At 32.5% G+C, this 230,686-nt stretch carries 227 protein-coding genes, 4 tRNA genes and 1 pseudogene (2 of these 232 only partly in view); 107 read left to right on the top strand and 125 right to left on the bottom strand.

Annotated features, from left to right (window positions below; genetic code table 11):
* On the bottom strand, window positions 1-172 hold the 5' portion of the coding sequence (locus RN605_RS03545; RefSeq protein WP_313322276.1) for a hypothetical protein. 8 nt of this gene lie to the left of the window's left edge; only the first 172 of its 180 coding nucleotides appear in the window; the start codon lies at window positions 170-172; its stop codon lies off the left edge, out of view.
* Window positions 173-227: 55 nt separating this feature from the next.
* Complete coding sequence (gene aroB / locus RN605_RS03540) at window positions 228-1,295, bottom strand: 3-dehydroquinate synthase (RefSeq protein WP_313322275.1); 1,068 nt, start codon at window positions 1,293-1,295, stop codon at window positions 228-230.
* Window positions 1,296-1,380: 85 nt separating this feature from the next.
* Between aroB and RN605_RS03535 the strand changes: the two genes are divergently transcribed.
* Both RN605_RS03535 and RN605_RS03530 read left to right on the top strand, forming a co-directional pair.
* Window positions 1,381-2,553, top strand: coding sequence for a proline dehydrogenase family protein (locus RN605_RS03535; RefSeq protein ID WP_313322274.1), 1,173 nt, complete (start codon window positions 1,381-1,383; stop codon window positions 2,551-2,553).
* A 128-nt stretch (window positions 2,554-2,681) separates the two neighbouring features.
* A complete protein-coding gene (locus RN605_RS03530) occupies window positions 2,682-9,212 on the top strand; it encodes a T9SS type B sorting domain-containing protein (RefSeq protein WP_313322272.1) in 6,531 nt (2,176 codons plus the stop codon).
* Window positions 9,213-9,284: 72 nt separating this feature from the next.
* Here the strand turns inward: RN605_RS03530 and RN605_RS03525 are convergent, their stop codons facing one another.
* Window positions 9,285-10,481, bottom strand: a complete 1,197-nt coding sequence (locus tag RN605_RS03525) for a pyridoxal phosphate-dependent aminotransferase (RefSeq protein WP_313322271.1) — start codon at window positions 10,479-10,481, stop codon at window positions 9,285-9,287.
* Between the two features lie 129 nt (window positions 10,482-10,610).
* Here RN605_RS03525 and RN605_RS03520 point away from each other — a divergent pair, with 129 nt between their 5' ends.
* Window positions 10,611-11,951 carry a PDZ domain-containing protein gene (locus RN605_RS03520; RefSeq protein WP_313322269.1) on the top strand — a complete coding sequence of 447 codons (1,341 nt, stop codon included), beginning with the start codon at window positions 10,611-10,613 and terminating at the stop codon, window positions 11,949-11,951.
* Window positions 11,952-11,979: 28 nt separating this feature from the next.
* Here the strand turns inward: RN605_RS03520 and RN605_RS03515 are convergent, their stop codons facing one another.
* Window positions 11,980-12,414: a DUF1573 domain-containing protein gene (locus RN605_RS03515; RefSeq protein ID WP_313322268.1), complete on the bottom strand. Its 435-nt coding sequence runs from the start codon at window positions 12,412-12,414 to the stop codon at window positions 11,980-11,982.
* Between the two features lie 190 nt (window positions 12,415-12,604).
* On the opposite strand from RN605_RS03515, the gene RN605_RS03510 reads away from it, so the two are divergent.
* Window positions 12,605-15,235 (top strand): valine--tRNA ligase, encoded by a 2,631-nt coding sequence (locus RN605_RS03510; RefSeq protein WP_313322267.1) that lies wholly within the window; start codon window positions 12,605-12,607, stop codon window positions 15,233-15,235.
* Between the two features lie 50 nt (window positions 15,236-15,285).
* Here RN605_RS03510 and RN605_RS03505 read toward each other — a convergent pair whose 3' ends face one another.
* The 3 genes from RN605_RS03505 to RN605_RS03495 all read right to left on the bottom strand — a co-directional run bounded on the left by RN605_RS03505 (window position 15,286) and on the right by RN605_RS03495 (window position 18,334).
* Window positions 15,286-15,705 carry a nucleoside-diphosphate kinase gene (locus tag RN605_RS03505; RefSeq protein ID WP_313322265.1) on the bottom strand — a complete coding sequence of 140 codons (420 nt, stop codon included), beginning with the start codon at window positions 15,703-15,705 and terminating at the stop codon, window positions 15,286-15,288.
* 66 nt (window positions 15,706-15,771) lie between these two features.
* Entirely contained in the window at window positions 15,772-17,361 is a 1,590-nt protein-coding gene (gene bshC / locus RN605_RS03500; RefSeq protein WP_313325783.1) for a bacillithiol biosynthesis cysteine-adding enzyme BshC, read from the bottom strand.
* Between the two features lie 13 nt (window positions 17,362-17,374).
* Window positions 17,375-18,334, bottom strand: coding sequence for a hypothetical protein (locus tag RN605_RS03495; RefSeq protein WP_313322263.1), 960 nt, complete (start codon window positions 18,332-18,334; stop codon window positions 17,375-17,377).
* Between the two features lie 93 nt (window positions 18,335-18,427).
* On the opposite strand from RN605_RS03495, the gene RN605_RS03490 reads away from it, so the two are divergent.
* Both RN605_RS03490 and RN605_RS03485 read left to right on the top strand, forming a co-directional pair.
* Window positions 18,428-19,549, top strand: coding sequence for a cysteine desulfurase family protein (locus tag RN605_RS03490; protein ID WP_313322261.1), 1,122 nt, complete (start codon window positions 18,428-18,430; stop codon window positions 19,547-19,549).
* Window positions 19,550-19,568: 19 nt separating this feature from the next.
* Window positions 19,569-20,198, top strand: coding sequence for a porin family protein (locus RN605_RS03485; RefSeq protein WP_313322259.1), 630 nt, complete (start codon window positions 19,569-19,571; stop codon window positions 20,196-20,198).
* A gap of 44 nt (window positions 20,199-20,242) precedes the next feature.
* Here the strand turns inward: RN605_RS03485 and RN605_RS03480 are convergent, their stop codons facing one another.
* From RN605_RS03480 to RN605_RS03470, 3 genes are read right to left on the bottom strand one after another with little or no spacing between them, the layout of a single operon-like run.
* Window positions 20,243-21,628: an alpha-amylase family glycosyl hydrolase gene (locus RN605_RS03480; RefSeq protein WP_313322257.1), complete on the bottom strand. Its 1,386-nt coding sequence runs from the start codon at window positions 21,626-21,628 to the stop codon at window positions 20,243-20,245.
* Between the two features lie 59 nt (window positions 21,629-21,687).
* Window positions 21,688-22,449, bottom strand: coding sequence for a C40 family peptidase (locus RN605_RS03475; RefSeq protein ID WP_313322255.1), 762 nt, complete (start codon window positions 22,447-22,449; stop codon window positions 21,688-21,690).
* Window positions 22,450-22,468: 19 nt separating this feature from the next.
* Window positions 22,469-23,647, bottom strand: a complete 1,179-nt coding sequence (locus RN605_RS03470; protein WP_313322254.1) for an acetyl-CoA C-acyltransferase — start codon at window positions 23,645-23,647, stop codon at window positions 22,469-22,471.
* Between the two features lie 249 nt (window positions 23,648-23,896).
* On the opposite strand from RN605_RS03470, the gene RN605_RS03465 reads away from it, so the two are divergent.
* The 3 genes from RN605_RS03465 (at window position 23,897) to RN605_RS03455 (ending at window position 24,149) form a co-directional block, all read left to right on the top strand.
* Window positions 23,897-23,983: transfer RNA gene (locus RN605_RS03465), tRNA-Ser, on the top strand.
* 2 nt (window positions 23,984-23,985) lie between these two features.
* Window positions 23,986-24,060: transfer RNA gene (locus RN605_RS03460), tRNA-Pro, on the top strand.
* Window positions 24,061-24,075: 15 nt separating this feature from the next.
* Window positions 24,076-24,149 (top strand) — tRNA-Arg (locus RN605_RS03455).
* 35 nt (window positions 24,150-24,184) lie between these two features.
* Here RN605_RS03455 and RN605_RS03450 read toward each other — a convergent pair.
* The gene (locus tag RN605_RS03450; RefSeq protein WP_313322252.1) at window positions 24,185-25,237 is read right to left on the bottom strand and encodes a DUF3810 domain-containing protein; all 1,053 of its coding nucleotides are present in this window, start codon (window positions 25,235-25,237) and stop codon (window positions 24,185-24,187) included.
* Window positions 25,238-25,329: 92 nt separating this feature from the next.
* On the opposite strand from RN605_RS03450, the gene RN605_RS03445 reads away from it, so the two are divergent.
* On the top strand, window positions 25,330-26,796 hold the full coding sequence (locus RN605_RS03445) for an aminoacyl-histidine dipeptidase (protein ID WP_313322250.1): 1,467 nt from the start codon (window positions 25,330-25,332) through the stop codon (window positions 26,794-26,796).
* A 30-nt stretch (window positions 26,797-26,826) separates the two neighbouring features.
* Here the strand turns inward: RN605_RS03445 and RN605_RS03440 are convergent, their stop codons facing one another.
* The gene (locus RN605_RS03440) at window positions 26,827-27,711 is read right to left on the bottom strand and encodes a helix-turn-helix transcriptional regulator (RefSeq protein WP_313322248.1); all 885 of its coding nucleotides are present in this window, start codon (window positions 27,709-27,711) and stop codon (window positions 26,827-26,829) included.
* Window positions 27,712-27,795: 84 nt separating this feature from the next.
* Between RN605_RS03440 and RN605_RS03435 the strand changes: the two genes are divergently transcribed.
* Window positions 27,796-28,158: a DUF983 domain-containing protein gene (locus tag RN605_RS03435; RefSeq protein ID WP_313322247.1), complete on the top strand. Its 363-nt coding sequence runs from the start codon at window positions 27,796-27,798 to the stop codon at window positions 28,156-28,158.
* Between the two features lie 41 nt (window positions 28,159-28,199).
* Here the strand turns inward: RN605_RS03435 and RN605_RS03430 are convergent, their stop codons facing one another.
* From RN605_RS03430 to RN605_RS03420, 3 genes are all read right to left on the bottom strand, one after another.
* Complete coding sequence (locus RN605_RS03430) at window positions 28,200-28,745, bottom strand: PepSY-associated TM helix domain-containing protein (RefSeq protein WP_313322246.1); 546 nt, start codon at window positions 28,743-28,745, stop codon at window positions 28,200-28,202.
* 2 nt (window positions 28,746-28,747) lie between these two features.
* Complete coding sequence (locus RN605_RS03425; RefSeq protein ID WP_313322245.1) at window positions 28,748-30,970, bottom strand: TonB-dependent siderophore receptor; 2,223 nt, start codon at window positions 30,968-30,970, stop codon at window positions 28,748-28,750.
* 175 nt (window positions 30,971-31,145) lie between these two features.
* Entirely contained in the window at window positions 31,146-31,622 is a 477-nt protein-coding gene (locus RN605_RS03420) for a DUF6265 family protein (RefSeq protein WP_313322243.1), read from the bottom strand.
* A gap of 105 nt (window positions 31,623-31,727) precedes the next feature.
* Here RN605_RS03420 and prfA point away from each other — a divergent pair, with 105 nt between their 5' ends.
* Window positions 31,728-32,801: a peptide chain release factor 1 gene (gene prfA / locus RN605_RS03415; protein WP_313322241.1), complete on the top strand. Its 1,074-nt coding sequence runs from the start codon at window positions 31,728-31,730 to the stop codon at window positions 32,799-32,801.
* A 71-nt stretch (window positions 32,802-32,872) separates the two neighbouring features.
* Here prfA and RN605_RS03410 read toward each other — a convergent pair whose 3' ends face one another.
* The 10 genes from RN605_RS03410 to RN605_RS03365 all read right to left on the bottom strand — a co-directional run bounded on the left by RN605_RS03410 (window position 32,873) and on the right by RN605_RS03365 (window position 39,302).
* Entirely contained in the window at window positions 32,873-33,535 is a 663-nt protein-coding gene (locus tag RN605_RS03410) for a hypothetical protein (protein WP_313322239.1), read from the bottom strand.
* A gap of 3 nt (window positions 33,536-33,538) precedes the next feature.
* Window positions 33,539-33,871 carry a hypothetical protein gene (locus RN605_RS03405; RefSeq protein WP_313322237.1) on the bottom strand — a complete coding sequence of 111 codons (333 nt, stop codon included), beginning with the start codon at window positions 33,869-33,871 and terminating at the stop codon, window positions 33,539-33,541.
* A 5-nt stretch (window positions 33,872-33,876) separates the two neighbouring features.
* Complete coding sequence (locus RN605_RS03400; RefSeq protein WP_313322235.1) at window positions 33,877-34,254, bottom strand: hypothetical protein; 378 nt, start codon at window positions 34,252-34,254, stop codon at window positions 33,877-33,879.
* Between the two features lie 22 nt (window positions 34,255-34,276).
* Entirely contained in the window at window positions 34,277-34,546 is a 270-nt protein-coding gene (locus RN605_RS03395; protein ID WP_313322233.1) for a YtxH domain-containing protein, read from the bottom strand.
* Between the two features lie 20 nt (window positions 34,547-34,566).
* Window positions 34,567-34,722: a lmo0937 family membrane protein gene (locus tag RN605_RS03390; RefSeq protein ID WP_313322231.1), complete on the bottom strand. Its 156-nt coding sequence runs from the start codon at window positions 34,720-34,722 to the stop codon at window positions 34,567-34,569.
* A 32-nt stretch (window positions 34,723-34,754) separates the two neighbouring features.
* Window positions 34,755-35,189 carry a hypothetical protein gene (locus RN605_RS03385; RefSeq protein WP_313322229.1) on the bottom strand — a complete coding sequence of 145 codons (435 nt, stop codon included), beginning with the start codon at window positions 35,187-35,189 and terminating at the stop codon, window positions 34,755-34,757.
* A gap of 153 nt (window positions 35,190-35,342) precedes the next feature.
* Window positions 35,343-37,544, bottom strand: a complete 2,202-nt coding sequence (locus RN605_RS03380; protein ID WP_313322228.1) for a PAS domain-containing protein — start codon at window positions 37,542-37,544, stop codon at window positions 35,343-35,345.
* Complete coding sequence (locus RN605_RS03375; protein WP_313322226.1) at window positions 37,541-37,987, bottom strand: response regulator; 447 nt, start codon at window positions 37,985-37,987, stop codon at window positions 37,541-37,543. Before RN605_RS03375 ends, RN605_RS03380 begins: the two co-directional genes overlap by 4 nt.
* Window positions 37,988-37,999: 12 nt before the next feature.
* Complete coding sequence (locus RN605_RS03370) at window positions 38,000-38,560, bottom strand: helix-turn-helix domain-containing protein (RefSeq protein WP_313322225.1); 561 nt, start codon at window positions 38,558-38,560, stop codon at window positions 38,000-38,002.
* Window positions 38,561-38,657: 97 nt separating this feature from the next.
* Window positions 38,658-39,302: a porin family protein gene (locus tag RN605_RS03365; RefSeq protein WP_313322223.1), complete on the bottom strand. Its 645-nt coding sequence runs from the start codon at window positions 39,300-39,302 to the stop codon at window positions 38,658-38,660.
* A gap of 171 nt (window positions 39,303-39,473) precedes the next feature.
* Here RN605_RS03365 and pyrF point away from each other — a divergent pair, with 171 nt between their 5' ends.
* The 3 genes from pyrF to RN605_RS03350 are packed head-to-tail and all read left to right on the top strand — an operon-like array spanning window position 39,474 to window position 41,598.
* The gene (gene pyrF / locus RN605_RS03360; RefSeq protein ID WP_313322221.1) at window positions 39,474-40,292 is read left to right on the top strand and encodes an orotidine-5'-phosphate decarboxylase; all 819 of its coding nucleotides are present in this window, start codon (window positions 39,474-39,476) and stop codon (window positions 40,290-40,292) included.
* Window positions 40,289-40,786 (top strand): hypothetical protein, encoded by a 498-nt coding sequence (locus RN605_RS03355; protein WP_313322219.1) that lies wholly within the window; start codon window positions 40,289-40,291, stop codon window positions 40,784-40,786. The genes pyrF and RN605_RS03355 overlap by 4 nt, the downstream gene beginning before the upstream one ends.
* Before the next feature lie 11 nt (window positions 40,787-40,797).
* Window positions 40,798-41,598: an ABC transporter substrate-binding protein gene (locus tag RN605_RS03350; protein ID WP_313322218.1), complete on the top strand. Its 801-nt coding sequence runs from the start codon at window positions 40,798-40,800 to the stop codon at window positions 41,596-41,598.
* A gap of 171 nt (window positions 41,599-41,769) precedes the next feature.
* Here the strand turns inward: RN605_RS03350 and RN605_RS03345 are convergent, their stop codons facing one another.
* Window positions 41,770-42,477, bottom strand: coding sequence for a DUF4197 domain-containing protein (locus tag RN605_RS03345; protein WP_313322216.1), 708 nt, complete (start codon window positions 42,475-42,477; stop codon window positions 41,770-41,772).
* Between the two features lie 148 nt (window positions 42,478-42,625).
* On the opposite strand from RN605_RS03345, the gene RN605_RS03340 reads away from it, so the two are divergent.
* Window positions 42,626-46,051 carry a methylmalonyl-CoA mutase family protein gene (locus tag RN605_RS03340; protein ID WP_313322214.1) on the top strand — a complete coding sequence of 1,142 codons (3,426 nt, stop codon included), beginning with the start codon at window positions 42,626-42,628 and terminating at the stop codon, window positions 46,049-46,051.
* A 61-nt stretch (window positions 46,052-46,112) separates the two neighbouring features.
* On the opposite strand, the gene RN605_RS03335 is transcribed toward RN605_RS03340, so the two are convergent.
* The 3 genes from RN605_RS03335 to RN605_RS03325 form a co-directional block, all read right to left on the bottom strand.
* Window positions 46,113-47,975: a mucoidy inhibitor MuiA family protein gene (locus RN605_RS03335; protein ID WP_313322212.1), complete on the bottom strand. Its 1,863-nt coding sequence runs from the start codon at window positions 47,973-47,975 to the stop codon at window positions 46,113-46,115.
* Between the two features lie 777 nt (window positions 47,976-48,752).
* A complete protein-coding gene (locus RN605_RS03330) occupies window positions 48,753-48,974 on the bottom strand; it encodes a hypothetical protein (protein ID WP_313322210.1) in 222 nt (73 codons plus the stop codon).
* A gap of 123 nt (window positions 48,975-49,097) precedes the next feature.
* Entirely contained in the window at window positions 49,098-49,250 is a 153-nt protein-coding gene (locus RN605_RS03325) for a hypothetical protein (RefSeq protein ID WP_313322208.1), read from the bottom strand.
* Between the two features lie 93 nt (window positions 49,251-49,343).
* Between RN605_RS03325 and RN605_RS03320 the strand changes: the two genes are divergently transcribed.
* On the top strand, window positions 49,344-49,859 hold the full coding sequence (locus RN605_RS03320; protein ID WP_313322206.1) for an alkaline phosphatase family protein: 516 nt from the start codon (window positions 49,344-49,346) through the stop codon (window positions 49,857-49,859).
* Window positions 49,860-49,931: 72 nt separating this feature from the next.
* Here RN605_RS03320 and RN605_RS03315 read toward each other — a convergent pair whose 3' ends face one another.
* Together RN605_RS03315 and RN605_RS03310 are read right to left on the bottom strand one after the other, a co-directional pair.
* A complete protein-coding gene (locus RN605_RS03315; RefSeq protein ID WP_313322204.1) occupies window positions 49,932-51,191 on the bottom strand; it encodes an aminotransferase class I/II-fold pyridoxal phosphate-dependent enzyme in 1,260 nt (419 codons plus the stop codon).
* A gap of 127 nt (window positions 51,192-51,318) precedes the next feature.
* Complete coding sequence (locus RN605_RS03310) at window positions 51,319-53,697, bottom strand: hybrid sensor histidine kinase/response regulator (protein WP_313322203.1); 2,379 nt, start codon at window positions 53,695-53,697, stop codon at window positions 51,319-51,321.
* Window positions 53,698-53,769: 72 nt separating this feature from the next.
* On the opposite strand from RN605_RS03310, the gene RN605_RS03305 reads away from it, so the two are divergent.
* The 3 genes from RN605_RS03305 to RN605_RS03295 all read left to right on the top strand — a co-directional run bounded on the left by RN605_RS03305 (window position 53,770) and on the right by RN605_RS03295 (window position 57,280).
* Entirely contained in the window at window positions 53,770-54,345 is a 576-nt protein-coding gene (locus tag RN605_RS03305; RefSeq protein ID WP_313322202.1) for a non-canonical purine NTP diphosphatase, read from the top strand.
* A 141-nt stretch (window positions 54,346-54,486) separates the two neighbouring features.
* Entirely contained in the window at window positions 54,487-56,319 is a 1,833-nt protein-coding gene (locus RN605_RS03300) for a DEAD/DEAH box helicase (RefSeq protein ID WP_313322201.1), read from the top strand.
* 172 nt (window positions 56,320-56,491) lie between these two features.
* The gene (locus tag RN605_RS03295) at window positions 56,492-57,280 is read left to right on the top strand and encodes a carboxypeptidase-like regulatory domain-containing protein (RefSeq protein WP_313322200.1); all 789 of its coding nucleotides are present in this window, start codon (window positions 56,492-56,494) and stop codon (window positions 57,278-57,280) included.
* On the opposite strand, the gene RN605_RS03290 is transcribed toward RN605_RS03295, so the two are convergent.
* A complete protein-coding gene (locus tag RN605_RS03290) occupies window positions 57,277-57,945 on the bottom strand; it encodes a TrmH family RNA methyltransferase (protein ID WP_313322198.1) in 669 nt (222 codons plus the stop codon). The genes RN605_RS03295 and RN605_RS03290 overlap by 4 nt on opposite strands.
* A 221-nt stretch (window positions 57,946-58,166) precedes the next feature.
* Between RN605_RS03290 and RN605_RS03285 the strand changes: the two genes are divergently transcribed.
* Complete coding sequence (locus tag RN605_RS03285) at window positions 58,167-58,580, top strand: hypothetical protein (RefSeq protein ID WP_313322196.1); 414 nt, start codon at window positions 58,167-58,169, stop codon at window positions 58,578-58,580.
* A 175-nt stretch (window positions 58,581-58,755) separates the two neighbouring features.
* Here the strand turns inward: RN605_RS03285 and RN605_RS03280 are convergent, their stop codons facing one another.
* Together RN605_RS03280 and RN605_RS03275 are read right to left on the bottom strand one after the other, a co-directional pair.
* Window positions 58,756-59,175, bottom strand: a complete 420-nt coding sequence (locus RN605_RS03280; RefSeq protein WP_313322194.1) for a hypothetical protein — start codon at window positions 59,173-59,175, stop codon at window positions 58,756-58,758.
* Between the two features lie 19 nt (window positions 59,176-59,194).
* Window positions 59,195-59,698, bottom strand: coding sequence for a hypothetical protein (locus RN605_RS03275; RefSeq protein ID WP_313322192.1), 504 nt, complete (start codon window positions 59,696-59,698; stop codon window positions 59,195-59,197).
* Between the two features lie 886 nt (window positions 59,699-60,584).
* Between RN605_RS03275 and RN605_RS03270 the strand changes: the two genes are divergently transcribed.
* Window positions 60,585-61,025: a fibronectin type III domain-containing protein gene (locus RN605_RS03270; protein ID WP_313322190.1), complete on the top strand. Its 441-nt coding sequence runs from the start codon at window positions 60,585-60,587 to the stop codon at window positions 61,023-61,025.
* 127 nt (window positions 61,026-61,152) lie between these two features.
* On the opposite strand, the gene RN605_RS03265 is transcribed toward RN605_RS03270, so the two are convergent.
* Window positions 61,153-61,851 carry a WD40/YVTN/BNR-like repeat-containing protein gene (locus RN605_RS03265; protein ID WP_313322188.1) on the bottom strand — a complete coding sequence of 233 codons (699 nt, stop codon included), beginning with the start codon at window positions 61,849-61,851 and terminating at the stop codon, window positions 61,153-61,155.
* Window positions 61,852-62,093: 242 nt separating this feature from the next.
* Between RN605_RS03265 and RN605_RS03260 the strand changes: the two genes are divergently transcribed.
* The 4 genes from RN605_RS03260 (at window position 62,094) to RN605_RS03245 (ending at window position 67,197) form a co-directional block, all read left to right on the top strand.
* The gene (locus RN605_RS03260) at window positions 62,094-62,588 is read left to right on the top strand and encodes a hypothetical protein (RefSeq protein WP_313322186.1); all 495 of its coding nucleotides are present in this window, start codon (window positions 62,094-62,096) and stop codon (window positions 62,586-62,588) included.
* 151 nt (window positions 62,589-62,739) lie between these two features.
* Window positions 62,740-63,432, top strand: a complete 693-nt coding sequence (locus RN605_RS03255; RefSeq protein ID WP_313322184.1) for an SIR2 family NAD-dependent protein deacylase — start codon at window positions 62,740-62,742, stop codon at window positions 63,430-63,432.
* A 71-nt stretch (window positions 63,433-63,503) separates the two neighbouring features.
* Window positions 63,504-64,850, top strand: coding sequence for an adenylosuccinate lyase (gene purB / locus RN605_RS03250; RefSeq protein WP_313322182.1), 1,347 nt, complete (start codon window positions 63,504-63,506; stop codon window positions 64,848-64,850).
* Between the two features lie 112 nt (window positions 64,851-64,962).
* Window positions 64,963-67,197, top strand: a complete 2,235-nt coding sequence (locus tag RN605_RS03245) for a cation:proton antiporter domain-containing protein (protein WP_313322180.1) — start codon at window positions 64,963-64,965, stop codon at window positions 67,195-67,197.
* Window positions 67,198-67,246: 49 nt separating this feature from the next.
* Here the strand turns inward: RN605_RS03245 and guaB are convergent, their stop codons facing one another.
* From guaB to RN605_RS03230, 3 genes are all read right to left on the bottom strand, one after another.
* The gene (guaB, locus tag RN605_RS03240; protein WP_313322178.1) at window positions 67,247-68,719 is read right to left on the bottom strand and encodes an IMP dehydrogenase; all 1,473 of its coding nucleotides are present in this window, start codon (window positions 68,717-68,719) and stop codon (window positions 67,247-67,249) included.
* Window positions 68,720-68,783: 64 nt separating this feature from the next.
* Complete coding sequence (locus RN605_RS03235; RefSeq protein ID WP_313322176.1) at window positions 68,784-69,650, bottom strand: hydroxymethylglutaryl-CoA lyase; 867 nt, start codon at window positions 69,648-69,650, stop codon at window positions 68,784-68,786.
* Window positions 69,651-69,673: 23 nt separating this feature from the next.
* Window positions 69,674-70,696 carry a quinone-dependent dihydroorotate dehydrogenase gene (locus tag RN605_RS03230; protein WP_313322174.1) on the bottom strand — a complete coding sequence of 341 codons (1,023 nt, stop codon included), beginning with the start codon at window positions 70,694-70,696 and terminating at the stop codon, window positions 69,674-69,676.
* 99 nt (window positions 70,697-70,795) lie between these two features.
* On the opposite strand from RN605_RS03230, the gene nadC reads away from it, so the two are divergent.
* Genes nadC through priA form a run of 4 tightly spaced genes read left to right on the top strand, consistent with a single transcriptional unit; the run spans window position 70,796 to window position 75,476 of the window.
* Complete coding sequence (gene nadC / locus RN605_RS03225) at window positions 70,796-71,653, top strand: carboxylating nicotinate-nucleotide diphosphorylase (RefSeq protein WP_313322172.1); 858 nt, start codon at window positions 70,796-70,798, stop codon at window positions 71,651-71,653.
* A gap of 1 nt (window position 71,654) precedes the next feature.
* Entirely contained in the window at window positions 71,655-72,596 is a 942-nt protein-coding gene (locus RN605_RS03220; RefSeq protein ID WP_313322170.1) for a YihY/virulence factor BrkB family protein, read from the top strand.
* A complete protein-coding gene (locus RN605_RS03215; RefSeq protein ID WP_313322168.1) occupies window positions 72,593-73,012 on the top strand; it encodes a DUF2147 domain-containing protein in 420 nt (139 codons plus the stop codon). The genes RN605_RS03220 and RN605_RS03215 overlap by 4 nt, the downstream gene beginning before the upstream one ends.
* A gap of 16 nt (window positions 73,013-73,028) precedes the next feature.
* Entirely contained in the window at window positions 73,029-75,476 is a 2,448-nt protein-coding gene (gene priA / locus RN605_RS03210) for a replication restart helicase PriA (RefSeq protein ID WP_313322166.1), read from the top strand.
* Here priA and RN605_RS03205 read toward each other — a convergent pair.
* On the bottom strand, window positions 75,473-76,168 hold the full coding sequence (locus RN605_RS03205) for a LytR/AlgR family response regulator transcription factor (protein ID WP_313322164.1): 696 nt from the start codon (window positions 76,166-76,168) through the stop codon (window positions 75,473-75,475). The genes priA and RN605_RS03205 overlap by 4 nt on opposite strands.
* 187 nt (window positions 76,169-76,355) lie before the next feature.
* On the opposite strand from RN605_RS03205, the gene rpsF reads away from it, so the two are divergent.
* The 7 genes from rpsF to RN605_RS03170 all read left to right on the top strand — a co-directional run bounded on the left by rpsF (window position 76,356) and on the right by RN605_RS03170 (window position 81,625).
* On the top strand, window positions 76,356-76,694 hold the full coding sequence (rpsF, locus tag RN605_RS03200; RefSeq protein WP_313322162.1) for a 30S ribosomal protein S6: 339 nt from the start codon (window positions 76,356-76,358) through the stop codon (window positions 76,692-76,694).
* 5 nt (window positions 76,695-76,699) lie between these two features.
* A complete protein-coding gene (gene rpsR, locus RN605_RS03195; RefSeq protein WP_313322160.1) occupies window positions 76,700-76,996 on the top strand; it encodes a 30S ribosomal protein S18 in 297 nt (98 codons plus the stop codon).
* A gap of 65 nt (window positions 76,997-77,061) precedes the next feature.
* Window positions 77,062-77,505: a 50S ribosomal protein L9 gene (rplI, locus tag RN605_RS03190; RefSeq protein ID WP_313322158.1), complete on the top strand. Its 444-nt coding sequence runs from the start codon at window positions 77,062-77,064 to the stop codon at window positions 77,503-77,505.
* A gap of 86 nt (window positions 77,506-77,591) precedes the next feature.
* Window positions 77,592-78,065 carry a DUF6495 family protein gene (locus RN605_RS03185; RefSeq protein ID WP_313322156.1) on the top strand — a complete coding sequence of 158 codons (474 nt, stop codon included), beginning with the start codon at window positions 77,592-77,594 and terminating at the stop codon, window positions 78,063-78,065.
* Between the two features lie 73 nt (window positions 78,066-78,138).
* Window positions 78,139-80,139, top strand: coding sequence for an NAD-dependent DNA ligase LigA (gene ligA, locus RN605_RS03180; RefSeq protein WP_313322154.1), 2,001 nt, complete (start codon window positions 78,139-78,141; stop codon window positions 80,137-80,139).
* A gap of 81 nt (window positions 80,140-80,220) precedes the next feature.
* The gene (locus RN605_RS03175; protein WP_313322152.1) at window positions 80,221-80,919 is read left to right on the top strand and encodes a lysoplasmalogenase family protein; all 699 of its coding nucleotides are present in this window, start codon (window positions 80,221-80,223) and stop codon (window positions 80,917-80,919) included.
* 22 nt (window positions 80,920-80,941) lie between these two features.
* A complete protein-coding gene (locus tag RN605_RS03170; RefSeq protein WP_313322150.1) occupies window positions 80,942-81,625 on the top strand; it encodes a lysoplasmalogenase family protein in 684 nt (227 codons plus the stop codon).
* Here the strand turns inward: RN605_RS03170 and RN605_RS03165 are convergent.
* Window positions 81,611-82,525, bottom strand: coding sequence for a bifunctional metallophosphatase/5'-nucleotidase (locus RN605_RS03165; protein ID WP_313322148.1), 915 nt, complete (start codon window positions 82,523-82,525; stop codon window positions 81,611-81,613). The genes RN605_RS03170 and RN605_RS03165 overlap by 15 nt on opposite strands.
* 18 nt (window positions 82,526-82,543) lie before the next feature.
* Window positions 82,544-83,326: a 5'-nucleotidase gene (locus tag RN605_RS03160; protein WP_313322146.1), complete on the bottom strand. Its 783-nt coding sequence runs from the start codon at window positions 83,324-83,326 to the stop codon at window positions 82,544-82,546.
* 48 nt (window positions 83,327-83,374) lie between these two features.
* Here RN605_RS03160 and RN605_RS03155 point away from each other — a divergent pair, with 48 nt between their 5' ends.
* The 8 genes from RN605_RS03155 to fabV all read left to right on the top strand — a co-directional run bounded on the left by RN605_RS03155 (window position 83,375) and on the right by fabV (window position 91,076).
* Window positions 83,375-83,893: a DUF6913 domain-containing protein gene (locus tag RN605_RS03155; protein WP_313322144.1), complete on the top strand. Its 519-nt coding sequence runs from the start codon at window positions 83,375-83,377 to the stop codon at window positions 83,891-83,893.
* A gap of 1 nt (window position 83,894) precedes the next feature.
* On the top strand, window positions 83,895-84,779 hold the full coding sequence (gene dapA, locus RN605_RS03150; RefSeq protein ID WP_313322142.1) for a 4-hydroxy-tetrahydrodipicolinate synthase: 885 nt from the start codon (window positions 83,895-83,897) through the stop codon (window positions 84,777-84,779).
* 109 nt (window positions 84,780-84,888) lie between these two features.
* The gene (locus tag RN605_RS03145; protein WP_313322140.1) at window positions 84,889-85,689 is read left to right on the top strand and encodes an outer membrane protein assembly factor BamD; all 801 of its coding nucleotides are present in this window, start codon (window positions 84,889-84,891) and stop codon (window positions 85,687-85,689) included.
* Window positions 85,690-85,691: 2 nt separating this feature from the next.
* Window positions 85,692-86,012 (top strand): DNA-directed RNA polymerase subunit omega, encoded by a 321-nt coding sequence (locus tag RN605_RS03140; protein WP_313322133.1) that lies wholly within the window; start codon window positions 85,692-85,694, stop codon window positions 86,010-86,012.
* Between the two features lie 4 nt (window positions 86,013-86,016).
* Window positions 86,017-87,225, top strand: coding sequence for a bifunctional phosphopantothenoylcysteine decarboxylase/phosphopantothenate--cysteine ligase CoaBC (gene coaBC, locus RN605_RS03135; protein ID WP_313322131.1), 1,209 nt, complete (start codon window positions 86,017-86,019; stop codon window positions 87,223-87,225).
* Between the two features lie 53 nt (window positions 87,226-87,278).
* On the top strand, window positions 87,279-88,166 hold the full coding sequence (gene porD, locus RN605_RS03130; protein WP_313322129.1) for a type IX secretion system protein PorD: 888 nt from the start codon (window positions 87,279-87,281) through the stop codon (window positions 88,164-88,166).
* A 22-nt stretch (window positions 88,167-88,188) separates the two neighbouring features.
* The gene (gene recN / locus RN605_RS03125; RefSeq protein WP_313322127.1) at window positions 88,189-89,841 is read left to right on the top strand and encodes a DNA repair protein RecN; all 1,653 of its coding nucleotides are present in this window, start codon (window positions 88,189-88,191) and stop codon (window positions 89,839-89,841) included.
* 47 nt (window positions 89,842-89,888) lie between these two features.
* Window positions 89,889-91,076: an enoyl-ACP reductase FabV gene (gene fabV, locus RN605_RS03120; protein ID WP_313322124.1), complete on the top strand. Its 1,188-nt coding sequence runs from the start codon at window positions 89,889-89,891 to the stop codon at window positions 91,074-91,076.
* Between the two features lie 83 nt (window positions 91,077-91,159).
* Here the strand turns inward: fabV and RN605_RS03115 are convergent, their stop codons facing one another.
* Window positions 91,160-91,315: a hypothetical protein gene (locus RN605_RS03115; RefSeq protein WP_313322122.1), complete on the bottom strand. Its 156-nt coding sequence runs from the start codon at window positions 91,313-91,315 to the stop codon at window positions 91,160-91,162.
* A gap of 178 nt (window positions 91,316-91,493) precedes the next feature.
* Here RN605_RS03115 and RN605_RS03110 point away from each other — a divergent pair, with 178 nt between their 5' ends.
* From RN605_RS03110 to RN605_RS03080, 7 genes are all read left to right on the top strand, one after another.
* Window positions 91,494-92,195 carry a hypothetical protein gene (locus RN605_RS03110; RefSeq protein WP_313322120.1) on the top strand — a complete coding sequence of 234 codons (702 nt, stop codon included), beginning with the start codon at window positions 91,494-91,496 and terminating at the stop codon, window positions 92,193-92,195.
* A 108-nt stretch (window positions 92,196-92,303) separates the two neighbouring features.
* Complete coding sequence (locus RN605_RS03105; protein WP_313322118.1) at window positions 92,304-95,291, top strand: T9SS type A sorting domain-containing protein; 2,988 nt, start codon at window positions 92,304-92,306, stop codon at window positions 95,289-95,291.
* Between the two features lie 96 nt (window positions 95,292-95,387).
* Window positions 95,388-98,987: a T9SS type A sorting domain-containing protein gene (locus tag RN605_RS03100; protein WP_313322116.1), complete on the top strand. Its 3,600-nt coding sequence runs from the start codon at window positions 95,388-95,390 to the stop codon at window positions 98,985-98,987.
* Between the two features lie 78 nt (window positions 98,988-99,065).
* Window positions 99,066-100,070, top strand: a complete 1,005-nt coding sequence (locus RN605_RS03095; RefSeq protein ID WP_313322114.1) for a glycosyltransferase — start codon at window positions 99,066-99,068, stop codon at window positions 100,068-100,070.
* The gene (coaE, locus tag RN605_RS03090; protein WP_313322112.1) at window positions 100,067-100,651 is read left to right on the top strand and encodes a dephospho-CoA kinase; all 585 of its coding nucleotides are present in this window, start codon (window positions 100,067-100,069) and stop codon (window positions 100,649-100,651) included. Before RN605_RS03095 ends, coaE begins: the two co-directional genes overlap by 4 nt.
* A gap of 70 nt (window positions 100,652-100,721) precedes the next feature.
* Window positions 100,722-102,299 (top strand): sensor histidine kinase, encoded by a 1,578-nt coding sequence (locus RN605_RS03085; RefSeq protein WP_313322110.1) that lies wholly within the window; start codon window positions 100,722-100,724, stop codon window positions 102,297-102,299.
* A gap of 10 nt (window positions 102,300-102,309) precedes the next feature.
* Complete coding sequence (locus RN605_RS03080) at window positions 102,310-103,011, top strand: response regulator transcription factor (protein ID WP_313322108.1); 702 nt, start codon at window positions 102,310-102,312, stop codon at window positions 103,009-103,011.
* 35 nt (window positions 103,012-103,046) lie between these two features.
* On the opposite strand, the gene RN605_RS03075 is transcribed toward RN605_RS03080, so the two are convergent.
* From RN605_RS03075 to RN605_RS03045, 7 genes are read right to left on the bottom strand one after another with little or no spacing between them, the layout of a single operon-like run.
* Window positions 103,047-103,784, bottom strand: a complete 738-nt coding sequence (locus RN605_RS03075) for an acyl-[acyl-carrier-protein] thioesterase (RefSeq protein WP_313322106.1) — start codon at window positions 103,782-103,784, stop codon at window positions 103,047-103,049.
* The gene (gene miaA / locus RN605_RS03070) at window positions 103,785-104,702 is read right to left on the bottom strand and encodes a tRNA (adenosine(37)-N6)-dimethylallyltransferase MiaA (RefSeq protein WP_313322104.1); all 918 of its coding nucleotides are present in this window, start codon (window positions 104,700-104,702) and stop codon (window positions 103,785-103,787) included. It lies immediately after the preceding gene.
* On the bottom strand, window positions 104,699-106,060 hold the full coding sequence (locus RN605_RS03065; protein ID WP_313325781.1) for an exonuclease domain-containing protein: 1,362 nt from the start codon (window positions 106,058-106,060) through the stop codon (window positions 104,699-104,701). Before RN605_RS03065 ends, miaA begins: the two co-directional genes overlap by 4 nt.
* Window positions 106,061-106,071: 11 nt before the next feature.
* Complete coding sequence (locus tag RN605_RS03060; protein ID WP_313322102.1) at window positions 106,072-106,731, bottom strand: YggS family pyridoxal phosphate-dependent enzyme; 660 nt, start codon at window positions 106,729-106,731, stop codon at window positions 106,072-106,074.
* Between the two features lie 12 nt (window positions 106,732-106,743).
* The gene (locus tag RN605_RS03055) at window positions 106,744-107,970 is read right to left on the bottom strand and encodes a DUF1015 domain-containing protein (protein ID WP_313322100.1); all 1,227 of its coding nucleotides are present in this window, start codon (window positions 107,968-107,970) and stop codon (window positions 106,744-106,746) included.
* A gap of 6 nt (window positions 107,971-107,976) precedes the next feature.
* Window positions 107,977-108,864: a 3-hydroxyacyl-CoA dehydrogenase family protein gene (locus tag RN605_RS03050; RefSeq protein WP_313322099.1), complete on the bottom strand. Its 888-nt coding sequence runs from the start codon at window positions 108,862-108,864 to the stop codon at window positions 107,977-107,979.
* Between the two features lie 42 nt (window positions 108,865-108,906).
* Entirely contained in the window at window positions 108,907-109,875 is a 969-nt protein-coding gene (locus tag RN605_RS03045; RefSeq protein ID WP_313322097.1) for a Gfo/Idh/MocA family protein, read from the bottom strand.
* A 133-nt stretch (window positions 109,876-110,008) separates the two neighbouring features.
* On the opposite strand from RN605_RS03045, the gene RN605_RS03040 reads away from it, so the two are divergent.
* Window positions 110,009-110,650 carry a protein-L-isoaspartate(D-aspartate) O-methyltransferase gene (locus RN605_RS03040; RefSeq protein WP_313322095.1) on the top strand — a complete coding sequence of 214 codons (642 nt, stop codon included), beginning with the start codon at window positions 110,009-110,011 and terminating at the stop codon, window positions 110,648-110,650.
* Here the strand turns inward: RN605_RS03040 and smpB are convergent.
* From smpB to RN605_RS03025, 3 genes are read right to left on the bottom strand one after another with little or no spacing between them, the layout of a single operon-like run.
* Entirely contained in the window at window positions 110,647-111,099 is a 453-nt protein-coding gene (smpB, locus tag RN605_RS03035; protein WP_313322093.1) for an SsrA-binding protein SmpB, read from the bottom strand. The two genes, RN605_RS03040 and smpB, sit on opposite strands and share 4 nt — an antisense overlap.
* A 45-nt stretch (window positions 111,100-111,144) precedes the next feature.
* The gene (locus tag RN605_RS03030; RefSeq protein WP_313322091.1) at window positions 111,145-111,705 is read right to left on the bottom strand and encodes a GNAT family N-acetyltransferase; all 561 of its coding nucleotides are present in this window, start codon (window positions 111,703-111,705) and stop codon (window positions 111,145-111,147) included.
* Between the two features lie 6 nt (window positions 111,706-111,711).
* A complete protein-coding gene (locus tag RN605_RS03025; protein WP_313322090.1) occupies window positions 111,712-112,566 on the bottom strand; it encodes an aldose 1-epimerase family protein in 855 nt (284 codons plus the stop codon).
* A gap of 281 nt (window positions 112,567-112,847) precedes the next feature.
* On the opposite strand from RN605_RS03025, the gene RN605_RS03020 reads away from it, so the two are divergent.
* Window positions 112,848-113,342, top strand: a complete 495-nt coding sequence (locus RN605_RS03020; RefSeq protein ID WP_313321836.1) for a CAP domain-containing protein — start codon at window positions 112,848-112,850, stop codon at window positions 113,340-113,342.
* A gap of 68 nt (window positions 113,343-113,410) precedes the next feature.
* Here the strand turns inward: RN605_RS03020 and fumC are convergent, their stop codons facing one another.
* Window positions 113,411-114,796 (bottom strand): class II fumarate hydratase, encoded by a 1,386-nt coding sequence (gene fumC, locus RN605_RS03015; RefSeq protein WP_313322088.1) that lies wholly within the window; start codon window positions 114,794-114,796, stop codon window positions 113,411-113,413.
* A gap of 131 nt (window positions 114,797-114,927) precedes the next feature.
* On the opposite strand from fumC, the gene RN605_RS03010 reads away from it, so the two are divergent.
* Window positions 114,928-115,095 (top strand): hypothetical protein, encoded by a 168-nt coding sequence (locus RN605_RS03010; protein WP_313322086.1) that lies wholly within the window; start codon window positions 114,928-114,930, stop codon window positions 115,093-115,095.
* Window positions 115,096-115,151: 56 nt separating this feature from the next.
* Here RN605_RS03010 and RN605_RS03005 read toward each other — a convergent pair whose 3' ends face one another.
* Complete coding sequence (locus tag RN605_RS03005; protein ID WP_313322084.1) at window positions 115,152-117,596, bottom strand: TonB-dependent receptor domain-containing protein; 2,445 nt, start codon at window positions 117,594-117,596, stop codon at window positions 115,152-115,154.
* 66 nt (window positions 117,597-117,662) lie between these two features.
* Window positions 117,663-118,001 carry an arsenate reductase (glutaredoxin) gene (arsC, locus tag RN605_RS03000; protein WP_313322082.1) on the bottom strand — a complete coding sequence of 113 codons (339 nt, stop codon included), beginning with the start codon at window positions 117,999-118,001 and terminating at the stop codon, window positions 117,663-117,665.
* 70 nt (window positions 118,002-118,071) lie between these two features.
* Here arsC and RN605_RS02995 point away from each other — a divergent pair, with 70 nt between their 5' ends.
* Window positions 118,072-119,019, top strand: a complete 948-nt coding sequence (locus RN605_RS02995; protein WP_313322080.1) for a CPBP family intramembrane glutamic endopeptidase — start codon at window positions 118,072-118,074, stop codon at window positions 119,017-119,019.
* Window positions 119,016-120,065, top strand: a complete 1,050-nt coding sequence (locus RN605_RS02990) for an AMP-binding protein (RefSeq protein WP_313322078.1) — start codon at window positions 119,016-119,018, stop codon at window positions 120,063-120,065. The genes RN605_RS02995 and RN605_RS02990 overlap by 4 nt, the downstream gene beginning before the upstream one ends.
* A gap of 12 nt (window positions 120,066-120,077) precedes the next feature.
* Here the strand turns inward: RN605_RS02990 and RN605_RS02985 are convergent, their stop codons facing one another.
* The 5 genes from RN605_RS02985 to RN605_RS02965 form a co-directional block, all read right to left on the bottom strand.
* Window positions 120,078-120,503 (bottom strand): DoxX family protein, encoded by a 426-nt coding sequence (locus RN605_RS02985; RefSeq protein WP_313322076.1) that lies wholly within the window; start codon window positions 120,501-120,503, stop codon window positions 120,078-120,080.
* A 69-nt stretch (window positions 120,504-120,572) separates the two neighbouring features.
* The gene (locus RN605_RS02980; RefSeq protein ID WP_313322074.1) at window positions 120,573-122,186 is read right to left on the bottom strand and encodes a M1 family metallopeptidase; all 1,614 of its coding nucleotides are present in this window, start codon (window positions 122,184-122,186) and stop codon (window positions 120,573-120,575) included.
* A gap of 333 nt (window positions 122,187-122,519) precedes the next feature.
* Complete coding sequence (locus RN605_RS02975) at window positions 122,520-124,166, bottom strand: RluA family pseudouridine synthase (protein WP_313322072.1); 1,647 nt, start codon at window positions 124,164-124,166, stop codon at window positions 122,520-122,522.
* A 48-nt stretch (window positions 124,167-124,214) separates the two neighbouring features.
* Window positions 124,215-125,024 carry a mechanosensitive ion channel family protein gene (locus RN605_RS02970; protein WP_313322070.1) on the bottom strand — a complete coding sequence of 270 codons (810 nt, stop codon included), beginning with the start codon at window positions 125,022-125,024 and terminating at the stop codon, window positions 124,215-124,217.
* A 39-nt stretch (window positions 125,025-125,063) separates the two neighbouring features.
* On the bottom strand, window positions 125,064-126,692 hold the full coding sequence (locus RN605_RS02965) for an acyl-CoA carboxylase subunit beta (RefSeq protein ID WP_313322068.1): 1,629 nt from the start codon (window positions 126,690-126,692) through the stop codon (window positions 125,064-125,066).
* 192 nt (window positions 126,693-126,884) lie between these two features.
* Between RN605_RS02965 and RN605_RS02960 the strand changes: the two genes are divergently transcribed.
* From RN605_RS02960 to RN605_RS02945, 4 genes are all read left to right on the top strand, one after another.
* On the top strand, window positions 126,885-127,529 hold the full coding sequence (locus RN605_RS02960; RefSeq protein ID WP_313322066.1) for a DUF47 domain-containing protein: 645 nt from the start codon (window positions 126,885-126,887) through the stop codon (window positions 127,527-127,529).
* Between the two features lie 26 nt (window positions 127,530-127,555).
* A complete protein-coding gene (locus RN605_RS02955; RefSeq protein ID WP_313322064.1) occupies window positions 127,556-128,881 on the top strand; it encodes an inorganic phosphate transporter in 1,326 nt (441 codons plus the stop codon).
* A gap of 137 nt (window positions 128,882-129,018) precedes the next feature.
* Complete coding sequence (locus tag RN605_RS02950) at window positions 129,019-130,236, top strand: porin (RefSeq protein WP_313322062.1); 1,218 nt, start codon at window positions 129,019-129,021, stop codon at window positions 130,234-130,236.
* Window positions 130,237-130,287: 51 nt separating this feature from the next.
* Window positions 130,288-131,049: a dienelactone hydrolase family protein gene (locus RN605_RS02945; RefSeq protein WP_313322060.1), complete on the top strand. Its 762-nt coding sequence runs from the start codon at window positions 130,288-130,290 to the stop codon at window positions 131,047-131,049.
* Between the two features lie 135 nt (window positions 131,050-131,184).
* Here RN605_RS02945 and prfB read toward each other — a convergent pair.
* Window positions 131,185-132,283, bottom strand: a protein-coding gene (gene prfB, locus RN605_RS02940; RefSeq protein ID WP_313322059.1) for a peptide chain release factor 2 whose coding sequence is annotated in 2 segments (ribosomal slippage) — window positions 131,185-132,219 and window positions 132,221-132,283 — 1,098 coding nt in all. Because the reading frame shifts where the segments join, the coding sequence is not laid out codon by codon here.
* Window positions 132,284-132,325: 42 nt separating this feature from the next.
* On the opposite strand from prfB, the gene RN605_RS02935 reads away from it, so the two are divergent.
* Window positions 132,326-133,351: a threonine aldolase family protein gene (locus RN605_RS02935; protein ID WP_313322057.1), complete on the top strand. Its 1,026-nt coding sequence runs from the start codon at window positions 132,326-132,328 to the stop codon at window positions 133,349-133,351.
* Here the strand turns inward: RN605_RS02935 and RN605_RS02930 are convergent, their stop codons facing one another.
* Both RN605_RS02930 and RN605_RS02925 read right to left on the bottom strand, forming a co-directional pair.
* Window positions 133,352-134,080, bottom strand: coding sequence for a sulfite exporter TauE/SafE family protein (locus RN605_RS02930; RefSeq protein WP_313322056.1), 729 nt, complete (start codon window positions 134,078-134,080; stop codon window positions 133,352-133,354). It lies immediately after the preceding gene.
* Window positions 134,080-134,403, bottom strand: a complete 324-nt coding sequence (locus RN605_RS02925) for a YbaB/EbfC family nucleoid-associated protein (protein WP_313322055.1) — start codon at window positions 134,401-134,403, stop codon at window positions 134,080-134,082. Before RN605_RS02925 ends, RN605_RS02930 begins: the two co-directional genes overlap by 1 nt.
* Window positions 134,404-134,540: 137 nt before the next feature.
* Here RN605_RS02925 and RN605_RS02920 point away from each other — a divergent pair, with 137 nt between their 5' ends.
* Window positions 134,541-136,598, top strand: coding sequence for a S9 family peptidase (locus RN605_RS02920; RefSeq protein WP_313322053.1), 2,058 nt, complete (start codon window positions 134,541-134,543; stop codon window positions 136,596-136,598).
* Between the two features lie 79 nt (window positions 136,599-136,677).
* Complete coding sequence (locus RN605_RS02915) at window positions 136,678-137,718, top strand: PLP-dependent cysteine synthase family protein (RefSeq protein WP_313322052.1); 1,041 nt, start codon at window positions 136,678-136,680, stop codon at window positions 137,716-137,718.
* 71 nt (window positions 137,719-137,789) lie between these two features.
* On the opposite strand, the gene RN605_RS02910 is transcribed toward RN605_RS02915, so the two are convergent.
* The 5 genes from RN605_RS02910 to fahA all read right to left on the bottom strand — a co-directional run bounded on the left by RN605_RS02910 (window position 137,790) and on the right by fahA (window position 144,029).
* The gene (locus RN605_RS02910) at window positions 137,790-138,500 is read right to left on the bottom strand and encodes a YebC/PmpR family DNA-binding transcriptional regulator (protein WP_313322051.1); all 711 of its coding nucleotides are present in this window, start codon (window positions 138,498-138,500) and stop codon (window positions 137,790-137,792) included.
* A 68-nt stretch (window positions 138,501-138,568) separates the two neighbouring features.
* Entirely contained in the window at window positions 138,569-139,603 is a 1,035-nt protein-coding gene (locus tag RN605_RS02905; RefSeq protein WP_313322049.1) for a hypothetical protein, read from the bottom strand.
* Window positions 139,604-139,605: 2 nt separating this feature from the next.
* On the bottom strand, window positions 139,606-141,618 hold the full coding sequence (locus tag RN605_RS02900) for a S41 family peptidase (RefSeq protein ID WP_313322047.1): 2,013 nt from the start codon (window positions 141,616-141,618) through the stop codon (window positions 139,606-139,608).
* 6 nt (window positions 141,619-141,624) lie between these two features.
* On the bottom strand, window positions 141,625-142,707 hold the full coding sequence (gene gcvT, locus RN605_RS02895) for a glycine cleavage system aminomethyltransferase GcvT (RefSeq protein WP_313322045.1): 1,083 nt from the start codon (window positions 142,705-142,707) through the stop codon (window positions 141,625-141,627).
* Between the two features lie 35 nt (window positions 142,708-142,742).
* Window positions 142,743-144,029, bottom strand: coding sequence for a fumarylacetoacetase (gene fahA / locus RN605_RS02890; protein WP_313322043.1), 1,287 nt, complete (start codon window positions 144,027-144,029; stop codon window positions 142,743-142,745).
* A gap of 109 nt (window positions 144,030-144,138) precedes the next feature.
* Between fahA and glyA the strand changes: the two genes are divergently transcribed.
* From glyA to guaC, 5 genes are all read left to right on the top strand, one after another.
* On the top strand, window positions 144,139-145,413 hold the full coding sequence (glyA, locus tag RN605_RS02885; RefSeq protein WP_313322041.1) for a serine hydroxymethyltransferase: 1,275 nt from the start codon (window positions 144,139-144,141) through the stop codon (window positions 145,411-145,413).
* Window positions 145,414-145,570: 157 nt separating this feature from the next.
* Entirely contained in the window at window positions 145,571-146,662 is a 1,092-nt protein-coding gene (locus RN605_RS02880) for an efflux RND transporter periplasmic adaptor subunit (protein WP_313322039.1), read from the top strand.
* Between the two features lies 1 nt (window position 146,663).
* On the top strand, window positions 146,664-147,920 hold the full coding sequence (locus RN605_RS02875; protein ID WP_313322037.1) for an ABC transporter permease: 1,257 nt from the start codon (window positions 146,664-146,666) through the stop codon (window positions 147,918-147,920).
* Between the two features lie 2 nt (window positions 147,921-147,922).
* On the top strand, window positions 147,923-148,600 hold the full coding sequence (locus tag RN605_RS02870) for an ABC transporter ATP-binding protein (RefSeq protein ID WP_313322035.1): 678 nt from the start codon (window positions 147,923-147,925) through the stop codon (window positions 148,598-148,600).
* Window positions 148,601-148,719: 119 nt separating this feature from the next.
* Window positions 148,720-149,760, top strand: coding sequence for a GMP reductase (gene guaC / locus RN605_RS02865; RefSeq protein WP_313322033.1), 1,041 nt, complete (start codon window positions 148,720-148,722; stop codon window positions 149,758-149,760).
* On the opposite strand, the gene RN605_RS02860 is transcribed toward guaC, so the two are convergent.
* Entirely contained in the window at window positions 149,761-150,333 is a 573-nt protein-coding gene (locus RN605_RS02860) for a pentapeptide repeat-containing protein (protein ID WP_313322031.1), read from the bottom strand.
* A 42-nt stretch (window positions 150,334-150,375) separates the two neighbouring features.
* Between RN605_RS02860 and RN605_RS02855 the strand changes: the two genes are divergently transcribed.
* Window positions 150,376-150,903, top strand: coding sequence for an NUDIX hydrolase (locus tag RN605_RS02855; RefSeq protein WP_313322029.1), 528 nt, complete (start codon window positions 150,376-150,378; stop codon window positions 150,901-150,903).
* A gap of 449 nt (window positions 150,904-151,352) precedes the next feature.
* Entirely contained in the window at window positions 151,353-153,539 is a 2,187-nt protein-coding gene (gene katG / locus RN605_RS02850) for a catalase/peroxidase HPI (RefSeq protein WP_313322027.1), read from the top strand.
* A 148-nt stretch (window positions 153,540-153,687) separates the two neighbouring features.
* On the opposite strand, the gene RN605_RS02845 is transcribed toward katG, so the two are convergent.
* From RN605_RS02845 to RN605_RS02820, 6 genes are all read right to left on the bottom strand, one after another.
* Window positions 153,688-153,761: transfer RNA gene (locus tag RN605_RS02845), tRNA-Arg, on the bottom strand.
* 71 nt (window positions 153,762-153,832) lie between these two features.
* On the bottom strand, window positions 153,833-153,976 hold the full coding sequence (locus RN605_RS02840) for an SsrA-binding protein (RefSeq protein ID WP_313322025.1): 144 nt from the start codon (window positions 153,974-153,976) through the stop codon (window positions 153,833-153,835).
* 45 nt (window positions 153,977-154,021) lie between these two features.
* Entirely contained in the window at window positions 154,022-154,822 is an 801-nt protein-coding gene (locus RN605_RS02835) for a hypothetical protein (protein WP_313322023.1), read from the bottom strand.
* A 39-nt stretch (window positions 154,823-154,861) separates the two neighbouring features.
* Window positions 154,862-156,694 (bottom strand): M56 family metallopeptidase, encoded by a 1,833-nt coding sequence (locus RN605_RS02830; protein WP_313322021.1) that lies wholly within the window; start codon window positions 156,692-156,694, stop codon window positions 154,862-154,864.
* Between the two features lies 1 nt (window position 156,695).
* On the bottom strand, window positions 156,696-157,055 hold the full coding sequence (locus RN605_RS02825) for a BlaI/MecI/CopY family transcriptional regulator (protein ID WP_313322019.1): 360 nt from the start codon (window positions 157,053-157,055) through the stop codon (window positions 156,696-156,698).
* Between the two features lie 161 nt (window positions 157,056-157,216).
* On the bottom strand, window positions 157,217-158,443 hold the full coding sequence (locus tag RN605_RS02820; protein WP_313325780.1) for an MDR family MFS transporter: 1,227 nt from the start codon (window positions 158,441-158,443) through the stop codon (window positions 157,217-157,219).
* A gap of 84 nt (window positions 158,444-158,527) precedes the next feature.
* Here RN605_RS02820 and RN605_RS02815 point away from each other — a divergent pair, with 84 nt between their 5' ends.
* Window positions 158,528-159,127: a DUF1684 domain-containing protein gene (locus RN605_RS02815; protein WP_313322017.1), complete on the top strand. Its 600-nt coding sequence runs from the start codon at window positions 158,528-158,530 to the stop codon at window positions 159,125-159,127.
* On the top strand, window positions 159,127-159,768 hold the full coding sequence (locus RN605_RS02810) for a TatD family hydrolase (protein ID WP_313322016.1): 642 nt from the start codon (window positions 159,127-159,129) through the stop codon (window positions 159,766-159,768). Before RN605_RS02815 ends, RN605_RS02810 begins: the two co-directional genes overlap by 1 nt.
* On the opposite strand, the gene RN605_RS02805 is transcribed toward RN605_RS02810, so the two are convergent.
* The 6 genes from RN605_RS02805 to RN605_RS02780 form a co-directional block, all read right to left on the bottom strand.
* Complete coding sequence (locus tag RN605_RS02805) at window positions 159,765-160,526, bottom strand: META domain-containing protein (RefSeq protein WP_313322015.1); 762 nt, start codon at window positions 160,524-160,526, stop codon at window positions 159,765-159,767. The two genes, RN605_RS02810 and RN605_RS02805, sit on opposite strands and share 4 nt — an antisense overlap.
* Window positions 160,527-160,559: 33 nt before the next feature.
* A complete protein-coding gene (locus RN605_RS02800; protein ID WP_313322013.1) occupies window positions 160,560-161,060 on the bottom strand; it encodes an OsmC family protein in 501 nt (166 codons plus the stop codon).
* A gap of 79 nt (window positions 161,061-161,139) precedes the next feature.
* On the bottom strand, window positions 161,140-161,607 hold the full coding sequence (locus RN605_RS02795) for a DUF1572 domain-containing protein (protein WP_313322011.1): 468 nt from the start codon (window positions 161,605-161,607) through the stop codon (window positions 161,140-161,142).
* A 62-nt stretch (window positions 161,608-161,669) separates the two neighbouring features.
* Window positions 161,670-162,062 carry a hypothetical protein gene (locus RN605_RS02790; protein ID WP_313322009.1) on the bottom strand — a complete coding sequence of 131 codons (393 nt, stop codon included), beginning with the start codon at window positions 162,060-162,062 and terminating at the stop codon, window positions 161,670-161,672.
* Window positions 162,063-162,142: 80 nt separating this feature from the next.
* Entirely contained in the window at window positions 162,143-162,556 is a 414-nt protein-coding gene (locus tag RN605_RS02785) for a contact-dependent growth inhibition system immunity protein (protein WP_313322007.1), read from the bottom strand.
* A gap of 16 nt (window positions 162,557-162,572) precedes the next feature.
* Window positions 162,573-163,313 carry a hypothetical protein gene (locus RN605_RS02780; RefSeq protein WP_313322005.1) on the bottom strand — a complete coding sequence of 247 codons (741 nt, stop codon included), beginning with the start codon at window positions 163,311-163,313 and terminating at the stop codon, window positions 162,573-162,575.
* A gap of 166 nt (window positions 163,314-163,479) precedes the next feature.
* Here RN605_RS02780 and RN605_RS02775 point away from each other — a divergent pair, with 166 nt between their 5' ends.
* Both RN605_RS02775 and RN605_RS02770 read left to right on the top strand, forming a co-directional pair.
* A complete protein-coding gene (locus tag RN605_RS02775; RefSeq protein ID WP_313322003.1) occupies window positions 163,480-163,845 on the top strand; it encodes a hypothetical protein in 366 nt (121 codons plus the stop codon).
* 124 nt (window positions 163,846-163,969) lie between these two features.
* On the top strand, window positions 163,970-164,644 hold the full coding sequence (locus RN605_RS02770; RefSeq protein ID WP_313322002.1) for a hypothetical protein: 675 nt from the start codon (window positions 163,970-163,972) through the stop codon (window positions 164,642-164,644).
* Window positions 164,645-164,709: 65 nt separating this feature from the next.
* Here RN605_RS02770 and RN605_RS02765 read toward each other — a convergent pair whose 3' ends face one another.
* Window positions 164,710-165,288 carry an HD domain-containing protein gene (locus RN605_RS02765; protein ID WP_313322001.1) on the bottom strand — a complete coding sequence of 193 codons (579 nt, stop codon included), beginning with the start codon at window positions 165,286-165,288 and terminating at the stop codon, window positions 164,710-164,712.
* A gap of 194 nt (window positions 165,289-165,482) precedes the next feature.
* Here RN605_RS02765 and RN605_RS02760 point away from each other — a divergent pair, with 194 nt between their 5' ends.
* Genes RN605_RS02760 through RN605_RS02745 form a run of 4 tightly spaced genes read left to right on the top strand, consistent with a single transcriptional unit; the run spans window position 165,483 to window position 168,027 of the window.
* Window positions 165,483-166,205, top strand: a complete 723-nt coding sequence (locus RN605_RS02760; protein ID WP_313322000.1) for a tRNA threonylcarbamoyladenosine dehydratase — start codon at window positions 165,483-165,485, stop codon at window positions 166,203-166,205.
* 4 nt (window positions 166,206-166,209) lie between these two features.
* Window positions 166,210-166,713 (top strand): DUF1648 domain-containing protein, encoded by a 504-nt coding sequence (locus RN605_RS02755; RefSeq protein ID WP_313321998.1) that lies wholly within the window; start codon window positions 166,210-166,212, stop codon window positions 166,711-166,713.
* 1 nt (window position 166,714) lies between these two features.
* On the top strand, window positions 166,715-167,377 hold the full coding sequence (locus RN605_RS02750; protein ID WP_313321996.1) for an HAD family hydrolase: 663 nt from the start codon (window positions 166,715-166,717) through the stop codon (window positions 167,375-167,377).
* Complete coding sequence (locus tag RN605_RS02745) at window positions 167,374-168,027, top strand: GDSL-type esterase/lipase family protein (RefSeq protein WP_313321994.1); 654 nt, start codon at window positions 167,374-167,376, stop codon at window positions 168,025-168,027. The genes RN605_RS02750 and RN605_RS02745 overlap by 4 nt, the downstream gene beginning before the upstream one ends.
* On the opposite strand, the gene RN605_RS02740 is transcribed toward RN605_RS02745, so the two are convergent.
* Genes RN605_RS02740 through RN605_RS02730 form a run of 3 tightly spaced genes read right to left on the bottom strand, consistent with a single transcriptional unit; the run spans window position 168,024 to window position 170,491 of the window.
* On the bottom strand, window positions 168,024-169,310 hold the full coding sequence (locus RN605_RS02740; protein ID WP_313321992.1) for a cryptochrome/photolyase family protein: 1,287 nt from the start codon (window positions 169,308-169,310) through the stop codon (window positions 168,024-168,026). The two genes, RN605_RS02745 and RN605_RS02740, sit on opposite strands and share 4 nt — an antisense overlap.
* A 10-nt stretch (window positions 169,311-169,320) precedes the next feature.
* Window positions 169,321-170,019 (bottom strand): SDR family NAD(P)-dependent oxidoreductase, encoded by a 699-nt coding sequence (locus RN605_RS02735; protein ID WP_313321991.1) that lies wholly within the window; start codon window positions 170,017-170,019, stop codon window positions 169,321-169,323.
* Window position 170,020: 1 nt separating this feature from the next.
* Window positions 170,021-170,491 carry an SRPBCC family protein gene (locus RN605_RS02730; RefSeq protein ID WP_313321989.1) on the bottom strand — a complete coding sequence of 157 codons (471 nt, stop codon included), beginning with the start codon at window positions 170,489-170,491 and terminating at the stop codon, window positions 170,021-170,023.
* A gap of 134 nt (window positions 170,492-170,625) precedes the next feature.
* Here RN605_RS02730 and RN605_RS02725 point away from each other — a divergent pair, with 134 nt between their 5' ends.
* Window positions 170,626-171,480: a DUF2911 domain-containing protein gene (locus RN605_RS02725; protein WP_313321987.1), complete on the top strand. Its 855-nt coding sequence runs from the start codon at window positions 170,626-170,628 to the stop codon at window positions 171,478-171,480.
* A 46-nt stretch (window positions 171,481-171,526) separates the two neighbouring features.
* On the opposite strand, the gene RN605_RS02720 is transcribed toward RN605_RS02725, so the two are convergent.
* From RN605_RS02720 to RN605_RS02670, 11 genes are all read right to left on the bottom strand, one after another.
* The gene (locus RN605_RS02720; protein ID WP_313321986.1) at window positions 171,527-173,242 is read right to left on the bottom strand and encodes a sodium:solute symporter; all 1,716 of its coding nucleotides are present in this window, start codon (window positions 173,240-173,242) and stop codon (window positions 171,527-171,529) included.
* Window positions 173,243-173,352: 110 nt separating this feature from the next.
* Window positions 173,353-175,851 carry a PIG-L family deacetylase gene (locus tag RN605_RS02715; protein WP_313321984.1) on the bottom strand — a complete coding sequence of 833 codons (2,499 nt, stop codon included), beginning with the start codon at window positions 175,849-175,851 and terminating at the stop codon, window positions 173,353-173,355.
* Window positions 175,852-175,932: 81 nt separating this feature from the next.
* Window positions 175,933-176,313: a hypothetical protein gene (locus tag RN605_RS02710; protein ID WP_313321982.1), complete on the bottom strand. Its 381-nt coding sequence runs from the start codon at window positions 176,311-176,313 to the stop codon at window positions 175,933-175,935.
* 214 nt (window positions 176,314-176,527) lie between these two features.
* Entirely contained in the window at window positions 176,528-176,956 is a 429-nt protein-coding gene (locus tag RN605_RS02705) for a hypothetical protein (protein ID WP_313321980.1), read from the bottom strand.
* A gap of 118 nt (window positions 176,957-177,074) precedes the next feature.
* The gene (locus RN605_RS02700) at window positions 177,075-177,605 is read right to left on the bottom strand and encodes a mechanosensitive ion channel domain-containing protein (protein WP_313321978.1); all 531 of its coding nucleotides are present in this window, start codon (window positions 177,603-177,605) and stop codon (window positions 177,075-177,077) included.
* Window positions 177,606-177,623: 18 nt separating this feature from the next.
* On the bottom strand, window positions 177,624-178,007 hold the full coding sequence (locus tag RN605_RS02695) for a hypothetical protein (protein ID WP_313321977.1): 384 nt from the start codon (window positions 178,005-178,007) through the stop codon (window positions 177,624-177,626).
* A gap of 2 nt (window positions 178,008-178,009) precedes the next feature.
* Window positions 178,010-178,597: a Maf-like protein gene (locus RN605_RS02690; protein WP_313321975.1), complete on the bottom strand. Its 588-nt coding sequence runs from the start codon at window positions 178,595-178,597 to the stop codon at window positions 178,010-178,012.
* Window positions 178,584-179,525, bottom strand: a complete 942-nt coding sequence (locus tag RN605_RS02685; RefSeq protein ID WP_313356382.1) for a geranylgeranylglycerol-phosphate geranylgeranyltransferase — start codon at window positions 179,523-179,525, stop codon at window positions 178,584-178,586. Before RN605_RS02685 ends, RN605_RS02690 begins: the two co-directional genes overlap by 14 nt.
* Before the next feature lie 25 nt (window positions 179,526-179,550).
* Window positions 179,551-180,078 (bottom strand): KdsC family phosphatase, encoded by a 528-nt coding sequence (locus tag RN605_RS02680; RefSeq protein ID WP_313321971.1) that lies wholly within the window; start codon window positions 180,076-180,078, stop codon window positions 179,551-179,553.
* Window positions 180,062-180,823 (bottom strand): Rossmann-like and DUF2520 domain-containing protein, encoded by a 762-nt coding sequence (locus RN605_RS02675; protein WP_313321969.1) that lies wholly within the window; start codon window positions 180,821-180,823, stop codon window positions 180,062-180,064. Before RN605_RS02675 ends, RN605_RS02680 begins: the two co-directional genes overlap by 17 nt.
* Before the next feature lie 93 nt (window positions 180,824-180,916).
* A complete protein-coding gene (locus tag RN605_RS02670) occupies window positions 180,917-181,207 on the bottom strand; it encodes a hypothetical protein (RefSeq protein WP_313321967.1) in 291 nt (96 codons plus the stop codon).
* A gap of 289 nt (window positions 181,208-181,496) precedes the next feature.
* Between RN605_RS02670 and ccsA the strand changes: the two genes are divergently transcribed.
* On the top strand, window positions 181,497-184,619 hold the full coding sequence (gene ccsA / locus RN605_RS02665; RefSeq protein ID WP_313321965.1) for a cytochrome c biogenesis protein CcsA: 3,123 nt from the start codon (window positions 181,497-181,499) through the stop codon (window positions 184,617-184,619).
* A gap of 57 nt (window positions 184,620-184,676) precedes the next feature.
* On the opposite strand, the gene RN605_RS02660 is transcribed toward ccsA, so the two are convergent.
* On the bottom strand, window positions 184,677-185,465 hold the full coding sequence (locus tag RN605_RS02660) for an anti-sigma factor (RefSeq protein WP_313321963.1): 789 nt from the start codon (window positions 185,463-185,465) through the stop codon (window positions 184,677-184,679).
* Window positions 185,466-186,014: an RNA polymerase sigma factor gene (locus RN605_RS02655; RefSeq protein ID WP_313321961.1), complete on the bottom strand. Its 549-nt coding sequence runs from the start codon at window positions 186,012-186,014 to the stop codon at window positions 185,466-185,468. It lies immediately after the preceding gene.
* 141 nt (window positions 186,015-186,155) lie between these two features.
* Between RN605_RS02655 and RN605_RS02650 the strand changes: the two genes are divergently transcribed.
* From RN605_RS02650 to RN605_RS02610, 8 genes and pseudogenes are all read left to right on the top strand, one after another.
* Entirely contained in the window at window positions 186,156-186,803 is a 648-nt protein-coding gene (locus RN605_RS02650) for a DUF4331 family protein (RefSeq protein ID WP_313321959.1), read from the top strand.
* Window positions 186,804-186,822: 19 nt separating this feature from the next.
* The gene (locus RN605_RS02645; RefSeq protein WP_313321957.1) at window positions 186,823-187,392 is read left to right on the top strand and encodes a DUF4331 family protein; all 570 of its coding nucleotides are present in this window, start codon (window positions 186,823-186,825) and stop codon (window positions 187,390-187,392) included.
* A 135-nt stretch (window positions 187,393-187,527) separates the two neighbouring features.
* Window positions 187,528-188,745, top strand: a pseudogene (locus RN605_RS13875) (DUF4331 family protein).
* Window positions 188,746-188,818: 73 nt separating this feature from the next.
* Complete coding sequence (locus tag RN605_RS02630) at window positions 188,819-190,114, top strand: tetratricopeptide repeat protein (protein WP_313321952.1); 1,296 nt, start codon at window positions 188,819-188,821, stop codon at window positions 190,112-190,114.
* Window positions 190,114-191,895: a TonB-dependent receptor gene (locus RN605_RS02625; RefSeq protein WP_313321950.1), complete on the top strand. Its 1,782-nt coding sequence runs from the start codon at window positions 190,114-190,116 to the stop codon at window positions 191,893-191,895. The genes RN605_RS02630 and RN605_RS02625 overlap by 1 nt, the downstream gene beginning before the upstream one ends.
* Window positions 191,862-192,314, top strand: a complete 453-nt coding sequence (locus RN605_RS02620; protein WP_313321948.1) for a TonB-dependent receptor domain-containing protein — start codon at window positions 191,862-191,864, stop codon at window positions 192,312-192,314. Before RN605_RS02625 ends, RN605_RS02620 begins: the two co-directional genes overlap by 34 nt.
* 166 nt (window positions 192,315-192,480) lie before the next feature.
* Complete coding sequence (locus tag RN605_RS02615; protein ID WP_313321946.1) at window positions 192,481-193,074, top strand: glutathione peroxidase; 594 nt, start codon at window positions 192,481-192,483, stop codon at window positions 193,072-193,074.
* A 202-nt stretch (window positions 193,075-193,276) separates the two neighbouring features.
* Complete coding sequence (locus RN605_RS02610) at window positions 193,277-193,651, top strand: hypothetical protein (protein WP_313321944.1); 375 nt, start codon at window positions 193,277-193,279, stop codon at window positions 193,649-193,651.
* Between the two features lie 11 nt (window positions 193,652-193,662).
* Here RN605_RS02610 and RN605_RS02605 read toward each other — a convergent pair whose 3' ends face one another.
* Window positions 193,663-194,160, bottom strand: a complete 498-nt coding sequence (locus RN605_RS02605; protein ID WP_313321942.1) for a GNAT family N-acetyltransferase — start codon at window positions 194,158-194,160, stop codon at window positions 193,663-193,665.
* 91 nt (window positions 194,161-194,251) lie between these two features.
* On the opposite strand from RN605_RS02605, the gene menD reads away from it, so the two are divergent.
* The 9 genes from menD to sucD all read left to right on the top strand — a co-directional run bounded on the left by menD (window position 194,252) and on the right by sucD (window position 203,560).
* Window positions 194,252-195,913 (top strand): 2-succinyl-5-enolpyruvyl-6-hydroxy-3-cyclohexene-1-carboxylic-acid synthase, encoded by a 1,662-nt coding sequence (gene menD / locus RN605_RS02600; protein ID WP_313321940.1) that lies wholly within the window; start codon window positions 194,252-194,254, stop codon window positions 195,911-195,913.
* 26 nt (window positions 195,914-195,939) lie between these two features.
* A complete protein-coding gene (locus RN605_RS02595; protein WP_313321937.1) occupies window positions 195,940-197,172 on the top strand; it encodes an HD domain-containing protein in 1,233 nt (410 codons plus the stop codon).
* A gap of 126 nt (window positions 197,173-197,298) precedes the next feature.
* Entirely contained in the window at window positions 197,299-198,318 is a 1,020-nt protein-coding gene (gene lpxD / locus RN605_RS02590) for a UDP-3-O-(3-hydroxymyristoyl)glucosamine N-acyltransferase (RefSeq protein ID WP_313321935.1), read from the top strand.
* 16 nt (window positions 198,319-198,334) lie between these two features.
* Complete coding sequence (locus tag RN605_RS02585; protein ID WP_313321933.1) at window positions 198,335-199,723, top strand: bifunctional UDP-3-O-[3-hydroxymyristoyl] N-acetylglucosamine deacetylase/3-hydroxyacyl-ACP dehydratase; 1,389 nt, start codon at window positions 198,335-198,337, stop codon at window positions 199,721-199,723.
* 94 nt (window positions 199,724-199,817) lie between these two features.
* Window positions 199,818-200,603, top strand: coding sequence for an acyl-ACP--UDP-N-acetylglucosamine O-acyltransferase (gene lpxA, locus RN605_RS02580; RefSeq protein WP_313321931.1), 786 nt, complete (start codon window positions 199,818-199,820; stop codon window positions 200,601-200,603).
* Between the two features lie 39 nt (window positions 200,604-200,642).
* Complete coding sequence (efp, locus tag RN605_RS02575) at window positions 200,643-201,209, top strand: elongation factor P (RefSeq protein ID WP_313321929.1); 567 nt, start codon at window positions 200,643-200,645, stop codon at window positions 201,207-201,209.
* A gap of 93 nt (window positions 201,210-201,302) precedes the next feature.
* Complete coding sequence (locus RN605_RS02570) at window positions 201,303-202,232, top strand: UDP-3-O-(3-hydroxymyristoyl)glucosamine N-acyltransferase (protein ID WP_313321927.1); 930 nt, start codon at window positions 201,303-201,305, stop codon at window positions 202,230-202,232.
* A gap of 3 nt (window positions 202,233-202,235) precedes the next feature.
* The gene (locus RN605_RS02565; protein WP_313321925.1) at window positions 202,236-202,595 is read left to right on the top strand and encodes a nuclear transport factor 2 family protein; all 360 of its coding nucleotides are present in this window, start codon (window positions 202,236-202,238) and stop codon (window positions 202,593-202,595) included.
* 92 nt (window positions 202,596-202,687) lie between these two features.
* Window positions 202,688-203,560, top strand: a complete 873-nt coding sequence (sucD, locus tag RN605_RS02560; protein ID WP_313321924.1) for a succinate--CoA ligase subunit alpha — start codon at window positions 202,688-202,690, stop codon at window positions 203,558-203,560.
* 51 nt (window positions 203,561-203,611) lie between these two features.
* Here the strand turns inward: sucD and RN605_RS02555 are convergent, their stop codons facing one another.
* From RN605_RS02555 to RN605_RS02515, 9 genes are all read right to left on the bottom strand, one after another.
* Complete coding sequence (locus tag RN605_RS02555) at window positions 203,612-204,967, bottom strand: YHYH protein (protein ID WP_313321922.1); 1,356 nt, start codon at window positions 204,965-204,967, stop codon at window positions 203,612-203,614.
* A gap of 108 nt (window positions 204,968-205,075) precedes the next feature.
* Entirely contained in the window at window positions 205,076-205,528 is a 453-nt protein-coding gene (locus tag RN605_RS02550; protein ID WP_313321920.1) for a hypothetical protein, read from the bottom strand.
* Window positions 205,529-205,588: 60 nt separating this feature from the next.
* Window positions 205,589-206,155, bottom strand: a complete 567-nt coding sequence (locus tag RN605_RS02545) for an REP-associated tyrosine transposase (protein ID WP_313321918.1) — start codon at window positions 206,153-206,155, stop codon at window positions 205,589-205,591.
* Between the two features lie 323 nt (window positions 206,156-206,478).
* Entirely contained in the window at window positions 206,479-206,772 is a 294-nt protein-coding gene (locus RN605_RS02540) for a putative quinol monooxygenase (protein WP_313321916.1), read from the bottom strand.
* Between the two features lie 100 nt (window positions 206,773-206,872).
* Window positions 206,873-207,721 carry a helix-turn-helix domain-containing protein gene (locus RN605_RS02535; protein ID WP_313321914.1) on the bottom strand — a complete coding sequence of 283 codons (849 nt, stop codon included), beginning with the start codon at window positions 207,719-207,721 and terminating at the stop codon, window positions 206,873-206,875.
* 274 nt (window positions 207,722-207,995) lie between these two features.
* Window positions 207,996-208,202 carry a GDCCVxC domain-containing (seleno)protein gene (locus RN605_RS02530; protein ID WP_069796431.1) on the bottom strand — a complete coding sequence of 69 codons (207 nt, stop codon included), beginning with the start codon at window positions 208,200-208,202 and terminating at the stop codon, window positions 207,996-207,998.
* Window position 208,203: 1 nt separating this feature from the next.
* A complete protein-coding gene (merTP, locus tag RN605_RS02525; protein WP_035630394.1) occupies window positions 208,204-208,803 on the bottom strand; it encodes a mercuric transport protein MerTP in 600 nt (199 codons plus the stop codon).
* Window positions 208,800-209,174, bottom strand: coding sequence for an ArsR/SmtB family transcription factor (locus RN605_RS02520; protein WP_313321911.1), 375 nt, complete (start codon window positions 209,172-209,174; stop codon window positions 208,800-208,802). The genes merTP and RN605_RS02520 overlap by 4 nt, the downstream gene beginning before the upstream one ends.
* A gap of 238 nt (window positions 209,175-209,412) precedes the next feature.
* A complete protein-coding gene (locus RN605_RS02515; RefSeq protein WP_313321910.1) occupies window positions 209,413-209,817 on the bottom strand; it encodes a hypothetical protein in 405 nt (134 codons plus the stop codon).
* A 768-nt stretch (window positions 209,818-210,585) separates the two neighbouring features.
* Between RN605_RS02515 and RN605_RS02510 the strand changes: the two genes are divergently transcribed.
* Window positions 210,586-211,269, top strand: coding sequence for a hypothetical protein (locus RN605_RS02510; protein WP_313321909.1), 684 nt, complete (start codon window positions 210,586-210,588; stop codon window positions 211,267-211,269).
* An 85-nt stretch (window positions 211,270-211,354) separates the two neighbouring features.
* On the opposite strand, the gene RN605_RS02505 is transcribed toward RN605_RS02510, so the two are convergent.
* From RN605_RS02505 to RN605_RS02465, 9 genes are all read right to left on the bottom strand, one after another.
* On the bottom strand, window positions 211,355-211,765 hold the full coding sequence (locus RN605_RS02505; RefSeq protein WP_313321907.1) for a DMP19 family protein: 411 nt from the start codon (window positions 211,763-211,765) through the stop codon (window positions 211,355-211,357).
* 32 nt (window positions 211,766-211,797) lie between these two features.
* A complete protein-coding gene (locus tag RN605_RS02500) occupies window positions 211,798-212,229 on the bottom strand; it encodes a hypothetical protein (protein WP_313321906.1) in 432 nt (143 codons plus the stop codon).
* A 12-nt stretch (window positions 212,230-212,241) separates the two neighbouring features.
* Window positions 212,242-212,712 (bottom strand): hypothetical protein, encoded by a 471-nt coding sequence (locus RN605_RS02495; protein WP_313321904.1) that lies wholly within the window; start codon window positions 212,710-212,712, stop codon window positions 212,242-212,244.
* A gap of 170 nt (window positions 212,713-212,882) precedes the next feature.
* The gene (locus RN605_RS02490; RefSeq protein WP_313321902.1) at window positions 212,883-213,662 is read right to left on the bottom strand and encodes a T9SS type A sorting domain-containing protein; all 780 of its coding nucleotides are present in this window, start codon (window positions 213,660-213,662) and stop codon (window positions 212,883-212,885) included.
* Window positions 213,663-213,787: 125 nt separating this feature from the next.
* Window positions 213,788-214,813, bottom strand: a complete 1,026-nt coding sequence (locus RN605_RS02485) for a cytochrome-c peroxidase (RefSeq protein WP_313321901.1) — start codon at window positions 214,811-214,813, stop codon at window positions 213,788-213,790.
* On the bottom strand, window positions 214,810-215,499 hold the full coding sequence (locus RN605_RS02480) for an MbnP family protein (RefSeq protein WP_313321899.1): 690 nt from the start codon (window positions 215,497-215,499) through the stop codon (window positions 214,810-214,812). The genes RN605_RS02485 and RN605_RS02480 overlap by 4 nt, the downstream gene beginning before the upstream one ends.
* Complete coding sequence (locus tag RN605_RS02475) at window positions 215,492-215,971, bottom strand: hypothetical protein (RefSeq protein ID WP_313321897.1); 480 nt, start codon at window positions 215,969-215,971, stop codon at window positions 215,492-215,494. The genes RN605_RS02480 and RN605_RS02475 overlap by 8 nt, the downstream gene beginning before the upstream one ends.
* 6 nt (window positions 215,972-215,977) lie before the next feature.
* Window positions 215,978-216,256, bottom strand: a complete 279-nt coding sequence (locus tag RN605_RS02470; RefSeq protein ID WP_313321896.1) for a hypothetical protein — start codon at window positions 216,254-216,256, stop codon at window positions 215,978-215,980.
* Window positions 216,257-216,270: 14 nt separating this feature from the next.
* Complete coding sequence (locus RN605_RS02465) at window positions 216,271-216,819, bottom strand: RNA polymerase sigma factor (protein ID WP_313321894.1); 549 nt, start codon at window positions 216,817-216,819, stop codon at window positions 216,271-216,273.
* 129 nt (window positions 216,820-216,948) lie between these two features.
* On the opposite strand from RN605_RS02465, the gene fabG reads away from it, so the two are divergent.
* From fabG to RN605_RS02450, 3 genes are read left to right on the top strand one after another with little or no spacing between them, the layout of a single operon-like run.
* Window positions 216,949-217,695, top strand: a complete 747-nt coding sequence (gene fabG / locus RN605_RS02460) for a 3-oxoacyl-[acyl-carrier-protein] reductase (RefSeq protein WP_313321892.1) — start codon at window positions 216,949-216,951, stop codon at window positions 217,693-217,695.
* Window positions 217,696-217,749: 54 nt separating this feature from the next.
* Entirely contained in the window at window positions 217,750-218,118 is a 369-nt protein-coding gene (locus RN605_RS02455) for a four helix bundle protein (protein ID WP_313321890.1), read from the top strand.
* Between the two features lie 49 nt (window positions 218,119-218,167).
* Complete coding sequence (locus RN605_RS02450; RefSeq protein WP_313321888.1) at window positions 218,168-220,195, top strand: hypothetical protein; 2,028 nt, start codon at window positions 218,168-218,170, stop codon at window positions 220,193-220,195.
* Window positions 220,196-220,216: 21 nt separating this feature from the next.
* Here the strand turns inward: RN605_RS02450 and eptA are convergent, their stop codons facing one another.
* The 3 genes from eptA to RN605_RS02435 form a co-directional block, all read right to left on the bottom strand.
* Window positions 220,217-221,743, bottom strand: coding sequence for a phosphoethanolamine--lipid A transferase EptA (gene eptA / locus RN605_RS02445; protein WP_313321886.1), 1,527 nt, complete (start codon window positions 221,741-221,743; stop codon window positions 220,217-220,219).
* Window positions 221,724-222,587 carry a phosphatase PAP2 family protein gene (locus RN605_RS02440; RefSeq protein WP_313321884.1) on the bottom strand — a complete coding sequence of 288 codons (864 nt, stop codon included), beginning with the start codon at window positions 222,585-222,587 and terminating at the stop codon, window positions 221,724-221,726. Before RN605_RS02440 ends, eptA begins: the two co-directional genes overlap by 20 nt.
* Before the next feature lie 101 nt (window positions 222,588-222,688).
* A complete protein-coding gene (locus RN605_RS02435; RefSeq protein WP_313321882.1) occupies window positions 222,689-222,991 on the bottom strand; it encodes a hypothetical protein in 303 nt (100 codons plus the stop codon).
* Between the two features lie 114 nt (window positions 222,992-223,105).
* On the opposite strand from RN605_RS02435, the gene RN605_RS02430 reads away from it, so the two are divergent.
* A complete protein-coding gene (locus tag RN605_RS02430) occupies window positions 223,106-223,870 on the top strand; it encodes an oxygenase MpaB family protein (protein WP_313321881.1) in 765 nt (254 codons plus the stop codon).
* A 97-nt stretch (window positions 223,871-223,967) separates the two neighbouring features.
* Here the strand turns inward: RN605_RS02430 and RN605_RS02425 are convergent, their stop codons facing one another.
* From RN605_RS02425 to RN605_RS02405, 5 genes are read right to left on the bottom strand one after another with little or no spacing between them, the layout of a single operon-like run.
* Entirely contained in the window at window positions 223,968-224,837 is an 870-nt protein-coding gene (locus RN605_RS02425) for an archaemetzincin (RefSeq protein ID WP_313321879.1), read from the bottom strand.
* A 54-nt stretch (window positions 224,838-224,891) separates the two neighbouring features.
* Entirely contained in the window at window positions 224,892-225,419 is a 528-nt protein-coding gene (locus RN605_RS02420) for a hypothetical protein (protein ID WP_313321877.1), read from the bottom strand.
* Window positions 225,420-225,421: 2 nt separating this feature from the next.
* Window positions 225,422-225,919 (bottom strand): hypothetical protein, encoded by a 498-nt coding sequence (locus RN605_RS02415; protein WP_313321876.1) that lies wholly within the window; start codon window positions 225,917-225,919, stop codon window positions 225,422-225,424.
* 24 nt (window positions 225,920-225,943) lie between these two features.
* A complete protein-coding gene (locus RN605_RS02410; RefSeq protein ID WP_313356399.1) occupies window positions 225,944-226,228 on the bottom strand; it encodes a YcxB family protein in 285 nt (94 codons plus the stop codon).
* Window positions 226,215-226,490, bottom strand: coding sequence for a hypothetical protein (locus tag RN605_RS02405; protein ID WP_313321873.1), 276 nt, complete (start codon window positions 226,488-226,490; stop codon window positions 226,215-226,217). Before RN605_RS02405 ends, RN605_RS02410 begins: the two co-directional genes overlap by 14 nt.
* A 691-nt stretch (window positions 226,491-227,181) precedes the next feature.
* Here RN605_RS02405 and RN605_RS02400 point away from each other — a divergent pair.
* The 4 genes from RN605_RS02400 to RN605_RS02385 all read left to right on the top strand — a co-directional run.
* Window positions 227,182-227,856: a response regulator transcription factor gene (locus tag RN605_RS02400; protein ID WP_313321872.1), complete on the top strand. Its 675-nt coding sequence runs from the start codon at window positions 227,182-227,184 to the stop codon at window positions 227,854-227,856.
* The gene (locus tag RN605_RS02395; RefSeq protein WP_313321870.1) at window positions 227,853-229,235 is read left to right on the top strand and encodes a sensor histidine kinase; all 1,383 of its coding nucleotides are present in this window, start codon (window positions 227,853-227,855) and stop codon (window positions 229,233-229,235) included. Before RN605_RS02400 ends, RN605_RS02395 begins: the two co-directional genes overlap by 4 nt.
* A 72-nt stretch (window positions 229,236-229,307) precedes the next feature.
* On the top strand, window positions 229,308-229,817 hold the full coding sequence (locus RN605_RS02390; RefSeq protein ID WP_313321868.1) for a hypothetical protein: 510 nt from the start codon (window positions 229,308-229,310) through the stop codon (window positions 229,815-229,817).
* A gap of 167 nt (window positions 229,818-229,984) precedes the next feature.
* Window positions 229,985-230,686: the 5' portion of an alpha/beta hydrolase gene (locus RN605_RS02385; protein ID WP_313321866.1), read on the top strand. It continues 441 nt past the right edge of the window; only the first 702 of its 1,143 coding nucleotides appear in the window; the start codon lies at window positions 229,985-229,987; the stop codon falls past the right edge of the window.

Genomic DNA, 230,686 nt, shown 5'->3' with positions numbered 1-230,686 from the left:
TAATGTTAGCATATATAATAGGTAACTTTTCTTGAAAAAGTAATTCAAATTCAGTAATAAGTGTTTTGAAGTCTTTTTTTACAGAAGAACACATAGTTATAACACTACCGAAAAGAAAAGAATTTCCTTGATTGGATATGTTGTAAACAAAAGCGTTATTGTGTTTTTTCATTAGGCAAATTTAAAAAATAATATTTCCTATTTCCAATAAAATGATTAAAAAAAAGTTAAGTATTATAATATTGGAAAGCTTTATTAATTAATTCATTATCAGCTTCTTGATTGTAGATTGTTTTTCCGATTGAATTTAATAAACAAAATTGCACTTTTCCATATTCGTTTTTCTTGTCATGAATAAGTAAATCCAATATTGGCTGTATGTCTTTTTCTTCAAAATTTACTTTTTCAAAATAGTTCAAAAGAGTTTTTTTGATATGTTCCAAATCAGTTTCTGAAATTAAATTTTTTCTGTATGAAATATAACTTTCTAAAATCATTCCAACAGCAATTGCTTCGCCATGTAACAAGGTTTTCTTTTCAGGATTTTCTAAAAAATAGCTTTCGATGGCATGACCTAAAGTGTGACCAAAATTCAATGATTTTCGGATGCCATTTTCAGTTAAATCTTGTGAAACTATTTCGTTTTTTATTTCTACCGAACGATGAATTAATTGGTCTAAATCAGCTAAATCAATTTTAGACAAGTCAATAAATTTTTCCCAATAATTTTTATCATAAATTAAACCATGTTTTAGCATTTCCGCTAATCCAGAACGCATTTCGTTTTGAGGTAAATTTGCTAAATATTCAGTGTCAATAAGAACCATTTTTGGAACATTAATAACACCAATTTGATTTTTAAGACTTCCTAAATCAACGCCGTTTTTTCCACCTACAGAAGCATCAACCATAGCTAACAAACTAGTTGGGATATTTATAAAATCAATTCCTCTTTTAAAAGTTGATGCCACAAAACCACCAATATCGGTAATAACTCCACCGCCAAGATTGATGATTAAACTTTTTCTGTCGCCACCAAGTTCAGTAAGTATTTTCCAAATTTCAACACAAGTTTCAATGTTTTTTTGTTCTTCACCAGCTTCAATTTCAATGATTTCAATAGGCTTAGTTGTTTCTAAATAAGGCAAAAAATAAGGCAAGCAATATTCATTAGTATTACTGTCAACCAATATAAAAATAGTAGAGTAATTCACTTTTTCTATTTGCTCATTTAAATATTGATAAGAGTTTTGTAAAAAATGAATTGAATAATCGTTTGCTTTGATTGATTGCATTATTGATAATTTAGAGAGGCAAAATAAGGTAAAATTTGATAAATAATTATAAACTCTGATTATATTTGCTCAATTATTTTATAGAATGGAAAAAATATTTAACAATACCGAAGTTGCATTTGGATTAAAAACAGACACCGAATTAGATAGAGCTTATTTTTTATTTAAAATGATTGCCAATGAACCATTGGTTAGAATTGGAACAGCGGTGACCAATTTTGCAATCAAAGCTCATCTTCCTGTCGAAGGATTAATAAGAGCAACTGTTTTTGATCATTTTTGTGGAGGAACAACTGAAGAAGATTGTCTTTCTGTGGTTGATAAAATGTATACAAAAGGGGTTTCATCAGTTTTAGATTATTCTGTTGAAGGAAAAGAAGAAGAAAATCAATTTGATGCAGCATTAGCGATGACTTTGAAAACTGTTGATTTTGCTAAAGAACGACAAGCAATACCTTTTGCAGTTTTCAAGCCAACTGGAATTGGAAGATTTGACTTGTATGTTAAGATTGGAGAGAAAAAAGAATTAAATCAAGCAGAACAAGAAGAATGGAATAGAGTAGTTGCCCGTTTTGATTTAATTTGTAAAACGGCACATGAAAAAGATGTAGCATTGTTAATTGATGGAGAAGAAAGCTGGATGCAAGATGCAGCAGATGATATTGTAACTGAAATGATGCGTCGTTATAACAAAGAAAAAGCGATAGTTTTTAATACTTTGCAAATGTACCGTTGGGACAGATTAGACTATTTAAAAAAACTTCATCAAGTTGCTAAAGAAGAAGGATTTTTTATTGGAATGAAGTTAGTTCGTGGTGCTTACATGGAAAAAGAAAATAAACGTGCAGAAGAAAAAGGTTATAAGTCTCCAATTTGTGTTTCAAAGCAAGCTACAGACGAAAATTATGATGCATCAGTTGTTTACATGATGGAGCATTTGGATAAAATGGCCATTTTTGCTGGAACTCATAATGAGGAAAGTTCATATAAATTAATTGAATTAATGAGTCAAAAAGGAATTTCTCCAAATGATTCAAGAATTTGGTTTGGACAACTGTATGGAATGAGTGATAATATTAGTTATAATTTAGCCGAAAAAGGCTATAATGTTGCCAAATACTTACCATTTGGTCCAGTAAGAGATGTTATGCCTTATTTGATAAGAAGAGCTGAAGAGAATACTTCTGTAGCAGGTCAAACAAATAGAGAGTTAAATCTTTTAAAAGCGGAACGAAAGAGAAGAAAGTTAGAAAAGTAATTAAATTTTAAAACCTCATTATTGAGTTTTTTTTTTTAATTAACGAAACAAAAATATTTAGATAGGTGTTTAAAATATTTATCTTTGATTAATAATTGCAAAAAGAAAGCATATAAATATTCGAAAAAATGAAAAGAATTTTATTTTTTTTACTCTCTATAATTTCACTACAAAGTTATTCACAATGTTTTGAAATCCAAACAATTTTAGTTGATGCTTGTTCAGCAGTTTCTCCATCTAATGACGAAGGTTTTAATGAAATGGTTCGTTTTAAAGTTGGTCCAGCAGCATTAAATACTTCTACATTAACAGTTACATGGCCTTCAAATGCTTGGACAGGTTTAATTCAAAATGCGGTAACTGCTACAAAAGTAGCTGCAATAAATCAATCTATTATTTTAAATGGAAATTGTGGTCTTGTGCTTGAACCAACAGGTGGTGTGTTACCAGCAAATGCTGAAGTATTATTAGTTACTAGTCAAAATTTTACAGTTAATTTTAATTCATTCAACTCTTTGACGAGTACTTTGTATATTATTTTCCAGAATAATACAACGACTACAGCTGGACATTTTGGAAATTATAATGCAACACCAGGTACACGAACACTGACAATGTCATTTGGTGGTGCATGTACAGATACAGTTACTTATGAAAGAAGTAATCTTATTAATATTTTTGGAACTTATGGAGGTGCATCTTCAGATCAAGATGGTGCAGCAGTTAATTTTACTCCTGCAGGAGTTCCAACATATGTTAACTATGGTTGTGTTGCTCCAGTAACTCCATTTACAGTAACGGCAAGTGCAAATCCTAATACTTGTGTTTCGCCAGGAACAACAATTAATTTATTTGGTACTGCTGAAGGTTATCAATCATTAAATTGGACTAGTAGTAATGGAACGGTTACAAATCCGAGTAATCTTAATGCAACTTACGTAGTGCCAAATAACGCAACTGGCACAATAACATTTACATTAACAGCTACGAATAGTTGTGGCGATTCAATAAACGCAACAACTTCGATAACAGTTGGAATAAATCCACCAACTGTAGTTTCCCCCGTTACTTACTGTCAAAATAATGCTGCAACTCCATTAACAGCTACTCCAAGTGCTGGAGGAACATTAAATTGGTATGGAACAAATGCAACTGGTGGAACTGCTTCTTCAACGGCTCCAACTCCTTCAACAACAATATTAGGAACAACTACTTACTATGTTAGTCAAACTATTGGTGGTTGTGAAAGTACTAGAGCATCTATAGTTGTAACTATTACAAATCAGTCGCCAACTGCAACACCTCAGTTGTTTTGTGATACGGCAAATTCAACTCCAACTTCAGTTGCATTTGATTTTAATAATGCAGGGCAAAGTAGTTTTACTTATACTTATACAATAGATGGCGGAACTCCAGTTACAGGAAGCTTGGTAGCTCCTTCTAATTATACAGTAAATGGAGTACTTCCAGGACAAGTAGTAACTTTTACATTAACTTGGAATGGTATATGTGCTCCGAGTTTAACAGCTTCTACAACAGTACCTTCATTCACACAGTTAGGACCATTTTGTGCTGGTCAAATTTTTTCATTACCAACTACTTCTATAAATGGTAAAACTGGAACATGGTCACCTACTATTAATAATGCGGCTACTACAACATATACTTTTACTCCAAATGGAGGACAATGTGCATCAAGAACTTCAATGACAGTTGTTATTAATCCTAATATAACACCAACTTTTAATGCTATCGCTCCAATTTGTGGTGGACAAACATTATCTCCATTACCTACAACATCAACTAATGGAGTTACTGGAACTTGGTCACCGGCACTCAATAATAATGCTACTACAACCTATACTTTTACTCCTTTGGTTGGACAGTGTTCCTCTAATGCAACTTTAACAATTACCGTTAACCCAAATATAACTCCAACATTTACCCTGGTTAGTGCAATTTGTAGCGGACAAGCATTAACCCCACTACCAACTACATCTAACAATGGAATAACTGGTACATGGTCACCAGCATTGAATAATACCGCAACAACCACTTATACCTTTACGCCAAATGTAGGACAATGTGCTACGCCAGCTACGTTAACGATAACTGTTAATCCAAATGTAACTCCAACATTTAATGCCGTTGCTCCAGTTTGTTCAGGTCAAATAATGACTGCTTTACCAACAACTTCAACAAATGGAATAACGGGAACATGGTCACCAGCTTTGAATAATACATCTACAACCACTTATACATTTACACCAAATGCAGGACAATGTTCTACGACAACTACGTTAACTATTACTGTTAATCCAAATGTAACGCCAACCTTTAATTCTGTTGCGCCAATTTGTGATGGACAAGCTTTAGCTCCTTTGCCAACAACGTCAACCAATGGTTTTAATGGTTCTTGGACTCCAGCTATAAATAATGCTGCCACTACAATCTACACTTTCACACCAACTTCAGGACAGTGTGCAACTACAACTACTTTAACTATAACAGTTAATCCAAATATTCTACCAACATTTAATTCTATTGCTCCTATCTGTAGCGGACAGTCTTTAAGTCCTTTGCCAACAACATCAACGAATGGATTTACGGGAACTTGGTCGCCAGCATTAAATAACACTGCCACTACAACGTATACATTTACACCAACTGCCGGACAATGCGCAACAACTGCTGCATTGACTATTGTTGTTAATTCAAATGTAACTCCAACTTTTACTGTGGTTGCGCCAGTTTGTGCAGGACAAACAATGACTGCATTACCAACAACTTCCGCAAATGGAATAACAGGAATTTGGTCACCAGCATTAAATAATACTACAACAACCACATATACATTTACACCAAACGTAGGACAATGTGCTATGACAACAACATTACAAATAATAGTAATTCAGCAAGTGAATCCAGTGGTTGATATAGTTGAAACATGTAATGCTAATACAGTAACAGTGACAAATCCAGTTGGAATTGAATATGAATATTCAGTGGATGGATTGCCTTATCAATCTAGTCCAGTTTTTAATAATTTAGCTTCAGGGAATCATACTATTGTTGCTCATCATATTCCAGCAAATTGTTTTTCTAATACTACAACTTTTACAATTGTAATGGTTGGGAATGATGTAGTAGTTAATAATAATCCACCTGCATTAGTTTTGTGTGATACTAATAACGATGGGTTTAATGTTTTTGATTTAACATCTGCAATAAATTCTATTACAGGTGGCGCGAGTTATAATGTAAGTTTTCATGAAACGATTACAGATGCCTTGGTTAATGGTACGACAATTCCAACTCCAGCTAATTATTTTAGTATTAATCCTTGGATGCAAACTATCTATGTTAGAGTTGAATCAACTACTACTACTTGTTATGAAATTGTTGAACTTCAACTAGTAGTCAACCCAACGCCAGAAGCTACGGAGCCAGATGATTTACATTTATGTGATTATACGGGAGCAGTAGGTTATGAGCCTTTTAACCTGACACTAGTAATCCCACAAGTATTAGGAAGCATTGACCCATCAACACATACGGTAACGTTTTACACGAGTTTAGCAGATGCACAAACGCCAAGTAATGCGATAACCAATGTGGCGAGTTACATTAATAGTGTAATAGACCAACAAACGATTTATGTGCGAGTAGAAACTACGGCAACAGGATGTTTTGATATAGTAGACTTTGATATCATTGTTGATCCACTACCAAATTCGACACAGCCAAACTATCCGCAGTATTCGTTGTGTGACAACGACCAAAGTTTGATTGGTTATGAAGTGTTCGATTTACAAAGCCAAGTGGCTAATATACTGTTAGGCCAAACCGGTATGAGTGTACACTTCTATCCAAGTTTGACCGATGCACAAAATGATACCAATGAGATAACAAATCTGAGCTATCAAAATGCGATTATCTATGTTCAAACGTTAGGAATCCGTATTACCAATGATGCTACAGGATGTTACGTTATCTCAACGATGGACATCAGAGTAGAACCATTACCGACACCAATACCACCAACACAGCCCTATACCGTTTGTGATGATGATCAGGATGGCTTTGCACAGTTTGATTTGAATACTTTGACAACAGATATTCTTCAAGGAGCAAATTACACGTTGACTTTCCATGAAACATTGACCAATGCACAAACAGGAGACAACCCATTACCGATGTTGTACACTAACATCAATCCGTTTGTACAAATCATCTATGTAAGAGCCGAAGACCCAACTACAGGATGCATAGGCATCACTACAGTAGAGTTGAATGTCAATCCAAGTCCAGAAGCCATTACAGGTTTACCAAACATAGAGATATGTGATACCGATAGCAATACGCAAAACGGACAAACGATAGTGAACTTAGCGCAACAAACTCCGTTAGTATTAGCACAACAACCACTACCAGCATCAGCGTATACAGTGACCTATTATACTTCACAAACATTGGCAGAACAAGGAAGCCTTCCGATCATGAATGTGACTAATTATACCAACACTACCAACCCACAAACTATTTGGGTTAGAGTAGAGAATATAGCAAGTAAGTGTTATAACATTGGTTCGTTCCAGATAATTGTTGGCACACCGTTAGTAGTAGCAACACCACAACCAATCAATGAGTGTGATGACGATGCCAATCCAAATGACCAACACACCAACTTTGATTTGACGGTACGACAAATCACTGCACTACCAGGTTATACGATAAACTACTATCCAAGTTTAGCTGAAGCACAAACAGGCACAAATCAAATCACTACACCAACCAACTATATCAATGTACCTGCAGCAGTACAAACCTTAGGAGTAGAGATTATCAGTCCACAAGGTTGTAAAAGCTATACGACGTTAAACATCAGAGTGTTGCCAATACCAACACCAAGAACCAATCCAGCGACTTTAGCCGCAGTATGTGAAAACGCCACAGGTTCAGGACAGGCAACAGTAGATTTAACGGCAACAGCAGCCTATATTGCTAATGGTGACCCGAATGTAGCTTTACATTACTTCTATACCCAATCGGATTTGGAGAACAATGTAAACGAGATACTAACACCAACGGCAGCCTTAGTAGGCGACCCAAGTATAGCAGGTACTACAATAAATCAAGTGCAGTACATTTATATAGCCGTATCAAGTACACAAAACTTTGATTACACCAGCAGACCATGTTATAAAATGGTAGAACAAGGCTTTATAATAAACCCACTACCAGTAGTTGACATCGTAGGCACAAACAACGAATACCAAGTATGTGAAGACGATGCAAGTGGTGTGAACGATGGCTTTGAAGTATTTGATTTAACCAGTCAGGTAGCCGACTTATTGGAAGGGAATACCACAACCCCAACGTCAAACTATAGTGTAGCCTTCTATTTAGATGCTGCAGCTACAACGCCAGTACCAAACCCAAGTGCTTACACCAACATTAGTAACCCACAACCTATCTATGTAGTAATCACTAACACTACCACAGGATGTACCAGTGATATCGGTACCTTCAACATTTTGGTAAACCCAAAACCTATAGTGGCAACACTATTAGATGACTTTGAGAGCTGTGATACCGATGGCGTAAACGATGGCATGATGTTCTATGACAACAACCCATTAGGATTAGGCGACTACATCGATGACATCTTAGGAGCTACCCAAGCACCAGCCGATTACATGGTAGAGTTCTACCTGAGTCAGGCGGATGCAGAGGCAGGCATTAGTGCCAATGCGATACAAAACCTGTCAACCTATCAAGTACAAACAGGAACCTATTGGATACGCGTAACCAATAACGCAACAGGATGTTACATCTTGGATGACTTTAATGTAGTGATAGAACAATTGGCCGAGCCATTAATCACTACCAATACCGGAAGCGCAATAGCGTGTGTGGATTGGAACACTACAGCTGTAAACAACAACCTGATACTAGACAGTAATGTAGCCAATGCGGCGAACTATACCTTTGAGTGGTATGCCGATGGAGTATTATTATCAGAAACAGGACCAACGTTAGCGGTAACCGATATTAGTGTAGACCAAGTAGTGTATAGTGTTATAGCAACAAGTATAACCCCAGCCAACTTAGGATGTGCATCAGAAGAAGTATTCTTCACGGTGGTACGTTCAGGACCGGCGGCTAACCTGACGTATACGGTAACCAATGCCTTTAGTGATACACAAATCATTACAGTGACAAACGATGGATATGGAATTTACCACTACAGTTTAGACGACGGACCAATCTTAGATAATGGAGGAATCTTCACCGATGTAACCTTAGGAGAACATACGGTATATGTATGGGATGTTAGAGATGTGAATGGCTACTCGTGTGGAGTACAAAGCATCAGTGGCGTACAAATCATTGATTATCCACATTACTTCACTCCAAATGGCGATGGCTTTAATGATACATGGAATATTGTAGGTTTAGAAGGCCAACCGGGAGCTAAGATTTACATCTTTGACCGCTACGGTAAACTATTGAAACAAATCAGTTCAACGAGTGCAGGATGGGATGGTACTATGAACGGTCACCTGTTGCCATCAACCGATTACTGGTTTACGGTAGATTATCTGGAAGGTGGAGCAATGAAACAATTCAGAGCACACTTCTCGTTGAAACGATAATACAGATTCAAATTTAGTTAGAATGAATGAACCCGCTTAGTGATAGGCGGGTTTGAGTTCTTATAATATTGTTTATAAAGAGTTATAAACTTTTAACGCATCTTTTAGTATTTCTACTGAACGAATTAAATCTTCTTTCTTTAATACATAGGCAATGCGTACTTCTTTTAACCCTAAACCTTGGGTAGAGTAGAAACCTTCGGCTGGAGCAATCATTACTGTTTCGCCATTCTTGTCGTAAGATTCTAATAGCCAACGTGCAAAATCATCAGCATTGTCAACAGGTAACTTTGCTATGCAGTAGAATGCACCACTAGGAACTCCAACTTCTACGCCTTCAATTTTGTTTAACTCTTCGACTAAAGTGTCTCTACGGCTTTTGTATTCTATAGTTACTTCATCAAAGTAGCTTTGTGGTGTGTCTAGAGCTGCTTCGCTGGCAATTTGTGCAAATGTAGGCGGTGATAAACGTGCTTGTGCAAACTTCATAGCTGCTTCCATTACGTCTTTGTTTTTGGATACTATGCAACCGATACGAGCACCACACATACTGAAACGTTTGGAAACTGAGTCAATCATGATAGCGTTTTGTTCAATTCCTTCGATGTTTAAAACTGAATAGTGTTTTTCGTTTACGTCATAAATGAACTCTCTGTAGACTTCATCAGCAATTAGGAATAAATCGTGTTTTTTTACAATCTCTGCCAAAAGCACAATTTCGTTATAGGTATATAGTCTTCCTGTAGGGTTACCAGGATTACAGATTAGGATAGCCTTTGTCTTTGGTGTTATTAATTTTTCAAATTCTGAAATAGGAGGTAACTCAAAATTGTTTTCTAAAGATGTTGTTACTGGAACGACCGTTACTCCAGATGCTGTAGAAAAGCCATTGTAGTTGGCATAGAATGGCTCGGGAATAATGATTTCTTCGCCTTGGTCTAAAGCAGTACCAATAGCAAAAAGTAGTGCTTCAGAACCACCTGTTGTAATGATGATATCTTCGGTTTCTACTGGTAATCCATGAGTTTTATAGTAGGCAGAAAGTTTCTTGCGATAGCTTTCAAAACCCGCAGAATGGCTGTATTCTAATACGGTAATATCAGTATTTTTTACTGCGTTTATAGCTACTTCAGGAGTTTTAATATCAGGTTGCCCAATATTTAAATGATATACTTTGTGACCTTTCTTTTTAGCCATTTCAGCAAATGGAACTAGCTTTCTAATAGGTGATTCAGGCATCCATTGCCCTTTTTTGGATATTCTTGGCATGATTTCAAATTTTGTAACCGCAAATTTGCGATATTTTTAGCGTTTAAAAAAATCATTTTATTGCTTTAATAATTGTTAATAGTGTAAAATATTATAGATTTATTGCTAATTTTATAAAAAAACACCCGAATGCGAATTTTTATACTCTCATTTTTTCTATTCCTTGCTGTTTTTCCTTCTTTTTCTCAAGATGGATTTCAGATAAAAGGGGATAAGTGTAAAGTAACTATTCCTTTTAAACTTATTAATAATTTAATTTTTGTTCCAATAAAACTAAATGGAGAAGAATTAACTTTTCTTTTAGATACTGGTGTAGAAGAAACTGTATTGTTTAGTTTAAATGTTGATAGTGAAGTAGAATTGAATAATATTGAAGTGATAAAATTGAAGGGTCTAGGTGATAGTGAATCTATTGATGGATATAAATCATCACATAATGAATTATCTGTTAAGCAATTTTTTGATAAAGATCATATAGTTTACATTGTTCTTGATCAAGAATTTAATTTTTCTTCGCATGTTGGTATACCTGTTAATGGAATTATAGGATATCATTTTTTTAAAAACCATTTTATACAAATTGACTATCAAAAAAAACATCTCATAATTTTTAACAATAAATATATGAAGAAAGAAAAGCTCATAAAAAGATACAGAAAAGACTCTATTTCGTTAGAGTTAAGGAAACCATATCTTTATGAAAATATATCAAGCAAAGGAGTAAAAAAGCACTCTAAACTTTTAATTGATACAGGAAACAGTGATGCTGTATGGATATTTAACCATGAAAAAGCGGAAGTTCCTTTGCCCGATATTTTTTTAGAAGACTTTTTAGGAAGGGGATTTAACGGAAATGTTTACGGAAAAAGGGCAAGAATAGATTATGTTGAATTTGGTGGACATAATTTTGAAAATGCTTTAACTAACTTTGCAGATTCAACATCAACTAAAAGCGTAACTTTTGTAAATAACAGGGTTGGCTCTATTGGAGGTGAAATTTTATCGAGATTTAATTTGTTTTTTGATTATAGAAATAATGCTATTTATACTCAGCCAAATAAAAAAATTGACGATCTTTTTAATTTTAATATGAGTGGAATTGAAGTGGAACATGCTGGATTAGAATGGATAAAGGAAGTTGAGAATAAATCTAGCGATGGTATTTCAATTTTTATAGATTCTGATGGTAAAAACGCTTATAATAATCAAGGGAGAAAGGAAAATAATGCTCAATTTAGATTGATTCCAATATTTAAAATTTTTAGCGTTCGTCAAAATTCCGAAGCAGAAAAAGCAGGTTTAAAAAAAGGAGATAGAATCTTAAAAATTGATGGTAGAAGTGTAGAACGTTTTACTATTCAAAAAATTCATGAGTTGCTAAGATCTGAAGAAGGAAGAGTAGTTGAAATGGTTATTGAGCGAAATGGAATGGAACGATTGATAAGGTTTAAACTTAAAAAAATACTATAAAAAAAGTCCCAATTTGGGACTTTTTTGTTTATTGCATCATCGGACTTTTGCTTTTCTTTTCGAGTAGGTTTTCTACAGGTTTTGTCACTACTTCACCTTTTATTTTTAATGGCACTCGACCTTCGTCATAATTCACTGCATTAGTTTCAATAGTAATGGTTTTGCGGATTGGTCCAAGGTTCATGTTGTATTTTACCTCAATCTTTCCGGTTCCACCTGGTGGAATAGGTTCTTTTGAAAAACTTGGTACTGTACATCCACAAGTACTTTTGGCATCAAGAATGATTAACGGAGCATTACCGGTGTTTGTGAACACAAAACTTCTCAGACCATTATCATCTTCTTTGTTTACGGTTCCATAGTCTAGTGTATTGTCTTTATCTTTAAATTCAATTTTTGGGCCATCTTGGGCAAAAATAAATCCCGATAAAAGTATCATAAAAATAAGTATAGATTTTTTCATATTTTCTAGATTTAGTTATGTAAAATTAGTTTGTTTAAATTAATACGCAAAAAATAACATCTTAATTTTTTCTAAAGTCTTTATTAATTACTTTTGCAAATCAAATTACAAAAAGCATACCATACTAATCTTTAAGTGTGTGTTGTTGTTTATTTGTAAATAAATAATTGAATAAACAAATTATCAAGACATGTTAATTCCTGCACAATTTAACGCAAAAGAAGCTGAGCAAAAATGGTATGACTACTGGATGAAGAATGATTATTTTACTTCTAAACCAGATAATAGAACTCCATATACTATAGTAATTCCACCACCTAATGTGACTGGAGTTTTGCACATGGGACATATGTTGAATAATACAATTCAGGATGTGTTGATTCGTCGTGCTCGATTGAAAGGATTCAATGCTTGTTGGGTTCCAGGTACTGACCATGCTTCTATTGCTACTGAGGCTAAAGTTGTTGCTAAATTAAAAAAAGAAGGTATCAACAAAAGTGATTTAACTAGAGAAGAATTCTTGAAACATGCCTATGATTGGACTGAAAAATATGGAGGTACAATTTTAGAGCAACTAAAACAATTGGGCTGTTCTTGTGATTGGAGTAGAACTAAGTTTACAATGGATGAAGATATGAGTGCTTCGGTAATTCGTTCGTTTGTTGATTTGTATAATAAAGGAATGATTTACCGTGGTTACAGAATGGTAAATTGGGATCCGGAAGCTAAAACTACATTGTCTGACGAAGAAGTAATTTATGAAGAACGTCAGGGAAAATTATATCATTTAAAGTATCAAATTGAAGGATCAAACGAGTTTGTAACCATTGCAACTACACGTCCTGAAACGATTCTTGGAGATACAGCTATTTGTATTCATCCTGATGATGAACGATATGTACATTTAAAAGGCAAAAGCGCTATTGTTCCTATTTGTAATAGAGTAATTCCAATTATTTTTGATGAATATGTTGATATGGAATTTGGAACAGGATGTTTAAAAGTTACGCCTGCTCATGATGTTAATGATAAAGAATTGGGCGAAAAACATAACTTAGAAATTATTGATATTTTTAATGAAGATGCTACTTTAAATTCATATGGTTTGCATTATCAAGGAAAAGACCGATTTGTTGTTCGCGAGGACATTGCTATAGAATTAGAAGCTATTGGTGCTTTAACTAAAGTTGAAAATCACGTTAATAAAGTTGGAACTTCTGAGAGAACAAAAGCGGTTATCGAACCAAGATTGTCTGATCAATGGTTTTTAAAAATGGATACTTTGGTAAAACCTGCTTTAAAAGCAGTTTTAGAAACCGAAGAAATCAAATTATATCCTAATCGTTTCAACAATACCTATCGTCATTGGTTAGAAAATATCAGAGATTGGAATATTTCGCGCCAACTTTGGTGGGGACAACAAATTCCTGCATATTATTATGGCGATGGAAAAGAAGATTTTGTGGTTGCCGAAAATAGTGACGATGCTTTAGAATTAGCAAAAAAAGCAACCAATAATCAGGATTTAACTAAATTTGATTTAAAACAAGATGCTGATGCTTTAGATACTTGGTTTTCATCATGGTTGTGGCCAATAGCAGTTTTTGGAGGAATTCTTGAACCAGAAAATGAAGATTTTAAATATTACTATCCAACTAACGATTTAGTAACTGGACCAGATATTTTATTCTTTTGGGTTGCCCGAATGATTTTTGCAGGTTATGAATATACAGGTAAAAAACCGTTCAATAATGTTTATCTAACAGGTTTAGTTCGTGATAAGCAAAGAAGAAAAATGTCTAAATCACTTGGAAATTCTCCAGAACCATTAGAGTTAATTGAAAAATTTGGTGCTGATGGTGTTCGTGTTGGACTTTTGCTGAGTGCTTCTGCAGGAAACGATATTATGTTTGATGAAGAGTTGTGTAACAATGGAAAATCGTTTGCTAATAAAATTTGGAATGCTTTCCGATTGATTAAAGGTTTTGAAGTTGCAGATATATCACAACCTGAAAGCTCCAAAGTAGCTATAGAATGGTATGAAGCTAAATTGCAAAAGACATTAACCGAAATTGAAGATCATTTTGAAAAATATAGACTTTCAGATGCTTTAATGGCGATCTATAAATTGGTTTGGGATGATTTCTGCTCATGGTTTTTAGAAATGATAAAACCGGGTTACCAACAACCAATTGATAAAACGACCTTTGATAAAGCAATTGAAATGCTTGAGAATAATTTGAAATTATTACATCCGTTCATGCCGTTTTTGACCGAAGAAATTTGGCAACATATTGAAGACAGAACTCCAGCCGAAGCTTTAATTATTTCAAAATGGCCAGAGTCAAAAGCATTTAATGAACAATTAATTGCTGATTTTGATTTTGCTGCCGAAGTAATTTCAGGTATCAGAACCATCAGAAAAGAGAAAAACATTTCGTTTAAGGATTCCATTGATTTAAAAGTAATCAATAACGAAAATAGTTCAGCTTATTTTGACTCTGTAATTTTAAAACTTGGAAATGTAGTTAGCTTAGAATACATCAAAGAAGCTGTTGACGGAGCTTTAACATTTAGAGCTAAATCAAATGAATATTTTATTCCGGTTTCTGGAAGTATAGATGTTGCTGCAGAAATTGCCAAACTAACTGAAGAATTGAAATACACTCAAGGTTTCTTGCGAAGTGTCCAAGGAAAACTATCCAATGAAAAATTTGTATCTGGTGCGCCAGCTCAAGTAATTGAAAATGAGCGTAAAAAAGAAGCCGATGCGTTAGCCAAGATTGCTACTATTGAGCAAAGTTTGAAAAGTTTACAATAAAAAAATCCTCTCAATTTGAGAGGATTTTTTGTTTTCAATATTCCTGTGTATTAAAATTGCTCTCTTCCAGCAAAATGGAATGCACCTTCGATAGCAGCATTTTCGTCGCTATCTGAACCGTGAACTGCATTTTCTCCCATAGAAGTTGCATATTTTTTACGGATAGTTCCTTCAGCAGCGTTAGCTGGATTTGTAGCTCCAATTAATGTTCTGAAATCTTCAACCGCATTTTCTTTTTCTAATATAGCCGCTACAATTGGACCACGCGTCATAAATTCAACTAATTCACCATAAAAAGGTCTTTCAGCGTGAACTGCATAAAATTCTTTAGCGTCAGCTACTGTAAGTTGAGTTAATTTCATTGCTACAATTCTGAAACCACCTTCAGTAATCATATTTAATATTCCACCGATGTGTCCGTTTTCTACAGCATCAGGCTTAATCATGGTAAAAGTTCTATTTGTTGCCATTTTTTTGTTTTGTATTTTTTAATTCGGGTGCAAAAGTAGTGTTTTTTAAACGATAAGCAAGTACAACTATAAAGTAATTATAGTAAAATTTGCTTCTAAAGGTTTCAAGTTTTGAAGCAATTTTTGAATTATATCGTTTCCTGATTCCTTATAGAATTCAGAGAAATTCAGCTTGCGTTCTTGTAACGATTGATTTGGGAATAATTCATTTTGAAGATGTTTTATTCGCTCTAATTGTTCCTGATGAATTCTTTTCTCGGCTTTTAATAATCTTTTTTCAAGATTTTCTAAACCTTTTATTTGTTTTACCTCTTGTGCCTTTACTGCTCCAATAAAAGATTTGTCGGTTGCTTCGGCAATTTTATATAAATCTGCGAATTGTTGTTTTAGAAATTCTTTTTGAGTAGAAAAATCAATTTCAACGGTTGATAATTCTTTTGTTTTTTGATTAATCAAATCATTTTGTTTGCTAAATAAATCTTTCATTGAAAGTTTTAATTTTTCAGCTTTCTTCAATTGTTTTTCGTTTATAATGAGAACAGAATTTCTAACCAATAATATTGGAAAAGGAATTCCAAAAGCTTTAAAATTTGATTTTAATTCTAACCAATATGCAATTTCTCCACCACCACCAATGTAACATAGATTTGGTAAAATCACTTCTTGATACAATGGTCTTAAAATTACGTTTGGACTAAATTTTTCTGGATGATTTTCAAGTTCAGTACTAAGTTCTTTCTCAGAAAATGAAATTGAAGTATTTAAAACTTTAAAAATTCCTTTATCATTTACAATACGTTCTCTAAGATTATCTTCAATGTAAAAAAGATTGAGTTCTCTTGGATTTACCTGAATATTATAATCTTTTAAAAATTCAGAGGTTTCTATCACTTTAGAAAAAGAAGTCTGTTCTAAAAGTTCCTTTTTAGCGAAAGGAACAAACAGTTTTTTTAAGGCAGTCGAATCACCATCAATAATAACTAAACCTTCTTTTTTAAACAGTTCGTTTGCAATAAATCGTGTTGAAGCAGCAAGATTTTTATGTTCTAAGTAACCATTTCTGAAAACATTTTTTAAATATTCGGCATTTTTTCCAATGCCAATTTCCTGTTCAAAAATTTGATAAACTGCTTCTAAACTATCTGTTGAAAGTCTTCCAACAGGACCAAAACTTTCTTTATTCCAACGGATTTTTTTATCATGCAATTGAAAATGATTGATTTCTTCAAAATCATGATCTTCAGTTGCCATCCAATATATTGGCACAAAATTATGGTTTGGATAAACGGTTTTTAACTCTTTACAAAGATTGATAACCGAAATAATTTTATACAAGAAATACAACGGACCAGTAAATAAATTGAGTTGATGTCCAGTAGTTATTGTAAAAGTATTTGAATCTTTTAGTAAACTAATATTGTTTGAAGTTACTTTAGAAACTTCAAATCCTTTGTATTGATGATTCAATTCATTAAAAAGAATATTTCTGGTTTCTTCAGAAAAACTATTTTGTTTCTCTTCAATCTGGAGTTTAAAATTTTCAAGTTTTGGAAAACGATGATATAATTGTTTCAGCTCTGGTTTTTCATCTAAATAATCACAAATTAATTTAGTGAAATAACCTGAATTTTGATAACTAATACAATCGGGTTCAATCATTTTGAAATTCTTATGGGGTTGTGATTATTTTTCCAAAAATAAAATCGTTGCCAAGATTAAAAGTGCTGTTTCCTTTTTTCAACGATACATTTTTTAAATGAATGGTGTGTTGAAAGGAAGTACCAAAAGTAGTTGTGGTTACTTCAACAATTCCGCTTGTTCCAGCTACACCATCAACCGCATTCCATTGTTGATTTAATGTTGGAGTCGTTGGTGTTGGAGTTGTACAGAAATATTCATTATTGATAGTTCCACTAAATAATCTATAACTTATAGTGTTGGAAGCATCAATTAAAACAGTTCTTGGAGTTGTGGTTACTTCATTTGCAAATAAAGTTGAAAAATTTGATGGATTGAACGTTAATACTTCACTTGTGCCAAAATTATAAACTGATTCAGAGCAAGTGCTTTTTTGACCGCTTTCTTCATCAAAATTTAAAGGTAAATTAGTTACAGTTGTATTATAATTTCCGAAAATATAGGTTTCATAGGTCTGAATTCCTGTTGGTTTTTGAAAGGTAATATCTTTAAAAACTATATAATGTTTATAACCAGTAATTTTTGTTGCGCCAGTTGTTGTATTTGTAGTTTTTATAGCGGTCGATGTAATTTGAATTGTGCCTGAAGTTGCAGTCCATTCTTCTAAAACGTTCGGAGTTGCGCTTGGAACTGTTGGACAGATGTTGTCTTGAGTAACGTTTCCATTATATTGTCTGTAAGTAACTTTAACTGTACTTGAAATTTGTACTGTTCTTGGAGTATCAACAGGTGTTTCATCATTTAAAAAATTGGTTTCTAAAGGAATTTCAATAAATAAAATTTCAGAATCTTTAATTTTATATATTACATCTTTACTATTACATTTTTGGGCAGTTACATCTGCAAAATCAATGTTTTCTACTTGTAAATCACCATCATCACAAGCGTTTATTAAAAAAATTAAAGTTACAATACTTAGTATTCGTTTCATTATTAGTACAATTTTATAGCAAAAATATAGTTTTTTATGGCAATTAAGAATCTTTTATCATTTATTTAGGAAGCTTACTTTTATATTTGCACTATGCAAAAAATATATTTAGATAACGCAGCTACTACACCAATTCGTCAAGAAGTTATTGATGAAATGGTGCGAGTAATGCAAACAGAATATGGAAATCCTTCGTCAACACATAGTATTGGTAGAAGTTCTAAAGCTATTGTAGAAAGTTCTAGAAAAATTATTGCCAAGCATTTAAATTGTTCAGCACAAGAAATTATCTTTACTTCAAGTGCAACTGAAGCATCCAACTGGATTTTGAAAAGTTGTGTGAAAGATTTAGGAATAAAAAGAATTGTTTCTTCAAAAATAGAGCATCACGCAACGCTTTACACTATACAAGCATTAGAGAATGAATTTGATGTTAAAGTTGAGTATATTAATATTCTTCCAAACGGTAATTTAGATTACACTCATTTGGAGAATTTATTTGCTTCCAACGATAAAACATTGGTTTCATTAATGCATGTTAATAATGAAATTGGTGTTGTAAATGATATTAAACGAATTGGTGATTTGTGTCAACAAAATAATGCTTTGTTTCATTGCGATACTGTCCAGTCTATTGGAAAAATGGTTATTGATTTACAAGAATTGAATATAGATTTCTTGGTCTCTAGTGCGCATAAATTTCATGGTCCAAAAGGAATTGGGTTTGCTTACATCAATAAAAAAAATGTTTTACAACCATTACTTTTTGGAGGTGAACAAGAAAAAGGTTGGCGCGCAGGAACTGAAGCGGTACATCAAATTGCAGGTTTGTCTAAAGCTTTAGATTTATCGTTTCAAAATATTGAAAATGAAGCTAAATACGTTTTAGAATTAAAGCAGTATTGTTGGGGTAAATTAAAAAATAATTTTCCAGAAATTAAAGAAAACGGAGAAAATACATTTTATAATATTTTAAATGTTTTGCTGCCTTTCACAGAGGAGAAAACCGCTATGATTCTTTTTAATTTGGACATTAAAGGAATTGCAGTTTCTCGTGGAAGCGCATGTCAAAGTGGAAGTGTAAAGCCTTCGCATGTTTTGGCACAAATGTTGAGAGATGATGATTTAAAAAAACCAAGTTTACGCATTTCGTTTAGTCATTATAACACGAAAGAAGAAATAGATGTTTTTATTAAAGAGTTGAAAGAGATTTAAATAACATAAAATAATAGATATGAAGAAAATTGCTTGTTTTGTTTTAGTAGCATTTGGGCTTTCTCTAAACATGGTAGCCCAAAAGAAAGGTGATATAGAAGCTGGATTTAACATTGGATATAACAGTTCAAGCGTTTCAGATTCTCGAAATACATCCGATTCTGGTAATGGTTTTAACATTGGTGGTTCATTAGATTTTTATTTGTCTAATACTTGGAGTATAAAAACAAAATTAATTTATGATCAAAAAGGATGGAATAATGATGTATACTATGATGCTAATAGCGGAAATCAATATGCTACAGATTATAATCTAAACTATCTTACAGTGCCAGTTATGGCAAATTGGCATTTTGGAAACACAAGAAACTGGTATTTGAATTTTGGTCCATATGTTGGTTTTCTTTTAAATGCAAAAGATGCTAGGTTTAATAATGATGTTACAGATTTTTTTAATAATACAGATTTTGGATTGGCGTTTGGAGTTGGTGTAAAAATACCGGTTTCTGATAAAGTTAAACTATTCTTTGAGTTTGAAGGTCAAGGTGGATTTACAGATATTTTAAAATACCAAAACAATTACGACTACTCGGCAGTAACCAATAGTAGAGGAAGTTTTAATTTTGGAGTTAATTTTTTGCTTAAGTAGCTTACTGCAAATAATAAAAAAAGTCCCGAATCCGGGACTTTTTTTTATTTTACTAAAACATAATATTGCCAAGGCTTCAGTTCAAAAACATCGTCGCCATTCAAAGTAATTTTCTCTTCCGAAAATAGTTCAGTGTAGGTTCCTTTTTGATTTTTAGAATTTAGCTTTACAGTAGTTGGTTTATCACTATAATTGATGATGGTAACCACTTTGTCATTATCTTTTGTACGCGAAAAAGAAATTACTTGGTCTAATTTATCATTAAATATTCTAACCATAACGCCACCTTCTTTTCCATTCCAAAGCGCTTGATTTTGATGTTTTAAGTCAAATATTTTTTTATATAAATTTTCATAAGGCATTTTACTCCAATCAATCAAATCTTTATCAAAAAACTTCAACGAACGGTTTAATCCAGCTTCTTGTCCGCCATAAACCAAAGGCATTCCGTTAACCGTACCACACAAAACCATAGAAGCTTCCAATCCGTCACCAAAATTAGTAACCATATTTCCTTCCCATGAATTTTTATCATGATTGTCGGTAAAAGTCATTCGGTAACCATCGCGAGGAAATGTGCTTACATCGTGAGCCATATATTCTACCAGACTGGCAATACTTTTTTTGTCACGAGTTACCGCAGTCATCTTATCCCAAAGTGTCCAAGAATACGTCATGTCAAACGCATTTTTTAGCAAATCTTTCGATTCCCATTCAGCAAGCATAAAAACAGGTTTTACAGCATCCATTTCTGCACGAGCATTATCCCAAAAATCAGTTGGCAAAAAACCTGCGGTATCACATCGATAGCCATCGATGTTAAAATCTTTTACCCAATACACTAAAGCTTCGGTCATGTATTTTCGAATACCTGGTTGTTCATAATCAAAGTCAATCACATCATCCCAATCATACCAAGGTGTTGGTTGAAAATTTCCGTCTTCGGTTTTGGTATACCATTCTGGATGTTCTTTTGCCAACGGATTATCCCAAGATGAATGATTGGCAACCCAATCTACAATGACATACATTCCCATACTGTGAATTTTGTCAATCAAATGTTTAAAATCTTCTTTGGTTCCAAACTCAGGATTGATACCATAATAATCTTTCACCGAGTAGTAACTTCCCAATGTTCCTTTTCTTTTCTCAACACCAATTGGGTGAATTGGCATCAACCAAATGATGTCAATTCCCATGTTTTTAATTCTTGGTAAATGACTTTCAAAAGCTTTAAATGTTCCTTCGGGTGTAAATTGGCGCACATTCACTTCATAAATTGTAGCGTTTTTACTCCAATCAGGGTGTTTTAGTTCTACAAATTCTTTGGGTTGGTATCTTGAATCGTTGTTTGCTTCTTTTTTGTCTTTGATGCAGCTTGAAAATACTATAGATAAAAAGAAAATAGAGTAGAAGGTAATTGGTTTCATAATAGTTTGGCTTTTAGTGAACTAAATGTAATAAAAAAAACCGAAACAAAAGTTTCGGTTTATATTATCTTCTTTATTACTCTCAATCGGTGTGTATGTCTGTTTTGTTCTGCGTTGTAAATCCCTAAATGGTCTAAGCGGTCAATTCTAACTTTACCGCTAGCGTGAATGATATAATTGTTTTCCATCATGATACCAACGTGTATGATGTTGCCTTCTTCGTTATCAAAAAAAGCCAAATCACCAGGTTCGCTTTCTTCAATAAAACTTAAAGCTTCGCCTTGTGTGGCTTGTTGCGAAGCATCACGCAGTAAGTTGTAACCATTCAGTTTATAAACCATTTGTGTAAAACCAGAGCAATCAATACCAAAAGGTGTTTTTCCACCCCAAAGATAAGGAGCATTCAAGTACATGAAAGATGTTTTAACAATTTCTGACTTAGGTTTTATACCGCTTACTCGCAATCCTTCAAATTCAAAATTTTCAATATTAATATCGTCATGATTCAAAAAAGACAACGAAGCACCCAATGGAATGGGTATTAAAGTATTCTTAGTATTGGTGACATATTCTACCAAATCAGAATTTAAAATAATACCATCTTTTGATAAATCATTAAAGTTTTTTTCTGAAATAACTTGGTATTGTTTTGAATCTACCCAACCTTCGTAGTCATCAAAATGCAATTTGATTTTAGCCCATTGTTTTTGCTGTTCCAAAATTTCAAAATGTTCCCCAAATAAGACTTGAGAAACAATTTCGCTTCTGTCACTAGGTTCAGCTCTTAAAGGAATAATAGCAAGATTACAAATGGCAAACATTCAGTATCAATTATGAATTTTATGGTCTTTCGATAACAATTGCAGAAGCACCACCGCCACCATTGCAAATTGCAGCTGCACCAATCTTGGCGTTATTCTGTTCTAAAACATTAATTAAAGTAACAATGATTCTTGCTCCCGAACATCCTAGTGGATGACCCAATGAAACCGCACCGCCATTTACATTGATTTTAGTATTATCTAACCCTAAAATTTTAGCATTGGCTAAACCAACAACTGAAAAAGCTTCATTAAACTCAAAATAATCTACATCAGAAAGTGAAATTCCTGCTTTGTCCAATGCTTTTGGCAATGCTTTTGCTGGAGCAGTAGTAAACCATTTTGGTTCTTGAGCAGCATCTGCATAAGATTTAATATATGCCAAAGGTTTTAGTCCTAAAGCGTTTGCTTTCTCTTCACTCATTAAAACTAAAGCAGCTGCACCATCATTTATAGTCGAGGCATTGGCAGCAGTAACAGTTCCATCTTTTGTAAAAACAGCATTTAAAGTTGGTATTTTATCTAATTTTACATTAGTATATTCTTCATCTTTTGAGAAGATGATTGGTTCTCCACGACGTTGAGGAATTTCAACTGGTACAACTTCATTATCAAATTTTCCTTCAGCCCAAGCTTTAGCAGAACGCTCATACGATTGAATTGCATAAGTATCTTGTTCTTCTCTGGAAATATTATATTCTGATGCACACAAGTCTGCGCAAACACCCATAGCGTTGTTATCATAAGCATCTGTCAACCCATCTTTTTGCATGCCATCAACCAAGGTTGTTGGTCCAAATTTTACACCATTACGCATATGAACATAATGAGGAATCAAACTCATATTTTCCATTCCTCCTGCAACAATAATTTCAGCATCACCACTCATTATAGCTTGTGCACCTTGCATGACTGCTTTCATTCCCGAAGCACAAACTTTATTAACAGTTGTTGCAGGAACTGTATCAGGAATTCCAGCAAAAATAGAGGCTTGTGTAGCAGGAGCTTGACCAACTCCAGCCTGAACTACATTTCCCATTAATACTTCGTCAACAAGTTTTGGATCTAAGTTTATTTTATCTAATGCACCTTTTATAGCTGTAGCACCTAATTTTGTAGCAGAAACAGAGGATAATGATCCCATAAAGCTTCCTATTGGAGTTCTTACAGCAGAAACGATTACAACTTTTTTATTCATGGTTTTGTTTAGTTTTATTGTATTGCAAAACTAATCTTTTATTGTAATATATGGAATTGTTCGTTAAATTATTATGTTTTTGGGTGGCTTGAAAATACAAGTATAAATTCTAGTTTATTGAATTTGAAGTTATTTGAAATTAAATTAAAGTAAAGTGCAAAAAAAGAAATGAAATAGTTGTAAATTATAGAATGATAAAGTACATTTGCAACCGCTTTAAGAAAAAGTTCTTATTCAAGATTGAAAATAGGAGAGGTGCCGGAGTGGTAACGGAGCAGATTGCTAATCTGTCGACGGGTAACCGTCGCCAGGGTTCGAGTCCCTGTCTCTCCGCCATTCGGGGTGTAGCGTAGCCCGGTTATCGCGCCTGCTTTGGGAGCAGGAGGTCGCAGGTTCGAATCCTGCCACCCCGACAAATTTCAATCTATGGTCTCATAGCTCAGCTGGATAGAGCAACTGCCTTCTAAGCAGTAGGTCGAAGGTTCGAATCCTTCTGAGATCACATTATAAAACCACTCAATTGAGTGGTTTTTTTGTTTAAAGATTTTTGTCTTTATAATAGTTAATCAATAAATCAACAAATTTACTATAGCTTTCAATTCCATCTTTTTGTTGATTGGCTTTCAAATATTGGTCGTAAAAAAGATGAAATCCTTTGTCAATGAAAGTATCATATTGTTTCCAGAATTCTTCACTTTCTTTGTAATTTTCTAAAACTCCTTTGTTAATTTTTTTCTTCATTTTTTCAAATTGAAGATTGTTTTTCATGGCAATATTTACCAAACAATAACGTAACGCATTACTGAATGCTGCATATTGAAAATACAAATCATTATTTTTAATACAGGCCAAAAAACCAATAAAATTGCATTCACTTTCGCTGCCATAACCCATTTGATGTGCCATTTCGTGAGTTACTACCGCAGGAAATCCATACATTGGTAATTTGTAGTTGACTTGGGCTTCATTGGTAAACGGATTCAAATAACCACCAAATCCCATATAAGTTAATGGTAAACTAAATAACGATTTCTTTTTGCTAGGAGTTTGATAGTTGAAAAATGAATACTGTTTATTTAAATTATCATATCCGTTTTGGGTAGAAATGAAAATTTCTTCTTGAGAATATGGATTTATAACTTTATTGTTTTTATTCTTAGTTATTTCAAATTGAATTTCATTGGTTTTCTGAATTAGTCGTTCGGTAAATGCTATTAAATCATTATCTGAATATTCTCTTTTGATGTTCATTTTTTCAAATAATGGAACTCTATAATAGTTCATTGCCCATAGCAAATGGAAGAAAAAATAAATGACCGATAGAAAACTTAAAATTTTCAAACCTTTTTGTTTCCAATTTATTTTCCAGTTTTTATACATCCAATAAACACAATACAAAATCAAGATTCCATAAAAAATATCACCAACCGAAAATGGAATGCTTCCAAAAAGAGTTCTTAATGTGCTAGAAATAAATACGTATAGTCCATTGGAATAATATTGTTCTACAGTTTCTGGAAAAAAAGCAATTATTTTCAGAAACACTATCTGAATTAAAAGAAATAGAGGAAGAATGTATTTGCGTTTCAATTTCGGAATTTAAAATGTAAATATAATCACAAAACTTTTTTGATGCCTTATAAACTTTGTAACTTTGGATTTTTAATAATCAAATATACTACATGAGTCAAGAAATTAGAAACTTAGAGCCAAAAGCATTATGGAATAAATTTGCCGATTTAAACGAAGTTCCTCGTCCTTCAAAAAAAGAAGAACGCGTTATTGAATTTATGAAAAACTTTGGAAAAAGTTTAGGATTAGAAACTTTTGAAGACGAAATAAGAAATGTAATTATCCGAAAACCAGCTACTCCTGGAATGGAAAATCGTAAAACGATTGTCATGCAAGGTCATTTGGATATGGTGCATCAAAAAAATAACGATACTGATTTTGATTTCCTGACACAAGGAATTCAAATGTATGTTGATGGTGATTGGGTTCGTGCTAAAGGAACAACACTTGGCGCCGATAATGGACTTGGAGTTGCGGCAATTATGGCTATTTTAGAAAGTAAAGATATTCCACATCCAGCTATTGATGCTTTGTTTACAATTGACGAGGAAACGGGAATGACCGGTGCTTTAAATTTGAAAGGAGGCATTTTGCAAGGTGAAATACTTCTAAATTTAGATACTGAAGAAGACGATGAAATAGATATTGGTTGTGCTGGAGGAATTGATGTAACGGCAAATCGTAATTATAATGAAGAAGAAACACCTGAAGGTTCAGTTGGCTATACCATTACTGTAAAAGGTTTAAATGGCGGTCATTCCGGTATGGATATTCACAAAGGTTTGGGTAACGCTAATAAAATTATGAACCGTTTGTTATTTGACGGATTTGAGAATTTTGGACTTCAAATTGCGGAAATAAATGGTGGAAGTTTGCGTAATGCTATTCCTAGAGAAAGTGTTGCAAAAGTGATTGTTGCTGGTATGTATGATGAAGCTTTTGTTTTTGATATGCAAGAAATCATCAATGATATCAAAACGGAATACAAAACCATGGAACCTAAATTAACTATTGAAATCGTGAAAAGAGATTTGCCAAATAAAGTGATGGATTTAGGTGTTCAAGAAGGTTTGTTGCGTTCAATTTATGCTGCTCACAACGGCGTTTACAGAATGTCACCAGATATGGAAGATTTAGTTGAAACTTCAAACAACATTGCTAGAGTAGTGGTGAAAGATGGCGAAATTTCGATTCAAAATTTGACTCGTTCTTCGGTAGAAAGTTCTAAAATGGATTTGGCTAATAGTTTGCGTTCTGCTTATGAATTGTTTGGTTGTGAAGTTACTTTTGCTGGAAGTTATCCAGGTTGGACACCAAATGTAAACTCTGAAATATTGGATGTTTTAGTGAATATTTATGAAAAACAAAATCATGGAGAAAAACCAAAAGTTGTGGCATGTCATGCTGGATTGGAATGTGGAATTTTAGGAACTAATTATCCCGGTATGGACATGATTTCGTTTGGACCAACCATTCACGGTGCGCATTCTCCAGATGAAAGAGCTTCAATTAAATCTTCTCAAAAATTTTGGAAATTTTTAGTTGAGATTTTGGCTAATATTCCGTTGAAGAAATAATTTAAAGCACTATCGATATAAAAACCTCGTTTATTTCTGAGCGAGGTTTTTGTTATTTATAAAATTCCTAAACTCATTTGGAGTCATTTCTGTTTGTTTTTTGAATAATCGTGAAAAATAGGAGTAATTTTCAAACCCTAATTGATCCGCCACTTGATTTATAGAGTAGGAAGGATTTATCAAAAGTCTTTTGGCTTCTAAAATCACACGATTAGTAATCATTTCTGTGCTTGTTAAATTTAAAGTTTCTTTGCAAATTCTATTGAGATGTTTTAAAGAAATATTCATTTTTGAAGCATAAAAAGAAGGAAGTTTTTCGGTCTTATAAAAGTGTTCTACAAATTGTTCAAAATCATATATTTTGTGATTATATAAGTGTGAAACATGATTTGAACTATGACTATATTTCCTAGAAATTTCTATGTGAATACAATCTAAAAGGTTTAAAAGTAAATCCTCTTTGTTTGATGCATTTTTTACACTTTCTTTTATCATTAACTCAAAAAAAGGTTTAATTGTCATCATTTCTTCCTCATCAAAAACAATTTCAGGTTGGTTCATCACCGTTGAATAAAAAGGGTAATCTTCAATTTTTTTACTTCTAAAATACAAATTGTAAATTTCCTGAGAATAAAAGAAAATGTAGCCTTCTATATCATTTGATAATTGCCAATTGTGAATTTGTCCAGGTTGTAACACAAATAAACTTCCTGGTTTTATGATGTATTTGGTGAAATCAATTTCATGTAGACCTGTTCCGTGCGTAAATAAAACCAAAAGATAAAAGTTGTGACGATGCGGTTTTTCTATAAAACTGTGTTTTATTAAATGATTTTTAAAAGTATTGATGTATAAATCATTTTTTTTAAATGAAGTCGAGAAGTTCTGAATATTGTAAATAGGGTCTTTTTTCAAAATGTCTTTATTGTGCTATAGTTAGCGAATATACTAAACATTTGATTACCATAAACATTATAAATTTGCATAAAAATAAATAACATGTTTAAAAGTTTATATCATATTTTTAGAAATGAATGCCCAAATTGTCATAAAGGAAAAGTTTTTGCTGACAAAAGTTTTTTCTTCAGTTTAGGTTTTCCAAAAATGCACCAACATTGCGAAAGTTGTAATTTTAAGTTCGAAAAAGAACCAGGTTATTTTTTTGGCGCTATGTTCATCAATTATGCATTAACAGTTTTACAAGGATTGATTGTATATTTTATTGCGAGTCAATTTTTTAAGGAAACGTTTGATATTAGAATTTTTCCAATCATTGCAGTTGTAATAATATCATTGATGTTTTTTAACATTCGATTATCGCGTATGATTTGGATTTATTTATTTAAAAATTATTCTATATAAAAAAAGCTCCGCAATTGCGGAGCTTTTTAGTTAACCAATTTTTAAACAAACAAAAGTATTAAAAGCGGTACAAGTAAACCAGCTGCTGCCAGTTTCCAACCTCTTTTAGAAAAAGTTTTATTACCAACTTTAATCATCAATGCTCCAGTGACGGCAATGATAATTAACGAAATTCCAAAAATATCCGAATAATATATCCACCAGTTTGAAGTGTTTTTGTGTAACTTCATTGCTTGGCTGATAATAGGTGTTTTATTGAATGAAACAATTTCACCTTTACCTGTTTTCATGTCAATTTCTACATCATGTTTTTCGAAAGAAATTTTAAAGCTTCCTTTCTTTACCATTTGACGACGAAACTTATCTTTGATGCCTAATTCTTTAGCAAAGTTTTCGGCATATTCATCATTAATTTGATTTTCTTCAGGCAATTTTACATCAATTGACTGCGTTTCAATAGTATATTTTTCGGGATGCCACATTTCTCTGTGGTTCATTAATATTCCAGAAAAAGCGAAAGAAATAATTAATCCAATATAGAAATACCCCAAATCACGGTGTAGGTTTCTGATGGTTGCTTGTTTCATAATTAAAATTTATATCGTAACGAAGTTAAAATTTGTCTTGGGGCAATAGGGTTGACACTATAATTTTCGTGCATAGTATAATTTAGCTCATTAGTAATATTTGATAGTTTACATAGTAATGAAAATTTATTCCAATTGTATCCTAATGATAAGTCTATAGTAGTGTAGCCGTCAACAGGAATTTCTCTGTCCCAAACTCCGTTAGGATAACTTGGATTTATTTGATTGTTCCATCCTGCAATTCTGTTACCAATATAATTTCCAATAGCTCCAATCGATAAGTTTTTAAGAACACCATTCGGAATTGTATAGAAGAAACTCAAATTTGCTGTATTTTGTGGTGTTCTGGCCAAACGATCACCTTCAATAAAACTTCCAGTTGCACCAGTAGTTTTTGTAAAGCGCATATCATTATAACTATAACCAGCAATGATATTAAGACTTTCCATAGGCTTGTAAGTTACGTCAAGCTCTATTCCTTTGCTCGTTGTTTCACCACTTAATGCTTTAACATTGTTGTTGGTATTGATGTTTCCATTTGCATCAAATTCAGCCATTTGCGCTAAATTACTATTTACAATTTGATATAATGTAACGTTAGTTGATAATTGACCTTTTAAGAATTCGTTTTTAATTCCAACTTCATATTGGTCTATAATAGATGGTTTTACAGCTTCATTGTATATTGTTACACCAGTATTTGGAGTGAATGAGTTAGAATAACTTGAAAACAATGTAATGTATTTTGTTGGCTGATAAACTAATCCAACTTTTGGAGAAAAAGCTCTGTCATTTCTAATCGTTTCTCTAGTTTCAGTATCATTAACAATATCATGAGTTAAAGGTTTTGCTTCTTGATAAGAATATCGAACACCTAATAAAGCTTTGAATTTTTCGCCAAAAGAAATTAAATCTTGAGCATAAATTCCTAAACGGTTTGTTTCAGTTTCTACAATTTTGGTAACTTCAGAAGGTAAAATTGGTCCGTCTAATGACGAATTGTATAAGTTAGGATCAAAGATATTTACAGCATCATAAACAGTAACTGTGTTACCAGTTGTTGGGTCAAAAAATCTGAAAGTGTAAGCGTCAGTATTTGAAATTTCAGTGTCGACACCTGTAAATAACTGATGTTTGATTTTACCAGTTTTAAAATTTCCTTGTAAACTTAATTGATTAGCTAAAATTTGTTCTTCTGCTCTTTGTCTTCCATAAGGACGGTTCCAGTCACCATTGTCAGCTGGTTGAATTCTTTCGGTTCCTATAGATATTCTGCTATAATCTTGGAAAGATGAATTAAAATTTAATTTCCAACTGTTATTGAAATCATGATTTACTAATACTGAAGCAGTTGTTTGTTTTGTATTTCCATCAGACCATTTTGCTCCTAAATAAGTACTTCTTGGTACATCAGCAATTTCTTTCCCTATCGAACCTGTACCAAAATCAGGTGTCCAATCATCATTTAAATAATCTGCCTGTGCAATAATTTCTGTTTTATTACTTAATTTAAAAAGAAAAGAAGGATTTAAATAATAACGTTCTTTGGTTACATAATCACGGAAACTTTCCGAATTTTCATAAGAACCATTAAAGCGATAAGCAATACTTTTATTAATTACACCATATACATCAGCAGAAGGTTTGTAAAAACTATAACTTCCAGCTTGCATACTGATTTCACCACCTTTCTTGAAATTTGGTGTTTTTGTAACCATATTCAAAATTCCTCCTGGAGCAACATTTCCATATAAAAGTGCTGCACTTCCTTTTAAAATTTCTACTTTATCTAATGATGAAACTTCAGGAATTGAACCACCATTAAAACGAAATCCATTTTTAAACATGTTATTCGATGTCATATCATAACCTCTTGACCAAAATGATTCTTGTGCACCACCACGAGCTGAGCCTACATAAACACCATTTGCATTTTTAACAACATCGCTTAAACGAACAGATTGTTGTTGCGTAATAATTTCTGAAGCAATTACCTGAACGGCTTGTGGTAAATCAATTGTTTTTATACCAGCTCTGTTTACAGAAGAATTAGTTGAATTGCTTTTTCCACCTACTACAACTTCAGTCAATTTTTTTACAGTATCATTTTCTGTAAAAAAAGCTGCTTCATCATAATTATCAGAATGTGCTTTTGCGGTTTCTTGGGCTTTAAATTGTTGGTTAAGAAATAGAGTAAATCCGAAGGCTAAAATATATTTTTTCATGTTTATTTAGAATAATTTAAAATAACGATGCAAATATATTATAGGAATTTGAATCAACAAAACTTATTTAGACTTAATTTAAATAAAAATTTTATTTGTTTGATAATCATGAAAATATGAAGAAAAAAAATGCTTACTAGAAGTAGTAAGCATTCAAATATTGAGTTTGTATGAACTATTTTTTATTTAAAATATAAGTATCAGAATTAACTTTTCCTTCCATTTTTCCAGAAACAGTTGCACTCATTTGGTTGTCTGATAGCTTTTTATATTCTATTGTTTGAGGATAATCATGAGTTGGATTTTCAAAAGAAAAACCATTTTCGGTATTTGGGTTTAATTTAAATTCTACGGGTTCGTCATTATTTTGACCTTTTACGGTAGCGATATAAAAAACATCTTCTTCGCGTTGTGTTAATTTTATATCTTCAAAGTGAAGCGTGTCTTTTCCTTTGATATAATAACTTTTTGCAGTAAAGGTGCTATCATTTTCTTTTGTCCAATTTTCAACAAGGTTTCCATCACGAAGTTTGTTTCCCCAGTTTCCTTCAAGCCATGACAATTCATTTAATTTTTCAAAATTTTTATCTGAATTTTTATTGCAAGCCACTATTAATAAGGCAAATAAAATATAAAAGTATTTTTTCATCATCAATTTATATTAAGTTGCAATAGTATAAAAAAAACTTGAAAGTCTATACTTTAAACTTGAAACAAAATGTTGTATTTTTGCACTCCAAAATAGTAATACTATATTATGTTAGAAAGATTGCAATATGTAAAACAGCGTTTCGACGAGATTTCAGATTTGATTATTCAACCTGATGTTATTGCCGATCAGAAACGATATGTTCAGTTAAATCAAGAGTATAAAGGGCTTAAAGATTTGATGGAAAAGCGCGAAGAATTAATCAACGTTACAGGAAATATTGAAGAAGCCAAAGAAATAATTGCTGATGGAAGTGATGCTGAAATGGTTGAAATGGCAAAAATGCAATTAGACGAAGCGCAAGAACGTTTACCACAATTGGAAGAAGAAATCAAGTTCATGTTGATACCAAAAGATCCAGAAGATGCCAAAAATGTTATGGTTGAAATTCGAGCAGGAACTGGTGGTGATGAAGCTTCTATTTTTGCGGGTGATTTGTTTAGAATGTATACTAAATATTGTGAAACTCGCGGATGGAGAACTTCAGTTGTTGATATGAATGAAGGAACATCGGGTGGTTTTAAAGAAATTATTTTTGAAGTTACAGGCGAAGATGTTTATGGAACTTTAAAGTTTGAAGCTGGAGTTCACCGTGTGCAACGTGTGCCACAAACAGAAACTCAAGGTAGAGTTCACACTTCTGCTGCAACAGTTATGGTTTTACCTGAAGCTGAAGAATTTGATGTACAAATTGATATGAACGATGTTCGTGTTGATTTTTTCTGTTCGTCTGGTCCTGGAGGACAATCGGTGAATACAACAAAATCAGCGGTTCGTTTAACGCACATTCCAACTGGTTTGGTAGCACAATGTCAAGATCAAAAATCGCAACATAAAAATAAAGACAAAGCGTTAGAAGTTTTGCGTTCACGTTTATACGAACAAGAATTGGCTAAAAAACAAGCAGAAGATGCAACCAAACGTTCTTCTCAAGTTAGTTCTGGTGACCGTTCTGCAAAAATTAGAACTTATAATTATTCTCAAGGTCGTGTAACAGATCACAGAATAGGTTTAGACGTTTTTGATATGGACGGTGTGATGAACGGAAAAATTCAAAAATTTGTTGATGAACTTCAGTTGGTCAACAACATGGAAAAATTAAAAGAAAGCGAAGTTTTCTAAAAATCAAAAAGCAGCATTATTATAAAAAATGAATGCTGCTTTTCTTCCAACCCTAAACAAAACCAACCAATTTATTTTTTTGCTTCAGCGTTTTCTTCTGATTTTGCTCCCATTCTGTAAATCGAAAACATTGGGGCAAATTTTAATTTTAGCTTTGCTATTTTAAAATTATCAGAACTGCTTAAGCCTTCTTTTTCTACTGTGTTTTTTCTTGTATCAAGAGCTTCATACAGCATTTTAATTTCATCCCATTCTTCTCTTGAATAGCCATTTTTGTTATCAGATACTGTGGTTACAAAATTGTCATAAACTGTAACTATATTAGTTTTATCAACCCAATCAAAATTCAAATCATCATTTATTTCCTTTCCGTTGAATAATTTTTTTCTGAAAGCTATTTTTTCTTCCATAGCCTCCAGTTTGTCAACTTGCAATCTATAATTTGTTCTAAATTTATTGTATTTTGAGGATGCATCATTTAGCTTTTGTTTCAATTTTGGATTGTCTCTTATTGTTTCTACTGAACTTTGCGCTTGTAATTTTTTTTCTAAATAAGTAGACTCTATTTTATACCAATTATCTCGTAAATTTTTTATTGAAACAACACTAATTGAATCTACAAATTCGGCATAGTCATCTACATAGTTTTTAGCATCTTTTACATTGGCATCTTCGCATGAAAAAAATGTTACACTTATTAATAAGATAATTATCGATAATTGTAATTTTTTCATAGTTTATTTTTTTTCGTAAAATTTGTTAATTAAAGTTGATATTGAATATTGCAAAACATTGCCTAAAACTTCTTTAAACGAATTATCTGATTTTCCAACAAACAACTTTTTTGAAATATAGCCTCCAATAAATCCTGTGAAGGCGTTAATTATAGTTTCTTTATCAATAGACGAATTGTAAACCTCTGATATACTTTGTTTGATAATATTCGATGGTTTAGCGCTAAGAACAAATTGCTGATATTGATTTTTTAAGTCAATTAATTCAGAATCTCTTTTCTCTCTAAGTTCTAAAATCATTTGGTCTAACAATTCACTTTGATTAATCTTTTTCATAGCAATTAATTTTTAGTTTCCGAATTGTTATCATCCATTTTTGACTTTAGAAGTTTGCTCACAATTAAATTATCTAACGGAATTTTTATCAGTTCATTTCTTTTAATAAATACAATAATGCCAACTATAATATAAAAGCCAGATACTATAAAAAACCCAAGCGCATTACTGTTCAAAGCTTGTCCAATCCAAAGAGCAATTCCAATGTTTATAAATAAAGTAAAAATAGCAGCTATAATAAGTATTGTTATAACTATGGCAAGCGAAGAGATAATATCTGATGTTTTATCTATAGTGTTAAGTCTAACCAACTCATAGGTTGTTTTAGAATAACGCTCTGCTTTTTCATATAGTTTTTCAATATTCTCTGCTATATTTTCCATTAATTATTTTTGATTTTATTGATTAGCGTTTTAACTCGCTGTTTATTTTTTCTAGGTTTTCTGCAGATTTATCTATTGTTTCAGATACTTTTGATGATAAGTCTTTGTATTTGTTTTCAACGTTAGACATCAAATCATTCAAACCGTCTTTCAAATTATCTTTTAAATCGCTTCCTTTTTTTGCAATTTTTTTTCTTGTGTTACTTCCTTTATCAGGTGCAAACAAAATTCCTAAAACTGCTCCAGCGGCCAATCCGCCAACTATTCCTAATACTACATTACTTGTTTTCATATTTTCTTTTTTTAATTAATTTATATTGGTTTATTTCCTTTAATGACTCTCAATAATATTGCAATTATTGCGATTACTAATAATAGGTGTACGATGTTTCCAAAACTGTAAACAAAGAAGCCTAATGCCCAAAGTATAACCAAAATAACTGCTACGGTGTATAATAAGTTGTTCATGATTTCTAATTTTTAAAAGTTAATTTTTCTTGTTATATATTTGATAGTGCTGTTTTGTTGTCTACATATAATGATCTAGCCATTCTAGATTTTTTTATGTAAGGGTATTGTTTTTTGTGCTCTTTCAAGTTTTCTTGTGGAGTTTCTCCATAATAATTTTTTAATGGAACTCTTGCATTTTTGAAAAGCGAATAACCTCCATAATATTGTGGTAATTCAGAATTAGTTTCCCATTTGTTGTTTATTTTGTAGATGTAGTTTTTAGTTTCTAAATCATAATAAGCATACATGTTAGGGAAATAATAGTATCTATATTCTAAATCGGTATCGGCAGTTTCTACGTTAGATTCAATAGCAACTATTTCATTATTTTCAACGGTTGCTTTTACAAAGTCGGTAGAATTTTCTTGAGCAGATATAGTTGCGGTCATTAAGACTAAAACTATTGTGAGAGATAAATTTTTCATAGCGATATTGTTTTTGAATTTCTTTACTACAAAGTTCACTCATCTATCACCTTTTTGTGTTATAACATTTTTTTCAATTGTTATATAATTATTCTCAAATAAAAAATCCCATCGAAAAATGGGACTTCTATAATAAAAATTTAGGCTAAAAGTTTATAAATCAACTGGAATATGAATTATAATACTTGTTCCTTTATCAACTTCACCAATAGCCTGAATATAACCATTATGGTTACTTATAATTTTTTTACAAATTGCTAATCCAACTCCAGTTCCAGGATAATCTGTTTTACCATGTAAACGATTGAAAAGCAAAAATATTTTTTCAGCATGTTCCTGATCAAAACCAATTCCATTATCAGTAACAACTATTTTATGATATTGAGTGTTAGTTTCGTCTCCAATATTTTCATTTTTGGCTTTAACTTTACTGTATTCTATGTTGATAATTGGGTTTTTCGTTGGTTTTTTATACTTAATAGAATTACTAATAAGATTTATAAATAACTGTTGAATTTGAAACGGAATTGCTTTTATTTTCGGCAAATTAGGAATGGTTATAACTGTTTTACTTTCTGAAATTGATTCTGATAAATCCTGTGTTACGTTACTAAGTATTTCATTCAAATCAACAGATTCAAATAAAGCATCCGATTTATTAGTTCTGGAATACTGTAATAAATCATCAATTAGAATTCTCATTCTTGTGGCAGCATTCACAATTCTTTCCATGAATTCTTTTCCTTTTTCACTAAGATTTTCAATTTCTGAATCGTTAATCCTTGATATAAAGGTTTGAATTTTTCTGAGCGGTTCTTGTAAATCATGACTGGCAGCATAATTGAATTCAATCAATTCTTTATTAGAACGCTCTAATTCTAAATTCTTTTGCTTCAAATCAATGGTTTTAACAACATCATCAGTAATGTCTTGTGTAGTTCCAATAACATTTTTATTGCCATGAGAATCGATAAATAATTTTGCATTTTTCCTGAAATATCGAACTTTCCCGTCTTTTCGGATTACTCGGTAGTTAATGGTTTCTAGGTTTTCTTTTTTAAGGATGTTGTTGTAGCCTTCTAAAAATATTGGTTTGTCATCAGGATGAACAAATTCAACAAAATTTTCAATAGTTGGTTCAAACGATTGTGGTTTGCATCCTAAAAGTCTGAACTTATTGTCAGAATAGGTAAATTGTTCTTTTTCATAATTAAAAGTCCAGCTTGCATAATTACCTAAAATCTCAGCTTGTTTACTGGATTCTTCATAGATTTTTAACTGTTTATTGTTTTCAAAGAGTTCTTCGTTTGTTTTTTTAATTTTTTCGGTATACTCTTGCTGCTCAGTTATATCTTGCGTTGTTCCAACGAGTATGTTTTGACCAAAATTATTTTGAATCATAATACCCGAAGCATGAAAAAATCGAATGTCTCCATTCTTTTTTATCACTCTATAAGTATAGGATGGTAATTCTTTTTGCTCAAGTATTTTAGCCGATTTTTCTTTTACATATTCTAAATCGTCGGGATGAATATTTTTTAAGAAGTCTTCCAGAGTTGGTTCAAACTCTTGTGGTTCATATCCTAATATTCGATAAAGATTATCAGAGAAAGTATATTTTTTTGTTTCAAGATTTATTTCCCAAATACCAAATTTCCCTATTATTTCGGCAAGTTTCTGAGATTCATTAATAACAAGTAATCGATTATTTGATTTTCTTAATCGCAGTAAATCTCTGTTGATTCTAATGTAGGCAATTACAATTAAAAATAAGGTTATCAATATAATTAACAACGCATAAAAAGGAGTGTAGAACGAAGTGTCTTTAAAGTATTGTTCTCTTTTCAGTAATAAATAGTCTTCAAGTTTTCCCATTTCGTCCGTTTTTTTTCGAACGTCGTCCATGGCTTTCTTGCTATTGTATACATAATATTTTTGATATTTATACTTCGTTTCATCTTCACGATCTTCATCAAAATAGGAATACCTGATGGCAATTAATCGGTATAACTCATGTAAATTTTTTTGTTGGGTTTGATTGTCTTTAGTCAATCGTTTAATTCTTAAAAATGCTTTATCAACATTTTCTCTTGAACTGTTGTAAGGTTCTAAAAAGGCTTTGTCTTTGTATAATAAATAACCTCTAAATCCAGTTTCAGCATCTTTTAACTCAGACATCAATCGCTCAAGGTTGATTTTTACCTCATACGATTTCATCACTAGTTCCGAAGATTTGTTTAATTCTTCAATGTGTTTATAAGTAATAGAAGCCGTAAAAAATATACTTGCTAGCGAAATAACAAATGCTATGTTTAAAAATGTTCTTGATTTGAAAGTATTTAATATTCCAATCATAGTCTTAGTAAAAAGTTTTCTTTGTTTAGTCCCGAAGTATGGTATTGCCAATTTAGGGTTACAACTTCAGAGAGTACTTTTTTTAAAGTATTGAAATCGCTGGGCTTTTTGATGTAAATATTAGCACCATGAACAAAAGTATTCTCAATATCTTCCTCACTTGAAGAGGTAGAATAAATAGCAATAGCTATATCATTGAATTTCTTTTCTTTTCGAATATCTAATAAACATTCAAAACCATTTTTTCTAGGCATGTTTAAATCCAAAAATAAAATGTTTGGCAAAATAGTATCAGGATTTAAAAGATATTCCATTAGTTCAACACCATCGTTGCATGTAGTAACATTGGTGTTTATTTTTAGTTCTTCAAAAGCATCGGTAAAGAAAAGCCTATCATCTTCATCATCATCAGCAAGCGCAATGGTTATAAATTCTTTTTGCATAATATGTTAGGTTTAAAGGTTTTTAATAGACATTTCTCTTCTTTTCATTAATATTCGCTGAAAAGCAGAAGGTGTGATTCCGGTGATATTTTTAAATTGAGTACTCAAATGCGCAACACTCGAATAATTTAATTTAAAAGCAATTTCGGTCAATGTCAATTGGTTGTTTATGATTAAGTTTTTAGCTAATTCAATTTTTTGAATAATAATATAGTTCTCAATAGAAGTATAGGTTACTTCAGAAAAAAGATTGGAAAGATAACCATAGCTATGATTCAATTTATCTGCTAAATAAACAGAACTTTTTACAGACAAAGGTTCTTCACTATTCACCATTTCGGTAATAGTATCTTTTATTTTTTGAACTAAAATACTTTTTTGATTTTCTATAATCTCAATGCCATATTCGTTTAAAATTGATGTTATTTCATCAATCTTTGGCTGAGACACATTTTCTAAAAATTCAATTTCACCAAAACCAATTACTCTAAATTTGATATTAAAAGGTTTTAATAAATCTTCTAATAATTTTTTGGTTACTATGTTAATGTCAAATTTTATAAAAGCTTTCATAAAGGTTTCTTTCTTGTAAATTTAGAGATAAATAATTCTAAAAAAAAATGAAGCCATTTACTTTTTACTTCATTTTTTTTAATTCAGTCTATTTCAATTAAAATCGATAACCAAGAGTTAATTGAATCACTTGATTTTTATATCTCGGCGAATCTGAGTTACCATCTGAGTCTGATTTGCTGATATCCCAACCCAATCTTCCGCCAATTACAAATTGGTCAAGGTTAACATCGGCACCAACAACAAACCCGAAAATATTCTTTTTATAATTATCACCATTAATTTCTTCTTCAACTGTATTGGAAGTGTTGTTAAATTCATTCTTAGTTTCCAATAAATAAGAGAATTGCGGACCAGCAAGTAAGGTAAAATTACTCGATGGTTTTATTTGTAATAATAAGGGAATGTCCAAATAGGTTGTGGTTCTTTTATAGTCATAATCAAATCCAAGAACACTTCCTGTGGCTTTAAATCCTTTTTGCGAATAAATCAGCTCAGGTTGAAATCCTATAACTTTTCCAAAAGGAACCGATAAGAATACACCAGCTGCCAATCCTGTTTTTCCATCTGCAACAAAATTATTTCCTTCCTCATCATAAACATTAGAAAAATTAACTCCTGCTTTAAATCCAAATCGCATTTGGTCTCTGTCGTCATTATCAATTTTAGTTTCTTGCGAATAGCAAATTGTTGTTAAAAACAATACTATTACTAATCCTATTCTTGATGTTACTGTTTTCATAGTCTTTAATTTTATAATTATTTATACTACAAATATCCAACAACTAATGCCCAAGTGTGTTATATCAATTTTTCAAATAGTTATACAATTTTTAGAAACGAAGATTATTTTTCAAAGGAATTAGTAGAAAACTTTGAAAGATTGTAACTTTGAAGCCACACAAGCAACACTATGACAACACAACAACTTATTGAACAAATCCACAAGAAAAAATCCTTTCTATGCATTGGTTTAGATGTCGATTTGAATAAAATACCAAAACAACTTCTTGAAACAGAAGATCCAATTTTTGAATTCAACAAAGCCATTATTGACGCCACGCATGATTTGTGTGTTTCTTATAAACCAAATACTGCTTTCTATGAAGCCTATGGATTGAAAGGTTGGCAATCACTCGAAAAAACGATTAATTACATCAACGAAAAATATCCTGAAATCTTCACCATTGCCGATGCAAAGCGCGGCGATATTGGCAATACATCAACAATGTACGCCAAAGCTTTCCTGGAAGATTTAAATTTCGATAGTGTAACAGTTGCGCCTTATATGGGTAAAGATTCAGTAGAACCGTTTTTGGCTTTCGAAAACAAACATGCTATCATGTTAGCATTAACTTCCAATGAAGGTGCGTTTGATTTTCAAACACTGGAAACAGACGGTAAAGAACTCTACAAGCAAGTGCTTGAAACTTCAAAGCATTGGAAAAATGCTCATAACTTAATGTATGTAGTTGGCGCTACAAAAGCCGAATATTTTACCGAGATTAGAAAAATTGTACCCAATAGTTTTCTGTTAGTTCCAGGCGTTGGCGCTCAAGGAGGAAACCTTTATGATGTTTGCTCTTACGGAATGAACGATGATATTGGTTTACTGATTAATTCTTCACGCGGAATCATTTACGCTTCAAACGGAGTTGACTTTGCCGAAAAGGCTAGAGTAGAAGCTTTGAAACTGCAACAAGAAATGGAAGAAATAATTAAAGCTAGATGACAAAAAGAGACTTATTTAGAATTGTATTAAAAGTATTTGGATTATACTTTTTGATTGTAACCCTGTTTCAAGTAATTCCTTGGAATATTACAAATTTGGTTATTAATATAAGTTTTGATTTAATATTAGTTTTATTGTTTTCATTGTTTGTTTGCTTTGGACTAACTTATCTTTTAATTTTTAAATCAGATTTTATAATCGGTTTTTTAGGTTTAGACAAAGGTTTTGATGATGATAAAATAATTCTAGGAAATACAGATTTCGAAACATTTTTGAGATACTCAATAGCAATAATTGGTTTGTGGCTTATAATAGATTTTTTATCTGAATTCATTCTCGATATATTGAATGAGTTTAAATCAAAATTATCAAATGTAGAAGTGTTTGATAGAAAGACAGATTACTTCTGGATTTTTGCTAAAGTGATAAACATAATTTTTGGTTGGTTACTACTAACTAACAATAAAGCAATCGCAAAATTTATTAATAAATAAAATTTTATTTCTTGTCTAAAACCTTCACAGACCAACTCGGAACTTCACATTCTTTTACATTAACACCTAAAAGAATTGTTTCTTTGGTACCTTCACAAACCGAATTATTATACGATTTGGGTTTGGAAGATGATATAGTGGGAATAACGAAGTTCTGTGTGCATCCATTTCATTTCAAATCCACAAAAAAGATTGTTGGCGGAACCAAGAAAGTACACGTTGAAAAAATCAGATTGTTACAACCTGATATCATCATTTGCAACAAAGAAGAAAACACACCCGAAATTGTTGAAGCGTTATCAAAAATCTGTCCGGTTTGGGTTACGGATATAATAACACTCGAAGACAATCTTCAAATGATAACCGATTTTGGGTTGCTGTTCAACAAAAGAGTAGAAGCACAAAAGTGGATAGACAAGACAAACCATGCGCTGATTGATTTTCAAAACTTCATCAAAGACAAACAGGTTCAAAAAGTTGCCTATTTCATTTGGGCAAATCCTTATATGGTTGCAGGAAAAAATACGTTCATCAATGAGTTGCTGAAATTAAATCATTTCGAAAACATTTACACCAATCGAGAGGAACGTTATCCCGAAGTGATTATTCAAAAAATGCGCATTCAAGGCGATCCTGATATTGTTTTATTGTCTTCCGAGCCTTTTCCGTTTACGGACGACCACGCTTTTGAATTGGGACGATTCACACACCATGCTAAAGTAATTTTCGTAGATGGCGAAATGTTCTCTTGGTACGGTAGCCGATTGGTTAAAGCATTCTCTTATTTCAAACAGCTACATTCCAAAATATAAAAAACCCGACTCTAAGGGACAAGAATCGGGTTTTTAACTAACCTTAACCAAAATGATATAAATTCAAATTCAAATTTATTCTACAAAGATAGGTATCCTGTTTTCATTTTGATGTTAAGATTATGTTATACTTATGTTATTGATTACTAAAAAATTATCTTAACTTTTTATTTACTTTTTGTCCTGCATTGCAAACACTTTTTGAAGTAAAGTAGAAGTTCTAGCACTGATATTCGTTCTGATGTTTCCTTCTTCAACAGCAATCATTTTAAATACTCCTTCCATAGCTTTATTAGTAGTGTAGTCGGTTAAATCAGGATTCACATCTTTTACTAAAGGTAGCGAATTGTATTTGGTAATAATTGAACTCCATACTCTATCAGCACCAACTTTAGCAAACGAATTTTTAATCACCGGATTAAATTTAGCATACAACGCCGTTGAAGTTGTATTTTGTAAATAAGTAGTTGCAGCGTTATTGCTTCCCATCAAAATATTTTTTGCATCCGTAAACGACATGTTTTTAACCGCATCCACAAAAATAGGAGTTGCTTCTTTAACAGCATCTTCCGCAGCGCGGTTCAACACTTTCAATCCTTCGTCAGCCAAACTGCTCATTCCAACATTTCTCAAAGCTTTATCTACTTTTTGTAATTCCTCAGGTAATAGAATTTTTACCATTTCATTTTTAAAGAAACCATCGGTTGCGGTTAATTTTGATACTTGTTTACTGATTCCGTTGTTCAAAGCTTCTTTCAAACCAGCACTGATATCTAAAGTGCCATTTTGGTTTAACTCCGGAAATTGATTGGCAACTTGTTGTAATTCAGCGCAACTTGCAAAAGTAAAGGCCGACAGGAAAAGAAAAATGTATTTCATAGTAGTATATTTAGTTTTCAAAGTTAAAAATACGAATAAACTTTGATGTTAATAATACTTTAAAACTTCCAAAAATTATGCCATGCTTTGTTTAGATAATTTTTAATAAATCCGTAAATTGCGCACTTAAAATTATCATATTCTTAAAATGGAACCACAAACTCCTTATATTCCTAAAAATAAAGTAAGAATCGTTACTGCAGCATCTCTTTTTGATGGTCATGATGCCGCCATCAATATCATGCGCCGCATCATTCAGGCAACTGGTGTCGAAGTAATTCACCTTGGTCACGACCGCAGTGTGGAAGAAGTAGTCAACACCGCCATTCAGGAAGATGCCAATGCTATTGCCATGACTTCTTATCAAGGCGGACACAACGAGTATTTTAAATACATGCACGACTTACTGAAAGAAAAAGGAGCAGGACACATCAAAATTTTTGGTGGTGGTGGTGGAGTAATTCTGCCAAGTGAAATTGCAGAGCTTCAAGAGTACGGAATTACACGCATCTATTCTCCCGATGATGGTCGTGCTATGGGATTACAAGGCATGATTAATGATTTAGTGCAACAATCTGATTTTCCTGTTGGTAATAAACTTAATGGTGAAATCAATCATCTGGAAGATAAAAATCCAACGGCAATTGCTCGTGTTATTTCTTCAGCAGAGAATTTCCCGGAAGTAGCCAAAGAAACATTAGAGGCTATTCATAAGAAAAATGAAAAAACCAACATTCCAGTTTTGGGAATTACCGGAACAGGTGGTGCTGGTAAATCGTCTTTGGTAGACGAATTAGTACGTCGTTTTCTAATTGATTTCCCAGAAAAAACCATCGGTTTAATTTCGGTTGACCCATCAAAGCGTAAAACAGGTGGTGCATTATTAGGCGATAGAATCCGTATGAACGCTATTAATAATCCTAGAGTGTATATGCGTTCGCTGGCTACGCGTCAATCTAATTTGGCATTGTCTAAATACGTTGCCGAAGCCATTCAGGTATTGAAAGCCGCTAGATACGACATCATTATATTAGAAACTTCGGGAATTGGGCAAAGCGATACCGAAATTTTAGAACATTCAGACGTTTCGTTATACGTAATGACACCAGAGTTTGGTGCTGCTACCCAATTAGAAAAAATAGATATGTTAGACTTTGCCGATTTGGTAGCGATTAACAAATTCGACAAACGCGGTGCTTTGGATGCCATTCGCGATGTAAAAAAACAATACCAACGCAATCACAATCTGTGGGATGTAAACCCAGATGAAATGCCGGTAATCGGAACCATTGCTTCTCAATTCAACGACCCAGGGATGAATACGTTATACAAACGCATCATGGATAAAGTGGTAGAGAAAACCAATGCCGATTTAAAATCTACGTTTGAAATCACCCGTGAGATGAGCGAGAAGATTTTCGTCATTCCACCACACAGAACCCGATATTTATCAGAGATTGCCGAAAACAACCGCCATTATGATGAAGTGGTGTTAACGCAGGTAGAAGTAGCGCAAAAGTTATACGGAATCTACAAAACCATTGAATCGGTTAACAGAAAAGCACCACAGCTAGACAAAGCGGGTATAGTTGAAGATAGTTTAAACCGCAACGAAGACAACAAAGTATTCTTGGAATTGTTAGTACAACAATTCGACAAAATAAAAATGGACTTGGATGCCTACAACTGGGAAGTAATTTTGAATTGGAGCGATAAAGTAGCCAAATACAAAAACCCAGTCTATAGCTTCAAAGTGCGTGACAAAGAAATCAAAATTCAAACCCATACCGAAAGTTTATCGCATACACAAATCCCAAAAGTAGCGTTACCAAAATACCAGGCTTGGGGCGATATCTTGAAATGGAACTTACAGGAAAACGTTCCAGGTGAGTTTCCTTTTGCGGCTGGTTTGTATCCGTTCAAGCGTGAAGGCGAAGACCCAACACGTATGTTTGCCGGCGAAGGCGGACCAGAAAGAACCAACCGTCGTTTCCACTATGTGTCGTTAGGTATGCCTGCAAAAAGGCTTTCTACCGCTTTTGATAGTGTAACGTTATACGGTAACGATCCTGATTTACGTCCGGATATTTATGGAAAAATCGGTAATGCCGGTGTTTCAATTTGTTGTTTGGATGATGCTAAGAAACTGTATTCTGGTTTCGATTTGTCGCATCCAATGACGTCGGTTTCCATGACCATTAATGGTCCTGCGCCGATGTTGTTAGGATTCTTCCTGAATGCGGCTATCGACCAAAACTGCGAAAAATACATCACCGAGAACAACCTTCAGGTAGAAGTAGAGGAGAAAATCAACGAAATCTACAAGAAAAAAGGCGTGCCTCGTCCAAAATACAATGGCGACTTGCCACAAGGTAACAATGGGCTAGGGTTGATGCTTTTGGGTGTTACGGGCGACCAAGTATTGCCACAAGATATTTATAACGATATTAAAGTAAAAACCCTTTCGCAAGTGCGCGGAACCGTGCAAGCCGATATCTTAAAAGAAGACCAGGCACAAAACACTTGTATATTCTCTACCGAATTTGCTTTGCGATTAATGGGTGACGTTCAGGAATATTTCATCCAAAAGAACGTTCGTAATTTCTACTCGGTTTCTATTTCGGGCTATCATATTGCCGAAGCAGGAGCCAACCCAATTACCCAATTGGCGTTCACCTTGGCTAACGGATTTACTTATGTAGAATACTACTTGAGCCGTGGCATGAACATCAACGAGTTCGGACCTAATTTGTCGTTCTTCTTCTCAAACGGAATCGACCCAGAGTATGCCGTGATTGGTCGTGTGGCACGTAAAATTTGGGCAAAAGCCATGAAAAACAAATACGGAGCCAACGAAAGAGCACAAATGTTGAAATACCACATCCAAACCTCTGGTCGTTCGCTACACGCACAGGAAATTGACTTCAACGATATTCGTACCACGCTACAGGCGTTGTATGCCATTTATGATAACTGTAATTCGCTGCATACGAATGCCTACGATGAAGCGATTACTACGCCAACCGAAGAGTCAGTGCGTCGTGCTATGGCAATCCAGTTGATTATCAACAAAGAGTTAGGATTGGCTAAAAACGAAAACCCAATACAAGGTTCGTTCATCATTGAAGAACTAACCGACTTGGTAGAAGAAGCCGTATTGAGAGAGTTTGATAGAATTACCGAACGTGGCGGCGTGCTGGGTGCTATGGAAACCATGTACCAACGCAACCAGATACAGGAAGAAAGTATGTACTACGAAATGCTAAAACACACCGGCGAGTTTCCTATTATTGGGGTAAATACTTTCTTGAGTTCTAAAGGTTCGCCAACAGTCTTACCAGCTGAGGTAATCCGTGCTACCGAAGAAGAAAAACAATTCCAGATACAAACGCTACACAACCTTCACAAAGCCAACGCCAGCAAAGAAGACGAGCACATTGCCATCATACAGGAAGCTGCCATCAAAAACCAAAACATCTTTGAAAAATTAATGGAAGCTACCAAATACTGTTCACTCGGACAAATCACTTCGGGCTTGTTTGAAGTAGGCGGACAGTATAGAAGAAATATGTAATAAGTTATACTAGATAATAAAAAAACCTCACAGCGATGTGAGGTTTTTTATTCCAATATATTTAAAGATTCACTCTCTTACTCTTAGGATATTTCACTTGATAGCCCAATTGTTTTTTAACCAACTGTTTGCTTGGCAGTGTAAGTTGCCAAAACAGGATTCCGGTTTTTTCGTCAAAGTCCGCATTGTCTACAGTCGTTTTCTCTACTTTAATTTCTTTATTTTGGCTCACAGGAATACGGTCATATACTTTCACAGTAACCTCAATCGGCTTATTGTTGCGCAGCGTGATTTCATAATTACGGTCAACAATTCGGGTTCCACCTAATAATGATTTTGCTTTCAAGTTGTTCACTTGTTTTCTTTCAACAATCAAATTACTGTCCATTCCCATAGAAATTACAAGCTCTTCTTCAGTTTGATATGGATTTAAAAACGTAGTTCCAGCATAACTACCTTCCGTATAGATACTCGCATCACCCGGCAGTAAATCATATTTGTTCCAGTCTTTTACTTTAGCAGTCAGATACACGCTTTCGCTCAACAGCGGCGCAGTATAATATTCAAACTCAGCCGGCATCGAAAAATTATCAATCTCTATAATAGATGGCGTATCCAACGACGGAATAGAGTAGGACTTCTTAATTTTAAAAGTAACCGTGTTCATAATAATCTCCTTTTCATCTCCAGTACCCGTTAAAACTTCTTCATCAGCTTCAATCGAACTATCATCAACCCTTTTTGATTTTGTAGCATAACCAACAACTACAACTTCTTGTAAAGATGTTGAGCTCTCTTTAAGCGATACATTCATTGTATTACTATAGATAGGTAACGACAAGTTCTCCATTCCAACAAAAGAATATACCAATTCTTGACCTTTTTCTATTTTAATAGTATAGCGGCCATCAAAATCAGTTTGTGTGCCAACGTTGGTTCCTTTAATCATAACATTAACTCCTGGTAGTGGTCCCATTTTATCCGTAACAACACCTGTTACAGTTTTCACCATAGGGTTATAAACAAAGTTAGTTTTCTTGTCATAAGCGCTTGAACCGTTGTAGCTATATGGATTAATAAAGTTCAAATAATGAGGTTCAACAGTTGGTTTGTCATTATTATACGTTGGATTACCGGTAGATAGCGTAAGTTTAACATCGTTCCAGTCTTCACCCGTGGTTTGATATACTTGCGCCTTATATGAAAAGTCCAAACCATCTTTACTGTTTTTAGCTTTAATTTCATACGAAGGAACCCAGCCAGCACCAGTAACCAAATATTTTAATCCTAAATTTAATGAAACCGCTTCATTGGGATTGTCAAATTTCAAAATGATTTCTCCTTTGTTTTCATTGGCATCGCCAAGAGTTTTTTGATACTCCAGTTGTTTCAATCGCAACTCTTCATTCAATCCTGCAATTTTTTTGTTTGTATCATAAACTTCCATTTCCAAAACAGGAAGACGCTCTCGGTAGTGTTTCGAGTGCAAAAGAATTTTTTCTAAAGTAGCCGCTTGTTGCGTGCTTCCTAAATTTTTATTCAAACTAAGGATAGACTTTTCTTCTTCCAGTCCTCTGATAGTATTTTGAAGCAAAGCAATTTCTCTTTGTCTTGAAGCAATTTCAGTTTCCAAACTTTTTATCTTCTCCGAAAGTACCTTTTTAGGATAGGCTGCTACTTCAAACCCAATAGATAAAATAGAAACCTCTTTCAAACCATTAATCTGAATAGTATTTTCTATAATAAACGGCGAAACATCAGTTATTCGAACCACTGAAGCACCTTTAGGAATAGTAGTCCCAACTTCCGAACTAATCTGTGCTCCCGAAGTATAAACCGTAACTTCTTTTACTTTGGCTTTTGTTTTAATATCGGTTGCAAAAAAACTAACCGAACTCAGTAACAGTAAAATAAATACTCTCATAAATTTATTTTGTTTGAATTTTATCAAATGTAAATAAATTATAGTCATTTCTTACTTTGATAAAGCAATAAATTAATTTCAAATTATTTTACGGCTTTCCTCATTTAAATAAAAAAACCTCACAGCGATGTGAGGTTTTTGTTTTTTACTATCAATATTATTTGCAAAGTTTGCATTCACACTTTTTACCAATAGATGGTCTCTTTTTTTCAACTATAACATCATCATGCTCAATGATGCATTTCCCACAGAGATAAATTTTTTTATTCCCTATTTTAACAGCAAAAGCAGGTTTATTGTCACACATAATTTTACAATTAGGTTAATTATTCAAAAGTAACTTATTTCTTTTCACCATAAAAGGGGGATTTCCCCCTAATTTCAATAATAACAGAAAAATAACAGCAGCTTACAAGCCTGAAATGAAATGTACATGAGCGAAAACTGTACTGACGAACTCGCGAAACGTACTGACGGAAGCGAAATTTGAACGCGCACGTCCGAAACAGGAACTCGCATGAACGAAACTTGAGCGCGCATGAGCGAAATGGGAGCACACATGAACGAAATGGGAAGAAACATGAGCGAAATTGAAGCACGCATGAACGAAATTGAAAGATTTCTTTTTAGTACAAGATAAGGTTAGTTTAAACAACAAGAATACACAGCCTATAGATTTATAAGCAACAAAACACTAAGTAAGTCAATCAAAATGTAATAAAAGAGAACAAAGAATTATCCTCAATCTCAGATGCATTTATGAGTAATATGCATCCTTCACGATTTACTCTTCAAAGAATACAAACCACCAGCTAGTAATAGTACAGCACTACCAAGATACATATATCCTTTTTGCTTTTCAGATAAATCAGATGCTTTTAATTCAAGTCCTAATACGTTTACTTCAGTAGTACTGCTTGATATGGTAGTGATTCCAAGAACGCCCAAAACTAAGGCAACAAGGGTTAAAATACTTCCCACTATTGCAGGTGCTTTCATAATCTTTAATTTTTAAAAAATTTCGATAAAATTATAAAAGAGTGTAAGTGCTGGTTTTACATTTTTATAGAAAATGTTTATCAGATTGCCACTAATAATGAGCAGAAAAAGAAAAATAATTAATCAAGATGAAGTGTTATTTTTATCCTCATTAAATTTTTTTGCAATTTCTTTTAGCTTTTCGGCACGAGCAGCTTTTTTAGCTTTTTCTTTGTCTTGTGCCTTGTGTAGCTTGTCGTTATGCGCTTTAATATTTTTTGGATTATTTCTTCCCATGGGTTAAAAATAAGTTAAATTAGCTTCCTAAAAAAGTTTGGCACAACAATTGGATATCTTTGAACATCATTAATCATTTAAAAAATACACACCATGAAAAAATTTACGTTAGTTTTAGCTTTTATCGGGATGATAACACTAAATAGTTGTACAGTTAATGAAGACACCGGACCTGATAACGATACTATCAGCGAAGTTTGGGAATATACAGGAGTAAACTTCCAACCTAATTCATATAGCGTAGTGTTGAACTTTCCTCATACAATTTATGCTTCTGATATGGTTTTAGTTTATAGATTATCAGGAGTATTTCAAGGAGATGATGTTTGGAAGTTATTACCAGAGAGTCGCTATTTTGACGATGGAACTTTAGACTACAGATTTGTAAACGATTTTACGCGTTTTGATGCAGAAGTTAATCTTGAAGGTTTTGATTTAGCAGGTTTGCCATCGAACATAAGATTAAATCAAATATTAAGAGTAGTAGTAGTTCCTGGTTTCTTTGGAAATAAATCTGCACAACAATTTGATTTCTCTGATTACAAGAAAACAATAAAAGAATTCAAAATTGACGATAGCAATATTCAAAGAATAGAATTAGGCAAATAAATTAGGTTTTATGTTAGATAAAAAAAAGAGGTTGAATTATTCAACCTCTTTTTTATTTATTTTATCTAATGATTAAGAAACGTTTTCAACATTTGCATCGGCAAGTTTTTTGTACGTACCGTTTACCAGTTTTTCTCTAATAGCGTCAAAAGCAGTAAGCGTTTCTTCGATATCTTGAAGCGTATGAGAAGCGGTTGGTATCATTCTTAATAAGATGATTCCTTTCGGGATAACTGGATATACTACTATAGAAAGAAAGATTCCATAGTTTTCGCGTAAGTCATTCACCATTACCATTGCTTCAGGAATAGAACCTTCAAGATAAACTGGAGTTACACATGTGTTGGTATCACCAATGTTAAATCCGTGGGCTTTTAATCCGTTTTGTAAAGCGTTTACATTTTCCCAAAGTTTGTCTTTCAAGCTTGGGTTATCTCTCAATAATTGTAATCTTTTCAATGCTCCAACAGTTTGAATCATTGGTAACGATTTAGCAAACATTTGAGAACGTAAATTGTATTTCAAATAATCGATAACGTCTTTATCGGCAGCAAGAAAAGCACCAATACTTGCCATAGATTTAGCAAACGTAGAGAAGTAAACATCAATGCCATCTTGACAACCTTGTTCTTCACCAGCACCAGCACCAGTTTTTCCTAATGTTCCAAAACCATGTGCATCATCAACCAAAAGACGGAAATTGTATTTCTTTTTCATTTCTACAATTTCTTTCAACTTTCCTTGTTGACCACGCATTCCAAAAACACCTTCAGTAATGAAAAGAATTCCACCACCAGTTTCTTGTGCCATTTTAGTAGCACGTTGAAGGTTTTTCTCCATGCTTTCTAAATCGTTGTGCTTGTAGGTAAAACGTTTACCCATGTGAAGACGTACACCATCAATGATACAAGCATGTGCATCAACATCGTATACGATAATATCGTTTTTAGTAACCAAAGCGTCAATAGCTGACATAATTCCTTGGTAACCAAAATTCAATAAATAAGCCGATTCTTTTTGAACAAAAGCCGCTAATTCTCTTTCTAATTGTTCGTGAATGTCAGTATGACCACTCATCATTCTTGCACCCATTGGGTAAGCAGCACCATATTGAGCCGCAGCTTCAGTGTCTACTTGTCTAACTTCTGGATGATTGGCTAAGCCTAAATAATCGTTGATTGACCAGTTAAGGATTTCTTTTCCGTGAAATTTCATTCTTGGTCCAAGTTCGCCTTCCAGTTTTGGGAATACATAATAACCTTCGGCTTGAGATGCCCATTTTCCTAATGGACCTTTATTGTTTTGTATTCTTTCGAATAAATCTTTTACCATTTTGTAAAGTATATTTAAAAACGAGGCAAAAGTAAACATAAAAAAAGTTTACTCCTAATGATTTGAACCTTAAATTTCTAATCAAATAGGAGTAAAATTATAGTTTTCTATAATTGTTTGACAGCGATTATACTAATGCTTTAATATTTTGGTATAAAGTATCTTTATTTACTGGTTTTGATAGGTATTTGTTCATGCCAATTTCAAAAACCCGTTCTTTGGTAGTTTCCATTACATCTGCAGTAACGGCAATAATAGGTATATCTTTATTGTTTTCTCCAGCTTCACCTTTTCTTATAGCGATTGTAGCTTCATAGCCATCCATTACAGGCATTTGCAAATCCATCAATACAATATCAAACGGATTATTCTTTAATTGGTCAACACCTTCTTCGCCATTGTTGGCAAATTCAACAACGGTGTTCAGCCATTTTTTGGTAATCATTTTTATTACCATTTGGTTCATTGCATTATCCTCAACAACTAAAATTCTTTTTCCTTTCAAATCATAATCTTCATTCGGAATTATAGTAACCGATTTGTTCTCTGAAGCAATTAAATCGTATTGAAGTTCAACCGTACAAATAGTTCCCAATCCTTGTTGACTTTTAATATCTACTGAACCATTATGCAAATCTGCCAAATTCTTAACGATAAATAAACCAAGTCCAAGTCCTCCAAATTTTCGTTTATTATTGATACTTTCCTGAGAAAAAGAATCAAATATGCTATTCATCTTTTCTTTCGGAATTCCAACACCAGTATCAGTTACTTTTAAAACTAGTTTAATTTGATTACCAGAAGTTTTTTTCCAATCCAAATGAATTTTCACATCGCCTTCAGGAGTAAATTTAATGGCGTTGTTGATAATATTATTGGCAATTTGTGCAAAACGAGTGCCATCGCCATTAACATTTAACGGATTTTCATTTTCAATAGTGTATTTAATATTGATTCCTTTGTTTTTGGCAGTTTCTATTGCATTGTTTTTAATCTGTTCTAATATTTTAACAGGTTCAAATGGTGCTAATTCTAATTTTAATTCTTCTTTCTCTATTTTAGAGAAATCTAAAATATCATTCACAGAACTCAATAAGCTTTGCGAAGAATATTTAATAATATCACAATTCGATTTTACTTTTGAAGCATCTGTTTCGTTGGCTATAACATCGGTCAAACTCATAATGGCATTTAAAGGCGTTCTTAATTCATGACTGATGTTAGAAAGGAAATAGGATTTTAATTCATTCATTTCCTCAGCACGCTGTAGTGCAAGTTCTTGCAAGGCTTCACGTTCGTTTTTCAAATTTCTAATCAAGTTTGCCATCGACAACGATAAGAAAATCACTTCCATTCCTGTGCCAAGTTTAGAACCATTTTCAGTCCAAAAAGTATGCGGAAGTACACTAAAGTTTTTCAAAATGAAAACAACAAAACCACTTATTAAAAACAAAATACCAACAGCGAAAAACTTGTCAATCGTTTTGGTTTTATTGTAAATGATTACAATTGATGAAATGATTAGCGTTAATAAATACAAGCCTAAAAGATTAGCAATAGGATAGGAGTATTCTAATGTTTTTGGATATACAAAAAGTCCAATCATCAACAAAGCATCTAAAGCATAAAGCACATAAAAAGCATTATTAATAGACTTGCTGTAATTTTTTATCTTAAGAAACACTTGTGCATAACGACCTAAAAAGAAACTAGCAATGGTGGCAAAAATTATTACTGAATGTAATGAAAACCATCCTGATTGAGGTGTAATAAATTTGTAGAAATAACCATCAACCGAAAATTGCAGCAGACCAATAAAAACAACATACATACTATAATAAAAGAATGTTTTGTCTTTCATTCCAAAGAAAAAGAACAAATAGAGTATCGCGGCAATAATTAATATTCCGTAAAAGAAACCAAACACAAATTGTTCAAACGAACTTTGCTCTAGCAAACTTTCTGCATTATGAAGCACCAAAGGCATCGATAGTTGTTCGCCATCACTTTTTATATGTAAAAAATAACTTTTGCTTTCTTTTGGTTCTAAATGAATTTTGAAAATTGTTTTTCGTAAATCAACACTTCTTTCATCAAAAGGAATAGCATCACCACTGATGTGTTTTGAAACAGCATTATTTTTATCAATTACATAAAGTTCTGCAACATCAGTAATTGGTCTTGCCGTTTCAAAAAAGTAGTTAATATCATCAGTCGAATCGTTTTTTAATTCAAATTTTATCCAAAAATTACTAGCAGTAAAACCAAAATCAGTATTTTGTTTTGGCATTGGTAAAAATTTATAAGTTCCTTTTTGAACTTCTTCTAATGTCAATTCTTTTTTACCAACATCAATGTATTTAGCAGCAGAATGAATTGATATTTCTTTACTTGCATTGTTTTGTTTTAATAAAAATTGAGAAAATGAGTTGTAATTTACTAGAAACAGTAAAGTAATAATCCATAAGTATTTGCTTCGCATAAAGGAAGTTGTTTTGTTTTTCATTTGGGGTTTGTTTATGTTTGGTGCCTTGATATACGAATCAAATTTACTTTTGGTTTTAAAATTTAAAAAAAAATGAAACTAGTCTTTGCTTCAAACAATAAGAACAAATTAAATGAAATTCGATTATTATTACCAAATAATATTGAATTATTAAGTTTAGAGGATATCGGTTGTAATGTTGATATCCCAGAAACAGCCGACACTATTGAAGGAAATGCTATTTTAAAAGCCAATTATGTAACTTCAAATTTTGGGTACAATTGTTTTGCTGATGATACGGGTTTAGAAGTTGAAGCACTTAATGGTGAACCTGGAGTTTATTCGGCGCGTTATGCAGGCGAACAAAAAAATGCAGATGACAATATGAATAAGTTGTTGCATAATCTAGAAAATCAAGCAAACCGAAAGGCACATTTTAAAACCATAATAGCTTTAAACATAAACCACAATCAATATTTATTCGAAGGCATCATTAAAGGTGAAATCATTAAAGAAAAAATTGGAAATCAAGGTTTTGGTTATGATCCGATATTTGTTGCTGAAGGTTATACAAAAACTTTTGCCGAATTATCCATCGAAGAGAAGTCAGTCATCAGTCATCGCGGAATCGCTATCAGTAAAATGATTGATTTTTTAAAAAATATGTAGTTTATTGTTAATTTTGATGAAAATAGTTCATAAAAAATCGTTTTCGTAATCATAATATTGTCAATAAACTAAAAATACTTCTAGTTTCCAGTAGCTTGCATACTTCTTTTACGTACATTTGCACCCAATTTAAAATAATATATGAATAAATTTGAACAATTAGGTCTGAATGAGTCGTTACTGCTGGCGATCAAAGATCTAGGATTTGAGAATCCGTCAGAAGTGCAAGAAAAAGCCATTCCGGTTTTATTGGAACAAAATAGTGATTTAGTAGCTTTAGCACAAACAGGTACAGGGAAAACGGCAGCTTTCGGTTTTCCACTTATACAAAAGATAAACGCAGAGGATAAAACTACTCAGGCGTTAATACTTTCTCCAACTAGAGAATTGTGTTTGCAAATTACCAACGAAATAAAATTGTATTCTAAGTATGTAAAAGGTTTGCATACGGTGGCAGTTTATGGTGGTGCAAGTATTACAGAGCAAGCACGTGAGGTAAAACGCGGTGCACAAATCATTGTGGCAACTCCGGGTAGAATGCAAGACATGATCAATCGTGGATTGGTAAACATCAAAAACATTAACTTCTGTATTCTTGATGAAGCAGATGAAATGTTGAACATGGGATTCTATGAAGATATCGTTTCGATACTTTCTGATACTCCAGAAGACAAAAACACGTGGTTGTTTTCAGCAACCATGCCAGCCGAAGTAGCTCGTATTGCTAAAAAGTTTATGCACGAACCAGCAGAGGTTACGGTAGGAACTAAAAACTCAGGTTCAGCAACAGTTTCTCACGAATTCTATTGTGTAAACGCTCGCGACCGTTACGAAGCATTAAAAAGATTAGCCGATGCTAATCCAGACATATTTTCTGTAGTGTTTTGTAGAACAAAACGCGACACGCAAGCTGTGGCTGAGAAGTTAATTGAAGATGGTTATAACGCTGCTGCATTGCATGGTGATTTATCACAAGCGCAACGCGACGGAGTTATGAAGTCTTTCAGAGGACGTCAAATTCAAATGTTAGTGGCAACGGATGTTGCGGCTCGTGGAATTGACGTAGACAATATCACTCACGTGGTAAACTATCAATTACCAGATGAAATTGAAACCTACAACCACCGTTCTGGTAGAACCGGACGTGCGGGTAAACTAGGAACATCGATTGTGATTATTACTAAAAGTGAATTGCGTAAAATCTCTGCTATTGAGCGTATTATCAAACAGAAGTTTGAAGAAAAAACAATTCCTTCTGGAATGGAAATATGCGAAATCCAGTTATTGCATTTAGCGAATAAAATTCATGATGCAGAAATTGACCATGAAATTGACAACTATTTGCCAGCTATTTATGAAGTATTCCAAGATTTATCTAAAGAAGAACTTATAAAGAGAATGGTTTCTGTAGAATTTAACCGATTCTTGAATTACTATAAAAAGAAACGCGATTTATCAGGTGAAAAGTCAGAAAGAAGTTCATCGGAACCAAGAGAAGTTAGAGCTGGCGATCCAGTTCGTTATTTCATTAACATTGGTGCTAGAGATGATTTCGATTGGATGCAGTTAAAAGACTTCTTGAAAGAAACTTTAGAGCTTGGTCGTGATGATGTATTTAAAGTAGATGTTAAAGAAGGCTTCTCTTTCTTTAATACCGATGGAGAACATACTGAAAAAGTGATGGAAATCTTAAACGGATTCGAATTAAACGGTCGTCGTATCAATGTAGAAATCTCTAAAAACGACGGAGGTTCAAGAAATTCTGGTCGTCGTGACCATAACGGAAGAAGTGCTGGAGGAAGACGCGATGGCGATAGAAAACCAGGAAGTTTTGCACCAAGAAAAGAAGGTGGTTTCAGAAGCGATAGAGGCGAAAGACCAAGAAGAGAAAGAAGTTCTGAAGGCAGTCGTAGCGAACGTCCAGCAAGTCGTTCTTTTGAAGCTGCAAAAAACAGAAGACCTAGAAGAAGCTAGTAAACACAAGCTTTTTTAATATAAAAATTCCAAATTCAATTAGTAAATCTACTTGAGTTTGGAATTTGTTTTTTAGAGAATAAACCAAAATTGTTAATTTTCTTCTAATTCTATTTAGAATTTGTCTAATATCTTAAAAGAGTTTCATACTTTTAAACCATCAAAAATCACTATGAGGTATATTACTTTCTTTTTACTACTTTTTTTTGCTGGTGCAACCTTTGCTCAAGTAGAAACCTCGGCTCAAAAAGTTACCGGAACGATTGTTAATGATTTAAACTTATTTCCAATTCCGAATGCCAATATTATCAACGTCAATAAAGTAAAAGGTACTACTACCAACAATCGTGGATATTTTGAAATCGATGCCGAAGTAAACGATACCATACACATTACCTTGCTGGGCTTTCAATCGTTGAGAGTTCGTGTTACGAACGACTGGATTAAAAATGGTACTGCCAAAATCAGACTTACCGAAAAAGCCATTGCACTAGAGGAAGTTGTGGTGCGCAAATATGATTTAACGGGTTATCTTGAAGTCGATTCTAAATTAATTCCTGAAAAAGAAAATTACCGATACAGTATTTCTGGTTTACCTACGGCCTATGAAGCGGGCGACCGTTCGCCAAATGCGTTTACTAGGGTTTTGGGTTCTATCTTTAATCCTGCCGACATGCTCTATAATTTCTTTGGGAGCAAACCCCGAGAACTCAAGCGTTTAAAATCGATGAAGAAAGACGACACCGTGCGTAACCTTTTAGAATCAAAGTTTGACCGCGAAATGATTGCTGTACTTCTAGGTGTTGATAAGAAAGAGATTGCCGAAATATTGCAACGTTGCAATTACTCAGAGTCGTTCATTCAAACTGCTAACGATTTGCAGATTCTTGATGCTATTAGTGAGTGCTACGAGAATTATAAAGTGCTTTCCAAAAAGCACGAGAAGTACCTCAACGACTAAACCCTGTTTTCCTTTTCGGAATAATAGCGTTCCTCAATGCGTTTAATATCTTTTATGGAGTTTTTGGCCCAAACCAAACGTTTTTCCATGATTTCTTCATCTGTCAGTTGCCATTTAATATCCGAATTGCGTAGGCGAGTAGTGATATCCTGAATAATAATAGCCGCCGATACCGATATGTTTAAACTTTCGGTAAAACCTACCATCGGAATCTTGATAAACCCATCGGCTTGTTCTAAAACCTCTTGCGATAATCCTTCTTTCTCGGTGCCAAAAAAGATAGCACTGCGTTTGCTGATATCAAACTCATGCAGCAGGCAACTGTCGTTATGTGGCGTAGTGGCAATAATTTGGTAACCTTCGGCTTTCTTAGCGTCAATGCAGTTCTGATTGTTGGCAAAACGCTTTACATCAACCCATTTTTGCGCGCCCATGGCAATTTCGCTGTCAATCCTTTTGCCAAACTTTTGTTCCACCACGTTCAGCTCTTGTATCCCAAAAACTTCGCAACTGCGCATCACAGCGCTGGTGTTGTGCAACTGATATACGTCTTCCATCGCAATGGTAAAATGCTTGGTTCTTAGCGCCAACACTTCTTCAAAACGTTGTTTTCGGTTTTCGGTTAAGAAACCTTCTAGGTACGCTAAATAATCGAGGTCAATCATGGTGGTTTGCTTTTGGCAAAAATAGGGATTTTGTTTTTTATGCTAATTTCCCGCCAAAAGCCTTGTTTTTACTGGGTTTTCCCAATAGTTTTTAAAATTTTACCGATGTTAAAGTTTTGATAAAATTCCCTTTTTTAAACCCAATCAATAGGTTTATGGGTCACAATGGCACGATTGTTGGCTTTACCTTTAGTATATAATAATTTAAAAACGTAGAAATCATGAAAACTTTGAAAATTTTTATAGCAACCATGTTGTTAGTAATGACAACCCAAACAAAAGCACAAGTATCGGTTAGTATTAATATAGGAACACCACCAGTATGGGCACCGGCAGCTCCGGTGAACGTGAATTACTATTATTTGCCAGAAATTGAAACCTATTACGACGTTTCGGCTCGTCATTATATCTTTTTAAATAATGGTGTTTGGGTGCGTTCCAGAGCATTACCTGCTTACTATAGCGGTTATGACCTTAATCATTGTAGCCCGGTGTATTTAACAGGTTATAGAGGTAACGAACCTTATATGTACTACAAACAACACAAAGTGAAATACAAAGGACACGGAAAGTGGAAAAACAACCACGGTTCGCATAGAGGAAAAGGTAAAAAAGTAGGCCACTACAAATCATAGAAGAAGTTGAACTTGCATTTATATTTTAAATTAGATTAAACAAAAAGAGCAAAGTAGAAACACTTTGCTCTTTTTAACTTACCCAATTTTGAAGAATTTCATTCAACTGCCGCAAAAGTAAGGTGGCTTTCTCAGAAGTACTTTATCTAAACATTATCGAATGATTAGGGTTTCATCAAGTTCGTTGAACTCTGTAAACATTCCTGATAACATCATAGAATATAAAACCGCTGATTAAGAATGAACCTAAGTGTATTAATGAAAAATAGAGTTCATTGTGAATCATGTTAAAATAAGTACATATTATCCAAATCAGGAACATATACATATTGGCTATTCCTGCTAAGATGTAAAAGAAGTTAGTGATGGTGCTGGTAGATTTCTTTTTAAAATGAAGAATCAATCTTATTATTAATAGTAATACACCAAGACCTAGAGAAATAAAAATTGTATATAAAAAGTAAACTAATATACCCCAACCATAAAACAATCCATCTTCTTCAGCATCAAAATAAAATTTAAAAAAGCCATACAATGTCCACAAAGTGGTGATTAAAAGACTTAAGGCACAGTTTTTATACAATCGTTCTTTCATTGGGTTCTTAATTTTTTGGTTAATTTACTCTTCGCATTATTTTATGGTCAATAGGCAAACAATCGGTATCTAAATCTTCTTTCGAATGATACTTAATGATTACTTTGCTTAAATCATCAGCAATTCTTATGCCTAATTGATATTCCTTTTTTTCCATAAAATATTCATCAACAAAATAACCGCCTTTTTCATCTGAATCTATTTCTGGGTCTTGGTCCCAATTGTTGTTTATTGCAATACCTTGATAATAGGTATCACATGGTAGCGTTTCTGTAATTAAATGAAACTTTATTGTTTTTTTATCAAGTATACTAACTCCTAACCATTGGTTTGAATCTTCCTCAGAATATTCAAAAATCAAATCATAATCATCTTTAGCAAATGGTTTAACGCTATCGTTGATAATTGGTTCGTTGATTACAACTTTAGGTTTAGTTGTTTCTTCAACCTTTGCGGGAAGCTCTTTTTTGCAACTGTAAAAAGACAACAACACACATGAAAACAAAACTATATAGTGTTTCATTCAATATTATGTATTTAAATTAAGGATAACTTTATGTTGTAAAATATTATTCAATCAAATATATCAAATTCCAAATAGGAAATCTTCGGCAACCCATAAGTTTTCTTTAAACTCCTATTGGAAAAAGCAAAACACCTATAGGAGCAACCCGATTTCCTGTTAGAAATTTATGTTTTCCTATTAGAAGTTTGCCTTTTCCTGTTAGGAAATTGTGTTTTCCTATTAGAAAATTACCTTTTCCTATTAGAAGTTTGCCTTTTCCTGTTAGAAGTTTGCCTTTTCCTGTTAGGAAATTGTGTTTTCCTATTAGAAGTTTACCTTTTCCTGTTAGGAAATTGTGTTTTCCTATTAGAAGTTTGCCTTTTCCTGTTAGGAAATTGCGTTTTCCTGTTAGAAGTTTGCCATTTCCTATTAGGAAAATAGGTTTTCCTGTTAGGAATTTTGATTTTCCTATAGGTAATCGAAAAAATCTTTTAGGTTATTATCCTTACAAAGCCTGTAAAATCAAGAGTTTTATGCGCGCATAAAAAAAATGTAAAAAAAATTTTCTGTTTTATACAATAAAGTAATGCCTTTCAACGTTATATATAAATGAATTCATCGAGTGTTCTTGCAAGAATTAAAATTAGTTTTAATTTTAAATTGTTATCAAATGAAAAAAATCATTTGTAAGCGCGATTACCATAAAGATGGTAATAGCGAACTTGACACATTTGCCGGAGAAGTTAGGAATGGTATTTATACCAACCCAACTGTCTTTCCAATCCCTCCATTTACTGAACCCGAATTTGATACGGTTCAGGAAAAATTTAGTAACGCTGCCGCTGACTATGCCCAATATGGGCTAACTAAGAAGGTAGCTCTTGATGAAGCAAAGGGTACATTAATGAAAACTCTTGATAATACAGCTACTTATGTAGATGGAGTAGCAGATGGCAATATTTCTACTATTGCATTATCGGGATTTGTGCCAACTAGTGATAGCATGCAACCAGCTGCACCACTAGGCATTATTGAATCTTTTACTATTAGTTTAACTAAAACAAGCGGACAGATTTTAGTTGATATACCAGCTTATCCTGGTATAACAAACGTGAATTATTTCTGTGTTTGTGTGGCTGATAATCCGTTGACTAATCCTTCCATAGTGAACGGACAGTTGATGTTATCGGCTGAGGATAAATCTGTGAGAATGGATTATAATCGCTCACGAAACAAGACCTTCAACGGCTTGACTCCGGGCGTAAAATACTATTTCTACGTATATGCCTCAAACAGTGCTGGCGTTTCTCCATTGAGCAACCCACAAGCATTGTATGCCTCATAATCTGAACAAATTGTTTTTAAGGAACTCTGCCGAAAGGCGGAGTTTTTTTGTGGGTTGTTGAGAATTATTGACTTTTAGTTTTTGAATTGCTTTCTTATTCTGTGAAATTATCTAATATAAAATTTATTTAATTTAACTTCAACTTTTGCAATCCATATTGAGAATCGTAAGCCAATAAATAATCTTCATTTAGAAGAAATTTCATTTTATTTGAACCAAACTCATTTTGAAGAAATTTCCAGTTATTTCCATTATCTCTTGATATAAAAAAATAATCAGTCATAGATTTTTCACCATTACATACAATTACTGTAGTATTCTTATGCTGATACTTTTCTTTTATACGGTAATTTTTATTTTCAAATTTGAAATTATAGTTTGATATTTTATAAGGGTTTGAATCACTAAAATATTTTTCACTTATCTCTTTATAATTTGATTTTTCAACTACATTCCAATTATTACCTAAATCAGTAGATTTCAATAATAGAGAATCAATTTGACAAATTATTGTATCATTTTCAATTTTTATATTGTCTATTCCTGAATCTTCATAGTCAATTTTTAATAACTTCCAATTTTTACCTCCATTCTTTGTTAGATATAGTAAAGGAGCCTTATCCATTTTATCAATATTTTGAGATTCTTTATTGTGACGAAAAGTATAGCCACCAATTAAACCTGTTAACGAATCTTGAAAGTAGATAGCCTTATTGAGTGTGCCTTTTTCAACAATTCCGCTACCTTTTATTTCTTCCCATTTAGAATTGTAGCTGTTGCAAGAATATAAAAACAATAAAAGTAATAAGAGAAATGTTTTTTTCATTTGAATAATATCTGTTAGCCTAGTAAAAATAAATAAAAACCATCATTTACGATAACCTGAAAGAATTGTTTTTAAGGAACTCTGCCGAAAGGCGGAGTTTTTTTGTGGTTTTTGATTCGGAAATAATTGTTTAGTTAAAATAAACTTATGGTAATTTACAACGCCTTTTTTATATATTTGATAGACAAAGTAAGTCTGACGATTTTCGAACATTAATAAGTTGGAAATAATTTTAAACACGAATGAAAATAAAAAATCGAGATTTTAAATATCTAATTATATTCAATCTTATTTTTATAGCTTCTCTATATTTTGATGTCTTAATGCCTTCTAACTATTATAGAAATGAAAAAGTAAAATCATTTTTTAATGTTATTAATGAAACTCAAGGATGGAAAACAAATGGTTCAAAAGAAATTAAATATATTTTAGAATGTGAAAGTGGAAATCTTTATTATCTCGCAAAGTTTCCACTAAAATTTGAGAATATTAAAATTGGAAAAGAGGTTGAAATTGAACAAACCATTTTGTTTAAGAAAACCAAAAATATAAAAGTTGAGCAAAAGACTTATTTAGTTTCGTTTCTTTCACTAAATCTTGTTGTCTACATTTTCATATTTTGTATTACTATTAATCTTTTAAATGTTTTTTTCTCTAATAAAGTTTTAGATATAGCTTTAGCTTTTGGAACTGTTCCAATCTATTTCATCGGATTAGTTTATCTTTTTGCTTATTAAATAAAACTTCTGAATGTCAACCTAAATAACGTTGGAGCCAGTTCATAGAAGTAGAAAACCAATGTTGGATAAAAGTTATGCATTAGAATAAATATAAACTATTTGACTTATTTTTTAACTTGCAATGATGTATAATGCAAATTAGTTATTCATGAAAAAAAAACTCGTAGTACTAACCGGTGCTGGCATTAGTGCCGAAAGCGGCATTAAAACCTTCAGAGATTCCGATGGACTTTGGGAAGGTCACGATGTGATGGAAGTGGCAACACCAGAAGGTTTTCAAAGAAACCCATCGTTAGTCCTCGATTTCTATAACCAACGCCGTCGACAACTACACGAAGTGCAACCCAATCTTGGGCATCGAGTGCTTGCCGAACTGGAAGAGTGGTTTGACGTGCACATCATTACCCAAAACGTAGATAACCTACACGAACAAGCCGGAAGTTCTAAAGTATTACACCTGCATGGCGAGCTATTGAAAGCAAGAAGTATCAAAAATACACATCGAATTATCGACTGGCATCATGATATACTGCTGGGCGATGTAGATGAATACGGCGACCAAATGCGTCCGCACATAGTTTGGTTTGGTGAAGAAGTTCCTGCTTTAGAAGAAGCCATAAACATCACCGAACAAGCCGATTATCTGGCAGTAATTGGCACTTCGCTTCAAGTATATCCTGCGGCAGGAATCATCCATTATTCTCAAGCCATGTGTCCGTTGTTTTATATCGACCCAAAACCCGCTACAATTTACAACCTCCAAAACCCACTAGAAGTGATTTCAAAAAGTGCCACCGAAGGTGTGCCGTTATTAAGAGAAAAATTAAAAAAAATGCTATAAAAACTCATTAGTCATGCCTTTTAATTTATAAGGAATACCTATTTTTGCACTTCAACAACACACAACAAAACATGCGCGAAATAACATCCTTAAACGCCATTTCTCCGATAGACGGAAGATACCGAAAAAAGACACAAGCTTTAGCACCATTCTTCTCTGAAGAAGCGTTAATCAAATACAGAGTACAGGTAGAAGTAGAATACTTTATTGCGCTGTGCGAAGCCAACTTACCTCAACTGGCATCCATCAGTAATTCGGTATTTGACGACCTGAGAAAAATATATACCGAGTTTTCAACCGAAGACGCACTTTGGATAAAAGAAACCGAAAAAGTAACCAACCACGATGTTAAAGCGGTAGAATACTTTATCAAAGAGAAATTTGAAACTTTAGGTTTGTCGCAATACAAAGAGTTCATCCATTTTGGATTAACCTCTCAGGATATCAACAATACTTCAATTCCATTATCAACTAAAGAAGCGTTTGAGCAAGTTTATTTGCCAGGTTTGATTGCCGTTATTGCAAAATTGAAAGAACTAAGCATGGAATGGGCAGCCATCCCAATGCTTGCCCGAACACACGGTCAGCCAGCTTCGCCAACACGTTTGGGGAAAGAGATTTTAGTATTTGTAGAGCGTTTGGAAGAGCAGATGCGCTTGTTGTTCAACATTCCGTTTGCAGCAAAGTTTGGTGGTGCTACCGGAAACTATAATGCACATCATGTAGCTTACCCAAACATCGACTGGAAACAATTTGGGACACAATTTGTGGAAGAAACATTAGGATTACACCATTCGTTCCCAACGACACAAATAGAACATTACGACCATTTTGCTGCGTTTTTTGATGCTTTAAAACGTATCAACACCATTATCATTGATTTAGACCGCGATGTTTGGACGTATGTTTCGATGGACTATTTTAAACAAAAGATAAAAGCAGGAGAAATAGGTTCATCGGCTATGCCACACAAAGTAAACCCTATAGATTTTGAAAACTCTGAAGGGAATTTAGGGATTGCCAATGCTATTTTTGAACATCTTGCAGGTAAATTGCCTGTTTCACGTTTGCAACGCGATTTAACCGATAGTACTGTTCTAAGAAACATAGGTGTGCCAATTGGTCACACTATTATTGCCTTTGATGCCACATTAAAAGGACTGAATAAACTGTTGATTAATGAAAGTAAATTTGCAGAAGATTTAGAAAAGAACTGGGCTGTGGTTGCCGAAGCGATACAAACTATCTTGCGTCGTGAGGGTTATCCAAATCCTTATGAAGCGTTGAAAGGTTTAACGAGAACCAATTCGGTTATCAATCAAGAATCAATTCATGCTTTTATTGGAACGCTTGATGTATCTGAGGAAATCAAAACCGAATTATTAAAAATCACGCCGAGTAATTATTTAGGGATATAATTCTAACAGTTAGCTATTCTATTAACAATAGATTAGTATCTTTAACAAGACTTTATCTTTTTAAGATTTTGTTAAACTAGTAAGGTTTGCTATTTTAGTAAAAATTCTATTTATGCCAATACAATTATCCACATCGGTTGTTCACCTACCTGACTTAATCAGTGATTTGGGGCTAATATTAGCCACAGCAGCTATTGCGGTTTTGATATTCAAGCTATTAAAGCAACCTTTAGTCTTAGGGTATTTGGTAGCAGGCTTTTTGGCTGGCAGCGAATTCGACTTTTTTCCAACCGTCAAAGACATGAACAGCGTAAGCGTTTGGGCGGAAATAGGCGTAATCTTCTTGTTGTTTAGTTTGGGATTGGAGTTCAGTTTCAAAAAGCTAATGAAAGTAGGAGGAACGGCTTCGATAACCGCATTGACACAAATTATCGGAATGGTAGGTTTGGGTTATTTAGTTGGCTATTGGATGGGTTGGGGAAAGATGAATAGTTTGTTTCTTGGTGTAATATTGTCTATTTCATCCACCACAATAATTTTAAAAACTTTTGACGAACTAGGCGTTAAAGCTCAAAAATTTGCCGGAAATGTTATTGGTGCGCTGATAGTACAAGATATTCTAGCCATTTTGATGATGGTTTTGTTGTCAACTGTTGCAGTAAGTCAGCAATTTTCGGGAAGTGAATTGCTTCAATCTGTTCTTAAACTCATTTTCTTTTTGATAATTTGGTTTACTGCTGGTATTTTTTTCATCCCAACAATATTAAAAAAAGCCAAACACCTGTTAACAGATGAAATGCTGTTGATTGTTTCGCTAGCACTTTGTTTATTGATGGTTTTATTTGCAGCAAATGTTGGTTTTTCGCCAGCGTTGGGTGCTTTTATCATGGGTTCTATCATTGCAGAAACCACTCAAGCCGAACATATTGAACATTTGGTGAAACCTGTTAAAGATTTATTTGGTGCCGTCTTCTTCGTATCGGTAGGAATGTTGATAGATCCTGAAATGCTTGTAAAATATGCTATTCCTGTTGGTATCTTAACGGTTGTTGTCATTTTTGGACAATCTTTTCTTTCTACCATAGGAACATTGCTTTCAGGACAACCCTTAAAACAATCGGTTCAAACCGGAATGAGTTTATCGCAAATTGGAGAATTCTCTTTTATCATTGCTACTTTAGGTATGACTTTGAAAGTAACTAGTGATTTTTTGTACCCAACTGTAGTGGCGGTTTCGGCAATCACCACGTTTACCACGCCTTTCATGGTGAAGTTTTCGACACCTTTCTCCGCTTACATCGAAAAACAATTGCCTAAAAAATGGGCCAAAAGGATTGAACGTTATAGCGCTAATACGCAAGCAATTCGCTCAGAGAGTAACTGGCGTATTGTATTGAGAGCATACTTGATACATGTGGTAATTCATTCTGCCATTATAGTTTCTATCATTGTACTATCGTCTACTTATGTTTTACCATTGTTGAATGGTTCAAAATTTGCGCATATTATTGCGGCCTTTATAACTTTGATTATTATTAGTCCGTTTCTTTATGCACTTTCTTTAAGAAGAGTTGCCATAGAACAAGTAAATGAGCTTTTGAAAGTACGAAAGTATCGTGGACCAATAATCATGATGGTCTTTTTAAGAGCAATTTTGACATTGGTCTTATTTGGTTTTTTACTTAACGTATTCTTTTCTCCCGGAATCGCATTGGTAGCATTGGTTTTCTGTTTGGTTTTGTTCTGGTTATTCCCGAAAAAGCTCACAGCACGATATTATAAAATAGAAGAACGATTTATAAAGAACTTGAACGCAAGGGAATTGGCGAAAGCCAAAAGGAGTAGAAGCGATTTAACACCATGGGATGGACACATGGCATCGTTTGACGTTGCCAGAGAATCAAATATTGCTGGTAAAACATTAGAAGAATTAAGACTACGAGAGAAACTGGGAATCAACCTTGCCTATATTAAGCGAGGCGATGTGGTAATCAATATTCCAAGTAGAAACGAACGAATTTTTCCTGGTGATGAAATAAGTGTTATTGGTACTGACGGACAATTAAAAGAGTTAAAAGTGTTTTTAGACCAGAATGAAACGGATGCCAAACCAGAAATCAAAGAACCAGATATTGTTTTACGACAAATTGATTTGAAAAATCAGGAATTCATTGGTAAAAGCATCCGAGAATCTAATCTGAGAGAAAAAACAAATGGATTGGTAGTTGGAATCGAAAGAAATGGAAAACGTTACTTAAATCCAGAGTCAAACATGATATTATCGGACGGCGATATTCTTTGGATTGTTGGTGATAAAAAGCTGTTAAATGAATTGACTCATAACTAAAATAGCAAAACAGTTACGTTTTGCTATTTTATATAGTTACTTTTATTATTTACCTAGAATAATTTGGAGCTTCTTTAGTAATCGTCACATTGTGTGGATGACTTTCTTTGATACCGCTATTGGTAATTCTAACAAACTGACCAGTTTCTTGTAAAGTTGGAATGTCTTTTGCACCACAATAACCCATTCCGGCACGAAGTCCACCAATAAATTGTTGCATGCTTTCGTTTAATTCACCTTTGTAAGGAACACGACCAACAATTCCTTCTGGAACCAGCTTTTTAATATCATCTTCAACGTCTTGGAAATAACGATCTTTTGAACCTTCTTGCATTGCTTCAACAGAACCCATTCCTCGGTATGATTTGAATTTACGTCCTTCGAAAATTATGGTTTCTCCTGGCGATTCTTTTGTTCCTGCAAGCAAAGAACCTAACATAACCGAACTTGCACCAGCAGCAATGGCTTTAGGAATATCACCTGTATAACGAACACCACCATCAGCAATAACAGGAATTCCAGTTCCTTTTAAGGCAGCTGCTACTTCAAGCACAGCAGAGAACTGAGGAAAACCAACTCCTGCAACCACACGAGTAGTACATATAGAACCTGGACCAATACCAACTTTAACCGCATCAGCACCATTTTCTACAAGATATTGTGCTGCAGTAGCAGTAGCGATATTACCAACAACTACATCTAAATTAGGGAATTTTGATTTCACTTCTTTAAGAACAGAAACTACACCTTTGGTATGACCGTGAGCAGTGTCGATAATAATGGCATCTACGCCAGCATTGTATAAAGCCGTTGCTCTGTCTAATGCGTCACCAGTAACTCCAATTGCAGCAGCTACACGTAAACGTCCAAATTTATCTTTGTTAGCAATAGGTTTTTGAGTTAGTTTAGTAATATCTCTAAAAGTAATTAAACCAACTAATTTATAATTGTTATTTACAACAGGAAGTTTCTCTATTTTATGACCTTGTAAAACAACTTCTGCTTGTTGTAATGAAGTTCCTTCGGCAACAGTTACCAATTTCTTTTTGGTCATTACTTCAGCAATTGGTCGTTCAAGGTTTTTTTCAAATCGAAGATCTCGATTAGTAACAATGCCTTTTAAAATTTGATTTTTATCTACAATAGGTATTCCTCCGATGCCATATTCTTTCATAGCATTCTTAGCATCAATAACTTTTGCCGACAATGGTAAAGTAACAGGATCGATAATCATACCGCTTTCTGCACGTTTTACTTTTCTAACCTTTGCAGCTTGTTGTTCAATTGTCATGTTTTTGTGTAAAACACCAATTCCGCCTTCTTGCGCCATTGCAATAGCCATAGCACTTTCGGTAACGGTATCCATAGCAGCAGAAACTACAGGAACGTTTAAAGTAATATTTCGGGAAAATTTAGATTGAATGTTTACTTCGCGTGGTAAAACTTCAGAATAACTTGGGATTAAAAGCACGTCGTCGTAAGTAAGTCCTTCGCCAACGATTTTAGTTGTGTGTGCGTTCATTGCAATTTGTAGTTGTTGTTAAATTGCATGCAAATATACGCTTTTTAATTTGAAAAATAATTTTCTAATGATATTTAGTAAAAATCTTCAACGCTTCGTTATAGGAACTTTCAAAACTCATCGGACTACAATTGGTATCTGCTTTTTGAGTAGTGAAATAACTTAGTAATTTTTCGGTAGGCATGTTTCCTGTTAAATCATCTTTCGCCATAGGACAACCTCCGAAGCCTTGAATAGCACCATCAAATCGTTTACAACCTGCTTTGTAGGCAGCATCTACTTTCTCATGCCATTTATCTGGAGTTGTATGAAGATGAGCACCAAACTCAATATCAGGATATTTAGGAATTAAGTTTGAGAATAAATAATCAATTATTTCAGGTGTAGAACTTCCAATAGTATCAGAAAGCGAAAGGATTTTTATTCCCATTTTGGCTAAGGTTTCTGTCCATTGTGCTACAATGTCTACATTCCAAATATCTCCATATGGATTTCCAAAACCCATAGAAAGATACGCCACAACTTCTTTATTGGTTCTATCGGCAATATCTAAAATCTCTTGAAGTGTAACTAAACTTTCGGCTATTGTTTTATGAGTATTTCGCATTTGGAAATTCTCTGAAATAGAAAAAGGAAAGCCTAAATATTGAATTTCTTTGTGTTGAGAAGCCAATTCAGCACCTTTTGTATTGGCAATGATAGCTAATAATTTGCTTTCGGTTTGTGATAAATCAAGTTGTGCTAAAACTTCGGCAGTATCAGCCATTTGAGGAATGGCTTTTGGAGAAACAAAACTTCCAAAATCAATAGTATCAAAGCCAACACGAAGCAATGATTGAATATATTCCACTTTTTTTTCGGTTGGAATAAATTCTTTGATGCCTTGCATGGCATCTCGCGGACATTCTATGATTTTGACTTTTGTATTCAATTTAGATTTGTAAAGTGGCTAAGTTACAAAGTTTTTTCAAGCAGTGCTTTATTGATTTCCTTAACCAATTTTGGTCCTTCATAAATAAAACCAGTGTATAATTGAACTAAACTTGCTCCAGCTTCAATTTTTTCTAAAGCATCCTGAGCTGAATGAATTCCACCAACACCAATAATAGGGAAACTTTTGTTGCTTTTTTTAGCAAGAAAACGAATTACTTCGGTCGAACGATTGGTTAACGGTTTTCCTGATAAACCACCAGTTTCAACTTTATTTTCAGATTTCAAACCTTCTCTTGAAATAGTTGTATTAGTAGCAATTACACCTGCAATTTTAGTTTCTTTTACAATATCAATTATATCAAGAAGCTGTTCATTCGTTAAATCAGGAGCAATCTTTAGTAAAATTGGTTTTGGCTTTGATTTTTCATTATTTAAGTTTTGTAAAACTTGTAATAACTTGGTTAAAGGTTCTTTTTCCTGAAGTTCACGAAGATTTGGCGTATTTGGTGAGCTTACATTAACCACAAAATAATCTACATAGTCAAATAATTTTTCAAAACAAATGATGTAATCGTCAACGGCATTTTCATTTGGAGTGATTTTATTTTTACCAATATTTCCACCAATAAGAACATTTTTGTTTTGCTTTAGTTTTAATACAACTTCATCAACTCCGGCATTATTAAATCCCATTCTATTGATGATGGCAGCATCTTCTTTTAATCGAAACAATCGTTTTTTAGGATTTCCATCTTGAGGTTTTGGCGTTACGGTTCCAATTTCGATGAATCCAAACCCAAAGTTTGCCAATTCTTTATACAGAACTGCGTTTTTATCAAAGCCAGCAGCTAATCCAACAGGATTTGGAAATGTTAATCCAAAAACTTTTGTTTCTAATCTTTTGTCTTTTATTTCATAAATTGATTTAAAAAGATTAGAAAAACCAGGAATTTTGTTTAGGAAACGAATTAGCGAAAATGTGAAGTAATGAACTTTTTCAGGATCTATTAGAAAAAGGAAAGGACGAATTAGTAATTTGTACATTTTGTTGTGTTGTTGTTGTGCAAAAATAGAAATTCAAATTCAATTTTCATTTTTACTTTGATAAATTAAGTACTACTTTAGCCAAACAATTTATTAAAAATGATTTCAGAAGCACAATTTCAAAAAGAATTAGAGTTAATAATTTCAAATGGAATCCGAGAAGATATTGGTCCTGGCGATTATAGTTCATTGGCTTGTATTCCATTTGAGGCAAAAGGGAAAGCTAAACTTTTAGTGAAAGATGAAGGAATTATTGCAGGAGTTGAATTTGCTAAAATGATTTTTAAATCAGTTGATGAAAATCTTGTGGTTGAGACTTTTATCAATGATGGAAGTAAAGTGAAATATGGCGATGTAGTTTTTCATGTTTCAGGCAGTTCTCAATCTATTTTGAAAGCAGAACGTTTGGTTTTGAATTCAATGCAAAGAATGTCTGCAATTGCTACAAAAACAAATAATTTTGCTCAATTACTTGAAGGAACAAAAACAAAAATTTTAGACACTAGAAAAACAACTCCTGGATTCAGAGCTTGTGAAAAATGGGCAGTAAAAATTGGTGGTGGCGAAAACCATCGTTTTGCGTTGTATGACATGATTATGTTGAAAGATAATCATAATGATTTTGCAGGCGGAATTTCGAAAGCAATAGAAAAAACAAAAGCTTTTCTAACGGAAAACAATCTAGATTTAAAAATTATTGTTGAAGCAAGAAGTTTAGATGAGATAAAAGAAATACTTCAAAATGAAGGCATTTTTAGAATATTAATTGATAATTTTAATTTTGAAGATACAAAAACTGCCGTTGCTTTGATTGGCGATAAATGTCAAACAGAATCTTCAGGAAATATTAATGAAAAAACCATTCGACAATATGCTGAATGTGGTGTTGATTATATTTCATCTGGTGCATTGACGCATTCGGTTTACAATATGGATTTAAGTTTAAAAGCATTGTAAAATGAGCATGACATTAAATCAAAGAATTAAAAGATTGCCATTAATTCGCCAAGTTTTATTTATCTCAAAAAAAATAAAACTTCCTTGGCTTCAAGGTTTGTCTTTCTATGATTTAATGAAAATTTACATTACAGGAATAATTGAAGGTGCTATTTCTTATAGAGCTGCAGCTATTGCATGGAGCTTTTTTATGGCTTTATTTCCTTTTGCATTATTTATTCTGAACTTAATTCCTTATATTCCAATAGAAGGATTTCAAGATGACTTTTTAGGATTTGTACAACAAAGTGTTCCACCAACAACCTATGATGCTATTTTTACGATAATCAATGACATTTTGACCAATAGTAATACTGGTTTAATTTCTACTGGTTTTTTTATGGCTATTTTTTTAATGTCTAATGGTGTAAATGCAGTTCTTGGTGGTTTTGAAAGTTCAAATCATATTCAAATAAGTTCAAAAAGGAAGTTTTTTAGACAATATTTTGTGGCTTTGGCATTGTCAATCTTGTTGTCTTTAGTTTTGATTATAACTGTTGCTGCAATCGTAATTTTTGAGGTAATTATTCAAAAAACTAAGTTGCAAGACGTGCTTTCTGATGATATACCATTGATAGAAATGGGAAGATATATTTTTGTTATTTTAATGATTTTAATAACAACTTCATTGCTTTTTAAATTTGGAATTAAGAGAGAAAAAAATAGAGCATTTATTTCTATTGGTTCAGTGTTTACAACGGTTTTGATTATAATTTCTTCCTATTTTTTTGGAATTTGGGTTGTGAAATTTTCAAAATATAATGAACTTTATGGTTCAATCGGAACGTTGCTTGTGGTTATGTTTTATGTTTGGATAAACTGCATGATTCTTTTGCTAGGATTTGATTTAAATGCAGCCATCAATAAAATAAAAAGAGAAAAACAACTCGAACTCGAATTATGATGAAACTTATTTTGTTTTTTATATTTTTCACTACTACAATTTTCGCTCAATCTATTGAAGGAAAATGGAAAACGATTGATACTAAAACGCAAACAGAACTATCTATTATTGAAATTTACAAGAAAAACAATCAATATTATGGTAAATTAATAAAAATATTGAATGTTTTAAGTTCACATGCTGATTGCGAAAAATGTTCTATGAAAATTAAAAATAATTCACTCATAGGAAAAGATGTTATTGTGAAAATGGTAAAAGATGACAAACAATATAAAGGAAAATTAATCGATCCTTTTAGTGATAAAAGCTATAATTGTACCATCAATATTATTACAAATTCTTCACTAGAAATTAACGCTTATAGTATTCTTCCAATCTTTGGAAGAACTCAAAACTGGATAAAACATTCTGAATAAGAATAAAATTAAGTAAATGTATTTTATTGAAGTAATTATTCCTCTTTCATTATCTAAAACTTTTACTTATAAGGTTTCGGAAAAAGAATATTTTTTCTTGAAAAAAGGAATGCGAGTAGCAGTTCCATTTGGAAAAAATAAAGTTTACACTGCTTTAGTAATTGATTTGCATCAAAATTCACCAATACTTTATGAGCCAAAAGAAATTCATGAAATTATTGATGAAAAACCTATTGTAAACGAAATTCAAATAAAACATTGGTTTTGGATTGCTTCGTATTATATGTGTTCTATTGGTGATGTTTATCGTGGCGCAATGCCATCAGCTTTGTTATTAGAAAGTGAAACTATAATTACCCAAAAAAAGGATATAGAAGTTGATGAAAAAGAATTAACCGATGATGAGTTTTTAATTTTTGAAGCGTTACAACATCAATCTTCACTTAAAATTCAAGATGTTATTGGCATTCTTAACAAAAAAACGGTTTTACCAATTATTCAACAATTAATAAGTAAAGAGGTTGTTTCATTGCATGAAGAAATTCAAGAAGTTTATAAACCAAAACTTGTAAAATATATAAGATTGCATCCTTTTTTTGAAAAAGAAGAAGAATTAATTTCATTATTAGATTCACAAAAATCTGAAAAAAGAAAAAAAATAATTCTTGCTTTTTTTCAATTAAAAGCTCAAGAAAGCAAACCTATTTCAGTTAAGCAATTATTAGAATATTCAAATATTTCACAGTCTGTATTGAAGGTATTAATTGAAAACAATGTTTTTGAAGAATATGCAATTCAAATGGATAGAGTGAATTTTGAAGAAAATCAGCTTGATAAAAAACTAGTTTTAAGTAAGTTTCAAGAAACCGCTTTTAATCAAATTGAAAATCAATTTAAAGAAAAGGAAGTTTGTCTTTTGCATGGAGTTACTGCAAGCGGTAAAACCGAAATTTATATCAAGTTAATTGAAAAATTTATCGATGATGGAAAACAAATCCTTTATTTACTGCCAGAAATTGCATTAACAACTCAGTTAGTCACAAGATTGACTGAGTATTTTGGTAATAAAGTTGCTGTTTTTCATTCCAAATACTCTAATAATGAAAGAGTAGAAGTGTGGCAAAATGTTTTAAAAAGCTCTGAAACTGCTCAAATAGTTATTGGCGCAAGGTCTGCTTTGTTTTTGCCTTTTTCCAATTTGGGTTTTATTATTGTTGATGAAGAACATGAACAAACATTTAAGCAACAAGATCCAGCACCAAGATATCATGCTAGAGATTCGGCTATTGTTTTAGCAAATTCTTTCGATGCAAAAATTCTTTTGGGTTCAGCAACTCCTAGTATAGAAACTTATCATAATTGTTTGTCAGGGAAATATGGTTTGGTGAATTTAAAAGAACGATACAGTAATGTTCCGCTTCCTGAAATTGAATTAATTGACTTGAAAGACAATTATTTTAGAAAAAAAATGAATGGTCATTTTAGTTTCAGTTTAATAGAAAAGATTACTGAGGCACTTTCAAATGGCGAACAAGTAATTTTATTTCAAAATCGAAGAGGATTTTCACCTGTTTTAGAATGCTTGACATGCGGTCATATTCCGCAATGTCCACAATGTGATGTTAGTTTGACATACCATAAAATTAAAAATCAATTACGATGTCATTATTGCGGTTATTCAATTGCAAAACCATCAAACTGTCATCAATGTTCAAGTTTAGATTTAGAAACAAAAGGTTTTGGAACCGAACAAATTGAACTTGAATTAAAATCTTTATTTCCTGAAAAAAACATCAAAAGGATGGACCAAGACACAACTCGAGGAAAGTTTAGTTTTGAAAAAATTATTGATGGATTTAAAAACAGAGAAATAGATATTTTGGTTGGAACACAAATGCTTGCAAAAGGATTAGATTTTGACAATGTTTCACTTGTTGGGATTTTAAACGCTGATAACATGCTTTATTTTCCTGATTTTAGAGCTTTTGAAAGAAGTTTTCAAATGATAACGCAAGTAGCAGGACGATCGGGTAGAGCAGAAAAAAGAGGAAAAGTTATTATTCAAACATATAATCCATTGCATAATATTATACAGCAAGTTACCAATAATGATTATGATGGAATGTTTAAGGAACAACTTTATGAACGAAAGATTTATAATTATCCGCCATATTGTAGGATGATTAAATTAACTTTAAAGCATAGAGATTTTGAAAAAGTAAAAGATGGTTCATTTTGGCTGTATCAAGTATTGAAACAAAATTTAAATATTCCTGTTCTTGGTCCAGAAGAACCAGCAGTTTCAAGAATTAGAAATGAATATATCAGAACAATAATTATCAAAATTCCTAATGATAATTCATTGCAAGGCACAAAAAAAACTATCCAGAAAATACTGAATAGTTTTGATATGGTTTCTCAATACAGAGCAATAAAAGTAGTTGTTAATGTCGATAATTACTAGGCTATTGCTAATGCTTTGATTAAATCTTCTTTTTTATTTCTACTTAAAGGTATTTTTGTTACACCAATTTCTGCAAATTTACTATTGAAACGTTCTACTTTTTCAATATTAATAATGTATGATTTGTGAACTCTAATAAATTTATCGCTTGGTAAATCTTTTTCAAAAGCTTTCATTGTAGAAAGAACAAGATTACTGTCTTCTTCAGTAACAACTTTTACATAATCACCGTAAGCTTCAATCCATTTAATTTTATTAGTATAAACTTTTAATTTTTTAAGGTTACTCTTAATGAAAATATGTTCTCCTTCTTCTTCATGATTTTCTTTTTTAAGCATATGGAATTCCATTGCTCTTCTAACAGAAGCATTAAAACGATCAAGCGCTATTGGTTTTTGTAGGTAATCCGTAGCGTCATAATCAAATGCTTTCATAGCATATTCAGCTTTAGATGTTATAAAAATAATTTGGGGTTTTACTTTTAATCCATCTAAAAAATCAAATCCACTTATGACTGGCATTTCAATGTCTAGGAAGATTAAGTCAACGGTGTGAACAGACATGCAATTTTTTGCTTCAATTGCATTAGAAAAATCACCTACTAAATGTAGATTTGGGTGATTATTTACTAACTTTGCAATGATCATCCTTTGGATAGAACTATCATCGACGACAACACAATTTAGTTTCATATTTTTAACTATTTTAGATTTGGTGATGTAAAAATATATAGTTTTTTTTAAACCACCTAACATTTCATCGATTTTTTTTGCTTTTAAACGATATTTTTTACTTTTTGACGATTTATGACTAATTGTGATACGTTAATAAAAAAATATTTGTAATTTCGCGCCCAATTAAAATTTTAAACAATTTATTATGAATCATTACGAAACTGTTTTCATCTTAAATCCCGTTTTATCTGAAGTTCAGGTAAAGGAAACAGTAAGCAAATTTGAAGATTTACTTACGTCAAAAGGAGCAAAGATGATATCAAAAGAGGATTGGGGCTTAAAAAAATTAGCTTACGAAATCCAACACAAGAAAAGTGGTTTTTACCATTTATTCGAATTCCAAATTGCTGGTGAGCATTTAGCTTCTTTCGAAACTGAATTTAGACGTGACGAAAGAGTTATGCGTTTCTTGACTGTAAGTTTAGATAAACACGCTGTAGCTTGGGCTGAAAGAAGAAGAGAAAAATTAAAAACTAAAGCGTAATTACTATGTCAACTATTGAGCAAAATGCAAAAGGAAAAAAAGACGGAGATATTAGATATTTAACGCCTTTAAACATTGAAACTTCAAAAACTAAAAAATATTGTCGTTTCAAAAAATCTGGAATCAAATACATAGACTATAAAGATGCTGACTTTTTATTAAAGTTTGTTAATGAGCAAGGTAAAATTTTACCACGTCGTTTAACAGGTACTTCATTAAAATACCAAAGAAAAGTATCAGTTGCTGTAAAAAGAGCACGTCACTTAGCTTTAATGCCATACGTAGCAGATTTATTAAAATAATATTAAAAAAATAAAGTTGTTGCCTCGCAATGGCGGGCTAACTTCTTATAAAAAAGGACAACAACATGGAAATTATATTAAAACAAGACGTTCAGAATTTAGGATTTAAAGATGACGTAGTAACTGTAAAAAATGGTTACGGTCGTAATTATTTAATTCCACAAGGATTTGCAACTTTAGCAACTCCTTCTGCAAAAAAAGTATTAGCTGAAAACTTAAAGCAAAGAGCTTACAAAGAAGCTAAAATTGTTGCAGATGCAAAAGAATTAGCAGAAGCTTTAAAAGCTTTAGAAATTAAACTTACTGCTAAAGCTGGTGGAGAAAAATTATTTGGTTCTATTTCTAACATCGATATTGCTAATGCATTAGAAGCTGCTGGTCATTCAGTAGATAGAAAATTCATTACAAGTGGAATTGTTAAAAGAATTGGTAAATATACTGCTTCAGTTAGATTACACAGAGAAGTAGTAATTGAATTACCTTATGAAATTGTTGCTGAGCAAGCATAATCAATTTTTATAAACACATTAAATCCCAATTTTATGAATAATAATTTTGGGATTTTTTATTTTGATAAAATTTTAAAAATATTAAGTTGAAATATAAAAGACTTACCAAAGAACAATTTGAAGAACTTCATGTTGAGTTTTCAAATTTTCTTGCTACACAAAGTATTGACAGAAGCGAATGGGATGACATTAAAAAAAACGAACCCCAAGTTGCAGAACAAGAACTTGATGTTTTCTCAGATTTGATTTGGGAAGGCGTTCTTAAAAACACACATTATCTAGAGCATTTTTCAAAAAGTCATATTTTCCTTTTTCATTGTCAAGAAAAATACATTCAATCTATAGTCTTAAAATCCTTGAATGATGATGTTGATTTGATGAAAAAAGAAGGTTTGCATTGGCTTAGTGAAAATATGTTTACTGACCATGTAGAGATTCATTTAGGAAAAAAAGAATATGAATCCGAAAGAAACACATCTATTTTTGATTTAATTTCACAAGGAGCAATTTTATCTGATGGTCAACTCTATCTTCAAATAAATGGAATAATTCAATCTTAAATATTTCCGTTTTTATAAATATATTGGTTATTTTAGTACGCACAATTTGTTACTAAAATAGCCGATTTTTTTTATGGATATTCAGCAGACTATTACTAGTTTAAGAGAAGAGCTTAATCAACATAATTATAATTATTATGTATTAGATAATCCAACTATTTCTGATTTTGAGTTTGACCAGAAACTAAAACAACTTCAAGAATTAGAACTTCAAAATCCTCAATTTTTTGACGAAAATTCACCAACACAAAGAGTTGGCGGCACGATTACTAAAAACTTCGAAACAGTTGTTCATGATTACAGAATGTATTCTTTGGATAACTCTTATTCAAAAGAAGATTTAATTGATTGGGAAAACAGAATTCAAAAAGTATTGGGTAATGTTTCACTTCAATATACATGTGAGTTAAAATATGATGGTGCATCCATTTCTATTACTTATGAAAATGGAAAATTAAAACGTGCCGTTACTCGTGGCGATGGTTTTCAAGGTGACGATGTTACTAATAATATAAAAACTATAAAATCTATTCCACTTCAATTAAAAGGTAGTTTTCCCAATAAGTTTGATATACGAGGCGAAATAGTTTTGCCTTTTGAAGGTTTTGAAAAAATGAATCAGGAATTGATAGAAATTGGCGAAACACCATATTCGAATCCTAGAAATACCGCTTCTGGAAGTTTAAAGCTTCAGGATAGTAGTGAAGTAGCAAAACGTCCGCTGGAATGTTTGCTTTATTTTATAGTTGGAAATAATCTGGGAATTAATACACAATTTGAAGGTCTAAACGCTGCACGAAATTGGGGATTTAAAGTTCCGAAAGAAGCAAAATTAGCCAATAACCTGAATGAAGTTTTAGAATATATTGATTATTGGGACAAACATCGACATAATTTACCTTATGAAACTGATGGAGTTGTAATTAAAGTGAATAGTTTTCAACAACAAGATGAATTAGGTTATACAGCAAAAGCTCCACGTTGGTCGATTGCATATAAATTTAAAGCGGAGCAAGTTTCAACTAAATTAAATTCAATATCCTATCAAGTTGGTAGAACAGGTGCAATTACTCCAGTTGCTAATTTAGAATCGGTTCAATTGGCCGGTACAATAGTAAAAAGAGCTTCATTGCATAATGCAGACCAAATTGCAAAATTAGATATTCGTGTTGATGATACTGTTTTTGTAGAAAAAGGCGGTGAGATTATTCCTAAAATAATTGGTGTTGATTTTGAAAAAAGACCTTTAAATTCAGTGCCAACAATTTATATTTCAAACTGTCCAGAATGCAATACACCATTGCATAGAGTAGAAGGTGAAGCAAATCATTATTGTCCAAATTTCTATGGTTGTCCGCCACAAATAATTGGTAGAATTGAACACTATATTTCTAGAAAAGCAATGGATATTGATGGACTTGGTGGAGAAACAGTTGCTTTGTTATTTCAAAATGGTTTAATAAAAGATTATTCAGATTTATACGAATTGAAAATTGAGCAAGTTATTCCGTTGGAAAGAATGGCGCAAAAATCAGCCGAAAACTTGATAAATGGAATTGAAAAATCAAAACAAATTCCTTTTGAACGTGTTCTTTATGCTATTGGAATTAGATATGTTGGTGAAACGGTTGCAAAAAAACTAGCTAAACATTATAAAAATATTGATGCTTTGCAACAAGCAACTTTAATGGATTTAGTATTGGTTGATGAAATTGGAGAAAAAATTGCGCAAAGTGTAGTTGAGTTTTTTGAAAATCAAGAAAATGTTAGAATTATCAATAGGCTGAAAGAATTTGGAGTTCAAATGGAAATTGTTGAAAAAATAAATCCTAATGCAACTTCGATTTTAGAAGGAAAGACTTTTGTGGTTTCGGGAGTTTTTAGTTTATTTTCAAGAGATGAACTAAAACAATCAATTGAAGATAATGGTGGAAAAGTTGGAAGTTCAATTTCGGCAAAAACACATTATGTAATTGCGGGAGAAAATATGGGACCAGCTAAATTGGATAAAGCTAACCAATTGAAAATTCCTATTATTTCTGAAAATGAATATGTTAATTTGATAAAAAAATAATATTATAAATGTTAATTGAATGATAATTTATTAATTTGGTTGATAATTTGAGTACTCAATGAACTCATTATTATACCAAAAATGAAAAACAGCGAATACAGTAAGTTATCAAATTTATTTCTTTTCTTTTTTGTAGTGATTTCATTTATCGAAATTATTGCTGAATTATTTAATGATACTACTATAGTTTGGGTTTCTAAGCCATTAATAATTCCTTTTCTTTTAATATTCTATTTGTTCAAGTCTAAGATTAGGAGTAATTATTTTATAGCAGCTTTGGTTTTCAGTTCTGTTTCAAATATTTTATTTATTGAAAACACATTTTTTTATAATCTTTTCGGAACCTTTTTCGCACTATTTTTTATGATTATCATTATTTATTTAGTTTTGAATCAACTAAATAAGCCACCATTAAATTCGATGATTTTTGGAGCAATTCCTTTCTTTATTACTTATGCAGCTATACTGATTATAAGTTATGAATCGATTCATTCAAATTTATTGTTTTTCATTTTTAATGCTTTTTTCGTGATTTTTTTAGGTGGTTTTGGTTTAGGAAACTATACGATTTATAAAAGTAAAACCAATTATTATCTGTTCATTAGTGCGTTACTTTTTGCATTAATGCATTTTGTATATCTGTTTAAATTGTTTTCGGTTGCGGAACCAACTATGCATGCTTTATCGATGCTGTTCTATGTTTTAGGACAACTGATGTTGACTCGGTTTGTTTTATTTACTGAGAAAAAAATGAGAAATTTCAAAATAGTAAATATTTAATCAAAATAATGATTTAGAAATCATGCTAAACAATAATACTTTAACTAAGATTGTTACAATAATTTTTTTTGTAATAGCTTCTGTTGAAATTATTGCTGAGTATCTTTCGAGTAAATTATTGATTTTAATATTTAAGCCATTAATCCCAATATTCATAATTGTATTGTATTTGTTAGAAAGTAAAAAAAGGAACTTATTGTTTTTGTTGGCGATGTTGTTTTCAATAATTACAAATGTTCTTTTTATACCAGATACAGCTTTATGTCTTTTTTATGGAATAATAGCTTTTTCGATACATAGAATTTTAATTATTGCTGTTTTATTTAGAGTAAATAATAAGCTGGATTTTATTCCGTTGCTTCTCGGTACCGTTCCATTTTTAATAGTTTTCTTTTATATTTTTTATGAAACCGAATCAATACCAAATGATAGTTACTTTATTTTGATTATTCAAAATATTTTAATTTCATTAATTGCTGGATTGGCACTTTCAAACTATATAATGAATGATGACAAGAAAAATTCTATTCTATTGATAAGTGCTTTTCTGTTTGTTCTTTTGCAATTTGTAGTTTTTATTGAAAAATATTTTCTCTACGATGAATTAAAGCAATTATTCAGACCTTTGGCTATGTTATTAAATTCTTTTGCCTTTTTTACTTTTTATAAATACATAGTTGTAACAGAAAAATCAAATAATAATTGATTTTCCTTTGCTTGAAACAGATTTACTATCATCAAAATAAAAATCAACTCTTCCAAGATTTAAGCCATAACATCCAACTTGATTAACTAAAACATCATTATTTTCTATGTTTTTAATAAGAGTTGGTTTGTCTAAAAAAGTATGTGTATGACCACCAATTATTAAGTCTATATCTTTAGTCAAAGAAGCGAGTTTTAAATCACAAATTTTATTTGCATCATTTTTATATTCGTAACCTATGTGAGATAAACATATCACTAAATCACATTTATAATCTTTCTTCAATAATTTTGACATGTCCTGGGCAATTTCAACAGGATTGTTATAAACAGTTTCTTTGTAATTTTTTTTATCAACTAAACCTTCAAGTTCAACACCAAGACCAAAAACCCCAACCTTTATTCCATTTTTATTAAAAAGTTTATAAGGTTTAACATGTCCATCTAGAATGGTATTTTTAAAGTCATAATTAGCAGAAACAAATTCAAATTCAGCATTTGGAAGTTGAGCATACAAACCATTAATTCCATTGTCAAAATCATGATTTCCTATTGTTGCTAAATCATACTTCATCATACTCATGAGTTTGAACTCTAATTCACCGCCATAATAATTAAAATATGGTGTTCCTTGAAAAATATCTCCAGCATCAAGCAATAAAACATTTGAATTTTCTTTACGAATATTTTCTATAATTGCTGCTCTTCTTGCAACTCCACCAGCATTTGGGTTTTTCGGATGATTTGCAGGAAATGGATCAATATAGCTGTGAACATCATTAGTGTGTAAAATAGTTAAATGCTTAGTGTTTAATGTTGTAAAACTACTAAGTGTAACTCCTGTAACTCCAACTAATGCTGAACTTGCTGCTGTTTTTTGAATAAATTCTCTTCTTTTCATTTTATTATGAATTTATTGCTAATTATCTTTTTTTCTTATCCTAATTGATGAATTAGAAACTATTTCGTTATTTTCTTTAAAATAATCAATGATTATATTTCTAAGTTTATAATCTAAGTCATATTTTTCAATTGCTTTTTTAAAAAATAGCATGTTATCGCCACCATTAATTAAATAATCAGAAGTGACTACATAATATGTTTTGTCTTTTTCGAAAGGTTTTCCGTTAATAAAAATATCTTTAGGTAAATTATTTTTATCAATTGTAAATGTCATTCCACTTAAAGGATGCGGTTTTTTTTCTGAAATAATATAATATATCATTTCTAAAATTTGTTCACCTTTTAAGCTTACAACATAGGCAGAGTTTTCAAAAGGCATTATTTCGTATGCTGTTCTTGCTGTAACATTTCCAGCCGAAATAGTAGAACGAATTCCACCATGATTAAGTAAACAGACATCAATTTGTTTGTTTTCTCGTGATTTAAAAACAGGAATCGTTTTTTGTAATGTAATATCAGAAAGAAAATTTCCCATTGGAGTTTGCCATTCACCATTTTTATCAATCGTTTTTGGGGCAATTGCCAATACTTGACTCAAATCTTTATCAATATTTTCTCGGTAAGGTTTTATAAAGTTTTCAATTTCAGAGTCTTCTGAAGCAGTATTTGTGATGCTTATTTTTTCGGCTACAATTTTACTAACAACCTGTTTTTTTTCTGCACAAGAAATTAAAAAAAGAAATGTTAATATTAAAACAAATTGTTTTAAAAGAACGTTAGAGTTTTTTAGTTTTACCATCTTTAATGCTAGTAATTTTAGTAAATTTGTAACTTAAGTAAAAGTACTATGTTTTTGAATCATATCAAGGAATTTATAACAAAAAAAATTGTTAAAAACAGTTTGTCTAATGTAAATAATTCATCCTCTGATATATTAATTAAAAAGGTAGGAATTATTTTTGATGAAACCTATTTTTATGAGAAATCAGATTTAATCAAAGAGTTAACAAAAAATGGAATAAAAGAAGAAGATTGTTCTGTATTGGTTTTTAAAAATCGTTTAAAAAAGAATACAGTTTATGATTATCCTCATTTTACTTATAAAAATTTAGATTGGAATGGCCATATAAGTAAAAAAGAAGTTAAAGATTTTATCAATCAACCTTTTGATTTATTGATTAATTATTATGATACTGAAAAAGCCGCTTTGATGGCAGTATCAAGTCAATCTAAATCTAATTTTAAAGTGGGTTTTTCAACAGTTGATAAAAGACTAAATCATTTTATGATTACTACCAATGCTGAAAATTATAAAGTTTTTATCGAAGAACTTTTCAAATATTTAAAGATTTTAAACAAAATTTAATATGCAATCATTAATTGGAACTGGAGTTGCGCTAGTAACACCATTCAACAAAGATTTATCAGTAGATGTTGATGGTTTGAAAAGAATTGTCAATTTCCAAATTGATAACGGAATAGATTATTTAGTAGTACTTGGAACCACTGCAGAAAATGCTACACTAACAAATGATGAAAAGGAATTGGTAATCAAAACGGTTATTGATGCTAATAAAAAAAGATTGCCATTAGTACTTGGTGTTGGAGGAAACAATACCCAAAAAATAATTGATGAGCTAAAGACCAGAGATTTTTCAGAATTTGAAGCAATTCTTTCTGTTTCACCATATTATAACAAACCAACTCAAGAAGGAATTTATCAACATTATAAAGCCATTTCAGAAGCTTCACCGTTGCCAATAATTCTTTATAATGTACCTGGAAGAACAGCAAGTAATATGTTACCTTCAACAGTTATCAGATTGGCAAACGATTTTAAAAACATAGTTGCAATAAAAGAAGCTGCTGGCGATATTGTTCAGGCAATGACTTTAATCAAAAATAAACCAAAAGATTTTCTTGTAATTTCAGGTGATGATATGGTTACTTTGCCAATGATTTTGGCTGGTGGAAGTGGAGTTATTTCGGTTATTGCTGAAGGTTTTCCTAAAGAGTTTTCAGAAATGGTTCACCTTGGATTGAATAGAAAAGTAGACGAAGCATATAAAATCCATTATCTAATTTCTGATGCAATTGATATGATATTTGAACAAGGAAATCCTGCAGGAATAAAAGAAGTCTTTAAGCATCTTGGATTAGCTGAAAACACTGTTAGATTACCTTTGGTAAATGTTGACGAAAACCTATCTAACAGATTAAAAAATTACATTGATAAGCTTCATAAAAAGTAACGTTTTATCAATTGAAAAAAATATTTTGTATTCCATAATTAATAACTAAATTTGCAGTTGGTTTTTAAATGAGCTAATGCCAATAAAACCAACTGAATAACAACAATAAATGAAAAAAATAATATTCTTATTTGCTTTTGTAGCATTGTTTTCGTCATGTAGCGAGTATCAAAAAGCATTAAAATCTGATGATGTTGCGGTTAAATTTGCTGAAGCTACTAAACAATATGAAGCACAAAAGTATAGTAAAGCAATAAGATTATTTGAACAAATTGCTCCAGCATACAAGGGAAAACCTTCTGCAGAGAAAATGTTTTATATGTATTCTCAAGCACTTTATAAAACAAAACAATATTATTTGGCTGCTTACCAATTTGAAAGTTTTGCATCTCTTTATCCTAGAAGTGAAAAAATAGAAGAAGCTTCATTTCTTGGTGCTAAATGTTTTTCAAAATTATCACCAGTATACAGTTTAGATCAGGTTGATACTTATAAAGCAATTGATAAATTGCAAGACTTTATAGATAAATTTCCAGAATCTACCTATATGGTTGAAGCAAATACAATTGCTAAGGATTTAAGAGAAAAGATTGAAAAAAAGGCTTTTGAAAACGCAAAACAATATAATACTATTTCAGATTTTAAGTCAGCAATGGTAGCTTTAGATAATTTTATAATTAATTATCCAGGTACACCATACAAGGAACAAGCTTTGTTTTACAAATTTGATTCGGCTTATAACTTGGCAATAAATAGTATTACGACAAAGCAAGAAGAACGTTTGTTAGACGCAAAAACTGCTTACGATAAATTAATAAAATTCAATAGTAATAGTGAATTTAAAGGTAAAGCTGATGTAATGTTGGCTAGAATTGAAGACGAATTAAAACAATTTTCTAAAATAAATTAGTGATGGATTTAAAAAAGACAAATGCTCCAGTAAACACGATTACTTATAATAAAAATGTGGTTGAAGAACCAACAGGAAATATTTATGAGGCAATCACAATCATGGCGAAAAGAGCCAACCAAATTAATTCAGAGATTAAAAAAGAATTAATTGAAAAATTGGAAGAATTTGCAACATATAACGATAGTTTAGAAGAAATTTTCGAAAATAAAGAACAAATTGAAGTTTCTAAGTTTTACGAAAAATTACCTAAGCCACATGCATTAGCTGTTCAAGAATGGCTAGATGACAAAATCTACTATAGAGATACAAATCAAGACTAAATAAATGTCAGTTTTAAGCGGAAAAAAAATAGTACTCGGAATTTCCGGTGGAATTGCCGCATATAAAACAGCAATATTAGTTAGACTATTCATAAAAGCAGGCGCAGAAGTAAAAGTTATCATGACGCCTGCTTCTAAAGATTTTGTTACTCCTTTAACATTATCTACGCTTTCAAAAAATCCTGTTTTTTCTACTTTTTATAACGAAGAAGACGAGAATGAACAATGGAATAACCATGTAGAGCTTGGTCTTTGGGCTGACTTTATGGTTATTGCTCCAGCAACTGCCAATACGCTTTCAAAAATGGCAAATGGTAATTGTGATAATTTATTGATTGCAACTTATCTTTCAGCAAAATGTCCTGTTTACTTTGCACCAGCAATGGATTTAGACATGTATAAGCATGAGTCAACTATAAATTCTTTTCAAAAATTAAAGGATTTTGGAAACATAATGATTCCTGCTGAATCGGGTGAATTAGCTAGCGGACTTTCAGGTGAAGGTAGAATGGCTGAACCTGAAAATATTATTTCTTTTATTGAAAATGATATCCAAAGTAAATTACCATTACGTGGCAAAAAGATATTAATTACGGCAGGACCAACATATGAAGCGATTGATCCAGTTCGTTTTATAGGAAATCATTCAACGGGTAAAATGGGGTTTGATATTGCAAATGAAGCATCAAAGTTAGGTGCCGAAGTCATATTGATATCTGGACCAACAAATCAAAAAGTTAAATATCCTGTTCAATTAGTAAACGTAGTTTCTGCACAGGAAATGTATGATGAATGCCATCAATATTTCAATGAAGTTGACGTTGCTATTTGTGCAGCAGCAGTTGCAGATTACAAACCAAAAGTTGTTGCTGACCAAAAAATAAAAAAATCAGATGCTGAATTTTCAATTGAATTAGAAAAAACTAAAGACATTTTAGCGTCATTAGGCAAACTAAAAAGGAATCAATTTTTAATAGGTTTTGCATTAGAAACTGAAAATGAAATTGAAAATGCTAAGTTAAAAATCCAAAAAAAGAATTTAGATTTGATTGTTTTAAATTCTCTTAACGATGAAGGTGCAGGTTTCGGGAAACCAACAAATAAGATAACGTTTATAGATAAAAACTTCAATATTGAACCTCGAGAATTAAAATCAAAAGAACTTGTTGCCGAAGATATTTTAGAAAAAGTAGTTTTAAGTTTTAATAATTAAAACAAAAGTTATACTTTTAATTCCACTCTTTCGTTATACTATAAATAATAAACATGAGAAAAATATTTGGCTTTATATTTCTATTCTTAATAAGTTTTACAAACGCTCAGCAATTAAACTGTACCGTTCAGATAAACACTGATAAAGTAGCAACTACAAATGCTCAGTTGTTTAAAAACATGAAAACTTCCATTTCAGATTTCATGAACAAAACTGATTGGACTGGTGAAAATTTAAAACAGCATGAAAAAATAAACTGTTCCATGGTTATCATCATCAACAGTTTTGAAGACAATAGTTTCTCAGCTTCAATTCAAGTGCAATCTACACGTCCGGTTTTTAATTCTACATATGCATCGCCAGTTTTCAATTATAACGATAATGATTTTGCATTTAGATATACAGAGTTTGAAAATTTAATATTCAATCCAGCTACTTTTGATTCTAATTTGGTTTCTGTACTTTCATTCTATAGTTATATGATTCTAGGATTCGATGGCGACACTTACGCTTTATACGGTGGAACAAAAAACTTCGAAATTGCGCAACAAATTTTAAACACAGCACAACAAAGTGGTTATAAAGGATGGAATCAAGGCGATAGTAACCAGAATCGTTTTTTCTTGGTTAACGATATGTTGTCAGGAACTTTTGAACCTTTCAGAGATACACAATATGCCTATCACAGACAAGGATTAGACTTAATGAGTGATGATGTAAAAATGGCTAAAGAGAATGTAATTAGTGCCATAAATTTATTGTCAAAATTATATTCAGTTCGTCCAAATGCTTTTTTGACTCGTGTCTTCTTTGATGCAAAAGCCGACGAAATTGTTTCTATTCTTTCTGGCGGACCAACTGTTTCCTTATCAACAATGATAGATACTTTAAATAGAATTTCGCCTCTTAATTCTAGTAAATGGGCAACCATTAAAATATAATTTTATTCATTATTAAATCTTTATGATTGCTTCACTTTCAATTGAAAACTTTGCTTTAATTGAAAAATTAGATATTAATTTTTCTGAAGGTTTTTCAGTGATTACTGGTGAAACTGGAGCAGGAAAATCAATTCTTCTTGGTGCTTTGGGTTTGCTTATGGGCAAGCGTGCCGATTTATCTTCATTAAAAAATAACGAAGAAAAATGTGTTGTTGAAGCTGCTTTCCATATTAAAAAATACAATATCAAATCTTTATTTCTTGATAACGATGTTGATTATGAAGACGAAACTATTCTACGAAGAGAAATTCTTCCTTCGGGTAAATCTAGAGCTTTCATCAATGATACTCCAGTAAATTTGAATGTATTACAAGAAATCAGTTTGCATTTAATTGATATCCATTCACAACATCAAAATCAAGAATTGAGTGAAGAGAATTTTCAAATCGAAATTTTAGATGTTTTAGCCAATAATCAGGAATTAATTTCGGAATATCAGTCAAATTTAGAACGTTTTAATGCGGCAAAAAGTAAATTAAAGCAACTCATTTCTCAAAAGAACAGCGCTTCAAAAGAACAAGATTATAATTCATTTTTGTTAGAAGAATTAATAACTGCTAATCTGATTGAGAACGAACAGGAAGAGTTAGAAACAGAGCTTGAAAAGCTAAGCAACGTTGAAACTATTCGCGAAAACATCGAAAAATCGATAGTCATTGCGGAAGAAGAGCAAATAGGAGTGATTCAAAACCTGAAAGAAATCAAATCATCAATCGCTAAAATCGCTTCACTTTCTAATGAATATGCTGTTTTACTCGAGCGAATTTCAAGTACAATTATCGAGTTAGATGATATTATTTCTGAACTAAAATCAGAGTTAGAAAAGGTAAATAATGATCCTGAGCGTTTAGCATTTATAAATCAAAAATTGCAATTGATTTATACCTTGCAAAAGAAACATCAAGTCAATTCTGTTGAGGAGTTAATTGCAATTAAAAATGAATTAGAATCTCAATTCATTTCATCCGAAGACATTGATAATCAAATTCAAAAACTTGAAATAGAAGTCAATAATCTAAAAGAGTCAACCGATAAAATTGCTCAAAACATTCACAAAAATAGAGTAGAAGTAGTCCCAAGTTTAGAACAACAATTAATCAAGATTTTAGAACCATTAGGAATGCCTAATGCACGTTTTAAATTCGAAATTAACCATACCGAAAACTATTTCGAAACCGGTAAAGACGAAATTCAATTGCTTTTTTCAGCCAATAAAGGAACCAATTTTGGTTTGCTCAAAAAAATAGCTTCTGGTGGAGAACTGTCAAGAATAATGTTGGCAGTTAAATCTATTTTAGCACAAACTAAAAAGCTTCCAACCATCATTTTTGACGAAATTGACACAGGTATTTCTGGTGATGTGGCTAATAAAATGGCAGATATCATGAACCAAATGAGTGATGATTTACAACTTTTTGCAATCACACATTTACCACAAATTGCTTCAAAAGGGAAAAATCATTATAAAGTTTTCAAGTACATCAAAAACGAAAATACCTTTACTGAGATTAAAAAACTAAACGAAAACGAACGAATCAACGAAATAGCCGAAATGATTTCTGGAAAAGATTTAACCGAATCCGCCATTAATCATGCCAAAGCGCTATTAAATTAAAAATATAAATTGCTTACTTTTGTAAAGTAAAATTAAAACCCAAAATTATGATTATAGAACCAAGAATGCGCGGATTTATATGTTTAACAGCTCATCCAGTAGGTTGCGCTCAAAATGTAAAAAATCAAATTGAATACGTTAAATCAAAAGGAAAAATCGATGGTGCTAAGAAAGTTTTAGTAATTGGTGCTTCAACAGGTTTTGGTTTAGCATCAAGAATAACAAGCGCATTTGGTTGCGATGCGTCAACAATTGGAGTATTTTTTGAAAAAGAACCTTCAGAAGGAAAAACAGCAACTCCAGGTTGGTATAATACTGCAGCTTTCGAAACAGAAGCACACAATGCTGGTTTATATGCAAAAAGCATCAACGGCGATGCCTTTTCAGATGAAATCAAAAACCAAACAATTGAGTTAATCAAAAAAGATTTAGGACAAGTTGACCTTGTAATCTACAGTTTGGCTTCTCCAGTTCGTATGCATCCAAAAACAGGCGTGTTACACCGTTCTTCACTGAAGCCAATTGGTCAAAAATTCACTAACAAAACCGTAGATTTTCACACAGGAAACGTTTCCGAAGTATCAATCGAACCAGCAAATCAGGAAGACATCGATAACACAGTAGTAGTTATGGGTGGCGAAGATTGGTCAATGTGGATGAATGCAATGAAAGCAGCAGGCGTTCTTGCTGTTGGTGCAACAACGGTTGCCTATTCATATATTGGTCCAGAAGTTACCGAAGCAGTTTACAGAAAAGGAACCATCGGTCGTGCCAAAGACCATCTTGAAGCTACCGCTTTCGATATCACCAAAGACTTAGCATCAATAAGCGGCCAAGCTTATGTTTCGGTAAACAAAGCATTGGTAACACAAGCCAGTTCAGCCATTCCAGTAATACCTTTATACATTTCGTTGTTATATAAAACAATGAAAGAAAAAGGTTTACACGAAGGTTGTATCGAACAAATGCAACGCCTTTATGCCGACCGTCTTTACACCAATACAATTCCTCTAGATGATAAAGGAAGAATCAGAATCGACGATTGGGAAATGCGTGACGATGTACAAGAACAAGTAGCTAAACTATGGAAAGTAGCAGAAACCGAAAATCTTTCCGAAATTGGCGACCTAGCTGGATATAAAAACGATTTCTTAAACCTTTTCGGTTTTGGTTTCGATGGAGTAGACTATCAAGCAGATGCTAACGAAATGACTTTAATTCCAAGCATTCAATAAGAAACTCATTCAAAAGATACATTCTTTTAAACAATAAATAAAATCCCCGATTTCACATCGGGGATTTTTTATTTCTTCTAATTTCATACAAATCCAAATCCTTGAACAGGCGATTGTAACGTTTGAACAGGCAATTGTAATCCTTGAACAGACGATTGTAACGTTTGAATAGGCAATTGTAATCCTTGAACAGGTAATTGTAACGTTTGAACAAGCAATTGCAATCCTTGAACAGGCAATTGTAACGTTTAAATAGGCAATTGTAATCCTTGAACAGGTTAATAATTAATATAAGTTTAACACTTTGTACATCAAAAAGTTAAAATCATCATAAATTATTAATTCTGCTTTAATATTATAAAATAATGGCATATCGCTTGTAGGTTTTAATTTATTAATCAATTAAAATTATAAATTATGTCAAGTACATCCGAAAGAACCTTTGGTTCACGTTTGCAAAATGCAAAAACATTAAAAACCTACATCGTTGGTTTTGATAATTATCAACCAGAATCAGGAGAAAACTCTCCAGAAGATTTACAAGAAACAATCACGATAATTGAAACGTTAAACCCTCAAGTGGAGACTTCCGTTTACAACTATCGTCAAGAAGTTGCAGAAAGAAGAATAATATTTTCCATTGCACCAACATCAATCAAAAAAATTGCAACACCTATCAACGCATATTATAGAGGTAAATTTGGAAAAAATTCTTCTCAATATTTAGCCATTAGTGCATTAGTTGCAAAAATAAGAGGAACCAAACTTGTGCGAACTTCTAAAACAGATCAAGAAACACATAGCACTGCACAATTATCTTACGGTAGTATATTGCAAAATTTTAAAAATATAATTACTGATATCGAAGCATTAGGTGCTGATTATACACCAGCAAATAATGATATAAAACTCGAAAAACTAATTGATATTAAAAGCCTAGCAGAAACAAGAAATGAAAAAGTTTCACAAGCATTTGCAATCATGTCTCCAAAGCAAGACCAGCGTCAGGATGTCTATGATATCCTTTCAAGTAAATCACTGCATATTAAAGACTTAGTTCAATCACAGTATGGTTTTGATTCATCTGAGTATAATTTGGTTAAAGGTTTAAATATTTGATAAATGCTTTATTAAATTGTTAAATTATAAAACTCACAAAAAAATATTTGTGAGTTTTTTTTATTATTTCTACATTTATCAAATTAACTTTTTTAACTAATAACTAATATGAAAAAAATTACTTGTTTACTTTTATTGGTAAGTAGCATGGTGTTTGCACAATTCCCAAACCCCTATTGTGGACCAATAACGTTTACCAACAATGTAGAGCCAATAACCTTGGTTAATTTTGCTGGTATTAACAACACTACTTCAGCGCTCGTAGGAACAGCAAATGGAACTACTATTGTCGCGCATGAAGATTATACAGCTATCACAGGAAATGTAACAGCTGGACAGTCATATCCAATTACTTTAAAAGGTAATACAGATGGTGCTTTTAACACTAATTTATCTGTATTTATTGATTGGAATCATAACAATGTATTTACCGATCCAGGAGAAACCTATAATATTGGAAATATTAATGGTTCAACTGGTGTTGATGCTATTCAATTAGTTGGAAGCATTTCAGTTCCAGGTACTGCTATGGGTGGAAATACTAGAATGAGAGTAGTTAAGAAATATAATTTTAGTACAACTGCTTTTCCTGATTCTTGTAATACAGGTGGAACTGGTTTTGGTCAAGCTGAAGATTATACGCTTTCTGTTACTGCCGTTGCAGCATGTTTAACGGGATTTAATTATCCAACTGTTACAACAACTCCAGGAATATGCGATGGGTTTACACCTAACGAAATTGCAGTTGATAGTTGGGCAGGAGATTATTTTTATGTTGCTGTAACAAGCGGACAAACATATAGTTTTACAAGCTCTGTTGGAACTGATTACTATACATTAAGTACAGATGATGGTGTTACTGCAGTTGCCTCTGGTGTTCAACCTTTAACTTGGGTTTCAAATTTTTCAGGAAATCTTAGAGTTCATTTAAATACTAATTCATCATGTGGTACTCAAGATGCTGAAAGAGAAACTAATGTAATTTGTGGTGTGGCTTGCTTAACTGGTGTTTTATATCCTTCAGCAACTTATAATGTACCGGGTTGTAATGGAACAGTATATTCAATAGATCCATTTTGTTATGCAGGAGAGTATTCTAATGTAAATGTATTTGCAACTAATGCATATACTTTTTCAAGTTCAATTGCAACAGATTATGTTACTATTGCTTCAGCTGATGGGATGACACCTTTAGCGGTAGGTTTAGGAACTGCAAATTATACACCAACAACTGATGGAGTAGTTAGATTTTATTTACATTCAAATAATACTTGTGGTACACAAGCAACAGATAGAGAAAGAAGAGTTTCATGTACAACTTCAGCAACTTTGCCAGGTTGTGCTACAAATCCTTCTCCTGCAGATGGAAGTACTACAGTATCCGCAACAGCTGCGTTTAATATTTCATGGTCAGCACCAACAACTGGTGATCCTGCTACATCATATGATGTTTACACAGGAGATACTCCAACTACATTAGCTTTTGGAGCAAATGTAACAGACACTTTCATAAACAATGTTGGACCTATTGGGGCCTACAATACAACAGTTTACTGGCAAGTAATTGCTAAAAATGCTGCTGGTGATGCTATCGGATGTGCAGTTTGGAGTTTCACAACAGAAGCTTCACCTGGCTATTGTTTGTCAGCTCCAAATGGTCAATGGCCAGGTGGAACTTACAGTTCTCAAGTTTGTGATGGATTAACTGATAATGTAATCACAACTGTTGGTTATGCTGGAGAATATTCAGTAGTTACAGTTGTTTCTGGTGAAACTTATACTTTTAGAAGTTCAATATCAACAGATTTTATTACAATTGGTAATTCTGATGGAGGAGTTGCTTTAGCTTATGGTCTTACACCTGTGACCTGGGTTTCTGATCAAGATGGTGAAATTAGATTCTATACACATACTGATGATCAATGTGGAGACAATACAAATAGTAGAATAAGATCTTTCACATGTGGTATACCTTCAACAGATTCTCCTGACTATGTAAGTCTTCAATGGCCACCAACAGCAACTATTGATCAAGGAGGCGATGTTAATGTTTACGGACAAGTTTATGAAGGAGGTTTAACAGATGTTGTGCCTAATATTGATGGTCAAGCACCAGGTATTAATGCTTGGATTGGAATAAGTGATATGAATACAAATCCTAACACTTGGACAGAATGGACACCAATGACTTGGAATGCAGGTAGCATTGGAAATAATGATGAATACCAAGCTAATATTGGTGGTACTCTAGCTCCAGGAACATATTACTATGCAACTAGATTTAATTTAAATGGAGGTGCATATGTATATGGTGGAATTAACCAATCTAATCCAAACAATGGAAACTTCTGGGATGGAACAACTTTTGTAAACGGTATTTTAACGGTAAATCCTCCTCCAGCTCCTGCAAATGATGAATGTGCTGGTGCAGTAATGTTAACAGTTGATGATACATTCTGTAACGGAACAAATACAAATGGTACAAACTTAGGTGCTACAGATTCAGGTCTTGGACTAGCAGATTGTTTTAATTATGGTCAAAATGATGTTTGGTATTCATTTACAGTGCCTTCTGATGTAGCTACGGTTGATATTTCTACTGATTTTACAGGTGGAACGCTTTATGATACAGAGGTCGCACTTTATTCTGGTGTATGTGGATCACTTGTAGAATTAGATTGTGATAATGATGGTGGTACTACAACATTACCTAATGGTTTTTCATGGAATTCATTAATACTTGACTCACCAGTTGATGCAGGTGCTACATACTATGTTAGAGTATCAGGATATAGTGCTAACGATGTTGGAACATTTTGTTTGAGAGTTTCAAGAAACCAAGATTTATCTAATGGAGATTTTTCAAACAATTCATTCTCTTTCTCTCCAAACCCAGTTAGAAATATTTTAACTATAAACAATGGTCAAGAAATGACTCAAATAGAAGTTTATAATTTAGTTGGACAAAAAATTAAACAATATGATGTGAATACAACATCAGCTCAAATTGATATGTCTAATCTTCAAACTGGAGCATATTTATTGAAAATTACATCAAATGATGCTGTAAAAACAATAAAAGTGTTAAAAGAGTAAAAAGTAAACAAATATTATGCTTTTCATAAAAAACCACCCTTTTTTGGGTGGTTTTTTTGTATATTTGATAATTAATTTATTAAACCTACAAAGAATATGAAAAAAATTACTTTTTACCTTTTCATGCTTTTATCCTTTTCAAGTATAAAAGCTCAATTGTATCAGGTTCCTTTGTGTAATGGAACAATTGCTTCCAATACATACGGACCAATGAATAGTGTAGCAACTGCTAATGCTACGAATAGAACCGCAGTTATTTATCCAAGTGCTCAATTAGCCCCAATTGCAGGACAAACTTTGACTAGTTTATATTTCAATAGGTTAACTGCTACTGGTTCAATGTCTGGTGCACCAAATTTTAGAATTTATTTAAAAGAAACATCTCAAACAGATTTTGGAGCAACAGCAATCGATTGGGCTACAGAAACTGCCACAGCAACTTTAGTTTACAATTCAGATCCTACTTCTGTTGTCGGTTCTAATGCTGGATGGAAGAATTTTGTTCTATCTAATAATTTTCTTTACAGTGGTACACAGAATTTAGCTGTTTATATGGAGTATATCAATACTGCAGCTTCAACAACTATTGGTTGGGAGTATGAATATAGTGCTCCTTGTATTACTACTTCTAATAGTAATACTACCAAGTACATTAATAACACAACTGGAACTCCAGGAGCAAGTTTAACTTCAACAAATTATAGAAGACCTCAAATTGGTTTTGATTATTTAGTATCTTGTCCAGCGCCTACAAGTTTCGCAGCTTCTAATGTTGCTACAACTACTGTAGATTTAAATTGGGTTGCTGGTGGCTCTGAATCAGAATGGGAATATGCTGTTTTGCTTGCTACAGATCCTGCGCCAACAAGTGGAACTACAGTTATGACTAATTCAGTTGTTGGGTATTCAGTTCAACCTGCTACTAACTATAAAGCTTATCTTAGAGCAAATTGTGGTACAAATGATAATTCCGTTTGGACATCTATTACTTTTACAACACCTTGTGCATCTTATACACCTTCTTACACTCAAGATTTTGCAACTTTTCCTCCTAATTGTTGGACTAGAGCTGCAGCTGGAGATCCAACAACTGGTCCTACTGGTACTGCAGCTGGAATATGGGCTGCTGATGGGTTTTTAAATAGTGGAACTACTGGTGCTATAAAAGTAAATTTATATAGTTTAAATAGAATTGGTTGGATGATATCACCAACAATTGATATGACAGCAGGTAACTATAGAGTAAAATTTGATTATGCAGTTACAACTTGGAATAACACAACTCCAAGCGCTATGGGTTCTGATGATGTTGTTCAGTTAGTTATTTCTGAAGATGGAGGAACAACTTGGCAAGTATTAACAACTTTGAATGCAGCTTCTAATGTTTTAAATTCGAATAATACATTCTCTTTAGAACTTCCTGCTTATACAAATGCAAATACAAAATTTGCATTTTACGCAACTGATGGAACAATAGATGATGCAGAAGATTATGATTTCTTTATTGATAATTTCGTTGTTGAAACTATCCCTTCTTGTGTTGAAACATCTACACCTGTTGCAACAAATTTAACTTCAACTTCAGTTGATTTATCTTGGAATGCTGGTGGCTCTGAATCAGAATGGGAGTACGTATTAGCTTTAGCTTCTGATCCAACACCAACATCTGGAACATCAACTATGGTTACTTCGTTGACAGGTGTTTCTCTTTCACCTTCAACTAATTATATTTTTTATGTTAGAGCAGTTTGTGGAACAAATAATTATTCAGTTTGGAAAACACTTAATGTTAATTCACCTGCTACACCACCAGCCAATGATGATTGTTCAGGAGCAATTGCTTTAACAGTCAATACTGATTTAAATTGTGGAACAATTACTGGAGGAACTGTTCTAGGTGCAACTGCTTCAAGTGTTGATGCAACTACTTGTGCTGGAACAGAAGACGATGATGTTTGGTTTTCATTTGTTGCCACTAGTACATCACACAGAATAGCTTTGTCTAATATTGTAGGTAGTGTTACAGATATGTATCATTCATTGTGGACTGGTGTTGACTGTGATAATTTAACATTAGTTCCAGGTTCATGTTCAGATCCAAACACAAGTAATCCTTCAGGATTAGTAATTGGAGAAACATACTATGTAAGAGTGTATACTTATACTGCAACTGGAAGTCAGAATACTACTTTTGATATTTGTGTTGGAACACCTCCAGCACCTCCAGCAAATGACGATTGTTCAGGTGCAATTGCTTTAACAGTTAATTCAGATTTTGCTTGTGGAACAGTAACAAGTGGTACTGTGCAAAGCGCAACTGCTTCAGCTATTGATGCAACTGCTTGTTTTGGCACAGAAGATGATGATGTTTGGTATTCATTTGTTGCTTCTAACACATCACATAGAATAACCTTATCTAATATTGTAGGAAGTGTTACAGATATGTATCATTCTTTATGGACTGGTACAGATTGTAATAGTTTAGCATTAGTTCCAGGGTCATGTTCTGATCCAAATACTAGTAATCCTTCAGGATTGACAATTGGACAAACATATTATATTAGAGTGTATACTTACACTGCAACTGGTGGTCAAAATACTACTTTCGATATTTGTGTTGGAACACCACCACCACCACCAGCAAATGACAATTTTGCTAATGCAATTGCTATTAGCTGTGGAAATATTTATTCTGGTGATACAACTTTAGCAACTTTAGATGAAGATAACGCACCTGATGGATTTGGTGCTGATATGGATGCTCCAAATGTATGGTATTCTTTTACAGGTTCAGGAACTTCTCAATCAGTTACATTAGATCTTTGTAATTCATCTTATGATACTTCAGTTTTAGTTTATACAGGAACTTCAGGTAATTTAACCTTAATTGCTGCCAATGATGATGATAATACTTGTACTTTAACAACTCGCTCTAAAGTAACTTTTACTTCTGATGGAACAACTACATATTATATAGCCGTTGAAGGATGGAATGTTGGAAGTATTGGAGCTTTTAATATGGATGTTACATGTACAGATGTAAATCCTCCTGCAGTTAATAATCAAGACTGTGGTACTTCATTAGCTGTTAATGTTGATGGTATAATCGTTAATTCAGATAATTCATTTGGAACGGTTAATTCAGCACAACCAACGTGTGATACTTTTGGTTCAATTCAAGATGTTTGGTTCTCATTTGTTGCACCAACTAGTGGTTTGGTAGATTGTGAAGTTTCTTTAGGTACTATTACGTCTGCAAACTTTACTGTTTATGAAGGTGCTTGTGGTTCTTTAACAGAAGTAGCTGGTACATGTAATTCAAATTTCACTACTACTACAACTGAGAATTTAACAGGTTTAACAGCAGGAAATACTTATTATGTTCAAGTTTGGAGTAATTCATCAGAGCAAGGAACTTTTGGATTAAGATTATCTGATCCTAGTTTATCGAATACTGGCTTTGATAATTCAACATTTACTTATTATCCAAACCCAGTGAAAAATATTTTGAACTTATCTTATAGTCAAAATATTTCTCATGTTGAAGTTTTCAACTTATTAGGTCAAAAAATGACATCTAATGATTTTAATGCTAATACAGCTCAAGTTGATATGTCTAACTTAGCTTCAGGAGCATATTTAGTAAAAGTTACTTCGGATAATACTACTAAAACGGTTAGAGTTATTAAAGAATAATTTTTAACTTTTTATAAAATTGAAACCACCTAGAAATAGGTGGTTTTTTATTTTGCTTTATATTTGTTAAAAAAAAGAATGCTATTCTCAATAATTATTCCCGTTTATAATCGCCCAGATGAATTAGAAGAATTACTTTCTAGTTTAACAAAATTAGATTATGACAAAAATTATGAAATCGTAATTATTGAAGATGGATCTACACTAATGTCAGATGTTGTTTGTTCTAATTATCAATCTAAATTAAATATTTCATATTATTATAAATCAAATTCAGGTCCAGGTGATTCAAGAAATTATGGAATGAAAGTTGCTAAAGGTGACTATTTTATAATTTTTGATTCTGATTGCTTAATTCCATCAAATTATTTAAAAGAAGTTGAATTAGAATTAACAAACGATTTTGTTGATTGTTTTGGTGGTTCTGATGCTGCTCATGAATCATTTTCAGATATTCAAAAAGCAATCAATTTTGCCATGACTTCTTTTTTGACAACAGGTGGAATTCGTGGTGGTTCTGAAAAAATAAATAAATTTCAGCCTAGAAGTTTCAATATGGGAATTTCTAGAGAAGCATTTTTAACTTCTAATGGTTTTGGGAATATTCATCCTGGTGAAGATCCAGATTTATCTATTAGACTTTGGAAGCTTGGTTTTAAAACAAGATTATTTCCAAATGCTTACGTATTTCACAAACGCAGAATTAATTGGAATAAATTTTCAATTCAAGTAAATAAATTTGGAAAAGCAAGACCAATTTTAGATTTGTGGCATCCAGATTATAAAAAATTGACTTTCTATTTCCCAACAATTTTTATACTTGGATTAATGTTTTCAATTGTTATGTTGTTTCTAAAACAACCTATTTTTTTAGAACTTTACGGATTCTATTTTATTTTAATACTCCTTTTTTCATCCATTCAAAATAAGTCGTTTTCTATTGGATTACTCTCTGTTTATGCTGTTTTTAAACAGTTTTGGGGATATGGAATAGGATTTATGAATTCTTTCTTTAAAATACAAATTCAAAAACAACAACCAGAAAAAGCTTTTCCTGAATTATTTTTTAAATCAAAATTATGACAAAAATAGTTGGACTTACAGGCGGAATTGGAAGTGGTAAAACAACCATTGCAAATTACTTTAAAGAACTTGGAGTTCCAGTTTACATTGCTGATGATGAAGCAAAAAAAATAATGAATTCTGATGATGTTATTCTAAAAATTAAAAATAAATTTGGAGAAGATGTTTTAGAAGACAACAAAGTAAACAGAGAAAAGATGGCTCAAATAGTCTTTTCAAATCCCGAAAAGTTGAAAGAACTTAATAAAATAATTCATCCAGAGGTTAAAAAGCATTTTAAGAATTGGCTGAATAGTCACAAAGATTCAAAGTATATAATAAAAGAAGCAGCTATCTTATTTGAAAGTGGAAGTTATAAGGATTGTGATTATATTATAACTGTGGTTGCAACATTAGAATCTAGAATTGAGAGAATTTTAAAAAGAGATAATACTACAAAAGAAAATGTTTTAAAAAGAATAAAAAATCAATGGAGCGATGATGAAAAAGTTGCCAAAAGTGATTTTATTATTCATAATGAAGATGTTAAAGAAGCTTTAATAAAAACATATCAAATTCATAATTTATTGAATAATATTTAAAATAACCTTAATTTGTTAATCTTTGGTTAATGTTTTTATTGCTTAAATGTTAAAATACTAAATTTGTTTAATGAATAAATTGTTTTTCAGACTACTTGTTATTTTAATGAGTTTATCATTAATAGGTATTATTCTAGTGCAAGTATATTGGTTTGATACTTCATTTAAAAATAATGAAGAGCAATTTAAATTTCATGCAAAACAAGTTCTTGGAAATGTTGCCGAAAAATTAAATAAACTTGAAGCCTATAACTATTATGAAATTTATAATAGAGTAGCAGATAGTACTGGAAAAGTACCTCAAAAAAGTGATTTTCTTGAATTAAAGTTTTATCAGCGTGATGTTAGAACGAACCAAACAATTGTTTATTCTAATAATATTACTTCTGAAGATTATGGTATTACATCTGCTTATTTTGATAAAAATAGCGAACCATATAAAATTAAGAATTACACAGCGAATAGAAAAACAGAGGTTTACAATGGAGCAGTTGATAACTCAATGAAACAAAATGTTTCACCTGATTTAAAAATTGAAAAGTCTGGAAAACTTGATTTATTAAACAATGCTCAATTTGAAACTTTTTTTAAAGATATAGCTGCTTTAAAGCCAATACAAGAAAGAGTTTCTAACGAATTGATAAAGAATTTATTATCTAAAGAGTTAAAAATTTATGGAGTTAATACTCCATTCGAATATAGTATTTACAGTAACGGATTAGCTACTAAGATTCAATCAGAAGCTTTTAGGTATGATAAAGATGCAAATTATTCAATTCCTATTTTTACTGATAGCGAAGGAAATAGTAAGTATCAATTATTAATTCAGTTTCCTCAAAAGAAGAAGTTTTTAATATCAGAGTTAATTGGAATTGCAGTATTATCAACAATTTTCACATTAGTTATTGTAATTGCTTATTCAAGTGCATTGAGTCAATTGATAAAACAAAGACAGATTTCTGAAATTAAAACCGATTTTATCAATAACATGACGCATGAGTTTAAAACGCCAATTGCTACAATTAATTTAGCGTTGGATGCTATCAAAAACCCAAAAGTCTTTGAAGATAAAGAGAAAGTTAGTCGTTACCTTCAAATGATTAAAGATGAGAATAAGCGAATGCATGCTCAAGTAGAAAATGTATTGAGAATATCAAAATTAGAGAAGAAAGAACTTGAAATCAATAAGGAAAATCATGATATTCATGAAATTATAGAAGATGCAATTGAACATGTTAATTTAATTGTTGAAGATAGAGAAGGAAGTATTACTAAAACTTTTGATGCAACCAGATCTTCAGTATTATTGAATGATGTTCATTTTACCAATGTTTTGGTTAATATTTTGGATAACGCAATTAAATATTCGGCAAATATTCCAGTTATTGATGTACATACTGAAAACGTAAAAGATTTTATAATAATAAAAATAAAAGACAACGGAATAGGAATGAGCAAAGCAGCTCAAAAAAGAATTTTTGAAAAATTTTATCGCGAACATACAGGCGACGTTCATAATGTTAAAGGACATGGATTAGGATTAGCCTACGTAAAAAGAATAGTTGAAGACCATAATGGTGAAGTTTACGTAGAAAGTGAAAAAGGAAAAGGAAGTACATTTATAATAAAATTGCCACTGATTAATTAATATACACGCTATGGAAAATAAAAATAAAATATTACTAGTTGAAGATGATCAAAACTTCGGTATTGTTTTGAGAGAATACTTAACGCTTAACGATTTTGAGGTTACTTTAGCTAAAAACGGAATGGAAGGTTTTGAAAAGTTCAAAAAAGATACCTTCGATTTATGTATTCTTGATGTCATGATGCCATACAAAGATGGTTATACTTTGGCAAAAGAAATACGTGAAAAAAACAAAGATGTGCCTTTGATTTTCTTGACTGCAAAAACAATGAAAGAAGATGTGATGAAAGGTTACAAAGTTGGAGCTGATGATTATTTAAATAAACCATTTGATTCGGATGTTTTATTGATGAAAATTAAAGCTATCATTCAACGTAAAGCTGCAGAAAATAAAAACGAACCAGCAAAATTTGAATTCGAAATTGGTAAGTTTCACTTAAATTCAAAGCTAAGATTTTTAACATTTAATGGTGGTGAACCAATAAAATTATCACCAAAAGAATCAGAATTGTTGAAAATGATGGCGATTTATGAAAATGATTTAATGCCTAGAGAATTAGCTTTGACAAAAATCTGGAGAGAAGACAATTACTTCACTTCAAGAAGTATGGACGTTTACATTGCCAAATTACGTAAGTATCTAAAAGACGATCCAAACGTTGAAATCTTAAACATTCACGGTGAAGGTTTCCGATTGGTTGTTAAAAAATAAATAATTTGCAAAGGCTTTCCATTTTGGAAAGCCTTTTATTTAAGTTCTAATTGAAGTGCAAAATTAGTTTTTTCAGAATTGTGTACTTTGTATATTAATTTGTTGTCTTCAGTTTTTTTAGAAATTTCAAAAGCATCATTCAGAGATAATTCTTTTAAATAATTCATTTCAATAGTTTTTATTTTCTGAAAAAAAACGGCTTCAACATCAATATAATTCAAACACCATTCAAGATATTTTACACTATTAGCATGATTTACAATGTCTAAATCAGATAATTTTACAGTTTGCTCAGTAATTTTTTTGAAATCATGTTGTATATCTATCTTAGAAAAACTCTCTAAAGTTGCTCTTTCAGGATATTTAATAAAATGTTCATGTGCCAAACCTAAATTCTCTGGTCGGCGAGTATTGGTATTCATTACAACCCAAAAAGTTTCACAACCTACGAGTTTCTCTTCTCCTTGAAATAATTCGATACAACGAATAGAACGAGAGTTTTCAAGCGAATTAATCCAGGTTTTCACAGTTATTTTATCTTTCCATTTCGGTAATCGATTAATTTCAATTCGAATTCTGCTCAAAACCCAAGCTTGATGAAATTCTTGCATGTCATTAAAACTCAAACCTCCAAGTTCTGCGTGTTTTGCAGCAGTTAATTGAAGAATATTACATAAGTCAGTGTATTTCAAATAACCATTTGGATAACATTGCAAAAAATTAATTTTCCAATCCTTTACTAGTTTTGATTCGAAATCAGGTGAAATAGGCATTTATAATTTTGAATTTATGGTATTAATAATTTCATTGATATCTGTTTTAAAGTCAAACCATGCAACATTTTCAGTTCTTTTAAACCAAGTTAATTGTCTTTTTGCAAATCGTCTTGTGTTTTTTTTGATTTCCTCTATTGCAAATTCTAAAGTAGTTTTTCCATCAAAATAGTCAAAAAGTTCTCTGTAACCAACCGTTTGTAAAGCATTTAGGTCTTTATTTGGATAAAGATTTTTTGCTTCTTCCAGCAAACCTTCTTCAATCATGATGTCAACACGTTGGTTAATTCTATTGTACATGATTTCTCTTTCAGCTTCCAAACCAATGATAATAGGAGTGAAGTTTCTATTATTTTTCTTTTGATTTAAAAAGGATGAGTAGGGTTTTCCAGTTCCAATACAAACTTCTACAAAGCGTTTCATTCGCTGCGGATTTTGTAATGTTTGAGGATTTTCATCGGCTAATTTTTTATAATATTCAGCATCTAGTTCTTTTAACTTTTGCTGTAAATAATCTATCCCAAACAATTCAAAATCAGAATTTAATTTATTTCTTATTGATTTATCAATATTTGGAAAATCATCAAAACCTTTTAAAACGGCATCAACATATAAACCAGAACCACCGACCATAATTTGAATGTTATTTTGCAAAAACAATTCATCTAGTTTTTGAATGGCTTCTTGCTCAAAATCACCAACGGAATAATTTTCAAAAATGGTTCTGTTTTGTATGAAATGATGTTTAGCTGCTGCTAATTCTTCATCATTTGGAACCGCAGTTCCAATTTTCATTTCTTTATAAAATTGTCGGCTATCACATGAAAGAATTTCACAATTAAAATGCTTTGCTAAAGAAATACTTAAAGCTGTTTTTCCTATTGCAGTAGGACCAATTATCGTGATTAAATAATTCAAAACTTGACAATTTTATATACTTTATTTCTTTTCAAATAACCTTGAATAATTGTTCTTGTGTCGCGGTTATTTTGCATCGGGATAATTATGTTTTTTAATATTTCGATGTTGTTTATTTGATAATTTAAGTCATAAAAGCAATAGCCTTTGTAAATTCCATTTTCAATTAAAACAGCGCAACGTTCATCAATACTTCGACCTCTGTCAATAATGACCATGTTGTCGTTTTCGAATTTCATTTCTCGAATGAATTCTTCAACACGTTCATTATATAATTCTGGTGATTCTTTCCCTAAACACGCTCCATTACATTCTTTAATTTTATGTTGAAAACAACCATTTTGTGTTTCATATAAACCATTTATTTTTTGACACAAATTGTGTTTTTCTGTTATTTTAAACAAGGCATTCTTTCCTTCTTGTATTGAAGAAAAAGAGGTTATTTCCTTTTTTCTGCCATCAGCTTTTAGTAATTTTAAGTTAATATAACCTTTTGAATCTTTTTCTTGGTACAAAGCCCATTGAAAAATACTTTTTCGTTGTGAACGATTATAAATAGGTTTATTTATTTTTATTTCTTCACTTTCTTTTAATAAAGCTATCAATTCGCTTCCTGTGACTTCATAGGTAACTGCAAAAACTTCTCTTTGAATTTTTTTGCTTTTTCCCGAAGTTCCTGTAAAATGCTGATTAACTCTTTTTTTAATATTTCGACTTTTACCAATATATATTAAATTTCCTTTTTCGTTATGAATATAATATATTCCGGTTTTTGTTGGCAAACTTTCAACAATGTCAAGTAGTTTTGGCGACAATCCAGATTTTATTTCTTTCTTAATTAACTCAGAAATAATTTCTTTTTTGCTGTCTTTAGCCAAAAGCATTTTGAATAATTTCACTGTTGCCATTGCATCACCACTTGCTCTGTGTCTATCAGTTACTGGAATTCCCAATGCACGAACTAATTTTCCCAAGCTATACGAAAGTTGGTCAGGAATTAATCTTTTTGAAAGTTCAACAGTACAAAGCGTTTCACGTTTAAAATCATAACCTAAACGAGTAAACTCTGTTCTCAGAATTCTATAATCAAATGAAGCATTATGTGCCACAATGATTGTTCCTTCAGTAATTTCGATAATGCGTTTAGCTACTTCATAAAATTTTGGTGCTGAACGTAACATAGCGTTATTTATTCCAGTCAATTTTACCACAAAAGGTTGGATTGGTTTTTCAGGATTTACCAAACTTATAAATTGATCAACTATTTCATGACCATCAAACTTATAGATAGCGATTTCTGTAATTCCTTCTTCGTTGAATTGTCCTCCGGTGGTTTCTATGTCGAGAATAGTGTAAATAACTTTTTTATTTATCTGTTTCCAAAAATACTACTTCCAATTCTAACCATTGTACTTCCGCAATCAATAGCTAATTGATAATCGCCACTCATTCCCATGGAAAGTGTTTCAAGTTTAAAATTTGAAGTTTCGGTTGGTTTGTATTTGTCAAAAATTGATTTTAATACTGTAAATTCTTTTTTTATTTGTTCTTGATTATCAGTAAATGTAGCCATTCCCATTAAACCAACTACTTTAATATTTTTAAATGATTTAAATTCATCGGAATTTATAATATCGGAAAGTTCATTTTCATCTAAACCAAACTTTGTTTCTTCTTCAGCTATATGAATTTGGAGTAAACAATCCACATTTTTTCTCCAACGAATAGCTTGTCGATTTATCTCTTTTAGTAATTTTAAACTATCAACTCCATGAATTAATTTTACATAAGAAATCATATATTTTACCTTATTCGATTGAACATGACCAATCATATGCCATTGAATGTCTTTGGGCATTTGTTGATGTTTTTCGGTCATTTCTTGGATTTTATTTTCACCAAAAATGCGTTGTCCAGCTTCATAAGCTTCCATCAAATCAGAAACAGGTTTGGTTTTTGAAACCGCAACTAGTGTAACGTTTTCAGGTAATGATGATTTTATTTTTAGTAAATTATCTTTTATTGACATTTTAAACATTAGTTACAATTCATAAACCATCAAACCACTTCTAAATTTTGGCTCAATATAAGTACTTTTTGGTGGCATGATTAAATTGTTATCTGCCAATGCTTTTATTTCTGATATATCACTAGGAAATAACATAAATCCAACCTCAAATTCACCTTCATCAACCAACTCTTTTAATGTTAAAATTGATTGCTTTCCAGGAATGTATTCAATGCGTTCATCATTTCTTAAATCTTCGATAGCTAGTAATGGTTTCAATACTTTGCCATACAAAATTTGAGCATCAAGGTTTTCTAAAATTGATTTATGATTGTTAGAATTGCCATCTTGTTTGTAAAATAAAGCATAGAAATTACCTTTAAGATACATTCCAAATTCAAACTTACTTTGCGGTTTCCAAAGTTCTTGTTCTTTGTCTTTAATGATAAAATTCTCTGAAAGTTTTTCTAAAAATTCTTCCGATGAATAACCGTTTAAATCTCTAATAATTCGATTGTATTCATATATTTTCACGTTGCTTTCAGCAATCAGAAAACTCATAAAATAATTTAAATTATTATGTTCGGATTGTTTGTATTCGTCATACAACAATTCAGCAGAAGCAGAACGATGATGTCCATCAGCAATATATAATTCAGAAATTTTTTCAAATTGATTTTGTAACCATTCAATTTCTTCTTCTGTTTCAATTTTCCAAAGCTGATGTTTTTCTTTGTTGGTTGTTGAATAATTATAAATTGGTTGAGATTTCTTTTTTTCAGAAATCCAATTGTTAATAGTTGTGTTGTCTGGATACGTAATCAAAACGGGTTCGGTGTTAAAACCAGTTTGATGCAAATAATCTTTGAATAATTCTACACGATATTGTAATGTGTCTTCGTGTTTTTTGATAACATTATTTTTATAGTCATCAATAGAAGTTCCTGCTACAATTCCGGTAAATGTTCTGTTTTTTGTCTGAATTTCATAGAGAAAGAAAACAGGTTTTTCTTCAGAAATCAAAACATTTTCATTTTTAAAATCTTGGTATTTATGTGCTACACCTTTAAATCGTTTATCTAAAGTTATTTTTTGTGCATTCACATAAGCTGGATTGATTACATGCAAAAACGAATAAGGATTAAAATTTAACCAAGCAGCCAATTCAGCCGGAGAATAGTCTTCATAGTTTCGACAACTTACTAAACCAACTTTATCTGGCGCAGGACGAACCGCTTTGAAAGGAGTTATTTTACTCATTATTTTTTAAGAGAATTGTTTAGAAACTTTCTCTGCTTTTTTGCTTTCGGAATAATCATAGAAACCTTCACCTGATTTTACTCCAAGTTTTCCGGCCATAACCATATTTACTAATAATGGACAAGGTGCATATTTTGGATTTTTAAAACCATCATACATTACATTTAGAATTGATAAACAAACATCTAATCCAATAAAATCTGCTAATTGCAATGGTCCCATTGGATGAGCCATTCCTAGTTTCATCACTGTATCAATTTCCTCAACACCGGCAACACCATTGTATAAAGTTTCGATACTTTCATTAATCATTGGCATTAAAATTCTGTTAGCAACAAAGCCTGGATAATCATTTACTTCGGTTGGTGTTTTGCCTAATTTCACTGATAAATCCATAATTATTTTAGTAACTTCATCAGAAGTTGAATATCCACGAATGATTTCTACCAATTTCATTATTGGCACTGGATTCATAAAATGCATTCCAATTACTCGTTCTGGATGTACTACTTGTGCAGCAATTTGCGTAATAGAAATTGAAGATGTGTTTGAAGCCAAGATTACATTATGGTCACAAACATCGCTTAACTGCTTAAAAATATTCATTTTTAAACCTACATTTTCAGTTGCAGCTTCCACAACTAAATCACAACCAACAACGCCGTCTTTTATATCAGTGTAAGTAATTATATTTCCTATTGTTTTGTGTTTATCATCTTCGGTAATCGTTCCTTTTGTAACCATTCTATCAAGGTTAGAAGCAATAGTTGCCATTCCTTTTTCTAATGATTTTTCAGAGATATCAATTAATTTTACTGTAAATCCTGATTGAGCAAAAGTATGGGCAATTCCGTTGCCCATTGTACCTGCACCAATTACTGCAATGTGTTTCATTATATTAGTTTAGTTTTATTCTAGTTTTAAATTTTAATAGAATTATTTTCTATTCATACTATCAATTATCATATAAGCAACTCTTAGCGCTTCAGTTCCGTCTTCTAAAGTTACAATTGGAGTAGTGTTGTTGTTTATAGCGTCTGCAAAAGTTTCTAATTCATCCAAAATAGCATTGTTTGGTTCAACTTCTGGATTGTTGAAATAAATTTGTTTTTTTTCTCCTTCGGCATTTTGTAAAATCATATCAAAATCACCCGGAATTTCTGGAGCATCTTTCATTTTTACTACTTCACAAATTTTATCTAAATAATCAACCGATATGTATGCATCTTTTTGAAAGAAACGTGATTTACGCATGTTTTTCATCGAAATTCTACTCGAAGTTATATTGGCAACACAACCGTTTTCAAATTCAATTCGAGCATTGGCAATATCTGGCGATTGACTCAAAACAGAAACTCCGCTGGCGTGAACACTTTTTACTTTTGATTTTACAACGCTCAAAATGGCATCAATGTCATGTATCATTAAATCTAAAACTACAGGAACATCAGTTCCACGAGGATTGAACTCTGCTAAACGATGCGTTTCGATGAACATTGGATTTTCAATTTGATTTTTTACTGCAGAAAACGCGGGATTGAAACGTTCAACATGTCCAACTTGTCCTTTTATGTTGAATTCTTTTGCCAAAGCAATGATTTCCTCAGCTTCTTCAACCGTTGTAGCAATTGGTTTTTCGATAAATACATGTTTGCCCGATTTTATGGCAACTTTGGCACATTTGTAATGAGAAAGAGTAGGAGTAACAATATCTACAACGTCAACTGCATGAATTAATCTTGCAATGGTATCAAATTGTTTATAGCCAAACTCGGCTGCAACTTTTTTTCCATTTTCTTGGTTTTCGTCATAAAAACCAACCAGTTCATATTTTGTAGATTGTTGTAATAAACGCAAGTGTATTTTTCCAAGATGTCCAGCACCTAAAACGCCAACTTTTAACATAAAAAATAAATTTTACCAAAAGTACTATTTTAGTTTAAAGTTTAAAAGTTTAAGAGTTTAAAAGTTGATTGTAACTTGGTACTTGTTTTTTGAAATATTAACTTCTATTTTTACCAAAAATATTTAGCCCAAATTGAAAGATACAAATAAACATCAAGGACTTAGAAATCAGTTAGTAAAGGTATTAGAGGAAAAAGGAATAACTGATAAAAATGTTTTGGAGGCCATAAAAAAAATTCCACGACATTTATTTATAAATTCAAGTTTTGAAGATTTTGCCTATCAAGATAAAGCGTTTCCAATTGGCGCTGGTCAAACCATTTCTCAGCCTTACACAGTTGCGTTTCAAAGTCAATTATTAGAAGTCAAAAAAGAACAAAAAATACTAGAAATAGGAACTGGTTCTGGTTATCAGACTGCCGTTTTATGTTTGCTTGGAGCTAAAGTATATTCTGTGGAAAGACAAAATGAATTGTTCAAAACAACTTCTAATTTATTGCCAAAATTAGGAATTCGTCCAAAACATTTATCGTTTGGCGATGGTTATAAAGGATTACCAAATCATGCACCTTTTGACAGTATCATTGTTACTGCTGGCGCGCCAATTATTCCAAAAGCGTTGATGGCGCAACTAAAAATAGGAGGAAAGTTGGTTATTCCTGTTGGTGAAAAGGAACAGATAATGACGATGTTAATTCGAAAAAATGAAACTCAGTTTGAAAAACATGAATTTGGAGATTTTAGATTTGTACCGTTATTAGAAAATAAAAATTAAAACGATTTTTTTATTCTGTCTAAATCACGTTTTGTGTCTTGTTCTTTAAGTGATTCACGTTTGTCGTAGGTTTTCTTTCCTCTTGCTAAAGCAATTTCTAGTTTTGCAAATCCTTTTTCATTAATGTACAAACGTATAGGAATAATGGTTAAACCTTTGGTTTCAATTGCTCTTTCCAGTTTTTTTAATTCTCTTTTGTTGAGTAAAAGTTTACGTTCGCTTTTTGCTTTATGATTAAATTGATTTCCATAAAGATATTCATCAATTTGTGTGTTGATTGCAAAAAGTTCTCCATTTGAAAATTCACAAAAACCTTCTGTAATATTAGCTTTTCCTAACCGTAATGATTTAATTTCGGTTCCTGTTAAAACTATTCCTGCGGTATATACTTCGATTAATTCATAATCGAATTTTGCTCTTTTATTAAGTATGTTTATCGTTTTTTGCATGGATGGCAAATGTACTAACAAAAGTATCAAACTCCAATTGTAAAATTATTTGGTAAAATTTCTTTTTAACAAGGAATAAATAACGGTATCCCAAAATTTTCCGTCAAAGTACTCATTTTCTAATATGTGAGCTTCTTTTACAAAGCCATTTTTTTGTAAAACTTTTTCAGAAGCTATGTTTTCTGGATCAATGACTGCTTCAATTGAATGTAAATTCATGTCGTTAAAACCATAATCTAATATTGCTTTTAATGCTTCAGTTACATAACCTTTACCATTGTGTTCTGGTAAAATCATGTATCCAATTTCGGCACGATGATTTTCTGGTTGAATGCGATAATGACCAATAATTCCAATTATTTTATTACTGCCTTTTAATGTAATTCCCCAATTGATTCCAACGTTAGAATCAATTTTTTCATTTATCATGTCAATGTGACCAATAGCATCTTCAATACTCAAAGCTAATGGTCTTGGAATATATTTCATAGCTTCAGGATTGCCACGAAGTGCTAATACTTCTTCAGCATCGGCATGAGTTATCCTTCTAAAAAAAAGACGTTCTGTTTCTAAGTTTTTAAATGGATGGAAGTTAATTTCTAACATTTGTTTTTATAGAATAGTAATACTAAATGAATATTTTTTTTCCGATTTTGATTCTAATGTCTGAATTCCTTCTTTCTCAAATAGTATTCCAGAATTTTCAAATGTATCCGAATAACCAACCCATGGTTCAAGGCAAATAAAAGGTGCGCCGATTTTTGTCCAAATTCCAAAATTTGGAAAATCTTTAAAATCAAATTTTAAAAATGGCACTTCTCTTTTTAAAATTGAAATTGATTTTGAATTCATTTGTTTGATAATCATAGCATCATTTTGGAAAAGAGCATAATTAAGACGTAGTTTTTTGTCAACGAGTGCAATTTCTTCAAAATCACTTGAAATTAAATCATTTTTTAAAATGTAGCGTTTTAATGTTTCGTTGATTTCAAACTCCAATGAATAATTTTCAAAATTATCATTTAAAGCAAATGCAGGATGACCGCCAATTGAATAGGGTAAAGTAACTGAATCAGTATTAATAACTGTATATGAAACTATTAGATTTTTTTCATTTAATTTATAATCTATTAAAAGTTCAAAGTCAAATGGATATTTTGATTTACTCAATTCATTTGATGATAATGAAAGTGTAACGTTTTCTGTTGATTGCTTCTTAATTTTAAATTCCAAATCTCTTGCAAAACCATGACGATGCATTTCATATTGTTTCCCATTATATAAATAACAATTATCTTTTAGCGTTCCGACGATAGGAAAAAGAATAGGAGAGTGTTTTCCCCAAAAAACTGGGCTTCCTTCCCAAATATATTCTTCTTTGGACGTATTACTTTGTAGTGAAAATAATTCTGCACCTTTGAGATTAATCTTGGCGGTTAAGTTTTTGTTTTCTATAGCAACTATCAAAGGATACTTTTTTAAATCGAATAAATATATGAAAAAAGTTATTCTAGATGTATTAATATTTAAAATTAAACAATAAATTTTCAAACCATCGACGAACTGCATTTATGTAAGATATAATCTTATAAATATAAATAAAAAATGTATTTCATCGATTTTATTTGTAATTTAAACGATGTTTTACGTAGTATTGCTGAACCAAATCAAACAATACGTTCTGTCAATATTAATCTCAATAAAGTGTTTGCCCCACATCTACTTTATTAAAAACTTAACCTACTACTATGAAAGCAAAAATGTTTAGAGCATTGTTGCCGTTAGCAATTGTGTTCACTATGGTATCTTGTTCATCAGATGATTCATCTGCTACTTCTTCCGCAAAACTTGTTACGGAGTACAACTACAATGAAACTGAAAGTCGTTTAGTTCAACTTATCAACGATTACAGACAATCTATAGGATTAAACAGTTTAGAAGTTATCAATCATATTTCATATACTTCAGAAGGTCACAATGAATACATGATTGAAAAACAAGCCTTAAGTCACGATTACTTTCAACAAAGAGCCGATAACTTAATTCAAGTATTGGGAGCAGAAAGAGTTGCCGAAAATGTAGCTTACAATTATGTTACCCCAGAAAGCGCATTTGCCGCTTGGAAAAACAGCCCTGGACATAGAGCCAATATCGAAGGAGATTTTACTCACTTTGGTATTTCTGTAACTATCGACCCAGAAACAGGCAGAAAATTTTACACTAATATGTTTATAAAAAAATAGTTTGATTATTGTTTTGTTTGATTTTGACAGATCTTTAGAAACCCATTCATTGTGAGTGGGTTTTTATTTTACACCATATCTTCAGGTTTAACCCAAGCATCAAAATCTTCCTCAGAAACATAACCAAGTCTAATTGCTTCTTCTTTTAAAGTTGTACCGTTTATATGCGCAGTTTGAGCAATTTCTGCCGCTTTGTAGTAACCAATTTTAGTATTTAAAGCAGTTACTAGCATTAATGAATTGTCTAAAAGTTCCTTAATTCGTTTGTAATTTGGTTCTATTCCTTTTGCACAATTTTCATCAAAAGAAATACAAGCGTCAGCTAGTAATTGTGATGATTGAAGAAAATTAGCAATAATGACAGGTTTAAAAACATTCAATTCATATTGACCTTGCATTCCGGCAATTGAAATTGTAGTATCATTTCCCATTACTTGAGCGCAAACCATAGTTAATGCTTCACATTGTGTTGGATTTACTTTTCCGGGCATAATTGATGAACCTGGTTCGTTTTCGGGAATAAAAATTTCTCCAATTCCAGACCTTGGACCAGAAGCTAACATTCTTATATCGTTAGCAATTTTATTTAAAGAAACAGCTAATAATTTTAATGCGCCATGACTTTCAACCATGGCATCATGAGAAGCTAAAGCTTCAAATTTATTTGGAGCAGTAATGAATTTATGACCAGAAAACTCACTAATATATTCGGCAACTTTTATGTCATATCCTTTTGGAGTATTAAGTCCGGTTCCAACGGCTGTTCCTCCAAGTGCTAATTCTGATAAATGTGGTAAAGTGTTTTTTAAAGCTTTTAGTCCATTATTTAATTGAGTTACATAACCTGATAATTCTTGTCCTAAAGTAATTGGTGTTGCATCCATTAAATGAGTTCTGCCAATTTTTACAACATTTATAAATTCTTTTGACTTGCTTTCTAATGTATCTCTTAATTTTTCAATGGATGGAATAGTTTTTTCTATAATTTTTTTATAACCAGCAATGTGCATTGCAGTTGGAAATGTATCGTTTGATGACTGTGATTTATTAACATCGTCATTTGCTTTAATTACAGGTTCACTTTCACCAATTTTTTTTCCAGCTAAAACTTGAGCTCTATTAGCAATAACTTCATTAACATTCATATTAGTTTGCGTTCCTGAACCAGTTTGCCATATAACTAATGGAAATTGATTGTTGAGTTTTCCATCTAAAATTTCATCACAAACACTACTGATTAAGTTCCTTTTTTCAATAGAAAGAACGCCTAAATCACAATTGGTAAAAGCTGCCGCCTTTTTTAAATATGCAAATGCTTCAATAATTTCAAATGGCATTGAAGCTTCGGGACCAATCTTGAAATTATTTCTTGAACGTTCAGTTTGTGCACCCCAAAATTTATCTGAAGGAACTTTTATTTCTCCAAGAGTATCTTTTTCAATTCTATATTCCATTTTCAATTAGATTAATCTTTATAACAAGTAAATTTAAGGTTAAAAACTATTTAATAAAAATAGAATTCTTTTTTGGTAGGGTTAAATTTTACTCCTACATTTGCGTATAATTCAAAAAAATTCCGGAAAACATGTTTGAATTTCAACAGTATTTAGGTTTCTTAGCTTTCTTAACCATTTTGACTATCGGTTTTTGGTTAATGATTTTCTTAATTACCATGATTATTCCTTATTGGGTAATTGGTGGAACAAGAGAATTATTGAAAGAAAGAAAAGCTAAAAAAGAATCAGAACAATAATAACTTTATAGTTCTAAATAAAAAGTCTCAACTTAGTTGAGACTTTTTTATTTTTATTATCCTGGGAAATCGCCACCGCCATCGAAATCTTGTTGTTGATTTCCTTTTTTCTCTTTATCGTTTTTCTTTTTATTAAAACGATATGTGAATGAAAGCGTAATTTGACGCTTGCGCCATTGAAATTCAGACAATGAATTCAGATTTTCAAGGTTTGTTTCAATTCTTCTGATTCTAGAATTGAATACATCGCTAACATTTAGAGCTATTGTTGCTTTATCTTTAAATACATCTTTGCTAAAAGCTAAATTAGCAGAAAACATACCTTTTCTATTTCCTTGTCCAGTTTTTTGGTCACCTTCATATGATAAGTTTGTTTGCCAATCTATGCTATATGGTAAGTTGATTTTAGAGTTCAATCGAGTAGACCAAGTAGTTGTTTTATTGTTTAAATTTTGTACAACGGTATCACCATTAAAATCTATATAAACGTTTTCACCTTGTGTTTCTATACTAAAGAAATTGAAATTACTGTTTAGTCTCCACCATTTGTATGGATTATAATTTAAGGTAAATTCAAATCCAGCACGATATTCTGTGGCTAAGTTTATTGGATTGAATAAAACGATAGGAATTCCATCATCTGTTGTTTCTCCTGAGTTTCTCCTAACAAACGTAAATACATCTGTTGTTTTATTTACGTATGCAGACGTATTGAAAGTTAGTTTTTTACCAAATTTAGTTAAATAACCTAAATCAAAAGAATCAGTCATAGCAGGATCTAAATCAGGATTTCCTTGAAAAAGATTAATGTTACTTGAAAAATCACTTGAAGGATTTAAAAATCTTCCTCTAGGACGACGAATTCTTCTACTATAGCTAATTGAAGCACTGCTTTGGTCGCTTATTTCGTATGTGAAAAATGCACTTGGAAAGAAGTTGTTGTATTTTTTATTATTAAAATCATTAGTATCTAAAAGATTTACATCAATATTTGAATCTTCCCAACGAAGACCTAACAAAAATGAAAACTTATTTATTTTAGAGCCAAACTGAGTATATAACGCATTAACTTTTTCTTTATATTCTAATTTGCTAGATAAATCATCGTTTTGAACATTATCTTCTAGAATTCCAACATTTGTGTTTTGAGTTGTAAATTCTCCTCGATATCCTGCTTCGAATTGCATTCCTTTTCCAATGGGTAAAACATAATCACCTGAAAATAAGTTTTTATTTTGACTTTGGATGCTAAATGTATTAGCATTAGGAAATTGACTGTCAACAATTATAGATGAATTATCATCCTTATTTAGTGAGGTTTGAAAATTTATGGTAAGCTGGTGTCCATCTTTTTTGAACTTTTTGATTAAATTTGAGTTGAACTCAACATCTTCACCATTACCCGAATCACTGTTAAAACGATTTCTTATACTATTAGGTAAGCTATTGTAGATGTTTGTGTAAACAACATCACTTTCATTTGTTGAACTATTTTTTCTATAATTCATACTGTTTGTCCAATTGGTATTATCATCAAGAAACCATTCAACTCCGAAACCACCATTGTAACCTTTATTTAATCTGTCATTGTTTCTTCTTTCATAAACATATGAAGGAGAATTGCCAGTCGGATTTAAGTATTCAGTATCAACATTAGAAAAACCAGGATTCTTTCTATAATTATATCCTTGAGTAGTAAATAAATTAAAATTATCAGTTTTATAATTCAAAGTACCAGTTAATCCATGATTTGCAGGTTCACCAGTTGTAGCAATTATAGTTCCGTTTAATCCATTGGTTTTGCCTTTTTTAAGGATAATATTCAATAAACCACCACCGCCTTCAGCGTCATAACGTGCAGATGGATTTGTTATAACTTCAACTCGGTCAATAGCATCAGCTGGAATTAATCGTAAAGCTTCGCTAACGTTAATTGCAGTTGAAGGTTTTCCATCAATTAAAACTCTAACGTTGTCATTTCCTCTCAAGGCAATTGTTCCGTCAACATCAACAGTAACCGAAGGAATATTGTCTAAAACATCACTAACAGTTCCGCCTTTAACCATTAAATCTTTACCTACATTATAAACTTTTTTGTCAAGTTTTATTTCAACAGTAGTACTTTCATTTCTAATGATTACTTCGTTTAATAATTTTGAAACTTCATCAAGTGCAATTGTTCCTAAATCTAAATTATCTAAAACTTCTTTATTCTTTATTTCTGTTGGTTGAAAAGAAATAAATTCAATTACGATGTTGTATTTACCTTTATCAACATCGATAGAAAAAGCTCCTTCGTTATTAGTTATACCGCCAAAAACTTTATTTGGATTATTTACACTTTTAAGAGTAATAGTTGAATATTCTAAAGGAAAACTAGAAGATTTATCAATTACTTTTCCCGTAACTTTAACTTTGTTATTTGCTTCATCTTGAGCAAAACTTATAAATGTAGTGAATAGGAGAAAAATTGCTAGAAATACTTTTTTGTTAGGTATCATTGAAACTAATTTGTAAATATTTTCCAAAAATACATTTGTACATACAAATACGTTCCCAAAAGTTTGTTAAATAAGTAAATTTAACTTTTCATTATCACGAGCAATAAAGGCTTTATTGTCTTTAATTACAATTGGTCTTTCCATTAGAATAGGATTATCAGCGATTGCTTTAATGATTTCTTCTTTAGTCATTTTTTTGCTTTTATAATTGTCTATCCAAATGCTTTCTTTCGTTCTAACTAATTCTATTGCTGGAAGGTTAAGCTTTTTTAATAAATTTTTTATTTCATTGATGCTTAAAGGATTTTCGAGATATTTTATTATGGTAAATTCTTGATGGTTATTTTCTAAAAATGCCAGACATTGTCTTGATTTTCCACATCTTGGATTGTGAAGTATTTTCATAATATTTAATTAAAATAATGTAATGTAATGTAAAATAAAAAAATGTAAATTGGGCGAATAAAATTAAATTATGTTTTTAGAAAATACAATTGTTCCTAAGTGGAAATTTTGGAATTATTTGCTTGGTTCGCTAATAATAATAATTGCTGCTTTTATTGGACAAATTCCATTAGTGATTGTGGCTTTTGCAAAATCATTTTCTTCCGGAAAAGGAATGCCAACAGATGAAAAAAGTTTAATGAGTTTGTTAGACAAAAATCTTAGTTATTTCTTGATTTTAATTTCGTTTGTTTTTGCAATGTTGGCTATTTATTTGGTGGTGAAATATCTTCATAATCAAAGTTTTAAATTGCTAACAACTTCAAGAGCAAAAGTAGACTGGAAACGGATTTTTTTTTCATTCACCATTTGGGGATTTTTTACAATTGGTTCAACATTTTTAATGTATTATTTAAATCCAGAAAATTTTGTGGTAACATTCAAATTAGAATCTTTTCTAATTCTTTTTCTAATCTCAGTAGTTTTAATTCCGATACAAACGAGTACTGAAGAATATGTTTTTAGAGGTTATTTGATGCAAGGTTTTGCATCATTAGCAAGAAATAAATGGTTTCCATTATTGATGACTTCGTTTATTTTTGGTGGAATGCACATACTCAATCCTGAAGTTAGAGAATTGGGTTATATTGTTATGTTTTATTACATAGGAACAGGTTTGTTTTTAGGAATTATAACCTTGATGGATGATGGAATGGAACTAGCGCTTGGTTTTCATGCTGCTAATAATTTGTTTGCTGCTTTGCTAGTCACTTCTGATTGGTCAGCATTGCAAACGGACTCTGTATTGAAAGATATTTCAAAACCTTCTGCAGGATTTGAAGTTTTAGTACCTTTATTGATTGTTTTTCCAATACTTCTTTTTATTTTTAGTAAAAAATATAAATGGAACAACTGGAAAGAGAAATTAACAGGAACAATTAATGTCTCTTCTATAACTATAAATTCTGAAAAGTTATGAGTAATCCAACCTATGAAAATGTGCACAATCAGTTTAAATTGAATGGTTTTCATTTAGATAGAGACGATTTATGTCGTGTTGCCTACAGCTTTATTAAAGAAGGTGAAGATTTTGAAAAACCAGTTGGCGATTTTTTGCTTGATTGGTTCGATGGTAAAGATTACATCGAAATGCAAACTTCGGGAACTACAGGAATTCCAAAAGTTGTTCGTATTAGTAAAAATGCAATGGTGAATTCTGCCTTGGCAACGGGTGATTTTTTTGAATTAGAACCAGGGAACAGAGCTTTACATTGTTTACCAGTAAAATATGTTGCTGGAAAAATGATGTTGGTTCGCGCTATGATTTTAGGTTTAGATTTAGAATTCGTGGCTCCAAGTTCAAATCCACTCGAAAATGTTGATGGTAATTTTGATTTCGTGGCAATGGTACCGCTTCAAGCTCAACATTCAATAAAAGAATTGAAAAGGGTTAAAAAAGCAATTGTTGGTGGCGCAAAAATTAGTAATTCTTTAGAGAAACAACTTCTAAAATTGAAAACAGAGGTTTATGAAACTTTTGGAATGACTGAAACCATAACACATATTGCTGCAAAACGAATAGGGGAAAAGGCTTTTACAGTTTTACCGAATGTAACTATTTCTTATGATGAGGATAAATGTTTAGTTATTCATGCTCCATCAATTTCAGATGATATAATTCACACCAATGACATTGTTGAATTAGTGAATGAAAATCAGTTTGTGTTTGTTGGTAGAAAAGATAATGTTATCAATAGCGGAGGAATTAAGTTAATACCTGAACTAATTGAAGAAAAATTAGCTGGAAAAATTGAACAAAACTATTTTATTACTTCCAAAGAAGACAAAGAACTCGGGCAAAAGGTAGTTCTTGTTATCGAAGGTGAAAAACATCCCGTTGACGATGCTGTCTTTGAAAGTTTAGATAAATATGAAAAACCAAAAGAGATTCTTTTTGTTAAAAAGTTTAAAGAAACTCCTAGCGGAAAAGTAATTAGAAAAGAAACTCTTAACGCTAACGAATAATTTATCTACAAACTATTTTTGCATTTTGAAGAAATAATCGGCAGAATATTTTCCACTTCCATAGATAGTGTAAAATATGCTTACCCCAAGAGTAACAGTAGCTATCAGAAGATTGACTGCATTCATTTCTCCTAAAAAGTTAATTAAAACTGCACCTATTAAAATGGGTAACTGAGCAATCAAAGCCCAGCGAGTTAATAATCCGAAGATAATCATTATTCCACCCATAATGTGTGCTGAAGCAATATAGTGGAAAGTTAGCATTCCTCCCATAAAATTGCTTACAGGTGCAATTAAATCTTCAAATTCTCTGCTGTTACTAATAAAATAAGCTCCTTTGTAAATTAAAAAAACTCCCAATAGAATTCTAATAGAGTTGAACCAAATTGTAGAATGCGCATTAGCCCATTTGTTTAAACTTTTAACTGATGTATCCATAATAAAAGCGTTAAATTATTGAACTAATTTACTAAAAAATTATGAGTTATTATAAATTTACTATTAAAACTATTTTCTGATAAAGAACTTATCGCTCAATACATTTACATCAGCAATGTTTTTAACTTTTAGTTTTGTAGTAGTCCATACGGTTTTTGGATATATTCTATGGGTTTGGTTATTACAAGTAATATCCAATGGCATGTCAAAATCTTCGTTAGCATTTACCCATCGGGCATTTAGTTTTCCTTTTTCTATTTCTAATTCTATTTTAGGAATTTGAGTAGTTCTTAAGTACTGATTAAAAATAGGTGTTAGGTTCATGCCGCTTTCGCGGTTAAAGAAATCAATTACTGTTTGCGTATCTATTATTTTATGACGGTAAGTGATGGAATAATCATAAATCATTTTCCACCATTTTTCGTTGTTGTTAATTACATGGCGCAAGGTGTTGAGCAACAAAGCACCTTTTGGATACATATCTCCCGAACCTTCATTGTTAACACCATAATTACCAATAATAGGTCGGTCGTTTGCTACATTCTTGCGCAAGCCGTTGGCATAGGTCATGGCTTTTTCATAACCCAGTTGGCATTCGATATATACTATTTCAGAATATTGTGTAAATCCTTCATGAATCCACATATCGGCTATGTCTTGTGAGGTAACACTGTTACCAAACCATTCGTGACCGCTTTCATGGATGGTAATATAGTCAAAAGTTAAACCCACGCCAGTCATGGATAAATCAAAACCGCGATAGCCTTTTTTATAATTATTTCCATAAGCTACAGCGCTTTGGTGTTCCATACCTAAATAAGGTGTTTCAACCAATTTATAACCATCGTCTTTAAATGGATATTCGCCAAATTTACTCTGAAAACAGTCCATCATTGGTTTTACTTCTTCAAAATGGATTTTGGCTTTCTCTTCATTTTCTTTTAAAACATAATAGTCCAAATCCAATCCTTTATAAGTATCATGAATATGGGCATAATCGGCAATGTTTACAGTGATGTTATACGTATTTATTGGATTTTTAACTTCCCAATCCCAGCGTGTATATCCGTTTTTTAAATCTTCCGAACCTATAAATCTTCCATTAGAAACATCCATCAATCCGTTAGGAACTGCTACTTTTATGCTTGCACCTCGGTCGGGTTCATCGGTTTGAGAATCTTTTACCGGATACCATAAACTAGCTCCAGTTCCTTGTACAGCAACACCTATCCAGGGTTTTCCTTGACCGTCTTTACTGAATACAAAACCTCCATCCCATGGTGCTCGTTTTGCTATTATTGGTTTCCCAGAATAATAAACTGCAACAGATTGTTCAGCCATATCAGGTACTAATGATTCGGGAAAATCAACAAAAACAGCATTAAATTCTCTGCGATACATTAAACTTTTTCCTTGATGGATAATACTATCTATTTGCATATTCGCAAATAAATCCAACTGAATGGTCTTAGTACTATCTGCCACTTTAAAACTAATGGTGTTACTACCAACAATGGTTTTCTCGTCGGGATTAACGGTAAGGTTTAAATCATAGCGTTGCACATCAAAACAACTGCGTTCACGACGCATTCCGCCTTGAAGACTGTCTTTACGGGTAAAGACTTCTTGAGCAGTTGCATGCCATCCAAGGCAAAGCAATCCGAATAGAAGAAAGTTTTTCATTTTATAAATATAAAATTAATTCTAATATGTAGCATTTTTATTGTTTTGTTACTTAGTATTCAAGTTAAAAAAAAGAGAAGCAACGATTTTATTTTTTATAAAAAACATTTCTACAACTGCGTGGGTGACGACTACAACTGCGTGGGTGAAGCCACCCATTGAATGGTAGAGCACTACAACTGCGTGGGTGAAGCCACCCATTGAATGGTAGAAGACTGCAACTGCTCGGGTGAAGCCACCCGTTGAACGGTAGAAGACTGCAACAGCGTGGGTGAAGCCACCCATTGAACGGTAGAAGGATGTTTTTAAGAAATTGTATTATAAAATTAAAGTTTAGAAAGGTGCAGGGCAATACATAGATACCGTTTCATTGCTAATAGGATGTATAAATGTGATGCTTTCGGCATGTAGATGAAGCCGATTGGCTTTAGTTCCATATAAATCATCACCAACTATCGGTGTATTCAATCCTAAGCTATGTGCAGCATGAACTCTAAGCTGATGTGTTCTACCAGTAATGGGGTAGAAGTATACCTTAGTTCGGGTAGTGGTTTTTTCAATAACTTCCCAGTGTGTGATGGCTTTTTTGCCGTATTCGTAGCAAACCAACTGGTTAGGTCGGTTGTCTAAATCAACGCGTAAAGGTAGATTTATTTCACCTTTTTTGCCTTCAATGACACCATCTAATAAAGCAACGTATCTTTTTTTAATGCTGCGTTTTATGAATTGATGTTGGAGTTTTTTATAGATTTCGCTGCTTTTGGCAATGAGTAAAATTCCAGAAGTTGACATGTCTAAGCGGTGCACGACCAATGGTCCAGTAGTTTCGGGGTATTTTTTTTTAAGGCGTGTTGCTACAGAGTCTTTTATTTGTTTTCCTGGCACCGAGAGCATTTCGGCAGGTTTGTTTACCAATAACAGATAGTCATCCTCAAAAATAATTTCCAGTTCGGAATGTTCGGCTTGGTTTTGTAAAAACGGATTATCGTCTAAAGGAATCCCTTGGAGCATGTGTTTTAGTATCGGTTCGCACTTGCCAGTACACGCGGGATAAAATTGACCATGTTTTCGTACTTCGGATTTAGGTGATTTACCCCACCAAAACTCAGTCATGGCAATGGGTTTCAATTGATGTTGAAAGGCATAATGCAATAATTTTGGTGCAGCACATTCTCCAGCACCAGCAGGAGGATTTCCATTAAAGATTTCACTTAAGCTTTTTAACTTTTGGTATTGATTCAAAAAGGCATATTCCTCAAATAGTTGTTGTTGTAAAGCCGCCGATTTTGATTTACGTTCTTCTTTGAGAGTTTCTAATTTAGCTTCAAATGGAGCAAGTTCTGCTTGTGCCGCTTTTAGTTTATGTTGCCAGTATTGCATCATTTTTTTGAGCAAAATACCTTCATCCTGACTTTCTTTATTCAATACTTCTTCTTCCGAATTAGTTAGAGCATTTGTTCTTTTCTCAGCACGAAGTTTTTTATTTTTCTTGATGAGTTTTTTTTGGGATGTAATTTCTAACTCGGCTTGTGCGTTCGTTTTTTGTAGATTTTCTTTAGCATCAAGATAGTTTACGTCTTCTTCCAGTGTTTTTATCTGATGATTTATTGCATTGAGAAGAACTTCTTCTTTCTTAAAGTAACCTTCTTCATCAAGCATATCGTATACCGTTGGTACAAAGTGAGACCAAGTATTACTTTCGGCTAGTTTTCCTGAAAAAGCCCAGAGGTAACCTAATTCTCCTTGCTGATTTTGCACAACCAATACACCGAACATTTTGCCTATTTCGAGACCTTTTTCATCAGGATTCAAACCAAAATTATGTTTCCACTCGGTTTGAGTAGCTAAGTATTCTTTTAGTAAATCAGCAGCATAAACACTTAAAGGATGTGGTTCGTAATAAAAGGGAAAAGTAAATTTTTCAGGCAAAGCTTCACCTAAAACATCGGTTGGAAAAAATTGAAATAGGGAAGCAGTCATTTAATTGTAAACGTTGAAGATTTATTTTGAAATACAAATAAACTCTTTTTATTGTACAGTATGAAGTACACGCTGAGGAAATGGAATTTCTATCTTATTCTGATTGAATAGTTCAAATATTTTAATTCTAATATCGCTTTTTACGTTTTCAATTCTAAATACTTCACTGGACCAAAATAATACGGTAAAGTTGAGAGAAGAATCGCCAAAATCACTAAAACGAATGATGGGTTCTTTACTTTTTTCAACTGCAGTATGACTTAAAGTAGCTTCTTTTAATAGTATGATTACCAGAGAAACATCAGAGTTGTAACTTACACCAATTTTTACTTCAAATCTTGATAAAACTCCGGCATGTGTCCAATTGACTAATTGGTTTTTTGTTAAATCGGTATTCGGTACAATAATGTATTTATCGTCTCTCGTGATAACCATAGTAGTTCTGAAATCAATTTGCACCACTTGACCAATTAATCCGTCGACTTCGATAACATCGCCTACTTTTACGCTGGAATCAATCAGAAGAATAATTCCAGAAATAAAATCGCTAAAGAGATTTTGTAAACCAAAACCTAAACCAACCAATAAGGCAGACGAACCTAATAGTAGATAAGAAACATTAAACCCAAGAATGTGGAAAAAAGCTATGGCTGTAAGTACATAGGCCACATATTTTATTAATTGATATACAGAGTATTTTTTAGCTACATCAAATTTTGAGCTTTTGTTGATGCCTGTTTTTATCAAAAACAACAATAATCGAACTATGATAAAAACGATAAAGATTTGCAACAAAGTATACACTTTGATAGTGAAGTTATCGTAATCAATTAGGACGTAATCTAAGAATTCTTTCAAGGGGAAATTTTTATTATTGAGTTCTCAAGATACAAAAAATTATACTTGTATCACACCTAAGTTAAACTTTTTCTCAATAGGAGCATGGTTAGCAGCTTCTATTCCCATGGAAATCCATGTTCTGGTTTCTAATGGATCAATGATGGCATCTGTCCATAAACGAGCTGCCGCATAATAAGGAGAAACTTGAGCGTCGTATCTTGCTTTTATTTTGTCAAATAGTTCTTGTTCTACTTTTTCATCAACTGTTTGACCACTTTTTTTGAGAGAAGCAGCTTCAATTTGTGCCAATACTTTTGCGGCTTGTGTTCCGCCCATAACAGCTAATTCGGCACTTGGCCATGCTACTATTAATCTTGGGTCGTATGCTTTTCCACACATGGCATAATTTCCTGCACCATATGAATTTCCTATGACAACTGTAAATTTTGGAACAACTGAATTGGAAACAGCATTTACCATTTTGGCGCCATCTTTTATGATTCCACCATGCTCTGATTTGCTTCCAACCATAAAACCAGTAACATCTTGAAGAAAGACTAACGGGATTTTCTTTTGATTGCAATTGGCAATAAAACGGGTAGCTTTATCTGCAGAATCTGAATAAATAACACCGCCAAACTGAATTTCACCTTTTTTAGTTTTAGAAACCGTTCGTTGATTGGCTACTATACCAACAGCCCAACCGTCAATACGTGCGTAACACGTAATAATAGATTTTCCATAATCGGGTTTGTACATATCCATTTCAGAATTGTCAACCAATCGTTTGATGACTTCCATCATGTCATATTGGTCGGAACGTGATTTTGGAATGATTCCGTAAATATCTTTTTCTTCTAATGCCGGTTTTTCGGCTTTTACTCTGTTAAATCCAGCTTTGTCGTTATCGCCAATTTTGCCAACGATGCTTTTAATTCGGTCTAAAGCATCCTTGTCATCTTTGGCTTTATAATCGGTAACTCCAGAAATTTCACAATGGGTTGTTGCTCCGCCAAGCGTTTCGTTGTCTATATTTTCACCAATGGCAGCTTTGACCAAATAGCTTCCAGCAAGGAAAATACTTCCTGTTTTGTCCACTATCATAGCTTCATCGCTCATTATAGGCAAATAAGCGCCACCAGCAACACAACTTCCCATAACAGCAGCAATTTGAGTAATTCCCATGCTGCTCATTACAGCATTATTGCGAAATATTCGTCCAAAATGTTCTTTATCTGGGAAAATTTCATCTTGCATTGGCAAATAAACACCTGCAGAATCTACTAGATAAATTATAGGTAATCGATTTTCTATGGCAATTTCTTGAGCGCGTAAATTCTTTTTTCCTGTAATTGGAAACCAAGCACCAGCTTTTACGGTAGCGTCATTCGCTACAACGATGCATTGTTTTCCTGAAATATACCCAATTTTCACGACAACTCCTCCAGATGGACAACCACCATGTTCGGCATACATTCCATCTCCAGCAAAACCACCAATTTCTATGGATTGTTTTTTATCATCTAATAAGTAATCAATTCTTTCGCGAGCACTCATTTTACCTTCTTCGTGAAGTTTAGCGATACGTTTTTCGCCGCCGCCTAATTTCACTTTGGCAAATCGGTGTTTTATATCAGATAATAAAAGTTTGTTGTGGTCTTCGTTTTTGTTGAAGTTGATGTCCATAAGTAGAAAGTGTAGTTTTGTTTTTTGATTCAGGACGCTAATGTACGAAATCGATTGAAATTTTTTAGAATAGATGTTTTTTTGAGATAAAATCAAATGTTAAGAAATTGTAAATTTTAAAACATTATCATTTGTTTAAATTAATATTCAATTAACATAAGAGTGATACATTTGCAGCAAAATTAAACAAGCATGACTTTAAATAATCTTTTCCAGTTTTTAGTTCCTAAAGATAAAAAATTCTTTCCTCTTTTCGAAGAAGCATCTTCAAATTTAGTTTTACTTGCTGAAGCATTGCATGAAGGTGTAAATGCTCCAAAAGGTGAAAGAGAGAATTACTTTAAAAGAGTTGAAGAAATTGAAGCAATCCTTGAGGAAATCACTCATAAAACACATTTGGAATTGAGTAGAAACTTTATCACTCCTTTTGATAGAGAAGATATTCACGCTTTAGTTAAAGCAATGGATAATGTAGCTGATTTTATGCATGGTGCAGCAAGTAGAATGCGTTTGTATCAAGTAGAAAAAATTACAAAATCGATTCGAAAGTTAACCGAAATTAACGTAGAAGCATGTCAATTAATTCATATTGGAATTTCTCAGTTAAAAGACATGAAAGACCACAAAGCAATTAAAGATACTTGCAAGAAAATAAATAAGTTAGAAAGCAAAGCTGATTCAGTTTTTGATAAAGCAGTTGCTGATATTTTTGAAAATGAAACTGATGTAAAAAACATCATCATTTACAAGGAAGTATTAGCGGCTTTAGAATCTGCATCTGATAAATGTAAAAGTGTTTCCAACGTAATGGAACAAATTTCAGTTAAACATTCATAAATAGCTCTTTAACTAATATCTAATTTATGGATTTTACGTTACTTTTAATTATCATCATTTTAGCTTTAATTTTTGATTACATTAATGGTTTTCATGATGCAGCTAATTCTATTGCTACAATAGTTGCTACAAAGGTTTTAACACCTTTTCAAGCAGTAATGTGGGCTGCATTTTTTAACTTCATGGCGTATTGGGTTTTTGGTTTTGGAGTCGCTGATACGGTAGCCAAAACAGCTCATACAGCTAGTATTGATTTGATTGTAATATTAGCAGGAGTTATCGCAGCAATTATATGGAACTTATTAACATGGTGGAAAGGAATTCCTTCCTCATCTTCACATACTTTAATTGGTGGATTTGCAGGAGCAGCTATTGCTCATGGTTTTAGAGATGTAACCGATCCTGAACATGCTGGTTTGAAAATTGTAAATTGGTACAAAGATGCTAAAGCAGGTGAGTTATTGCCTTCTGGAGTTTTCATTATAATATTATTTATAGTTTTTGCACCGCTTATTGGGATGATAATTTCTTATTTCATTTCACTTTGGCTGATGTATTCATCGAAGAAAAATATATATCCTAAAATTTTCACTGTTATATTAATGCTGTTAGTTTTATGGTTTTTCTCTACCGTTTTAAAACCATATGCAGATATTAAAGAACCTCGTTTTGAGAGTCATTTTTGGAGTGTTATGACTGAACCGCATAATATCAAATGGTTTTTAGTTGCAATCATTTTTTATAGTTTAGCCTTTTTTAATTTAACTTTTAGTAGTTTTTCAACAGCTAATGCTGAACGTGTATTGAAAAAAATGCAATTACTATCTTCAGCAGCATTCAGTCTAGGCCATGGAGGAAATGATTCTCAGAAAGTAATGGGAATTATTGCCGCAGCAGTAGCAGTTTATATTAAAATGAATCCAGCTACTAATATGTCTGATGGTTGGTTAGATTTAAATGTAGTTTTACCTAATGCTGATAAAGGAATTGAAGGTCAAATGCCAGGTTGGATTCCATTAACATGTTATACAGTTATTGCTTTAGGAACATTGTCTGGTGGTTGGAAAATTGTAAAAACAATGGGTTCTAAAATAACAAAAGTAACCGCTTTTGAAGGTGTTGTAGCTGAATCTGCTGGTGCTTTAACTTTGTTTTCTACAGAGCACTTTAAGATTCCAGTTTCTACGACTCATACCATTACAGGTTCGATTATTGGAGTAGGAGTAACCAAGCGTGTTTCAGCTGTACGTTGGGGTGTAACGGTTAAGTTGCTTTGGGCATGGATATTAACGATACCAGTTTCTGCTTTATTGGCTGGATTAATTTATTACATTTTGAAATTATTCTTATAAAAAATATTCTCTAAAAAGAGCTAACATGATGTGTTAGCTTTTTTTATATCTAAGCCTTAATTGTTACTAAATAGTTTAGTTAACATCAATATATTGTAAACACTTCAGGCAACTATATATTACACAAACAACACAACATGAAAAAATATTTATTTTTATTACTGTTTTCAACAGTTGGAATCGCCCAAGTTAGTATTGAGCAGACAAAACACAATAACGATATAAAATTATCAGCTTTACCCTATTATAGCTTTGGAAAAGGAATTGGTATCACTTCTCCTGACAGTTTATTCCAATTTAATATTCGCTTTAGAATGCAAAACCGTGTAAGTTATATTGAAAATGACGGTGAAAACGGTGCTTATGATGGTCAAATTAGAAGATTGAGATTGCGTTTTGATGGATATGTTGGAAATCCAAAATTTTTATATGCAGTTCAATTATCTTTTGCTCCTGGTGATGTTGGCGAAGTTCATGATGGTGAAAATATTAACATCATACGTGATGCGGTTGTGTTTTATAGACCAAACAAACATTGGAATATAGGTTTTGGGCAAACTAAATTACCTGGAAATCGTCAGCGAGTAAATTCATCTGGAGGTTTGCAATTAACAGACAGAACAATTAATAATGCTAAGTTTACTATCGATAGAGATTTTGGGTTTCAATTTCACAATATAAATGAGTATAAAGATAAATTTTCATATAACTTCAAAACTGCAATTTCTACTGGTGAAGGAAGAAATATTACCGGAAAATCAGATGATGGAGTAGCTTTAACAGGAAAAGTAGAATTGCAACCTTTTGGAGCTTTTACCAAAGATGGTACTTATTTTGAAGGTGATGTTATTCGTGAAAAAAAGCCAAAACTTTTAATATCTGGAGCATTTCAACAAAATAATCAAGCGCAAAGAACACAAGGTCAATTAGGGAATTATCTTTTTGAAAAGAGAACTATGAAATCTTTTTTTCTCGATGGAATGTTTAAATATAATGGTTGGGCAGCCATGATGAGTTACATGTCCAGAACAACTTCTAAAAATGCTTTAACTTATAATCCAGATGATGCTTCTGAATTTAATTATGTTTTTGTTGGTAATGGATTTGATTATCAAACAAGTTATATTACTCCTTCAAATTATGAGTTTATTGCGCGTTATTCCATTCAACATGTTGGAAAAGATATCGAAACTTTAGCACCAAATACCAAAGAATATTCATTTGGTGTAACAAAATACATTTGGGAACACACATTTAAGCTTCAAGCCGAATTAAACTATGATACTTTAGATTTTTATAACGGCTCAACAAAGAATAATTGGTATGTAAGATTCCAGGTTGAAATTGGAATTTAACATTTGTCTACTTTTTAAAAAGTAATTATTTCTTATTTTTATAAAAAAAAGATGAGAAACAAGTTGATTATTTTAATGATGGGTATTTCATTAACAATTAATGCACAATTAAAGTCCATTGACTATACTGATGGTAGCCAAAAACTAAATGGTTTTGCTGCAATCCCCAAAAAAGCATTGAGTAATAAAGCTGGAATTTTGATTCTTCCAGCATGGATGGGAATTGATGAACATTCTAAAGAATCGGCAGAGAAATTACAAGCGCTAGGTTACTATGCTTTTGTAGCTGATATTTATGGAGTTGATAAACGACCAACAAACACTAAAGAAGCAGGTCAAAACGCTGGCTATTACAAGAAAAATATTTCCGAGTATCATAAAAGAATTCAATTGGCTTTAGACCAATTAATAAAGCAAGGAGCAAATCTTGATAAGATTGTGGTTATTGGTTATTGTTTTGGCGGAACTGGAGCAATTGAAGCCGCAAGAACTAATATGAAAGTACAAGGTGTGGTTTCATTTCATGGTGGTTTGGGTAGAGATGCAAATAGAGAAATTAAAGAAATTAAGCCTAAAGTTTTAGTTCTTCACGGTGCAGATGATTTTTATGTTCCAAAAGAAGAAGTTGAAGCTTTCCAAAACGAAATGCGCAAAGCTAATGCCGATTGGCAAATGGTGTATTATGCTAATTCAGTACATGCATTCACTCATAAAGATGCAGGAAACGATAATAGCAAAGGTGCTGCTTATAATGAAAAAGCAGATAAACGTTCTTGGATTGCATTTATGGATTTCTTAAAAGAAGTTTTATAAAAAACAAAAGTCGACCTGGAGCGATCGACTATTGAAATGAGGTGTAACTTCCTTTCGGAATCCTCGATGCAAATATAAGTTATAAATTTGAATTACGAGTTGTTAATTGCTAATATTATATTTAATAAGTAATAATCAATTTTCTTCCTTTTGTCCCATCATCATCAGGTAGGCTTTTAAGAATTCGTCAATTTCTCCATTCATAACACCATCAACATCACTGGTTTCTTTTCCAGTGCGAACATCTTTAACCAATTTATAAGGTTGCATCACGTAGTTTCTGATTTGTGAACCCCATTCTATTTTCATTTTGCTAGCTTCAATATCGGCACGTTGTTCTAGGCGTTTCTTTAATTCAATTTCATACAATTGTGATTTCAACATTTGCATAGCTCTATCACGGTTATCATGCTGTGAACGCGTTTCCGAACATTGAATTTGAATTCCAGTTGGCTTGTGAACCAATTGAACTTTAGTTTCAACTTTGTTTACATTTTGTCCACCAGCACCACTTGAACGAGCTGTTGTAATTTCAATATCCGCAGGATTGATTTCAATTTCAATGGTATCATCAACCAAGGGATAAACATAAACCGAAACAAAAGAAGTATGACGTTTAGCATTACTGTCAAAAGGAGAAATTCGCACCAAACGATGAACACCATTTTCGCCTTTTAAGTAACCAAAAGCAAAATCGCCTTCAATTTCTAAGGTTACCGTTTTCACACCTGCAACATCACCTTCTTGAAAGTTTAGTTCTTTTACTTTATAACCTTGACGTTCAGCCCACATTAAATACATTCGCATCAACATACTTGCCCAATCACAACTTTCAGTTCCGCCAGCGCCAGCCGTTATTTGAAGTACAGCACTCAAGTTGTCACCTTCTTCAGAAAGCATGTTTTTGAACTCAATATTCTCAATGAAAGTATTAGTAGTGTTGTATAAATCGTCTAATTCTTCCTCAGTTGCGTCGCCTTCTTTGAAAAACTCATAAGTAATTTGAAGTTCTTCTAAAAGATTGTTGGCTTTTTCAAAGTCTTCTACCCATTTTTTCTTTGAGCGTAGATTTTTTACAATAATTTGAGCTTCCTTGGCATTGTTCCAAAAATCGGGAGCAAAGGTTTTTTCTTCCTCGTTTGTAATTTCTATAAGTTTGGCATCAATGTCAAAGATACCTCCTTAACGCACCAAGGCGTTCTACAATACCTTTAATTTGTTCGGTATTTGTCATAAATAATGTAGTTTTGTGATTGCAAAAATAAATAAAAAATTCATGGAAATTAATTTAATCAGCGATACGGTAACAAAACCTTCACCAGAAATGCTAAAAGCAATGTTTAATGCTAAAGTAGGTGATGATGTTTTTAAACAAGATCCAACAGTGAATGAGTTTGAACGTATTGTTGCTGATTTGTTTGGAATGGAAGCGGCATTGTTTTTTCCGTCTGGAACTATGGCCAATCAAACAGCAATTAAATTAAACACAAATCCTGGTGACCAAATTATTTGTGATAAATGGTCGCATATTCATTTATATGAATCTGGTGGAGCTTCGGCCAACAGCGGTGTGAATTTTAATTTATTAGATGGAAAACGTGGAATGATTACTGCTGATATGGTAAAAGAGGGAATTAATGATCCTGAATTTTATCATACACCTTTTTCTAAAATGGTTGGCATTGAAAACACTACAAATAAAGGTGGCGGAGCATGTTATGAATTGGAAGAATTGCAAAAAATAAAACAAGTTTGTGTAGATAATAATTTGAAGTATCATTTGGATGGTGCAAGATTGTGGAATGCCATGATTGCCAAAAAACAACATCCAAAACAATTCGGTGCTTTGTTCGATACAATTTCGGTTTGTTTTTCAAAAGGTTTAGGTTGTCCTGTTGGTTCGGTTTTATTATCAGATAAAGAAACCATAAAACGTGCTTTACGAATTCGTAAAATATTTGGAGGAAATATGCGTCAGGCAGGTTATTTGGCTGCAGCAGGAATTTATGCGTTGCAAAATAATATCAATAGGTTAGAGGAAGACCACAATCGTGCAAAAGAACTTGGTAAACAATTAGAACAATGTTCTTGGGTAAAAATAGTAGAACCTATTGAAACAAATATTATAATTTTCTCACCGATTGAAAGTGTTTCTGATACAGAAATCATAGATAAATTGAAACAAAAAGGAATTTCCATCAGCTTAATGTCAAAAGGAAAATTACGAATAGTTACTCATTTAGATTACCGACAAATAATGCATGAATATGTATTGGAAACCTTAAGTAAATTAACTTTTTAACTATATAAATTGTTTGCCTAAAGTAATCAAACCTATTATTAGAATTAATACTAATGATAGGTTTTTAAATTTATCTTGAGGAATATAATGCAATATTCTTTTACCTAAATAGGTTCCAATTAATCCAATAATAAATAGAAAAGGAATATAAATTAAAATGTCTTTAGTGATATATCCGTTTTGAAAGTAAACAATAGTTCGGGTAGAATCTATCATCATGTCTATTGCTGCTGATGTGGCTATGAAAACACTTTTTTCTAGATTAAATGCAGCCATTGTCAATCCACGAATTGCACCGCCAGTTCCAAGCAAACCAGCTGAAAATCCAGATAAAATTCCACCAGTTATCGAGTTTTTTTTGTTTGGCTCTATGACCAACTTTTGCTTAATTAGAAACAACAAACTAAGCGCTATCAAGAAAATCCCAAGTGCAATTTCTAAAAATAAAGTGTTTAGATATTTTGATAAAATTCCACCAATAATTACAAAAACAACCGAAGGTAAACCAATGTAAAGTAGTAACTGTTTATTTAGTCCTTTTTTGAAAAGCATTATTTTGCTCAAATTACTTGAAAGGTGAAAAACGGCTGTTAATCCTAAAACTGTATGAAAATCAAAATAAAAATTTCCCAATGGAACAAAAAACACCGAAGAACCAAAACCACCAATAGTTCCAATAATTTCTGCTAATAGTGCAAAAACTAGAAAAAGGTAGTTGATGCTATTCATTATTTAAATAAATCCATTCCAGGAATATTTGGCATTCCTTGTTTTGCAACCGCCGCAAGTTCAGTTTCGTTAACATTAGTTGCTTTTTCTATAGCTTTGTTCATTACAAGAATTAAGTAATCTTCCAATTGTTCTTTATCTTCCAATAAACTATCATCAATAATTATCGATTTTACTTTTTGGTTAGCAGTTAGAGTAACTTTTAATAAACCATCTTTGCTTTGTTCATCAATTAAAACAGAATCTAATCGAGCTTTTGTTTCTTCAATTTTTTGTTGGGTTTCTTTCAGTTTACCCATCATGTTCATCATGTCTCCAAACATATCTTAATTTTTTTTCAAAAGTAATAAATTCAGTTACGAAATCGTAATTGTTAATTGTTAAGTGCATAACTTCCTCAGAATTTAAGGAATTTTAACAGTAATGGAGTTATTTTTGTAGCTCAATTGCAATCTAAAGAATGTCAACAGAATTACAACCACCAATAGCGAAAATTAAACCAAAAAGTCTAGAAAAACATGGCGATGTTCGCATTGATAATTACTATTGGCTGAATGATAGAGAAAATCCAGAAGTTATTGATTATCTGAATAAAGAAAATGAATATTATAAAAAATCAACAGCTCATACCAAACAGTTTCAAACTATTTTGTTTGAAGAAATGAAGGCTAGAATTAAGGAAGATGATCAATCGGTTCCTTATTTTTATAATGGATATTGGTATATCACTCGTTTTGAAATAGGAAAAGGTTATCCAATTTATTCAAGAAAAAAAGAATCATTAGAAGCTAAAGAAGAAATTCTTTTTGATTGCAACGAAATGGCCAAAGATCATGCTTATTTTAAGTTAACTGGTTTAAGTGTTAGTGATGATAATAAATGGGTAACATTTGGTGTTGACACTGTTTCTCGACGTCAATTTACAATTCAAATTAAGAATTTAGAAACCAATGAAATATTACCATATAAAGTAGAAAATACTACTGGTGATGCTACTTGGGCAAGCGATAATAAAACATTTTTCTATTCCAGAAAAGATGAACAAACACTTCGTCCAGATAGAATTTACAAGCACATTATGGGTACGAATCCTGATGATGATGAAGTAGTGTATTTTGAAAAAGATGAAACTTTTGATGTTTCGGTTTATAAATCAAAATCGCGAAAGTATATTATTATCAATTCCGATAGTACTATGACTAGTGAATATAGGTATTTATTAGCATCAAAATCAAATGGAAAATTCAAAGTGTTTCAAAAAAGAACTCGTGGTTTAGAATATTCGATTTCGCATTTTGAAGACCATTTTTATATTGTAACTAATAAAGATAAAGCAACCAATTTTAAGTTGATGAAAACTCCTGAGACATCAACATCAAAAGAAAATTGGGTTGATTTAATTCCTCACAGAGAACAAGTTTTATTAGAAGCAATCGATATTTTTAAAGATTATTTAGTAGTTTCTGAACGATTTAATGGTTTAAATCAACTGAAAATTATGCCTTGGAAAGGAAAAGAATATTATTTGCCTTTTGATAGTGAAACTTACATGGCGTATACCACTGCAAATATTGACTTTGATACCGAAATTCTTCGTTATAGCTATCAATCATTAGCAACACCGAGCTCAGTTATTGATTTCAACATGAGAACTAAAGAAAAAACAGTCTTGAAAGAGCAAGAAGTTCTTGGTGGAACATATGAAAAATCAAATTATACAGAAAAAAGAATTTGGGCTACTGCAAAAGATGGAATAAAAGTCCCTATTTCAATGATTTATAAAAATGGAGTAGAGCAGAACGGTAAAAACCCAACTCTTTTGTATGCTTATGGTTCCTATGGTGTTACGATGGATTGTCATTTTTCTTCAGTTCGATTATCATTGCTAGACAGAGGATTTATTTATGCAATTGCTCATATTCGTGGTGGTGAAGATTTAGGAAGACAATGGTATGAAAACGGAAAATTATTAAAAAAGAAAAATACATTTACTGATTTCATTGCTTGTTCAGAGTTTTTGATTGAAGAAAAATATACTTCTTCTGAGCATCTTTTTGCCGAAGGTGGTTCTGCAGGTGGATTATTAATGGGTGCAATTATGAACATGGCACCAAATTTGTATAAAGGAGTTATCGCTCAAGTTCCTTTTGTAGATGTGGTTACAACAATGTTGGATGATAGTATTCCACTAACTACAGGTGAATATGACGAATGGGGAAATCCGAACCAGAAGAAGTATTATAATTATATGAAAAGTTATTCTCCTTATGATAATGTAATAGCTCAAGACTATCCAAATATCTATGTTTCAACAGGTTTGCATGATTCTCAAGTTCAGTATTGGGAACCAGCAAAATGGGTTGCAAAACTTAGAATTTTGAAAACCAATAATAATCAGTTATATTTGGATACTAATATGGATGCTGGTCATGGTGGCGCATCAGGAAGGTTTGAAGCATTAAAGGAAATAGCTAAAGAGTATAGTTTTTTATTAGATTTAGAAGGAATAAAAAGCTAGTTTAAAAAATTTTATTAAATTTGCAACGTTTGTGGATTATTAAAAATCCCCACAAATTAAAGCTTGACTAATTTATTTTATGAAAGAAGATATAAAAGCTTACAATAATGTACTAGGATTAATTGGTAATACACCATTGATTAAGCTTAACAAAGTAACTGAAAATATAGAAGGTAATTTCTATGCTAAAGTTGAAGCATTCAATCCAGGACATTCTACAAAAGACAGGATTGCATTATACATTATTGAAGAAGCTGAAAAACAGGGAATTTTAACTCCTGGCGATACCATTATTGAAACTACTTCAGGTAATACTGGTTTTAGTTTGGCAATGGTTAGCATTATCAAAGGTTATAATTGTATTTTGGCTGTAAGTTCTAAATCATCTATGGATAAAATAGATATGCTTAGAAGTCTTGGTGCAAAAGTTTACATTTGTCCAGCACATGTTTCTGCAGATGATGAACGTTCTTACTACAATGTTGCCAAGAGATTACACGAGGAAATAAAAGGTTCGGTTTATATTAATCAATATTTCAACCAATTAAATATTGATGCCCATTACAAAACTACTGGTCCAGAAATTTGGGAACAAACGAATGGAAAAATAACACATTTAGTTGCTTGTAGTGGAACAGGTGGAACTATATCTGGAGCTGCAAAATTCTTAAAAGAAAAAAATCCAAATATTAGAATTTTAGGTGTTGATGCTTTTGGTTCGGTGTTAAAAAAATACCACGAAACTAAAGAATTTGATGCTGAAGAAATTTATCCGTACCGAATTGAAGGGTTAGGTAAAAACTTGATTCCAACTGCTACTGATTTTGATGTAATTGATCATTTTATGAAAGTTACTGACGAAGAAAGTGCTCATACAACAAGAGAAATTGCTAAAAGAGAAGGATTGTTTGTAGGATATACTTCAGGTGCGGTTATGCAGGCTATTAAACAATATGCTGAACAAGGAGAATTTAATGAAAACAGTAACGTAATTGCAATTTTCCCTGATCATGGTTCACGTTATATGAGCAAAGTATTTAGTGATGAATGGATGAATGAGCAAGGTTTTTTTGATACTAAAAATCAAGAGGAAGCTCAAAAAATTGAAATTATTAAATAATATATATGTATTTATAAATAAAAAACCGCTAAGAAATTCTTAGCGGTTTTTTTATATTTAAGTTTTATGAATTACTCTTGCATGGTATGATAAACATTCATCACATCATCGTCTTCTTCAATCTTTTCTAGTAATTTTTCAACATCGGCAACTTGTTCTTCTGTAAGTTCTTTTGTGATTTGAGGAATTCTTTCAAAACCTGAAGAAAGTATTTCGATACCACGATTTTCTAATTCTTTTTGAATAGCACCAAAACTTTCAAATGGCGCATAAATTAAGATGTCATCTTCATCAACAAAAATTTCTTCTGCTCCAAAATCAATAAATTCCAACTCCATTTCTTCAATATCAATATCCCCTTTTGGGATTCTGAAATTACAAGTATGGTCAAACATGAATTCTACCGAACCTTGTGTTCCTAAAGTTCCGTTACATTTATTAAAATAACTTCTAATATTTGCAACCGTTCTATTATTATTGTCAGTTGCTGTTTCAATTAGAATAGCAATTCCGTGTGGAGCATAACCTTCAAACAGAACTTCTTTATAGTTGGCAGTATCTTTATCAGTAGCTTTTTTAATAGCGCGTTCAACGTTATCTTTTGGCATGTTTGCCGATTTGGCATTTTGAATAACAGCTCTTAAACGTGAGTTTGATTCAGGATTTGGTCCACCTTCTTTTACGGCCATTACAATATCTTTTCCTATACGTGTAAAGGCTTTGGCCATGGCTGCCCAACGCTTCATTTTTCTACCTTTTCTAAATTCGAATGCTCTTCCCATTTCTTGGTTTTATTTTTTTTGCAAAAATAAGTGAATATTATTTTATTGACAATTTCTTTAATTTATTTTTATTCTGCTGGCACGTATTTAGAAATGAAATTTTCGCCAGTTGTATTCCAAGTATTTAATAAGTTATTTTTTTCTTGAAAATTTGCAGTATTTGTTTTGTTGAAATTATCGATTTCTTTATTTACTTGCTTTACCATTGCATTGTAATTATCTATTTCTTCTTTTGTTTTATCTTTATTTGTTTTGTTTTCTAAAGACTTTTTAGCGTTTTCAAATTTTTCATTGAACATATAAAAATCAATAATTTTTGGAACATAAACTTCAGCTTCTTTTTTGTAGAATTCCAAACATTTTTTAGTTGCTAAAACCATTGAATTATCATTTCCATAAGGTTTAATAAGTTTTAATTTTTCCAATCCTTCTTCGGCATATTGAAGCAAAGCGCTTCCGTTTTGTTGAATTGCACCTAAATCTTTTCGTTCAATGGCTAACGATAAATTAATGTCAGTTATATTAGTCTTAAAAAACAATAAATAAAGTGCAGTATGATAATCAAAGACTTCTCCGGAAAGCTTTATTTTTCTTGACAACTCAGTTTCTTGATTGTTAACTGTAATATTATATTTTTGAGCAAAATTATTGAAGGCTAAAATTGCTTTTTCATTTTCTTCATCTAGTTTTTTATTCACCAAATCTCTTGCCATAAGATATGCTTCCATGGCATCGTATGATTGTTCTGCAACTTCTTGCATATTGATTATCTTATCATATTCTTCATTGATGTTTTTTTCACAAAAATCCAAATACTGTATGGTTTGCGTTTGATATTCTTTGTCTCCATTATAACCATTTTTGATATCGGTTATTTTCTTTTTAGAACTTTGAATACTTTTTACTAATTGTTTTCTAGTATTGTCAATTCTTCGAGCACTTTTTGAATGGGCTACTGCTGATGTGTATTTCCAAGTACTCCTTGAGATTAATTCTTGTTCTTTGTTGATATATGTTAAATAATCAACTGGTTTTTTGAACTCTTGTGCCAAAGCATTTAGAGTAGTTAAAAGAAAAAAAGTAAAAAGTAATTTTGTCTTCATATTTATGGTGTTAAATCGGTTAGAATATTTACTGCTTCTAAAATATCAAAATTTTGTTTTACATCCTTTTTTCTTTTATCAGCAATGGTTTTTAAAAAATCATCATATTTTTGATAATCTAAATCAATTTTACTTTGTTCAATTTCTATTGGATATTCCTTTTCTGAAAAATCTCTTAATTCTTTCCAAAGTGAATTTATTCTTGATATATCTTCATAAACAGTGTCAAATTTTAAGGTAATTGGAGGCATTTCAGAGTCATAATATGGATTCACTCTTTCATTTAAAGCTTCTATTTTTTTACATTCTAAAGAATTTTTTATTCTTTCTTTACTTTTTTCAATAGCAGAAGAATAGTCACTTTCAAATAATTTATATTTCAACTTCACATCAATTTCATCACCTTTTAAGGCAGTTTCATTTGTGTTTTCTCTTGGCATATGTTTGTCAAACAATGAAGGAATTTCAACATCGGGAATTAATCCATTATATTGATTGCTTTTACCGGTAATTCTATAAAATTTTTCAAGTGTGATTTTTACAAATTCATCTTTAGAATTTTCCAAAGGAAATACTCTTTGCATAGAAGCTTTCCCAAGTGTAGTGTTTCCAACAATAATTGCTCGTTGATAATCTTGCATTGTATTACTAAAAAACTCGCTTGCAGATGCTGATAAGCCATTTACTAAAACCACCATATTTCCAGAAAAAATAGTTCCTCGGTTATAATCTTTTAAAACTTCTTTTCTGTCATTTCTATCATTCATCACAGCAACTGGACCAATATCAATAAACAACCCGCAAAGTCTAATTGCTTCATCTAATGAACCACCACCATTATTTTGTAAATCGATGATTAAACCATCTATTTTTGCATCTTTTAATTTGTAAACTTCTTTGGTCACATCTTGACTAATACTTGATTTTCCTTTATCAAAAGGCGCATAAAACGAAGGAATTTTTATGTAACCAAAATTTTTGTCTTTATTTTTTATAATAAAACTATAAACATTGTTTTGAACATCTTTTAAAATTTTTTTGTCTAATTTGATGCTGTAAATCAAACCGCTTTTTTTTCTAAAAGTAAAATCTGCTGATTTGTAATTATCAGAATTGAGAATTTCAAATAATTTTTCGGTAGCGATACAATCAACAAAATATTCTATAGAATTGTGTGCAATTTTTAAAAGGACATCATCTTTTTCAATTTTTTCACTGTAATAAGCTGAACTACCGGGTAATATTTCGGCAACATAAATTTCTTCATTGTCATTTTTGGAAACATAAAATCCAAAACTTAAATTATCTGAACTTAAATGTGAATAAAAGTTAGAACGAGACTTTTGCGAAAAATAATCAGAATGTGGATCGAAATAGGAGCAAAAAATAGAGTAAAACTTTTCGTTGAAGTCATCTTTGGTGAGTTTCAAATTTGATGCTTTGCAAAGGTATTTCTCAAAAACAGCTGCTTTTTGATTTGCATAAATTGATTTAAAATTTGCAACCAAAGAATCTTTATTTGTACTTGTTTCGCCAATTTCTCTAAGAAGTGTAAAAAGAATTCTCTTTTTATAAAAAGCTTTTAATTCGGTTTCATTTTTTAGGAAAGGAAAACTTTTTTTAGAAAAAATTATATTTTCCGAACTGCTAGTCGGAAACGAATCATTGTTCAAAGAGTTTATAATTGCTACATATCTATCTATAACATTATTGTAGCTTTGATACATTGTTTCAAGAAAACTGCAGTCTTTTGAAACTATATAGTCATCAACTTTATATTTAAAATCTTTGAATTTTAATAAATCTTCTTCGGTAAACAATCTATTATTTTCATCAATTTCTTCAAGGAAAGTTCTATAAACATAGATTGATAAACTATCATCAAGCGGTTTTGGTTGATAATGTTTTCGTTGAAATACATCATTAATTTTTGATAGAGTTGCACAAGGATTTACATCACTTTGCGCAGCAAGTAAACTGGGAACAAATGATAGTATAAAAAGTATTTTTTTCAAAGAAGTTTATTTCTTATAAAAAGGCATTTTTACCACTTTAGCTTTTACTTTATTGTTTCTGATTTGAATATAAATTTCACTATCAACAGCAGAGAATTCAGTTTTTACATAACCCATTCCAATTCCTTTTCCTAAACTTGGCGCCATAGTTCCAGAAGTCACAATTCCAATATTATTTCCATCTTCATCAACAATTTCATAATCATGACGAGGAATTCCTCTTTCAAGTAATTCAAATCCAACTAATTTTCTTGTAACACCTTCTTCTTTTTGTTTTTTAAGATTTTCTGAATTAACAAAGTCTTTAGTGAATTTAGTAATCCAACCTAAACCAGCTTCTAAAGGTGAAGTTGAATCATTAATGTCATTTCCATATAAACAGAAACCCATTTCTAAACGCAAAGTATCACGAGCGGCTAATCCTATTGGTTTAATTCCAAAAGAAGCACCAGCTTCAAAAACTTTATTCCATACTTGTTCTACTTCTGAATTTTTACAATAAATTTCAAATCCGCCAGAACCTGTATAACCAGTTGCTGAAATAATTACATTTTCAATTCCTGCAAAAGGACCAACTTCAAAATGATAATATTTTATTGCTGATAAGTCAACAGAAGTTAAACTTTGCATTGCTTCAACCGCTTTTGGTCCTTGAATTGCAAGTAAAGAATAGTCTTCTGATAAATCTCTCATTTCAACACCTAAATCATTGTGTGATGAAATCCAATTCCAGTCTTTTTCAATATTTGAGGCATTAACTACTAGCAAATATTGATTTTCTTTCATTCTGTATATAATTAAATCATCAACAATTCCACCATCATTATTAGGCAAACACGAATATTGGGCACGACCAATTTCTAAAACTGAAGCATCATTAGAAGTAACTTTTTGAATCAATGCTAAAGCATTTTCTCCAGTTAAAAGAAACTCTCCCATGTGTGACACATCAAAAACTCCAACACCATTTCTAACAGTTTCGTGTTCAGCATTCACACCTTCATATTGAACTGGCATATTGTATCCAGCAAATGGAACTAATTTTGCACCTAATTTTTCATGAACGTGTGTTAAAGCAGTATTTTTCATTTATTATTGTATTCTTTATGTATTCTATTTTTGTTTTATTTTCTATTGAAAGGTGGTAATAATTTTGAAGAAACTTCTCCAAATCCTATTCTAACTGAGCTGTTTTTGCAATATCCTTTCATAATAACAGTATCATTATCATTAATGAATTTGCGCTCAGTGCCATCATTTAATTTAATTGGATTTTTTCCACCCCAAGTTAACTCAAGCATTGAGCCAAAGCTATCAGGTGTTGGACCTGAAATTGTTCCTGAACCCATCATATCACCTGAATTTACTCTACAACCATTAGAAGTATGATGTGCCAATTGTTGCGCCATTGACCAATACATGTATTTAAAGTTTGATTTTGAAACAAGGTTAGGTTCTTTTGAATTTTCAGTACCTATATAAACTTCTAAATGAATGTCGAAAGCATTCTTACCTTTTTGTTGCAAATAGGGAAGTGGTTTAGGTTCTTGATTTGGACCTTTAACTCTAAATGGTTCTAATGCGTCCATAGTAACTATCCAAGGCGAAATTGATGTAGCAAAGTTTTTTGCTAAAAATGGACCAAGTGGAACATATTCCCATTTTTGCATATCTCTAGCGCTCCAATCATTCAACAAAACCATTCCAAAAATATAATCTTCAGCTTCACCAACAGGAATATTTTCTCCCATAACATTAGCATCGGTTGTAATGAATGCAGTTTCCAATTCAAAATCAACTAATCTTGAAGAACCAAAAACAGGTTCGGTTTCTCCGTTAGGCAATGTTTGCCCCATTGGTCTATGAACAGGAATTCCAGAAGGAACAATAGTTGAACTTCTTCCGTGATAACCAACAGGAATATGAAGCCAGTTTGGTAATAAAGCGTTTTCTGGATCACGGAACATTTTACCAACATTGGTAGCATGTTCTTTACTCGAATAGAAATCAGTATAATCACCAATTAAAACAGGCAATTGCATTTCAACATCTTCTATATTGAAAATGATGATATCTTTATGTTTGTCGTTATCTCTTAATAAAGGGTTTTCACTGTCAAAAATATCACCAATTCTGTTTCTAACTAGTCGCCATGTTTTTTTTCCATCAGAAATGAAATCATTCAAAGTATCTTGCATGAACATATCGTCAGTCAACTCAATGCCTTCAAAATAATTTAATTGTTGTAAAGCTCCAAGGTCTATAGCATAATTTCCGATACGAGTTCCAATAGTAATTACATCATCTTTTGTCAAAAAAACGCCGAAAGGAATATTTTGTATGGGAAAGTCACTGTTCTCAGGAACATCTAACCATGATTTACGGCTTGGGTTATTGGTACTTATAGGCATTTTCATGTTTTTAAATTGTTGAAAAAAATAGTAATCAAATATATCATTTACTATTTAAGTAACAAACGATTTTTGTAATTTTGAGCTCAAATTAACGAAATACTGACAAATGCAACGCGACGAACAAATTTTTGACCTTATTCTTGATGAACAAGAAAGACAAATTCACGGATTAGAACTTATTGCTTCTGAAAACTTTGTTAGCGACCAAGTAATGGAAGCTGCGGGTTCTGTTTTAACAAATAAATATGCCGAAGGTTATCCAGGTAGACGTTATTATGGAGGTTGCGAAGTAGTTGATGTTATCGAACAAATTGCTATCGATAGAGCAAAAGCGTTGTTTGGTGCAGAATATGCAAATGTTCAACCACATTCAGGTTCACAAGCTAATACAGCTGTTTTTGCAGCATGTTTAAAACCAGGTGATAAAATTCTTGGATTTGATTTATCGCATGGTGGACATTTAACTCACGGTTCACCAGTTAACTTTTCTGGCAAACTATATAATCCTGTTTTCTATGGAGTAGAACAGGAAACAGGTGTTTTGAACTATGATAAGATTCAAGAGATTGCAACCAAAGAACAACCAAAAATGATTATTGCTGGTGCTTCTGCCTATTCTCGTGATATGGATTTCAAACGTTTCCGAGAAATAGCTGACAGCGTTGGTGCATTGTTATTGGCAGATATTTCACATCCAGCTGGATTAATTGCAAAAGGTTTAATGAGTGATCCAATTCCTCATTGTCATATTGTTACCACTACAACTCACAAAACACTACGTGGACCAAGAGGTGGAATGATTATGATGGGTAAAGATTTTGAAAATCCTTGGGGATTAACAACTCCTAAAGGAGAAATAAGAATGATGTCGCATGTTTTGGATATGGCGGTTTTCCCAGGAAATCAAGGTGGACCATTAGAGCACATCATTGCTGCTAAAGCGGTTGCCTTTGGTGAAGCATTATCTGATGAGTTTTTTACTTATGCAATGCAAGTACAAAAAAATGCTAAAGCTATGGCAGCAGCTTTCGTAAAACGTGGTTACAATATTATTTCAGGTGGAACAGATAATCACATGATGCTTATCGATTTAAGAAACAAAAACATCACTGGTAAAGAAGCTGAAAACGCATTAGGTAAAGCTGAAATTACGGTTAATAAAAACATGGTTCCTTTTGATGATAAATCTCCATTTGTAACATCTGGAATTCGTGTTGGCACTCCTGCAATTACAACTCGCGGATTGATGGAAGAAGATATGGAAACTATTGTCGATTTTATTGATAGAGCTATTATGAATCACACTAATGATGAGATTCTTGAAGGAATAGCTGATGAAGTAAACGATATGATGAGCGAAAGAGCCATCTTCGTTTATTAAGTTTTAAGTTTACATTATTATAAATATGAAACCTTTAATTTTAATGATTAAAGGTTTTTTTATTTTTAAAACAATAATACTATATGATAAATGTTAGTTATTACAACTATTAAATATTGTAAATTTGGATAATCACTACCGATTATAATTTGTTTTTATGAAGTCAATAAAGTTTTTAGTCAGCTTAGTAGTTCTTCTTTTTGTTCTTAGTTGTTCTAAAAGTAGTCAAGAAAGTATCCATCCTAAAAAAGGAACAATTACCGAAAGTGTTTATGCTTCTGGAATTGTAAAAGCTCAAGACCAATATACTGTCTTTCCATTAGTTTCTGGAGTTTTAAAAAGCATTGATGTTGAAGTAGGACAAGCAATTGCAGAAGGACAACCTTTGTTTAAGATAGAAAGTGAAAAAGCCTCCTTGGCAACAGACAATTCAAGACTGGCCTATCAGCTAAGTCAGGAAAACAGTAGGTATATTAAGGACAAGATTGCGGAAATGGAAACTAGAGTACAAGCCGCAAAAGATAAATTAGCTTTAGACGCATCAATCTTCGAAAGAAACAAAAGAATAAAACAATACAATGTCATTTCCGAAGTGGATTATGAAAAGGTGGAGCTTGCCTATAAAAACTCAAAGTCAAACTATGAATCAACTCTACGACAACTAGACCAACTACGAGCTCAACTTAAAAACGAAGAATCAAGAAACAACATTAACTTAAAGATAAGTCAGAAAGCAGAAAATGATTTCACCGTTAAAAGTGCTTTTTCTGGTAAGTTGTTTGATGTTTTAGTAGAAGAAGGTCAATTGGTTGGTCCTCAAACGGTCTTAGCCATTATTGGAAAGAACGATGCTTTTTATCTGGAACTTGAAGTTGATGAAAACGATATGGTCAAAGTCGCTTTAGGACAAAAAATGGTTGTTACCTTAGACAGTTATAAGAATAAAGCATTTGAAGCCGTCGTTGATAAAATCTATCCAATTATGAACGAACGTTCGCGCACCTTTAGGATTGAGGCTCATTTTACTAACATTCCTCCAAAGTTATATCCAAACTTAACAATCGAAGCCAATATTATCATTCAAACAAAAAAGGATGCCATAACCATTCCTAAAAGTTACTTAGTTGACGACGAGTATGTAATCATGGAGAATGATGAGAAGCGTAAAGTAAAAACAGGTTTGAATGATTATAATAATGTAGAGATTCTTGACGGCTTAAAAGCAGACGAAACAATAATCAAGCCTTAAAATGAATTACAGATTAATTCTAAATATTGCAATTCATCTCCTAAGAGCTCGACTAAAGCAAACCATTGTAGCTGCTGTAGGTGTAACCTTTGGAATTGCCATGTTCATTTCGTTAGTTAGTTTTATGAATGGTTTAAACGACTTGTTAGATGGATTAATGCTAAACAGAACGCCTCACATTAGACTATACAACGAAATAAAACCTTCCGAAAAGCAACCCATAATGCTTTCCGATGAGTACAAAGAATCAACCAACTTTATATCTTCCATAAAGCCAAAAGACCGCGGTAAAGCCATCTATAACAGTAAGGCAATCATTTCCAATCTTAAAAAGGACAGTAGAGTAGTAGATGTAGCGCCAAAGATAAATACTCCTGTTTTCTTTAACTCGGGAACCATCGAGATTTCTGGTGTAATCTATGGGATTGACGTTGTGGCAGAGGAAGAGCTATTTAAATTGAGCGATTACATCGTTGAAGGAAAAGAATCCGATTTGACACAGAACAACAGTATCATTATTGGAAAAGGATTGGCTGATAAGATGCTTTTGGTAATCGGCGACATAATAAAGATTACAACGGTAAAAGGCGATTTAGCCTCTTTAAAAGTAGTTGGAATATCGCAGATAGGTATCGCAGAAATTGACGATGTGTCGAGTTATACTTCCATCGATACTGCACAAAAACTTCTGGGAGAATCTACCAGTTACATGACCGATATTCAGGTGAAACTACACGATATCACCATGGCTCCGGCTTTGGCTAAGGAATACAGCAACAAATTCAATTTGGATGCTATTGATTATCAAACTTCCAATTCTCAGTTCGAAACCGGTAGCACCGTTCGAAGCATTATCTCTTTTGCGGTGGGTATTGTTTTACTAATCGTTGCAGGATTTGGTATATATAACATATTGAACATGATGATTTTTGAGAAAATGGACAGCATTGCCATTCTCAAAGCAACTGGTTTTTCGGGTAGCGATGTCAAATGGATTTTTATCAGCTTATCGTTAATCATTGGACTTACAGGTGGCGTATTGGGTTTGATTTTTGGTTACATTTTTACTTCCATTATCGATGTCATTCCGTTTAATACTGCGGCGTTGCCTACCATAAAGACCTATCCTATAAACTACAATCCGGTGTTCTACATCATCGGAATTTCGTTTGCATTAATAACAACAGCCATTGCCGGATTGTTCCCTGCGCTCAAAGCCAGTAAAGTTGACCCGGTAGAAATAATCAGAGGAAAGTAATTATGAGCAACGTTGTTTTAGAAACTAAAGGACTGTCTAAGTATTTTCATGACCCAATCAAATTTCAGGTGCTCAAGAACATCGACCTGAAAATCAATCACGGTGAATTTGTTTCCATCGTTGGAAAATCGGGTTGCGGAAAGTCTACCTTATTGTATTTGCTTTCGACTATGGATACCGATTACGACGGCCAGTTGTACATCCATGAAGAACTGATAACCGGATTCAACGACAAGCAGCTTGCCAAGATAAGAAACGAAAAGATTGGCTTTGTATTTCAGTTTCATTATCTGCTTTCGGAATACAACGTGCTTAAAAATGTAATGCTTCCTGGCATGAAGCTTGGCAAACTGTCTGACGAAGAAGTAGAGCATAACGCCATGAAACACCTAAAGGCATTAGACATGCACGAGCATGCGCTCAAAACACCCAATCAGCTTAGCGGCGGTCAAAAGCAAAGAGTTGCCATTGCACGGGCGCTTATCAATAACCCATTGATTATAATGGGCGATGAACCTACGGGTAATTTAGATAAAAAGAACAGCGATATAGTGTTTGATATCTTCAACCAGTTAACCATCGAATACAACCAAACACTACTTGTGGTTACACACGACCAGGATTTTGCCAACAACACGCAACGCACCATTACTATGGAAGACGGCAGAATCATTTCTTAACCCATTTTCCAATCGATAATTACTAACAATTGTTGATAATTTTTACGCTTTAAACCCGTTAATCTTTAGCATTCTTTTGATGAAAACTTTACATTTGAAATAGTCAAAATGATAACCTTATGCGAATAGAAACCGACCTCAAGCTGGGCTTTAAAGATGTAATGATTAGACCAAAGCGTTCTACCTTGAAAAGTAGAGCCGAAGTGTCTTTGGAACGCGATTTCAAATTTCTGCACAGCTCCTATAAGTGGAAAGGTATTCCAATCATGGCGGCCAATATGGACACTGTGGGAACCTTTGAGATGGCGCTGGCGCTTGCTGAAAAGAAAATTTTCACAGCCATTCATAAACATTATTCGCTCGAGGAGTGGAAGGCGTTCTTAAAGAAAGCACCAAAGGAAATCTACAACTATATTGCGTTGAGCACAGGCACGGGTAGAAACGATGCCAAGAAAGTGGCCGACATTATGACTGCCAATCCTAAACTGAATTTCATTTGTATTGACGTTGCCAATGGCTATTCCGAAGGGTTTGTAAACTTTGTAAAACTGATGCGTAAAAATTATCCCGATAAGGTAATTATTGCAGGCAATGTGGTTACGGGCGAAATGGTGGAGGAGTTACTTCTTTCGGGTGCCGATATCGTTAAGGTAGGCATTGGCCCAGGTTCTGTGTGTACCACGCGAGTGAAAACGGGCGTTGGCTATCCGCAACTCTCTGCCATTATCGAGTGTGCCGATGCTGCGCATGGTCTTGGCGGACAGATTGTAAGCGATGGAGGTTGTACAACACCTGGCGACGTAGCCAAAGCATTTGGCGCTGGCGCCGACTTTGTGATGCTTGGCGGAATGCTAGCTGGTCACACCGAAAGCGGTGGTGATTTGGTTGAACGCAACGGACAAAAGTTTAAAATGTTCTACGGAATGAGTTCGGAAACAGCGATGCAAAAACATGTTGGTGGTGTTGCCGAATACCGTGCAAGCGAAGGTAAGACTGTCGAGGTTCCGTTCAAAGGCGATGTAGACGATACCGTTCAGGATATTCTTGGAGGCATTCGCAGTACGTGTACCTATGTGGGTGCGCCTCGTTTAAAAGAATTGACTAAACGCACTACCTTTATTAGAGTAACCGAACAAGAAAACCGAGTATTTACGAAATAGTTACTTAATAGTTATCTGATATTTCTCCAACAAACCTCTAACGCCATCTAACGAAAAGATGGCTTTTTTTACCTTGTTCTTGTCCAAATCCATCGTATAGTCATAGCTGGTAGAAAAGTCGGCTTTGGTTAAATTAGTGTCTATAAATACAGCTCGTCTAAGATTGCAGTTGTCAAACAACGCTTCGGTTAAGTCCGAAGCCATAAAATCTACCGAAATCATACTACAGTTGATGAACTGCATTTTCTTGAGCTTCAAAGAATAAAACTTGGAGTAATCCAACAGGCAGTCTTTAAAGTGAAACTCATAAATAACTTGGTCTGTCATGGCAAAATTTACGTTAGTGAAGTTGCAGTTGTTAAACCAAACACCGCGAAGAGAAACATAGTTTATCTTGGCATCCTGAAAATTACAATTAACAAAAACACAATCGATAAACGAAACCGACTGAAAGCTACATTGTCTAAAATCGCAATCGGTAAAGGTGCATTCTTCGAACTCTTTATACTCTAACTGTTTTTCGTCATAGATAATTCCGTTAAATTTTTCTTCAACAAAAAAGTAATCACTCATAATTGTAAATTTGTACAAATATAACACCCTAACGTTACCTATATGGATTTCGAAACTTCTTTTTTCCGTTTTTGTCCAAGTTGTAAATCAACTAATTTTACTTTTAAAAATGTTATCAAGTTTCAATGCCACGACTGCGGCTTTGAGTACTATCATAACATTGCGGCTGCGGTGGCGGTGGTTTTTACGTTTGAAGATAAAGTGTTGTTTACCGTTCGCAACGAGAATCCCGATAAAGGAAAACTTGACCTTCCGGGTGGATTTATTGACCCAAAAGAAAATGCCGAAGCGGCTGCTTGCAGAGAAATCAAAGAAGAATTGGATTTAGATATTACTCCAGATGATTTAAAATACATCACCACGTCGCCCAATGAGTACTTATATAAAGGAGTACCTTATCGAACGATGGACATTTTTTATGAATGTACTTTAGCTACCAATAAACTTTCTATCAAAGCCAAATCAGAAATCAAAGATTTAGTTTGGCATAAAAGAGAAGCGATACCTATGGATGCTATTGGTTTCATTTCCATTCGAACAGTCATATCCGAACGCTATTTGAACAAATAATGGCATTACATTATGTAAAGAGAAAAATTATTTACTACGAATCAGAAACCTGATTCGCATTGCCAACGAACATTTACTGCGAAATGGAAACCTGATTCGCGTTGCCGACGAACATTTACTACGAATCAGGAACCTGATTCGCATTGCCGACGAACATTTACTACAAATCAGGAACCTGATTCGCGTTGCCGGCGAGCATTTACTACGAAAAAGGTTCCTTAATTGCTCTCAATATCCATATTTATAAGGGTTCTTAAAAAACGGGTAAATTAAACATTAGCTGTAAAAAGTAATTCTAAGGTAGAATTGAAGCATTTTCAGTTGATTTATATGACTAAAATTTGTTTTATCTAGTCAAACATAGTTTTTATCTATTAAAAAATAGATTTTTATAAATAAAATATTGGTAACTTAGCAATAATAAGTTTAACTAATAATTAATTCAAACTATGCAAGACTACAACAACTCTAATGGCGCAGGAAAATGCCCATTTCATCAAAAAGAAGATGTGATTAGCGAAGGAACTACTAATCAGGACTGGTGGCCGAAGTCATTAAATCTAGATATATTGAGTCAACACGACTCAAAAACAAACCCAATGGGAGAGGATTTTGATTATGCATCGGAATTTAAAAAACTAGATTTAGAAGCTGTTAAAAAGGATTTGAAAGCGTTAATGACCGAGAGTCAGGAATGGTGGCCTGCAGACTGGGGACACTACGGTGGGCTAATGATTAGAATGGCGTGGCACTCAGCAGGAACCTACAGGCTAGCCGATGGACGCGGTGGAGCAGGAACGGGAAATCTTCGTTTTGCACCATTAAACTCTTGGCCAGATAATGGAAACCTGGATAAAGCACGCAGACTATTATGGCCAATAAAAAAGAAATATGGGAATAAAATCTCTTGGGCTGATTTGATGATTTTAGCCGGAAACATGGCCTATGAATCTATGGGCTTTAAAACGTTTGGTTTTGCTGGAGGAAGAAAAGATATTTGGCATCCTGAGAAGGATGTTTATTGGGGCGCTGAGAAAGAATGGTTGGCAGCCACAAGAAACCGTTATCAAAGTGATGAAAATCGTGAGTCTTTGGATAACCCATTGGCAGCGGTGCAAATGGGTTTAATCTATGTGAATCCAGAAGGAGTAGACGGTAAATCTGACCCATTGAAAACGGCAATAGATGTTAGAACTACATTTAAGCGTATGGCAATGAATGATGAAGAAACGGTAGCGCTTACGGCTGGTGGACACACAGTGGGTAAAGCACATGGAAACGGTGATGCATCGAAGCTTGGAAGAGAACCAGAAGCTGCACCAATAGATGAACAAGGTTTAGGATGGAACAACACCCAAGGAAAAGGTAAAGTAGTTACCAGCGGATTAGAAGGAGCATGGACAACCAATCCAACGCAATGGGATAATGGGTATTTTGATTTACTATTAAATTATGATTGGGAATTAAAGAAAAGTCCAGCAGGAGCAAATCAATGGGAACCTATAAACCTACCGGAAGAAAAGAAACCAATCAATGCAAACAATCCTAGTGAAAGACAAAATCCTATCATGACCGATGCTGACATGGCCATGAAAATGGATCCGATTTACAGAGAGATTTCAGAACGTTTTTATAATGATTTTGAATACTTTAGCGACGTTTTCGCAAGAGCATGGTTTAAGTTAACACACCGTGACTTAGGACCAAAAAACAGATACTTAGGAGCTGATGTACCTCAAGAAGATTTGATTTGGCAAGATCCAATTCCACAAGGAAACAGAAACCTTTCAGAATCTGATATTGAAACGTTAAAAGGAAAATTACTAAACAGCGGCTTGTCTCGTGCAGAGTTAATAGCAACGGCATGGGATAGCGCCAGAACTTTTAGAGGTTCTGACTTTAGAGGTGGAGCAAACGGAGCGAGAATTCGCTTAGCACCACAGAAAGACTGGCCAGGAAATGAACCTGAAAGACTGCAAAAAGTTTTGAATAAACTTACTGAAATCCAATCAGGATTTAGTGGTAATGTTAGTATTGCTGATTTAATTGTATTGGGAGGAAGTACAGCTGTTGAACAAGCTGCAAAAGACGCTGGTTTTGCAGTAAAAGTTCCTTTTTCAGCAGGTCGTGGCGATGCAACACAAGAAATGACAGACGTTGAATCATTTGCAGATTTAGAACCAACAAATGACGCTTTCAGAAACTGGACAAAAAAGAAATACGCTGTTGAACCAGAAGAACTAATGTTGGACAAAGCGCAATTGTTAGGTTTAACAGCTCCAGAAATGACTGTATTGCTTGGTGGAATGCGTGTTTTGGGAACGAATTATGGTGGTTCTAAGAATGGTGTTTTCACAGACAATGTTGGTGTTCTTTCTAATGATTTCTTTGTAAATTTAACCGATATGAATTATAGTTGGAAACCAGCAGGAGATAATTTATACAACATTGTTAATCGTAAAACAGGTGAAACCAAATGGACTGCCACAAGAGTAGACTTGGTGTTTGGATCTAATTCCATTTTACGTGCTTATGCAGAAGTGTATGCACAAGATGATAACAAAGAAAAATTTGTGAAAGACTTTGTGAATGCTTGGGTAAAAGTAATGAATGCTGACCGTTACGATTTGAAGTAATAATTTTTAAGTTAAGTGAATGAAAAGTGGTTTTGGATACAAGGCCACTTTTTCTTTTTAATTAAAATATAAATGGGCGCAAAAAAGGCACAAATTGAAAATAAAAAATCCCCAAACCTTTGTTTATAAGGGATTAGGGATTAAGTTGTGACCTCGACAGGATTCAAACCTGTAACCTTCTGAGCCGTAATCAGATGCGCTATTCAGTTGCGCCACGAGGCCTTTTTTGTGGGTGCAAATATAGACAATATTGTCTAAGTTGCAAATGGATTTATAAATAAAAATTAGGATTTTTAATTTCTCAATGCTTTTTTGGTAACGTAAAAACGCCAAGCTATAATGGCCAATTGCCATTTTTTAGCCTTTGATAAATCTAACCTTTGCTTGGTAAAACTTGGTAATAAAGCTTTATTGAGTTTGGCTAATATTTTATACATAAGTAGTTATATTAAAAAAAACCGCAATTTCTTGCGGTTTCAAATTTAAGCTTTTTTTACTTTTAAGCTAGACTTTGTTTTTTCTAACTCTTTTTTGGCTTCATCGAGTTCTTTTTTAGCTTTTTCTAATTCTTTTTTGGATTCTTCTAAATTCTTTTTGCTTGAAGAGAATTCATCATCGTTAAAATGGAATGAGTGAAAGCCGTCTTCACTATCCATTTCGAAATTATTGTTTTGCTTTATTTCTTCTATTTCTTCTTTGGTGTAATCATCACCACCTTCAATTACTTCGCCATTTTCTATCACTAATGGTTTCTTCCCATCTTTTTTAATGATGATTTTAGATTTTCCTTTTGAAAAGAAATCACCTTTTGGCATTTTGAACATAAATTTTTCTGGAGATAAGCTATCGCCTTCAAAATGAAAGTCAAATTCTTTCATGAAATCTTCGTTTGGCATCCAATTGGTTATAAACGGGTTGCCTGAGTTTAAAGGTTCACCAAAACCAACTTCATCTCCATTTTTATAAATTTTAATGGTTGCAATTGGTTTTTTGTTATTGTAACTCAATGAACCTTTTTCGCCCGTTGTTGCTTCAAAAGAAACATCGATAGCGATAATTTCATTTTTGTCATTTCGTTTTACATTGGCATATTTTACGGTAACTCCATGTTCAGCCAATGCTTTGATATCGTCTTTCATTTCTTGTTCGGGAGTGCTTTTATTCCATGTCATTACAATATTATCCATGGCGTTTTCCCATTTGAATGGTTTTTCACTTGTTTGTGCATATCCAAAAAATGAAAGCAGGTAAAATGTGGTCATTAAAATTAACTTGATTTTCATGATAATTCAATTTTAAAATTAATTTAAGTTTTATTAAAGTTATTTTTTAAGTTTTGCTTTTTCTTTCTCAAGTTCGGCTCTTGTTCTATCTAGCTCGGCTCTTACCTTTTCAATTTCTTCTCTTGTTTTAATCATTTCAGCACGCTCTTTTTCAGACTCAGGTTTGTACTGTCTCATTTCTTCTCTCGCTTTGTCCATTTCGGCTCTTGATTTTGAGATTTCAGCTCTTGCTTTAGCCATTTCAGCTCTTACTTTTTCTCTTACTTCAGGTCTAACTCTTTTAATTTCAACCATGGCTTTCTCCATAGCATCATTAGTGATTTCCATTATCTTTTCGTTATCGATAATGATTTCATGTGGACCATCTTCGTCGCTGCTAAAAACAAAATTGTAGTTTTTGTTTTTACCATTTCCTTTAAGCATTTTTTTGATTTTTGCTTTATCAGTAACAACTTTTCCGTTTACAATAACTTTTGGTGTTTTACCGTTTTGGATAATTATTTTTTTGACATCATCCATGTTGTCTGAAAAATTGAAATCAAAATCAAAATCTCCGGTCCATTCAGGTGCTTCTGGTGCCTCAGGAACTTCTGGTGATTCTGGTGCTTCAGGTGCAATGATTCTTATTTTATCACCGTTGATAGCTACTGATTTTCCGTTGCCAACAAAATGAATTCCCTTTGGTTTTCCAAATCCTATTTTGTTATCGGTTTTGTAAAATTGAATTGGAGCAATAGGTTCATCACCATTGATTTGCGATACACCTTTGTTTCCATTTTTGTCTTTGTATTCTAGTTTGATGGCAGTAATTTCACCATCGTTGTTTCTTTTTACTTTAGAATACTTCAGTTTTACATCATGTTCTTCTTTAAGTTTTTTTGCTTTTCTTTTAAGTTCGGCATCAGTAGTTTTTTTGGTAATTGTTACTGAAACATCATCTCCGCTGTCGGCAATTGATTTTTCGTTCCAAACTATTTTTGCTATTTTTTCCTGTGCAATTGTTTTAATTTGGAAGAGAAAGACAAAGCCAATTAATGCTGGAATGATTAAGGCATACTTCCAAGAGTTTCTTTTGTGTGATTGATTTGTGTTTAACATAACGATTCGTTTTTTGATTAATGATTGATAAAAATTATTGGTTATTGATAAGCAGCTTTGATTAGTAACTGCTTTTAACAATGCGATTTGATAAGACTTTTTGTCTTCTAGTTGTGCAGTTGCTTTTTGATCAGCAATGTATTCCAGGTTTTGTAAAACTGCTTTTTTGTACAACCAAACTATTGGATTAAACCAAAATACAATACAGAATAATTTTGTTACCAAAACATCTATTGAATGCTTCTGTTGGCTATGAATTTTTTCGTGTAAAAGAATACTTTGCAACTCAGCTTCGGTATACAAACTAGGGTTTAAAACAACATAATTAAAGAACGAAAAAGGAGCAATGTTTTTATTTAAGTTGATTAGCTTAAAGTTTTCTTGCTTAACTACTTGCTCTTTGTATAATAGTTTGTATAATGAAAAGAAACTAAAAACAATTTTTAAAACTAGTAGTAATGCAATGGTAAAATAACTAATCCATAAAATCTGTATCCAATCAAAGGTTTCAACCGCTGCTGGAATTTCTTTTAGCTTAGTAGTATTTGTGGCAGTATAGGTTGCTAGTTCTTCCAAACTTGGTTTTGGAGCATCGACTAAGATTACTTTTTTAATAAAGAACAAAGGTAACAGTACAGACGTAAACAAACCAGATAATAAAAACCAACGGTTGGTGGTAAAAAAGGTTTCTTTGCGCAATAACATCATGTAGGCGATGTAAAACATTGCCATTAAACCACATGATTTGAATATATAGATTAGTAGTGTTTCCATACTATTTCTTTTGTTCAATTAGCGCTAGAATTTCTCTTAGTTCGTCAGCAGAAATTTTTTCTTCTTCCGCAAAAAAGGATACCATACTTTTATAAGAATTGTCAAAATAGGTTTCTATAGCGGTATTCATAAAACGCTTTCTGTATTCTTCCATTTTTACAATCGGGAAGTATTGGTGAGTGTTTCCAAAGGCATTGTGTGAAACAAAACCTTTTTCCTCTAAATTTCTGATGATAGTGGAAAGTGTGTTGTAGTGTGGCTTGTCTTCTTCAATTTCTGCCAATACTTCCTTTACAAAAGCTTTTTTCAGCTTCCATAAAATTTGCATGATTTCTTCTTCTTTGTTCGTTAATTTTTGCATGACGATTGTGTTACTAATTTAAAACCAAAACAAACTTATAACTATTCTTTTAGTTACACAACTACTTTTATAGTTATTTAACTATTTTTTAAGTTTTCCTTTTAAAGAAGAAAAAGAAGTTTTGTGTTATAGACAGTAAGAAGCAGCAAGTGAAGTAATATTTACTGCATTTTCTTCTCGGCTTCTACGAGTTTTATAGTCCAGTAGCCAAGAGCAGTTCCAATTAAACCGAGGATTCCCATAAAAAACCAATTGGTTTGATAACCACCAAAATGTTCAATGATTTGCATACCAGTATTAGCACTAAGGATATGTGCCAAACTAAAACTCATGGTGTAAATAGCCATATAACGACCTTCGTGACCTTTAGGAGCGCGACTCATTGCAATTGAATTAGAGAACGGAAAAGCAAACATTTCGGCAAAGGTCATAAAGAGCATCATAATGATAAGAATTCCTGCCCAAGTGTTGATGAGCATTAAAAACAGACTTATTGCCATGGCAAGACTACCAATGGTTACTACTTTTATCTTATTGATTTTATTCCGTTCAATATAACTTACTATTGGCATTTCGAGTAAGAAGACCAACAATCCGTTTAGGGTTAGCAACAATCCAGTTTGGAATTCGGTTAGATTGAATTGCTCTTTATGGTAGAGTGGAATAGTGGTGAATAATTGAAAGAATAAAATACCTGTTATCAAACACGTTCCTAAAAACACCCAAAACGGTTTGTCTTTAAATACCGAATGCGTCAATACATTGTCAGGATCTTTTTTGTCGATGTATTTTGATTTTGTTTTTTCTTTAACCGTAAATGCAAATATCAGAATAGCAACAATACACGTTGCGCCATCAGCCCAAAACAATCCTTTGTAACCAATAGTCATAATGATTAAACCACCTAAAGCTGGTCCTGCAGCAAAACCAAGATTGATTGCCAATCTTACTAATGTTAAAGCACGAGTTCTGTTTTCGGGTTTTGCATAAGCACCAAGTGATACAAACATGGCAGGACGAAACATATCGGCTACAACCATAATGGCAAACATAGCAAAACACAATCCTTCAAAACTGGTAATCAATTGAAGTCCAAAAAACATCAATCCACTGGTGAACAAACTAAACACCATGATTTTATAAAAACCAATTTTATCGGATAGTTTTCCGCCTAACCATGAACCCAACATAGAACCGACACCAAAGCAAACCATTATCCAACCTACTTGACTGTATGTAAAATTCAAATCTTCTTTCAGGTATTTAGAAAGAAACGGCAATACCATCGTTCCGGCACGGTTGATAAAAGTGATTAAGGTAAGTATCCAAATTTCTCTTGAAAATCCTTTGTAATTGTCGAAATAGCGAAGAATTGCGTCTTTGAGCATGGCGATTGATTGATGTTGCAAAGGTAAAGTTTTGTATCGTTGTGGCTTTTAAAGTTTTCTAGTATTTTTGTTAAAATTAACATTATGAAAAAATTTCTTTTCCTCCTTTTGTTTTTAAACGTTTCGATTTCTTTTTCACAAGAAAATAAACCAGAAACCTCTAAAGAATTTCAGGACAAATTAAATAAAGAATATGCTGATGCCAAAGAAAGTCCTTTGATGAAAGAGGATTTGGCCGACTTTAAAGGTTTGGATTTTTTTCCGATTGATGCTGCTTATATTGTTTCGGCTAAGTTTGTAAAAAGCAAGAACGAAAAGGTTTTTCAAATGAAAACATCTACCAGTCGGTTACCAGAATACAAGAAGTATGGTGAATTGCATTTTACTTTGAACGGAAAAGAACTCAAACTAAACGTATATCAAAACATGGATTTGATTCAACGGGAAGGCTATGAGGACTACTTGTTTTTACCCTTTTCTGATTTGACGAATGGAAAGGAAAGCTACATTGGCGGACGCTATATAGACATGCGCATTCAAAAAGGAAAAACCTGGACCATCGATTTCAACAAAGCCTACAATCCTTATTGTGCTTACAACCACAAGTATTCTTGTCCAAAAGTTCCTTTGGAAAACGATTTGCCTATTGAAGTAAAAGCTGGCGTTAAAAAGTTTCACGACTAATGAAATTCTACAATCTGCATGCGCACCACTATACTAACAATCCCGATGTGGTAGAACTGGTCAATCAATATCCTTGGGAGTTTAACGAATCGGTTCCTCAGTATTCCATTGGGATTCATCCTTGGCATATTGATGAAAAACGTTTGGAAACCGATTTGAAAATAATGGAGGAGAAGTTAGCCTTGCCCGAATGTTTAGCAGTTGGCGAATGCGGATTAGACAAACGCATTGAAGTTCCCATGGTTTTGCAACTGGAAGTTTTTGAAAAGCAAATTGCCTTAGCCGAACGATTCAACAAACCTTTGGTATTGCATTTGGTAGCGGCTTATGATGAGTTGATTGCTTTAAACAAACGATTGAACATAAAAGTTCCAGTGGTGTTGCATGGTTTTTCTAAAAATGCGCAAGTAGCCAAGCAATTATTGGATAATGGTTTCTACCTTTCGTTTGGGAAATACTTGTTGCAAAATCCTGAGTTGAAAACTACATTTCTCTCAATGCCTAATGACCGTTTTCTGCTCGAAACCGATATGATAGCCGAAACTTTAGAAGAAGTCTATGCCAAAGCCGCAGAATATAAAGAAATGACTATTGAAGATTTGAAAGCCATAGTTTCTACTACCTGGAATACCATTTTCTAATCTACTTTTTTCAAAACCATTAGTGTTCCCGATGGGTTAGAAAGCGTCAAGCGGTTGTTTTCTATTTTGTAGGTTGTGGCTTTGTGTAGCGCCAATAAAAAATCTTTCTCTTTGTTGTTTTCACAATACATCATGGTGCTGATGGTTTTAGTAAAGCGCAACAATCCTCTTTCATAAAACAGTTCGCCTGCCATGTTGTTGCATCCTGCAAAACCAGAAAAAGAATTGGTAGTAGTATTGATTTCTAGTGATGGTAGTTTGTCTCTGTAATCGGAAACTTCAGCTTTGGTTCCGTTTAAAGTTTCCAAAACCCAAATGTCGTTCAAACGATAATCGGTAATGTATGCGCCACAGCCCGAAAGATTGTTAACAGGTAACTCTGTGAATATTTTGTATTTTAAAACTACTGAATAAGGCAACTTTTCGCCCGATATAGGATTAGTACATTCTTCTTGAGCAATAGTTACACTCATATCAGCATCATCCGAACGCAGTTGGTATCGTTTAACATTGCTGTCCATAGCGCGTATAGGTTCTTCATGTGGAAAAACTAAAGTGTTTTGCTTTGTGGTAAGTACTACTTCTTTTTCGGAAATGGTAACTCTCCAAAAAGGTACTGAATCACCTGCTTTAAAATAGATAGTGTTGTCTTTTTCTTCTTTGGCAGTAGTAGTCGATTTCATTGGTGAACAAGATGTGCCTATAATAGCTAGTATTAGTAGGGTTATAAATAAGTTTGGGATAAGTGCTTTTTTCATGATGTTTCAGTAATACTACAAAGATACTAAAGCTTAATTATAAACTGTTTCAATAGCTACACCTTTAGAAATAGTTTGATAGACCACACAATATCTTTCGGTTAGTTTTGCAAGGCTTTGTAGTTGTTCTTCGGTAGCGGTAGTATCAAGGGTAAAACTCAATCGAATGGATTTGAAACCCACTTCGGCTTCTTTAGAAACGGCAAGTGTTCCTCTAAAATCCAAATCGCCTTCAGCTTTTACTTCGCCACTTTTGATTTCGATTCCCAGTGCTGTGGCTACTGCACTTAAGGTTACACCAGCACAAGCCACCAGCGATTCTAAAAGCATATCGCCCGAACACGCAAGCATTCCTGTTCCTCCAGTTGCAGGATGCAAACCAGCTTCAATCATGGCTTTTCCTGTGTTTACTTTACACGAAATACCATCGCTAAGATTTCCTATCGCCTTTAAAGTAATTAATGCAGTTTCGGGATTGGTGGTGTATTTTTCTTTTAATGGTGCCTGAAGGTTTTTAAGTTCAATAGAATTCATAACCGTATTTTTTGATTGTTACTATTTCTTTTTGTTGCAACGTTACCGAAAGATACGATTTTTATAGAAACGAATAACACTAGGAAGTTATCATTTTTCTAATAAGTGATATTTGTCCTAAGTGGTAATAGCTGTGCTCAAGCACGCCTTCAATGTTGCGTAAGTAGGTTCCATATTTTTCATCAATGAAGGCTTCGTCTAAGCAATGGTCTTCCAATTGTTCTACACATTGTGCAAACTTTTCGGCGTTGGTTAGAAAACCTTCCACCATCATTTTCCAATTGTGTTCAGAATGGAGTGGTGGCATATCAAAACTATATTTGTCGCTGATTTCTAGTTTACCATTTTGAAAAGCATCTATCAAACCCGCCAAGTAATAATTCACATGATAGGTGAGTAGCGCAATGGTATTCAGGTTGGCAACCTTTTGTGTGGCTTGTTGCCAAGTAATGCTTTCTATTTGTTCCTTATAATTGGTGTTGGCTATCCATCGTCCGTTCAGATAGACTTCGCGAAGCCTGCTTGCTAGGTTTTGATTTCGAGTCATAAATGTTTTTTTATGTTACCAGCCTAAATATGAAGACTTTACTCAGCTTGTTATTATTTGATTTAAATTATTATAAACTCTCTAATTGTCCCATCGTCATATTCATAATGACAAAAAGCTTTTTTTCCTTCTATTTTGTCAATTTGAACAATTACTTTTTCACCTATCTGACTGTTTTCTGATGGTTTATTAACCGATATACATTCTAATTCATACCTGCATTCTGTTAACCAATTTATTTTACTTTTAAATTCTATTTTTTTATCAGAGTAAGAATCAATCTGAATGGAGTCAGTTCTTGTACTGACTGCTTTTGGTAAGCTTTTATCGGATACTAAGTATTCAAACGTACCGTTTTTAAAATCAGTACACTTTGATTTTTGCCCTAAGACTGTTAGTGAACTAAATATTATTAGTAAGCAACAAAAAATATATACTACTTTTTTTCTTTTCATCTTTTGGTTGTTATGGTTATTGTCACTAGCTCAAAGTCTGAAGGCTTTGCGCAACGGGAAATTTAAAAGGCTAATAATCTTCATGTTTTGTGTTCGCAATTATCAAATTTAGAAATATCAAATCTCATTTCTATAATTTCTTGACGTCTTTCCTTAATTAAGTTGTTTAGTTGATGCCAGTACTCTTCATTGTCATTCCAAAATTTAGTATCAATCTCTAATACATTTTTAAGTAAATCACCCTCATACATATCTCCTTCGGCAAACAAATTGTCCTTCAAGGTTTCCAAGGCAAGTGGAATCAAAAATGGAAGTCCAATTTCTTGTCCAATCATGATTCGAAGGTCTTCGGTTGTAAAATCTTGCAATTCCTTTTTACGCAATGCATTACAAGTTTTTATCAGATAAGAACTTTCATCTGAATTTAAAGATGGCCAAACTTTTTTCTCAAGTGATTCAAGTGTTTTTTGTTGCCAGTTATTTTCAAGTTTCATGGTTTGTTATCTTCTTTTATTTATAAAGACTTTCAATAATGTTTATTGTATTATCTATATATATTCTAGGACTACCTGATGTAGTTAATCTAAATTCTTTAATTTTTTTTAAAATATTTTCTTTTACTTTCGCTTTATCATTAATCTCAATATTTTTTTCAATTGCATAAGCCAAAAACCAATTTAAATTTTTATGAATTATTTTACCTGATTTAAATGGTGTTGTTTCCTCGAAAAAAAAGTGATCAACTCTTTTTTCTAAATTATTTTCCTCCATATATTTTTCTATTGAATTGTGTACAGCAATTCCAAAGTATTTTAAATCTTCTTCAATTTGATAAGCATCAATTAAGGGTTGTCCAAAAAATATTTTTTTTGATTGATTAATTGTTATTTTACCATGAGCAATTCCTCCTTTCAAAGGAATTCCCATACTTACTGCATTTGAAAAAAGAACAATTGCTGAAAGATAAAAAGTATTGAAATCTTCAGCAGAATCAGTTTTTGAAAAAATAATTATTGAATCTGAAAAATTATAAGTTTTAAGATTTGAGGGAACTATTTCTCCGTTTTCACCAGTAAAAGGTTTTTCAAGTACATTAATGTGATTAGATAATTTGTATAATTTATCATAAACAACATTATGATCATCTTTTAAAACAGAATCTTTAAAACCTAAAATATCAAAAAATGCAACAAATCTATTTTCAGGTTGACTATTCCATTGACTATTTGAGTTATTTACTTTTTTTGCCATACTCAATATTAATACTTTAAAATTTTAAAAATTTGATAAATCAATTTTATATAAACTAATTAGTGTCATTACTTTTCCAAATCTAATCAATCCCTTTATCATAAAAAAGGGGGAAATCCCCCTTTTTTTAATCACGGAGTAATAATTATCAATTACGGTTGGGTAATTGTTGTTAGTTGATGCACTGCCAACGGCGTTTTTTAGTATAAAAACGGCAAAAGTTACCTCAGAAACGGCGTTTGAAGGTGCGCCATCGGCGCATGTTGGTATAAAAACGGCAAAAGTTACCTCAGAAACGGCATTGGAAGGTGTACCAACGGCGTTTTTTAGTATAAAAACGGCAAAAGTAACCCCAAAAACGGCGTTGGAAGGTGCGCCATCGGCGCTGCTGAGTATAGAAACGGCAAAAGTTACCCCAAAAACACCGTTGGCGAGGTTAAAAAAGGCGCATTTTTGGGTTTTAGGTCAATTTTTAGACCTTGAGGCTCAAACTTTTGACCTGCCAGCTCCAAGTTTTGACCTTAAACGTTAATGTTTTCCCAATTTTTCAACTTTTCTCACAATTTGATACAATAATCGAAATACTGTTTACGTTATTATTTTGAAATGGAAAAAGAGATTTTTTTCATACTAGTAGTAATTAAATATTTGAAATCATGAGAATTAGATTCTGTAAATTGAATTTCAGGCAGTATACTGCCACGTCTTTAGATACGTTCTGCGAGTTGATACTCGGCGGATTGTATCAAAACGCTGCCGTCTTTGTTGCGCCTCCGTATAGCGAAGCAGAGTTTACGGCTACCAAAAGTGCTTTTATTAACGCTTTTGTGGAGTATGACAAGTATGGTCCATCTAAATTAACGGAGTTTCTTAATGCCTACAATGCCTTGATAGCTATGCTGAATTCATTGGCGGCTTATGTAAACTCAGTAGCATTGGGCGATGCGTCAAAAATTGTTTTAAGCGGATTTGAACCTTCTAAAGAAGCTGCACAGCCAGTGCCACCTTTAGTGCAGTTTACCAATTTTACGGTAAAGCGCTCCGAAAACGCTGGAGAAGTTATTGTTAACATTTTCCCAGTTAGTAACTTTGGTGTGGTAAACTATGGTTGCATCTGCGTGGAAGGCCGAGAGCTTTCGGATTTGAGCATTGTTAACGGGCAATTGGTTTTTCCGGAAGGAATACCAGCAGTGCGCTATGATTTGAACAAATCGAGAAGAAAGGTGTTCAGTAACCTAAAAGTAGGAGTGGTTTATTATTTCTACGTTTTTGGGGTAAACACAGTGAGTGTGTCACCATTGAGTATACCACTGAAGCTAATGGCAGCTTAAAATTGCCAAAAAAAGAACCCTTCAGAGTCGACCTGAATGGGTTTTTATAATATTAAGAAAATATACTATTTTTCCAATAGCAGTTGAAGATTAATCTCTTTTGCTTTAGCGCGGTGTTGCAGGCAATAGTCGGTGTGGTAGTGGTGCGACTGCAGGAACTTAATTTGTATGTTATCCCATTCCTGAACCGTCAGCGCAGGATTGTAGTGCTTGAGTTCATGATACAACCGCGTGCCTATTTCAATAAAATTTTCGGTACCCAGGTATTCCAGGTCGGCATCGGCCACTATTTGTTCGAGTTTGTTTTTGGGTTGCTGTGGTATTTTGGTTGCCATAATCATTCCGGTAATCTTTGCCACTTCGGTTGACGAGAAACCATAGTTAGGCAATAGCTCTTGTGCAATGCGGCAGCTTTCGGCTTCGTGGTCTTCAACCTCATGATTCATATAGCCAGAATCATGAAACAATGCAGCGGCTTTCATCAACAAAATGTTGTATTCAGAGCAATGCTCTTTGTGGGCAATGTGTTCAACCCTATCAATTACATAAACAGTATGTTCCCAGCAATGATAGGTTAAATGAGGCGCAAGATTGTCTTTCAATCTTTGTGAAATATCAGTATAAAGTTTATTCCAGTTTTTCATTTAAAATTATAGCTGATCGTTATTTCATAAAATTTAATATTCCTTTTTGAGGAATAGTTAAAAATAATTTAATTTTTCAACAATATTACTAATTTGATGAAAAAAATATTGTTAATGTATCTTTTGCTGTAAAAGAGAATACTTTCAATTCTATATTTTTCCTTATTTTTGCGGCTTTAAAATTGGTTTTCATCATGGCAAAGTGGCAAGAAAGAGCAGCGCTTTTATTTAAAGAAGAAGGAATTAACAAATTAAAAAACGCCAACGTTTTAGTAGTTGGGCTTGGTGGTGTGGGCTCTTTTGCTGCAGAGTTTTTAGCTCGTGCTGGAGTTGGAAACATGACTATTGTTGATGGCGACGTGGTTGATATTACCAATATTAATCGTCAATTACCTGCTTTGCACTCAACCGTTGGTTTACCAAAAGTAGAGTTGATGGCAACACGATTGCTTGATATTAATCCTGAATTGAATTTAACGCCTATTAAAGAGTTTCTTGAACCCGACAGAGCGAAAGAAATTGTTACTAAAGATTTTGACTATGTTTTGGATTGTATTGACAGTGTGACTCCAAAGCTAAACTTGATAATAGCAGCCAAGCGCAATGGTGTGAAAGTTATCAGTAATATGGGTGCAGGAGGAAAGTATGAAGCTGCTAAAGTGAGAGTTACCGATATTCGAAAAACTGATTATTGTCCGTTGGCAAAAGTAGTTCGTAAACGTTTAAAGAAAGAAGGCATTTCAAAAGGTGTAAAAGTAGTTTACTCGTATGAACGACCAGATGAAACCAGTGTAAAAATGACCGACGGAACCAACTTCAAGAAATCATTTTATGGAACAAACAGTTGGATGCCTTGCTTGTTTGGTCTTCACGCCGCAGAAACAGTTGTAAAGTATTTGATAAAAAAAGAAGACTAAGCCAATGGAAGTTTCTGAAAGACCAAAAATCAAAATACCATTCACGCTTCTAGACAAAATAATTGAACTGGTAGGTCTTCTGATACTGATTGCTTTTTGGTTTTACACGATAACAAACTTCAATCAATTACCCGAAATTATCCCAACACATTTTGGTGCCGAAGGAAAACCCGATGGTTTTGGTGAAAAATGGATGATTTTCTTAGAAACCAGTATTGGAACGGTTTTATACATCGGACTTTCAATATTATCTTTTTATCCAAACAAGTTTAATTATCTTGTTGAAATTACTGAAGCCAATGCAGAGAAGCAATATACTTTAGCGGTTAAAATGATACGCATCATGAAGATTTCTGTTTTGTTGGTTTTCTTCTTGATAGCCATTCAAACAGTACGATTGGCAATGAATCTGCCGGATGTATTTGGTAAATGGATTTTAATACTATTGATTTCGTTGGTGTTTGGACCATTATTTTATTTCTTAATTCAATCCTCAAAAAACTCATAAATTGATACAAACAGTAATCTTTGATATGGATGGTGTAATCGTTGATACAGAACCTGTACATCATTATGCTTATCACGAACATTTTAAACAATTAAATATCGAAATATCGCCAGAAATGTATTCTTCATTTACAGGAAATTCTACGAAGAATATTTTTCAACGATTAAAAGATGAGTTTAACTTGGCAGAAGATGTAGAAACACTTGTCAACACCAAACGAAATTTATTTAACGACGCTTTTGACAGTAAAGAAGATTTGTATTTATTGGATGGAGTAGAAGATTTAATCAAAGACTTGCACCAAAACGGAATGCAGTTGGTGTTGGCTTCCTCATCTGCAAAAGTAACTATCAACAGAATTTTTAATCGATTCAAACTTCATCAATATTTCACACATATTGTTTCGGGAGAAGATTTTCCAAAGTCAAAACCACATCCTGCTATTTTTCAACATGCAGCAATGATTTCAAATACTTCTGTCGAAAATTGTATTGTAATTGAAGATTCAACCAATGGTGTTTTGGCTGCCAAAGCCGCAGGAATATATTGCATAGGTTATGATAGTTTTCATTCTAAAATGCAGGATTATTCAAAAGCGGATGAAGTAATCACTAACTTTAACGAATTGAATTATATCAGAATTCGTCAAATTAATCCATCATGAAGAAGTTAAGTGTTTTACTCATCGTTTTATTCATTTCATTAAATACATTTTCCCAACAAAAACTATTTTGGGATGAAATAAAGGCTTTTAAAACAGAAGACAGTATTAATCCACCAAAAGACGGAATGATATTGTTTATCGGGAGTTCATCTTTCAGACTTTGGAAAACGGCAAAAGAAGATTTGCATAACGAAACTATAGTAAACAGAGCTTTTGGTGGAGCAACTCTTGAAGATTTGATTTATTATCAAAATGATGTAGTACTGAAATACAATCCAAAAAAGATAGTGATTTACTGTGGTGAAAATGATGTAGCCAGTTCAGAAAAAATAACTGGACAAATCGTTTTTGACCGTTATAAAACATTACATACTACTTTGAGAAAACAATTTCCAAAAGTTCCAATAATTTTCGTTTCGTTAAAACCTTGTATTCTTCGCTGGGAAATGAAAGACAGAATGATAGCTGCCAATGACTTAATAAAAGATTATTTGAAGCAGGATAAGAATGCAGTTTTTGTAAATATCTGGGATAAAATGCTTGAAAATGGAAAACCAATGAACGATATATTTATTGAAGACAATTTGCATATGAATGCAAAAGGTTACGCTATTTGGAGTAAAGAATTATTACCATTAATTAACAATTAACCAACGGCTTTTTTATAGGCAATCAAACATTTTTCGCGCGCTTCTTTGTGATCAACAATTGGTTCTGGATAAGCGGAAGTTTCTAGCTCAGGAATCCATTTTTTAATATACTTTAATTCTTTGTCAAACTTTTTTACTTGCTCAGTTGGATTAAAAATCCTGAAATAAGGTGCAGCATCAACTCCAGAACCCGCAGCCCATTGCCAATTTCCAACGTTGCTCGCTTGCTCGTAATCTAATAGCTTGGTTGCAAAATAAGTTTCACCCCAACGCCAATCTATTAATAAATGCTTGCAAAGAAAACTTGCCACAATCATACGAACGCGATTGTGCATGTGTCCAGTTGTGTTTAATTCGCGCATTCCTGCATCAACAAAAGGGTAACCTGTTTTTCCTTCACACCATTTTTGAAATAAAACCTCATTATTGTTCCAAACGATTTTATCATATTTTGGTTTGAAACTTTTATTTACTGTATGTGGAAAATGCCAAAGAATCTGCATAAAAAACTCACGCCAAATTAGTTCCTTCAGAAAAGTTTCGTTTTTGCTTTCTAATGCTTTGGCTACCATTTTGCGAATAGAAACAACTCCAAAACGAAGATAAATACCTAAATGAGAAGTTTTGTCAAGCGCGGGAAAGTTTCGTGTTTCTTCATAATTATCAATCAAAGATTTAGAAACATTATAATCAGAAACTTTTATTGAAGACTTTTCGAATCCAATATCTTTTAAACTTAAAAAAGGATAAGAATGCGAAATTGTATTATTTAAGTAATCTTCTGAATTATAGTTTTTTAATTGGATTAACTTAAACTTTTTTTTCCATTTATTAGAATATGGAGTATAAACTACATATGGTGTGTTATCATCTTTTACAACTTCACTTTTTTCAAAGATAACTTGATCTTTACTTGTTTTAAATTCGATGTTGTTTTCTTTGAATAATTGATATAATTCTAAATCTCTTTTGCGAGCATAAGGTTCGTAATCGTGATTGGTAAAAACAGTTTTTATTTTGTTTTCAGAAATAAGTTTTTCATATACCTCAAAAGGATTTCCATAAAAAACAGCTAAGGATTTCCCAATTGATTTTAATTGGTTTTGGATATTCTCGACTTGTTGGTGTATGAAAGTAACACGAGCATCATCTTTTGGTAATTGTGAAAGGATGTTTTTGTCGAAGATAAAAATAGGTAATATCTCTTCACCACTTTGTAATGCATGATATAAACCAACATTGTCTTCCAAACGTAAATCACGACGAAACCAAAATATATTCATTTGTTTATTTTTATCCATTTACCAAAAGTGTAGACATTCCGCCATCAACATGGAAAATTTGTCCCGAAATCCAATTACTTTTTTCACTCAGTAGAAATGAAGCCATTTGTGCTAAATCTTCTGATGTTCCAACTTTTTTCAAAGGGTTTCGTTGGGCAGATTTATCTTTTTTCTCGTCCGAATTTAAGAATTTATTCGCTAATGGTGTATCGGTTAATGATGGTGCAATGACATTAACCCTAATTTTAGGTGCATATTCGGCAGCTAATGCTTTTGCAAAACCTTCAACAGCGCCTTTTGCAGCGGCAATACTAGTATGAAAAGGCATTCCCATACTGGCAGCAACACTACTAAACAATACTACGCTAGATTGATTAGATGCTGTTAAATTGGGTAAAACGGTTTGCAAGACTTTCACCATACTGATGAAATTAATATTCATGTCCGATTCGAATGCATCGATTTTTAATCCTCTGAATGGACGAAGATTTATGCTTCCTGGACAATAAACTAATCCATCGATTACTTCTGGTAAATGATTAACATCTAATGTGTCGGTTGTAGCATCAAATGGAATGTGAGTAACATTCATGTCACTCATATTTTCTTTAGTTCTTGAGGCAATAAACACTTTATTGTCATATTGAAGTTCTTTTGCAATAGCTAGTCCAATACCGTAAGAACCGCCAATTAAAAGTATGTTTTTCATATTATTGTTCTTTAAATTCTCCATAAAGTTCGATTAGTTTTTTTCTTCTGTACTCAAATATTTCATTGAGTTTAGGTTTTACTAAAATAGGATGTACAAATTGTCCTAAAATACCCATTGGAACTTTATAATCTACTATATCTTCCATTTCAACTCCACCAGGAATTTCTTTTATAAAATGTTTATGATGCCACAAAGCATAAGGCCCAAATCGTTGCTCATCTACAAAATATTCTTTATCAACAACATGTGTAATTTCAGTAACCCATTTGGTTGGAATTCCTAAAACGGGAGTTACGATATATTGAATAATTTGCCCAGGATACATTGGTCTGTCCGCACCTGAAAGAATTTTAAAACCCATGTAATCTGGAGTTATCAATTGCAGGTTTTTTGGATCAGATAATAAATCCCAAGCCTGAGTAATAGTTATTGGTAAATTTTGCTTTTTATGCAAGCGATAGATTTTCATATTTTTAGTTTGTGTAAAAATACAAATTGTTCAACAATTATTGTATTTTGTTAAACAAAATAATTTTGATTTAAGTTTTAATTAACATTTGAAGTGTATGTAATTTGTAAATTTGAAAAACTAATTTAAATATCATGAAAAAACTATTATTTGCTTTGGCTGTATTGATAGCCAACCTAACTATTGAAGCACAGGTAAAAACACCTGCGCCAAGTCCGAAAGCCACTGTTAATCAAGTTGTAGGATTAACAGACGTTACAATTGATTATTCACGTCCAAGCGCAAAAGGAAGAGCTATTTTTGGAGATTTAGTTCCATTTGGTAAACTGTGGAGAACAGGTGCTAATGCCAATTCAACTATTTCTTTCAGTGATGATGTAGTAATTAAAGGAACTACTTTACCAAAAGGGAAGTATGCAATTTTTACTACTCCAAAAGCAGATATGTGGGAAGTTGTTTTTTATACTGCTACTGATAATTGGGGTACACCTGAAAATTGGGATGCTAATAAAGTTGCTGTTTTAACCAATGTTGATCCAACTATGTTGAATCATCCGGTTGAAACTTTCACAATGTCGATTGGTAATATTACCAATGATAGCGCTACTTTAGATATTGCTTGGGAAAAAACGATGGTTTCAGTAAAATTTGAAGTACCTACACAAAAATCAGCGATGGAAAGCATCAATAAAGTATTAGCTGGTCCAACAGCTGGCGATTACTATTCTGCTGCACAATATTTATTTGCTTCTGACAATGATTTAAATAAAGCGTTAGAATATGTAAATAAAGCAGTAGGAATGGTTAAGCCAGGTGCAGATGCGCCTTTTTGGCATTTGAGATTAAAATCATTAATCCAAGCAAAATTAGGTGACAAAGCTGGTGCAATCGCTACAGCAAAACAATCATTGGCTGGTGCAGAAAAAGCTAACAACGCAGATTATGTAAAAATGAATAACGATAGTATTAAAGAATGGTCTAAAAAATAATTTTTTTATAAATTCTAAAAAGCTACGATTAAAATCGTGGCTTTTTTTATGCTATTTCTTTTCGCTTACTAAAAATTTGAAGTATTATTCCGAGTAGAACAGTTAATGTTGCTCCAATAAAATTTAACCATAAATAGCCAAGCTTTTCCTGACCGTTTGGATATATGTGAATGGTATAATAATAAATTACAAATATCGTAGTTTGACTAGCAACAGCACCCCAAAATATTGCATTTGCTTTTACATATTTAATATAAAACCCAACCAGAAAAACTCCTAGAACAGTTCCATAAAAAATGGAACCAATAATATTCACTAACTGTATTAAATTTTCAAATAGTGTTGCAAAACATGCAAATAATATAGCAACGATTCCCCATAATAAAGTGAAATACTTAGTGGCATTTACATAATGTTTTGGCGACTTCTCGCGTTTTTGATTTCGCATGTAAATATCAATAGCTGTAGTAGAAGCTAAAGCTGTCAAACCTGATGCAGAAGATGACATAGCAGCTGAAAGTATAACGGCTAATAATAAACCAATCAAACCACTTGGTAAATAGTGAAGAATGAAATAAATGAATACATAATCTTTATCATTTGTTTCAGCTTTTGTGTCAACTTTACTGATTATTTCTTTGGCTTGATCGTGTAAATCCTTCTCTTTATTAGAAAGTGAAATTAATTTATTTCTTAGAATTGGGTTATCATAATTTTGATTTAAATGATCGATGTATAATAAATTAAATTCTTTCTTTTCGTCACTCAATTGAGCAATTTTTTGTTCTAGTGAATGATATTCAGCAGCATAAACAGATTTTTCAATTGCATCTTGATTTACTGGGTTAAAATGCAAAGGAACTGGGTTAAATTGAAAGAAAACAAAAACCATAACTCCAGTTAAAAGTATAAAAAACTGCATTGGAACCTTTAGAAAACCGTTCATAATCAAACCCATTTGACTTTCTTTATCTGATTTCCCAGAAAGATAACGTCCCACTTGAGATTGGTCGGTTCCAAAATAGGAAAGCATTAAAAAGAAACCGCCAGTAATTCCACTCCAAATGGTGTATCTGTTTTCTGGATCGAATGAAAAATCTAGAATATTCATTTTATCATTTGCACCTGCAATGTGCATTGCATTTGAAAACGTCATGTCATTTGGTAGCAAATGTAAAATCAAGAAGAATGTAATAAACATTCCGCTCATGATGATAAACATTTGTTGTTTTTGAGTTACGTTTACCGCTTTTGTTCCACCTGAATACGTGTAGATGATTACTAATATTCCAATTATAATATTAAGTAAAGTTAAGTTCCAACCCAAAACTGCTGAAAGAATGATTGATGGCGCATAAATAGTCAAACCTGTTCCTAAACCACGTTGAATTAAAAACAAAATTGCTGTGAATGAACGTGTTTTTAAGTCAAAGCGTTGCTCTAAGTATTCATAAGCTGTATAAACTTTTAATCGGTGATAAATTGGAATAAAAGTCATGGAAATTACAACCATGGCAATAGGCAATCCAAAATAGAATTGAACAAAACCCATTCCATCATGGTAAGCTTGACCTGGTGTTGATAAAAATGTAATTGCACTAGCTTGAGTCGCCATTACTGAAAGACCAACTGTCCACCAAGGCGTTTGCTTGTTTCCTAATATATAATCTTGAACATCTGCGCTACCTTTAGTTTTATAAACGCCGTAGATAACAATAAATAATAGCGTTACTGATAATACAATCCAATCGAGTTGCTGCATGACTTAATAGAATATTTGCATTAAAAGAAAAAATATAGCAATATAAATTGCATTGGCTATTAAAACCCAAGTGTAACTATTTTTCCAAAGTTGTTTTTTATTTTCCATAATTATTTTCCAATTGCAATCATGTTAGCTAATAATCGAAATGCACCCGAAACTCCAGCTGGCAACTCTCGGAAGAAACTTAATCCTGTATAAATGTAATTTCCTTTTCCATATTTAGCTACTAATAAGGCACCATTTTTTGGGGTTTCACCTTTATCATTTGCTGACAAAATAGGAGTGAAGGCAGTATCCCATTCACTTGGATAATACAATCCTTGTTCTTGCGTCCAGCCTTTAAAATCTTCAGTAGTTATTTTATTCGGGTAATTTAAAATTTGATGGTTTGGATTTATAAATCGTACTTCAGCATTTTCATCAGTAACTCTATCTCTTGATATTTTTAATTTATAAGGTGACATTTCATTGGTAACTAAATCATCTAAAGTATTATACTGAACAATCATTGTTTTACCATTCTGAACAAAGTCTAATAACATTTTTTGTTTTGTTGCTAAAGCATTTACAACATTGTAAGCTCTAATTCCAGTCATAATAACATCATAGTTGTTGAGAAGTTGAGTTGAGATTTTTTCAGGTTTAATAATATCAACATCATAACCCATTTGTTCTAAACTTTTTGGAATTTCATCACCTGCACCCATGATGTAAGCAATCTTTTCGTTTTTAGTTTTGATTTTTAAACGAATTGCTTTAGCAGTTGCCGGTTGTAAAACCATTTGTTTGTAAATATGCTGATAATTAATATCAATTTTTTGCTTGTCAAATTGTTGATTATTGATATTCACTATACTTTTTATATCTACTTCGCTTGCTTCTTTTGAAGGAGAAACTGAGAAAACTGCTAAAACTTCTTCATCTTTTTTATCGATGGTAAATGGAATTTCATTTGGAGAAACTTCCCAGTCATTTGGCAGTTCAAGTTTAACATTACCTTTGATGTTGTCTTTTCCAGCTTTTATTTTTACATTAATTGTTTTACTTCTGTTAGAATTAAAAATATAAACTTTTTCATTTAATGCAGAAGTAACAATTGGAACTATATCAAGCGGTTGATAGACTTCGCCTTTAACATCATCATTATATTTGTAAACTACATTTCGTTCAAAAGGAATTGTCGTACCATTGATATCTATTAAAAAAGTAACTTTAATTTGTCTTAAAACATCAGGAATACCTATGTTTTCTTGGTTATCAACACGATACATTCCAGTAGTTCCTTTTTCTTCTAGCCAATAGGGATAAGTATAGTTCAAACTATCATTAAGAGGTAATTCAATAGATTTAGAAATTCCTTTGTTATTCATTAACGGGTTAATTTCTTGAGTCATCATTATACTTGGAACGGTTTGGGTTGCGTTCCAATTCATGACTATATTACTCCGATTAATAGCTTCTAATTTTACTTTGATTGTGCTGCCTGGCGTTGCTTCTTGAACATCAGAAACAGCTTCAAGGTACAAACCAGCGCAACCAGCAATGATTTTTTTAATCTCTTCTGTTTTAATTTTTTTCCAGTGATTGTCTTTAAGATTTTGAATTAGGTTATATGCTTTAACTAATTCAGGAATAGAAGCTGAAGGATTTTTAAAATCAAAATTTTTCTCAACGTTTGAGAGTATTTCTCCTATTGGTTTTCCACCTTCAACACGATTCCAAGTAGTATCAATGCCTTCAAAAATATTATTCTTATCAGAAGGTTTATCACCTTTTAAAAATTCTAAATATTCATCTTCATCGCCACGACTTCCAGTAGAACCAAAACCTTGTGATTGATGACGACTTCTGCTCAATGCCGCAATTTCTTGATTTGATTTTCCTAAATCCGAAAAATAAGTTCCTGTATTTATTTGTGCTAAATTAGATTTATCTGCTTTTTCAAATTTATCTCTTCCACCATAAAACCACCAAGAAGTATTAAAAAACAATCGTTTTGGTTTCCAAGTAGTAACATATTGTAATTGATTTGGAAATACAGTTGCGTCATTAACTTTATCAAAAGCTTCAAAACTTAGCATGGCTGAAGAAGTGTGATGACCATGAGTTGTTCCTGGTGAACGATGGTCAAATCTGTTGATGATTACATCGGGTTGAAATTTTCGAATTGCCCAAATAACATCGCTCAAGACTTGCTCTTTATTCCAAATTTCTAAAGTTTCATCTGGATTTTTTGAATATCCAAAATCATTAGCACGCGAAAAGAATTGTTCACCACCATCAATTTTTCGAGCTTCTATTAATTCTTGAGTTCTAATTACTCCTAAAAGCTCTCTTAATTCAGAACCAATTAAATTTTGCCCGCCATCGCCACGAGTTAAAGACAAATAACCAGTTCGAGCTTTTTTGTCATTGGATAACCAAGAAATTAGTCGAGTGTTTTCGTCATCAGGATGTGCAGCAATATATAAAACAGAACCCAAAAAATTAAGTTTTTGAATTTGGTTAAATAACTCTACAGATGATGGTTTAGATGGTTGCTGTGCAACTAAGTTTTGTGTGGATAGTGCTAATAAAAGGAATAAAAAGGAGTAAAGCTTTTGCATAAAATTAGTATTGATTGCAATAGCTTCAAATATACAGATTAAATAAAAAGCATCCTTTTATTTAAATTGTTTTTAACAAAATTAATTTGAAGACAACTCCACTTTGTTAAAGTGACCTTTTGAATTATAAGGATAATTTTTCTTGTGAATATCAATTAATTCATAGGGTTTGTCATCATCATAATCATTGATAATGACTCTAGCTTTATTATACAATGAATATCCACCATAATTTTGAGGAAGATTTTCTGAAGAATTCCATACTCCATCCAATTTATAATAGTAAACCATTTTTTGAAGATCAAAGTAGGCTTCTAAATTTGGAAAGTAATAATAGCGCAAATAACAATTTGTTTTAGCATCTATTGTCAATTTTGAATTTGGAGAATTAGTATTTTGAGAATAAGAATTTGATAAACTTATAGTGCAAAATAAAACCATTAAAAAAGATAGCTTTTTCATCATTAGTAGTTTTAATTTATTAGACTTTTGGCATTACAAAGATATAGCAAAAAAAATTGAGATTTATGTATTTTGGCGGTTGTACATCGATAAACTACATCTTTTTAACTTCAATTTAAGAAAAATATTATTTTAATAGTAGTTATAATTTGTTGAAAATCAATAAAAAAAGCAAAGTTTTAAACTTTGCTTTTTTCGAATAGTTAGTAAAAAACTATTTTTTCTTTCCATGGCCTTTTCCCTTCGATTTTCCTTTATGGTTTCCATTATTTCCTTTTTTGGCATAACTATGACCTGCAGGTTTACCATATTTAATTTTATGTGTTTTGTAGAAAGTGTAAGGAGCATTTCCTCTATAATCTGTTAAATAAACTGTTCTACCATGACGCAAATCATAATATCTATATTGCGCAGGCAAAGCTGCTGATCTGAACCATTTACCATTTCTTAAATAGATGTATCTTTCAGCAGGAACATCATAATAAACACCAATTTCTGGCAGATAATAATATTGAACCGCAACTGCATTGGCTGGAGCCCAAACTGGCGGTGTTCCTAAATTCACATTAACCGAGACTTGAGATTGAGCAGTATTTGCCATTGCAAATAGAGCTACAATTACTAAATATTTTAACTTTTTCATAATTTTAAATTTTAAGTTCAACATAAGTTCTATTTGAAGAACAATACAAAGTTGGTTCTTAATACTGAATCTTGTGTTACAAGAATTTTGAAAAAAGTTATAGAATTTTGTTTTAGTGTTAATCGTAAAAATCTTTATCCTCAATTTTTTCCCTAACTATAGCAATTCCTTTTTGAAGTAGAAGATTGTTTGGATAGGTAATTCTTTCACCATCAGCAGTTATTAGGTCGATATGAAAAGCGCTGATGTCTTCAATTTCTGCTTGAATTGGAAAATCTTTATCGAAGATTTTAATGGTATCACCAATTTTAAAAGGAAAAAAGAAGAAAAGAATAATACCCGAAGTTATATTGCTTAGAATTGACCATTGGGCAAACATTGCCACACCAATAACGGTTGCAACAGAGGAAATGGTTACTAATAAATCTTTCTTTTGAACTCCCCAAATAATAATTAATATAATTACTGTAATAATATTGAGTAGTAGATGAATATATTTGATTACTAAATTAGTTCTATGCTCGATATTAGAATGCGTTTTAGCATATCGTCTAATTAACTTTGTGAATAAAACTCTTAATACAACAACAATTATTAATACTATAATAGTTGCTATAGCTTCAATTGTAAAATTTGATAAGAATTTCATTTTATTAGTATTTGCAGTTTATCTAACTTTTGTTTTTACATATTTTCCTTTGTAATCAGCAGGATATTTCTTTTTGTGTTGTTCAATCAATAAATAAGGTTCTTCATTGTCTGGTTTTACATCTGTTAAAATGATGTAATACTTATTATAAGCCGAGTAACCTCTGTAGTTTGAAGGTATTTTATCTGCATAAACCCATTTTTCTTTGTCTTTATAGATATATTTCTTTAATCTAACATCAAAATAAGCTTCAAGATTTGGATAATAATAGTACCTGAAAGAACCAACTTTTGGATCTTTTTGAAGTTCAACTTTTGTAGAATCGATTGCTGTTTTGTTAGTAGCAACTGAAAAATTAGATAAAATAAAAATAAATAGTATTGACAGAACTAATTTTTTCATTGTTAAATATTCAAATTTTTTAAATAAGTGAATACCATTTCGGTTGGCATTCCGACTACATTGGTATAAGAACCTTCAATCCTAGAAATACCAATTAACCCAATCCATTCCTGAATTCCATAAGCTCCAGCTTTATCAAATGGTTTGTATTTATCGAGATAATAGTTGATTTCTTCATCGGTTAAATTATTAAAACTAACTTTTGTAACACAATGTAACAAATCATTTTTTTTACTTGTTTTAAAGCACACAGACGTAATTACTTCGTGAGTATTTCCGGCCATATTTTTTAGCATCGCAAAAGCTTCATCATAATCATTAGGCTTTCCTAATGCTCTATTTTCATACCAAACTATAGTGTCACTCGTAATTACAATTTCATTTTCAAGCATTTCATTGTCAAAGGAACTTGCTTTTAATTCGGCAAGAAAATTTGTGATCTCAACACCTTGTAAATGATTTGGATATATTTCATCAACATTTTTGATTTTAATTTCAAAATCTAAACCTAAGTCCTTAAAAAACTGTTGCCTTCTGGGCGAACCAGAGGCTAAAATTAATTTATAGTTTTTTAATTTATCCTTTAACATTGTATTTAATGTTTAATGAAATAATTAGTATTGATATAACTCCAAAGAAAATAATTGCTTTTAAAACATTGCTTAACAACTTAAAATCTTTTTTTGATTTTGCAGACCAAGTTTTTACAGTTACAAATATCATTGGGCTAATTACAAATAATAAAGAGTAGATTGTGGCGATGTAAAGCTTTGAATTCATTAGATTGTTATTGACATACCAAAACAAAATAGCAGTAGCAATTACACATAAAACAGTAACTATTTTTGCGGTTCTTTCTTTGCCAATAGCTATGGGTAAAGTATTCATTCCTTGATTATAGTCGCCATCGATATCTTCTAAGTCCTTAATTATTTCTCTTATAAAATTAATAATAAATGCAAAAATTGCATAATCTAAAATTATCCCTAAAAGTGTTTGCATGTTTACTTTCTGGTCAAAACTTACATAGGATAAATAAGGAATAATATCAAAAAAGCCAATAATAATTACGCTAAGTCCAAGTATTAATGCAACAATCAAATTACCAACAACAGCTATGCGTTTAAAACTTGTGGCATACAAATAGAGTAGGACTGAAATTATTATAAACAATCCAAAAAAAGAAGTTTTATTTACATAATCGGAAAGATAATATCCAATTAGAACACCTGATATAGTTAAACCAAAATACATGTAGTATGCCGATTCTTCTGATATGGATTTACCAATAATAACATTATTTGGTTTGTTATCATAATCAGTTTCTTGGTCCATAATATCATTGATTACATAACCTGCGGCTGCAATTAGCACTGTTGATAATACTAACAATAAGTATTGCCAATCTTTCAATGCCAAAGGAATATCTTGAAGTGCTAAAAATCCATAACGAAAAAGTAATTGCATAAACGCAATTAATAAAAGGTTTTTATATCGTATTAATTTTAAAAAATTCATTTTGTAGTTTACTAATTCTTAATTGTTAATCATGTTTTCCGTTGTAGTACATATGCCATTTTGCTTGTACTTTCATTACTTGCTCAATAACTTCACGAACAGCACCTTTACCACCGTTTTTGTGTGAGATATATTTAGAAATAGCCTTGATTTCTGGACTAGCATCTTGAGGACAAGTTGGTAACCCAACTAATTTCATTACATGAAAATCAGGAATATCATCACCCATAAATAAAACTTCTTCAGGTTTAATATTGTATAATTCAATGTATTCTTTGAAAGTTTCCACTTTATCAGGCGAACCTAAATGAATATCAGTTATACCTAAATTTCTTAATCTGATTCGAACACCTTCGTTTTTTCCTCCAGAAATTACACAAACATGATAACCACTTTCTACAGCTGCTTTCAAAGCAAAACCATCACGAATATTCATTATTCTTAGCATTTCGCCAGTTTCGGTTACATGAACAGCACCATCGGTCAATACTCCATCAATGTCAAAAATGAAGGTTGTTATGTTGTTCATTAATTCTTTATAGCTTTTTTCCATTATCAATAATTGATTGGGTTAGGAGTTTATAAATTTCTTTCTGATTATCTTTATTTAAAAAATTTAAATGCGCATTGATAGTAACCGTATCTTCTCTTTTTGCTGGACCAGTTTGTGCTTCATTAGGAGTAAGCGATAAAATTTTATCGGCAGTTTCTAAAATTAATGGTTTCAGTAAATCAAAAGATAAGTTATTTTCCTTACAAATTTCACTACCTATTTCATACAAATGATTCACAAAATTACATACAAAAACAGCAGCTACATGCAGTGCTTTGCGTTGTTCAGAGTTTATTTGATATACTTGGTTAGAAATAGATTGAGCAACAGCTTCTAATAAGGATAAATCATTTTTAGTTTCAGCTTCTAATGCAATTGGAATTTGGCTAAAATCAATCTCTTTTGATTTTGAAAAAGTCTGTAACGGATAAAAAACACCTTTTCGGTTTTTTGAATCTATTTCAATCATTGGAATACTTCCTGAGGTATGTACAACAAGTTTATATGTAAAAGGTATTTGACTAGAAACTTCAGCAATGGCATTATCTGAAACAGCTATAACATAAAGGTCAGCTTCTTTGAGTTCTTTGTAATCTGAAATAATTTTCTTCTCATCAAGTAAGTGAGCAATTTGCTTTGGATGTCGTGCTAATACTTGAATAAGATTGAGGCTTTTAGCTTTTTGAAAAGCCAAGAGTAAATGCTGAGCAACATTGCCCGAACCAATAAGCACTACTGTAATCATTCGACAAAAGTACTAAAATTAGTAGTTAAATGGAATGTTTATTAAAAATGGTTTAAAGCTTGTTGGCTAATATTAATTAATCAAATATTTTTTTCAAAACTTACAGTTGTACCAGTTTTGTTCTATCCATGCTTTAATTTCTTCTTTGGTTTTTAATTTACTAGGTACTTCTTTATGTATCATTTTTTCAATTTTCAATCCAGTTCTTTTAAAACTCAAATGATGAATTTTTGCAAATGAATTTATGAAGTCTAAAATTTCATTGCCCATTTTTCTGTTCAATGGTGTATTGTCCAATGATACAAATACTTTTGAAGAATGGTCTGGTAATTTATTCCATGAATAATTTGTGTACGTAAGGTCGGTTTTAGATAGTAGTGGCATTACAATAAATTTGATTACTAAAATTCTAATAAAATCGTTACACCCAAAAATAGTTTGATGCCCAATAAGTTAATTGCGGTTTTTTTTATTTTTTTTTACGGTATTTACTTTTTAGGTTTTGTTTTAATAATTTTTTCCTGTTTGAGACATTATTTAATAATTCAATTTAATTTTTTCCTCAATCAAAAAACACAAGTTAAACTATACTTAAATAGAATAATTCTACCTCAAAACATTCACATTTTTAATTACTTTTGCACTACTTTATAAAAATCAATTCTTCCGCTTTATGGAAAAAAAAATATACGCGTTTCTTTTCTCCACACGTTTAATGGCAGTTTTATTTATAGGTTATGCCATAGCCATGATTTTCGGAACCTTTATAGAAAGCAAATACAATACTGATACCGCTCGAATTTGGATATACAATTCGTGGTGGTTTGAAGCTATACATGTGTTCTTTTTAATTAATTTCTTCGGAAATATTAAACGATACAAACTCTACAAAAAAGAAAAATGGGCAACATTACTTTTGCACCTTTCTTTTATTTTTATCATTGTAGGCGCAGCTATTACTCGTTACATTAGTTATGAAGGAATGATGCCCATTCGTGAAGGCGAAATTTCAAATAGAATGTATTCGGATAAAAACTTTTTGACCGTTTTTGTAGATGGAGAATATGAAGGAAGCGTGAAAAGAAGAACAATTGAAAAATCATTATTACTTTCTCCAGTTGCTGACAATTCATTTTTAATTAATAAGAAGTTTGGTGAAATTCCTTTTGAAATTAGCTATAAAAATTATGTCCTTGATGCAAAAGAAGTAATCAAAGAAGATGAAAAAGGTGTTTTATATTTAAAACTGGTTGAATCTGGCGATGGTACTCGACATGAACATTGGCTGAAAGAAGGCGAAGTTCAAAACATTCATAATTTACTTTTTGCTTTAAATAAACCAACTGATGGTGCGGTTAATATAAATACAATTGACAATACTATAGTTACTCCATTTGATGGTCAATTTATGAGAATGGCTGATAAATTTCAAGGAAAAGTTACTAAAGATTCAGTCCAAGCCTTGATGTATCGTTCGCTTTATAATCTTGGGGGAACTCAATTTGTATTGCCCGAAGCAGCTAAAAAAGGATTTAAAACTTTTGAAGCTTCAGGAAATTATAAGCCAAAACAACATGACGATGCATTGACTTTAATTATAAGATCTGGTGGCGAAGAGAAAGAGATAACACTTGTTGGTTCCAAAGGAAAACAAGGTGAACCAGTTATGGTAAAACTTGGTAAACTTGACTTTACTTTAATGTTTGGAAGTAAAGTTTATGAACTGCCATTCAAATTAAAATTAAATGATTTTATAGCTGATAAATATCCCGGAACAGAAAAGAGTTATTCTGCGTTTGAAAGCAAAGTCACAGTAATAGATTCGGCTAACAAGTTTGATGCAAGAATTTATATGAATCATATTTTAGATTATAGAGGTTTCAGATTTTTCCAAGCATCATTTGACCAAGATGAAAAAGGAACAGTACTTTCAGTAAATCATGATTTTTGGGGAACAACCATAACTTACATTGGTTATTTCTTATTGTTTTTTTGCATGATGGCAATTCTTTTTGTAAAAAATACTCGTTTTGCTGATTTGAAAAAGAAATTAGAAACTGTTAAAAAGAAAAAAGCAAAATTACTTTCAATACTACTTATTTTAAGTACTACTTTGAGCTTTTCGCAAGAAAACCATTCTCATAAACAAAATACTTTTAACTATAAAGATTCTATTCTAAAATATAAAGTTCCCGAAGCACAAGCTGATCGATTTGGTAGATTAGTCATTCAAGATGATGGTGGTAGAATGAAGCCAATCAATACTTTTTCTTCTGAATTATTGCGCAAGGTAAGTCATAATGATACTTATGAAGGAATGAATTCTGACCAGGTTTTTATTTCTATGAAACAATTTCCGTTTGCTTGGATGGAAATTCCGCTAGTTTATGTTAAAAAAGACAATGACAGTATTCGTAAATTAATAGGAGTAGAGCCAAAACAAAAATTAATTCCTTTTGCTGCTTTTTTTGATAAAGATGGAAATTACAAATTAGCGCCATATTTAGATGAAGCTTATAAAACTGCTAATCCGAATCAATTTGAGAAAGACTTTGTAGAAACTGATAAAAAAATCAATTTATTGAATTCTGCTTTGTTTGGAAGTATTTTGAAAATTTATCCAGTTCCAAATGATAAGAATAACAAATGGGTTTCTAATCTAGAGTTGAACCAACCAACGGGAACCGCTTTAGACACTATAAAAGCAGCTTTTCCATTATACCTTCAATATTTAGCAAAAGGTACTAGCACAAAAGAATATGCTGGTGCAAACATGATGCTCGAAGGTATGGAAAAATTCCAAATGAAGTATGGAAGAGAAGTCATGCCGAGCATGGAAAAAGTTAATTATGAAATACTATATAACAAATATGATGTGTTCAAGAAATTACCTTATTGGTACATTTCATTAGCTATTTTGATGTTTGTATTAGTTATAAGTCAAATTTTTAAAGATCGAAAGTTTTTAAGAGTTTCTATAAACGTATTACATGTTCTTATAGGTTTGTGTTTTGCTTTGCATACCGTTGGATTAATAGCTCGTTGGTATATTTCGGGTCATGCACCTTGGAGTAATGCTTATGAAGCTATTGTTTATGTTGCTTGGGCAACAATGTTTTTTGGTTTAGCATTTGATAGAAAATCTAAATTAACTGTCGCATCATCTGCATTTGTCACAGCAATGATATTAACAGCTGCTTATGCAAACTGGATAGATCCAGAGATTGCAAATCTTCAACCAGTTTTAAATTCTTATTGGTTAATGATTCACGTTGCTGTAATAGTAGCTAGTTATGGTCCATTTGCATTAGGTTTCATACTTGGATTTGTTTCGTTATTACTTATGTTTTTCACGAATGAGAAAAATAAAGTTAAAATGGATTTAAACATCAAAGAACTAACCTATATTAATGAAATGGCGTTGACGGTTGGTTTAGTTATGTTGACCATTGGAAACTTTCTTGGTGGTCAATGGGCTAATGAAAGTTGGGGAAGATATTGGGGTTGGGATCCAAAGGAAACTTGGGCATTAATCAGTATAATGGTTTATGCTTTTGTAATTCACGCACGTTTTGTTCCTGGAATGAAAAGCCGTTGGATTTTTAACTTGATGGCAATGTTTGCCTTTATGTCTATTCTATTTACATATTATGGTGTTAATTTCCATTTAGTAGGTTTGCATTCTTATGCAAGTGGTGAAGCAAAATCTTTGGCATGGATATATGAAATGGCAATTGGTATTTCAGTTGTTGGAATATTAACTTATCCGAAGTTTAAAAAGTATTATAAAAAATAATTTCTACAAAAAAAGGTTCAACATTGTTGAACCTTTTTCTTTTATTACAAATTAATATTATACTTTTCCTAATGTGTAAAGTTGTTCCATTGTTGGTGAAGCACTTCCGCCTGAAGGTTCAAGCGTTATACCAAAAGCTTCAGCACCCGAAGTTTTATCAACTGCAAAAACTTTGGAATCATTACCTTTAAAGTCAACCAATAAACCAATACTTGTTGGAGTTAACTGTGGTTGAAGTTTTAAAGACCAAATTTGATAAACTTTTCCTTCTGGTGGTTCTGGCAATCCGCTTGCATCAACATAAACTTCATCCGTTTTTTGATTCCAATAAATTCTTGCTTTTGCTTCCGGCGCAACAGCTTGTCCACCTAGAGGAATTATTTTATTATTTTCGTCACGAACAACTGCTAAAACTTCTTTGGTGTATCTGTTGTTTAATTCTAAAACATTTACTGAATCTTTTAACTGCTTTTTCTCTTGTTCAACCACAACAATCTGCTCTTTTGTGTTGTTCAATTGAAAATATTGGTAACCGACACCTAATAATAATACAATACTTGCAGCCCAACCAATGTAACTGTATCTGCTTGTTTTTGGCTGCATTTGTATAACGTTAGAATGTTTCAATTCTAATTGAGCTTTAATTTTTTCAAACTGACTGTTAGAAATAAAAGGCGAAAAACTACTCGATAAATTCAAAATTGCTCTTTCAATAGAAAGGATTTCATTTTTAATTTCTGGTTCTTTTTCCGCCATAGCAGTTATTTCAATGTTTTCGGTTTCACTAAGTAAACCATAAACATAAAGTTCTAAAATACCTGACTCTATATATTCTTTGTTTTCCATTTATATTTTTAAAAAATTGCGTAAATCATTCATACACGATCTGTTTTGAGTTTTTACAGTTCCAAGCGGCATCGAAAGTTCTTCTGATACTTCTTGTTGTGTAAAACCTTTAAAAAAAAGTAAATCTATTAATTGGATACATTTTGGTTTTAGTTTATTTACAAAATCTCTAAGACCAATAGAATCAATTCTATTTACTAGTTTATTACTATCGTCTAACAGATTACTATCGTCTAACAGATGTACGAAATTATCAGAAGAAAGGTTTTTTTGCGAGTTGTTAAATCCTTTAGAACGCAACTTATCAATAGTAGTGTTTCTAGCGATGTTAAGCATCCAAGTGTATAATCTTCCTTTTGATTCACTATATGAATCAATATTTTTCCAAATTTTAACAAAAACTTCTTGAAGCACATCCTCTGCGTCATCTCTGTTGCTAATCAAATTAGTTATAACGCTAAAAAGGCTTTTAGAATACATGTCATAAAGCATTGTAAAAGCTCTTTCTTCTTTCCTTAAGAGCAAGGGTAATAATTCTTCTTGTGACATAGTTTTTTTTGATTAGTTCTTGTAAAAATAGGAATCTTTTTAATTTAATCATTATAAATAGTATAAAAAACAGAAGTATTTAAAAACCAATATCTTAATAGCTACGTATATAATATCATATTAACGTCAAAATCATATAAAATGAAAAAAACAAAAATTCTTTTAGGCTCATCGCTAATAGCGATTGTATGTCTAATTTTAGTAGCGGCTGATCACATTGATGCTCCAGCTGTAACAGGTAATAAATCTGATATTACCGATGTGTACGCCTTTCAAGGGCAAGATTCAAACAACATGGTATTTGTAGTAAATACACAAGGATTATTAAGTCCAAGTGCAACTGCATCTGCAACTTTTGATGAAGATGTTTTAACTGAAATCAATATTGACAACAATGGTGACAATGTTGAAGATTTAGTAATTCAAGCTATCGCTAGAGGAAATAAAATGTATTTCTTTGGTCCGGCTACACCTAACATGACAGGAAAAATGAGTACTATAAAAACTCAAAATGCTTCAGGAAAAGTAAAAATTTCGGAATATGGTGAAACAAATGTTGAAACTGAAAACGGAATGAAATTTTTTGCAGGTCCAAGAGACGATCCATTCTTTTTTGATTTAGGACAATACAGCGCTATTTTATCAGGAACTGCAACTGGGTTCAATAATCCAGGCACCGATACATTTGCAGGAACTAATGTTCTATCAATTGTTGTTGAAGTTCCAAAATCAACTTTAGGAAGTTCTTCAACTATAAATGTGTGGGCTGAAACAAAAAGAGAACAATAATAATTTAAATCCAATTACAATGAAAAATAATAACATATATTCTATAATAACCATTTGTTTTTGCATGCTTACCTTATTTGTAGGTTGTAGCAAAGATGAAAGTACAGATTCTGAACTTTTAGGAAAACAATCAAATGGCAAAAACTTTTTTGGGACCTACATGCAAGAAGATCAAATGGCACGTCCAGCAATCAATACCGTTTTTGTTGGTTCAGGTGCACCAAAAGATTTGTTCAATACCACAATTCCATCACAAATGGGAGCTAATTTTCAATCGTCTTTTCAAACACGACTTTTAGCATTAAATCCTGGTTATACTGCAAATGCATTAGGTTTGGATGCTTTTACATTTACTTCAGTATTGGCTACAGATGTATTAAATGTTAGTAAAACTGCTCCAACTACTTTTTTTGATGGAACAAATGTATTAACAGGAAGAAATTTGTCGGATGATGTAATAGATGTAGAATTACTTTTGATTTTTGGCGGTCCAGATGGTACTGCTAATGCAGCAGTAACTTCGGATCATGTTGATTCTAATGATAAGCCTTTTACTGAATCTTTTCCATATTTAGCAACTCCATGGTAAAAATGGATTATTATAATTGAATGAAACAGAGCATTTTGCTCTGTTTTTTTGTTTAAAATAAAAAAATATTGATGTTTTAAAATCCAAAAGCAATCCAATCTCGTAACTATAGTTATAACATAAAATTAATTTAAAATGAAAAAAACAAAAATTTATTTAGCGATTTCGCTTGTTGCGATTTCAGGATTGGTTTTCTTGGCTGCTGATCACATTGATGCACCAGCAGTAACAGGAAATGCTTCTGATATTACAGATGTATATGCTTTTCAAGGGCAGAATACAAGTAATATGGTATTTGTAGTAAATACTCAAGGTTTATTAAGTCCATCTTCTACAGCAGCAGCTTCATTTGATGAAAATGTTTTAACCGAAATTAACATTGATAATAATGGAGACAATGTTGAGGATTTAGTAATTCAAGCTATTAGAAAAGGAAACAAAATGTACTTTTTTGGACCGGTTGCTCCAGGAACAACAGGTACAACAAGTACAATTAAAACAAATGCAGCCGCCGGAAATGTGAAAATTTCTCAATATGGTCAACCTGCAACAATTTCATCACAAAATGGAATGACCTTTTTTGCTGGTCCTAGAGATGATCCTTTCTTTTTTGATTTAGGTCAGTACAGCGCCATTTTAGCTGGAACAGCTGGTGGATTTAACAATCCTGGTACTGATACTTTTGCAGGTACAAATGTTCTATCAATTGTGGTGGAAGTTCCAAAATCTACTTTAGGAAATGAATCTTCTTTAAATGTATGGGCTGAAACCAAAAGAAAACAATAAGTATAAATCAATAAATTAAATAATAGTATGAAAACAAATAAATATATAATATTAGGATTAACACTGGTTGCATCAATGCTTTCAGTAAACTGTAGTGATGATTCTTCGGATAATTCAACTGACTTTTCAGGCACTTTTGTTCAACAAGATCAAATGGGTAGACCAGCTATAAATACTGTCTTTGTAGCATCAGGAACACCAAAAGATCAATTTAACGGAACAATTCCATCACAAATGGGAGCTAATTTTCAGGCTTCTTTTGAGGCTAGATTATTAGCATTAAATCCAGGCTATACTACAAATGCATTAGGTTTAGATGCTACAACTTTTACAACTGTTTTAGCAACAGACGTATTGAATTTGAGTACTTCAGGAACTACAACATTTTTTGATGGAACTAATGTTTTAACTGGTAGAAGGTTGAACGATGATGTTATTGATGTAGAATTGTTATTGCTTTTTGGTGGACCAACTGGTGGTGATAATGCTGGTTTAACTTCTGATCATGTTGACGCTAACGACAAACCGTTTTTAACATCATTTCCATACTTAGCTGAATCTTGGTAATATAGTTTAACAAGAGCGTTGATTTGCGTTAGCGCTCTTGTTTTTACAACAACAAACAAAAAAAACAAACATCATGAAACTTTTAAAAAATATAACATTATCAATTAGTTTACTGGCTTTATTGATTAGTTGCAACTCAAAATCTGATGTGGTTACAAATTCAAAAGATTATGAAGTCTATTTGCAATCTACAACAAATAATGATTTGAAAGAAACTCAAAGAGAGATTGATTTTTGGCAAAAAAAATATGATAATGCGCCTAATCAAAAAAGCTATTTGGGAATATTAGCATCCAATTATACAAAACTTTTTGACATCACAGCTAATATTGATTATTTAATAATTGCTGAAAAAAATCTACTTGAAGTAAATGAGGCATACAAGTACTCTAAAGTTAACAATATTCGTTCTTTAGCACGAAATTATATTTCGCAACATCGATTTAATGAAGCTTTAGAATTAGCAAATAAAGCACTTGCAATTGGAGAAGGACTTAATGAAACGCACAAGTTATTGTTTGATGTTCAAATGGAGTTAGGAAACTATAAAGAAGCCGAATCACATTTGAATTCAATTGACAACAAAAAAGAGTTTGATTATTACATAAGAATTGCAAAATGGAACGATCATATTGGCGATTTAGAAACCACTATTTCCTTCATGGAAAAAGCAAAAATTGAAGCTGAAAAATACAGCAACAAACATCTTAAAATTTGGACTAATACCAATCTTGGTGATTATAATGGTCATGCTGGAAAAATTAAAGAAGCTTATCAATACTATTTAAATGCCTTGGCAATTGATCCAAATAATAGCTACGCTTTAAAAGGAATTGCTTGGATTGCTTTTTCGCATGAGAAAAATACAGATGAAGCCATTAGAATTATTAATCAAATTTCAAAACGTCACAATTCGCCTGATTTTTATTTACTGAAAGCCCAAATTGCAGAATATAAAAAAGATAATGACAAGAAAGTTGAAATGTTAAATTCATATTTCAACAGTATTGACAATAAAGAATATGGCGCAATGTATAATAAATATAATGTTCTCCTTTTTGCCGAAGAACCACAATCGCTTTCAAAATCTCTTTCCATAGCAGAAGAAGAAGTTGAGCATAGACCTACACCAGATTCATATGATTTACTAGCATGGACCTATTTTAAAATGGGTGAAAAAGAAAAAGCACTTGAAATTGCTAAACAACATGTAGCAGGAAAATCATTTGAACCAAAATTAAATTATCATTTGGCCGAAATATATAAAGCTAATAATGAATTGGATAAAATTAAGCCAATCAAAGAGGAATTAATGAATAGTTTGTTTGAACTAGGACCAAATTACGAAGAAAAAATAAAGAGTTTGTAATGAAAAAATTAGTTCTGATATTCATAATCTTATCGTCAAATTTGATGATGAGCCAAGTAAATCATGGAGTTGTTCAAGATGAGTTTAGCATGCCTATTGAAAATGCATTTATTACCAATTTAAGTTCAAAAACTCATGCTCACTCAGATGAATTGGGAAAATTTACAATAGAGCGTACTAAAGTTAACGACACGCTACAAATTAATGCTTTGGGCTTCAAAAAAACAACTTTTGTTATTACAGATGAAACTTTGAATGTAATTTTAAAATCATCCGTTTATGAATTGGACCAAGTAGTTGTTCAACCAAAATTATCAGCCATGAATGCCGTTTCAAAAATAGATTTAATGACTAATCCAGTAAATTCTTCTCAAGAAATTTTGAGAAAAGTTCCTGGACTATTTATTGGTCAACATGCCGGCGGCGGAAAAGCAGAACAACTTTTCTTAAGAGGTTTTGATATTGACCACGGTACTGATGTAGCTATTAATGTTGATGGAATGCCTATTAATATGGTTTCACATGCACACGGACAAGGTTATGCTGATTTGCATTTTTTAATTCCTGAAACTATTAATAAAATTGAATATGGAAAAGGAACTTATAATGCTTCGCAAGGCGATTTTGCTACGGCAGGTTACGTAAGCTTTCAAACTAAGGAAAATGTAGATAGAAATTCAGTTGGAGCAGAAGTAGGTCAATTCAATACACTGAGAACTGTTGGTTTATTTAATTTATTAGAACCAAATGTAAACGAGAAATTGTTTTTGGCTACCGAATATATTTTAACCGATGGACCATTTGAAGCACCACAAGATTTTAAAAGAGTAAATCTGTTTGGGAAATACACAAAACGATATACTAACAATAGTAAGTTTTCAATTTCAGCTTCTCGATTTGAAAGCAAATGGAATGCTTCAGGACAAATTCCGCAACGATTGGTTGACAATGGAACTATAAGTCGTTTTGGTGCTGTTGATGCCACTGAAGGCGGGTTTACTTCAAGAAATAATTTGATTGCTACTTTTATAAAACCTATTACAGAAACAAGTTTTATTAAAGCAACTTCATTTTATACCAATTATGAATTTGAACTGTATTCTAATTTTACTTTTTTTCTAAATAATCCAATTGATGGCGACCAAATTAGACAAAAAGAATCTCGTTCAGTTTACGGAATGAATTTAGAATATAATTTAAAAGGTACTAATTCAAAATTTCAAATTGGCGCTGGTTTTAGAACTGATGCTACGAATGATTCAGAACTATCATCAACAAAAAATCGATACACCACTTTAGAAAAAATTAAACTAGGTGATGTTGATCAAAACAATGCTTTTGCTTATGCAAATACTGAATTTTCCTTTGGTAAATGGGTTATAAATCCGGCTTTGAGATTGGATTATTTTAAATTCAATTATAACGATAAATTAACAGAACCTTTTCAATCATTAGCAGCAGATAAATTTAAAATTTCTCCAAAGCTTAACGTCTTTTATAGTGTTAACAATAATTTTCAACTCTTTGCAAAATCAGGATTAGGATTTCATTCCAATGATACGCGAGTAGTTGTGAGTCAAATGGGAAAAGAAATTCTTCCGACAGCTTTTGGAAATGACATTGGAACGATTTTTAAACCAATTCCAAGTTTAATTATAAATGCTACACTTTGGCAATTATATCTGGAGCAAGAATTTGTATATGTTGGCGATGCAGGAATTGTTGAACCAAGTGGAAAACCAAACGTATGGGAATTGAATTTAGCGCACGATATCAACTGAACAATTATCTATTTTTTGATAGTGATATTAATTACACCTACGCAAGAAGTATTGATGAACCAAGCGGACAAAATTATATTCCATTAGCACCCGATTTTACCACAACTGGAGGTTTGAACTTTACAAATTACAAACGCTTTTCTGGAGGAATACATTATCGATATTTAAATCATCGTCCTGCTAACGAAGATAATTCTATCGAAGCCAAAGGATATTTTGTTACCGATATGAATATAAATTATAATTATAAAAATTTCACCTTCGGTTTAGCAGTTGAAAACCTATTTAATACCGAATGGAATGAGACTCAGTTTGCCACCGAATCTAGATTGCAAAACGAAAGTCAGAGTGTAGAAGAAATTCATTTTACACCTGGAACTCCTTTTTTCATAAAGAGTAAAATTAGTTTTGCCTTCTAAAACACTTGTTTTTGTTTGTAATGAAAGCTAGATTGGTTTTTGTTATGTTTGTTGGGAACCCAACTACTCATGTGGTTGGGTTCTTTTTTATTATTTAATATAACTTTATCATTTGTATAACAAAAAATGGATTAATTATTTATAATTTTATAAAAAAATTACAACTATGAAAAAATTACTTTTATTAACATTTGCAACTCTAATATTTATTAGTTGCGGAAATAAAACCGAAAATAAAACAATGGCAATGAACACAGAAGAAAGCACAGAGACATTAGTTAAAGAAAACATTTATCAATTTAAAGTAACCGATTTATATGGTGAAGAGTTTGACTTTTCTTCATTGAAGGGTAAAAAAATATTAATAGTAAACACCGCTTCTGAATGCGGGTTAACGCCTCAGTACAAAGACTTAGAAGCAATTTATGAAAAATACAAAGACAAAAACTTTGTAATTGTTGGATTTCCAGCAAACAATTTTGGTTCTCAAGAACCGGGAAGTGACAAAGAGATTGCACAATTTTGTCAAAAAAATTATGGTGTAACTTTTCCTATGATGGCAAAATCATCAGTGAAAGGAAAAGACATGAATGAAGTTTATCAGTTTTTAACTCAAAAAAGTAAAAATGGACTTCAGGACAGCGAAGTAGAGTGGAACTTCCAAAAATATTTAATTAACGAAAAAGGAGAATTAATCAAAGTACTTTCTCCAAGAGTTTTACCAACGGATAAAGAAATAGTAGGTTGGATAAACAGTTAATTGTATAGTAATGATACAAAAAAGGCAAACCCAATTGGTTTGCCTTTTTTTATTTATGCTAATCAATGTCAATAAACTATAAAAACATCGACGAACGAACAGCCAGCAGTAGTTTGAAGATTTTTTTATCATTTAAACGATTTTAGTTTATCGTTATATGCTTCCTTCCTAATTTTGATTAACAATAAAAAACAAATAGTTTATGGAAGATATTTTCAATCCAGTATATAGAAAGGATTATTTTGAAGGTTATTCAAATGGTCTGAATCCAGTTATAGAAATAAAAGAATTTTACAGTGATGCCTTTCAGGAAGGTTTTCAAATAGGAAGACAAGAATATGAAAACATGAATGGTAAAATTTCTAATGGAATTCCTAAACTGATTGTTACTACAAAAGTTTTAGAAGATTTTTTACTTGCTGGTATGCTAGGAATGAATATTGATGAAACGGGTTATACACCTTTTCAAATAGAAGTAATTCAAAAATGGTATCAAAGCGGCGTTGAAAAATACGATGTTTACAGCAATAGAAGTCTTTTGAGCATTTTAGATGATAATGGAATAGAGTTAACATAACTCTATTTTTTTTATTCTAAAATTAACTGTAAGATTACAGAATGTAACCAACGGTCAAATTTATATCCACTTTCTTTTATAAAGCCAACTTTTTCAAAACCAAAGTGTTCATGAAATTGTATACTGTTTGCGTTTTCTGAATCAATTACGCCAATCATGGTGTGAAGTTTTTGTGATTTCGCTAAAGAAATAAGTTTTTCTAGTAATAGTTTTCCAATTCCTTTGCCGTGATGGTTATTAGAAACATATACAGAATGTTCAACAGTAAATTTATAAGCTTCACGAAAACGGAATTCACTGTAGTAACCAAAACCAACAACTTCATCGTTTAAAATAGCAACTATAATTGGGAAATTCTTATTCTTTTTGTCTTCAAAAATTAATTTTTGTTGATGAATAGTTCTGATAGTATAATCATAAAGAGCAGTCGAATTTAAGATATTGTAATTGATGATTTCAATTATACTGTTTAAGTCTTCTTCTTTATAATTTCTGAGTTGAATGTGCATTTGTTTAAAATATTTTCAAAAATAAGAAAACTATTTGAACCTATTTAAAAAGGATTAAAGTTCGTACATTTGCTATGTTTAAGCACAATTCATGATTTATCCTAAAATACCATTAGCCCAAAGTATAATAGAAATTTGTTCTGCTAAAGGAGTTCACGATATAGTTATTTCTCCAGGTTCAAGAAATGCACCTTTAACGATTGGTTTTACAAACAATAAAAAATTTAATTGTTACAGTATTGCTGATGAACGTTGTGCAGGTTTTTTTGCCTTAGGAATTGCTCAACAAACAAAAAGACCAGTTGCCGTGGTTTGTACATCAGGTTCAGCTCTTTTGAATTATTATCCAGCATTTGCTGAAGCTTTTTATAGTCAACATCCATTTATTGTAATCTCAGCCGATAGACCAAAAGACAAAATAGATATTGGTGATGGACAAACTATTCGTCAGGAAAATGTTTTTCTTAACCATTCGTTATACAACGCCAATTTAACAGAAGACGCAACTGAAGAAAATGAAGTTTTTATAAATGAAGCTATTAATGTAGCCATAGCACGAAAAGGTCCGGTTCATATAAACGTTCCTTTTGAAGAACCATTATATGAAACTACCAATAAACTTTCTGTAGATTTTAACATTACAAGTTTATTCAAAGTATATAGAATGATTGGAGTAGAAGACATTATTGCTTTTTCAACTTTATGGAATCACAGTAAAAAAATACTAGTCATAGTTGGTGAATTATCTCCAAATTCTATTGAGCAAAAATGGATTGAAAAATTAACCAGTTTTCCATCAGTTGTAGTTTTAACAGAGGCAAATTCTAATCTTCATCATCCAAGTTTTATAAACAATATTGATTCTTTAATAACGCCATTTTCTCAAAAAGAGTTTAGCAACTTACAACCAAGAATTCTCATTACACTTGGTGGAATGATTGTTTCTAAACGAATTAAAGCTTTTGTTAGAAATTATAAACCAAGACATCATTGGCACATAGATGAGCTTAGAGCATATGATACTTTTGGAATTTTAACGCATCATTTTCATGTTTCTCCAAATCAGTTTTTTTCTCAGTTTTTGCCTTATGTAAAAACCGTTGAGAGCAATTATAAATCTACTTTTGAAGCTATCAATCAAGTTAGAAAAACAAAAAGAGAAGAATACATCAATAAAATTCCCTTTTCTGATTTAAAGGTTTTTGATACAATTCTAAAAACAATTCCAAAAAACACGCAACTACAAGTAAGCAATAGTTCCGCCATACGTTATGTTCAGTTATTTGATGTTGATGAAAGCAATGAGTTGTTTTGTAACAGAGGAACTAGCGGCATCGATGGAAGTACTTCAACTGCTATTGGCGCTGCCGTTGCAAGTAATAAACCGACAGTTTTTATTACAGGTGATGTAAGTTTCTTTTATGATAGTAATGCGCTTTGGAATAATTATATCCCAAAGGATTTTAAAATTATAGTTATCAATAATGGCGGCGGCGGAATTTTTAGAATTCTACCAGGACATCAAGAAAACGAAACATTTAATACATTCTTTGAAACTTCTCATTGCTTAACCGCAGAGCATTTAGCAAAAATGTACCGATTTAATTATCTTACTGCAAGCAGTGATGAAACATTATCAAAAAGTTTAAAAGACTTGTTTTCAAACAACGAAACTCCAACAATTTTAGAGATTTTTACACCTACTAAAGAAAATGATAAAATATTGTTACAATATTTTAAAGAATTAGTCTAACACAAAGTTTTATAAATAGTTAAAAAGTGCCATTAACCAATAAACAAAAAATAGTCAATGATCCAATTTATGGTTTTATCACCATTCCTAATTCATTGATATACGATTTGATTCAGCATCCTTATTTTCAACGTTTGCGAAGGATTTCTCAAATGGGTTTATCCTATTTGGTTTATCCTGGCGCACATCACACTCGTTTTCATCATGCACTTGGCGCTATGCACATGATGCAAAAAGCAATTGAAGTTCTTCGTTTCAAAGAAGTAGAAATTTCCAAAGAAGAAGAAAATGCTTTGCTTATTGCTATTCTTTTACACGATATAGGTCATGGTCCTTTTTCGCATGCAATGGAACATAGTATAGTTGAAGTTCATCATGAGGAAATTTCGTTATTATTCATGAATAAGTTGAACCAAGAATTTGATGGCAAATTAAGTTTAGCAATTAAAATCTTCAAAGGCGAATACCATAGAAAATTTATGTTGCAATTAATTTCTAGTCAGTTGGATATGGATAGAATGGATTATCTTAAAAGAGATAGTTTCTATTCTGGTGTAGCCGAAGGAAATATAAATTCAGATAGACTTATTCAAATGATGAATGTGGTTGATGATGTTTTGGTCATGGAAGAAAAAGGAATTTATTCTATTGAAAAGTTCTTAACATCAAGGCGTTTAATGTATTGGCAAGCTTATTTGCATAAAACAAGTTTGGTAGCAGAACTTATTTTAACCAAAACTCTCAAACGAGCAAAAGAATTGCTAAACAAAGGAATTGAAATTGAATGCAGCAAACCATTTCATTATTTCATGTCAAACAAAGTAACTTCAGCTGATTTCAATGATGATTTATTAAATACTTTTTCTCAATTAGATGATTTTGACATTATTTCAGCATTAAAAAGTTGGCAATTTCACAATGACTATATATTAAGTAGTTTGAGTAAAATGATTATTAATCGTGATTTACTTAAAATAAAATTAGATTCTGAAAAATTTCCAAAAGAGTTAACAGACACTTACATTCAAAAAATTTCTGAGAAATGGAATGTTTCAAAGCAAGACGCTGAGTTTTTTGTTTTTAAGGGAAAGATAAAAAATCAGGCTTATAACAAAGATGCAGAACCTATTAGAATTCTAAAAAAAGACCGAACTATTGAAGATGTTGTAGAAGCTTCTGACCAGTTGAATTTAAAAGCATTATCAAAGCCAGTAATTAAGTATTATATTTGCTACCCAAAACAACTTGTAGAAAACTAAGATTAAAAATGATTTTTTTATACTTTTGTGGCAATGAATAAAAATTTACATAACATTTCGGTATCTTCTAGAAAACAGTTGATTGGTGCGATTCATTTTATGCCGACTCTAAAAGCAATTCAATAAATGAAATTTACAGCAGCACAAATAGCAGGTATTCTTGAAGGTGAAGTGGTTGGAAATCCAGATGCTGAAGTTTTTAAATTAGCTAAAATTGAAGAAGGAACTGATGGTTCTCTAACTTTTTTAGCCAATCCAAAATATGCAAGTTATATCTATTCTACAAAAGCAACCATTACTATAGTTAACAATACTTTTGTTCCTGAAAATGAATTAACTACTACTTTAATAAAAGTTGAAGATGCTTATAAATCTTTTTCAAAATTACTAGAGTATTACAATCAGGTAAAATTAATGAAATCGGGTATAGAACAACCATCTGTAATTTCTGAAGGGGTTACATATGGAGAAAATCTATACTTAGGTAGTTTTAGCTATATAGGTAAAAATGTTGTTATAGGTAACAATGTAAAAATATATCCAAACTCCTTTATTGGTGATAATGCCATTATTGGTAACGATTGTATTCTTTTTGCGGGTGTTCGCATTTATTCTGAAACTGTAATCGGAAATAATTGTACCATTCATTCAGGTACTATTATTGGTTCTGATGGTTTTGGTTTTGCACCTTCTGAAAACGGAACTTATAATAAAGTACCTCAAATTGGTAATGTAATTATTGAGGACCATGTTGAAATAGGTGCATGTACTACAATTGATAGAGCAACTTTGGGTTCAACCATAATAAGAAAAGGAGTTAAACTTGACAATCAAATTCAAATTGCTCATAATGTGGAGATTGGTGAAAACACAGTAATTGCTTCTCAAACAGGAATTGCTGGTTCTACCAAAATTGGTAAAAACTGTATGATTGGTGGTCAAGTTGGATTTGCTGGACATATAACAATAGGTGATAACGTTCGTATTCAGGCACAATCGGGTGTAGGGAAAAATATTAAAGATGGAGAAGTTTTACAAGGTTCACCATCATTTAACTATGGCGATTGGAATAAATCGTATGTACATTTCAAAAATTTGCCAAAAATTGTTGCCGAGGTAGAAGATTTAAAGAAAAAAAATAATTAAGAAAATAGATTATCCAATGGTTAAACAAAAAACCATCCAAAACGAAATTTCCTTAACAGGAGTTGGACTTCACACAGGTAAAGAGGTTAAAATGACTTTTAAACCTGCACCCGTTAATAACGGTTTTACATTTGTTAGAGTTGATTTAGAAGGCAGTCCAGTCATTGAAGCAGATGCTAACTATGTTGTAAACACACAACGTGGTACTAATCTTGAAAAACTAGGTGTAAAAATTCAAACTTCTGAACACGTTTTAGCTGCTTTTGTAGGTTGCGATGTTGACAACGTTATTATTGAACTTAATGAATCTGAGCCACCAATTATGGATGGTTCTTCTAAGTTTTTTGTTGAAGCTATCGAAAAAGCGGGAATTGTTGAACAAGATGCTGAGCGTTGTTATTATGTTGTGAAAGAAGTAATTTCATATACTGATGAAACAACTGGAAGTGAAATTCTTTTAATGCCAGCCGATGATTATCAAGTTACAACAATGGTCGATTTTGGCACAAAAGTTCTTGGTACACAAAATGCTACCATGAAAAACATAGGTGAATTTAAAACTGAAATTGCAGATTCAAGAACATTTAGTTTCCTTCATGAATTAGAGACATTACTTGATAATGGTTTAATAAAAGGTGGAGATTTAAACAATGCTATTGTTTATGTTGACAAAGATATTTCTCCAAAAACAATGGAAAACCTAAAAGTTGCTTTCAACAAAGAAACTTTGACTGTTAAACCTAATGGTATTTTGGATAACCTAACATTACATCATCCAAACGAAGCTGCAAGACATAAATTGCTTGACGTTGTTGGTGATTTAGCATTGGTAGGAGTAAAGATTAAAGGAAAAGTTATTGCCAACAAACCAGGACATTTTGTAAATACACAATTTGCTAAGAAATTATCAAAAATCATTAAAATAGAGCAACGCAATCAAATTCCGGTTTACGATTTACATGCTGAACCTTTGATGGACATTCACAAAATCATGAGTATTCTTCCACATAGACCACCTTTCTTATTGGTTGACAGAATCATTGAAATGTCGGACAATCATGTGGTAGGTTTAAAGAATGTTACTATGAATGAAGATTTCTTCGTGGGTCATTTTCCTGGAGCACCAGTAATGCCAGGTGTTTTAATTGTAGAAGCAATGGCACAAACTGGAGGAATATTAATCTTAAGTTCGGTTCCTGATCCTGAAAATTACTTGACCTATTTTATGAAAATAGACAATGTAAAGTTTAAGCACAAAGTATTGCCTGGTGATACATTGACGTTTAAATGTGATTTGATTTCTCCTATTCGTAGAGGAATTTGTCACATGCAAGCTAATGCATATGCTAATGGAAAATTAGTTGCAGAAGCAGAATTAATGGCTCAAATTGCCAAAAAACAATAATAAGTAAAGTTTATAGTTTTTTGTTTTTAGTTTATAGTTAACGCTAATAATTGTAAACAATAAACAACAAACTATTAACCATAAACAATAAAATATGAATCAACCTTTAGCATACGTTCATCCGGGAGCAAAAATTGCACGAAATGTAGTTATTGATCCTTTTACAACTATACACAACAATGTCGTTATTGGCGAAGGAACTTGGATAGGTTCAAATGTTACCATTATGGAAGGTGCAAGAATCGGTAAAAACTGCAATATATTTCCAGGTGCTGTAATCGCTGCTGTTCCTCAAGATTTAAAATTTGGAGGTGAAGATTCACTTGCAATAATTGGTGATAATACAACCGTCAGAGAATGTGTTACCATCAACAGAGGAACGATTGCTTCAGGTCAAACGGTTATTGGAAAAAACTGTCTGATTATGGCAACAGCTCACATTGCTCACGATTGTCATATTGGCGATAATGCTATCATTGTTAATGGTGTTGCATTGGCAGGTCATGTAATTGTTGGAAGTTATGCCATCATTGGTGGTTTGGCTGCTATTCATCAGTTCATTCATATTGGTGACCACGCTATGATTTCGGGTGGTTCATTGGTTCGTAAAGATGTTCCTCCTTATACCAAAGCGGCAAAAGAACCTTTATCCTATGTGGGTATCAATTCTGTTGGTTTGAGAAGAAGAGGTTTCACATCTGAAAAGATTAGAGAAATTCAAGATATTTATAGAATTCTTTATCAAAAGAATTACAATACTTCTCAAGCTATGGGAATCATTGAAGCTGAAATGTCGGCTTCGCCTGAGCGTGACGAAATATTAGATTTCATCAGAAATTCATCTCGTGGTATCATGAAAGGTTACTCGGGTTCATACTAAAAATTTAAGCAAACAAAGAATAAACAAATACACATTACAATGGCATCTACATCAGATATTAGAAACGGATTATGCATTAAGTACAACCATGATATTTATAAAATCATTGAATTCCTTCACGTAAAACCAGGAAAAGGTCCTGCGTTCGTTAGAACAAAGTTAAAATCAGTAACCAACGGAAAAGTATTGGACAATACGTTTTCTGCAGGACACAAAATTGACGTTGTTCGAGTTGAAACTCAAACTTATCAGTTTTTATATGCAGAAGGAAATACTTTCCATTTTATGAATGTTGAAAATTATGAGCAAATTACTTTAATGAGAGATGTGCTTGATGCTCCTGATTTATTAAAAGAAGGAACTAATGTAATGCTTCAAATCAATACTGAAACCGATTTACCACTTTCTGTAGATATGCCAGCTTCAGTTATTCTTGAAGTTACGTATGCTGAACCAGGTGTAAAAGGAAACACAGCTACAAACGCAACCAAACCAGCAACGGTTGAAACAGGTGCAACAGTAAACGTTCCTTTATTCATCAACGAAGGCGATAAAATCAAGATTGATACCGCTTCAGGAAATTATATGGAGAGAGTAAAAGAATAGTTTAAAAGTTTAGGAGGTTATAAGTTTATAAGTAAACTTAAGTCAACCTCTTTTAACCTTATAAACTTTTAAACTTATAATCTTTATAAACAAATGAAATTTCCAAAAATACATTCGCTTAAAGAAATCGCAGCCATTATCAACACTACTTATGTTGGTGCTGACGATTTTCCGGTACACGGGATGAATGAAATTCACGTCGTTACTCCAGGCGATATTGTATTTGTTGACCATCCAAAATATTACGACAAAGCCTTGCAGTCAGCCGCTACTATTGTTCTAATCAACAAAGAAGTTGAGTGTCCAGAAGGCAAAGCGTTGCTTATTTCTGATGATCCGTTTAGAGATTTCAATAAACTGTCCAAACATTTTCGTCCTTTTGTTGCAGCTAATGTGAGTGTTGCTCCATCGGCTACCATTGGAGAGAATACAGTTATTCAACCCAATTGTTTTATTGGAAACAATGTTACCATTGGTAAAAACTGCTTGCTTCATGCCAATGTAATAGTCTATGACAACACAGTTATTGGCAATAATGTAATCATTCATTCAGGTACTGTTCTTGGAGCCGATGCTTTTTATTATAAAAAACGTCCCGAAGGTTTTGACCAATTACTTTCATGTGGTAGAGTAGTTATTGAAGACAATGTTGGAATAGGCGCATCGTGTACTATCGATAAAGGCGTGACTGGTGATACTACTATTGGTGCTGGAACAAAAATTGACAATCAAGTACATGTTGGTCATGACACCATTATTGGTAAAAAATGCTTAATTGCTGCACAAACGGGTATTGCTGGTTGTGTCGTTATAGAAGATGAAGTTACCCTTTGGGGACAAGTTGGAACCACTAGTGGTATTACTATAGGTGCCAAAGCTGTTGTTCTTGGTCAAACAGGTGTAAGCAAATCTATTGAAGGTGGAAAAACCTATTCTGGTACTCCAATTGATGAAGCTAGAGAAAAAATGAAACAATTTGCCTATTTAAAACGCATTCCTGAAATTTTAGAAAAATTAAAATAAGATATGAAACCAAAGGATATTGTATCTAATTATTATAAATCAGATGTCGTTCTCGATGTTGATGCCGTTAGCGAATTTTTGCATCCCGATGTAGTTCTTGAATGGAATTCGTCAAAAGGATTTTCAAAGTTTAATAAAAAACAACTTCTTGATTTCAGTACTGAACTGAGCAAAGCTTATGTTCGCATAAAATATAATATCACACATTTAATAGCCAAAGGCGACACCGTTGTGGTTCGTTTTACCCAATACGCTAAAACCATCGAAAACCCAAGAGAAGAAATGTTTATTGCCAATTATATGGTCATTTGGGAACTAAAAGATGACAAGTTGTACCGTGGTTATCAAATGAGCCAAGTATAATAAGGAAAAAACTAAGTACTAAGTACTGATAACTAATTACTATTTTCTACTTTTGCAAAACAAAAAAATAAACACACAAATAAATACATACTATGAGCGTTTTAGTTAATAAAGATTCAAAAATAATTGTACAAGGATTTACAGGAAGCGAAGGAACATTCCATGCTACTCAAATGATTGAGTATGGAACTAACGTGGTTGGTGGTGTTACTCCAGGAAAAGGAGGAACAACTCACTTAGACCGTCCTGTTTTCAATACGGTAAAAGATGCTGTTGACCAAGCAGGTGCCGATACTACTATTATTTTTGTTCCGCCTGCTTTTGCTGCCGATGCCATTATGGAAGCTGCCGATGCAGGTATTAAAGTAATCATCACTATCACCGAAGGAATTCCTGTGGCCGATATGATTAAAGCTAACGCTTATATTAAAAACAGAAACTGTCGTTTGATTGGTCCTAACTGTCCGGGAGTAATTACTCCAGAAGAGGCAAAAGTAGGTATCATGCCAGGTTTTGTATTCAAAAAAGGAAACGTAGGTATTGTTTCTAAATCAGGAACATTAACCTATGAAGCGGCAGACCAAGTTGTAAAACAAGGTTTAGGAATCACAACCGCTATCGGAATTGGTGGTGACCCAATCATTGGAACAACTACAAAAGAAGCAGTTGAGTTATTGATGAACGACCCAGAAACACATTGTATCGTTATGATTGGTGAAATTGGTGGACAACTGGAAGCAGATGCTGCTAAATGGGTAAAAGCTGATGGAAACAGAAAACCAGTAGTAGGATTCATTGCCGGAGAAACAGCTCCAAAAGGAAGAACTATGGGACATGCCGGTGCAATTGTTGGTGGAGCAGATGATACTGCTGAAGCTAAAAAACGCATCATGAGAGAAAACGGCATTCACGTAGTAGATTCTCCTGCAGAAATCGGAAAGAAAGTAAAAGAAGTTTTAGGATAAGCCTAACTTTGAATAGATATTTTTTAAAGCATCGCAATCGCGGTGCTTTTTTTATTTAGAAATAATTACTTTTTTGGCTGTAACATTTTTAGCATCCGAAATTTTGATAATATAAACCCCATTGTATAACGTATCGGTTTCTAAGACACACAGTGTGCTGCCTTGCACAATTTTACTGGTTTTTACAATTTTACCCAACTCATCAATAAGTTCAACACTCAAATCATTTTCGGTGGTGTTGGTTTGAATGGCGATGAACTCTTGTGCTGGGTTTGGTGCTACTACTACTTTAAAATTACTATCATCTAAACTTGCGGTTGACAAAGGTTGATTGTATTGTGTTGCTCCAGCAGGAACAGAGGTAACGGTGGTAACCACAACATTGCCATAAAAAGTTGGCCCAACAGCATAAGGATACTCCGAATTGTGATTGGCATCCACCGTAGTAAAATAACAATAAATCCCATTAGGATACTCAGGAGTGACGCAAAATCTACCGTTGTGTTCGTCAAGATAGGTTGGGTCACCCGGATGGGCTATGTATTCATAGTCTTCACGGAAATAACCATTAAAGAACGTTTGTGCACCCAACACCTGATTGACCGCAGGACCATTAGTACGCGTAGTTTGATTTTTTAATTGATAGCTCGATTTCATTCTGGTTATTGCTCCCGTTCCGTTAGTATTGATATAGCCATAGGCACCATAAATAGGAAAACCATCATAGGCAAAACCTAAAAGTGGCGAATGTTGGTTTGGGTTAATCACATACAACCCATCAGAAGGATAGGTATCGCATACATTAGAAAGTACTACTAAATCCAAATTAAACGCACTTGGGTTTTGATGATGGTGGTAATTCCCCATGGCAGGATGTGCTTTTGCACAATCAAAACCGGCTCGTTCGGCAGGAATAGCATCTCGGTTCCAAGCTTGAGTAGTACCTGGTCCGCCAGGACACGGAGGATTCCCTGGTCCGCCACACAACGCCATAGTACTATTGTTCCACGCTACGCCATCGCGATAATCAAACAAGGCTACGCCATTAATAAACACACCAATATTACCCGCATTGGTTGGCGTAGGCGTTCCTGTGTTTTGGGTTGGTGCTAGTGGAATTCTGAAAATTTTATTTTGAGCCGCTGCCAACGAAGGATTTCCATCTTGAAACGGCCCAGTAATGTAGGCAGGAATACCCGTAGCCGAAACAAAAGAGTAGGTGGCATTGTAGTGCACCGATTGCACATTGGCTTGCACCGCATCCGTAATAGGCGTTGCATTTCCTGCTACATAATGACGACCGGTTATACCCGTAGTGTTTTGTAAAAACTTGGTAATGGCAGGATTGGTTTGTGCCTGTAGTGCCACAACACCCATAAGGAAGAATAGCGCGCTTGTTTTTTTCATCTTTATAACGTTAGTTATCTACTTAGACGAAATTAAAATTTATTTCTTGCGGTGGGTTTTTATTTTTTTACGATAGCTTAATAATGCTAAAAAGTAGCAACAACCTTTTTACTTTAGTAACTCTTCAATCATATATTCCATTTTAAACATTATAAGAGTATCATGTTTATCATTAACATATTCTCGAATGGATTTAGCTCTTATATAGGAGCAACCCCAACATGAATAAACAATGTCATTTGAATTATATATTTCTGCGATTATTTTCTTTTCTTCAGGTGACAATTCAATTTTTTTGAAATCTGATAATTTATTACAAGTAACTGCTGCAAAGAATTTTTCCGCAGGAATATTTGAAAAAATTAATTCTCTAATTTTTGAATAATTATTCTCTTTAAGCAATTGATAAAATTTTGCAGCAAAACCTCCTGTTGGTCCACCACCACATTGAAATCCAATTACATTCTCTTTTGCTTTAAACAATTCATCTACACTAACATTTTTTTGAGCGGAAGAAAACACCACAAAAATTAAGGCTGCAATTACAAAATATTTTTTCATATTTAGTTGGTTTGTAGTTTGTCATATCACCGCTACCGCACGAATCCTTTCGTGTGGGTTTTATAATTTAAAATATTGAAAGACCATAACATCATTTAGCAAACCTTTCATACCAGCATAATCTGAAGCACTACTATATTTATAATCTTCTGGTCTAAAAACAAAACCTTCCTCAACAGGATTGTTATGTATATAATCTATCTTTTGTTGAATCACTTCATTACTCCACAATTCAATTGGCTTATTGTCATGTCGCCAAAATTGATGTTGATTAACATTGGCACTTTTAGCTGCCTCTTTTTTAAAATAATCAATTAAAAATTCTTTTCTACTTTCTTTGGGATTTTCTCTAATAGCTTTTACTATTTGATTACTTGTAAATCGCTTTAAATCTCCAATCAATAATTCTGGTTTCTGACCATTAACACTTTTAAAAATCAAATGAACATGACTAGTCATTATACACCATGCATGAATTTCTAATCCTTTATTTTTTTGACAAAATTCAACACTTTCCAAAAATAAATCTTTGTATTCATTTCTAGTAAAAACATCTAACCAGCCCACAACAGCAAAACTTATAAAATATAATCCTTCTGGATTTTGAAACTTATAATTACGGCTCATGAGTTACTAAAAAAATCTTTGTTAAATATACTAATAATACTTATTCATGAACAAGATTTTTACAATGAAAGGATTTGTATTTATGTTAGTTACCACACGAAAGGATTCGTGCGGTAGCGGGGGTGATTTAAGTTAAAAGAAAATTTGCAGTCTGTGTAAAATGGTTGAAGCATTTGAATTATGGCTTTTTCTTCGTCTTGTTTAGGTACCGATGTTTTGAATTTTGAAAAAATCATTGTGGAGGTTTTAAAAAGAACTGGCTGCCGTAAATTCGCGAGACGATTTTATGGCAGCCAGCCTAACATTAAATGTTTAATAACCCCTTATTTCGCTGCCAAAATATTTATTGGCTCAATTTTGGGTGCTGCAGCAAGTAACTCGGCAGCGTTTTCCATTAACGCCTTTGCAATCTTACCACCAAGATGTGCTTCTCTACCTTCTTCATCTGAAAAAGTGTCAAAAATGCCAAATGTAGAAGCGTCAATACGGAACGCATACCACGTAATAGTACCCGCTTCTTCATTAGCAAGTGGCAATGCACTTTTAATAAACTCTTCAACACTTTTTTCTTTTCCTGCTTTTGCTTCTAGTCGAACTAATAATCCTAATTTTTTCATGTCTTTTTATTTTTTAATTAAACCAATTTTGTTTTAACAAATTTAGCTCATCTAAGCTTGTGAGGCTTTTTTATTTAGTTCAAAAACTTATGAAAAAAGGTCAAACTGTGTTAGTCTGTTTTGGGCTGTATCCGAATTCATTTTTAAAGGCAGTACTAAAATTTGATAGGCTATCGTAGCCAAATTCCATATAAATTTCGGAAGGAGTTGCTTTGTTGTTAAGCAGCAATTCTCTTGCTTTGTTCAATCGTGTTTGTTGAAACCATTTGCCCGGAGATTCTTGATAAATGGAGATGAATTTCCTTTTAAAGGTAGATGCACTCATATTGCATAGAAATGCTACTTCTTCAATGTTTAAATTAGTGTACAGGTTTTTTTCAATGACTTTTTTAAACGATAATTCTCGTTCGCTGGTTAATAAAGAATTTAGATAAGCAAAAAAAGGTTGTCCATATTTATTAGCTAAGTAAAGCATAATTTCTTCAAACTTTAGTTCCAGTATTTTTTGTGAAATTGTTTTGTGTAAACCAAAGCCATGTTTGAGAGAATTGATGTAGTGAACAATGAAATTGTCTTTTTCTATAAGGAAATAAGGAGCAGTTATTGTTGGTTTATTTTGATTGAATTGAGGCGAGTGTTTCAATAAAAAATCGCTGATATTTTTTTGAGAAAAGAAAAAAAGCAAGCAACGATAACTGCTTGTCCCAACAAGCTCTGTCATTAAAAAATTACCTGATGAAACAAGCAGAGATTGTGTGTCATTTATAGAAACGATGTCGTTAGAAAAGTGAATATCCTTTTGGCCGTCTAACAAAAAACTAATGACATTTTTGTTTAGGTTAATTTTGTTTTTGGAAGCATTTTTATACACTTCGTAATTAGCAATTTGCAATTCTAACGAATTGTGGTTTCCCTCAAATAAATTTTCGGGAAGATTGATAATATCCATAATGTTCTGTCTTAAGTAAAATATTCTGCAAATTTCAAAAATCCTCTCTAAATCAATTGAAGTATTTTTATTCTATCTGTTTCAAGTTGAGCTTTGGTATGATGTCGGGTAGCCTTGCACACAACGGTTTGCGGCTTGGCGAAGGTGGCGATTTAACCACAAATGTTCATACGAAGCACACACTTCAAATTTACGAAAAACTGTCATACGAAGCACTGAACCGCCACTTTTGCCAAACCGCTGTTAGTGGCTGGGCTTCTTTGTTTTCCGTCTGTCAGCAACATTTTTTGTCCTGCTGAATTGGTGGACAAGCAACACTTCCGTAGCTACAATAAACACAGCAGTCGCCTTGTTTTGGTTTTAGAACTTGTTTGCATTTTTCACATTCGTAAAAATATTGGCAAGCGTCTGTCGGCATTGTTTCTTCTTTCTTATGTCCGCAGTTGGGGCAAGTTATTGTTGATTGTAATTTGATTTCCATTTTAATTTTCTTTTTTGTCGGTTACAGAATATCCTGTTGAGTTTATTGCTTTTTCGATTTCAGAAATATTTGTTTTTGAGTTGTCAAATTCTATGATTGCATTTCCATTTTCATATGAAGCGTTTGAACTTATTATTCCTGTCAATTTATTTACTTCGTGATTTACGTGTTCTTCGCAACTCGCACAAGTCATTCCGCTAATCGTAAATTTTACTTTTTGAATATTGGATTTGTCCACTACTATGATTTGCTTTTCTTTCTTTGGGTAGAAAATGCTTGAATAGTATGGAAAGGCAAGCATAACGATTGCAAATGCTGTTACAATTCCTAAAAACATTTTTGACTGAATGAATTTTGGTTTTTCTTCTGTCTCACAGTTGCAGTCAATTTGCTTTTTAGGTTTCAACTTTTGATACCAAGCAAAACCAAGAACCAAAATTGTCAAACCGATAAAATACGGTCTGAAAGGTTCGAGCCAAGAAAAAGTAGAAGCAAGTCCGCTTGTTCCTGCAATGAGAGCCAAGACAGGTGTAATGCAACACAATGAAGCTGCAATTGCTGTTAAAAGTCCTGCTCCGATTAGTTTGTTGTCTGTTTTCATAATGTTTCTAATATTTTGTTTTCGTCAAGTATTTTGAAAAACGGTTTCAGCATTTTTTCATACTCTTTTGTCAACGAGTAAAAAATGGTTTGTGCTTCTCGTTCGGTTTCAATAAGTTTTCTGTCTTTGAGTTTTCTCAAGTGTTGTGAAACTGCTGAAATTGTCATACCGAGAATGTCGCTTATATCACAAACACAAAGTCGTTTTTCTTCATATAATAGAAAGAGAATTTTCAGTCTTACGTTGTTTCCTGCCAATTCAAGTCCGTTCGATAAATAGTCAAACGAGCCGTTGAGTTCTGAAACTCGGTTTTTACAGCGATTTATTTGTTTAATGTCCGCTTGTTGTCGTATGCAAGAATTGTTGTCCATATTGCAAAGATAGTTAATTTGTTTATTTAAGCAATTACTAAAATACAAAATATCAAAAAGAACCCGATTTGTCTGTCGGGTTGTGTCGTCATAGCCTTGCCACTAACGTTCCGCGGCTTGCAGCTGTGGCGACGTTTTTAATGTTTAGTTGTAAAGATAGCAAATTTTCGACTTTAGATTTTCCGGCTATGAAAATCTAAACCAGCCATAGCTGCAAACCGCTGTTAGCGGCTGGTGGTTATGCGTTTCTATTCGGTTTCATTTCCATAAAGATTTGTTTCAACAAATAAATAATTGCTGTCACAAAAATTCCAGTAAATACCATTGATGCTATTTTAAACTCGGCTATCAAATTCTCAGTTAAAATAGAGTATAAATTTTCTAAAGCAAAATATGAACTCACCGACAATAAAATTAAACACAAAACTCCACAAATATTTTTCTGTAGCTTCTTTTCGGCTGACATTTTCGGAAACATATATAAAAACGATATACTTGTTACCGCAAAAAAGGCAATCAAATAATGTTGATAGTTTAATTTTATTCTGTGTCCACTTGCGCCCAAAAGTAATAGCATAAATAATAAAGCAAACACAAGCATTCCACTGTAAACTAAGAAACTGATTTTGTATTGTTTTTGCATTCTTTCTCTTTTGTGCGATTGTCGACCACTTGCCGCTAACTTGTATATATGTATGACAAAATCATACATATACACCTAAAATTGGGTAGATATGTATGACAAACGTCATACTTTATTCATTTCTCAAATATAAATAATTTCTAAACACAAAACACACTTTTTTCTTACCGCTAAATTGAAAAAAGCATTCTCCCAATAATTTTTGGACGTCCAAAAATTAACGGGAGAGTTCTACGGAAAGTTTTAAGTGTTCTTCGCGCTTCATGAAGTGTTCTACAAATTGCACGAAGTGTTCTTCGCAAATAGTGGAGTGTTCTTCAAATTATCCGTTGGCTTCTAAAGATTGCATGAAGTGTTCTTCGAGCTTTGCGAAGTCTTCTTCGGGAAGTTTTTGGACGTCCAAAAATTATCCGTAGAACTCTAAAAATTATTGGTAGAAGACTTAAAATAAAAAGTTGGCGTCTTAAAATTATCCGTAGAAGTCTTAAAACTTCATGAAGACGTCTTCAAATAATTAGAAGAAGCCTTCGGATAATTTTAAGAAGACTATGAAACTATTATTTTGAAAAAAAATTAAAAAATTTTCAACTTTTTTTTCCTTTACTGTCGGGTGTTCAAATAATTAGAAGATAAAAAATGCATTTTTTTTGAAATTTTGCATATACTAAAAACATACTTTTTGCGTTATTCATTATAACAGCAAATCTTACAATTATGAAATGAAGCTACATAGACTCTAAACTGAATTATTAATTAAAAATTTTAAGTATGGATTATTACGTAGTTCGGAACGACGAACAGTTTTCGTTTCAGCTGGACAATTTTTGCAATAAGATTCCAGCGTATCAAGAAATGTTTAATTTGAGTATTGATGACATTAATCAGGTTAACAAAGACAGTGCTTATTTTAAATGGGCAATTACAGCAGCCAACAGGTTTGCTGACACTAAAAAGAGTTGGACAGGTTTTAAAAATGACTTGCGTTTTGGCACTCCGCTAGTTACTAATGTGGCAGTGCCAGCAACGGTTGATTTAGAACCAATTCCGGGTGCTGTGACTGCGGGAATTCAGTTTCGTTTTACCACTTTGGTAAACCGAATTAAGGCACACAGTAACTATACCCGAGCCATTGGGTTGGATCTTGGGATTGAAAGCGACAGTCATAACCGTATTCCTATTGAAACGGCACAACCGGTATTGCGCGCAGGAATGAATGGTGGTAATGTGAATCTGTATTGGAAAAAAGGCGGTTATGACGGCATCGTGATTGAAAAAGACACGGGCAAAGGCTTCATGGCTTTTGACAAAGACCAGTTTCCAAAATATGTAGACCCAACGCCCATCCCGAGTGGGAATGAAAGTGCGGTGTGGCGCTATAGAGCGATGTATTTGTTTAAAGATGCCCGAGTAGGTGTGTGGAGTGATGTAGTGAGCATCATTGTTGGTAATTAATTAGGGTTGTGCACTTTTGTTGTTTCGGAAAGGCTTGAAAACGGTTTCGTTTTTGGGCCTTTTTTTTGTGAGTTGTAAAAGATAATTATTCTGTTAAACTACCATCAGGATACTTATAAAATTCGATGTCGAGTTTATTTAATTCAGCACTTATTTTTTCGTTGTATAGTTCTGCAACTTCATTTTTTTTTAATTTCTGAATAAATTCTTCTTCAGGAATATGATTTGGGTTAATTAAGTCTATTGCATTTTCGAGAAGTTTAGCTGTTTTAACTTTCCCATTTTGCTTTAAGAATTTGAGACTTTTGTAGCAATTCTGACCACTTGAATTAATAAAATATTGATTAAAGCCACCATTATTAATTTCCATTTCAAATTCCTCAATGGTTGTTTTTGAAATTTCTTTTACATTTTGAATTTCATTTGATTTCTTTTGAGCACAACTTGAGAGAACAAATACAAAAAATAAAAGTTGAATTTTAAAGAATTTATCCATTGCAAAGGAAAGTTAATAATGTTGTAATTATGTTATTCTAATTTAATAGTAAAGAGTCTTCTGCCTGTATCTCTTTTTCCTTGTTTGTTTATTTCAGTGAAGTAAACTAGATAGAATTTTTGAGGCGACGACCAAGATTTGAAATCAGCAATTATCTCCTTTAGGTCTATTTTCATTAGCTCGTACTTGTCTTTAGTAGTCAAACTAAAAACTACAAGTTTTGTATCTGTAGCAACAACCAATTCATATTTACAATCATGCGATGGCGTGTCATCTCCATATTGTATTGCTAAATAATCACCTAGTTTATATTCCAATAATTTAATTTTGATTTCGTTTAAAGCTGGATTTTCATTAAACTGTTTGAGTAATTTATTATTATAGAAAACATTCCAAGTTGCAATAGTATCTGCTTTTGCAATTAGGGAAGAAAAGAGGAAAAAAAGTAAAATGTATTTCTTCATTTTGGTTTGTATTTACTCTTCAATAACCCTTATTGGCATTGGATTATCGGTATAAAAACTCAAAACTTCTTCTGCTTCTTTTTTGCTAAGAATTTTTAAATCTAAATTTTGAATTACTTCCTCAGAACTCATCATTGATCTAGATAAAATCAATTTGTAAACTTCTTTTTTTTGTTCTAATGTTTTGTTTTTTCCTTTCATATACGACTGATAGGCATTTGCCATTTGCAACCATATTTGAATTTCATCATCAGGATTCAAATCTCTTTTGAAATCATTTAATGTATTTTCTAAACTGGTGGTATCAACCTCTGCAAAAGTTGAATGAATCTTTGTAATATCTTCAATCTGTTTGGCGGTTAACGTATCATGTACAATTTCATGGATACTGATTTCATTCGGGTCAATTATTTTTGTTTCAGGTTGTTTTTTACATGATGAAAAGAAAACAATTGGAATTAAAAGAACTAAAAACAATCTCATATTTTATGATTTTAAACGGTGACTTAGAGGTTAATTTACCAAATCTACAAAATTCACAATTACAAATAACTATTCTTTAGGAACCGAATATCGTGGATTGAAAAGAAATTCTTTATCGCTCAATGTGGTTAGAAAAAGGAGTAAATCTACTCGGTCGTTATCGGTTTATCCTATTCTTTAATAAACTTAATAGATTTATCATCATAGCGACAAATGTAAACGCCTGACTGTAATGAACTGACATCAATTTTGGCTTCTGAGTCTTCAATAATTATTTTAGTTTCTGCTACCTTTTTACCTGATATATCATAAATTTCAATTTTTTTATTAGCATCAGGAATAACATTAGTTAACGTTAGTAATTTTTTTGTTGGAATAGGGTAGCCAATAATTTTATTATCCAAAATACTGCTTTGCTGATCTATACTTAATGTTCCTGGTAAACCGTATACATCATATACATAATTATAACTGTAGGTGCATCCACCGCAACTTCCAATTGCATCAACTATTAATTTATATTCTCCAAGACTGTTTTTGACCACATGAGGGTATTTTCTATCAAAAAATGTATGAATAGTGCTTCCTTGATTGTCTAAAATAAAAATATCCCAAGTTGTATAAAGAGCATAAGGATTCTGCTCTGTTACATTTCTCGATTTGCGAACTACAATCTCTACATTGTCATCATTGTTAAATAATTTATCTGTTATAAACAATATTTCACACCCAGGAATAATAGGAATATCTTGTGTAAAATTGTGGTTTTCATCATATATGGAAATATTATTACTTTGTTTTGTATAATAAAATAATCCCGAAGAGGTATTAAATGAATAAAGATTTCCGCTGCTACCGCTAGTATTAGTGTAACTATGTTCAAAATTAATTTGTGCATTTGAAATTCCAATAAAAAAAACAATAAGGAATTGGGAGTAAAATATTTTCATGATTTCAAAAGTTTAAATTTTTAGCAAAAAGATATTAAATTCAAGGACTTAGCTAACAACTAGTCAAATATATCAAATTTAATAACACAGAACAAGAATTTTTCTCACAGCTAATGTTGCAACTATTATTCTTTTGGAAAGGAATATCGAGGATTGAAAAGAAATTCTTTGTCGCTCAAAGTTTTCAGGAAGGCAATCAAATCAACGCGTTCGTTATCGCTTAGATTCATTGCTCTGTTGTTTTTTTTGAATAAAAGTGCTTTGGCGTTAGGATTGGTGTTGTAAAACAAAACCACTTCATTTAAGGTTTTAAACCTACCATCGTGCATGTAGGGAAACGAAAATTGAATGTTGCGCAACGTGGGTACTTTAAACAGTAAACTGTCTTTGGGTAAGGTGGTGATTTTACTTCTTCCAGCATCTTTTAAATAATCATCAACAGGCAAACCGTTGGTTTCAAACTTTTCGGTGGTAAACAAAGGTTCTGTATGACAGGAAGTACAATTGTTTTTGAATAAAGTATAACCGTTTTGCTCTTGTGGAGTAAAGGTTTCCTCTTGGCGCATCACTTTGTCGTACTTGGAATTAGCCGAAACCAATTGCACCAAAAATTGAGATAGTGATTTGGTCAATCGTTCGGTATTTACTTTAGCATCGCCATAAGCTTTGATGAATAAAGCGTTGTATTTTGGGCTGTTTTGCAGTTTCTGAATCACGTTAGGCAAAATTTCATCCATTTCAAAAGCACTGGTAATCGGCGTAATGGGTTGCACATCCAAATGATTGATGCCACCATCCCACATGAAATCTTTACTCCAAGCCAGGTTTTGTAACGTCAATGAATTTCGTGTGCCAATTCTGCCATCAATGCCGTGACTCAAATCGTGGTCAATGTGCGTAAAGGCAGAAGCTTGCAAATGACAACTGGCGCAGGAAATAGTATTGTCTCGGGAAAGTATTGGGTCATAAAACAAGGTTCTACCCAATTGGAATTTCTCTTCCGTTAGTGGATTCTTGGAAAAATCATACACTGGTTTCGGAAAGTTTTTGGGTACTTCAAAATAAATAGGAGTGAAGTAGCTTTTGGAAAAAGAATAGATACCAAAAACAACCACCAAAAAACCTGTGTATTTAAGAATCTTTAGCTTCATTCCAATCGAAAGATGGTTTTCGTTAAATCGGCCAATTCCATGGCTTTTGCTCCCGGAATCATCAAGGTATTGTCTTTTGACAACTCAATATCCTTGAAGAACGTTGCTAAATCTATAGCAATAACAAGGTTGTCGTCTTTGCAATTCAATGCTACGGTTCGCATCGCATCATTGGGCGCACGATAGCCACCAATATGAAACTGGAATTTATGGTTTCGGGTATTACAACTCGAACTTTTACCTTCAATTTTAAAATTGATATAACCACTTTGCCAAGCCCAATACATACCGTTCATGGGGTCTAAAACGCCAGTTTGAATTCCGGAAGTATTGGTAGTACTGTCAATGCCAACGTTGAACGTGATTTTGGAGATTTTTTTATTCGTAGTCTTAGCAAGTTCAAATTTGAAAGAGTGAACACTATCTAAATCAAGCAAATGGTAACTGTTGCTTTCCTTGTACTGGGTTTTATCGGCAAACTCTAACTTCACATTTGAAATGTAGCATTTAAAAGTTTCTAAGGACAAGGTATCGCCTTTAGCACTGATGAAAGGTGTTCCTTTGGAAACATCGGTAGTATTGAATTTGAGTTTAAATTGAATTGGTAGCATGGCATTGCTTTGTTGTGCTGAACTTTTGGTCAAAAACAACATCACTAGTACTACTATTCCGCTACACTTAATCATTCCTTCCTCGTGGGGGTTTTGGTGGCGCAAACATTCGGGCTAATTCTTTTGATAGGTTATTGAAATCATCCAATTGTTCGGGTTTGCAGAGTTTTTTTATGTCTTCAAAGTGTTTAAAGTGAACGTTCTCAATTTCTTTTTGATGGGTATTTATCACAAGTATCAAACTGTCTTTGGCTTTTACATCAACCACTTGTTGCGAAAGTAACTCATAAAGCGCAATTTTTGACGCTTTTATTGTTTCGTCATTCTTTCTGATTTCCTTTTTGTGCCAATCGATTAGCTTTTGAAATTCTTTTTGTTGGTTATCATCAAAATGTAATTTTTCAATAATCATGTCCTTTGGTCGCATTCGGTCCATTGGCGGATGATTTCTTTCTTTCGGACCATTTAAAAACAAAAATCCAAGCGTGGCGATGTTTATCAATAACAAGCCGATAATGGCAATAGTTGATAGTTTTGATTTTTCCATAATTTATTATTGATAAATTTGATTGTTCTCCGAAACAACTACCGACATATAGGTTTGAGCCGTTTCTGGTTTACTCGTCATTTTAGATTTAATAGCGGTAACATTAAGCAGTACTAAAACCATGATGGAAGCCGCCACCAACCAAATAGTTTGCGGAGTAACTTTATTCTCTTTTATGTGGTTTTGAATTCTTAAAAACAAATCATCATTAGGAGCAACTTTAGTTATTCCTTCGGTGCTGTTTAAAATGTTTTCAATCCAGTTGTCTTTTGTTTCCATATTCATTTAGACGCGGTTTATTATTTATTCTTGTGGTATTCTGAAAATTTTGTGGCTAATTTTTCTTTTAAACTTCCTTTTGCTCTGAAAATTAACGACTCCACCGCCGAAATCGATAACTCCATAATTTCACCAATTTCAGGATTGGATAATCCATCAATCTTGGAAAGGATAAAAGCTGTTTTTTGATTGTCGGGTAAGGTGTTGATAGTGGTATATAATATCTTGGCAGCTTCTTTTTTTTCTAAATCAATTCCAGAATGTTCAAAGGTTGAAGCGTTTAGGTATTCGTTTTCATTATGGCTACGGTTTCCAAAAATGAAAAAGCGCTTTTGACTGTTTTTCTTTTTGATAAAGTCGAGCGATTGATTGATAGCAATGCGATAAATCCAGGTTTTATGAGATGATTTTTGATTAAAATCTTTTAGGGAATGATGTACTTTTACAAACACATCCTGCGTAATTTCTTCGGCATCTTCAACATTTTGAACATAATGCAACGCTACGTTATATACCAATACGTTATAGTTTTGATATAAAAAGTTTAAATCAAAGGAATTGTTTTGCATCAAAAAGAGATTCGCTACTTCATTAGACTATAAAAATAAACATTTCTTGTATGCTATGTTTAAAATCTATTTTTTTTAAACCTCAAAATAATAGTATATTTGACCTTTGTATTTACTAAAATCACATTTATGAAATTATTAGAAGGAAAAGTAGCCATCATTACTGGTGCTAGCCGCGGAATTGGAAGCGGAATTGCCAAAGTTTTTGCCGAAAACGGTGCTAACGTAGCATTTACTTATAGTTCATCTGTTGAATCGGCTATGGCTTTAGAAAATGAATTATCAAGTTTAGGTATCAAAGCCAAAGGTTATAAATCAAACGCTGCCGATTTTAACGAAGCACAACAATTAGTGGATGATGTAATTGCCGAATTTGGAACTATCGATGTGTTAATCAACAATGCCGGTATCACAAAAGACAACTTGTTGATGCGTATGAGCGAAGAAGATTTTGATAAAGTGATTGAAATCAACTTGAAATCGGTATTCAACATGACGAAAGCCGTTCAAAAAGTAATGCTTAAAAACCGTAAAGGTTCTATCGTAAATATGAGTTCTGTAGTTGGTGTAAAAGGCAACGCAGGACAAGCCAATTATGCGGCTTCAAAAGCGGGTATGATTGGATTCACAAAATCTATTGCGTTAGAATTAGGTTCAAGAAACATTCGTTGCAATGCTATTGCACCAGGATTTATAGAAACAGAAATGACAGCAAAATTAAACGAAGATGTAGTGCAAGGTTGGAGAGATTCTATTCCGTTGAAACGCGGTGGAACTCCAGAAGACGTAGCAAACGCATGTTTATATTTAGCTTCTGATTTAAGTGCCTACGTTACCGGACAAGTATTAAACGTTGATGGGGGAATGTTGACTTAGAAAAGGTTTAAAAGTTTAGGAGTTTAAAAGGTTAAAAGGCAAAACGATGAAACTATGAGAGTTTTTAGCTTTGAAAAGTTGATTGCTTGGCAAAAAGCTAGAGAATTAGCCTTACTGATTTTTAAAATTTCCAAAACATTCCCTAAAGATGAGTTATTCGGATTAACAAGTCAGATGAGACGTTGTTCCATTTCTATCTCTTCAAATTTAGCTGAAGGTTCTGGTAGAAATTCATTAAAAGATAAAGCTCGTTTTACTGAAATAGCCTATAGTTCTTCTTTGGAATTATTAAACCAAGTCATATTGTGTCATGATTTTGAGTATATTAATGAAAATGAATATATTTTAATTAGAGAAAAACTTAGTGAAGTTACAATGTTAATCGATGGTTTGTATAAATCTCAAAAAAAGAATACTAAATAATACAAAGCCCTTTTAAACATTTAAACTTTTAACCTTCTAAACATAAAGAATGACCACAAACACTATTTTATTGATATTACTTTCCATTGGAATAGCGTTTGCGTTATCATTTTACCAATATTTTTTTAAAGCTAAAAGCAAGTCGAATACAACTTTGCTTTTGGCTTTTTTACGTTTTCTATCCATTTTTGGGATATTGCTTTTGTTTATAAACCCAATCATTTCTAGGAAAACCATTGAAGTAGTCAAAACACCTTTACCCATTGTACTTGACAATTCTGCTTCGATAAAAGACTTAAAAGCCGACAAACAAGCCTTAGAAGTTTTTAATGCTATTTCGAAAAACAGTGCGCTTCAAGATAAGTTTGAGGTTCAAACCTATCAATTTGATACCGATGTATTGCCAGCGGATTCTATCACGTTTACAGGAAAACAATCCCGATTGGATTTGGTTGCTAAAAACCTGAAAAGTGTTTACAAGAACCAACAATACCCGTCAATTCTTATCACTGACGGTAATCAAACTAGTGGTGAAGATTATGTTTTTAGCTTTGATACTGAAAAGAAAGTATATCCAATTGCCGTTGGTGATACAACCACTTATTTGGATTTGAAAGTAACGCAGCTGAATGTAAACAAGTATGCGTTTCACAAGAACAAGTTTCCTGTGGAAGTATTTCTGAATTACAGCGGAACCAAAGGTATCAATGCCAACTTTAAAATTACCCAAGGAAATGCTGTTTTAAATGAGCAAACGGTTGCTTTTTCTCCTTCAAAAAAATCGGCTTCGTTTTCGGTTTTGTTACCCGCTGATAAAGTAGGTGTGCAGGTTTTTAAAGCTACCATTTCATCCAAAGAACAAGAAAAGAATACCTACAACAATACCAAGAACTTTGCGATAGAAGTAATAGATCAACGCACCGAAGTAGCTTTGATTAGTACTTTACCGCATCCTGATTTAGGTGCTATTAAAAGAAGTATTGAAACTAATTCGCAACGTAAGGTATCGATACTTAAGCCAAATGAAATCAAATCGTTAGTAGATTATAATGTTTTGGTGTTGTATCAACCTAACGCAGCGTTTAAATCTATTTTTGATCAAAACAAAAACGCACGAATCAACACTTGGGTTATTACCGGAAACAATACGGATTTCAATTTCTTAAATCAAAATCAGGACGATTATAATTTTAAAATGAGTGGTCAATCGGAGAATTATTTAGCTACCTTTAACACTCAATTTAATCTATTTGCCTTAGATGATTTCGGTTTTGAACAATTTCCTCCGTTAGAAAATCAATTTGGAACCATAACGCCAAAAAGCAATCAAAATGTATTGCTTTCTTCTAGAATAAGAAACATAGAAACCAACCAACCGTTGTTATCATTCTCAGACAATCAAGGAACACGTAGTGCTTATTTGTTTGGTGAAAACATCTGGAAATGGCGTGCTGATGTGTATGTTCAAAACAAATCGTTTGAGAAGTTTGACATCTTTGCTGATAAAATCATTCAGTTTTTAGCCTCTAATAATTCTAAGAAATCATTAGTTGTTACTCATGAGCGTTTCTACAATTCAGGTGATGCTATTGAAATTACAGCACAATATTTCAATAAAAACTACGAACTAGACGAAAAAGCACGTTTAACCATAACCGTTACCAATACTGAAACCAAACAACAAAAGAAATACGACTTGGTGCGTTTTTCAAACTCATTTAAAGTAAATCTTGATGGATTGGCAGCAGGAAAATATACATTCTCAGTAAAAGAATTGAATTCCAACTCAAGCTATAGCGGTAGTTTTGAAGTATTGGACTTTGATATCGAAAAGCAATTTGTAAATCCAGACTGGAATAAACTCAACCAATTGGCCGTTCAAACCAACGGGAAAGCCTATTTGGCTAGTCAAACAGAAACGTTAGTACAACAACTACTGGCAGACGAAAGTTATAAAGCAGTTCAAAAAAGCATCGTTAAGAAATCGCCATTAATCGACTGGATTTGGTTATTGGTGTTAGTAGCGATAACGCTTACCTCTGAATGGTTTATTAGAAAATACCACGGTTTGCTTTAAAAAAAAACCACAACAACTTTTCTACTTATAAATATTCATTTCTTCCTCGTAGATTGGACTTCCTATGTTTAAAAAGTTCAACACACTATGAAATACATGGTTTTGCGTTACTTCTGTTAATGGTTTTACTTGCTTTGAATTATCCGAAACCCAAACAATAAACGGAATTTCATATTGTTCTTTTGGCGCAATACTCATCGGCAAACCGTGCATGTAAAGATTCTTTTCGCCCAATGATTCTCCGTGGTCAGAAACAAAAAGCATGGTGCTTTTATAATCTGTCAATTGTTTTAAATCATTAATTACTTTTGATAAAAGATAATCGGTGTAAACAATAGTATTATCATAAGCATTCATCAATTCAGTTTGTGAACACTTAGCCAATTCCACACTTTTACAAACTGGTGAAAATTTCTCAAACTGTGGTGGATATTTAGTATTGTACGTTGGTCCGTGGCTGGTGCTGGTGTGTAATACAATCAGTATTTTGTTTTTGGTGCTTGCTAAAATCTCCTCTTTCAAACCATTCAACAGTAATTCATCGTAATCACAGATTTCGCCTTTGCAATTCTTTTGAAGGAATTGTTTGTTCTCAAAGTTTTTAATGTGCACTGGCGGTTCACCCCAATTGGAAGTTCTCCAGATTACTTCAACATCGTTTCGGTATAAATAATTTGGTAATATTTCATATAAATCGCCTGTGTCTTTATGTTCTAGGATGGCTTTTACACCAGCAGTAGTATAAGTTGCCGATGAATTGGCTTTAAAATGATACAGATTTGGTATTTTAGAAAGCAATGGGTTGGTATCTTTTGAATAACCATACAAAGAGAAGTTTTGGCTTCTGGCTGATTCTCCTATAACCAATACCACTACCGATTTTTGATTGTCTTTGATAGTAGCATTAGGCAATAATATTTCTTTTTCATTCTTCTTTGCCTCGTGAATGTAAAAAAGCGAAATGTTTACTGTGTATGACCAAGGCATGGCTAAACCTCCAAGAGTTTTAGAGTTTTTATCAATCCACAACCAATTGCTGGCATTGGCAAAAGCTAAAAGCAACACAAAGGCAAGCGTAAGCGAAATGGTTTTTAAAAACTTCTTTACCGGAACAGAGGTATACTTGGTTCTGATGATATAAATACTTGGAAGAATCCCAAGGAAAAGGAGGTAAGCGATAAGTTTTAAGGAAAAGAAACTACTGGCTTCTTCGTATTTGGTATTGAGCACATTGCCAATCATGCTTTCATCAAGCATTACGCTATAAGTATTGATAAAATAAACCGCTACCGAATTGACTAGAAAGAAAACCACCAATAAAAACTTTCCAACATAACGAGAAAGGTATAAGAACAGGTAGAACACAAAAGCATTCAATACAATCATTAAAATGATTAAACTTATGATTACAGTAATCCCGTTGAAACCTTTATAATCAACGTTTTCAAAAACAAATTTGAAAAATGGATAATGAAAGAACGCAAAGTTCAGCGCACTTAGGATTAAAGCAAAATGAATTAATTTCAGGTTATTTTTTAAAGTAAACATGGTACATTTTATATAATGAAAAAAATAAAACAACAAGCGTCAGATAATAAACAATAAGGTTTTCGGTATAGATTTTAAATAACATTACACCAGCGCTAACCACAAACAATACCATGAAAAAAGGATAATACTTTTGATTACCAACCCACGCCCAAATGTTGTATTTTCTGGTGATAAAGATTCCGATAAGTGCCGATAGATAACCGATAGCACTACCTGATATTACATCCAATGGATGATGGGCACCAACACCAACTCGGGTAAAAGCAATCATATAGCCTAACGCAAGGATACCGATACACCACAAAGCTTTAGACAAATACTTTTTGGGCATAAACGAAAAAAGTAACACAATTAAGATGGAAAAAGTAGTAATGGTATGTCCGGAAGGAAAACTGCTGAAACCAGGCATTCTTCTACCGATGATTACAAAACTATCAACGTCGTAAACTTGAAGAGGTCTTGGAATTGAAAAGAAACTCTTTAAACCTCTCGAAAAGATAGCGGCAACAATAGTAGCAGATATAAACGATTCCCAAATTTTTGGAGTATAGTACAAAGCTATCGAAAACAAGGATAAAAGCACTAAAGTATCACCAATTTGGGTAATGTTTAAAATTAGATTAGGATACTGCGATAAGGCAGCGTTTATGGATAAGAAGTAGTTCTTTTGAATCAGTGGATATTGTTCAACCGATAAGGCATTTTGACTGTAGAGAAATAAAACAAGAGCCGCTAAAAAAACAATGGGTATTATAAATGCTGAAGGCTTGAGTTTTGAATAGTTTTCAAGAATAGTAGCGTTAGAAAAATAAGCTCTAACCTGTTTTAGTTTAACAAACATAGAAGGATATTTTCAAGTTTCGGTTGGTTCTGATTGGGGTCAAAAATACTAAATATATTTATCGTTACCAGTGTTTTCAATTAAAGTTATCTTACAAGATATCAAACACCCGCAAACGGACTTCCAAAAATACCCACAGCAAGCTCCAGCCAAATAAGCAACAGTATGAGCAGTAGTATAGCAATAGCAATAATTCTGTGTTTGCGATTCTTGATGTGTCGCAACACGAGTTCACTCAAAAAACTTACCCCAAAAAGGAGCAATCCAGCAACAATGAAATCAAAAACCGTCCAGTTTACTTCATCAGTAAACAACATGGCTAGCAGCGGCAGCAGTAAAATAACGGTAGGTATAGCAATAATTAGCCACAATCTTCTGTTGTTTTTATTAGTATTAGCATTCATAACGACCATAATTTAAATAGTATATCTAAGATACTAAAAACCTAGCAATTCTTAACAATTCATTACAATATCCCGAACGATTAATTTGTAAATTGGTGCCATTAATAGCATGCTATGGAATACTTCGTCAAAAAAGACTCGATTGTTCGAAAAATATGGGGCAAAAGCGATACGGTGCTGTTCATCTTTGCGGGTGCTTCGGCAGAGTTTGCGCTTAACAAAGCCGTTGATTGGCTCTATTTTACAGGCAAGCTTCCGGCTGACCCAATTGGTCGGTTGTTTTCTACGGTTGCCTATGCCCGAAAGATTGTTTTCTCACCACTAGACGAAGCCAACAAAGCCGTTGACACCATGCGAAAAATCCATTCGGCGGTAGAGCAGAGCAGAGGCGATGTGATTCCCGATTGGGCATATCGTGATGTTTTGTTCATGCTCATTCATTATTCTATTGCTTCCTATGAACTTTTGGAAAACAAACTTACCGATGCCGAAAAAGAAGAAGTGTACAATGTGTTTTACCGCGTTGGAACCGGCATGGGATTGAAAGAACTGCCCGATAATTATATCGATTGGCTACCCGTTAGAAACCAACACCTTAAAAGCGACTTGAAAAAAAGTGATTATACTACCGATCTTTTTCTGCAATACAAAAAACACCTTGGCGCCGTTCGGTTTAAAGTGTTGCTGGAAGCTCAAAAACTAGTAGTTCCAGTAGCTGTAAAAACCATGCTCCAGTTTAGCGACTTCTCGTTGCTCACGCCAGCCGTTCCGTTTTATAAAATCAGTAAATTGATGAAAATGGATTGGCTGTTACGCAACATACTGCTACCATCTGAGTACAAACAACAAATTGATGCTTTGGATGTTTATAGAGGATGATTTTTGAGTTTTATAATAGCTTACTGCACTTTGGCTGCAAGTATACTGCAAGTAAACAGCAAGTAAGCGGCAAGTTAGAGGTTATTTAAAGAACAAATTATTGTAATATACTCAAATCTTTTTCTAATAATAGCAGTTCATCAGGAAGTTCATTTCTTTTGAAAAAATAAATTAATTCTTTTAATCTTTTTAGATTGTCATATTTCAGATTATAGTGTAACTTTTTTTGACATTTAGAGCAAAGTCTTGATGAATTTCTATCGGTTTCAGGCATGTTGTTAGAACCGTTCATCACACAATCTGCATCAATACAATGATTGAGTCCAAACATATGACCGATTTCATGTGAGCTAACTTTTAGAAGTCTTGTCAAACTCAGTTTAAAGTTACTTTCAGAAAGTGCTTCGTCTTGAAATCGATATATCGAACTAACGGCAACGTGTTTTTCATAAGAAGCCTGACCAAAAACATAATTCCAATCGGGACTTGGATAAAGGTCTTTTTCAGAAATTGCCATTAATGCTACTGCGTCAAAAGATTTTTTATCCATTAAAACCGTATCTAATATGTATCGTGTTAGTAATTGTTCCTGACCTTCTTGTCCAATTCTCTTAGCATGGTCAGGAATGCTGGTAGTTGCTATTGAACTATATGATTTTGTGTCTAATTGAAAAAAAATAGAAAGGTATTCTTTTAATAAATTAATTTGTTTTGTTTGAAGTTCATCAAACTCTCCAATCTGTGTTAAATATATTGTTTTTTTGAATGCATTTGGAGTCGCTTTTTTACATTTAAGATATGCTTCAAAAGTTTGTCCTTTTTCATTATGTTGCGAACGCCAATCGTTCCAGGAAGGAACACTTAATTTTTGATCGTTTTGTGAAACTTTTATAAAGTAATCGTTGTCCTCCTTTTGGCATGAAGAAAACAAGATAAGAATTAGCAAGACAACTGTGTTGCGTTTCATAATGAGTTATTTGATAACAAAATTTGTTAAATCCATTTTACTAAATGAAAATTACTATTTATCTACAGTTTCTCTTTTTTTCATTATAATTTGATATGCTACCCCAATAACTGCTCCAATTTCTCCTCCTGTGTAACCATAATTGTGAATAGAACCAACAGTCATAAAGCTCTTTCCATCTTTAATTTGGTAAGGAAAACAACAGTCTTTATATGCTTCTGCATCCATTATTTCCGCTACATACCCAAAAACACCAAACAACACTGTAACTCCTAAAGTTATAAAAATAGCATTCAAAACATACTTGAACATCAACTTGTAATTAGAGTGAAAGAGTCCTATCAAGCCTTGAAATATACCTATGTAGAATCCAACCCACCAAGTAGCTAAAACACCTATCAAAGCTGTTGTTAATCTTGGATTATTATTTCCCCAATCTGAAAAGCCAAATTGGTCAAATTTGTATATGGTAAAATATTCAGATGAAATAGAGTAGGTAACCTGATCATGAATTGCACCGTACAAAGCAGCGAGAACTGTTGAAAAAATAATAGTTAAAAGTAGAATTCCAAGTTTCTTCATGGTTAGGATTTCTTATGCAGTTTTATTCCTTTTTTTGGAGGATGCGGTGGTGGAACTATATCAGCTATATTCCAAAAGTTTTTTATTTCATTGGCACTAACCATTTTTGAGCTAGTTTGCAGGAAAAATAAATTTATCTTTTTGTAATTTTCTGATTCATTGATGTAATTATTCACATAAAAAAGAGGTTTCTTATTATTGATAATAAATAACTCTTGACCTGATGATAATGCGAACTTGGGAGAATCTTTCTCTAAAAGAATATTTTCTATAAGCTTTTTCAATTCTTCATTTTCTTCTTTTGTAAGTTTAATATAAGAATACTTTGTTGTGTCCGAATATTTATGTTCATAGAATAAAGTATCATTAAAATTACTCTTTGCAGAGACAAAGACTTCATTTTCTATTGAAAAAACAATAAACTGTTTTATTGTAGACTCTTCTTTTTTATGTGAACATCCTAATAAGAAAATAAAAAATAACGAAAGATATATTTTCATGTCTAACATTTTAAATAATAATTTTCATTTCCATTTCCACTCAAGTTCTTTAGTATAATTAATCTTCAATTTTTCAGCTAGTGAAGCTAAATTTATTTGAACTTCAGTGACATTTTCAATTTTTGACTTTGGAAGTATAAAATAGCCTCCTGTTTTAATTTTAAGATAAATATAATCTTTGATTTCTATAATTTCTTCAATGATTGACAAATTGATTTTACTTTCTCCGATAATATCTGTACAAACAATACTATTTTCATTAAAAACAGAATGGCATGAAACATTAAACTTGCTTTTATAAGTTTCGATTATATACTTTTGATAATGTTTGTAATAGAGCTTTTTTTTGGTAATAAGGATAAAATATAAACGTTAGAATACTAAAACCCGCAAAATAATACATTAAGAAATTATCCTCTTTAGCATAAAACAAATAGCTTAAACTTATAAAGATTAATGCAACTAATAATCTACTTTTAAATCTTTGTTTTTTTACTCTATCTGATTTTGAAGCCGAGTATAATTGTTGTGTTAAATAATCTTCTTCATTTAAACTATATTCTAATTCCATTTATTTTATATTAAAATTGTTTGTTTAAGCTGTTCTCAAAACTACAGACTTTGATTCAATATTTTACCAAAAATATACAACCAATATCATATATAAAAGGGGGATTTCCCCCTAATTTCACCAAAATACTAAAAAAACTTTCAAAGTGTTTTACGGTTTTCCTCATTTGAAGCAAAAAAAGAATGTATTCATGGCAAAATCTTTGACGTAATTTGCTAAAGATTGCTTGTCATTTGTGAATACTTTGATGTCATTTGCGAATACTTGCCTGTCATTTGTGAATACTTTGATGTCATTTGCAAATACTTGCCTGTCATTTTAAAATACTTTGATGTACGTTTGGAATACTTTGATGTACGTTTCGAATACTTGCTTGTACGTTTGGAATACTTTGATGTACGTTTCGAATACTTGCTTGTACGTTTGAAATACTTTGATGTACGTTTTGAATACTTGCTTGTACGTTTGAAATACTTTGATGTACGTTTTGAATACTTGCTTGTACGTTTGGAATACTTTGATGTACGTTTTGAATACTTGCTTGTACGTTTGAAATACTTTGATGTACGTTTGGAATACTTGCCTGTACGTTTTGAATGATGGTCTATTAAAATTCACTTAATAATCTTCAACATCTTAAAACTAAACCGCAATTTCCTTAATTTTACACTATAATTACGCAAAACACCCTATGGCTCACAAACTATTGATTGTAGAAGACGAAACTGGCATCATGCAGTTCCTCCAACAAGGATTAGAAGAAGAAGGCTTCATCGTAACCACCGCCAACAACGGAGAAAAAGGCCTTGAACTGGCACAAAACAACAAGTTTGACCTCTTGTTACTCGACTGGATGTTACCAAAAATGACCGGCTTTGAGCTGTGCACCGCCTATAGAGAAACCAACAAAAAAACACCCATTATATTCCTAACCGCCAAAGACACGGTGCAGGAAACCATAGACGGACTAAAAGCCGGCGCCAACGATTATATTAAAAAACCGTTCAACTTTGACGAGTTGTTAGAACGTATCAAAGTGCAACTGCGCGATAAAGAACTACCACAAGAATTGCATTTGGGCAACGTTACGGTTGATTTACAAAAACACATAGTAACCGTTGATGATAGAGAAGTAGCACTCACACAACGCGAGTTTGAACTCTTGGCCTACTTGATAAAGAACAAAGGCAAAGTATGCACCCGAACCGATATCATTCAAGACGTTTGGGACATCCATTTTGATTATGATACTGGAGTAATTGATGTGTTTATGAACGCCATCCGCAAGAAGTTGAACCTAAAAGTAGAAGAAGATTATATCAAAACCGTTCGCGGCGTAGGATATATAGCAAACGACAGCGAATGAAACCATTTTCATTTAAAAACAGAATAGCATTCAATTATATCATCACCACAGCATTACTAATCTTTGTGGTGTTTTTTGCTATTTATACCATAGTAAAATTTAGTATCTACGTTCGAGTAAACAACGAAATCAAAACCGAAGTTGCCAAACACTTAAAAGAGATAGAAGTTATAGAAAACTGTGTGCTTTTAATCCGCGAGGAACAATGGAAACTAAAAGAGTTTAATAGATTAGATGCCAGTCCGGCATTTATACAATTTGTGGACGAATTGGGAGCATTGGTAGAGAAATCGCCTAACTTAAAGTTAAAACAACTTCGCTATTACCCGAATGCGAAAGAACACGAACTCTTTGACGCCAAGCTCGAGAACATATCGGTACGTCAGATACAAATACCGTTATACCAAGGCACCAAAGTGATTGGCTATCTAATTGTGGCCATGTCGTTGGAAGATTCGGTGATGGTATTGAACAACTTGTTCATGATTATGCTGATTGCTTTCCCAGTTATTTTAATTATACTGTTCCTCATCGCACGTTTCATTGCAGGTAAAAGTATCAAGCCGATTAATTCGATAATCAATACGGCAAGTTATATCACGAAAGACAACTTAGAGTCAAGAATTCCGTTACCTCAAAACAAAGACGAACTCTTTACACTTTCGCAAACCATAAACAGTTTGTTAGACAGGATAGAGAATGCCGTAATTAGAGAAAAACAATTCACTTCTGATGCTTCTCACGAACTCAGAACACCATTAGCTGTTATTAAAGGAACACTTGAAGTACTGATTCGTAAACCAAGAACAGAAGAGGAATACAAAGAAAAAATAAGTTATTGTGTAAGCGAAGTAAACCGCTTGAATCATTTGGTAGATGAGTTGCTTTTGTTAGCTCGTTTTGAGAATCAGAAACAAAACTTGAAGCTCGAACAAGTAAACTTAGTAAGCGTTTTATCAGATACTTTAGCGCGCAATTCAACACACATCAAAGACCGAAAGCTTAAAATCATCAGCAACTATCCATCAGAAGTAAACGCAACTACTGATAGTTATTTGTTTTCATTGATTATCAATAACATCATCACTAATGCCATTAAATATTCCAATCCAAGTTCAAACATTACCATTTCGTTAGCAGAAAACACGAACGTAGTAGTTTGTTCTATAGCCGATAACGGAATAGGGATTGCAAAAGAAGAAATATCCAGAATCTTTGACCAGTTCTATCGTTCTAAGGCTACCGACCATCCTGAAATCAAAGGAACCGGTTTAGGATTATCAATAGTAAAACGTTTGTGTGATTTGCTGGAAATAGATTTACAGATTCAAAGCGAGGAAAATAATGGAACTACTGTGCATCTGACCTTAAAAAAATAGTTTATGATATTTATCATTAAATATAAATAGCATAATCAATAATTTTATATAAAATATAAATAACATAATAATATGAACGACGCACATCTGCACTTAGTAGTCAATCATTTCCCAATCATTGGGTTAATGTTTGCAACAGGAATTTTATTCTTTGGTCTTTTTTCAAAGACAAACACACTGAAAAACACTGCATACGTATTATTCATAATAGTAGCCGTGTTTGGTTTCTTATCCATGTACACTGGCGAAGGCGCTGAAGAAATGGTAGAAGACTTACCAACCGTTAGTCACAATATAATTCACAACCACGAAGAACATGCCGAAACGTTTGTCTTGTTTCTTTATGCTGCAGGTCTGTTATCGTTAATTGGGCTGTATCTGAACTTCAAAAAACATTCTAAAGCCAACATCATTGCTTACGCAATACTTGGCTTTGCCTTAATAGGAATGTATTTTGCTAAAGAAGTAGGAACTACTGGTGGAGAAATCCGTCACACTGAAATCAGAACCGATAGTGCATCGAATTCAACCGATAATGCGACTGGCGAGCAGCAACAAGAGCAAGAAGACCACGAAGATTAATTTATAAAAACCTAATTTTAGGCTATTATTTAAGTATAATTTTCAAAACTTTATAAACGAATTAGCATATATATAAGTATATGCTAATTTTTTTTCAATCCATTGTCATATTATACTATTACAGTATATTTACGCTATAAGTACAAAAATAAAAGGAAGCGTAAAGAATGGCTAAAGCAGCACTAAATGCAACGGAAGATTTGCTTGATAAAAAAATAATTGAACCACAACTCAATATAATTCTCACTACCGACGAAGACGACGAAAGGCCAGTTTACATCTCTGGAAATTTCAACAATTGGGTCACACAAGACAAAAGCTTCGAAATGGAACGCGTTGGGCAGGGTTTGTATCATTTTAAGTTTGCTCATAATTTTGATTACCCCGAGGAGTTACTTTATAAATTCACTCGTGGCGATTGGAGTGAAGTAGAAATAGACAAGTTCGGAAACCGAACCGAAAACCGTTCAACCAAGCAACACAACGGAGTAAAAAGAGAACATGTAGATAAATGGCGTCACAATTGGCTACCGTTCAAATCTAAGTTCTTACCCAAAGTGCATCTTATTTCAGAAGAGTTCGAAATTCCTCAACTCAACAAAACCCGCAGAGTTTGGGCGTTGTTACCTCACGATTACGAAACTTCAACCGAGAGTTATCCGGTGTTGTATCTTCAGGATGCGCAGAATCTTTTCAACGAAAACGCAAAATATGGCAACTGGGAAATAGACAAGAAGCTAGCCGTAATGGCCGAATACAAAATCGGCAAAATCATCATCATAGCCGTTGAACACGCCGAGAAAGAACGCATCAAAGAATACAATGTTGGTAATACTGTTTTAGGAAGCGGACAAGGTAAAAAATACATC

Source organism: Flavobacterium sp. PMTSA4 (assembly GCF_032098525.1).
GTDB lineage: Bacteria > Bacteroidota > Bacteroidia > Flavobacteriales > Flavobacteriaceae > Flavobacterium > Flavobacterium capsici.
The sequence above is the reverse complement of the archived record's forward strand: the minus strand, read 5'-3'. Positions and strand labels throughout refer to the sequence as shown.

What these genes read in the sequence shown, in the direction of transcription:
- RN605_RS03290 (WP_313322198.1), bottom strand. Translation starts at nt 57,945, where the DNA reads ATGATTGACCTCGATTATTTAGCGTACCTAGAAGGTTTCTTAACCGAA.
- RN605_RS03525 (WP_313322271.1), bottom strand. Translation starts at nt 10,481, where the DNA reads ATGCCAAGAATATCCAAAAAAGGGCAATGGATGCCTGAATCACCTATT.
- pyrF (WP_313322221.1), top strand. Translation starts at nt 39,474, where the DNA reads ATGACAACACAACAACTTATTGAACAAATCCACAAGAAAAAATCCTTT.
- RN605_RS02860 (WP_313322031.1), bottom strand. Translation starts at nt 150,333, where the DNA reads ATGAGTGATTACTTTTTTGTTGAAGAAAAATTTAACGGAATTATCTAT.
- RN605_RS02795 (WP_313322011.1), bottom strand. Translation starts at nt 161,607, where the DNA reads ATGACTCGAAATCAAAACCTAGCAAGCAGGCTTCGCGAAGTCTATCTG.
- RN605_RS02685 (WP_313356382.1), bottom strand. Translation starts at nt 179,525, where the DNA reads ATGAATTTTTTAAAATTAATACGATATAAAAACCTTTTATTAATTGCG.
- RN605_RS03335 (WP_313322212.1), bottom strand. Translation starts at nt 47,975, where the DNA reads ATGAGAGTATTTATTTTACTGTTACTGAGTTCGGTTAGTTTTTTTGCA.
- RN605_RS03420 (WP_313322243.1), bottom strand. Translation starts at nt 31,622, where the DNA reads ATGATGAAAAAATACTTTTATATTTTATTTGCCTTATTAATAGTGGCT.
- RN605_RS02855 (WP_313322029.1), top strand. Translation starts at nt 150,376, where the DNA reads ATGGATTTCGAAACTTCTTTTTTCCGTTTTTGTCCAAGTTGTAAATCA.
- RN605_RS02780 (WP_313322005.1), bottom strand. Translation starts at nt 163,313, where the DNA reads ATGGCAAAAAAAGTAAATAACTCAAATAGTCAATGGAATAGTCAACCT.
- ligA (WP_313322154.1), top strand. Translation starts at nt 78,139, where the DNA reads ATGGATATTCAGCAGACTATTACTAGTTTAAGAGAAGAGCTTAATCAA.
- RN605_RS02995 (WP_313322080.1), top strand. Translation starts at nt 118,072, where the DNA reads ATGTTTTTAGAAAATACAATTGTTCCTAAGTGGAAATTTTGGAATTAT.
- RN605_RS03045 (WP_313322097.1), bottom strand. Translation starts at nt 109,875, where the DNA reads ATGTTAAAAGTTGGCGTTTTAGGTGCTGGACATCTTGGAAAAATACAC.
- priA (WP_313322166.1), top strand. Translation starts at nt 73,029, where the DNA reads ATGTATTTTATTGAAGTAATTATTCCTCTTTCATTATCTAAAACTTTT.
- glyA (WP_313322041.1), top strand. Translation starts at nt 144,139, where the DNA reads ATGCAACGCGACGAACAAATTTTTGACCTTATTCTTGATGAACAAGAA.
- RN605_RS02535 (WP_313321914.1), bottom strand. Translation starts at nt 207,721, where the DNA reads ATGGATATTATCAATCTTCCCGAAAATTTATTTGAGGGAAACCACAAT.
- fabG (WP_313321892.1), top strand. Translation starts at nt 216,949, where the DNA reads ATGAAATTATTAGAAGGAAAAGTAGCCATCATTACTGGTGCTAGCCGC.
- RN605_RS02700 (WP_313321978.1), bottom strand. Translation starts at nt 177,605, where the DNA reads ATGAAATTCTTATCAAATTTTACAATTGAAGCTATAGCAACTATTATA.
- RN605_RS02430 (WP_313321881.1), top strand. Translation starts at nt 223,106, where the DNA reads ATGGAATACTTCGTCAAAAAAGACTCGATTGTTCGAAAAATATGGGGC.
- RN605_RS03020 (WP_313321836.1), top strand. Translation starts at nt 112,848, where the DNA reads ATGAAAGCAAAAATGTTTAGAGCATTGTTGCCGTTAGCAATTGTGTTC.
- RN605_RS03155 (WP_313322144.1), top strand. Translation starts at nt 83,375, where the DNA reads ATGTTTTTGAATCATATCAAGGAATTTATAACAAAAAAAATTGTTAAA.
- RN605_RS03215 (WP_313322168.1), top strand. Translation starts at nt 72,593, where the DNA reads ATGATGAAACTTATTTTGTTTTTTATATTTTTCACTACTACAATTTTC.
- RN605_RS02870 (WP_313322035.1), top strand. Translation starts at nt 147,923, where the DNA reads ATGAGCAACGTTGTTTTAGAAACTAAAGGACTGTCTAAGTATTTTCAT.
- RN605_RS03220 (WP_313322170.1), top strand. Translation starts at nt 71,655, where the DNA reads ATGAGCATGACATTAAATCAAAGAATTAAAAGATTGCCATTAATTCGC.
- RN605_RS02950 (WP_313322062.1), top strand. Translation starts at nt 129,019, where the DNA reads ATGAAAAAATATTTATTTTTATTACTGTTTTCAACAGTTGGAATCGCC.
- RN605_RS03255 (WP_313322184.1), top strand. Translation starts at nt 62,740, where the DNA reads ATGAAAAAAAAACTCGTAGTACTAACCGGTGCTGGCATTAGTGCCGAA.
- RN605_RS03485 (WP_313322259.1), top strand. Translation starts at nt 19,569, where the DNA reads ATGAAGAAAATTGCTTGTTTTGTTTTAGTAGCATTTGGGCTTTCTCTA.
- RN605_RS02405 (WP_313321873.1), bottom strand. Translation starts at nt 226,490, where the DNA reads ATGGAATTAGAATATAGTTTAAATGAAGAAGATTATTTAACACAACAA.
- fabV (WP_313322124.1), top strand. Translation starts at nt 89,889, where the DNA reads ATGATTATAGAACCAAGAATGCGCGGATTTATATGTTTAACAGCTCAT.
- RN605_RS02960 (WP_313322066.1), top strand. Translation starts at nt 126,885, where the DNA reads ATGACTTTAAATAATCTTTTCCAGTTTTTAGTTCCTAAAGATAAAAAA.
- RN605_RS02810 (WP_313322016.1), top strand. Translation starts at nt 159,127, where the DNA reads ATGAAATTCTACAATCTGCATGCGCACCACTATACTAACAATCCCGAT.
- RN605_RS02770 (WP_313322002.1), top strand. Translation starts at nt 163,970, where the DNA reads ATGAGAATTAGATTCTGTAAATTGAATTTCAGGCAGTATACTGCCACG.
- recN (WP_313322127.1), top strand. Translation starts at nt 88,189, where the DNA reads ATGATTGCTTCACTTTCAATTGAAAACTTTGCTTTAATTGAAAAATTA.
- RN605_RS03050 (WP_313322099.1), bottom strand. Translation starts at nt 108,864, where the DNA reads ATGAAACACATTGCAGTAATTGGTGCAGGTACAATGGGCAACGGAATT.
- RN605_RS03285 (WP_313322196.1), top strand. Translation starts at nt 58,167, where the DNA reads ATGAAAACTTTGAAAATTTTTATAGCAACCATGTTGTTAGTAATGACA.
- RN605_RS02650 (WP_313321959.1), top strand. Translation starts at nt 186,156, where the DNA reads ATGAAAAAAACAAAAATTCTTTTAGGCTCATCGCTAATAGCGATTGTA.
- smpB (WP_313322093.1), bottom strand. Translation starts at nt 111,099, where the DNA reads ATGCAAAAAACGATAAACATACTTAATAAAAGAGCAAAATTCGATTAT.
- RN605_RS02645 (WP_313321957.1), top strand. Translation starts at nt 186,823, where the DNA reads ATGAAAAATAATAACATATATTCTATAATAACCATTTGTTTTTGCATG.
- RN605_RS02710 (WP_313321982.1), bottom strand. Translation starts at nt 176,313, where the DNA reads ATGAAAAAGCTATCTTTTTTAATGGTTTTATTTTGCACTATAAGTTTA.
- RN605_RS03395 (WP_313322233.1), bottom strand. Translation starts at nt 34,546, where the DNA reads ATGAAAACAAGTAATGTAGTATTAGGAATAGTTGGCGGATTGGCCGCT.
- RN605_RS02450 (WP_313321888.1), top strand. Translation starts at nt 218,168, where the DNA reads ATGACCACAAACACTATTTTATTGATATTACTTTCCATTGGAATAGCG.
- RN605_RS03315 (WP_313322204.1), bottom strand. Translation starts at nt 51,191, where the DNA reads ATGGTAAAAGATTTATTCGAAAGAATACAAAACAATAAAGGTCCATTA.
- RN605_RS02540 (WP_313321916.1), bottom strand. Translation starts at nt 206,772, where the DNA reads ATGAAAAAATTAGGATTATTAGTTCGACTAGAAGCAAAAGCAGGAAAA.
- RN605_RS03305 (WP_313322202.1), top strand. Translation starts at nt 53,770, where the DNA reads ATGAAACTAGTCTTTGCTTCAAACAATAAGAACAAATTAAATGAAATT.
- RN605_RS02980 (WP_313322074.1), bottom strand. Translation starts at nt 122,186, where the DNA reads ATGAAAAACTTTCTTCTATTCGGATTGCTTTGCCTTGGATGGCATGCA.
- RN605_RS02495 (WP_313321904.1), bottom strand. Translation starts at nt 212,712, where the DNA reads ATGAGATTGTTTTTAGTTCTTTTAATTCCAATTGTTTTCTTTTCATCA.
- RN605_RS02925 (WP_313322055.1), bottom strand. Translation starts at nt 134,403, where the DNA reads ATGTTTGGAGACATGATGAACATGATGGGTAAACTGAAAGAAACCCAA.
- RN605_RS03245 (WP_313322180.1), top strand. Translation starts at nt 64,963, where the DNA reads ATGCCAATACAATTATCCACATCGGTTGTTCACCTACCTGACTTAATC.
- RN605_RS03505 (WP_313322265.1), bottom strand. Translation starts at nt 15,705, where the DNA reads ATGGCAACAAATAGAACTTTTACCATGATTAAGCCTGATGCTGTAGAA.
- RN605_RS03140 (WP_313322133.1), top strand. Translation starts at nt 85,692, where the DNA reads ATGGATTTAAAAAAGACAAATGCTCCAGTAAACACGATTACTTATAAT.
- RN605_RS03105 (WP_313322118.1), top strand. Translation starts at nt 92,304, where the DNA reads ATGAAAAAAATTACTTGTTTACTTTTATTGGTAAGTAGCATGGTGTTT.
- RN605_RS02480 (WP_313321899.1), bottom strand. Translation starts at nt 215,499, where the DNA reads ATGATTAAGTGTAGCGGAATAGTAGTACTAGTGATGTTGTTTTTGACC.
- RN605_RS03270 (WP_313322190.1), top strand. Translation starts at nt 60,585, where the DNA reads ATGAAAACTCTTGATAATACAGCTACTTATGTAGATGGAGTAGCAGAT.
- RN605_RS03055 (WP_313322100.1), bottom strand. Translation starts at nt 107,970, where the DNA reads ATGAGTAAAATAACTCCTTTCAAAGCGGTTCGTCCTGCGCCAGATAAA.
- RN605_RS03355 (WP_313322219.1), top strand. Translation starts at nt 40,289, where the DNA reads ATGACAAAAAGAGACTTATTTAGAATTGTATTAAAAGTATTTGGATTA.
- RN605_RS02675 (WP_313321969.1), bottom strand. Translation starts at nt 180,823, where the DNA reads ATGATTACAGTAGTGCTTATTGGTTCGGGCAATGTTGCTCAGCATTTA.
- RN605_RS02930 (WP_313322056.1), bottom strand. Translation starts at nt 134,080, where the DNA reads ATGAATAGCATCAACTACCTTTTTCTAGTTTTTGCACTATTAGCAGAA.
- RN605_RS02740 (WP_313321992.1), bottom strand. Translation starts at nt 169,310, where the DNA reads ATGAATATATTTTGGTTTCGTCGTGATTTACGTTTGGAAGACAATGTT.
- efp (WP_313321929.1), top strand. Translation starts at nt 200,643, where the DNA reads ATGGCATCTACATCAGATATTAGAAACGGATTATGCATTAAGTACAAC.
- sucD (WP_313321924.1), top strand. Translation starts at nt 202,688, where the DNA reads ATGAGCGTTTTAGTTAATAAAGATTCAAAAATAATTGTACAAGGATTT.
- RN605_RS02435 (WP_313321882.1), bottom strand. Translation starts at nt 222,991, where the DNA reads ATGAATGCTAATACTAATAAAAACAACAGAAGATTGTGGCTAATTATT.
- RN605_RS03330 (WP_313322210.1), bottom strand. Translation starts at nt 48,974, where the DNA reads ATGAAAGCACCTGCAATAGTGGGAAGTATTTTAACCCTTGTTGCCTTA.
- RN605_RS02585 (WP_313321933.1), top strand. Translation starts at nt 198,335, where the DNA reads ATGGTTAAACAAAAAACCATCCAAAACGAAATTTCCTTAACAGGAGTT.
- RN605_RS03265 (WP_313322188.1), bottom strand. Translation starts at nt 61,851, where the DNA reads ATGAAAAAAACATTTCTCTTATTACTTTTATTGTTTTTATATTCTTGC.
- RN605_RS02395 (WP_313321870.1), top strand. Translation starts at nt 227,853, where the DNA reads ATGAAACCATTTTCATTTAAAAACAGAATAGCATTCAATTATATCATC.
- RN605_RS02790 (WP_313322009.1), bottom strand. Translation starts at nt 162,062, where the DNA reads ATGAAAAGAAAAAAAGTAGTATATATTTTTTGTTGCTTACTAATAATA.
- RN605_RS02465 (WP_313321894.1), bottom strand. Translation starts at nt 216,819, where the DNA reads ATGCAAAACAATTCCTTTGATTTAAACTTTTTATATCAAAACTATAAC.
- RN605_RS03435 (WP_313322247.1), top strand. Translation starts at nt 27,796, where the DNA reads ATGTTTAAAAGTTTATATCATATTTTTAGAAATGAATGCCCAAATTGT.
- RN605_RS03280 (WP_313322194.1), bottom strand. Translation starts at nt 59,175, where the DNA reads ATGAAAGAACGATTGTATAAAAACTGTGCCTTAAGTCTTTTAATCACC.
- RN605_RS02505 (WP_313321907.1), bottom strand. Translation starts at nt 211,765, where the DNA reads ATGGATAAATTCTTTAAAATTCAACTTTTATTTTTTGTATTTGTTCTC.
- RN605_RS02390 (WP_313321868.1), top strand. Translation starts at nt 229,308, where the DNA reads ATGAACGACGCACATCTGCACTTAGTAGTCAATCATTTCCCAATCATT.
- RN605_RS02655 (WP_313321961.1), bottom strand. Translation starts at nt 186,014, where the DNA reads ATGTCACAAGAAGAATTATTACCCTTGCTCTTAAGGAAAGAAGAAAGA.
- RN605_RS02840 (WP_313322025.1), bottom strand. Translation starts at nt 153,976, where the DNA reads ATGTATAAAATATTAGCCAAACTCAATAAAGCTTTATTACCAAGTTTT.
- RN605_RS03530 (WP_313322272.1), top strand. Translation starts at nt 2,682, where the DNA reads ATGAAAAGAATTTTATTTTTTTTACTCTCTATAATTTCACTACAAAGT.
- RN605_RS02520 (WP_313321911.1), bottom strand. Translation starts at nt 209,174, where the DNA reads ATGGACAACAATTCTTGCATACGACAACAAGCGGACATTAAACAAATA.
- RN605_RS03295 (WP_313322200.1), top strand. Translation starts at nt 56,492, where the DNA reads ATGAGGTATATTACTTTCTTTTTACTACTTTTTTTTGCTGGTGCAACC.
- gcvT (WP_313322045.1), bottom strand. Translation starts at nt 142,707, where the DNA reads ATGAAAAATACTGCTTTAACACACGTTCATGAAAAATTAGGTGCAAAA.
- RN605_RS03390 (WP_313322231.1), bottom strand. Translation starts at nt 34,722, where the DNA reads ATGAACAACTTATTATACACCGTAGCAGTTATTTTGGTTATACTTTGG.
- RN605_RS03370 (WP_313322225.1), bottom strand. Translation starts at nt 38,560, where the DNA reads ATGAAAGCTTTTATAAAATTTGACATTAACATAGTAACCAAAAAATTA.
- RN605_RS03430 (WP_313322246.1), bottom strand. Translation starts at nt 28,745, where the DNA reads ATGAAACAAGCAACCATCAGAAACCTACACCGTGATTTGGGGTATTTC.
- coaBC (WP_313322131.1), top strand. Translation starts at nt 86,017, where the DNA reads ATGTCAGTTTTAAGCGGAAAAAAAATAGTACTCGGAATTTCCGGTGGA.
- RN605_RS02455 (WP_313321890.1), top strand. Translation starts at nt 217,750, where the DNA reads ATGAGAGTTTTTAGCTTTGAAAAGTTGATTGCTTGGCAAAAAGCTAGA.
- RN605_RS03310 (WP_313322203.1), bottom strand. Translation starts at nt 53,697, where the DNA reads ATGAAAAACAAAACAACTTCCTTTATGCGAAGCAAATACTTATGGATT.
- arsC (WP_313322082.1), bottom strand. Translation starts at nt 118,001, where the DNA reads ATGAAAATACTTCACAATCCAAGATGTGGAAAATCAAGACAATGTCTG.
- RN605_RS02730 (WP_313321989.1), bottom strand. Translation starts at nt 170,491, where the DNA reads ATGAAAATCTATCGCTTGCATAAAAAGCAAAATTTACCAATAACTATT.
- RN605_RS03080 (WP_313322108.1), top strand. Translation starts at nt 102,310, where the DNA reads ATGGAAAATAAAAATAAAATATTACTAGTTGAAGATGATCAAAACTTC.
- prfA (WP_313322241.1), top strand. Translation starts at nt 31,728, where the DNA reads ATGTTAGAAAGATTGCAATATGTAAAACAGCGTTTCGACGAGATTTCA.
- RN605_RS03345 (WP_313322216.1), bottom strand. Translation starts at nt 42,477, where the DNA reads ATGAAATACATTTTTCTTTTCCTGTCGGCCTTTACTTTTGCAAGTTGC.
- RN605_RS02485 (WP_313321901.1), bottom strand. Translation starts at nt 214,813, where the DNA reads ATGAAGCTAAAGATTCTTAAATACACAGGTTTTTTGGTGGTTGTTTTT.
- RN605_RS02815 (WP_313322017.1), top strand. Translation starts at nt 158,528, where the DNA reads ATGAAAAAATTTCTTTTCCTCCTTTTGTTTTTAAACGTTTCGATTTCT.
- RN605_RS02830 (WP_313322021.1), bottom strand. Translation starts at nt 156,694, where the DNA reads ATGGAAACACTACTAATCTATATATTCAAATCATGTGGTTTAATGGCA.
- RN605_RS03495 (WP_313322263.1), bottom strand. Translation starts at nt 18,334, where the DNA reads ATGAAACGAATACTAAGTATTGTAACTTTAATTTTTTTAATAAACGCT.
- RN605_RS03480 (WP_313322257.1), bottom strand. Translation starts at nt 21,628, where the DNA reads ATGAAACCAATTACCTTCTACTCTATTTTCTTTTTATCTATAGTATTT.
- RN605_RS02820 (WP_313325780.1), bottom strand. Translation starts at nt 158,443, where the DNA reads ATGCTCAAAGACGCAATTCTTCGCTATTTCGACAATTACAAAGGATTT.
- RN605_RS02695 (WP_313321977.1), bottom strand. Translation starts at nt 178,007, where the DNA reads ATGAAAAAATTAGTTCTGTCAATACTATTTATTTTTATTTTATCTAAT.
- RN605_RS03230 (WP_313322174.1), bottom strand. Translation starts at nt 70,696, where the DNA reads ATGTACAAATTACTAATTCGTCCTTTCCTTTTTCTAATAGATCCTGAA.
- RN605_RS03300 (WP_313322201.1), top strand. Translation starts at nt 54,487, where the DNA reads ATGAATAAATTTGAACAATTAGGTCTGAATGAGTCGTTACTGCTGGCG.
- purB (WP_313322182.1), top strand. Translation starts at nt 63,504, where the DNA reads ATGCGCGAAATAACATCCTTAAACGCCATTTCTCCGATAGACGGAAGA.
- RN605_RS02955 (WP_313322064.1), top strand. Translation starts at nt 127,556, where the DNA reads ATGGATTTTACGTTACTTTTAATTATCATCATTTTAGCTTTAATTTTT.
- RN605_RS02985 (WP_313322076.1), bottom strand. Translation starts at nt 120,503, where the DNA reads ATGGATACATCAGTTAAAAGTTTAAACAAATGGGCTAATGCGCATTCT.
- RN605_RS02825 (WP_313322019.1), bottom strand. Translation starts at nt 157,055, where the DNA reads ATGCAAAAATTAACGAACAAAGAAGAAGAAATCATGCAAATTTTATGG.
- RN605_RS02805 (WP_313322015.1), bottom strand. Translation starts at nt 160,526, where the DNA reads ATGAAAAAAGCACTTATCCCAAACTTATTTATAACCCTACTAATACTA.
- fahA (WP_313322043.1), bottom strand. Translation starts at nt 144,029, where the DNA reads ATGCCTATAAGTACCAATAACCCAAGCCGTAAATCATGGTTAGATGTT.
- RN605_RS03030 (WP_313322091.1), bottom strand. Translation starts at nt 111,705, where the DNA reads ATGTTAGAAATTAACTTCCATCCATTTAAAAACTTAGAAACAGAACGT.
- RN605_RS03085 (WP_313322110.1), top strand. Translation starts at nt 100,722, where the DNA reads ATGAATAAATTGTTTTTCAGACTACTTGTTATTTTAATGAGTTTATCA.
- RN605_RS02615 (WP_313321946.1), top strand. Translation starts at nt 192,481, where the DNA reads ATGAAAAAATTACTTTTATTAACATTTGCAACTCTAATATTTATTAGT.
- RN605_RS02475 (WP_313321897.1), bottom strand. Translation starts at nt 215,971, where the DNA reads ATGGAAAAATCAAAACTATCAACTATTGCCATTATCGGCTTGTTATTG.
- RN605_RS02425 (WP_313321879.1), bottom strand. Translation starts at nt 224,837, where the DNA reads ATGAAACGCAACACAGTTGTCTTGCTAATTCTTATCTTGTTTTCTTCA.
- eptA (WP_313321886.1), bottom strand. Translation starts at nt 221,743, where the DNA reads ATGTTTACTTTAAAAAATAACCTGAAATTAATTCATTTTGCTTTAATC.
- RN605_RS02550 (WP_313321920.1), bottom strand. Translation starts at nt 205,528, where the DNA reads ATGAAAAAATATTTTGTAATTGCAGCCTTAATTTTTGTGGTGTTTTCT.
- RN605_RS02965 (WP_313322068.1), bottom strand. Translation starts at nt 126,692, where the DNA reads ATGGACATCAACTTCAACAAAAACGAAGACCACAACAAACTTTTATTA.
- RN605_RS03165 (WP_313322148.1), bottom strand. Translation starts at nt 82,525, where the DNA reads ATGAAAAGAAGAGAATTTATTCAAAAAACAGCAGCAAGTTCAGCATTA.
- fumC (WP_313322088.1), bottom strand. Translation starts at nt 114,796, where the DNA reads ATGGAATATAGAATTGAAAAAGATACTCTTGGAGAAATAAAAGTTCCT.
- RN605_RS02545 (WP_313321918.1), bottom strand. Translation starts at nt 206,155, where the DNA reads ATGAGCCGTAATTATAAGTTTCAAAATCCAGAAGGATTATATTTTATA.
- RN605_RS02715 (WP_313321984.1), bottom strand. Translation starts at nt 175,851, where the DNA reads ATGCAAAAGCTTTACTCCTTTTTATTCCTTTTATTAGCACTATCCACA.
- RN605_RS03425 (WP_313322245.1), bottom strand. Translation starts at nt 30,970, where the DNA reads ATGAAAAAATATATTTTAGCCTTCGGATTTACTCTATTTCTTAACCAA.
- RN605_RS02570 (WP_313321927.1), top strand. Translation starts at nt 201,303, where the DNA reads ATGAAATTTCCAAAAATACATTCGCTTAAAGAAATCGCAGCCATTATC.
- RN605_RS03365 (WP_313322223.1), bottom strand. Translation starts at nt 39,302, where the DNA reads ATGAAAACAGTAACATCAAGAATAGGATTAGTAATAGTATTGTTTTTA.
- merTP (WP_035630394.1), bottom strand. Translation starts at nt 208,803, where the DNA reads ATGAAAACAGACAACAAACTAATCGGAGCAGGACTTTTAACAGCAATT.
- RN605_RS02415 (WP_313321876.1), bottom strand. Translation starts at nt 225,919, where the DNA reads ATGAAAATATATCTTTCGTTATTTTTTATTTTCTTATTAGGATGTTCA.
- RN605_RS03510 (WP_313322267.1), top strand. Translation starts at nt 12,605, where the DNA reads ATGTTAATTCCTGCACAATTTAACGCAAAAGAAGCTGAGCAAAAATGG.
- RN605_RS03205 (WP_313322164.1), bottom strand. Translation starts at nt 76,168, where the DNA reads ATGAAACTAAATTGTGTTGTCGTCGATGATAGTTCTATCCAAAGGATG.
- dapA (WP_313322142.1), top strand. Translation starts at nt 83,895, where the DNA reads ATGCAATCATTAATTGGAACTGGAGTTGCGCTAGTAACACCATTCAAC.
- aroB (WP_313322275.1), bottom strand. Translation starts at nt 1,295, where the DNA reads ATGCAATCAATCAAAGCAAACGATTATTCAATTCATTTTTTACAAAAC.
- ccsA (WP_313321965.1), top strand. Translation starts at nt 181,497, where the DNA reads ATGGAAAAAAAAATATACGCGTTTCTTTTCTCCACACGTTTAATGGCA.
- RN605_RS03170 (WP_313322150.1), top strand. Translation starts at nt 80,942, where the DNA reads ATGCTAAACAATAATACTTTAACTAAGATTGTTACAATAATTTTTTTT.
- RN605_RS03445 (WP_313322250.1), top strand. Translation starts at nt 25,330, where the DNA reads ATGAGTCAAGAAATTAGAAACTTAGAGCCAAAAGCATTATGGAATAAA.
- RN605_RS02625 (WP_313321950.1), top strand. Translation starts at nt 190,114, where the DNA reads ATGAAAAAATTAGTTCTGATATTCATAATCTTATCGTCAAATTTGATG.
- rpsF (WP_313322162.1), top strand. Translation starts at nt 76,356, where the DNA reads ATGAATCATTACGAAACTGTTTTCATCTTAAATCCCGTTTTATCTGAA.
- RN605_RS03110 (WP_313322120.1), top strand. Translation starts at nt 91,494, where the DNA reads ATGTCAAGTACATCCGAAAGAACCTTTGGTTCACGTTTGCAAAATGCA.
- RN605_RS02765 (WP_313322001.1), bottom strand. Translation starts at nt 165,288, where the DNA reads ATGAAAAACTGGAATAAACTTTATACTGATATTTCACAAAGATTGAAA.
- RN605_RS02880 (WP_313322039.1), top strand. Translation starts at nt 145,571, where the DNA reads ATGAAGTCAATAAAGTTTTTAGTCAGCTTAGTAGTTCTTCTTTTTGTT.
- RN605_RS03400 (WP_313322235.1), bottom strand. Translation starts at nt 34,254, where the DNA reads ATGGAAAATATAGCAGAGAATATTGAAAAACTATATGAAAAAGCAGAG.
- RN605_RS02555 (WP_313321922.1), bottom strand. Translation starts at nt 204,967, where the DNA reads ATGAAAAAAACAAGCGCGCTATTCTTCCTTATGGGTGTTGTGGCACTA.
- RN605_RS03005 (WP_313322084.1), bottom strand. Translation starts at nt 117,596, where the DNA reads ATGATACCTAACAAAAAAGTATTTCTAGCAATTTTTCTCCTATTCACT.
- porD (WP_313322129.1), top strand. Translation starts at nt 87,279, where the DNA reads ATGAGAAAAATATTTGGCTTTATATTTCTATTCTTAATAAGTTTTACA.
- rpsR (WP_313322160.1), top strand. Translation starts at nt 76,700, where the DNA reads ATGTCAACTATTGAGCAAAATGCAAAAGGAAAAAAAGACGGAGATATT.
- RN605_RS02660 (WP_313321963.1), bottom strand. Translation starts at nt 185,465, where the DNA reads ATGGAAAACAAAGAATATATAGAGTCAGGTATTTTAGAACTTTATGTT.
- RN605_RS02915 (WP_313322052.1), top strand. Translation starts at nt 136,678, where the DNA reads ATGAAAGAAGATATAAAAGCTTACAATAATGTACTAGGATTAATTGGT.
- katG (WP_313322027.1), top strand. Translation starts at nt 151,353, where the DNA reads ATGCAAGACTACAACAACTCTAATGGCGCAGGAAAATGCCCATTTCAT.
- RN605_RS02490 (WP_313321902.1), bottom strand. Translation starts at nt 213,662, where the DNA reads ATGAAAATATTTTACTCCCAATTCCTTATTGTTTTTTTTATTGGAATT.
- RN605_RS02755 (WP_313321998.1), top strand. Translation starts at nt 166,210, where the DNA reads ATGGAAGTTTCTGAAAGACCAAAAATCAAAATACCATTCACGCTTCTA.
- RN605_RS03410 (WP_313322239.1), bottom strand. Translation starts at nt 33,535, where the DNA reads ATGAAAAAATTACAATTATCGATAATTATCTTATTAATAAGTGTAACA.
- RN605_RS02515 (WP_313321910.1), bottom strand. Translation starts at nt 209,817, where the DNA reads ATGCAAAAACAATACAAAATCAGTTTCTTAGTTTACAGTGGAATGCTT.
- RN605_RS02920 (WP_313322053.1), top strand. Translation starts at nt 134,541, where the DNA reads ATGTCAACAGAATTACAACCACCAATAGCGAAAATTAAACCAAAAAGT.
- nadC (WP_313322172.1), top strand. Translation starts at nt 70,796, where the DNA reads ATGATTTCAGAAGCACAATTTCAAAAAGAATTAGAGTTAATAATTTCA.
- RN605_RS03010 (WP_313322086.1), top strand. Translation starts at nt 114,928, where the DNA reads ATGTTTGAATTTCAACAGTATTTAGGTTTCTTAGCTTTCTTAACCATT.
- RN605_RS02725 (WP_313321987.1), top strand. Translation starts at nt 170,626, where the DNA reads ATGAAAAAACTATTATTTGCTTTGGCTGTATTGATAGCCAACCTAACT.
- RN605_RS03075 (WP_313322106.1), bottom strand. Translation starts at nt 103,784, where the DNA reads ATGCCTATTTCACCTGATTTCGAATCAAAACTAGTAAAGGATTGGAAA.
- guaC (WP_313322033.1), top strand. Translation starts at nt 148,720, where the DNA reads ATGCGAATAGAAACCGACCTCAAGCTGGGCTTTAAAGATGTAATGATT.
- RN605_RS03325 (WP_313322208.1), bottom strand. Translation starts at nt 49,250, where the DNA reads ATGGGAAGAAATAATCCAAAAAATATTAAAGCGCATAACGACAAGCTA.
- RN605_RS02785 (WP_313322007.1), bottom strand. Translation starts at nt 162,556, where the DNA reads ATGAAACTTGAAAATAACTGGCAACAAAAAACACTTGAATCACTTGAG.
- RN605_RS02605 (WP_313321942.1), bottom strand. Translation starts at nt 194,160, where the DNA reads ATGCACATTCAACTCAGAAATTATAAAGAAGAAGACTTAAACAGTATA.
- RN605_RS03100 (WP_313322116.1), top strand. Translation starts at nt 95,388, where the DNA reads ATGAAAAAAATTACTTTTTACCTTTTCATGCTTTTATCCTTTTCAAGT.
- RN605_RS02910 (WP_313322051.1), bottom strand. Translation starts at nt 138,500, where the DNA reads ATGGGAAGAGCATTCGAATTTAGAAAAGGTAGAAAAATGAAGCGTTGG.
- RN605_RS03095 (WP_313322114.1), top strand. Translation starts at nt 99,066, where the DNA reads ATGCTATTCTCAATAATTATTCCCGTTTATAATCGCCCAGATGAATTA.
- RN605_RS02530 (WP_069796431.1), bottom strand. Translation starts at nt 208,202, where the DNA reads ATGGAAATCAAATTACAATCAACAATAACTTGCCCCAACTGCGGACAT.
- RN605_RS02945 (WP_313322060.1), top strand. Translation starts at nt 130,288, where the DNA reads ATGAGAAACAAGTTGATTATTTTAATGATGGGTATTTCATTAACAATT.
- RN605_RS02735 (WP_313321991.1), bottom strand. Translation starts at nt 170,019, where the DNA reads ATGAAAAACATACTTTTAATTGGCGGTTCTTACGGTATTGGACTAGCT.
- RN605_RS03515 (WP_313322268.1), bottom strand. Translation starts at nt 12,414, where the DNA reads ATGAAAAAATCTATACTTATTTTTATGATACTTTTATCGGGATTTATT.
- RN605_RS02420 (WP_313321877.1), bottom strand. Translation starts at nt 225,419, where the DNA reads ATGAAGAAACTTGGAATTCTACTTTTAACTATTATTTTTTCAACAGTT.
- RN605_RS02745 (WP_313321994.1), top strand. Translation starts at nt 167,374, where the DNA reads ATGAAGAAGTTAAGTGTTTTACTCATCGTTTTATTCATTTCATTAAAT.
- RN605_RS02875 (WP_313322037.1), top strand. Translation starts at nt 146,664, where the DNA reads ATGAATTACAGATTAATTCTAAATATTGCAATTCATCTCCTAAGAGCT.
- RN605_RS02500 (WP_313321906.1), bottom strand. Translation starts at nt 212,229, where the DNA reads ATGAAGAAATACATTTTACTTTTTTTCCTCTTTTCTTCCCTAATTGCA.
- RN605_RS02510 (WP_313321909.1), top strand. Translation starts at nt 210,586, where the DNA reads ATGGATTATTACGTAGTTCGGAACGACGAACAGTTTTCGTTTCAGCTG.
- RN605_RS02680 (WP_313321971.1), bottom strand. Translation starts at nt 180,078, where the DNA reads ATGGAAAAAAGCTATAAAGAATTAATGAACAACATAACAACCTTCATT.
- RN605_RS03160 (WP_313322146.1), bottom strand. Translation starts at nt 83,326, where the DNA reads ATGGTAAAACTAAAAAACTCTAACGTTCTTTTAAAACAATTTGTTTTA.
- RN605_RS02630 (WP_313321952.1), top strand. Translation starts at nt 188,819, where the DNA reads ATGAAACTTTTAAAAAATATAACATTATCAATTAGTTTACTGGCTTTA.
- lpxD (WP_313321935.1), top strand. Translation starts at nt 197,299, where the DNA reads ATGAAATTTACAGCAGCACAAATAGCAGGTATTCTTGAAGGTGAAGTG.
- lpxA (WP_313321931.1), top strand. Translation starts at nt 199,818, where the DNA reads ATGAATCAACCTTTAGCATACGTTCATCCGGGAGCAAAAATTGCACGA.
- RN605_RS02905 (WP_313322049.1), bottom strand. Translation starts at nt 139,603, where the DNA reads ATGAAGACAAAATTACTTTTTACTTTTTTTCTTTTAACTACTCTAAAT.
- RN605_RS03520 (WP_313322269.1), top strand. Translation starts at nt 10,611, where the DNA reads ATGCGAATTTTTATACTCTCATTTTTTCTATTCCTTGCTGTTTTTCCT.
- RN605_RS03175 (WP_313322152.1), top strand. Translation starts at nt 80,221, where the DNA reads ATGAAAAACAGCGAATACAGTAAGTTATCAAATTTATTTCTTTTCTTT.
- RN605_RS02610 (WP_313321944.1), top strand. Translation starts at nt 193,277, where the DNA reads ATGGAAGATATTTTCAATCCAGTATATAGAAAGGATTATTTTGAAGGT.
- RN605_RS02705 (WP_313321980.1), bottom strand. Translation starts at nt 176,956, where the DNA reads ATGAAAAAGTTAAAATATTTAGTAATTGTAGCTCTATTTGCAATGGCA.
- RN605_RS03405 (WP_313322237.1), bottom strand. Translation starts at nt 33,871, where the DNA reads ATGAAAAAGATTAATCAAAGTGAATTGTTAGACCAAATGATTTTAGAA.
- RN605_RS02935 (WP_313322057.1), top strand. Translation starts at nt 132,326, where the DNA reads ATGGAAATTAATTTAATCAGCGATACGGTAACAAAACCTTCACCAGAA.
- RN605_RS03260 (WP_313322186.1), top strand. Translation starts at nt 62,094, where the DNA reads ATGAAAATAAAAAATCGAGATTTTAAATATCTAATTATATTCAATCTT.
- menD (WP_313321940.1), top strand. Translation starts at nt 194,252, where the DNA reads ATGATTTATCCTAAAATACCATTAGCCCAAAGTATAATAGAAATTTGT.
- RN605_RS03275 (WP_313322192.1), bottom strand. Translation starts at nt 59,698, where the DNA reads ATGAAACACTATATAGTTTTGTTTTCATGTGTGTTGTTGTCTTTTTAC.
- RN605_RS02720 (WP_313321986.1), bottom strand. Translation starts at nt 173,242, where the DNA reads ATGCAGCAACTCGATTGGATTGTATTATCAGTAACGCTATTATTTATT.
- RN605_RS03320 (WP_313322206.1), top strand. Translation starts at nt 49,344, where the DNA reads ATGAAAAAATTTACGTTAGTTTTAGCTTTTATCGGGATGATAACACTA.
- RN605_RS02400 (WP_313321872.1), top strand. Translation starts at nt 227,182, where the DNA reads ATGGCTCACAAACTATTGATTGTAGAAGACGAAACTGGCATCATGCAG.
- coaE (WP_313322112.1), top strand. Translation starts at nt 100,067, where the DNA reads ATGACAAAAATAGTTGGACTTACAGGCGGAATTGGAAGTGGTAAAACA.
- RN605_RS02565 (WP_313321925.1), top strand. Translation starts at nt 202,236, where the DNA reads ATGAAACCAAAGGATATTGTATCTAATTATTATAAATCAGATGTCGTT.
- RN605_RS03375 (WP_313322226.1), bottom strand. Translation starts at nt 37,987, where the DNA reads ATGCAAAAAGAATTTATAACCATTGCGCTTGCTGATGATGATGAAGAT.
- RN605_RS02440 (WP_313321884.1), bottom strand. Translation starts at nt 222,587, where the DNA reads ATGTTTGTTAAACTAAAACAGGTTAGAGCTTATTTTTCTAACGCTACT.
- RN605_RS03380 (WP_313322228.1), bottom strand. Translation starts at nt 37,544, where the DNA reads ATGATTGGAATATTAAATACTTTCAAATCAAGAACATTTTTAAACATA.
- RN605_RS03490 (WP_313322261.1), top strand. Translation starts at nt 18,428, where the DNA reads ATGCAAAAAATATATTTAGATAACGCAGCTACTACACCAATTCGTCAA.
- RN605_RS03475 (WP_313322255.1), bottom strand. Translation starts at nt 22,449, where the DNA reads ATGTTTGCCATTTGTAATCTTGCTATTATTCCTTTAAGAGCTGAACCT.
- RN605_RS03470 (WP_313322254.1), bottom strand. Translation starts at nt 23,647, where the DNA reads ATGAATAAAAAAGTTGTAATCGTTTCTGCTGTAAGAACTCCAATAGGA.
- RN605_RS02620 (WP_313321948.1), top strand. Translation starts at nt 191,862, where the DNA reads ATGGGAATTGAATTTAGCGCACGATATCAACTGAACAATTATCTATTT.
- RN605_RS03385 (WP_313322229.1), bottom strand. Translation starts at nt 35,189, where the DNA reads ATGAAAAATTTATCTCTCACAATAGTTTTAGTCTTAATGACCGCAACT.
- RN605_RS02470 (WP_313321896.1), bottom strand. Translation starts at nt 216,256, where the DNA reads ATGAATATGGAAACAAAAGACAACTGGATTGAAAACATTTTAAACAGC.
- RN605_RS03060 (WP_313322102.1), bottom strand. Translation starts at nt 106,731, where the DNA reads ATGTCAATAAAAGATAATTTACTAAAAATAAAATCATCATTACCTGAA.
- RN605_RS02690 (WP_313321975.1), bottom strand. Translation starts at nt 178,597, where the DNA reads ATGTTAAAGGATAAATTAAAAAACTATAAATTAATTTTAGCCTCTGGT.
- guaB (WP_313322178.1), bottom strand. Translation starts at nt 68,719, where the DNA reads ATGAACGCACACACAACTAAAATCGTTGGCGAAGGACTTACTTACGAC.
- RN605_RS02975 (WP_313322072.1), bottom strand. Translation starts at nt 124,166, where the DNA reads ATGACTGCTTCCCTATTTCAATTTTTTCCAACCGATGTTTTAGGTGAA.
- rplI (WP_313322158.1), top strand. Translation starts at nt 77,062, where the DNA reads ATGGAAATTATATTAAAACAAGACGTTCAGAATTTAGGATTTAAAGAT.
- RN605_RS02670 (WP_313321967.1), bottom strand. Translation starts at nt 181,207, where the DNA reads ATGCCACTACTATCTAAAACCGACCTTACGTACACAAATTATTCATGG.
- RN605_RS02835 (WP_313322023.1), bottom strand. Translation starts at nt 154,822, where the DNA reads ATGAAAATCAAGTTAATTTTAATGACCACATTTTACCTGCTTTCATTT.
- RN605_RS03340 (WP_313322214.1), top strand. Translation starts at nt 42,626, where the DNA reads ATGGAACCACAAACTCCTTATATTCCTAAAAATAAAGTAAGAATCGTT.
- RN605_RS02800 (WP_313322013.1), bottom strand. Translation starts at nt 161,060, where the DNA reads ATGAATTCTATTGAACTTAAAAACCTTCAGGCACCATTAAAAGAAAAA.
- RN605_RS02990 (WP_313322078.1), top strand. Translation starts at nt 119,016, where the DNA reads ATGAGTAATCCAACCTATGAAAATGTGCACAATCAGTTTAAATTGAAT.
- RN605_RS03145 (WP_313322140.1), top strand. Translation starts at nt 84,889, where the DNA reads ATGAAAAAAATAATATTCTTATTTGCTTTTGTAGCATTGTTTTCGTCA.
- RN605_RS03535 (WP_313322274.1), top strand. Translation starts at nt 1,381, where the DNA reads ATGGAAAAAATATTTAACAATACCGAAGTTGCATTTGGATTAAAAACA.
- RN605_RS02760 (WP_313322000.1), top strand. Translation starts at nt 165,483, where the DNA reads ATGGCAAAGTGGCAAGAAAGAGCAGCGCTTTTATTTAAAGAAGAAGGA.